General features: G+C 64.9%; 227 protein-coding genes, 3 tRNA genes and 3 pseudogenes (2 of these 233 running past the window's edge). 103 read left to right on the forward strand and 130 right to left on the reverse strand.

All coding sequences use genetic code 11. From position 1 onward, the window contains the following. The 3 genes from NY08_RS11030 to NY08_RS11040 all read right to left on the reverse strand — a co-directional run. On the reverse strand, positions 1 to 35 hold the start of the coding sequence (locus NY08_RS11030) for a MazG family protein (RefSeq protein ID WP_045200205.1). The gene continues 880 nt to the left of window position 1, outside the view; the window shows 35 of its 915 coding nt (coding positions 1-35); its start codon is at positions 33 to 35; the stop codon falls past the left edge of the window. Positions 36 to 37: 2 nt separating this feature from the next. Beyond that, positions 38 to 3,616, reverse strand: a complete 3,579-nt coding sequence (mfd, locus tag NY08_RS11035; RefSeq protein WP_235387239.1) for a transcription-repair coupling factor — start codon at positions 3,614 to 3,616, stop codon at positions 38 to 40. Positions 3,617 to 3,830: 214 nt separating this feature from the next. After that, a complete protein-coding gene (locus NY08_RS11040) occupies positions 3,831 to 4,400 on the reverse strand; it encodes a TetR/AcrR family transcriptional regulator (protein ID WP_045196378.1) in 570 nt (189 codons plus the stop codon). A gap of 55 nt (positions 4,401 to 4,455) precedes the next feature. On the opposite strand from NY08_RS11040, the gene NY08_RS11045 reads away from it, so the two are divergent. Then, positions 4,456 to 5,436: an alpha/beta fold hydrolase gene (locus NY08_RS11045; protein WP_045196380.1), complete on the forward strand. Its 981-nt coding sequence runs from the start codon at positions 4,456 to 4,458 to the stop codon at positions 5,434 to 5,436. On the opposite strand, the gene NY08_RS11050 is transcribed toward NY08_RS11045, so the two are convergent. Together NY08_RS11050 and NY08_RS11055 are read right to left on the reverse strand one after the other, a co-directional pair. Then, complete coding sequence (locus NY08_RS11050; protein WP_032395696.1) at positions 5,437 to 6,081, reverse strand: ScbR family autoregulator-binding transcription factor; 645 nt, start codon at positions 6,079 to 6,081, stop codon at positions 5,437 to 5,439. Between the two features lie 189 nt (positions 6,082 to 6,270). Next, a complete protein-coding gene (locus tag NY08_RS11055) occupies positions 6,271 to 6,909 on the reverse strand; it encodes a TetR/AcrR family transcriptional regulator (RefSeq protein WP_082073772.1) in 639 nt (212 codons plus the stop codon). 257 nt (positions 6,910 to 7,166) lie between these two features. On the opposite strand from NY08_RS11055, the gene NY08_RS11060 reads away from it, so the two are divergent. The 8 genes from NY08_RS11060 to NY08_RS11095 all read left to right on the forward strand — a co-directional run bounded on the left by NY08_RS11060 (position 7,167) and on the right by NY08_RS11095 (position 14,594). Continuing rightward, positions 7,167 to 7,237, forward strand: a tRNA-Gln gene (locus NY08_RS11060). A gap of 53 nt (positions 7,238 to 7,290) precedes the next feature. After that, positions 7,291 to 8,763 (forward strand): bifunctional UDP-N-acetylglucosamine diphosphorylase/glucosamine-1-phosphate N-acetyltransferase GlmU, encoded by a 1,473-nt coding sequence (gene glmU, locus NY08_RS11065; RefSeq protein WP_032395698.1) that lies wholly within the window; start codon positions 7,291 to 7,293, stop codon positions 8,761 to 8,763. Next, positions 8,760 to 9,743, forward strand: a complete 984-nt coding sequence (locus NY08_RS11070) for a ribose-phosphate diphosphokinase (RefSeq protein WP_032395699.1) — start codon at positions 8,760 to 8,762, stop codon at positions 9,741 to 9,743. The genes glmU and NY08_RS11070 overlap by 4 nt, the downstream gene beginning before the upstream one ends. Positions 9,744 to 9,880: 137 nt before the next feature. Continuing rightward, positions 9,881 to 10,510 (forward strand): hypothetical protein, encoded by a 630-nt coding sequence (locus NY08_RS11075; protein WP_235387173.1) that lies wholly within the window; start codon positions 9,881 to 9,883, stop codon positions 10,508 to 10,510. An 18-nt stretch (positions 10,511 to 10,528) separates the two neighbouring features. Beyond that, positions 10,529 to 11,725 (forward strand): sensor histidine kinase, encoded by a 1,197-nt coding sequence (locus NY08_RS11080; protein ID WP_045196383.1) that lies wholly within the window; start codon positions 10,529 to 10,531, stop codon positions 11,723 to 11,725. Continuing rightward, on the forward strand, positions 11,725 to 12,384 hold the full coding sequence (locus tag NY08_RS11085) for a response regulator (RefSeq protein ID WP_045196385.1): 660 nt from the start codon (positions 11,725 to 11,727) through the stop codon (positions 12,382 to 12,384). Before NY08_RS11080 ends, NY08_RS11085 begins: the two co-directional genes overlap by 1 nt. Before the next feature lie 81 nt (positions 12,385 to 12,465). Beyond that, positions 12,466 to 13,218 carry an ABC transporter ATP-binding protein gene (locus NY08_RS11090; RefSeq protein WP_082073773.1) on the forward strand — a complete coding sequence of 251 codons (753 nt, stop codon included), beginning with the start codon at positions 12,466 to 12,468 and terminating at the stop codon, positions 13,216 to 13,218. Next, positions 13,215 to 14,594: an ABC transporter permease gene (locus NY08_RS11095; RefSeq protein ID WP_045196388.1), complete on the forward strand. Its 1,380-nt coding sequence runs from the start codon at positions 13,215 to 13,217 to the stop codon at positions 14,592 to 14,594. Before NY08_RS11090 ends, NY08_RS11095 begins: the two co-directional genes overlap by 4 nt. 73 nt (positions 14,595 to 14,667) lie before the next feature. Here NY08_RS11095 and NY08_RS11100 read toward each other — a convergent pair whose 3' ends face one another. Further along, positions 14,668 to 15,663 (reverse strand): aldo/keto reductase, encoded by a 996-nt coding sequence (locus NY08_RS11100; protein WP_045200213.1) that lies wholly within the window; start codon positions 15,661 to 15,663, stop codon positions 14,668 to 14,670. 102 nt (positions 15,664 to 15,765) lie between these two features. On the opposite strand from NY08_RS11100, the gene NY08_RS11105 reads away from it, so the two are divergent. Further along, positions 15,766 to 16,617, forward strand: coding sequence for a helix-turn-helix transcriptional regulator (locus NY08_RS11105; protein ID WP_045196389.1), 852 nt, complete (start codon positions 15,766 to 15,768; stop codon positions 16,615 to 16,617). A gap of 12 nt (positions 16,618 to 16,629) precedes the next feature. On the opposite strand, the gene egtD is transcribed toward NY08_RS11105, so the two are convergent. From egtD to egtA, 4 genes and pseudogenes are all read right to left on the reverse strand, one after another. Next, a complete protein-coding gene (gene egtD / locus NY08_RS11110) occupies positions 16,630 to 17,595 on the reverse strand; it encodes an L-histidine N(alpha)-methyltransferase (RefSeq protein ID WP_045196391.1) in 966 nt (321 codons plus the stop codon). Beyond that, positions 17,592 to 18,340 (reverse strand): annotated as a pseudogene (gene egtC / locus NY08_RS11115) (ergothioneine biosynthesis protein EgtC). Before egtC ends, egtD begins: the two are co-directional and overlap by 4 nt. After that, on the reverse strand, positions 18,341 to 19,645 hold the full coding sequence (gene egtB, locus NY08_RS11120) for an ergothioneine biosynthesis protein EgtB (protein WP_200893188.1): 1,305 nt from the start codon (positions 19,643 to 19,645) through the stop codon (positions 18,341 to 18,343). Next, positions 19,642 to 20,898, reverse strand: a complete 1,257-nt coding sequence (gene egtA / locus NY08_RS11125) for an ergothioneine biosynthesis glutamate--cysteine ligase EgtA (protein ID WP_045196395.1) — start codon at positions 20,896 to 20,898, stop codon at positions 19,642 to 19,644. The genes egtB and egtA overlap by 4 nt, the downstream gene beginning before the upstream one ends. A 147-nt stretch (positions 20,899 to 21,045) precedes the next feature. Here egtA and NY08_RS11130 point away from each other — a divergent pair, with 147 nt between their 5' ends. After that, complete coding sequence (locus NY08_RS11130) at positions 21,046 to 22,215, forward strand: aminotransferase class V-fold PLP-dependent enzyme (RefSeq protein ID WP_045196396.1); 1,170 nt, start codon at positions 21,046 to 21,048, stop codon at positions 22,213 to 22,215. On the opposite strand, the gene NY08_RS11135 is transcribed toward NY08_RS11130, so the two are convergent. Continuing rightward, on the reverse strand, positions 22,158 to 23,093 hold the full coding sequence (locus tag NY08_RS11135; protein ID WP_045196398.1) for a DMT family transporter: 936 nt from the start codon (positions 23,091 to 23,093) through the stop codon (positions 22,158 to 22,160). The two genes, NY08_RS11130 and NY08_RS11135, sit on opposite strands and share 58 nt — an antisense overlap. A gap of 73 nt (positions 23,094 to 23,166) precedes the next feature. Here NY08_RS11135 and NY08_RS11140 point away from each other — a divergent pair, with 73 nt between their 5' ends. The 3 genes from NY08_RS11140 to pth all read left to right on the forward strand — a co-directional run bounded on the left by NY08_RS11140 (position 23,167) and on the right by pth (position 25,291). After that, positions 23,167 to 23,763: a TetR/AcrR family transcriptional regulator gene (locus tag NY08_RS11140; protein WP_045196400.1), complete on the forward strand. Its 597-nt coding sequence runs from the start codon at positions 23,167 to 23,169 to the stop codon at positions 23,761 to 23,763. Between the two features lie 190 nt (positions 23,764 to 23,953). Continuing rightward, positions 23,954 to 24,616, forward strand: a complete 663-nt coding sequence (locus tag NY08_RS11145) for a 50S ribosomal protein L25/general stress protein Ctc (RefSeq protein WP_045196402.1) — start codon at positions 23,954 to 23,956, stop codon at positions 24,614 to 24,616. A gap of 87 nt (positions 24,617 to 24,703) precedes the next feature. Then, entirely contained in the window at positions 24,704 to 25,291 is a 588-nt protein-coding gene (gene pth / locus NY08_RS11150; protein WP_045200214.1) for an aminoacyl-tRNA hydrolase, read from the forward strand. A 101-nt stretch (positions 25,292 to 25,392) separates the two neighbouring features. Here pth and NY08_RS11155 read toward each other — a convergent pair whose 3' ends face one another. Beyond that, positions 25,393 to 27,027 (reverse strand): fatty acyl-AMP ligase, encoded by a 1,635-nt coding sequence (locus NY08_RS11155; RefSeq protein ID WP_045196404.1) that lies wholly within the window; start codon positions 27,025 to 27,027, stop codon positions 25,393 to 25,395. 145 nt (positions 27,028 to 27,172) lie between these two features. On the opposite strand from NY08_RS11155, the gene NY08_RS11160 reads away from it, so the two are divergent. Together NY08_RS11160 and pnuC are read left to right on the forward strand one after the other, a co-directional pair. After that, positions 27,173 to 28,867 carry a peptide chain release factor 3 gene (locus NY08_RS11160; protein WP_094645623.1) on the forward strand — a complete coding sequence of 565 codons (1,695 nt, stop codon included), beginning with the start codon at positions 27,173 to 27,175 and terminating at the stop codon, positions 28,865 to 28,867. A 7-nt stretch (positions 28,868 to 28,874) separates the two neighbouring features. After that, positions 28,875 to 29,528 (forward strand): nicotinamide riboside transporter PnuC, encoded by a 654-nt coding sequence (gene pnuC / locus NY08_RS11165; protein WP_032396227.1) that lies wholly within the window; start codon positions 28,875 to 28,877, stop codon positions 29,526 to 29,528. A 163-nt stretch (positions 29,529 to 29,691) separates the two neighbouring features. On the opposite strand, the gene NY08_RS26420 is transcribed toward pnuC, so the two are convergent. Beyond that, positions 29,692 to 29,916: a hypothetical protein gene (locus NY08_RS26420; RefSeq protein ID WP_230596806.1), complete on the reverse strand. Its 225-nt coding sequence runs from the start codon at positions 29,914 to 29,916 to the stop codon at positions 29,692 to 29,694. A 70-nt stretch (positions 29,917 to 29,986) separates the two neighbouring features. On the opposite strand from NY08_RS26420, the gene NY08_RS26425 reads away from it, so the two are divergent. Continuing rightward, positions 29,987 to 30,334, forward strand: coding sequence for a hypothetical protein (locus NY08_RS26425; protein WP_230596808.1), 348 nt, complete (start codon positions 29,987 to 29,989; stop codon positions 30,332 to 30,334). A 10-nt stretch (positions 30,335 to 30,344) separates the two neighbouring features. Here NY08_RS26425 and NY08_RS11175 read toward each other — a convergent pair whose 3' ends face one another. The 4 genes from NY08_RS11175 to NY08_RS11190 all read right to left on the reverse strand — a co-directional run bounded on the left by NY08_RS11175 (position 30,345) and on the right by NY08_RS11190 (position 34,880). Then, the gene (locus NY08_RS11175; RefSeq protein WP_032395714.1) at positions 30,345 to 31,343 is read right to left on the reverse strand and encodes an enoyl-CoA hydratase/isomerase family protein; all 999 of its coding nucleotides are present in this window, start codon (positions 31,341 to 31,343) and stop codon (positions 30,345 to 30,347) included. A gap of 45 nt (positions 31,344 to 31,388) precedes the next feature. Beyond that, a complete protein-coding gene (locus NY08_RS11180; RefSeq protein WP_045196406.1) occupies positions 31,389 to 32,072 on the reverse strand; it encodes a DUF4166 domain-containing protein in 684 nt (227 codons plus the stop codon). A gap of 76 nt (positions 32,073 to 32,148) precedes the next feature. Then, positions 32,149 to 33,945, reverse strand: coding sequence for an ABC-F family ATP-binding cassette domain-containing protein (locus NY08_RS11185; RefSeq protein WP_045196408.1), 1,797 nt, complete (start codon positions 33,943 to 33,945; stop codon positions 32,149 to 32,151). After that, complete coding sequence (locus NY08_RS11190) at positions 33,945 to 34,880, reverse strand: 4-(cytidine 5'-diphospho)-2-C-methyl-D-erythritol kinase (RefSeq protein WP_032396229.1); 936 nt, start codon at positions 34,878 to 34,880, stop codon at positions 33,945 to 33,947. The genes NY08_RS11185 and NY08_RS11190 overlap by 1 nt, the downstream gene beginning before the upstream one ends. Positions 34,881 to 35,062: 182 nt before the next feature. Here NY08_RS11190 and NY08_RS11195 point away from each other — a divergent pair, with 182 nt between their 5' ends. Beyond that, positions 35,063 to 36,052, forward strand: coding sequence for a helix-turn-helix transcriptional regulator (locus NY08_RS11195; protein ID WP_032395717.1), 990 nt, complete (start codon positions 35,063 to 35,065; stop codon positions 36,050 to 36,052). Between the two features lie 12 nt (positions 36,053 to 36,064). Then, positions 36,065 to 36,880, forward strand: coding sequence for a DNA/RNA non-specific endonuclease (locus NY08_RS11200; protein WP_045196410.1), 816 nt, complete (start codon positions 36,065 to 36,067; stop codon positions 36,878 to 36,880). 7 nt (positions 36,881 to 36,887) lie between these two features. On the opposite strand, the gene rsmA is transcribed toward NY08_RS11200, so the two are convergent. The 3 genes from rsmA to NY08_RS11215 form a co-directional block, all read right to left on the reverse strand. Beyond that, entirely contained in the window at positions 36,888 to 37,763 is an 876-nt protein-coding gene (gene rsmA, locus NY08_RS11205; protein ID WP_032395719.1) for a 16S rRNA (adenine(1518)-N(6)/adenine(1519)-N(6))-dimethyltransferase RsmA, read from the reverse strand. Positions 37,764 to 37,947: 184 nt separating this feature from the next. Next, entirely contained in the window at positions 37,948 to 39,075 is a 1,128-nt protein-coding gene (locus NY08_RS11210) for a resuscitation-promoting factor (protein ID WP_032395720.1), read from the reverse strand. Positions 39,076 to 39,177: 102 nt separating this feature from the next. Next, the gene (locus NY08_RS11215; RefSeq protein ID WP_045196412.1) at positions 39,178 to 40,005 is read right to left on the reverse strand and encodes a TatD family hydrolase; all 828 of its coding nucleotides are present in this window, start codon (positions 40,003 to 40,005) and stop codon (positions 39,178 to 39,180) included. Between the two features lie 21 nt (positions 40,006 to 40,026). Here NY08_RS11215 and metG point away from each other — a divergent pair, with 21 nt between their 5' ends. Continuing rightward, positions 40,027 to 41,571 (forward strand): methionine--tRNA ligase, encoded by a 1,545-nt coding sequence (gene metG, locus NY08_RS11220; protein WP_045196414.1) that lies wholly within the window; start codon positions 40,027 to 40,029, stop codon positions 41,569 to 41,571. Between the two features lie 71 nt (positions 41,572 to 41,642). Here the strand turns inward: metG and NY08_RS11225 are convergent, their stop codons facing one another. Continuing rightward, the gene (locus NY08_RS11225) at positions 41,643 to 43,022 is read right to left on the reverse strand and encodes a WS/DGAT/MGAT family O-acyltransferase (protein ID WP_045200218.1); all 1,380 of its coding nucleotides are present in this window, start codon (positions 43,020 to 43,022) and stop codon (positions 41,643 to 41,645) included. 171 nt (positions 43,023 to 43,193) lie between these two features. Here NY08_RS11225 and NY08_RS11230 point away from each other — a divergent pair, with 171 nt between their 5' ends. Both NY08_RS11230 and NY08_RS11235 read left to right on the forward strand, forming a co-directional pair. Continuing rightward, positions 43,194 to 44,213, forward strand: a complete 1,020-nt coding sequence (locus NY08_RS11230; RefSeq protein ID WP_032395724.1) for an alpha/beta hydrolase — start codon at positions 43,194 to 43,196, stop codon at positions 44,211 to 44,213. A 14-nt stretch (positions 44,214 to 44,227) separates the two neighbouring features. Further along, on the forward strand, positions 44,228 to 44,656 hold the full coding sequence (locus tag NY08_RS11235) for an SRPBCC family protein (protein WP_045196416.1): 429 nt from the start codon (positions 44,228 to 44,230) through the stop codon (positions 44,654 to 44,656). 4 nt (positions 44,657 to 44,660) lie between these two features. On the opposite strand, the gene rsmI is transcribed toward NY08_RS11235, so the two are convergent. Next, a complete protein-coding gene (gene rsmI, locus NY08_RS11240) occupies positions 44,661 to 45,485 on the reverse strand; it encodes a 16S rRNA (cytidine(1402)-2'-O)-methyltransferase (RefSeq protein ID WP_045200220.1) in 825 nt (274 codons plus the stop codon). A gap of 107 nt (positions 45,486 to 45,592) precedes the next feature. Here rsmI and NY08_RS11245 point away from each other — a divergent pair, with 107 nt between their 5' ends. Then, positions 45,593 to 47,104: a dolichyl-phosphate-mannose--protein mannosyltransferase gene (locus NY08_RS11245; RefSeq protein ID WP_045200222.1), complete on the forward strand. Its 1,512-nt coding sequence runs from the start codon at positions 45,593 to 45,595 to the stop codon at positions 47,102 to 47,104. Between the two features lie 39 nt (positions 47,105 to 47,143). On the opposite strand, the gene NY08_RS11250 is transcribed toward NY08_RS11245, so the two are convergent. The 3 genes from NY08_RS11250 to NY08_RS11260 all read right to left on the reverse strand — a co-directional run bounded on the left by NY08_RS11250 (position 47,144) and on the right by NY08_RS11260 (position 48,680). Next, on the reverse strand, positions 47,144 to 47,566 hold the full coding sequence (locus tag NY08_RS11250) for a DoxX family protein (protein WP_032395726.1): 423 nt from the start codon (positions 47,564 to 47,566) through the stop codon (positions 47,144 to 47,146). Positions 47,567 to 47,632: 66 nt separating this feature from the next. Beyond that, positions 47,633 to 48,001 carry a GntR family transcriptional regulator gene (locus NY08_RS11255; protein ID WP_045196418.1) on the reverse strand — a complete coding sequence of 123 codons (369 nt, stop codon included), beginning with the start codon at positions 47,999 to 48,001 and terminating at the stop codon, positions 47,633 to 47,635. Between the two features lie 10 nt (positions 48,002 to 48,011). After that, complete coding sequence (locus NY08_RS11260) at positions 48,012 to 48,680, reverse strand: SDR family oxidoreductase (RefSeq protein WP_045196420.1); 669 nt, start codon at positions 48,678 to 48,680, stop codon at positions 48,012 to 48,014. A 64-nt stretch (positions 48,681 to 48,744) separates the two neighbouring features. Between NY08_RS11260 and arsC the strand changes: the two genes are divergently transcribed. Further along, positions 48,745 to 49,128, forward strand: coding sequence for an arsenate reductase (glutaredoxin) (gene arsC / locus NY08_RS11265; RefSeq protein WP_045196422.1), 384 nt, complete (start codon positions 48,745 to 48,747; stop codon positions 49,126 to 49,128). A 4-nt stretch (positions 49,129 to 49,132) separates the two neighbouring features. Here arsC and NY08_RS11270 read toward each other — a convergent pair whose 3' ends face one another. After that, positions 49,133 to 50,371: an arginine deiminase gene (locus NY08_RS11270; RefSeq protein ID WP_045200224.1), complete on the reverse strand. Its 1,239-nt coding sequence runs from the start codon at positions 50,369 to 50,371 to the stop codon at positions 49,133 to 49,135. 64 nt (positions 50,372 to 50,435) lie between these two features. On the opposite strand from NY08_RS11270, the gene soxR reads away from it, so the two are divergent. After that, positions 50,436 to 50,936 (forward strand): redox-sensitive transcriptional activator SoxR, encoded by a 501-nt coding sequence (gene soxR / locus NY08_RS11275; RefSeq protein WP_082073774.1) that lies wholly within the window; start codon positions 50,436 to 50,438, stop codon positions 50,934 to 50,936. Here soxR and NY08_RS11280 read toward each other — a convergent pair. The 13 genes from NY08_RS11280 to NY08_RS11345 form a co-directional block, all read right to left on the reverse strand. Next, positions 50,852 to 51,754, reverse strand: a complete 903-nt coding sequence (locus tag NY08_RS11280; protein ID WP_045196424.1) for an SDR family oxidoreductase — start codon at positions 51,752 to 51,754, stop codon at positions 50,852 to 50,854. The genes soxR and NY08_RS11280 overlap by 85 nt on opposite strands. 75 nt (positions 51,755 to 51,829) lie before the next feature. Next, positions 51,830 to 52,000, reverse strand: a complete 171-nt coding sequence (locus tag NY08_RS26055) for a hypothetical protein (protein ID WP_155290802.1) — start codon at positions 51,998 to 52,000, stop codon at positions 51,830 to 51,832. A 59-nt stretch (positions 52,001 to 52,059) separates the two neighbouring features. Further along, entirely contained in the window at positions 52,060 to 52,767 is a 708-nt protein-coding gene (locus NY08_RS11290) for a ScbR family autoregulator-binding transcription factor (RefSeq protein WP_235387175.1), read from the reverse strand. A 156-nt stretch (positions 52,768 to 52,923) separates the two neighbouring features. Beyond that, the gene (locus NY08_RS11295; RefSeq protein ID WP_045200225.1) at positions 52,924 to 53,358 is read right to left on the reverse strand and encodes an effector binding domain-containing protein; all 435 of its coding nucleotides are present in this window, start codon (positions 53,356 to 53,358) and stop codon (positions 52,924 to 52,926) included. Next, entirely contained in the window at positions 53,358 to 53,810 is a 453-nt protein-coding gene (locus NY08_RS11300) for a GyrI-like domain-containing protein (protein ID WP_032395733.1), read from the reverse strand. Before NY08_RS11300 ends, NY08_RS11295 begins: the two co-directional genes overlap by 1 nt. Before the next feature lie 367 nt (positions 53,811 to 54,177). After that, positions 54,178 to 55,041, reverse strand: coding sequence for a glycosyltransferase family 2 protein (locus NY08_RS11310; RefSeq protein ID WP_158462532.1), 864 nt, complete (start codon positions 55,039 to 55,041; stop codon positions 54,178 to 54,180). Between the two features lie 166 nt (positions 55,042 to 55,207). Continuing rightward, positions 55,208 to 55,852 carry an acyltransferase gene (locus NY08_RS11315; RefSeq protein ID WP_235387177.1) on the reverse strand — a complete coding sequence of 215 codons (645 nt, stop codon included), beginning with the start codon at positions 55,850 to 55,852 and terminating at the stop codon, positions 55,208 to 55,210. Next, entirely contained in the window at positions 55,849 to 56,691 is an 843-nt protein-coding gene (locus tag NY08_RS11320; protein ID WP_052683774.1) for a glycosyltransferase family 2 protein, read from the reverse strand. Before NY08_RS11320 ends, NY08_RS11315 begins: the two co-directional genes overlap by 4 nt. 353 nt (positions 56,692 to 57,044) lie before the next feature. Then, positions 57,045 to 57,117, reverse strand: a tRNA-Ala gene (locus NY08_RS11325). A gap of 55 nt (positions 57,118 to 57,172) precedes the next feature. Continuing rightward, positions 57,173 to 58,042, reverse strand: a complete 870-nt coding sequence (gene sepX, locus NY08_RS11330; RefSeq protein WP_045196430.1) for a divisome protein SepX/GlpR — start codon at positions 58,040 to 58,042, stop codon at positions 57,173 to 57,175. A 150-nt stretch (positions 58,043 to 58,192) separates the two neighbouring features. After that, a complete protein-coding gene (locus NY08_RS11335) occupies positions 58,193 to 58,840 on the reverse strand; it encodes a GNAT family N-acetyltransferase (protein ID WP_032395736.1) in 648 nt (215 codons plus the stop codon). 72 nt (positions 58,841 to 58,912) lie between these two features. Beyond that, a complete protein-coding gene (gene glp, locus NY08_RS11340) occupies positions 58,913 to 60,172 on the reverse strand; it encodes a molybdotransferase-like divisome protein Glp (RefSeq protein ID WP_032395737.1) in 1,260 nt (419 codons plus the stop codon). 33 nt (positions 60,173 to 60,205) lie between these two features. Beyond that, entirely contained in the window at positions 60,206 to 61,159 is a 954-nt protein-coding gene (locus NY08_RS11345; protein ID WP_032395738.1) for a UTP--glucose-1-phosphate uridylyltransferase, read from the reverse strand. Positions 61,160 to 61,266: 107 nt separating this feature from the next. Between NY08_RS11345 and NY08_RS11350 the strand changes: the two genes are divergently transcribed. The 4 genes from NY08_RS11350 to mscL all read left to right on the forward strand — a co-directional run bounded on the left by NY08_RS11350 (position 61,267) and on the right by mscL (position 63,630). Continuing rightward, positions 61,267 to 61,863, forward strand: coding sequence for a 5-formyltetrahydrofolate cyclo-ligase (locus NY08_RS11350; protein WP_045196432.1), 597 nt, complete (start codon positions 61,267 to 61,269; stop codon positions 61,861 to 61,863). 153 nt (positions 61,864 to 62,016) lie between these two features. Next, on the forward strand, positions 62,017 to 62,361 hold the full coding sequence (locus NY08_RS11355; protein WP_045200229.1) for an FmdB family zinc ribbon protein: 345 nt from the start codon (positions 62,017 to 62,019) through the stop codon (positions 62,359 to 62,361). Between the two features lie 89 nt (positions 62,362 to 62,450). Further along, positions 62,451 to 63,113 (forward strand): SAF domain-containing protein, encoded by a 663-nt coding sequence (locus tag NY08_RS11360; RefSeq protein WP_045196434.1) that lies wholly within the window; start codon positions 62,451 to 62,453, stop codon positions 63,111 to 63,113. A 43-nt stretch (positions 63,114 to 63,156) separates the two neighbouring features. Further along, complete coding sequence (gene mscL / locus NY08_RS11365) at positions 63,157 to 63,630, forward strand: large conductance mechanosensitive channel protein MscL (protein WP_045196436.1); 474 nt, start codon at positions 63,157 to 63,159, stop codon at positions 63,628 to 63,630. Positions 63,631 to 63,748: 118 nt separating this feature from the next. Here mscL and NY08_RS11370 read toward each other — a convergent pair whose 3' ends face one another. The 8 genes from NY08_RS11370 to NY08_RS11405 form a co-directional block, all read right to left on the reverse strand. Further along, the gene (locus NY08_RS11370; protein ID WP_045196438.1) at positions 63,749 to 64,192 is read right to left on the reverse strand and encodes a hypothetical protein; all 444 of its coding nucleotides are present in this window, start codon (positions 64,190 to 64,192) and stop codon (positions 63,749 to 63,751) included. Between the two features lie 146 nt (positions 64,193 to 64,338). Next, complete coding sequence (locus NY08_RS11375) at positions 64,339 to 65,112, reverse strand: MspA family porin (RefSeq protein WP_045196440.1); 774 nt, start codon at positions 65,110 to 65,112, stop codon at positions 64,339 to 64,341. A gap of 564 nt (positions 65,113 to 65,676) precedes the next feature. After that, the gene (locus tag NY08_RS11380; RefSeq protein WP_032395744.1) at positions 65,677 to 65,880 is read right to left on the reverse strand and encodes a hypothetical protein; all 204 of its coding nucleotides are present in this window, start codon (positions 65,878 to 65,880) and stop codon (positions 65,677 to 65,679) included. An 8-nt stretch (positions 65,881 to 65,888) separates the two neighbouring features. Beyond that, on the reverse strand, positions 65,889 to 66,386 hold the full coding sequence (locus NY08_RS11385) for a MogA/MoaB family molybdenum cofactor biosynthesis protein (protein ID WP_037191958.1): 498 nt from the start codon (positions 66,384 to 66,386) through the stop codon (positions 65,889 to 65,891). 89 nt (positions 66,387 to 66,475) lie between these two features. Further along, positions 66,476 to 67,942 carry a trypsin-like peptidase domain-containing protein gene (locus NY08_RS11390; RefSeq protein ID WP_082073776.1) on the reverse strand — a complete coding sequence of 489 codons (1,467 nt, stop codon included), beginning with the start codon at positions 67,940 to 67,942 and terminating at the stop codon, positions 66,476 to 66,478. Positions 67,943 to 68,044: 102 nt separating this feature from the next. After that, positions 68,045 to 69,496, reverse strand: coding sequence for a HAMP domain-containing sensor histidine kinase (locus tag NY08_RS11395; protein WP_045196442.1), 1,452 nt, complete (start codon positions 69,494 to 69,496; stop codon positions 68,045 to 68,047). Then, on the reverse strand, positions 69,496 to 70,182 hold the full coding sequence (locus NY08_RS11400) for a response regulator transcription factor (protein WP_045196444.1): 687 nt from the start codon (positions 70,180 to 70,182) through the stop codon (positions 69,496 to 69,498). The genes NY08_RS11395 and NY08_RS11400 overlap by 1 nt, the downstream gene beginning before the upstream one ends. A gap of 56 nt (positions 70,183 to 70,238) precedes the next feature. Next, positions 70,239 to 70,853: a trimeric intracellular cation channel family protein gene (locus tag NY08_RS11405; RefSeq protein WP_032395748.1), complete on the reverse strand. Its 615-nt coding sequence runs from the start codon at positions 70,851 to 70,853 to the stop codon at positions 70,239 to 70,241. A 77-nt stretch (positions 70,854 to 70,930) separates the two neighbouring features. Here NY08_RS11405 and NY08_RS11410 point away from each other — a divergent pair, with 77 nt between their 5' ends. After that, positions 70,931 to 71,248, forward strand: a complete 318-nt coding sequence (locus NY08_RS11410) for a PASTA domain-containing protein (RefSeq protein WP_045196446.1) — start codon at positions 70,931 to 70,933, stop codon at positions 71,246 to 71,248. Positions 71,249 to 71,428: 180 nt separating this feature from the next. Next, a complete protein-coding gene (locus tag NY08_RS11415) occupies positions 71,429 to 72,490 on the forward strand; it encodes a magnesium and cobalt transport protein CorA (protein WP_200893189.1) in 1,062 nt (353 codons plus the stop codon). 66 nt (positions 72,491 to 72,556) lie between these two features. On the opposite strand, the gene NY08_RS11420 is transcribed toward NY08_RS11415, so the two are convergent. The 7 genes and pseudogenes from NY08_RS11420 to mrf all read right to left on the reverse strand — a co-directional run bounded on the left by NY08_RS11420 (position 72,557) and on the right by mrf (position 78,243). Then, complete coding sequence (locus tag NY08_RS11420; RefSeq protein ID WP_045196448.1) at positions 72,557 to 74,275, reverse strand: metallophosphoesterase; 1,719 nt, start codon at positions 74,273 to 74,275, stop codon at positions 72,557 to 72,559. 163 nt (positions 74,276 to 74,438) lie between these two features. Next, a pseudogene (locus NY08_RS25515) lies at positions 74,439 to 74,540 on the reverse strand (RtcB family protein); the annotation flags it as partial. An 84-nt stretch (positions 74,541 to 74,624) separates the two neighbouring features. Beyond that, positions 74,625 to 75,431, reverse strand: a complete 807-nt coding sequence (locus NY08_RS25845; RefSeq protein ID WP_144407353.1) for a hypothetical protein — start codon at positions 75,429 to 75,431, stop codon at positions 74,625 to 74,627. Positions 75,432 to 75,497: 66 nt separating this feature from the next. Further along, positions 75,498 to 76,556 (reverse strand): VIT1/CCC1 transporter family protein, encoded by a 1,059-nt coding sequence (locus NY08_RS11425; RefSeq protein WP_045196450.1) that lies wholly within the window; start codon positions 76,554 to 76,556, stop codon positions 75,498 to 75,500. A 26-nt stretch (positions 76,557 to 76,582) separates the two neighbouring features. Beyond that, positions 76,583 to 76,750 carry a 50S ribosomal protein L32 gene (gene rpmF / locus NY08_RS25520; protein ID WP_032388658.1) on the reverse strand — a complete coding sequence of 56 codons (168 nt, stop codon included), beginning with the start codon at positions 76,748 to 76,750 and terminating at the stop codon, positions 76,583 to 76,585. A gap of 3 nt (positions 76,751 to 76,753) precedes the next feature. After that, positions 76,754 to 77,014, reverse strand: a complete 261-nt coding sequence (locus NY08_RS11430; RefSeq protein WP_045196452.1) for a type B 50S ribosomal protein L31 — start codon at positions 77,012 to 77,014, stop codon at positions 76,754 to 76,756. Further along, positions 77,011 to 78,243, reverse strand: coding sequence for a ribosome hibernation factor-recruiting GTPase MRF (gene mrf, locus NY08_RS11435; protein ID WP_045200231.1), 1,233 nt, complete (start codon positions 78,241 to 78,243; stop codon positions 77,011 to 77,013). Before mrf ends, NY08_RS11430 begins: the two co-directional genes overlap by 4 nt. Positions 78,244 to 78,380: 137 nt before the next feature. Here mrf and rpmB point away from each other — a divergent pair, with 137 nt between their 5' ends. The 7 genes from rpmB (at position 78,381) to NY08_RS11470 (ending at position 81,485) form a co-directional block, all read left to right on the forward strand. Beyond that, a complete protein-coding gene (gene rpmB / locus NY08_RS11440) occupies positions 78,381 to 78,617 on the forward strand; it encodes a 50S ribosomal protein L28 (protein WP_045196454.1) in 237 nt (78 codons plus the stop codon). Next, positions 78,614 to 78,784: a 50S ribosomal protein L33 gene (rpmG, locus tag NY08_RS11445; protein ID WP_170944568.1), complete on the forward strand. Its 171-nt coding sequence runs from the start codon at positions 78,614 to 78,616 to the stop codon at positions 78,782 to 78,784. Before rpmB ends, rpmG begins: the two co-directional genes overlap by 4 nt. Positions 78,785 to 78,787: 3 nt before the next feature. Beyond that, positions 78,788 to 79,093: a 30S ribosomal protein S14 gene (rpsN, locus tag NY08_RS11450; RefSeq protein WP_045196459.1), complete on the forward strand. Its 306-nt coding sequence runs from the start codon at positions 78,788 to 78,790 to the stop codon at positions 79,091 to 79,093. A 16-nt stretch (positions 79,094 to 79,109) separates the two neighbouring features. Next, complete coding sequence (gene rpsR / locus NY08_RS11455; RefSeq protein WP_008719028.1) at positions 79,110 to 79,364, forward strand: 30S ribosomal protein S18; 255 nt, start codon at positions 79,110 to 79,112, stop codon at positions 79,362 to 79,364. 85 nt (positions 79,365 to 79,449) lie between these two features. After that, complete coding sequence (locus NY08_RS11460; protein ID WP_032395755.1) at positions 79,450 to 80,376, forward strand: AEC family transporter; 927 nt, start codon at positions 79,450 to 79,452, stop codon at positions 80,374 to 80,376. A 46-nt stretch (positions 80,377 to 80,422) separates the two neighbouring features. Continuing rightward, positions 80,423 to 80,887 carry a hypothetical protein gene (locus tag NY08_RS11465; protein WP_032395756.1) on the forward strand — a complete coding sequence of 155 codons (465 nt, stop codon included), beginning with the start codon at positions 80,423 to 80,425 and terminating at the stop codon, positions 80,885 to 80,887. Between the two features lie 25 nt (positions 80,888 to 80,912). After that, a complete protein-coding gene (locus NY08_RS11470) occupies positions 80,913 to 81,485 on the forward strand; it encodes a DUF1707 SHOCT-like domain-containing protein (protein ID WP_045196462.1) in 573 nt (190 codons plus the stop codon). Here NY08_RS11470 and NY08_RS11475 read toward each other — a convergent pair whose 3' ends face one another. Together NY08_RS11475 and NY08_RS11480 are read right to left on the reverse strand one after the other, a co-directional pair. Further along, a complete protein-coding gene (locus NY08_RS11475) occupies positions 81,486 to 83,432 on the reverse strand; it encodes a vWA domain-containing protein (protein WP_045196465.1) in 1,947 nt (648 codons plus the stop codon). Further along, positions 83,432 to 84,817, reverse strand: a complete 1,386-nt coding sequence (locus NY08_RS11480) for an ATP-binding protein (protein ID WP_045196467.1) — start codon at positions 84,815 to 84,817, stop codon at positions 83,432 to 83,434. Before NY08_RS11480 ends, NY08_RS11475 begins: the two co-directional genes overlap by 1 nt. Before the next feature lie 237 nt (positions 84,818 to 85,054). Between NY08_RS11480 and NY08_RS11485 the strand changes: the two genes are divergently transcribed. Beyond that, entirely contained in the window at positions 85,055 to 85,918 is an 864-nt protein-coding gene (locus NY08_RS11485) for a DUF559 domain-containing protein (protein ID WP_045196469.1), read from the forward strand. A gap of 67 nt (positions 85,919 to 85,985) precedes the next feature. Here the strand turns inward: NY08_RS11485 and purH are convergent, their stop codons facing one another. The 6 genes from purH to NY08_RS11515 form a co-directional block, all read right to left on the reverse strand. Continuing rightward, entirely contained in the window at positions 85,986 to 87,542 is a 1,557-nt protein-coding gene (gene purH, locus NY08_RS11490) for a bifunctional phosphoribosylaminoimidazolecarboxamide formyltransferase/IMP cyclohydrolase (protein ID WP_045196471.1), read from the reverse strand. Further along, positions 87,539 to 88,153, reverse strand: a complete 615-nt coding sequence (gene purN, locus NY08_RS11495) for a phosphoribosylglycinamide formyltransferase (protein WP_045196473.1) — start codon at positions 88,151 to 88,153, stop codon at positions 87,539 to 87,541. The genes purH and purN overlap by 4 nt, the downstream gene beginning before the upstream one ends. 80 nt (positions 88,154 to 88,233) lie before the next feature. After that, positions 88,234 to 89,676: a cell division protein PerM gene (locus NY08_RS11500; RefSeq protein ID WP_144407354.1), complete on the reverse strand. Its 1,443-nt coding sequence runs from the start codon at positions 89,674 to 89,676 to the stop codon at positions 88,234 to 88,236. A gap of 71 nt (positions 89,677 to 89,747) precedes the next feature. Beyond that, positions 89,748 to 90,932, reverse strand: coding sequence for a DUF5336 domain-containing protein (locus NY08_RS11505; protein ID WP_045196474.1), 1,185 nt, complete (start codon positions 90,930 to 90,932; stop codon positions 89,748 to 89,750). A 94-nt stretch (positions 90,933 to 91,026) separates the two neighbouring features. Continuing rightward, positions 91,027 to 92,151: a dimethylsulfone monooxygenase SfnG gene (gene sfnG, locus NY08_RS11510; protein ID WP_045196476.1), complete on the reverse strand. Its 1,125-nt coding sequence runs from the start codon at positions 92,149 to 92,151 to the stop codon at positions 91,027 to 91,029. A gap of 109 nt (positions 92,152 to 92,260) precedes the next feature. Continuing rightward, positions 92,261 to 93,484: an acyl-CoA dehydrogenase family protein gene (locus NY08_RS11515; RefSeq protein WP_032395765.1), complete on the reverse strand. Its 1,224-nt coding sequence runs from the start codon at positions 93,482 to 93,484 to the stop codon at positions 92,261 to 92,263. Between the two features lie 209 nt (positions 93,485 to 93,693). Here NY08_RS11515 and NY08_RS11520 point away from each other — a divergent pair, with 209 nt between their 5' ends. Then, positions 93,694 to 94,209: a hypothetical protein gene (locus tag NY08_RS11520; protein ID WP_032395766.1), complete on the forward strand. Its 516-nt coding sequence runs from the start codon at positions 93,694 to 93,696 to the stop codon at positions 94,207 to 94,209. Between the two features lie 7 nt (positions 94,210 to 94,216). Further along, positions 94,217 to 95,227: a hypothetical protein gene (locus tag NY08_RS11525; RefSeq protein ID WP_045196478.1), complete on the forward strand. Its 1,011-nt coding sequence runs from the start codon at positions 94,217 to 94,219 to the stop codon at positions 95,225 to 95,227. A 72-nt stretch (positions 95,228 to 95,299) separates the two neighbouring features. On the opposite strand, the gene NY08_RS11530 is transcribed toward NY08_RS11525, so the two are convergent. Continuing rightward, positions 95,300 to 95,791 (reverse strand): hypothetical protein, encoded by a 492-nt coding sequence (locus NY08_RS11530; protein WP_144407355.1) that lies wholly within the window; start codon positions 95,789 to 95,791, stop codon positions 95,300 to 95,302. Here NY08_RS11530 and NY08_RS11535 point away from each other — a divergent pair. Beyond that, entirely contained in the window at positions 95,784 to 96,101 is a 318-nt protein-coding gene (locus NY08_RS11535) for a hypothetical protein (RefSeq protein WP_143546216.1), read from the forward strand. The two genes, NY08_RS11530 and NY08_RS11535, sit on opposite strands and share 8 nt — an antisense overlap. Before the next feature lie 7 nt (positions 96,102 to 96,108). Here the strand turns inward: NY08_RS11535 and NY08_RS11540 are convergent, their stop codons facing one another. From NY08_RS11540 to NY08_RS11555, 4 genes are all read right to left on the reverse strand, one after another. Further along, positions 96,109 to 96,450 (reverse strand): DUF2200 domain-containing protein, encoded by a 342-nt coding sequence (locus NY08_RS11540; RefSeq protein WP_032395770.1) that lies wholly within the window; start codon positions 96,448 to 96,450, stop codon positions 96,109 to 96,111. Positions 96,451 to 96,588: 138 nt separating this feature from the next. After that, positions 96,589 to 97,500 carry a succinate--CoA ligase subunit alpha gene (gene sucD, locus NY08_RS11545; protein ID WP_032381720.1) on the reverse strand — a complete coding sequence of 304 codons (912 nt, stop codon included), beginning with the start codon at positions 97,498 to 97,500 and terminating at the stop codon, positions 96,589 to 96,591. Between the two features lie 8 nt (positions 97,501 to 97,508). Next, positions 97,509 to 98,672: an ADP-forming succinate--CoA ligase subunit beta gene (sucC, locus tag NY08_RS11550; protein WP_032395771.1), complete on the reverse strand. Its 1,164-nt coding sequence runs from the start codon at positions 98,670 to 98,672 to the stop codon at positions 97,509 to 97,511. Between the two features lie 147 nt (positions 98,673 to 98,819). Beyond that, positions 98,820 to 100,685 (reverse strand): hypothetical protein, encoded by a 1,866-nt coding sequence (locus NY08_RS11555; protein ID WP_144407356.1) that lies wholly within the window; start codon positions 100,683 to 100,685, stop codon positions 98,820 to 98,822. 240 nt (positions 100,686 to 100,925) lie between these two features. Between NY08_RS11555 and NY08_RS11560 the strand changes: the two genes are divergently transcribed. After that, on the forward strand, positions 100,926 to 101,948 hold the full coding sequence (locus NY08_RS11560) for a M23 family metallopeptidase (RefSeq protein ID WP_045196484.1): 1,023 nt from the start codon (positions 100,926 to 100,928) through the stop codon (positions 101,946 to 101,948). 71 nt (positions 101,949 to 102,019) lie between these two features. On the opposite strand, the gene NY08_RS11565 is transcribed toward NY08_RS11560, so the two are convergent. Continuing rightward, on the reverse strand, positions 102,020 to 104,497 hold the full coding sequence (locus NY08_RS11565) for a UvrD-helicase domain-containing protein (protein ID WP_032395773.1): 2,478 nt from the start codon (positions 104,495 to 104,497) through the stop codon (positions 102,020 to 102,022). A 296-nt stretch (positions 104,498 to 104,793) separates the two neighbouring features. On the opposite strand from NY08_RS11565, the gene NY08_RS11570 reads away from it, so the two are divergent. After that, positions 104,794 to 105,084 (forward strand): chorismate mutase, encoded by a 291-nt coding sequence (locus NY08_RS11570; RefSeq protein ID WP_032396247.1) that lies wholly within the window; start codon positions 104,794 to 104,796, stop codon positions 105,082 to 105,084. Between the two features lie 46 nt (positions 105,085 to 105,130). On the opposite strand, the gene NY08_RS11575 is transcribed toward NY08_RS11570, so the two are convergent. Beyond that, entirely contained in the window at positions 105,131 to 106,582 is a 1,452-nt protein-coding gene (locus tag NY08_RS11575; RefSeq protein ID WP_045200238.1) for an NAD-dependent succinate-semialdehyde dehydrogenase, read from the reverse strand. A gap of 82 nt (positions 106,583 to 106,664) precedes the next feature. Here NY08_RS11575 and pgi point away from each other — a divergent pair, with 82 nt between their 5' ends. The 3 genes from pgi to NY08_RS25150 all read left to right on the forward strand — a co-directional run bounded on the left by pgi (position 106,665) and on the right by NY08_RS25150 (position 109,401). Further along, a complete protein-coding gene (gene pgi, locus NY08_RS11580; RefSeq protein ID WP_045200239.1) occupies positions 106,665 to 108,314 on the forward strand; it encodes a glucose-6-phosphate isomerase in 1,650 nt (549 codons plus the stop codon). A gap of 124 nt (positions 108,315 to 108,438) precedes the next feature. Beyond that, a complete protein-coding gene (locus NY08_RS25140) occupies positions 108,439 to 108,804 on the forward strand; it encodes a type IV toxin-antitoxin system AbiEi family antitoxin domain-containing protein (RefSeq protein WP_052683776.1) in 366 nt (121 codons plus the stop codon). Between the two features lie 15 nt (positions 108,805 to 108,819). Then, positions 108,820 to 109,401, forward strand: a complete 582-nt coding sequence (locus tag NY08_RS25150; protein WP_158462534.1) for a hypothetical protein — start codon at positions 108,820 to 108,822, stop codon at positions 109,399 to 109,401. Between the two features lie 57 nt (positions 109,402 to 109,458). Here the strand turns inward: NY08_RS25150 and NY08_RS11590 are convergent, their stop codons facing one another. Together NY08_RS11590 and NY08_RS11595 are read right to left on the reverse strand one after the other, a co-directional pair. Continuing rightward, positions 109,459 to 111,075 (reverse strand): acyl-CoA dehydrogenase family protein, encoded by a 1,617-nt coding sequence (locus NY08_RS11590; protein ID WP_045196486.1) that lies wholly within the window; start codon positions 111,073 to 111,075, stop codon positions 109,459 to 109,461. Then, entirely contained in the window at positions 111,062 to 111,664 is a 603-nt protein-coding gene (locus NY08_RS11595) for a TetR/AcrR family transcriptional regulator (protein WP_045200240.1), read from the reverse strand. The genes NY08_RS11590 and NY08_RS11595 overlap by 14 nt, the downstream gene beginning before the upstream one ends. A gap of 61 nt (positions 111,665 to 111,725) precedes the next feature. On the opposite strand from NY08_RS11595, the gene NY08_RS11600 reads away from it, so the two are divergent. From NY08_RS11600 to NY08_RS11610, 3 genes are read left to right on the forward strand one after another with little or no spacing between them, the layout of a single operon-like run. Further along, a complete protein-coding gene (locus tag NY08_RS11600; protein ID WP_032395775.1) occupies positions 111,726 to 112,490 on the forward strand; it encodes a crotonase/enoyl-CoA hydratase family protein in 765 nt (254 codons plus the stop codon). Beyond that, the gene (locus NY08_RS11605; RefSeq protein ID WP_045196489.1) at positions 112,487 to 113,734 is read left to right on the forward strand and encodes a hypothetical protein; all 1,248 of its coding nucleotides are present in this window, start codon (positions 112,487 to 112,489) and stop codon (positions 113,732 to 113,734) included. The genes NY08_RS11600 and NY08_RS11605 overlap by 4 nt, the downstream gene beginning before the upstream one ends. Positions 113,735 to 113,750: 16 nt before the next feature. Next, the gene (locus NY08_RS11610) at positions 113,751 to 113,996 is read left to right on the forward strand and encodes a DUF2630 family protein (protein ID WP_032395777.1); all 246 of its coding nucleotides are present in this window, start codon (positions 113,751 to 113,753) and stop codon (positions 113,994 to 113,996) included. Between the two features lie 14 nt (positions 113,997 to 114,010). Here NY08_RS11610 and NY08_RS11615 read toward each other — a convergent pair whose 3' ends face one another. Then, positions 114,011 to 114,769: an SDR family oxidoreductase gene (locus NY08_RS11615; protein WP_032395778.1), complete on the reverse strand. Its 759-nt coding sequence runs from the start codon at positions 114,767 to 114,769 to the stop codon at positions 114,011 to 114,013. Between the two features lie 29 nt (positions 114,770 to 114,798). On the opposite strand from NY08_RS11615, the gene NY08_RS11620 reads away from it, so the two are divergent. Beyond that, positions 114,799 to 116,241: a dihydrolipoyl dehydrogenase family protein gene (locus tag NY08_RS11620; RefSeq protein ID WP_045196491.1), complete on the forward strand. Its 1,443-nt coding sequence runs from the start codon at positions 114,799 to 114,801 to the stop codon at positions 116,239 to 116,241. Here NY08_RS11620 and NY08_RS11625 read toward each other — a convergent pair. Beyond that, positions 116,235 to 117,641, reverse strand: a complete 1,407-nt coding sequence (locus NY08_RS11625) for an APC family permease (protein ID WP_045196493.1) — start codon at positions 117,639 to 117,641, stop codon at positions 116,235 to 116,237. The two genes, NY08_RS11620 and NY08_RS11625, sit on opposite strands and share 7 nt — an antisense overlap. Positions 117,642 to 117,679: 38 nt before the next feature. On the opposite strand from NY08_RS11625, the gene NY08_RS11630 reads away from it, so the two are divergent. Together NY08_RS11630 and NY08_RS11635 are read left to right on the forward strand one after the other, a co-directional pair. After that, complete coding sequence (locus NY08_RS11630) at positions 117,680 to 118,267, forward strand: TMEM175 family protein (protein WP_045196495.1); 588 nt, start codon at positions 117,680 to 117,682, stop codon at positions 118,265 to 118,267. A 16-nt stretch (positions 118,268 to 118,283) separates the two neighbouring features. After that, entirely contained in the window at positions 118,284 to 119,060 is a 777-nt protein-coding gene (locus NY08_RS11635) for an IclR family transcriptional regulator (RefSeq protein ID WP_045196497.1), read from the forward strand. On the opposite strand, the gene NY08_RS11640 is transcribed toward NY08_RS11635, so the two are convergent. The 5 genes from NY08_RS11640 to NY08_RS11660 all read right to left on the reverse strand — a co-directional run bounded on the left by NY08_RS11640 (position 119,048) and on the right by NY08_RS11660 (position 124,330). After that, complete coding sequence (locus tag NY08_RS11640; protein WP_045196500.1) at positions 119,048 to 120,037, reverse strand: 2-hydroxyacid dehydrogenase; 990 nt, start codon at positions 120,035 to 120,037, stop codon at positions 119,048 to 119,050. The two genes, NY08_RS11635 and NY08_RS11640, sit on opposite strands and share 13 nt — an antisense overlap. After that, positions 120,034 to 120,957: a hydroxymethylglutaryl-CoA lyase gene (locus NY08_RS11645; RefSeq protein ID WP_045196502.1), complete on the reverse strand. Its 924-nt coding sequence runs from the start codon at positions 120,955 to 120,957 to the stop codon at positions 120,034 to 120,036. Before NY08_RS11645 ends, NY08_RS11640 begins: the two co-directional genes overlap by 4 nt. Beyond that, positions 120,958 to 122,178: a CaiB/BaiF CoA transferase family protein gene (locus NY08_RS11650; RefSeq protein ID WP_235387180.1), complete on the reverse strand. Its 1,221-nt coding sequence runs from the start codon at positions 122,176 to 122,178 to the stop codon at positions 120,958 to 120,960. Between the two features lie 47 nt (positions 122,179 to 122,225). After that, positions 122,226 to 123,617 carry a GntP family permease gene (locus NY08_RS11655; RefSeq protein WP_045200241.1) on the reverse strand — a complete coding sequence of 464 codons (1,392 nt, stop codon included), beginning with the start codon at positions 123,615 to 123,617 and terminating at the stop codon, positions 122,226 to 122,228. A gap of 152 nt (positions 123,618 to 123,769) precedes the next feature. Next, positions 123,770 to 124,330: a molybdenum cofactor biosysynthesis protein gene (locus tag NY08_RS11660; protein ID WP_045196505.1), complete on the reverse strand. Its 561-nt coding sequence runs from the start codon at positions 124,328 to 124,330 to the stop codon at positions 123,770 to 123,772. Positions 124,331 to 124,404: 74 nt separating this feature from the next. Between NY08_RS11660 and NY08_RS11665 the strand changes: the two genes are divergently transcribed. Beyond that, a complete protein-coding gene (locus NY08_RS11665; RefSeq protein ID WP_045196507.1) occupies positions 124,405 to 125,949 on the forward strand; it encodes a carboxylesterase/lipase family protein in 1,545 nt (514 codons plus the stop codon). Here the strand turns inward: NY08_RS11665 and NY08_RS11670 are convergent. Continuing rightward, positions 125,942 to 126,808, reverse strand: coding sequence for a DNA-formamidopyrimidine glycosylase family protein (locus NY08_RS11670; RefSeq protein WP_045196509.1), 867 nt, complete (start codon positions 126,806 to 126,808; stop codon positions 125,942 to 125,944). The two genes, NY08_RS11665 and NY08_RS11670, sit on opposite strands and share 8 nt — an antisense overlap. A 29-nt stretch (positions 126,809 to 126,837) precedes the next feature. Between NY08_RS11670 and NY08_RS11675 the strand changes: the two genes are divergently transcribed. Genes NY08_RS11675 through NY08_RS11685 form a run of 3 tightly spaced genes read left to right on the forward strand, consistent with a single transcriptional unit; the run spans position 126,838 to position 128,522 of the window. Then, positions 126,838 to 127,638: a thymidylate synthase gene (locus NY08_RS11675; RefSeq protein WP_045200242.1), complete on the forward strand. Its 801-nt coding sequence runs from the start codon at positions 126,838 to 126,840 to the stop codon at positions 127,636 to 127,638. Then, positions 127,635 to 128,141, forward strand: a complete 507-nt coding sequence (locus tag NY08_RS11680) for a dihydrofolate reductase (RefSeq protein WP_045196511.1) — start codon at positions 127,635 to 127,637, stop codon at positions 128,139 to 128,141. Before NY08_RS11675 ends, NY08_RS11680 begins: the two co-directional genes overlap by 4 nt. A 54-nt stretch (positions 128,142 to 128,195) precedes the next feature. Further along, entirely contained in the window at positions 128,196 to 128,522 is a 327-nt protein-coding gene (locus NY08_RS11685) for a cupin domain-containing protein (protein ID WP_032395790.1), read from the forward strand. On the opposite strand, the gene NY08_RS11690 is transcribed toward NY08_RS11685, so the two are convergent. After that, positions 128,515 to 129,375, reverse strand: coding sequence for a universal stress protein (locus tag NY08_RS11690; protein WP_045196513.1), 861 nt, complete (start codon positions 129,373 to 129,375; stop codon positions 128,515 to 128,517). The genes NY08_RS11685 and NY08_RS11690 overlap by 8 nt on opposite strands. A gap of 153 nt (positions 129,376 to 129,528) precedes the next feature. Next, positions 129,529 to 130,434, reverse strand: coding sequence for an acyl-ACP desaturase (locus NY08_RS11695; RefSeq protein ID WP_045196515.1), 906 nt, complete (start codon positions 130,432 to 130,434; stop codon positions 129,529 to 129,531). A 334-nt stretch (positions 130,435 to 130,768) separates the two neighbouring features. Here NY08_RS11695 and NY08_RS11700 point away from each other — a divergent pair, with 334 nt between their 5' ends. From NY08_RS11700 to NY08_RS11720, 6 genes are all read left to right on the forward strand, one after another. Further along, entirely contained in the window at positions 130,769 to 132,001 is a 1,233-nt protein-coding gene (locus NY08_RS11700; protein ID WP_032395793.1) for a PucR family transcriptional regulator, read from the forward strand. Between the two features lie 84 nt (positions 132,002 to 132,085). Then, positions 132,086 to 132,787: an ABC transporter ATP-binding protein gene (locus tag NY08_RS11705; protein WP_032396254.1), complete on the forward strand. Its 702-nt coding sequence runs from the start codon at positions 132,086 to 132,088 to the stop codon at positions 132,785 to 132,787. Between the two features lie 50 nt (positions 132,788 to 132,837). Further along, positions 132,838 to 135,255, forward strand: a complete 2,418-nt coding sequence (locus NY08_RS11710; RefSeq protein ID WP_144407357.1) for an ABC transporter permease — start codon at positions 132,838 to 132,840, stop codon at positions 135,253 to 135,255. Between the two features lie 418 nt (positions 135,256 to 135,673). Further along, positions 135,674 to 135,749 (forward strand) — tRNA-Arg (locus tag NY08_RS11715). Between the two features lie 141 nt (positions 135,750 to 135,890). Beyond that, positions 135,891 to 136,040, forward strand: a complete 150-nt coding sequence (locus NY08_RS26060) for a hypothetical protein (protein ID WP_158462536.1) — start codon at positions 135,891 to 135,893, stop codon at positions 136,038 to 136,040. 480 nt (positions 136,041 to 136,520) lie between these two features. Continuing rightward, on the forward strand, positions 136,521 to 136,874 hold the full coding sequence (locus NY08_RS11720) for a hypothetical protein (protein WP_045196519.1): 354 nt from the start codon (positions 136,521 to 136,523) through the stop codon (positions 136,872 to 136,874). Positions 136,875 to 137,220: 346 nt separating this feature from the next. Here the strand turns inward: NY08_RS11720 and NY08_RS25155 are convergent, their stop codons facing one another. Both NY08_RS25155 and NY08_RS26065 read right to left on the reverse strand, forming a co-directional pair. Then, on the reverse strand, positions 137,221 to 138,081 hold the full coding sequence (locus NY08_RS25155) for a hypothetical protein (protein ID WP_052683779.1): 861 nt from the start codon (positions 138,079 to 138,081) through the stop codon (positions 137,221 to 137,223). Positions 138,082 to 138,513: 432 nt separating this feature from the next. Further along, positions 138,514 to 138,678, reverse strand: a complete 165-nt coding sequence (locus tag NY08_RS26065) for a hypothetical protein (RefSeq protein ID WP_158462538.1) — start codon at positions 138,676 to 138,678, stop codon at positions 138,514 to 138,516. 385 nt (positions 138,679 to 139,063) lie between these two features. Here NY08_RS26065 and NY08_RS11740 point away from each other — a divergent pair, with 385 nt between their 5' ends. The 3 genes from NY08_RS11740 (at position 139,064) to NY08_RS11750 (ending at position 139,903) form a co-directional block, all read left to right on the forward strand. Beyond that, a complete protein-coding gene (locus NY08_RS11740; protein ID WP_045196521.1) occupies positions 139,064 to 139,279 on the forward strand; it encodes a hypothetical protein in 216 nt (71 codons plus the stop codon). Between the two features lie 96 nt (positions 139,280 to 139,375). Continuing rightward, complete coding sequence (locus NY08_RS11745; RefSeq protein ID WP_045196523.1) at positions 139,376 to 139,645, forward strand: hypothetical protein; 270 nt, start codon at positions 139,376 to 139,378, stop codon at positions 139,643 to 139,645. Between the two features lie 3 nt (positions 139,646 to 139,648). Next, positions 139,649 to 139,903, forward strand: a complete 255-nt coding sequence (locus NY08_RS11750; protein WP_045196524.1) for a hypothetical protein — start codon at positions 139,649 to 139,651, stop codon at positions 139,901 to 139,903. A 160-nt stretch (positions 139,904 to 140,063) separates the two neighbouring features. Here the strand turns inward: NY08_RS11750 and NY08_RS11755 are convergent, their stop codons facing one another. The 6 genes from NY08_RS11755 to NY08_RS11785 all read right to left on the reverse strand — a co-directional run bounded on the left by NY08_RS11755 (position 140,064) and on the right by NY08_RS11785 (position 145,731). Then, complete coding sequence (locus NY08_RS11755; RefSeq protein WP_045196526.1) at positions 140,064 to 140,357, reverse strand: hypothetical protein; 294 nt, start codon at positions 140,355 to 140,357, stop codon at positions 140,064 to 140,066. Beyond that, positions 140,354 to 141,211, reverse strand: coding sequence for a phage major capsid protein (locus NY08_RS11760; protein ID WP_045196528.1), 858 nt, complete (start codon positions 141,209 to 141,211; stop codon positions 140,354 to 140,356). Before NY08_RS11760 ends, NY08_RS11755 begins: the two co-directional genes overlap by 4 nt. Positions 141,212 to 141,492: 281 nt before the next feature. After that, positions 141,493 to 141,999, reverse strand: a complete 507-nt coding sequence (locus tag NY08_RS25160) for a hypothetical protein (RefSeq protein ID WP_052683781.1) — start codon at positions 141,997 to 141,999, stop codon at positions 141,493 to 141,495. A 355-nt stretch (positions 142,000 to 142,354) separates the two neighbouring features. After that, on the reverse strand, positions 142,355 to 142,660 hold the full coding sequence (locus NY08_RS11770) for a hypothetical protein (RefSeq protein WP_045196530.1): 306 nt from the start codon (positions 142,658 to 142,660) through the stop codon (positions 142,355 to 142,357). A 244-nt stretch (positions 142,661 to 142,904) separates the two neighbouring features. Beyond that, a complete protein-coding gene (locus tag NY08_RS25525) occupies positions 142,905 to 143,759 on the reverse strand; it encodes a helix-turn-helix domain-containing protein (protein ID WP_158462540.1) in 855 nt (284 codons plus the stop codon). 862 nt (positions 143,760 to 144,621) lie between these two features. Next, positions 144,622 to 145,731, reverse strand: coding sequence for a tyrosine-type recombinase/integrase (locus NY08_RS11785; RefSeq protein ID WP_045196536.1), 1,110 nt, complete (start codon positions 145,729 to 145,731; stop codon positions 144,622 to 144,624). 298 nt (positions 145,732 to 146,029) lie between these two features. Between NY08_RS11785 and NY08_RS11790 the strand changes: the two genes are divergently transcribed. Together NY08_RS11790 and NY08_RS11795 are read left to right on the forward strand one after the other, a co-directional pair. After that, complete coding sequence (locus tag NY08_RS11790; protein ID WP_045200249.1) at positions 146,030 to 147,346, forward strand: HNH endonuclease; 1,317 nt, start codon at positions 146,030 to 146,032, stop codon at positions 147,344 to 147,346. Between the two features lie 223 nt (positions 147,347 to 147,569). After that, a complete protein-coding gene (locus NY08_RS11795) occupies positions 147,570 to 148,955 on the forward strand; it encodes a DEAD/DEAH box helicase (protein WP_045196538.1) in 1,386 nt (461 codons plus the stop codon). 27 nt (positions 148,956 to 148,982) lie between these two features. Here NY08_RS11795 and NY08_RS11800 read toward each other — a convergent pair whose 3' ends face one another. Then, complete coding sequence (locus NY08_RS11800; RefSeq protein WP_200893191.1) at positions 148,983 to 150,248, reverse strand: MFS transporter; 1,266 nt, start codon at positions 150,246 to 150,248, stop codon at positions 148,983 to 148,985. Positions 150,249 to 150,287: 39 nt separating this feature from the next. Here NY08_RS11800 and NY08_RS11805 point away from each other — a divergent pair, with 39 nt between their 5' ends. Both NY08_RS11805 and NY08_RS11810 read left to right on the forward strand, forming a co-directional pair. Next, a complete protein-coding gene (locus tag NY08_RS11805; protein WP_235387182.1) occupies positions 150,288 to 152,318 on the forward strand; it encodes an ATP-binding cassette domain-containing protein in 2,031 nt (676 codons plus the stop codon). Beyond that, entirely contained in the window at positions 152,315 to 153,052 is a 738-nt protein-coding gene (locus tag NY08_RS11810; protein WP_045196542.1) for an energy-coupling factor transporter transmembrane component T family protein, read from the forward strand. The genes NY08_RS11805 and NY08_RS11810 overlap by 4 nt, the downstream gene beginning before the upstream one ends. A gap of 1 nt (position 153,053) precedes the next feature. Here the strand turns inward: NY08_RS11810 and NY08_RS11815 are convergent, their stop codons facing one another. From NY08_RS11815 to NY08_RS11880, 14 genes are all read right to left on the reverse strand, one after another. After that, positions 153,054 to 154,709 (reverse strand): VWA domain-containing protein, encoded by a 1,656-nt coding sequence (locus tag NY08_RS11815; RefSeq protein ID WP_045200253.1) that lies wholly within the window; start codon positions 154,707 to 154,709, stop codon positions 153,054 to 153,056. A gap of 92 nt (positions 154,710 to 154,801) precedes the next feature. Continuing rightward, entirely contained in the window at positions 154,802 to 156,433 is a 1,632-nt protein-coding gene (locus tag NY08_RS11820; RefSeq protein WP_045196544.1) for a substrate-binding domain-containing protein, read from the reverse strand. 11 nt (positions 156,434 to 156,444) lie between these two features. Further along, positions 156,445 to 156,876 (reverse strand): type II toxin-antitoxin system Rv0910 family toxin, encoded by a 432-nt coding sequence (locus NY08_RS11825; RefSeq protein ID WP_032395799.1) that lies wholly within the window; start codon positions 156,874 to 156,876, stop codon positions 156,445 to 156,447. An 81-nt stretch (positions 156,877 to 156,957) separates the two neighbouring features. Further along, complete coding sequence (locus tag NY08_RS11830) at positions 156,958 to 158,625, reverse strand: solute symporter family protein (RefSeq protein WP_045196546.1); 1,668 nt, start codon at positions 158,623 to 158,625, stop codon at positions 156,958 to 156,960. After that, positions 158,625 to 158,924: a DUF485 domain-containing protein gene (locus tag NY08_RS11835; RefSeq protein WP_045200254.1), complete on the reverse strand. Its 300-nt coding sequence runs from the start codon at positions 158,922 to 158,924 to the stop codon at positions 158,625 to 158,627. The genes NY08_RS11830 and NY08_RS11835 overlap by 1 nt, the downstream gene beginning before the upstream one ends. 230 nt (positions 158,925 to 159,154) lie before the next feature. After that, complete coding sequence (locus NY08_RS11840; RefSeq protein WP_045196548.1) at positions 159,155 to 160,897, reverse strand: sodium/solute symporter; 1,743 nt, start codon at positions 160,895 to 160,897, stop codon at positions 159,155 to 159,157. Between the two features lie 6 nt (positions 160,898 to 160,903). Beyond that, complete coding sequence (locus NY08_RS11845) at positions 160,904 to 161,263, reverse strand: hypothetical protein (RefSeq protein WP_045196550.1); 360 nt, start codon at positions 161,261 to 161,263, stop codon at positions 160,904 to 160,906. A 13-nt stretch (positions 161,264 to 161,276) separates the two neighbouring features. Continuing rightward, a complete protein-coding gene (locus NY08_RS11850; RefSeq protein WP_032395802.1) occupies positions 161,277 to 162,080 on the reverse strand; it encodes a LytR/AlgR family response regulator transcription factor in 804 nt (267 codons plus the stop codon). Then, entirely contained in the window at positions 162,077 to 163,249 is a 1,173-nt protein-coding gene (locus NY08_RS11855) for a sensor histidine kinase (RefSeq protein WP_032396262.1), read from the reverse strand. The genes NY08_RS11850 and NY08_RS11855 overlap by 4 nt, the downstream gene beginning before the upstream one ends. Next, a complete protein-coding gene (locus NY08_RS11860; RefSeq protein WP_052683782.1) occupies positions 163,246 to 164,427 on the reverse strand; it encodes an alpha/beta hydrolase in 1,182 nt (393 codons plus the stop codon). Before NY08_RS11860 ends, NY08_RS11855 begins: the two co-directional genes overlap by 4 nt. A 13-nt stretch (positions 164,428 to 164,440) precedes the next feature. After that, positions 164,441 to 166,069 (reverse strand): Na+/H+ antiporter, encoded by a 1,629-nt coding sequence (locus NY08_RS11865; protein WP_032396264.1) that lies wholly within the window; start codon positions 166,067 to 166,069, stop codon positions 164,441 to 164,443. Between the two features lie 78 nt (positions 166,070 to 166,147). Further along, a complete protein-coding gene (locus tag NY08_RS11870) occupies positions 166,148 to 166,336 on the reverse strand; it encodes an antitoxin (RefSeq protein WP_032395803.1) in 189 nt (62 codons plus the stop codon). A 40-nt stretch (positions 166,337 to 166,376) separates the two neighbouring features. Continuing rightward, positions 166,377 to 168,791: an HAD-IC family P-type ATPase gene (locus NY08_RS11875; RefSeq protein WP_045196551.1), complete on the reverse strand. Its 2,415-nt coding sequence runs from the start codon at positions 168,789 to 168,791 to the stop codon at positions 166,377 to 166,379. Between the two features lie 23 nt (positions 168,792 to 168,814). After that, positions 168,815 to 169,939, reverse strand: coding sequence for an MBL fold metallo-hydrolase (locus tag NY08_RS11880; protein ID WP_442970839.1), 1,125 nt, complete (start codon positions 169,937 to 169,939; stop codon positions 168,815 to 168,817). Positions 169,940 to 170,024: 85 nt separating this feature from the next. On the opposite strand from NY08_RS11880, the gene htpG reads away from it, so the two are divergent. Continuing rightward, positions 170,025 to 171,950: a molecular chaperone HtpG gene (gene htpG, locus NY08_RS11885; protein WP_045196555.1), complete on the forward strand. Its 1,926-nt coding sequence runs from the start codon at positions 170,025 to 170,027 to the stop codon at positions 171,948 to 171,950. Between the two features lie 70 nt (positions 171,951 to 172,020). Here htpG and NY08_RS11890 read toward each other — a convergent pair whose 3' ends face one another. Further along, positions 172,021 to 173,667: a purine-cytosine permease family protein gene (locus NY08_RS11890; RefSeq protein ID WP_045196556.1), complete on the reverse strand. Its 1,647-nt coding sequence runs from the start codon at positions 173,665 to 173,667 to the stop codon at positions 172,021 to 172,023. A 114-nt stretch (positions 173,668 to 173,781) separates the two neighbouring features. Beyond that, positions 173,782 to 174,366: an RNA polymerase sigma factor ShbA gene (gene shbA, locus NY08_RS11895; protein ID WP_045196558.1), complete on the reverse strand. Its 585-nt coding sequence runs from the start codon at positions 174,364 to 174,366 to the stop codon at positions 173,782 to 173,784. A gap of 196 nt (positions 174,367 to 174,562) precedes the next feature. Here shbA and NY08_RS11900 point away from each other — a divergent pair, with 196 nt between their 5' ends. After that, the gene (locus NY08_RS11900; RefSeq protein WP_045196560.1) at positions 174,563 to 175,510 is read left to right on the forward strand and encodes an alpha/beta fold hydrolase; all 948 of its coding nucleotides are present in this window, start codon (positions 174,563 to 174,565) and stop codon (positions 175,508 to 175,510) included. Between the two features lie 69 nt (positions 175,511 to 175,579). Here the strand turns inward: NY08_RS11900 and NY08_RS11905 are convergent, their stop codons facing one another. The 3 genes from NY08_RS11905 to NY08_RS11915 form a co-directional block, all read right to left on the reverse strand. Then, complete coding sequence (locus tag NY08_RS11905; RefSeq protein ID WP_032395809.1) at positions 175,580 to 176,254, reverse strand: hypothetical protein; 675 nt, start codon at positions 176,252 to 176,254, stop codon at positions 175,580 to 175,582. Positions 176,255 to 176,445: 191 nt separating this feature from the next. Then, complete coding sequence (locus tag NY08_RS11910; RefSeq protein ID WP_094631177.1) at positions 176,446 to 177,780, reverse strand: ammonium transporter; 1,335 nt, start codon at positions 177,778 to 177,780, stop codon at positions 176,446 to 176,448. Beyond that, positions 177,777 to 178,508, reverse strand: coding sequence for an enoyl-CoA hydratase (locus NY08_RS11915; protein WP_045196563.1), 732 nt, complete (start codon positions 178,506 to 178,508; stop codon positions 177,777 to 177,779). The genes NY08_RS11910 and NY08_RS11915 overlap by 4 nt, the downstream gene beginning before the upstream one ends. A gap of 62 nt (positions 178,509 to 178,570) precedes the next feature. On the opposite strand from NY08_RS11915, the gene NY08_RS11920 reads away from it, so the two are divergent. Next, positions 178,571 to 179,638, forward strand: a complete 1,068-nt coding sequence (locus NY08_RS11920; protein ID WP_045196565.1) for an NAD(P)-binding domain-containing protein — start codon at positions 178,571 to 178,573, stop codon at positions 179,636 to 179,638. 4 nt (positions 179,639 to 179,642) lie between these two features. Here the strand turns inward: NY08_RS11920 and NY08_RS11925 are convergent, their stop codons facing one another. After that, a complete protein-coding gene (locus NY08_RS11925; RefSeq protein WP_045196567.1) occupies positions 179,643 to 180,470 on the reverse strand; it encodes a uroporphyrinogen-III synthase in 828 nt (275 codons plus the stop codon). Between the two features lie 96 nt (positions 180,471 to 180,566). Beyond that, on the reverse strand, positions 180,567 to 181,415 hold the full coding sequence (locus NY08_RS11930) for an aldo/keto reductase (RefSeq protein ID WP_045200257.1): 849 nt from the start codon (positions 181,413 to 181,415) through the stop codon (positions 180,567 to 180,569). 59 nt (positions 181,416 to 181,474) lie between these two features. Between NY08_RS11930 and NY08_RS11935 the strand changes: the two genes are divergently transcribed. Then, positions 181,475 to 183,106, forward strand: coding sequence for an ABC-F family ATP-binding cassette domain-containing protein (locus NY08_RS11935; protein ID WP_045196569.1), 1,632 nt, complete (start codon positions 181,475 to 181,477; stop codon positions 183,104 to 183,106). 61 nt (positions 183,107 to 183,167) lie between these two features. Here the strand turns inward: NY08_RS11935 and NY08_RS11940 are convergent, their stop codons facing one another. Next, the gene (locus NY08_RS11940; protein ID WP_032395814.1) at positions 183,168 to 183,998 is read right to left on the reverse strand and encodes an alpha/beta fold hydrolase; all 831 of its coding nucleotides are present in this window, start codon (positions 183,996 to 183,998) and stop codon (positions 183,168 to 183,170) included. Positions 183,999 to 184,079: 81 nt separating this feature from the next. Between NY08_RS11940 and NY08_RS11945 the strand changes: the two genes are divergently transcribed. The 7 genes from NY08_RS11945 to NY08_RS11975 all read left to right on the forward strand — a co-directional run bounded on the left by NY08_RS11945 (position 184,080) and on the right by NY08_RS11975 (position 189,571). Further along, positions 184,080 to 184,535, forward strand: a complete 456-nt coding sequence (locus NY08_RS11945; protein ID WP_032395815.1) for a MarR family winged helix-turn-helix transcriptional regulator — start codon at positions 184,080 to 184,082, stop codon at positions 184,533 to 184,535. A gap of 64 nt (positions 184,536 to 184,599) precedes the next feature. Beyond that, positions 184,600 to 184,872 (forward strand): helix-turn-helix transcriptional regulator, encoded by a 273-nt coding sequence (locus tag NY08_RS11950; RefSeq protein WP_045196571.1) that lies wholly within the window; start codon positions 184,600 to 184,602, stop codon positions 184,870 to 184,872. After that, positions 184,869 to 185,402, forward strand: a complete 534-nt coding sequence (locus NY08_RS11955) for a membrane protein (RefSeq protein ID WP_032395816.1) — start codon at positions 184,869 to 184,871, stop codon at positions 185,400 to 185,402. The genes NY08_RS11950 and NY08_RS11955 overlap by 4 nt, the downstream gene beginning before the upstream one ends. Positions 185,403 to 185,404: 2 nt before the next feature. Beyond that, positions 185,405 to 185,956: a hypothetical protein gene (locus NY08_RS11960; RefSeq protein WP_032395817.1), complete on the forward strand. Its 552-nt coding sequence runs from the start codon at positions 185,405 to 185,407 to the stop codon at positions 185,954 to 185,956. A 16-nt stretch (positions 185,957 to 185,972) separates the two neighbouring features. Next, positions 185,973 to 186,866, forward strand: a complete 894-nt coding sequence (locus NY08_RS11965) for an ABC transporter ATP-binding protein (protein WP_032395818.1) — start codon at positions 185,973 to 185,975, stop codon at positions 186,864 to 186,866. Further along, positions 186,863 to 188,062, forward strand: coding sequence for an ABC transporter permease (locus tag NY08_RS11970; RefSeq protein WP_032395819.1), 1,200 nt, complete (start codon positions 186,863 to 186,865; stop codon positions 188,060 to 188,062). Before NY08_RS11965 ends, NY08_RS11970 begins: the two co-directional genes overlap by 4 nt. 24 nt (positions 188,063 to 188,086) lie before the next feature. Beyond that, positions 188,087 to 189,571 (forward strand): carboxyl transferase domain-containing protein, encoded by a 1,485-nt coding sequence (locus NY08_RS11975; RefSeq protein ID WP_045196573.1) that lies wholly within the window; start codon positions 188,087 to 188,089, stop codon positions 189,569 to 189,571. Positions 189,572 to 189,608: 37 nt separating this feature from the next. Here NY08_RS11975 and NY08_RS26645 read toward each other — a convergent pair whose 3' ends face one another. Further along, complete coding sequence (locus NY08_RS26645) at positions 189,609 to 190,007, reverse strand: hypothetical protein (protein WP_045196575.1); 399 nt, start codon at positions 190,005 to 190,007, stop codon at positions 189,609 to 189,611. A gap of 130 nt (positions 190,008 to 190,137) precedes the next feature. Here NY08_RS26645 and NY08_RS11985 point away from each other — a divergent pair, with 130 nt between their 5' ends. From NY08_RS11985 to NY08_RS12000, 4 genes and pseudogenes are all read left to right on the forward strand, one after another. Next, positions 190,138 to 190,809, forward strand: coding sequence for a methyltransferase domain-containing protein (locus NY08_RS11985; protein ID WP_032395822.1), 672 nt, complete (start codon positions 190,138 to 190,140; stop codon positions 190,807 to 190,809). Then, complete coding sequence (locus NY08_RS11990) at positions 190,806 to 191,408, forward strand: TetR/AcrR family transcriptional regulator (protein WP_032395823.1); 603 nt, start codon at positions 190,806 to 190,808, stop codon at positions 191,406 to 191,408. The genes NY08_RS11985 and NY08_RS11990 overlap by 4 nt, the downstream gene beginning before the upstream one ends. 101 nt (positions 191,409 to 191,509) lie before the next feature. Further along, positions 191,510 to 192,756: pseudogene (locus NY08_RS11995) on the forward strand (molybdopterin-dependent oxidoreductase). Continuing rightward, positions 192,753 to 193,259, forward strand: coding sequence for a hypothetical protein (locus NY08_RS12000; protein WP_045196579.1), 507 nt, complete (start codon positions 192,753 to 192,755; stop codon positions 193,257 to 193,259). Before NY08_RS11995 ends, NY08_RS12000 begins: the two are co-directional and overlap by 4 nt. A 15-nt stretch (positions 193,260 to 193,274) precedes the next feature. Here NY08_RS12000 and NY08_RS12005 read toward each other — a convergent pair whose 3' ends face one another. From NY08_RS12005 to NY08_RS12025, 5 genes are read right to left on the reverse strand one after another with little or no spacing between them, the layout of a single operon-like run. Continuing rightward, positions 193,275 to 194,039 (reverse strand): IclR family transcriptional regulator, encoded by a 765-nt coding sequence (locus NY08_RS12005; RefSeq protein ID WP_032395824.1) that lies wholly within the window; start codon positions 194,037 to 194,039, stop codon positions 193,275 to 193,277. Between the two features lie 56 nt (positions 194,040 to 194,095). Further along, entirely contained in the window at positions 194,096 to 195,097 is a 1,002-nt protein-coding gene (locus NY08_RS12010) for a cyclase family protein (protein ID WP_082073780.1), read from the reverse strand. Further along, positions 195,094 to 195,390 carry a hypothetical protein gene (locus NY08_RS12015; protein ID WP_230596818.1) on the reverse strand — a complete coding sequence of 99 codons (297 nt, stop codon included), beginning with the start codon at positions 195,388 to 195,390 and terminating at the stop codon, positions 195,094 to 195,096. Before NY08_RS12015 ends, NY08_RS12010 begins: the two co-directional genes overlap by 4 nt. Further along, on the reverse strand, positions 195,390 to 196,730 hold the full coding sequence (locus tag NY08_RS12020) for a TRAP transporter large permease subunit (protein ID WP_032395825.1): 1,341 nt from the start codon (positions 196,728 to 196,730) through the stop codon (positions 195,390 to 195,392). Before NY08_RS12020 ends, NY08_RS12015 begins: the two co-directional genes overlap by 1 nt. Beyond that, on the reverse strand, positions 196,727 to 198,091 hold the full coding sequence (locus NY08_RS12025) for a DUF1932 domain-containing protein (protein ID WP_045196581.1): 1,365 nt from the start codon (positions 198,089 to 198,091) through the stop codon (positions 196,727 to 196,729). The genes NY08_RS12020 and NY08_RS12025 overlap by 4 nt, the downstream gene beginning before the upstream one ends. Positions 198,092 to 198,500: 409 nt before the next feature. Here NY08_RS12025 and NY08_RS12030 point away from each other — a divergent pair, with 409 nt between their 5' ends. After that, positions 198,501 to 200,357 (forward strand): propionyl-CoA synthetase, encoded by a 1,857-nt coding sequence (locus tag NY08_RS12030; RefSeq protein ID WP_045196583.1) that lies wholly within the window; start codon positions 198,501 to 198,503, stop codon positions 200,355 to 200,357. A gap of 73 nt (positions 200,358 to 200,430) precedes the next feature. Then, entirely contained in the window at positions 200,431 to 201,333 is a 903-nt protein-coding gene (locus NY08_RS12035; protein ID WP_045200263.1) for a DMT family transporter, read from the forward strand. 64 nt (positions 201,334 to 201,397) lie between these two features. Here NY08_RS12035 and NY08_RS12040 read toward each other — a convergent pair whose 3' ends face one another. Next, a complete protein-coding gene (locus NY08_RS12040) occupies positions 201,398 to 202,726 on the reverse strand; it encodes a cryptochrome/photolyase family protein (RefSeq protein WP_045200265.1) in 1,329 nt (442 codons plus the stop codon). Positions 202,727 to 202,865: 139 nt separating this feature from the next. Between NY08_RS12040 and NY08_RS12045 the strand changes: the two genes are divergently transcribed. From NY08_RS12045 to NY08_RS12060, 4 genes are all read left to right on the forward strand, one after another. Continuing rightward, the gene (locus NY08_RS12045; protein ID WP_032395828.1) at positions 202,866 to 203,072 is read left to right on the forward strand and encodes a hypothetical protein; all 207 of its coding nucleotides are present in this window, start codon (positions 202,866 to 202,868) and stop codon (positions 203,070 to 203,072) included. Positions 203,073 to 203,082: 10 nt separating this feature from the next. Next, a complete protein-coding gene (locus NY08_RS12050; protein ID WP_045196584.1) occupies positions 203,083 to 203,811 on the forward strand; it encodes a response regulator transcription factor in 729 nt (242 codons plus the stop codon). Next, the gene (locus tag NY08_RS12055) at positions 203,808 to 205,109 is read left to right on the forward strand and encodes a sensor histidine kinase (protein ID WP_179272723.1); all 1,302 of its coding nucleotides are present in this window, start codon (positions 203,808 to 203,810) and stop codon (positions 205,107 to 205,109) included. The genes NY08_RS12050 and NY08_RS12055 overlap by 4 nt, the downstream gene beginning before the upstream one ends. Before the next feature lie 62 nt (positions 205,110 to 205,171). Beyond that, the gene (locus NY08_RS12060) at positions 205,172 to 206,194 is read left to right on the forward strand and encodes an isopenicillin N synthase family dioxygenase (RefSeq protein ID WP_045196587.1); all 1,023 of its coding nucleotides are present in this window, start codon (positions 205,172 to 205,174) and stop codon (positions 206,192 to 206,194) included. A 22-nt stretch (positions 206,195 to 206,216) separates the two neighbouring features. Here the strand turns inward: NY08_RS12060 and NY08_RS12065 are convergent, their stop codons facing one another. Together NY08_RS12065 and NY08_RS12070 are read right to left on the reverse strand one after the other, a co-directional pair. Continuing rightward, positions 206,217 to 206,576, reverse strand: a complete 360-nt coding sequence (locus tag NY08_RS12065; RefSeq protein WP_032377394.1) for an FKBP-type peptidyl-prolyl cis-trans isomerase — start codon at positions 206,574 to 206,576, stop codon at positions 206,217 to 206,219. An 85-nt stretch (positions 206,577 to 206,661) separates the two neighbouring features. Then, the gene (locus NY08_RS12070; protein WP_045196591.1) at positions 206,662 to 207,336 is read right to left on the reverse strand and encodes a DUF2848 domain-containing protein; all 675 of its coding nucleotides are present in this window, start codon (positions 207,334 to 207,336) and stop codon (positions 206,662 to 206,664) included. A gap of 130 nt (positions 207,337 to 207,466) precedes the next feature. On the opposite strand from NY08_RS12070, the gene NY08_RS12075 reads away from it, so the two are divergent. Then, positions 207,467 to 208,816, forward strand: a complete 1,350-nt coding sequence (locus NY08_RS12075) for an MFS transporter (protein WP_032395832.1) — start codon at positions 207,467 to 207,469, stop codon at positions 208,814 to 208,816. Here the strand turns inward: NY08_RS12075 and NY08_RS12080 are convergent. Next, positions 208,788 to 209,429: a GntR family transcriptional regulator gene (locus tag NY08_RS12080; RefSeq protein WP_045196593.1), complete on the reverse strand. Its 642-nt coding sequence runs from the start codon at positions 209,427 to 209,429 to the stop codon at positions 208,788 to 208,790. The genes NY08_RS12075 and NY08_RS12080 overlap by 29 nt on opposite strands. Before the next feature lie 46 nt (positions 209,430 to 209,475). Between NY08_RS12080 and NY08_RS12085 the strand changes: the two genes are divergently transcribed. Further along, on the forward strand, positions 209,476 to 210,276 hold the full coding sequence (locus tag NY08_RS12085; protein WP_235387185.1) for a carbon-nitrogen hydrolase family protein: 801 nt from the start codon (positions 209,476 to 209,478) through the stop codon (positions 210,274 to 210,276). Between the two features lie 207 nt (positions 210,277 to 210,483). Here the strand turns inward: NY08_RS12085 and NY08_RS12090 are convergent, their stop codons facing one another. The 5 genes from NY08_RS12090 to pdxH all read right to left on the reverse strand — a co-directional run bounded on the left by NY08_RS12090 (position 210,484) and on the right by pdxH (position 215,640). Beyond that, the gene (locus NY08_RS12090) at positions 210,484 to 211,782 is read right to left on the reverse strand and encodes a citrate synthase (RefSeq protein ID WP_032395834.1); all 1,299 of its coding nucleotides are present in this window, start codon (positions 211,780 to 211,782) and stop codon (positions 210,484 to 210,486) included. Positions 211,783 to 211,852: 70 nt separating this feature from the next. Beyond that, positions 211,853 to 212,824, reverse strand: coding sequence for a carbohydrate kinase family protein (locus NY08_RS12095; protein WP_045196595.1), 972 nt, complete (start codon positions 212,822 to 212,824; stop codon positions 211,853 to 211,855). After that, positions 212,821 to 213,750, reverse strand: a complete 930-nt coding sequence (locus tag NY08_RS12100) for an aldose 1-epimerase family protein (RefSeq protein ID WP_045196596.1) — start codon at positions 213,748 to 213,750, stop codon at positions 212,821 to 212,823. Before NY08_RS12100 ends, NY08_RS12095 begins: the two co-directional genes overlap by 4 nt. Further along, positions 213,734 to 215,026 carry an MFS transporter gene (locus NY08_RS12105; protein ID WP_045196599.1) on the reverse strand — a complete coding sequence of 431 codons (1,293 nt, stop codon included), beginning with the start codon at positions 215,024 to 215,026 and terminating at the stop codon, positions 213,734 to 213,736. The genes NY08_RS12100 and NY08_RS12105 overlap by 17 nt, the downstream gene beginning before the upstream one ends. After that, on the reverse strand, positions 215,023 to 215,640 hold the full coding sequence (pdxH, locus tag NY08_RS12110; protein WP_045200270.1) for a pyridoxamine 5'-phosphate oxidase: 618 nt from the start codon (positions 215,638 to 215,640) through the stop codon (positions 215,023 to 215,025). Before pdxH ends, NY08_RS12105 begins: the two co-directional genes overlap by 4 nt. Before the next feature lie 135 nt (positions 215,641 to 215,775). Here pdxH and NY08_RS12115 point away from each other — a divergent pair, with 135 nt between their 5' ends. The 5 genes from NY08_RS12115 to NY08_RS12135 all read left to right on the forward strand — a co-directional run bounded on the left by NY08_RS12115 (position 215,776) and on the right by NY08_RS12135 (position 220,807). Continuing rightward, positions 215,776 to 216,894 (forward strand): citrate synthase 2, encoded by a 1,119-nt coding sequence (locus tag NY08_RS12115; protein ID WP_032395838.1) that lies wholly within the window; start codon positions 215,776 to 215,778, stop codon positions 216,892 to 216,894. 69 nt (positions 216,895 to 216,963) lie between these two features. Continuing rightward, a complete protein-coding gene (serC, locus tag NY08_RS12120; protein WP_032395839.1) occupies positions 216,964 to 218,085 on the forward strand; it encodes a phosphoserine transaminase in 1,122 nt (373 codons plus the stop codon). 196 nt (positions 218,086 to 218,281) lie between these two features. Then, a complete protein-coding gene (locus tag NY08_RS12125; protein WP_045196601.1) occupies positions 218,282 to 218,953 on the forward strand; it encodes a rhomboid-like protein in 672 nt (223 codons plus the stop codon). A 111-nt stretch (positions 218,954 to 219,064) separates the two neighbouring features. Next, positions 219,065 to 219,961, forward strand: a complete 897-nt coding sequence (gene sepH, locus NY08_RS12130) for a septation protein SepH (RefSeq protein ID WP_032395841.1) — start codon at positions 219,065 to 219,067, stop codon at positions 219,959 to 219,961. Positions 219,962 to 220,054: 93 nt separating this feature from the next. Continuing rightward, positions 220,055 to 220,807, forward strand: a complete 753-nt coding sequence (locus NY08_RS12135) for a DUF6928 family protein (protein ID WP_045196604.1) — start codon at positions 220,055 to 220,057, stop codon at positions 220,805 to 220,807. Between the two features lie 33 nt (positions 220,808 to 220,840). Here the strand turns inward: NY08_RS12135 and NY08_RS12140 are convergent, their stop codons facing one another. Continuing rightward, a complete protein-coding gene (locus tag NY08_RS12140; protein WP_045196606.1) occupies positions 220,841 to 221,110 on the reverse strand; it encodes a DUF2537 domain-containing protein in 270 nt (89 codons plus the stop codon). Then, complete coding sequence (locus tag NY08_RS12145) at positions 221,107 to 221,910, reverse strand: TrmH family RNA methyltransferase (protein ID WP_032395843.1); 804 nt, start codon at positions 221,908 to 221,910, stop codon at positions 221,107 to 221,109. The genes NY08_RS12140 and NY08_RS12145 overlap by 4 nt, the downstream gene beginning before the upstream one ends. A 117-nt stretch (positions 221,911 to 222,027) precedes the next feature. Between NY08_RS12145 and NY08_RS12150 the strand changes: the two genes are divergently transcribed. Continuing rightward, positions 222,028 to 223,227 (forward strand): GNAT family N-acetyltransferase, encoded by a 1,200-nt coding sequence (locus NY08_RS12150; protein WP_045196608.1) that lies wholly within the window; start codon positions 222,028 to 222,030, stop codon positions 223,225 to 223,227. Here the strand turns inward: NY08_RS12150 and NY08_RS12155 are convergent. Then, positions 223,208 to 224,533: an MFS transporter gene (locus NY08_RS12155; RefSeq protein ID WP_045196611.1), complete on the reverse strand. Its 1,326-nt coding sequence runs from the start codon at positions 224,531 to 224,533 to the stop codon at positions 223,208 to 223,210. The two genes, NY08_RS12150 and NY08_RS12155, sit on opposite strands and share 20 nt — an antisense overlap. Before the next feature lie 171 nt (positions 224,534 to 224,704). Between NY08_RS12155 and NY08_RS12160 the strand changes: the two genes are divergently transcribed. The 4 genes in view from NY08_RS12160 to NY08_RS12175 are tightly spaced (at most 39 nt apart) and all read left to right on the forward strand, a layout consistent with a single transcriptional unit that may run on beyond the window. Beyond that, complete coding sequence (locus NY08_RS12160; RefSeq protein WP_082073783.1) at positions 224,705 to 224,932, forward strand: hypothetical protein; 228 nt, start codon at positions 224,705 to 224,707, stop codon at positions 224,930 to 224,932. Beyond that, positions 224,929 to 225,864, forward strand: a complete 936-nt coding sequence (locus tag NY08_RS12165; RefSeq protein ID WP_045196612.1) for an ABC transporter ATP-binding protein — start codon at positions 224,929 to 224,931, stop codon at positions 225,862 to 225,864. The genes NY08_RS12160 and NY08_RS12165 overlap by 4 nt, the downstream gene beginning before the upstream one ends. Continuing rightward, positions 225,861 to 226,634, forward strand: a complete 774-nt coding sequence (locus NY08_RS12170; RefSeq protein WP_045196613.1) for an ABC transporter permease — start codon at positions 225,861 to 225,863, stop codon at positions 226,632 to 226,634. Before NY08_RS12165 ends, NY08_RS12170 begins: the two co-directional genes overlap by 4 nt. Positions 226,635 to 226,673: 39 nt before the next feature. Then, a protein-coding gene (locus tag NY08_RS12175) for a sensor histidine kinase (RefSeq protein ID WP_045196614.1) crosses the window boundary here: on the forward strand, positions 226,674 to 226,876 show its 5' end (the start). The gene runs 934 nt beyond the window's last position; the window shows 203 of its 1,137 coding nt (coding positions 1-203); the start codon lies at positions 226,674 to 226,676; its stop codon lies off the right edge, out of view.

Here is a 226,876-nt window from a genome sequence, read left to right on the forward strand (position 1 = left end):
GTGGGACGGACCGGGTCGAGCAGAACTACCGTCACCACTACACCCCCACTGTTTGCTCCAGCAACACCGACCGAGATGGTTTCCCGTCCAAGGATAGGATGAGATCGGCGATGAACTGGACCAATTCGACGTCGCGTACGCGCGCCGCCCCCACGCCGCCGCCCTCGACGCGCGGCAGCGGCAACTGCACCACACCGGTGGTGGCCCGGTACGCAGCACTCGGGTAGAGCCTCTTGAGGCGGATCTGCTTGGAATCGGGCAGATCCATGGGGGCCAGCTTCACCTGCGTTCCGGCGACGTTGACATCGGTCAGACCGTATTCCTTGGCGATCAGGCGCAGCTTGGCGATGGAGACCAGGCGGCCGACCTCCTCGGGCAGCGGACCGTACCGGTCGACGAGTTCGTCGATGACGGCGTCGATGCCCTCGGAATCGGCTGCCGCAGCGAGCTTTCGATAGCCCTCGAGCCGCAATCGATCGCTGGTGACGTAGTCGGGTGGGATGTTGGCGTCGACGGGCAGGTCGATGCGCACTTCCTTGGGTGCCTCGTCGGTGGTGATGGGCTTGCCGTCGGCGGCCGCGCGGTACGCCTCGACCGCTTCACCGACGAGCCGCACGTACAGGTCGAATCCGACGCCTGCGACGTGACCGGACTGCTCCGCGCCCAGAACGTTTCCGGCACCACGGATTTCGAGGTCCTTCATCGCCACGGCCATACCCGCACCGAGATCGGAGTTCTGCGAGATGGTCGCCAGCCGGTCGTATGCGGTCTCGGTGAGCGGCTTCTCCGGCGGATACAGGAAATATGCGTAACCGCGCTCGCGACTACGGCCCACTCGGCCTCGCAGCTGGTGCAACTGAGAGAGGCCCAGCGAATCGGATCGCTCGACGATCAGCGTGTTGGCATTGGAGATGTCAAGGCCGGTCTCGATGATGGTGGTACACACCAGCACGTCGGTCTCGCGCTGCCAGAAGCCCTGCACGGTGCGTTCGAGTGTTTCCTCGTTCATCTGACCGTGCGCCGTCGCCACCCGCGCCTCGGGCACCAGATCACGAATCTTCTTGGCGGCCTTGTCGATCGAGCTGACTCGGTTGTGCACGAAGAACACCTGGCCGTCGCGCAGCAGCTCACGCCTGATGGCCGCGGCCACCTGCTTGTCGTTGTACGCACCCACGTACGTGAGCACCGGGTGCCGCTCCTCCGGCGGTGTGAGGATGGTCGACATCTCCCGGATTCCGGCCAGGCTCATCTCGAGCGTTCGCGGAATCGGCGTTGCAGACATCGTCAGCACGTCGACGTGGGTCCGGAGCGACTTGATGTGCTCCTTGTGCTCGACGCCGAAGCGCTGCTCCTCGTCGACGATGACCAGACCGAGGTCCTTCCAGGCCACACCGGTCTGCAGCAAGCGGTGCGTACCGACGACGATGTCGACCGTTCCGTCGGCCAGCCCGGCCATGACCTCTTTGGATTCGGAGCCGTGAGTGAAGCGGGAGAGCCCCTTCACCGTCACCGGGAACGACGCCATCCGAGCGGTGAAGGTCTGCAGATGTTGTTGTGCCAGAAGCGTTGTCGGAACCAGCACGGCCACCTGCTTGCCGTCCTGCACCGCCTTGAACGCGGCGCGAACCGCTATCTCGGTCTTGCCGTAGCCGACGTCACCGAGGATGACGCGGTCCATCGGAACCGCCTTCTCCATGTCGGCCTTGACGTCGGTGATGGCGGTCATCTGGTCGACGGTCTCGGTGAACCCGAACGCATCTTCCATTTCGAGCTGCCACGGGGTGTCGGGCCCGAAAGCGTGCCCGGGCGCGGCCTGACGAGCGGCGTACAGCTGCACGAGTTCGCCGGCGATCTCGCGAACTGCCTTGCGCGCCTTGCGTTTGGTGTTGGCCCAATCGGACCCGCCGAGCTTGCTCAGAGCCGGCAGCTCGCCGCCGACGTAACGCGAGAGCTGATCGAGCGAGTCCATCGGGACGAAGAGTCGGTCGCCTGGATGGCCCCGCTTGCTCGGTGCGTATTCGACCACGAGGTATTCGCGTCGGGCGCCGCCGATGGTGCGTTCGACCATCTCGACGAATCGACCGATGCCGTGCTGATCGTGCACGACGCTGTCGCCGGCGACGAGGGCGAGCGGATCGACCTGGTTGCGACGCTTCGCCGGGAGCTTGCGCCCCTCGCCCGCTGCGGCCACGCGGTTGCCGGTCAGATCGCTCTCGGTGACGACCACGAGTTTCGCATCGGGAAAGACCAGGCCGTCGTGCAACGATCCGCACAGGACGTTCACGACGTCGGCGACGGGGACCGCACCGGAATCGAGATGTGCCGCAGGCACTTCGGCCTCGGCGAGGCGTTCGATGATGCGGGAGGCGGTACCTGCACCCGCGACGGAGATGACCGCACGACCACCGGTGGCGATGTGCGCCCGCAACGTTGCGAACAGGGCCGTCAGCGCCTCCTCGGATCCCCGCACCTCCGGGACCGAATCGACGGCGAGTTCGACTTCTTCACCGTTGCCGGATGCCAACGGACTGATGGTCCACCACGGACGACCGTGCACCTGCGCCGATTCGCGAACCTGTCGAAGTGAACGGTAGGCCGAGGCACCGAGATCGAGAGACGCACCTTCGAGGCTGGACGTATCGAGAGTGGAGGTATCGAGCGGCGCAGCTCCTCCGATCGACGCCGCCGTCCAGGATGCTTCGAGGAACTCCTGCCCGGTGCGGACCAGATCTGTTGCGCGCGTTCGGATTCGCTCGGGATCGCAGAGCAATACGTGTGTTCCCGCCGGGAGGGTGTCCGCGAGCAACTGCAACTCACCCGGTTGCAGCAGCGGCAGCAGCGCCTCCATGCCCTCCACCGGGACGCCTGCGGACAGCTTGTCGAGCATCTCGACCAACGCGGTGTCGCCGGCGTTGTCGGCTGCGAGGACCGCGGCGCGGTCGCGGACCTCCTGGGTGAGCAGCAGTTCGCGGCACGGCGGAGCGATGACGAGATCGACCTCGTGATCGGGCAACGAACGCTGATCGGAGACGGCGAACGCGCGGAGCTCGGTGATCTCGTCGCCCCAGAATTCCACGCGGACCGGGTGATCTGCCGTCGGCGAGAAGAGGTCGAGGATGCCGCCGCGGACGGCGAACTCGCCGCGCTTGCCGACCATGTCCACGCGCAGGTAGCCGAACTCGACGAGTCGGTGGATCAGGCCGTCGAAGTCGATGTCGAGGCCGACCTTGAGGGTCACGGGTTCGATTTCGCCGAGACCGGGTGCCATCGGTTGCACCAGTGAGCGGACGGTGGTGACGATGACGCGCAGAGGATCGCCGTAATCGGTGTCGCCGGGGCGAGCGAGCCGTCGGAGCACGTCGAGCCGCTTGCCGACGGTATCGGCGCTCGGCGAGAGTCGCTCGTGCGGAAGCGTCTCCCACGACGGGAACATGACCACGCCGCCGCCGAGGATCTGGCGGAGTTCGTCGGTGAGATCGTCCGCTTCACGCCCGGTGGCGGTGACGATCAACAGTTGCGTGTGCTGCGCGATCGCGGCGGCGACGAACGGGCGAACCGAGTGCGGTCCGATGAGTGTGTGTTCGGCGGTTCCGATCGCGTCGGCGACGGCCACCATGGCCGAATCGGTCAGCGCGACGCTGGCCAGACCCGAGAGTTGCAGCGCCGCGTCGGGAACGATCGGGGCCGGCCCGGATGAAGAAATGGCAGGCAGAGAATCGGAAGACAACAGCAATGCTCCTACAAGCGAGTCGAGGCGATGGCTGCTCACACACAGTCACGAGCGAGTCTATGGGAGCACGCCGACAGCCCGGCGAGCGGGAGACGACGGGCTACGTCAGAGCAGCGTCGAGCATCGTCGAGAGAGACTCGGCAGCAGCAACCGAGTCGTACTCCGGGTCGTGCAGGCGCTCGGTGACGATCGCGTCGATCCCACCCCCGGTGATGACGGCCAGGGTGCGTGAATCGACGCCTGTCGTCCCGCGAGCCCGAACGGATGCGTCGATGATGTCCGCCAACGGACGCCATCGATCCTCCGGGCTGTGGCCCAGAGCCGAGTTGCCGAGCGCCTCGACCAACATGCGGGTGTGCGTCGGGTGGTCGCGAAGATGGCCGACCATCGCACGCACGTACGCCTGTGGACCCTCCCGGGCGTCGACGGCCTCGACCGCGGCCGCCACGTCCGCCACCAGTGCCGCGAGAACGAATCGATACGCGGCGTCGATCACTGCGTCCTTGGTTCGGAAGTGATACAGCACAGCAGCTTTGGTGATCCCGGCACTGTCCGCTATGCGGGCGAGCGAGACCTTCGCGTACCCGTGTCGGGCGACCGAGTCGATCGTGACGTCGATCAGCTGAGCGCGTCGCGCGCGCTCGACGAAGCTCGGTTCTCTCGTTGCCACGATCGCCAGCCTACCGTACGGTTGAATTACTTACCGATCGGTTAGGAAATTCGCGATGGACGACCGGGCACCGAACAAGTGGCGTCGATACCTGAAGATCGCCGCTGGGGCGTCGACCGTCGGCGTGCTCGCCCTCGCGTTCGCGCTCCGGTCTCCGTCACCGGTGGGCCACTGGAACAGCGCGGCGAGCGAGGACCGGTTTCTCGCCGCCTACGACCGCGCATTCGAGGATCTGCCCGATCCGGCGGAGACGCTCGACATCAGAACCGACTACGGCGTCGTGTGCGTATATCGATTCGCGGGCACCGGAACCTCGACCCACCCTCTGCTCCTGCTCCCCGGCCGTTCCTCGGCCACACCGGTGTGGGCGGCCAACCTGCCCGGACTGCTGACGATCGGCGACGTCTACACCGTCGACCTGCTCGGCGAGCCGGGTCGCAGCATTCAGGAACGGCCGATCACCAGCGACAAGGACCAGGCCACGTGGCTCGATCAGACACTCGCCGCTCTGCCGACCGACAAGGTCCATCTCGTCGGACTGTCGATCGGTGGGTGGACCGCAGCGAACCTGGCGCTGCACGACAGCACGCACCTCGCCACTCTCACGCTGATAGACCCGGCCCAGACTTTCGCCGATATTCCCTGGGGCACCGCGATTCGGGCCCTCCCCGCCGCCGTGCCGTGGCTTCCGAAATCCTGGCGGGACAGCTTCGATTCCTATACCGCGGGAGGCGCAGTGGTGCAGGACGTCCCCGTCGCCGACATGATCGAAGCCGGGATGCAGGGCTATTCGCTGAAGCTGCCACAGCCCACACGTTTTACCGACGAGCAACTCGCGACGCTCGACGTGCCCGTTCTGGCGATCATCGCGGGCAGGTCGGTGATGCACGACGCCCAGGAAGCCGTCGCGACGGCAGAGCGGACACTGCCCGACGGGACCGTCCGGCTCTATCCGGACGCCTCACATGCCGTCAACGGCGAATATCCGGAACGGCTTCGCGACGACATCGCCGACTTCGTGGGCCGGCATCGCTAGTTACGGGCCGAAGCGGATGACGCGACGCGCTGCGAATTCGCGGAAGTAGTCGAGCTTGTTGGCGGGAACCAGCGCCGGGAGAAGGTAGTACCAGAGGCGCTCCATGCGCGACGGCAATTCCTCGGTGGTGGAGGTGGCAACTGCCACCATGTGTACTCCGGTGAGGATTTCCAGGACCAGAGATCCGATGGTGCGCGAATCCGAGTTGGGGTCGATGTCCCCCTGCGCGATGGCCTTGGCGGCGAGCCTGTCGAACGACTCGCTCCACCCGGCCATGACGTTGCCCTCGGTGCCGCGGTAATCGCCGATCTGATGGCTCAGCCGAAGCATGGCCGAGACCATGGGGTCGCTGACCGAGAGGTCGACGACGATGTAGGAAATACCGATCGCCGCTTCGAGTGCGGGGATTCGACCGTCGTTGAACTGCGAGCAGGCCGTCGTCAGACGCGCGTTGCCCTCGTCGATGACCGCACGTGCCAGTTCTTCCTTGGAGCCGAAATGGAAGTACAGAGCGCCCTTGGTGACCTGGGACTGAGAAATGATCTCGCTGAGGCTCGCGTTCGCGTACCCGAGGCGCAGAAATACGTTCGCTGCGCCAGCCAGCACGGTGTCGCGAGTGATTTCAGCGCGGGCCTGCCTGACCATGGGATCCGCCTTCGCAATAAGAACTGCCACTGCGCAAATTACGCCCGAACGGTACCACTGAGTGGCTTTACGTCTCGTGCCAACATGCATCGGTCCGATTGAAGCACTGTGCCGTAGGTGACACAGCTCTCATGGCCGACAAAGGGGACGATACCCCCTCATACGCCGCGGAGAGACCGAACCGTGTACTCATTCCTCGGTCAATCGAGGGTCCGCTTCCAGATTCGTCAGCCCGTTCCAGCACAGGTTGACCACGTGCGCCGCCACCACTTCCTTCGACGGGGTACGCACATCGAGCCACCATTGCGCGGTCATCGACACCATTCCGACGAGGGCCTGGGCGTACATCGGCGCGAACTCGGGATCGAGGCCTCGGCGCGAGAAATCTCCGGCCAGCATGTGCCCGACGCGACCGACGGCCTCGTTGAGCAGCGACGAGTACTTGCCGTCCTCGGCGGAGACCGGAGAGTCACGAACGAGGATGCGGAAGCCGTCGGTGCGGTCCTCGATATAGGTGAGCAGCGCCAGTGCAACCCGCTCGACACGGATACGCGACCTGTTGAGATCGAGGGAACTGGTGATCATTCCGAGCAGAGTCGACATCTCGCGGTCGACGATGACGGCGTAGAGACCTTCCTTACCGCCGAAGTGCTCGTAGACGACCGGCTTGGACACGTTCGCGCGTCCCGCGATCTCCTCGACGGACGCGGCCTCGTACCCACGTTCGGCGAACAGCGTCCGACCCACCTCGATCAACTGCTCGCGCCGTTGCGTCCCCGTCATCCGGACCCGAGGTGAGCGTTCCTGCTCGGAGGCTGCGCCTGTCATGGAAAACCGCTTCCGTCACCGACCGTGTGCATTGTCAGACGCCACCCTCGACGTCTCCCTCACCCTAACCATGTCCGAACCATCCGGTTTCGAACGTCGCGAGTGCAGGGACAAGAACAACTCGAACGGTCTCATGTGCGCCGCGGTTCGACTCACCACTACCTCGCGTGCGAGGATCGTTGCGCTCAGTGGGAGCGCAGCGGCAGACGAAGGCGTCGTTCGATTCGTCGGCCACTGATGAAACCGCTGGCCGTTTATCCGCCGTGGTGTAATGGCAGCACCTCTGATTTTGGTTCAGATAGTTCAGGTTCGAGTCCTGGCGGCGGAGCGAGCAACATCATTCACGCATGCCGTCATTCGCGTTACCGCCTGAGGAGCTCAATGCCTGTGCAGACCGCCGTGGTCGTTCTCGCTGCGGGTGCAGGTACCCGAATGCGATCGAAGACTCCGAAAGTTCTGCACCCCCTGGCCGGTCGCACCATGCTTGCGCACGCCCTCCACGCAGCCGCCGACCTGGGCCCCGACCATCTGGTGACGGTCGTCGGACACGATCGCGAACGAGTCACGGACGCCGTCCAGGACCTCGCAGCCACCTTCGGTCGCACGATCCACACCGCCGTCCAGGATCGCCAGCTCGGCACCGGGCACGCCGTCCAGTGCGGCCTCGCTGCACTCCCGGACGACTTCGAGGGCACGATCCTCGTCACCGCAGCCGACGTCCCGTTGCTCGACGGCCACACTCTCAAAGCTCTGCTCGACGAGCATCTGAGCGCCCCCCGGCCCGCCGCGGCCACGGTTCTGACATTCCTGCCCGACGACGCCAACGGATACGGCCGCATCGTCCGCACCGACGACGGCGAGGTGGCCGAGATCGTCGAGCATGCCGACGCCACGCCCGCTCAGGTCCTCATCGGTGAGGTCAACTCCGGCGTCTACGCGTTCGACGCCGTTGCGCTTCGTACCGCCCTGGGCAAGCTCAGCACCGCCAACGCTCAGCACGAGCTGTACCTGACCGACGTCGTCAAGATCAGCAAGGCGGACGGTAAAGCCGTGTACGGCACTCAGCTCGCCGATCCCGATCTGGTGGTGGGGGTCAACGACCGCGTCCAGCTGGCGCACGTCACGTCCGTGCTCAACCGCCACATCATCGAACGGCACATGCGGGCCGGCGTCACCGTCGTGGACCCGTCGACCACCTGGATCGACATCGACGTCACCCTCGGCGCGGACGTCCGCATCGAACCCGGCGTCCAACTCCACGGCAAGACCCACATCGCCGACGACGCCATCGTCGGGCCCGACTCGACGCTGCGTGACGTCGAGATCGGCGAGCGCGCGTCGGTCGTGCGGACCCACGCCGAGCAGGCCGTGATCGGACCGGATGCCACCGTCGGACCGTTCACCTATCTGCGTCCGGGCACGGTGCTGGGCGCAGGCGGCAAACTCGGTGCCTACGTCGAGACCAAGAACGCGACGATCGGCCGCAACACCAAGGTCCCGCACCTCACCTACGTCGGCGATGCCACGATCGGTGACCACAGCAACATCGGTTGCTCCAACGTCTTCGCCAACTACGACGGCGTCAACAAGAGCCGCACGGAAATCGGATCCCACGTACGGACCGGTTCCGACTCGACGTTCGTCGCTCCCGTACATGTGGGCGACGGCGCTTACACCGGTGCCGGAACAGTGGTTCGGGACGATGTTCCTCCCGGCGCACTGGCCGTCTCCGGTGGCAAGCAACGCAATATCGAAGGCTGGGTCATGGACAACAGGCCCGGAACCGAAGCTGCGAAAGCAGCGGCGCTCGCAGATCGTGATCGGCAAGAACAAAAGGACGGCGAAGAGCAGTGACCACCCCTAATTGGATCGACAACCAGAAGAACCTGATGTTGTTTTCTGGTCGAGCACATCCGGAGTTGGCCGAGCAGGTCGCCAAGGAACTCGGAATCGACGTCACCCCGCAGACCGCGCGTGACTTCGCCAATGGCGAGATCTTCGTGCGCTTCGAGGAGTCGGTCCGCGGGTCGGACGCCTTCGTGCTGCAGTCGCATCCGTTCCCGCTCAACACGTGGCTGATGGAACAGCTCATCATGATCGACGCTCTCAAGCGCGGATCGGCCAAGCGCATCACCGCGATCCTGCCGTTCTACCCGTACGCCCGCCAGGACAAGAAGCACCGGGGACGCGAGCCCATCTCCGCTCGTCTGGTCGCGGATCTGCTCAAGACCGCCGGTGCCGACCGCATCATCACCGTCGACCTGCACACCGATCAGATCCAGGGCTTCTTCGACGGCCCCGTCGATCACATGCACGCACACAGCCAGCTCGCCGATCACATTCGGGCGACCTACAGCCTCGAGCACATCACCGTGGTCTCCCCCGACTCCGGCCGTGTGCGCGTCGCCGAGAAGTGGGCCGACTCGTTCGACGGCGCGCCGCTGGCGTTCATCCACAAGACGCGTGACCCGTTGGTGCCCAACCAGGTCAAGTCCAATCGCGTCGTCGGTGACGTCGAAGGCCGCACCTGCATCCTCATCGACGACATGATCGACACCGGCGGCACCATCGCCGGCGCCGTGAAGGTGCTCAAGGAGGCCGGAGCCGGTGACGTCGTCATCGCCGCCACCCACGGCGTTCTGTCCAACCCCGCCGCCGAGCGCCTCGCGAACTGCGGTGCCAAGGAAGTGGTCGTCACCAACACGCTGCCGATCAGCGACGAGAAGCGCTTCGCAACGCTGACCGAGCTCTCGATCGCGCCGCTGCTGGCCCGCACCATTCGCGAGGTCTTCGAAAACGGTTCCGTCACCAGCCTTTTCAACGGCAGCGCATAACAGTCAGTCTGTTTCACCCCGCCCCGCCCACTCTCCGTCCGCGTCGCATGAACTACGTCACGTCCGTGACCGGAACATGCAGCTCGCGAGGCGGTGGTGTGCGGGGCGGGTTTCGTTGTCACCTAAGATGACTCGTCGTGATCGACGCAGACTCTTCCCACGGCCCGGCTGGAACTACTACGGTCAGAATTGCCCGATGGACGCCGGGCGGGTGCGTCTGGTGCGGTAGTACCGACAGCGTCGAGGACTTCCGAAACGAGCCGCGCTGCGGTCTGTGCCGCGAGAAGGAAGCGGTCATCGACGAGGCCAAGCACTTCATCGGGATGTACGGTCTGCGGCCCCTGGGCGGCACGCTGGCGTCCGAGGACGAGGAGGAGCGCGAGTACCGCGTCACGGCTCGGGATGCCCGTGAGGTGCTCAACCGTATTCGGCTCGAGAAGCTGCCCGATCCGGCTGCCGTCCGCAAAGCGTTGCGTCCCAGGGCCGCTGCTGCGGGAAACACACCGGCCTCGACGACGTCCGGAGCCCCTACGAAGGCACCGACGAAGAAGTCGCAGGCCGGTGTCACCGGAATCGACGCGATCGAACTGCAGTCACGTGTGCAGAAGCTGCTCGGCCAGCTCACCTCCGTCGACGAGCAGATCAGCGCACTCGACGGCGTGCAGGGCCTGCCGGCACGTGCACGCATGAAGGATCTCGAACGGCAACGCACCACAGTCCTGTCGACGCTGGCCGCGCTCGAGAAGGCTCGTCGCCGCACCAACTGATCCACGTAGTCTGATCGAGTGCTGCGCAAGCGTTCGATCTCACGGCAGGTGCTCGATGCCACCTACGCCGTCGTCTTCGTTCTGCTCCTGCTGCCGTCGACGCTGAGCGGACCGTACGGTTCTTCCGGCGCGGGTGTGCTGGTCGGTTTCGGCGTAGCGCTGGCCATCAGGCGCCGCTCACCGCGACTGTCGTTGGCACTGGCCTGGGTGCTGGCCGTCGTGCAGATGGTCGGCGGGGTGCTCCCCCTCTCCGCGGACACCGCAATCTTCGCGATTCTGTACTGCTCGGCCGCGTACGGCGACAGCGTCGTTCGACGCTTCGGGCTCGCGTCGGCCGTCGGCGGCGGAGTGATCGCCGCGCTGTACCTGGCGTACGTGGACGGCAATCCCTTCGGCCCGCCCACGGAGGAGGGCTACCAGGAACCCCGAATCGCGCAGTTCGCCCTGCTCCTCGCCGGCCTGTGGGCCATGCTCGGATTGTCCTGGGCACTGGGCCGTCTCGCCTACGCCCGGCGCACCGCCATCGAATCCGCACACGTACGCGAGCTCGCCGAGGTACATCAGGCCCGCGCCGAACACGAAGTGGCAATCGAGCAGGAGCGCAACAGAATTGCTCGCGACATGCACGACATCGTGGCGCATTCGCTCGCCGTGGTGATCGCGCAGGCCGACGGTGCACGCTACGTACGCGCCATCGATCCCGCAGCCGTCGACACCGCGCTGACGACCATCTCCGACACTGCGCGCGATGCACTGACCGACGTTCGGGTGTTGCTCGGACAGCTTCGGCACAGTCAGGGCGATCTACCGAACCCGACACCCGACGATCTCGAGCGTCTCTTCGACCAGGTGCGCGCGACCGGACTGACCATCGACTCCTCGATCGACACCACGTCGGTGTCGTTGGGTGCCGGTGCGCACCTCGCGCTCTATCGCATCGCGCAGGAATCGCTGACCAATGCCCTACGTCACGGTGATCCCGACAAGCCCGTCAGCGTCACGATCGAATCCGACTCGGCGGGCATCGAATTGACGGTGCGCAACACCGTGCGTTCGGTGCGTTCGGCATCGGAATCGGGCGGGCACGGAATCGCCGGTATGAAGGAGCGCGCCAGCCTCGCCGGCGGCATGTGCACCGCGTCCGGCGACGGCTCGTCGTGGACCGTGACTGCCTGGCTTCCTGCTGCCGGCTCGTCCACGAAGGGAATCGACTGATGGCAGATCGAATCGAGGTGGCTCTGGTCGACGACCAGCAGCTGTTCCGAGCAGGTATTCGTATGCTCATCTCCTCGCAGCCGGACCTGGAGTTCGTCGGGGAAGCGGGCAACGGGCGAGAGGCCGTGGAGCTCGCCGCGTCGGCGAAGCCCGATGTGATGCTCATGGACGTCCGGATGCCGGTGCTCGACGGTATCGCCGCCACCGAGCAGATCGTGGCCGCGTCCGATACTCCACCGCGGATTCTGGTGCTCACCACTTTCGATCTCGACGAGAGCGCCGCGCGAGCGATCCGCTCCGGAGCAAGCGGTTTCGTGCTCAAGGACGCGGACCCGGAATTTCTGCTCGCCGCGATCCGGACGGTCCATGCGGGTAACTCTGTGATCGCCGCGTCGGCCACGACGGGGCTGCTGGCGCACTTCACACCTACGCCCGAGGTACCGAAGGTTCCCGCCGAGTTCGCCACCCTCACCGCACGGGAGAAGGAACTGTTTCGACTCACCGCCCGTGGGCTGAGCAATTCCGAGATCGCCGCGACGGAATTCTTGAGCGAGGCGACGGTGAAGACACACATCAGTCGAATCTTCGCCAAACTCGCGTTGCGCGACCGAGTGCAGTTGGTGGTCTACGCATTCGAGCACGGACTCACCGGAGACTGACACCGAAGTCATCCTCTCGATGTACGGGGCGAAGACTCGCGCCTGATTACTCCTGTCCGCCCACTTCATAGCGTTGTGGGCATGACAACAACACTCCCCCCGGTCGCCCGGGCATTCCAGGTCAGCAAGTATTTCGGTGACTCGTCCAACCCGGTCAGCGCCCTCGACAACGTCTCTCTCGACATTCACGGCGGCCAGTTCACCGCCATCATGGGACCGTCCGGTTCCGGCAAGTCGACTCTGATGCATGTGATGGCGGGCTTGGACAACGCCAGCACCGGGCATCTGATGTTGGCCGGTGCCGACATCACCGACGCGAACGACGACGCACTGACGACGTTGCGCCGCACGCAGGTCGGGTTCATCTTCCAGTCGTTCAATCTCGTTCCCACCCTCGGTGTTCGGGGCAACATCCTGCTGCCGTTCGAGCTCGACGGCCGCGCCCCCACCGCCGAAGAGGCGGCATGGACAGAGCAGCTCATCGACACTCTGGGATTGCGAGGGCGAGTGAACCACCGCCCGCATCAGCTCTCGGGTGGACAGCAGCAGCGCGTCGCGATCGCCCGCGCACTCGGTACGCGGCCGCACCTCATCTTCGCCGACGAACCCACCGGCAACCTCGATTCCCGAACCGGCCGTGAGGTTCTCGGCCTACTCGCCGCAGCGGTGCGCGAGTACGGTCAGTCGATCGTCATGGTCACCCACGACCCCATCGCGGCCAGCTACGCCGATCGCATCGTCTTCCTCGCCGACGGCCGCATCGCAGACGAACTGCCACGTTCGACGCCGGAGCAGATCTCGAGCTACATGCTGGGAATGGAGCACGCATCATGAACGGTGTGACTTCTGCTCGGGCGTCGAAGGAGCACGGCGCCAGTCTTCTGGTGACGTCGCTGGCGTCGTTCTTCGGTGTGGTGTTGATTCAGGCGACGGCGTTCCTGGTCGACATCTTCGGGGACATGGAAGGTGCCGCCGTCACGGCGCTCTACAGCGTGGCGCTGGTGTTCATCGGTCTCGCGCTGTATGTCGCGGCAGTGGTCACCTCGAACACGTTCGCAACGATCGTCGCGGGACGCACGCGCACGATTGCTCTTCTGCGACTCCTGGGTGCCCGGGCCCGTGACCTACGTCGATCGGTGGCCAGGGAAGGCTTCCTCGTCGGATTGTTCGGTGGTGCGGTCGGTTCGGTTCTCGGAGTCGGTGCCAGCCATCTGGCCCGTGCGGTCGCCGTCTCGGCCGGTCAGCTGCCCGATGTGGAGTACACGTCCGTTCAACCGCTGGTGATCCTGCCGGTGGTCATCGTGGTACTGACGACGACCCTCGCGTCGTATGTCGGGTCACGAAAGGTGCTGGAGGTGACACCCGTTCAGGCGACCGGCGGTGCCGTCGACACGGGGGTGGAGGCTCCGCGGTCGCGGCGTATCAGGACGGCACTGTCGATCGTGCTGATCGCAGGCGGAGTGGCGCTGCTGGGGCTCGGGATCCTGGTCGGGATGGTGAACCCGGCCGGTGTTCTGGTGGCGTTCCTCGGCGGTGTTGCGTCGTTCACCGGAATCATGGTCGGTGCCTATCGAATACTGCCCGCGACGCTGAGGCTTGTCGGGAGACTGTTCGGCCGGGGGCCTGCGGCAAGATTGGCTGCGGCCAACGCAATTCGCTACCCGGATCGCAGTACCCGTACCGCTGTGGGACTGCTGATCGGCGTGACGCTGGTGACCACGTTCGCCGTCGCGATGTACAGCTACCGGTCGATGCTCGTCGACGAATACGACGAGGCCTCCGTCGACCAGGTACTCACCGTGACGGTGGGAATCATGACCGGATTGATCGGGTTCTCGGCTGTGATCGCGGCAGTCGGGATGGTGAACAATCTGCTGCTGAGCATTCTGCAGCGCACCCGAGAGATCGGTCTGCTGCGGGCACTCGGATTCACCCGCAAGCAGATTCGGACGATGATCGTCTCGGAGAGCAGTCAGATGGTGGTCGCGTCGATGGGTTTCGGTCTGATTCTCGGCATCGGTTACGGCTGGGCCGCAGCACAATCGCTGCTGGGCTCGCTGGATTCGCGTGGACTCACCGCCCCCACTCTGCCGTGGGTCGTCATCGCCGGAACCGTGCTGTGCGGTGGACTCCTCGCCCTCGGTGCGTCACTGACTCCGGCGCGACGTGCCAATCAGATCTCACCGGTGCTTGCATTGGCGGACGTCTGACCTCGAGGTCTGTACCGCTCGGCGATTGCCAGGGCCCGGCGGTACAGACCATCGCGCCGGCCGACGCCTCTGCTCAGGCTTCGCTGTCGAGTTGCGCCATCTGCGCCTCGGCGTAGCGCTCGCCCGCTACCGCATCTTTCGGCACGCTACTCTCGATCCGCGACACCTCCTCGGAGGTCAACGAGATCTCCGATGCAGCAATGGTTTCCGCCAAACGCTCGACGGTTCGTGCGCCGACGACGGGCACGATGTCGTCACCCCGGGAGAGGACCCAGGCAATGGCCAGTTGTGCGACCGAGACGTTGCGCTCGTCCGCGATCTCGGCCAGCAACTCCACGAGTTCGCGATTCCTCGTCAGGTTCTCCCCTTGGAATCGGGGGCTGTGTGCACGGAAGTCGTTGTCGGCCAACACAGTGGACGTGCGGAACGTGTCGCTCAGCAGCCCACGTGAAAGCACGCCGTACGCGGTGGTACCGACACCGAGCTCGCGGGCCGTGTCGAGGATGTCGTCCTCGATTCCACGCGAGACGATGGAGTATTCGATCTGCAGGTCGCAGATCGGGTGTACCGCCGCGGCACGACGCAGCGTCGCACTCCCGATCTCGGACAAGCCGATGTGTCGCACGTATCCCGCGTCCACCATCTCGGCTATGGCACCGACGGTGTCTTCGATCGGCACCTGCGGATCCAGTCGGGCGGGTCGGTAGATGTCGATGTGATCGACGCCGAGCCGTGCGAGTGTGTAGCCCAGCGCGCTCTTGACGGCGTTCGGCCTGCCGTCGAATCCGAGCCAGCTTCCGTCGGGTCCACGTAGTGCCCCGAACTTCACCGACAGCACGACCTCGTCGCGGTTGCGCTCGCGCAGTGCCCGACCGATGAGCATCTCGTTGTGGCCGGCACCGTAGAAGTCGCCTGTGTCGACCAGGTCGACGCCGGCGTCGAGCGCAGCGTGGATGGTGCGGATCGATTCGCCGTCGCTGGAATCGCCGTATGCGCCGGACATACCCATGGCACCGAGACCGATGCGCGACACCGTGGGTCCGGTATTTCCCAATCGTGTTCTGTTCATGAAGTCCACTGTGTGCTCTGTGGCGATTGTCGCGCCAGAGAGCGGTTGTCAGGGGACTGCCCGTCCCTGGTTCGGCTCGACGATTCGGTGGACACTGAGCGAGTGGAACGTGACGAACTGGCCGACTTTCTCCGACGACGACGGGCGCTGCTGACGCCCGAGGACGTCGGTGTGTCACCCGGACCGCGCCGCCGCACGCCGGGGCTGCGCCGCGACGAAGTGGCACTGCTGGCCGGGATGTCCACCGATTACTACACCCGCCTCGAACAGCGTCGCGGGCCGCATCCGTCCACGCAGATTCTCGGTTCGCTCGCCCGCGCGCTGAGATTGGACGACGACGAGCGCGACCATCTCTACATCCTCGCCGGCCAGGCACCGCCCACCCGTGTCGGCGCGGACAAGCACGTCGGGCCCGGCCTGATGCACCTGCTGACCAAGCTCGACGACACGCCGGCCTGCGTCGTGACAGACCTCGGCGAGATCCTGGCGCACAACGCGATGTACCTCGCGCTGGCCGAGGACCCGCGCACGTACACCGGGCTCGACAGGTACGTGGTGTGGCGGTGGTTCACCGATCCCGGCACGCGCCGCAACTTCGTCCGCGAGGACTGGGATCGGATGGGCCACAAACACGTAGCCGATCTCCGAGCAGTGTCGGCCAGGCGAGCGGGCGATCCCGAGGTCGCTGTACTGGTCGAGCGTCTACGCGCCGCCAGCTCCGAGTTCGAGACGATATGGAGCGAGCACCGAGTCGCGTACAAGACGTCGGCGTCCAAACGCTTCGTGAATCCCGAACTCGGCGTGATCGCCGTTCACTGCGAGACCCTCGTGACCCAGAGAGAGGGCCAGCATCTCCTGGTCTATTCGCCGCAGCCGGGAACCGACGCCCGCGAGAAATTGAATCTGCTCGGGGTCATCGGTACTCAGCACCTGGGCATCACTGCCTCCGAGTAGTCGAGGGCTCGTTCACACTCGACCCGCAAGAATCAGCGCGAACCGCGAATCGGAGTCGGACCACAGATGCTCGACGCCGAATCCCGCTGCAGCCAGTTCTTCGGTGATGCCGTCCGGTCGGAACTTCGCCGAGATCTCGGTGCGCAGTTCCTCGCCCGCCTCGAAATGCACGTGCAGATCGAGATCGGCGATATACACCTCCTGCGTCGATGTCGCCCGCAGTCGCATCTCGATCCACTCCTGCTCGGCGTTCCACAGCGCGACGTGCTCGAACGCATCGGAATCGAAAGTGCCACCCAGGCGAGAGTTGATCACCGACAGCACGTTTCGATTGAACTGCGCCGTCACCCCCGCCGCGTCGTCGTACGCCGGAACCAGCACGTCCGGGTCGATGACCAGTCCGACGCCGAGGAGTAGGTGCTCCCCTGGATCGAGCGCGCCTGCGATCGCCTTCAGAAAGTCCTCGCGCTCCTCGGGAATGAGGTTGCCCAGGGTGCCACCGAGAAACGCGATGGTGCGTGCGCCCCCGCCGGGCAGATTGTGCAGAGTGTCGGTGAAGTCGCTGACGATGCCGCGCACCTCGAGGGCGGGAAACTCCTGGGCGATCTGCTCGATGGCTCCCTCGAGCGCAGTGACCGACACATCCTGCGGCACATAGGTGTTCAACCAACCGTGCTTGGCCCCTGCAGCGAGCAGGATCTTCGACTTCTCCGACGAGCCCGACCCGAGCTCGATCAACATGGTGGATTCGGTCGCCTCGGCGATGTCGAGGGCATGCTCTTCGAGCAGGGCACGTTCGGTGCGGGTCGGATAGTACTCGGGCAGCTCGGTGATCCGCTCGAACAGCTCGCTGCCCACGGCGTCGTAGAAGTACTTGGGCGAGAGCCACTTCGGCGTGGACGTCAACCCGTCTCGCACGTCCTTACGCAGTTCGTCCACCAGTGCCGTGTCAGCGAGGTGTACCTCGACAGTGCTCATGTGTGCTCCTCTTCGTCGAGACGGGAAACGGTGAACTCGGACGCCGTGGCAACGACGAGACTGCGGTCGTCGACGGGCGTCCAGTCGGAATTGTCGTCGGTGGGTTCGGACGCGATCGTGACGGCGTCACCGGAACTGCGGACGGACAGTGCGTGACGCACTGCGGTGGCGTACAAATTCTCCCCGTCGCCGAGGAGAAAGTTGAGCCTGGACCCCGGTGCGCGCGCCTCGATACGCCGAACCACAGCGGCAAGCGCTGCCGGCGGTTCGAGGGTTGCGAGCAACTGCCGCAGCACGATCCAGACTGCGGCCGCGTCGGTCGGAGCCGGCAACGTGAGTGCATCTTCGGGCGGCACCTCGGACCACAGGTCGGTCAGTGAGTGGGGCCAGCCGCGGACCACACCGTTGTGACTGAATGCCCACCGGCCGTCGGTGAACGGTGCGCAGGCCGATCGCTCCACCGGCATTCCCACCGTTGCCGATCGCACGGCGGCGATCACCGACGTCGAATCGAGCTGCGGCAGAACATCGTCGACCGCAGGGTCGCTCCAGATCGGCATGGCGTTGCGGTAGCTGCGAACCGAACCGGCCTGCCACCATGCGACCCCGAAGCCATCGGCATTGATGGTGCCCCGCCGCGCATGTCGTCGGGGGCATACGACTGCACCCGCAAACTGTGATCGCCGCCGGTGAGCACTCCCCCGACGGACGTGAGAGGGCCGAGATACCCGAGATGTCGGCACATTCAGCTGGGCTCGACGTCGCGGGCCAACCGGAATCCGCTGAAGATCTGGCGTCGGATCGGATGGTCCCAGTTGCGGAACGTGCCTCGGCACGCGACCTCGTCGGTGCCGAACGAGCCGCCGCGCAACACCTTGTAGTCGCCGCGGAGAAACACCTCGGAGTACTCGGCGTACGGAAACGCCTCGAATCCGGGGTACGGCTCGAAATCCGAGGAAGTCCATTCCCATACGTCACCGATGAGTTGGTGCACGCCGGCAGGGGAGGCACCCTCGGGATATGCGCCGACGTCTGCCGGTTCCAGATGCCGCTGATTCAGATTGGCATGTGCTGCAGTGGGTTCGGCGTCGCCCCACGGGTACGCGTTGCTGGTGCGAGTGTCGGCGTCGAAACGCGCGGCCTTCTCCCACTCGGCCTCCGTCGGCAGTCGCTTGCCTGCCCAGCGGGCGTAGGCGTCGGCCTCGAACCAGCACACGTGCACTACGGGCTGCTGCGGGCGAACCTTCTTGGACACCCCGAAACTGCGACGCCACCACGTTCCGTCGGAGTCGGACTCCCAGAACTGTGGCGCGGTCAGGTTCGCGTCGACGCGATGCTGCCAACCCTTCTCGGTCCACAGTTCGCGGCGTCGGTAACCGCCGTCGGCGATGAAGTCCATGAACTGCGCGTTGGTGATCGGTGCCCGGTCGATGGCGAAGGTGGGTACGTGCACCGAATGAGCCGGTCGCTCGTTGTCCAGTGCCCACGGGTCGAGCGAGGTCCCCATCGAGAACGGACCACCCGCGATGACGGCCTCACCCGACACCGGCACCACCGAGGCCGGTGGCGCAGGAGCCGTGAGAACCGCGGGCCCCGAACGCAATTGATGGGTCGCGAGCATGGTCTCGTCGTGCTGCTGTTCGTGCTGGGCGATCATGCCGAACGCGAAACCGTGCTTCTCGACCGGTCGACCCTCGAAAGTGCTGTGATCGAGCACATCCCAGGCCTTGTCGCGCACGGTCCGGACGTAGACGCGCGCCTCGTCCGGAGTGAGCAAGGGAAGCGACGTACGCGAAGACCGCGAGTGCTTGAACGCGTCGTACAGCTCGTCGATGTCCGGACGGACGGGATCGCGGCCACCGACGTCGCGTACGAGCCAGAGCTCCTCTTGACTGCCGATGTGCGCGAGATCCCACACCAGCGGGCTCATCAACGGCGAATGCTGTGCCATCAGTTCGGTCTCGTCCACACAGTCGGTGAGTGCGCCGCTGCGGGCACGACTGCGAGTGAGGACCGTTTCGATTCTGTTCCTGAGTTGTTCGGCGCTCACACCGATTCCTTTCGAGTCCGAAATTCCTGTGTCGCCGTGTCGAATTCACTGGGGGGCTCGCCCGCACCGCATCGGCGAGATGCCGCCGACAGCAACTCGGAGTACTCGCCGCCGACCTCCGCGGCGAGTTGGAGCAATTCGGTTGCCGCCGCAAGGAGGTCGTCGTCGGCCAACCCGAAGCGGGCCGCGTCGAGCCACCGTCCCGCCGTTCCGCCGCCGATCTCGGTGGCGCGAGCCACCAGTTCGGGTGTGGACAACAGCGCCTCGAACGCCGCGGCCGGAACCACCCACTGACCGTCCGGCTGCGCATCGAGATAGCGAATCTCGAAGTGCCCACAGGCGCGCACCTTGGGGAACAGGGTGGTCAGGTGATAATCGAGGTCACTGTAGGTCGGCGCGCGTCCGACGATGCCGGGATCGTCCATCCACTGAGCGAACGTGGTGCCCGCAGGTGCTTCCCAGTTCTGCGTGATGCCCTGGATGCAGAGCAATGGAACGTCGAGTGCCCAGCGTGCGTAGTCGGCAATCGGGTCACCGGTGTTCGGAACCGCAGTTCTGCTGGAATCGGTTCTGCTGGAGTCGAGTTCGAGCCAGGTTCGCATCCGCTGCGATGCCCAGTCGCCGGCAGGTGCTCCGGCGAGTTCAGGAGATCGGGCGAACGCGCACACGAAGGCAGGACCGATGACGTGGAGCATGTGCCAGCGCGCGGCGACCTCGGCGCGATCACGTCCGGCGTCGACGCTCACCTGAGCCGCAGCGGTGTTGCACATCATCAACTTCCCGAAGGGGCCGATGGTGGTGAACCGATTCTCCATCGCACAGTACCGCGGGAGGACGAGGAGGCGTTCCGGTGCCCGAGCGGTATCGGCCGGAACGGACGCCATGTCGATGCCGGCATCACCGAGGATGTTCCGCAGCCGCTGGGCATCGGCGTCGAGCATCGGCGCGAGTCGAGAAACGGATACATAAGGCGAACTGGACAATTCGACCTGACCGCCGGGTTCGACGGTAACGATGCTTCCGCCCGGCAACGACAGGGCGGGTGATTCGGGATCGATACTGCGCGGGGAGTGAACACCGAGCGCATCGGCCAGAGCCGAGAGGGTCGGACGGGTTCCGTCGTCGAGGGCGGTGAGCCACTCGAGTTCGGCACCGACGAGTGCCGGTGGCCCCAGCTTGAAACACACCTTCGACACGTATGCCTCTGCTGCCGGGCGCGAGCTCAGCCCGAGAGACTTCTCGTTGGACGACACTCATTCCTTCTTTCCGCACTCAACACGTTCTCCGCTCGGAGAACGTACCCAGCTGCGAGGATCGAAAACGCCGCGATCCCTCGTCCGGTCGAGGCTACCGATTGTGGAACTCTGGTGCCCGAGAGTTCGCAACCGAAAGGACGACCGATGCTCGATCACGACCGCATTCGACGCGACACCCCAGGTGCGTCGAGCCGCGTGTTTCTCGACAGCGCCGGATCCTCGTTGCCCCCGACCGTCGTCCTCGACACCGCGATCGCGCATCTACGCCGCGAAGCGGAGATCGGCGGCTACCGGGCCGCGAACGAACGACTCGACGACCTCGCCGCGGTCAAGACCTCGATTGCAACATTGATCGGCGCGCAGGCGTCGAGCATTGCACTGAGCGATTCCGCGACGCGGGCCTGGACGGACTTCTTCTACTCGGTGCCGCTCTCGGCCGGCGACCGAATCCTGCTGTGCCAGGCCGAGTACGCCAGCAATGCCATCTCCGCCCTCCACCGCGCCGAAGTCACCGGAGCGACCGTCGAGGTCATGCCGAGCGACGCATCGGGACGCATCGACCTGGACGCACTGGAATCGATGCTCGACGACCGCGTGAAACTGATCTCGGTGGTGCACGCCCCCACGAACGGCGGCCTGATCAATCCCGCCCGTGCCGTGGCCGATCTCGCCCACCAGCACGGTGCACTGGTCCTGCTCGACGCCTGCCAGTCCATCGGGCAGCTGCGCGTCGACGTCGAGGAGTTGGGAGTCGACGCCCTCTCGGCCACCGGCCGCAAATGGTTACGCGGCCCACGCGGAACGGGCTTCCTCTACCTGCGTCCGGGATTGGCGTCGACGCTGCATCCGCCGGCCCTGGACCTGCACAGCGCAGAGTGGACCGATGGACGGACCTACCGGATGGCAGACGACGCCACGCGATTCGAATTCTGGGAATGCGACGTCGCGGCCAGGCTCGCGCTCGGTGCGGCCGTCGACTACCTGCTCGAACTCGGTATCGACCGAGTCGAAGACGCCGTCGTCGAACGTGCCGACTACCTCCGCTCGGGCCTTCGGAAGGTTCCCGGGGTGACCGTGCGCGACCTCGGCGACCGCAAGAGCGGCATCGTATCCTTCACCGTCGACGGCGAGGATCCCGTGGCAGTGCGTGACCGACTGGCCGAACGAAACGTGACGGTCACCGTCAGCCATCGCGGTTCCACGCGTCTGGACATGACGGGCCGGGGACTCGACGCCGTCGTGCGTGCATCTCCGCACTATTTCGTCGCGTTCGCCGAACTGGACACGATGCTCGCTGCGCTCGCAGGTGAGTGACACTTCGTAGCAGGGGTCGAAGTTCCGCTCACATAGGCGGCGACCCCGATCGCCGAGACCACGAGTCCACCGAGCCCGAGCCAGGTGACCGCGTCGCCGAACATGAGCCAGGCCCACAGCATCGTCGTCGGCGGTGTCAGGTAGAGCAACACGCTGGCACGCGTCGGACCGTTGCGACGCACCACGAACAGGTACGCGCCGTACGCGCCGAACGTCGACAGCACGACCGTCCAGGCGACAGCCGCGAGAAAACCCGACGTCATCGGCGGTTCGACATCCCCGGCCAGCGCACTCCACGTCATGAATCCAACTGCGCTGACCGAACATTGTATTGCCATCGCCAGGGCGATCGGCTCCTTCGGTGCCAGCATTCGTTGACCGATCGTGCCCACCGACAGAGCCAGCATTCCCGCGGCCGGGAGCAGGTAGACCGGCCAGGAGAGGTCGGCACCGGACATGTCTCCGACCACCACCAGCGAGACACCCGCGATCCCGACGACGAGTCCGACGGCCTGCTGTCGTCCGACGCGTTCGCCGAAGATCGTGCTCGACGCCATCGCGACCACCAGTGGCTGCAACGCGGCGATCAACGCGGCGACGCCCGGCGGCACGCCCATCCCGATGCCGGTAATGGTCGCACCGAGGTAAAGGAACTGGCAGAACAGGCCCAGGACGGCATGGATTCGGATGGCATGCCAGGTGGGGGTCAGTTTCCGGAACCGGCACCACGCGATCAGCAACGCCGCCGCGGCGAGGTAGCGCCAGGCCAACAGCGTGTGGGCCGGGGCCTCGGCGGTTCCGAGCTCTGCTCCGATGAAGCCCGAACTCCACAGCACCACCAGTGCTGTACCTGCAATGACGTCGACTCTCGATCTCATGAAGCGATGTAAACATACAGGTCTGTATACTCGCAGTGCACCTGCCGCTCACCAGCGCTTTCGAAAGGCAACCATGCTCGACAAGCCGCTCACCCCCGCCGGAGAACGCATCCTGACCGTCGCCAGCGACCTGTTCTACGCCCGCGGGATTCGCGCCGTCGGAGTCGACCTCATCGCGGAGGAGGCCGGCACCACGAAGAAGACGCTGTACGACCGTTTCGGCTCCAAGGACGGCCTGGTGCAGCGGTACCTCACCCGCCGATACGGCCTGTGGTGCGATCACGTGACCCGGTACGTCGAATCCCTCGAATCAGGCGACGCGCGCATCCTCGGGGTGTACGACGCCCTCGATCTGTGGATGCGCGACAACCATCGCGGCTGCGGATTCGTCAACGCCTTCGCGGAGTTCGGCGGAACCGGCAGCCCGGTGCTCGCGATCATCGAGTCCGAGAAGGAATGGACGAGATCGTTGTTCGCGCGATTGGCCACCGAAGCCGGTTACCCCGATGCCGAGCAGCTCGGAACCCGACTGTCGGTACTGCACGAGGGCGCGGTGGTGATGGGCACAGCGGGGGCTCGCGATGACGCGATCGTGGTCGCGCGGGGCATCGCGTTCGATCTGCTCGCTGCGCTCGCAGTGGTGCGGACAGGTGCCCCAGGGGGCGCATAACCAAGCCACTGCGCGGCATCGTGTATTGTTTCCCAGGTTGTCTCGGCGAGGGTAGATCCAGATTTCAGGATCCACCGTTATCGACGCGGCTCGGCCCCGTTGGCCGCGCTCGTTCGTGTCCGCCCCGACGAGCTTGACCGCCCGACGAAGTACGCCGCACGAACCACAGTTATCAGGAGCATCCAGCACCATGGCATCGAAGGTAAACAACCTCACCGCACAGGTCCGCACCGAATTCGGCAAGGGAGCCGCCCGCCGCACCCGTCGCGACGGCCTCGTTCCCGCCGTTCTGTACGGACACGCCACCGACCCCCAGCACCTCGCACTGGACGCTCGCGCGTTCGCAGCCGTACTGCGTAACGACGGCACCAACGCCGTGCTGACCCTCGACATCGATGGCAAGACGCAGCTGGCGCTGACCAAGTCGATCGTCGTGCACCCGATCCGTCGTAGCATCGAGCATGCCGACCTCCTCGTCCTGAAGAAGGGCGAGCGCGTCACCGTCGAGGTCAACATCATCGTCGAGGGCGACGCCGCACCGGGCACCCTGGTCACCACCGACTCGACCGCGGTCGAGATCGAGGCCGACGCACTGGAGATCCCGGAGAACTTCGTCGTCTCCGTCGAAGAGGCTCAGATCGGTACTCAGATCACCGCAGCCGACCTCGACCTTCCGTCCGGCGTCACGCTGGTGTCCGACGGCGAGATGCTGCTCGTGAACGTTGTCGAGGCTCCGTCCGAGGAAGACCTCGAGGCCGACGGCGAAGGCACCGAGCCCATCTCCGAAGAGGGCGAAGCCGAGACTCAGGAAGAAGCCGAGTCCTCGGACGAGGACAGCTCCGACGAGAGCTGATTCTTCACCTGCACGCTCGACGGCGCGCTGCTTCCCTCGGGAGCAGCGCGTCGTTCGTTTCGAAGGCCTGATGAGACAATGACGACCGTGAGTGTTGATCCCGCAGCGCCGACCCTGATCGTCGGCCTCGGCAATCCCGGCCCGCAGTACGAAAAGACCCGTCACAACGTGGGATTCATGGTGGCCGACGCCCTGGCCGGACGCATCGGTTCCGCGTTCTCCTCGCACAAGAAGTCCAACTCCGACATCGTGCAGGCCCGTCTCGGCAGTCGCTCGGTGGTCATCGCCAAGCCGCGCACCTTCATGAATCTCTCGGGCCAACCAGTGGCTGCGTTGGCGCGCTTCTTCTCGATCGAGCCTGCGAACATCGTCGTGGTGCACGACGAGTTGGACATCGACTTCGGTGCTCTACGACTCAAACTCGGCGGCGGCGAAGGCGGCCACAACGGCCTCCGCTCGATCTCGCAGCACCTGAGCACCAAGGACTATCTGCGGGTGCGCGTCGGCGTCGGGCGACCACCGGGACGGATGGATCCGGCGTCGTTCGTGCTCAAGCCGTTCTCCGCTGCCGAGCGCAAGGACCTCGGCGTCGTGGTCGAGGAAGCAGCCGACGCCGCCGAGCTCCTGCTCTCGGCCGGACTGGAGGCCGCACAGAACACGGTGCACCCGCGCTGATCCCGGCGAACCGCGCGACCCTGTTGTGAGGCGCGCGCCCGCTCTCGTCTCCGAACGCACGCGCGCACCCCGCACGAAGGGTGTGAGGTCTGCAGCCCGTTTCAGGTCAGCAGCGACGCCGAATTTGCCCGCCGCAGTTTGCCGCTCGACGTCTTCGGAATGCTGCCCGGCCCCAACACCGCGACGGTTCGCGGCCGCACACCGACCTCCGAATGCACGGCATGGATCACTTCACGTTCGATGCGCCTGACCTCGTCCGGCTTGTCGATGTCGTTGGTTTCCACAGCCACCGCGAAACTTTCGCGTTTGTCACCGGCATCGAGCCGAATAGCCACGGCATTGCCCGGCCGCACACCGGCGACGGTGCCCGCGGCCCGTTCGATGTCGGTGGGATAGATGTTGCGGCCACCCATGATGATGACGTCCTTGATTCGCCCGCAGACGACCACCAGTTCGTCCTCGGTGATGTAGCCGACGTCGCCGGTGTCGAGCCAGCCGTCCGCGTCGAGCGTCGACACCGGGCCGTCGACGGTGATGTATCCGGGCGTGACGGCCTTGCCTCGCACCTCGATGATGCCGACGCCCCGTGCGGTGAGCACCTGCCCCTCCTTGTCCACGACACGGCCCTCCAACCCGGGAACGAACTTGCCGAGCGTTGCCAGCGATCGGGTGTTACCGCGAGTGGAGGGCACGGCACGACCGAGGGTCTCGAGCAGGTCCGCGTCGACCACGTCGATCACCTGCCCCTGATCGGGGTTCGGAATCGACACTGCCAGAGTCGTTTCCGCCATTCCGTAGACCGGAGCCAGCGCGAGTGGGTTCAGCTTGTACCGGGCTCCGGCCTCGGCGAGCGCGATCATGGTGTCCGGATCGACCGGCTCGGCTCCGTTCCAGGCGTAGCGCAGAGTCGACAGGTCGAGGTCCAGGTCGTCCTCCGCCTGACCGAGCCGCCGCGCCAGCAGCGAGTAGGCGAAATTGGGTGCTGCCGTGACGGTTCCGCGGTACTTGTGAATCAGTTTGGCCCACAACAGCGGCGAGCGCAGGAAGTCCAGCGGAGTGATACTGACGACCTCGGCACCGACCTGCATGGGCACCGACAGGAAGCCCACCATGCCCATGTCGTGGAACAGCGGCAGCCAACTGACCATCACATCGGTTTCGACATCGAATTCGATGCGGTCGATCATCGCGTAGGCATTGACGTAGAAGTTCTCGTGCGTGATCCGTACGGCCTTCGGCGAACCGGTCGATCCGGAGGTGAGCTGCTGCAACGCGATATCGGACTCGGACGTGGGCACCGGATCGATGTCGCGACCGGTCTTCATGTCCTCGATCTTCAGCACGGTGATGCCGCGCTCCTCGAGCACCGGTGCGGCGATGTCGAACGGAGCCCCGAGGATCACGGCCTTGGCCTCGATCATCCGCACGACGGTCTCGGTGTCCTCACCCCAGACGGCGAGGTCGGTCCGCGGTGTCGGCTGATGCAGCATCGTCACCGATCCCCCGCGCATCCAGGTCGCCTGGCACGCCGGAGCGATGTCGACCGGCTGACCGGCCAGGATGCCGATCGCATCCCCGTGTTCGACGCCTTCGTCGGCCAACGCACCTGCCATCCGACGCGCCTGCTCGTGGATTTCACCCCAGGACTGTCGCAATGCCTCGTCGGGCTCGCCGGTGATCAGACCGTGCTTGCTGGTGCTCGCGGTCTCGAACATCTCTTCGGTGAACTTGCTCAACGCGCGTCTCCTCGTGAGGGAATCCCGGCCCACCGTCCACAGTAGGCAGTCCCGCCCCGACCGAAGGGTGCAACAGGCCGCGTATCCTTGATTTCTGCCCCGGCACCCGATTCGGTGCCGCCCTTGCTAGGAGAATGAGGTTTTCGTGAGCACCCCGTCCAGTACCCCCGACGTCGACGCCACGATCGACGGGTCCGGACCGGCAGCGCTCGACGAGTCCGGAACCACCCGCAGCCGGGCCACAGAGCTCGAGACCGAGGTCGCGAGGCGTCGAACATTCGCGGTGATCTCGCACCCCGACGCCGGCAAGTCGACGCTCACCGAGGCCCTCGCCCTGCATGCGCGCGTCATCTCCGAGGCCGGAGCCATCCACGGCAAAGCCGGCCGCCGCTCCACCGTCTCCGACTGGATGGAGATGGAGAAGGCCCGTGGCATCTCGGTGAGTTCGACTGCGCTGCAGTTCAATTACCAGACCTCCCCCGACGCGGAGATCACCAACGTCATCAACCTCGTCGACACCCCCGGCCACGCCGACTTCTCCGAGGACACCTACCGCGTGCTCACCGCCGTCGACGCGGCCGTGATGCTGATCGACGCCGCCAAGGGTCTGGAGCCGCAGACCCTCAAGCTGTTCCAGGTGTGCCGCCAGTTCGGCATCCCGGTCATCACCGTCATCAACAAGTGGGACCGCCCGGGCCAGTCGCCGCTCGAGCTGCTCGACGAGATCGAGTCGCGGATCGGCCTGACTCCGACGCCTCTCTACTGGCCCGTCGGGATCGCCGGCGACTTCCGCGGCCTGCTCGACGTACAGGACGGGAGCTACATCCGGTTCACCCGTACCGCCGGTGGTGCGACCATCGCGCCCGAGGAATTCATGACGGCCGAGGCCGCCGCCGAACGTGAGGGCGTCGACTGGGACACCGCCGTCGAGGAAAGTGATTTGCTGATCTCGAGCGGTCAGCAACACGATCAGGAGATGTTCCTGGCCGGTCAGACGTCGCCGGTGATCTTCGGCTCCGCGATGCTCAACTTCGGCGTCCGGCAGATTCTCGACACCCTCGTCGCTCTGGCACCCGCCCCCGGCGCGCGCGACGACGTCTCGGGCGGGGTACGCGAGGTCACCGATCCGTTCAGCGCCGTCGTGTTCAAGGTGCAGGCAGGCATGGACACCGCGCACCGCGACCGCCTGGCGTTCATGCGCGTGGTCTCCGGAGTGTTCGAGCGCGGCATGGTCGTCACCCACTCGCAAACCAAGAAGCCGTTCACCACCAAGTACGCGTTGACTGTGTTCGGTCGCGATCGTACGACCGTCGAGAACGCCTATCCGGGAGACATCGTCGGCCTCGTCAACGCGACCGCACTCGCCCCGGGGCACACGCTCTACACCGACAAGAAGGTCGAGTTCCCGCCCATTCCGTCGTTTGCGCCCGAGCACTTCTCGGCACTGCGGGTCGACAGCGCCGACAAGTACAAGAAGTTCCGCCGGGCCGTCGAGCAACTCGACTCCGAAGGCGTGGTTCAGGTGCTGCGCAACGACATTCGCGGCGACGCCTCCCCCGTGCTCGCCGCCGTCGGACCCATGCAGTTCGAGGTGGTCACCGCACGAATGAAGACCGAGTTCGGCGTCGACGCCCGAATGGAACCGCTCGGATACTCCCTTGCCCGACGCACCGACGCGGCCTCGGCCGTCGAGTTGGGTCGCCAGCGCGGTGTCGAGGTCTTCACCCGCACCGACGGTGCGCTGCTGGCACTGGTGAGCGACAAGTGGCGTCTGCAGTACATCCAGAAGGAGATGCCCGAGCTGACTCTCGAACCACTCGTCGCCGCGGGTGATCAGTAGCACCGGCGTGCTGATCGATCTGCTCGACGCAGAGTTCTCCGTACTGGGGCACCCGATTCTGTGGCGTGAGGTGGTCGGCAACGGTTTCGGCTTGCTCTCGGCGATCGGCGGGATGCGGCGCGTCGTGTGGGCGTGGCCGGTGGGGATCATCGGCAATGCGCTGCTGTTCACGGTCTTCCTCGGCGGCGTGTTCCACACTCCGCAGGCTCTCGATCTGTACGGCCAGGCCGGGCGACAACTGATGTTCATCGCGGTGAGCGTCTACGGGTTGATGCGTTGGCTGCGGGACTCCAAACGGTCGGGGGCAGCGGTTCTACCGCGGTGGGGCACGGCGCGGGAGCGGACCGCGATGATCGTCGTCGCGATCGTCGGCACGGTGCTGTTCGCGCAACTGTTCGGCTACCTCGGCTCGTTCGGCAAGTGGGCCGACGCGTGGATCTTCACCGGATCCATGCTGGCGACCTTCGGAATGGCGCGTGGACTCACCGAGTTCTGGCTGATCTGGATCGCGGTGGACATCGTGGGCGTTCCGCTGCTGATCGTCGCCGGGTTTTATCCCTCCGCGGTTCTCTACCTGGTGTATGCCGCGTTCGTGGCCTGGGGTTTTGCCGTGTGGTTCAGAGTTCAGAACAAGAACTTCGGTCAAAAAATGGCGTCGTAAACAATCGTGATGATACTCTCAGCGTGTCCGAACAAACTTCGAGTACGTTTCTGCGTGCTCGACGCCGAGTAGCCCGTCCTGATCGATGCCCGATCGTGACATCTCGGCGCGGAACCACCTGGGATCACAATGAAGTGGAAAACGACATGACTAAGGGATCGAACTACCCATTGGCCGGGATCAAGGTCGGTGGCGTTCCTGCGCATCGTTTGGCGACGCCGCCGAAGTCCGACTCCACTTCACCCGCCGGTGGCCGCACCGATTCTTCGGCGGCAGCGCCCGCCGAGAAGGCGGCCGAGACCTCTACCACCGAGAATTCGGAGGCAGTGGCCACGTCCACCGATAAGGCGTCCGCAACAACGCCTGCACCAGCAACGTCGTCCGTCACGGATTCAACGACCCCCCGCGCGGATCGACGTCGTCCAGAGAAGCCCGCCACGGAATCGAACGAGGTTGAAGTGACTACAAGCGATCAGATCTCAGAACACGGCCTGCCCACCAACGGCCGCTCCACGTCTCACGGCTCCAGCTCCTCGCCGTCGCTCGGTCGCGGCCAGGGACCGGACCGTCGTACCGCCATGGGCGTCGCCTCGGTACGCATTGCAGGCCGCCTGACCCAGAACGAGCTCGGCAGCCGCACCGGCGACATCCGTACCCCCGACACCTCCGTCGGTCCCGACGAGCTGCTCCAGCTCCTCGGCGAATACCTCGTCTCGGGTGGCCTGCAGAACCCCGAGATCCACGTTCGCTCCAACGGCCAGACCATCGTGCTGGACCTGCAGAACCCCGCCAAGGGCTACCGCTGACCCCTACCGGTCACAACAGCTGCTGGAATGCCTCTGGTCGCACCATCTCGAGTACCAGAGGCTTCCATTGCGGCGCGCGGTCCTTGTCGACCAGCACTGCACGAACACCCTCGGCGAAGTCCGGTTCGGTGATGATCCACGTCGCCATCCGCAACTCCCGATCGAGGCATTCACGCAACGTGCTGTCGGCCCCGCGTGTGATCAGCGCGTCGGTTGCCATCAGGGACGTGGGCGACAGCGTCGCCAACTGAGTCTTCGTCGTCCGCGACCAGGGCGTGTCGCACACCAGCGCATCGATGATGTCGACGAGTGAGCTCCTCTCGAACACTGCAGCCACCGCCTCCGCGTCGAACGACAGTTCGGTGGTCGACGGCGCAGTGGTGTATCGATCCAACACCTCGTCCAGATCCATGCCTGCGAGGATGTCCGCCTTCAGATCGGACACGACCTCGCTCGGGCAGAAATGCGTCGCCAATCCCAGTGCGAGCGCATCGGTTCCGGTGATACGAGTTCCCGTCAGCGCCAGGTACCGTCCGGCATGGCCCGGCAGGCGCGAGAGAAAGTAGCTCGACCCCACATCCGGCACGAAACCGATCGCCGTCTCCGGCATCGCCAACACGGCGTTCTCGGTGACGATGCGGACGCTACCGTGAATCGAAATTCCCAGGCCACCACCGAAAGCCGCCGCTTCGATGACGGCGACGTACGGCTTGGGGTAGCCGGCAATCACCTCGTCGAGGTCGTACTCCGCCGCGAAGTACGCCGGGCCCGCCTCGTGGTCACCGTCGACGACGGCCTGCCGAATCGCCTTGATGTCACCGCCGGCGCAGAACGCCCGAGGTGAACTGCTCGTCACCAGAACAGAAGTGACCTCATCGTCGTCTCGCCACGCATCGAGTGCGGCGCGGATCCCGTCGATCATCGCACCGTTCAACGAGTTCAGAGCCTCCGGCCGGTTCAGGACGATATGCCCCACTCCGCCCACGGTCTCGGCTTCGACAACGGCCACTGTTGACTCCTTCACACGCACCTCGTTCGACGCGTAACAGTAGCGCTATTCGCGAGACTCGACCGACCGTGGACGCGCGTCAGCGGGAATGTCGGCGGGAGGACACGGCCGCTCCTCGGCAGTGAACCATCCACGATAGAGGAACAGCTGCCCGAGCACCGGGCTCTTCACCTCGATCTCGATGCGATGCCGTTCCTCGGCCGCATCCCACCACTCGCGACCGATCGTCACCGCCGACGCCGGCTTCGGCAACTTCGGCGCAAGAGGGCCGAGCAGGAATCGCGGAACCTCGCTCTCGAGCACCAGTCCACCATCGGCATCGACCTCACACCTGGTGTGCACCACCATGTCCGACGAGAAGCCCAGGTAGTCCAAGGCATACGCGTCGGACTCGGCGGAGGACACCATCACCGAGTTCATTCCCTGCGGGCGACCGGCGAAAGCAAAACGCCGCACGAAAGACATTGTCTCGCGGCCCAGTTCGTCGACATACGCATAGTTGGCGATGGTGAACGGCACGTCCTTGCCCACACCCGCGGGAAAGAGTCCACGCTTGCGGCCGGCCCACAGCAACGGCGGCGGCACGAGCCGAGAGTGCGTCATCTCCTCCATCACGCCCACCCCGAACTGGGCGAGATCGTCCGAGGACTGCAATCCGAAGCGCCACTGAACCTTGGGATGCAGACGGGCGAAGTCCGAACCGAGTACTTCCGCGACGACCGATGTCATGACTCCAGTATGCGCTGCGCGCAGGTGAGCGAAACTTCGTAGCAGATTACGAATTACCGCTCACGTGCCGCAGGCTCTACTCCAGCTCGGCGGCCAGTTCCATCCAGCGTTCCTCGGCGACATCCTTGTCCGCGAGGACCTGCTTGAGCTCGGTGTCGAGGGCGACGAGCTTGCCCTGCTCGGTGGACGCGTCGACGAGTTCGGCATGCAACTCGACCTCACGCTTGGAGAGCCGAAGGACGAGCTTTTCGAGCTTGCTCAGTTCCTTACGGGCCGCGCGCTCGGACGCCGCATCCCGGGTCGCCTTCTTCGGCAACGCGCCGGTGGTCAACGAATCCGGAGTGGCCTCGGCCGCGAGAACCGACCGGCGACGCAGGTACTCGTCGATCCCGCCGGGCAGATTGGTGAGCTTGCCGTCGCCGAACAGTGCCCAGGTGGAATCACAGATCCGCTCGATCAGGTACCGATCGTGACTGATGACGACGAGGGTGCCCGCCCAGCCGTCGAGGATGTCCTCGAGCTGCTGCAGGGTGTCGATGTCGAGATCGTTGGTGGGCTCGTCGAGCAACAGCACGTTCGGCTCGGCCATCAACACGCGCGTCAGCTGGAGGCGACGACGCTCACCGCCGGAGAGATCTCCGACGGGGGTGCGCTGACGCGCCGGGGTGAAGCCGAGCCGCTCCGCGAGCTGCCCGGCCGAGATCTCGCGGTCACCCAACGTAATCCGCTCGGCCACTTCCTTGACCGCATCGAGAACACGCAGCTTCTTGGGTAGGTCGTCCAATTCCTGCTTGAGCCAACCGATCTTGACCGTCTGGCCCTGGATGCGCTTACCCGCAGCAGGCTGCAGTTCACCGGCGAGCGTGCGGAGCATCGTGGTCTTGCCCGAACCGTTGACTCCGACCAGGCCGACGCGCTCACCGGGGGCCAGACGCCAGGTGAAGTCCTTCACCAGTTCTCGGCCGTCGGGAGTCTCCAGGCGCGCGTCCTCGAGTTCGATGACGACCTTGCCGAGACGACGCTGAGCGAACGAGGACAACGCGACGGAGTCACGCGGAGCCGGAACGTCGGCGATCAGAGCCTCGGCCGCCTCGATGCGGTACTTCGGCTTGGAGGTACGAGCCGGGGCACCGCGGCGCAGCCACGCCAACTCCTTGCGCGCGAGGTTGCGTCGACGCTCCTCGGACGCGTCGGCCTGACGGGACCGCTCGGCGCGCGCGAACACCCAGTCGTTGTAGCCGCCCTCGTAGGCCTCGACGCCGCCGCCGACCACTTCCCACGTGCGATTGGCGACCGTGTCGAGGAACCAGCGATCGTGGGTGACGACCACCAGCGCACTGCGACGGCTGACCAGGTGCGCGGCCAACCACTGCACGCCCTCGACATCGAGGTGGTTGGTCGGCTCGTCGAGCACCAGCAGATCGAGATCCTGAACCAGGGCCGCTGCCAACGCAACTCGTCGACGCTCGCCGCCCGAGAGGTTGTCGATCGACGCGTCGAGTCCCGAACTCCCTGCAGGCCCGAGGTCGGCGATACCGATGCCGGTCAAGATGTTTCGCACCCGAGAGTCACCCGCCCACTCGTGCTCGGCCATTCCGAGTGGGTCGAGGACCACCTGGCCGACGGTCGACCCCGGAGGCAACACGCCGCGCTGGGTGACGACGGCCATGCGCAGGCCGTTGACCCGGCTGACACGTCCCGAATCGGGCGGTTCGATGCCGGCGAGAACCTCGAGGGTAGTGGTCTTACCGCCGCCGTTGAGACCGACCATGCCGATGCGTTCGCCCTCCTGCACGCCGAGCGAGACGCCGTCGAGCAGTGGCTTGACGCCGAAGGACTTGCTGACGTTTTCGAGATTGACGAGATTGACCATCAGGAAAAACCAATCGATTCACTAGTGACAACACGAGCACCGGGAACCGGTCCACTCGCAACACGGACGGTGCGGCACACACCGGCACCGGACAATTCAGCGCTCACCGACACCGCCGCGTCGGCGTCGGCGCACAGAAACGCGCAGGTGGGGCCCGAGCCGGACACGATGCCCGCCAATGCCCCGGCGGTGACTCCCGCGCGCAGCGTGCGACGCAACTGCGGCATCAGCGAGACCGCAGCGGCCTGCAGGTCGTTGCCGAGCAACGGCGCGAGTGCACGCGCATCGCCGGACGCCAGCGCATGCATCAGATCCTCGGTGCCGCCGAGGCGAGGCGGATCGCCCTTGGCCCGCAACTCGTCGAGTTCGTTGTACACGGCAGGCGTTTGCAGACCACCCTTCGCCAACGCCAGCACCCAGTGAAAACTGTTGCGCGAGAGCACCGGAAGCAGCTTCTCCCCGCGACCGGTTCCGACCGCGGTTCCGCCGTGCAACGAGAAGGGCACGTCGCTCCCGAGTTGAGCCGCCACCTCGTCGAGCTCGTCACGCGAGAGATCGAGATGCCACATCGCGTTCAGTGCCACCAGGGTCGCGGCAGCGTCGGCACTTCCGCCTGCCATCCCACCGGCCACCGGAATTCCCTTGTCGATGGTGATCTCCACCGACGGCTCTCGCCCGACCCGACGGCCCAGCAACTCGGCGGCCTTCCACACCAGATTCCGCGAATCGGTGGGAACCACCCTCGCGTCGTCACCGCGCACCCGAACCGAGAGCGTCTTGGCCGGAATCACCGACAGTTCGTCCGAGAGCGAGAGCGCCTGAAACACCGTCGTCAGCTCGTGAAAACCATCGGGACGCAGGTCACCGACCGACAGATGCAGATTCACCTTCGACGGGGCCCGAACAACGACGGGTGTGGGAACGACAGACAGCACGAGTAACCACAGTAGTGGAGAAACAACGCCCGAGTTCACCACCAGGGCGGCCTCCGGTGGGTACTCGATGTGACGTTCAGTGGACTTTTGGGCGGTCGATGTCACATTCAGTGGACTTCGGGGGCGGGGATGATCGGGCGATGTGGACCGAATATGTCCGCATTCGGTGGCATCGTGGGCCCGTGAAGGAAACATCGGCTCGGTTGTTGCGGCTGTTGTCTCTGCTGCAGACGCGTCGTGATTGGGCGGGCGCGGAATTGGCAGAGCGACTCGACGTCACTCCTCGCACGTTGCGGCGCGACGTGGACAAGCTGCGCGACATCGGTTATCCGGTCAATGCGACGCCGGGTGTCGGCGGTGGGTACCAGCTCGGTCCCGGCGCGGAGATGCCTCCGCTGCTGCTCGACGACGACGAGGCGCTGGCGGTGGCCTTCGGGTTGCAGTCCGCCGCCGGGGGCTCGGTCGCGGGTATCGGGGAGGCGTCGTTGCGGGCGTTGACGAAGTTGCGGCAGGTGATGCCCTCGCGCATCCAGCATCGGCTCGACGCGTTGCGCATCGACGTGGTGGAGAAGACACCCCGTTCGGCGGTGGATGCGTCGGTGCTGTCCACGGTGGCAGCGGTGTGCCACGGACACGAGCGGTTGCGGTTCGACTACCGCAAGCACGACGGTTCCGAGTCCAGGCGCGAGGTGGAGCCGTACAGCCTGGTGCGGGCGGGAGCGCGCTGGTACCTGCTGGGTTGGGATGTACTGCGGGAGGATTGGCGGTCGTATCGGGTTGATCGTCTGACTCCGAAGATTCCGACGGGTCCGCGGTTCACGCCCCGGGCGCTGCCGCCGGGAGGCGCGGCGTCGTTCGTCTCGAAGGGAATCGATCGTGCGTTCGCCAGAGTTCAGGCGCGGATCGCGTTGCACGCTCCGATCGAGACGATCGCGCCGATGATCGACGAGCAGTGGGGCACACTCGAATCCATCGACGACCGCACCTGCGCGGTGGTGTTGGCCGGGGATTCGCTGCCCTCGATCGCACGGTGGCTGGCGGCGTTCGACACCGATTTCACGGTGCTCGATCCACCGGAACTGCGCGAGGAATGCCGCATCGTGGCCGAGCGGCACGCGAGGCTGAACGAGCGATACCTCGCGGCGGTTCACCCTCCGGTAACCGGTCCGTGAGTCAATGGGCAGATGACGACACCACTCGGTTTCGACCCGAAATTCCTGGCGGACATCGACGTTCCGTTGCCCGATCGCGCCGACGTGGTGGTGCTTGCGTACACGCACTTCTCGGTGTCCATCGACCCTGCCCGACGCCTCGCCGCGGTCACCGGCGTGAACATCGACGGCGCGAGCCTGCAGGATGTCGGGCGGGGAGACAACTGGCGACTCGACGATCGGCTACCGGCTGCCCAGCAGGCCGGCAACGAGCTGTACAAGAACAACGACCTCGATCGCGGACATCTGGTTCGCAGGCGAGATCCGGTGTGGGGTGAGCGTGCGGTGGCCGAGCGCGCCAACGAGGACACGTTCCACTACACCGTGTGCGCGCCACAGACGGCCACCCTGAATCAGTCGAAGACGCTGTGGCTGGGGCTGGAGGACTACGTGCTGGGAAACGCCGAGCAGTACGACCGAAAGCTCTCGGTGTTCAGCGGTTGCATCTTCGCCGACGACGATCCGATCTACCGCGGTGTCGCCATTCCGCGGCAGTTCTTCAAGATCGCGGCATGGTCGCAGGATTCGACTCCCGCATGCACCGGATACGTTCTCGACCAGTCGCCGTCCCTCGATCCGATCCTCGACAAGCCGTTACGACTCGAGACCGATCCCCCGCCCCTCGGCCCGTACCGGACGTACCAGGTTCCGGTGGCCGACATCGCGTCGATGACCGGCCTGGAGCTGGGTGTGTTGATCGAGGCCGATCGCTATGCACCGGTGGCTGCCGCTCGTGCGGAGGCGTCGAAGTGGACCGAGCTGACGCGACTGTCGGACATCCACCTGTAAAGGGGCCTCAGGCTTCGGTGGCGGCCAAGCGGACGAAGGCTGCGGCGTCGATGGTTTCGCCTCGCGCCGTCGGGTCGATTCCGGCCTCACGCAACCGGCGTTCGGCCGCCACCGGGGAGCCGGCCCAGCCGGCGAGGGCCGCTCGCAGGGTCTTTCGTCGCTGCGCGAATGCGGCATCGATCACCGCGAAGACGGCCTTGCGATGCGCGGTGTCGGTGGGCCACGGCGGCTCGTCGTACCGATCGATACGCACCAGGCCCGACTCGACCTTGGGCACCGGCCAGAACACCGAACGGCCCACCGCGCCGGCCCTTTTGACGTCACCGAAGAACCTGGCCTTGACGCTGGGGATGCCGTAGATCTTGCTGCCCGGTACCGCGGCGAGTCGATCGGCCACCTCGGCTTGGACCATCACCACCGCGACACGGAGGCTCGGCAATTCCGAGAACAGATGAATCAGCACGGGAACGGCGACGTTGTAGGGGAGGTTGGCCACCAGTGCAGTCGGCTCCCCCGCGATGTCCGCCGCTCGGACGCGAAGCGCGTCGGCCTCGATCACCGTCAGCCGATCGGCCAGGGTCGGGGCTCGGTCTGCCACCGTGGTGGGCAAGCGGTTCGCGAGCTTGGGATCGATCTCGACGGCGATGACGGATTCGGCCACGTCGAGCAACGCCAGAGTCAGCGAACCGAGGCCGGGGCCGACCTCGAGGACCGTGTCCTGAGGGCCTACTCCCGCGGAGGCGACGATGCGTCGAACAGTATTTGCGTCGTGCACGAAGTTCTGCCCGAGCTGCTTGGTGGGCCGCACGTCGAGCTCGGCTGCGAGGGAGCGGACCTCGGCGGGACCGAGCAGAGCCGCGGATCCCCTCACATGTTCGGACACGGCGGAAACTCTACGTGGGCAGGAGTGGAGCCTGCGGAATGACCCAGGAAGGCAGGAGTGGAGCCTGCGGAATGACCCAGGAAGGCAGGAGTGGAGCCTGCGGAATGACCCAGGAAGGCAGGAGTGGAGCCTGCGGAATGACCCAGGAAGGCAGGAGTGGAGCCTGCGGAATGACCCAAGGCAGTCAGCGATAACCCAGGCGCGAGGTGCAGGCGGGCCATGCGCCCCAGCCCTGCGATTTCTGCGTCACCGATGCGATTGCGATCTGCTCTTCGCGGGTGGCGAGGTCGGCGCGCGGTGCGTACTTGAGGCCGCCCTGACGTTCCCAGGTGTTCTGGTCGAACTGCACGCCACCGTAGAAGCCGTTACCCGTGTTGATGGCCCAGTTGCCGGTTGCCTCGCACTGTGCGAGCGCGTCCCAGATCGCACCGTTCTCCACCGGCGGCACCTCGGTGCCGGGCTTGGCTCCGACACGGACGGTCTTCGGCTGCGCGGGTACCTGCACCTTCTCGTCGACCTTCTCGCGACCGACCTCGACGCCGTTGACCATGTTGATCTTCCAGGTGATGTCGGAGACGCCCGGGGCACCGGGGTTCTCGACGACGGTGCGGCTCATGTTCATCGTCGGATCTTCGATCCGCTGCTCCGGCGCGTCGGTATCGGTGGTCTCGGTCTTGGTGACGGTGCGGTCACGCGTTACGACGATCTCGGCGCCGTCGGTCACGGTCGCGTCGGGATCGGGGCTGACGGTGTCGGCTTCTTCGAGCGGCGCGCCTGCTGCTTCGAGGAATTCGCGCACGGTCGGTGCGGCCAGGGTGATCGGGGTGGCGGGGGCTCCGCCGTCGACGAGCGAGACCTGCTTGGGCAGTGCGACGTCCAACTCGGTGCCGTCGAGCGGCAGTCGCTCCGAGCGCGAGGCGGAGACGTGCACGTCCTCGGCGAGGCCGGTCTGCTGCAGTGCTTCCTCGACGGTCAGTGCGGTGGTCCAGATCTCCTCGGGCTTGCCGTCGACGTTCAGTGTGATCTCGCGGGCGCGGCGAAGGACAACGGTGTCGCCGTCGCTCAGGCCGGAGTCGGGAGCGGGAACGACCAGATCCTTGTCCGACGGGGCATAACCGGCGTCGGCCAACGCACTGCTGACGTCGGTTTTCATGGTGCTCAGCGAGATCATGTCGCCGTCGACGTCGATGGTCACGGTCTTGTGACGGCTCACGGCCATCACACCACCGGCGACGAGCGTCATCAACAGGGCCGCGATGACCAGGTAGAGAGTGGTCGAGCGGGCGGAGTTGAGGCGTCTGATAGTCGACAAGTTTCGTATTCCTGGCGGTTGCGAGCGTGACTTCGGCGTCGAAACGCCCGAGTTCGGTCACGGTACGGTAACGAATTAGCACCCACGTCGCAACTTCGGCAGCTAGAGGCCGTACACCCGCTCCGCATTGGCTGTGGCGTGAGCAGCGAGCGCTGCGGGATCCTGACCGCGAACCTCGGCCAACGCCCGCGCGGTGTACGGCAGGCAGTACGGCTCGTTGGGTGCACCTCGATACGGATGCGGCGTCAGGAACGGCGCGTCGGTCTCCATCAGCACGAGCTCGTCCGGTACCAGAACCGCGGCCTCCCGCAGCGCGTGCGCATTCTTGAAACTGACGGTCCCCGAAAAGCTGAGAACGTAACCGGCGTCGACGCAGGCCTTCGCGGTCTCGGGACCACCGGAAAAGCAGTGAAAGATCACCGTCTCGGGCGCACCTTCCGCCGTCAGAACGGCCAGCAGATCCTCGTCGGCCTCGCGATTGTGAATCATCAACGGCTTGTCCAGGCGCTTCGCGAGGTCGATGTGCCAGCGAAATCCCTCGTGTTGCTCGGCCACCGTGGCGCACCCGTCGAGCTTGCCCGGCCAGTAGTAGTCCAGTCCGGTCTCCCCGACCGCCACCACGCGAGGATCGGACGCCAACCGCTCGATCTCGGCCTTGGCGTCGTCGTCGAGCACGTTCGCGCGGGTGGGATGAATCGCCACCGCGGCCCACACCCGCGGATCCCAGGACGCCGCGTCGACGGCGAAGCGCGCGGCATCGAGGTCGTCGGCAATCGTGACCACCCGCGTGACACCGACGGACTCGGCCTTGTCCACGATCGCGGCCACACTCGCCGCGTCGGTCGCCCCACACGCGTCGAGGTGGGTGTGCGCGTCGACGAGAGTGCCGACGGACTCGGGCAACGGTGGTGCGGGACGGTCTCTGCTCACGCTGGTTAGAGTAGGCGCACCATGACTGCGCCAGCTGATGCCCCACGGCCACCGTTCTACGTCACCACGGCGATTGCGTACCCCAACGGCGCTCCGCACATCGGACACGCCTACGAGTACATCGCCACCGACACCATCGCGCGCTTCAAACGCCTCGACGGCTACGACGTGCGATTCCTGACGGGTACCGACGAGCACGGCCTGAAGATGCAGCAGACCGCCCAGACCGAGGGCGTGGACGTGCGTGAGCTCGCCGCGCGCAACTCCGACGCATTCCAGACCGCTCAGGACCTGCTGAAGATCTCCTACGGACGCTTCATCCGCACCACCGACGCCGATCACCATGCCGCCAGCCAAGAACTGTGGAAGCGGATGGAAGCGAACGGCGACATCTATCTCGACTCCTACTCCGGCTGGTACTCGGTACGAGACGAGGCGTTCTACACCGAGGCCGAGACCACCCTCGCCGAGGACGGCTCACGCGTCGCGACGGAGACGAACACTCCGGTCGAGTGGACCGAGGAGTCGTCGTACTTCTTCAAGCTGTCGCAGTACCAGGACAAACTGCTCGAGCTGTACGACGCGTCGCCGGACTTCATCGCGCCCGGCACCCGTCGCAACGAGATCGTGAACTTCGTCGCGGGCGGCCTGCGCGACCTGTCGATCTCCCGAACGACGTTCGACTGGGGCGTGCCGGTGCCCGGCGATCCGGCGCACGTGATGTACGTGTGGGTCGACGCGCTCACCAACTACCTCACCGGTGCCGGCTATCCCGACGTCGAGTCGGAGTCGTTCCGGAAATTCTGGCCTGCCGATCTGCACATCATCGGCAAGGACATCACCCGCTTCCACACCGTCTACTGGCCGGCGTTCCTGATGTCCGCGGGCATCGAACTGCCCAAGCGAGTGTTCGTGCACGGATTCCTGAACGTCAAGGGCGAGAAGATGTCCAAGTCTCTCGGCAACGTTCTGGACCCGAAATCGTTGGTGGAGAACTACGGCCTCGACCCGGTGCGCTTCTTCTTCCTCCGCGAGGTCTCGTTCGGTCAGGACGGCAGCTACAGCCACGAGGCCATCGTCGCCCGCGTCAACGCCGACCTGTCCAACGAACTCGGCAACCTCGCGCAGCGTTCGCTGACGATGGTCGCCAAGAACCTCGACGGAGCTCTCCCGACACCGGGAGAATTCACCGCCGAGGACGACGCGATGCTGGCCCGCGCCGATGCACTCCTCGAGCTCTGCCGACGCGAATTCGACGTGCAGGCAATCCATTCCGCGCTCGAAGCGATCTGGTCGGTGCTCGGTGAGACCAACCGCTACTTCTCGCTGCAGCAGCCGTGGGTACTGCGCAAGACCGATCCCGATCGCATGGCCACCGTGCTGTACGTGACGATCGAGGTGCTGCGCATCGTGAGCATCCTGACGCAGCCCGTCATGCCCGATTCCGCGTCGCGCATCCTCGACCTGCTCGGCGCACAGAACCGCGAATTCACCGACATCGCAACACGTTCGGTGCCCGGCACTGCACTACCGACCCCGACGCCGGTGTTCCCCAAGTACGAGTAGAGCGCTCCGCGCATGTGAGCGAAACTTCGTAGTGGGCTGCGAAGTTTCGCTCACGTGCGGCGAAGCCGCACTCACAAGGTCTTCTCGAGTTCCTCCAACGTGTTCTCCAGATGCGTCAGCATTCGCTGCAGGTGCGGCACACTGCGTCGGCATCCGATGAGTCCGAAGTTCAGCGAGTCGCCGTTGCTGGCGACGGTGATGTTGAGAGCCTGCCCGTCGGCCACGATGGACGCCGGGTAGATGCCGTCCAGTTTCGCGCCGTTCCAGTACAGATCCTCCTTGGATCCGGGAACGTTGGAGATGATGACGTTGAAGGGCGGCGGGGTGTAGTCGACGAATCCCGGCACCGGCCCGAACAGCAACGGAGCCATGGTGACTGCTCCCACGGCGAGCGCTTCGAGGGTGTTGAGCTCGCTCATCATCTGCTTGCCCTTGACGGTCGAATCCTTGATTCGCTCCAGCCGCGCGAGCGGATCGGATTCGTCCGTGGCGAGATTGCACAGGATGGTCGTCACCGAATTCCCGGCGTCCTTGCCGTCCCCCTCCTTGCGTAACGACACCGGAACCATTGCGATCAGCGGTTCCTCGGGCAGCGCGTTGCGATCGATGAGGTACGCGCGCAGAGCACCGGCGCACATCGCGAGCACCATGTCGTTGAGCGTGGCGTCCAGAGCCGTTCCGACCGTGCGGATCCGCTCGATCGACCAGCTCTCGGCAGCGAAGCGGCGCGCGCCACCGATGGGCACGTTGAACATGGTGCGCGGTGCCTGCAACGGCAGCTGAGCTCCTTCTTTCTTCAACGCGCGCAATCCGATTCGCGCCGAGGCCGGAGCGAAATCGACGAGGTCGCCCGCGATCTTGCGCCCCAGTGACAGCCCACTGCCCAGCTGAGCAAGCCGTCCCGGCTGCTCCTCGACGCCCTGCTTCTTGCGCTTACCGAACAGTGACGGGTCCCAGGTGGCGACTCCGCTTCGGTCGTCGGGATCGGTGGAGAGCGTGCGCTGCATGAGTTTCAATGCACTGACGCCGTCGACCAGCGAGTGATGCACCTTGGTGTACAACGCGATTCGGCCGTCCGCCAGACCCTCGATGATGTGCAGCTCCCACATCGGTCGATACCGATCGAGCGGTGCACTGTGATTGAGCGAGAGGAATTGGAACAGCTCGCGAATCCGACCGGGAGCAGGCAGCACCGTGCGGCGAACGTGGTACTCGAAATCCACGTCCGGATCGAAGGCCCAGGCCAGATTTCCCATGATCTGCACCGGACGCGCAGGGCGCTTACGGAAGAGCTCGTGTACCTCGCCGGTGGTGAACTTGCGGTGTACCTCCTCGGCGAAGTCGTGTGGATCACCGGGCGGGACGAACAACTCCAGACCGCCCACGTGCATCGGGTGCTCCCGTGACTCGGCGATCAGAAACATCGATTCCGTGATGGGCATGAGTGCCATGAGCTGTCCCTTTTCCATTTGTTTTCGGTCACGGTACGGCACCGAATGTGACTCAGAACACGACCTTACGTCCGGTCACGAAAAGCTACCCGCTATTGTCCGTTACCAGGGGTTCCAACAAGAGCGGGGTTCCGACGCACGGCGCAGATGCGCCGTGCACCGACGACGGGGATGGAGGCGACGGCTATGAATCCGGCGCTCACCGTAGTGAAATCGACCGACCCAGCAGTCACCGCACGCAGGCATTACGTCCGCGGCGCAAGCCTGCAGTCGCAGATTCTGTCCAAGGGCCTACAGCTCACTGTCCGACCGTTCCTGACGATCTGGGCGCAGACACCGTCACTTCCGTGGCCCATGGGGTTGGTCGATTACGCCGGACTGCTCGTCCCCCAGATCAGCGGCACCACCCGCAGCCGCGTCATGCTCGCCGAGTGCGACGCCGAATGGATCAGAGCCGAGGGCACCGGGTCCGATCGCGTGGTGCTCTACCTGCACGGGGGTGCCTTCGTCTGCTGCGGGCTGCGCACCCATCGCCGAATGACCTCGCGAGTGTCGAAACACGTCGACGGAGCGGTGCTGTCGGTGAACTACCGCATGATGCCGCGCAATCCGATCAGCCATGCGGTCGAGGACGGTGTCGACGCGTACCGCTTCCTCCTCGATTCCGGATACCGGCCGGAGCAGATCATCCTGGGCGGCGACTCGGCAGGCGGATACCTCGCGTTCATGGTCACCCTGGCGCTGCGTACCGTCGACTTGCCCGCGCCCGGAGGAATCTTCACCATGTCCCCCCTGACCGACATGGACCCCACCCGCAAACTCGACCACGAGAACGCGTCGAAGTGTTCGGTCTTCCCGTCCAATGCGGTTCCCGCACTCACCGCACTGGCCGATCGTGTCGATGCGCGCATCGTCGTCGACGGCGACGTGGGTCCGCGGGTGTCACCGGTCGACGGAGATCTGACCGGCCTTCCGCCGGTGCTGATCCAGGTCGGTTCGACCGAAATGGTCTATGCCGACGCCGAACTCATGGCTCAGCGACTCGCCGTCGCCGGAGTGGACTGCGAGTTGCAGGTGTACGAGGACCAGGTCCACGTGTTCCAGGCAGCCGATTTCGTCCCCGAGGCCCGCCGCGCGCTCAGAGCCATCGGCGAGTTCGCGCGGAACGTCAGCCCCCGCAGAGAAAGCTGAGATACGTTCTCCCCATGGCAGTCACAGTGAACAAGTCCGTCGACATCGACGCGGATGCAGCGGCAGTACTCGAGGTTCTCGCCGACGTCGAGGGCATTCCCTCGTGGTCCCCGGTACACAAGAAGTGCGAGGTCGTCGATCGGTTCGACGACGGCAAGCCGCACCACGTGAAGATGCAGGTCTCGATCATCGGAGTCAACGACGAACAGCTCGTCGAGTACACGTGGTCGGACAACGAGGTGTCCTGGACTCTCGTGGAGAGCAACCAACAGAAGGCCCAGGACGGCCGGTACACCCTGACTCCGAAGGGCGACGCCACCCACGTCGAATTCGAGCTGACCGTCGACCCGAAGGTCCCGCTTCCCGGCTTCCTGGTGAAGAAGGGAACCAAGACGATCCTCGAGGCCGCCACGGAGGGCCTGCGTCAGCAGGTCGTCGGCTGACGCGCTACTGCTCCTTGCGCGCAGCGAGCACTGCCTCGTAGACCTCACGCTTGGAGACGCCGTCGACCGCCACCTGGGCACAGGCGTCCTTCAACCGCATGCCCGACGCCACCAGCGCTTCCACGTCGGCAACGAGATCCTCGGGCTCCTCGGCAACGGCGACGGCTCCTTCGAGCACGACGGTGATCTCGCCGCGCACGCCTGCCCTCGACCATTCGAGCAACTCGCCGAGGCCACCGCGTCGGACTTCCTCGTAGGTCTTGGTCAGCTCCCGGCACACCGCGGCGCGGCGGTCGGAACCGAGCACGTGGACGGCGTCCTCGAGGCATGCGACGAGGCGGTGCGGTGCCTCGAAGAAGACGATGGCGCGTGGTTCGGCGCGCACCGACTGGAAGTAGCTGCGACGCTGCCCCTGCTTGCGTGGCGCGAACCCGTCGAAGCAGAACCGTTCGACGGGAAGACCGGACAGTGCAAGTGCGGTCGTCACGGCGGACGGACCGGGCAGACAGGTCACCGGCAGATCGGCGTCGACGCACGCCGCGACGAGGCGGTAGCCGGGATCGCTGACCGACGGCATCCCGGCGTCGGTGACCAACAGCACCGTCTTGCCCTCTGCCACGGCCTCGACCAGCGCCGGCAGGCGAGCCGTCTCGACCTGATCGTAGAAACTGACGACCCTGCCCGAGATCACCACGCCGAGCGAGGAAGCGAGTTGCTTGGTGCGCCGGGTGTCCTCGGCGGCGACGACATCGGCACTGCCGAGGGCGTCGCGCAGGCGCTGCGAGGCGTCACCGACGTCGCCCATCGGGGTGGCGGCAAGGATGAGCATGGCTCCAGTGTCCCGTACGCGGTGCAGCGGTTTGTCGGGCACTACCGATCAACGCCTACGATCGGTACGTGACCTTGCTGACCTCTGAGCGCTCCGGCGACCGGTCGATGGTCAGTCCCGGGCCGACCGTTGCCGCGCGCGACTGGTTCCACGACACCGATGTCCGCCGCGGTTGGATCGTCACCGTCGTCATCACCGTCATCTGCGCCATCACGCGCTTCACGATGTTGCGGTACCCCACCGATGCAGGAACCCCGGTCTTCGACGAGAAGCACTACGCGCCTCAGGGGTATCAGGTTCTCACCGGCGGCGGGCTCGAGGACAATCCGGCGTACGGGCTGGTGGTGCATCCACCGGTCGGCAAGCAGCTGATCGCCGTCGGAGAGGCGTTGTTCGGCTACAACGGGTGGGGTTGGCGTTTCTCCTCGGCCGTGGCCGGAACCCTGTTGGTACTGCTGGTCATTCGGATCGTGCGCCGGCTCGCTCGCTCGACAGTCGTCGGTGCGATCGCGGGAATTCTGCTGACCGTCGACGGCGTGACGTTCGTCAGCAGCCGGATCGGCATGCTGGACATCTTTCTCGCACTGTTCGTCACCGCGGCACTGGGCTGCTTGGTAGTCGACCGCGACGACATGCGGCGGCGACTGTCGAGAGTACGCGCCGACGGCCGAATGGACGCCAGTGTTCTGGGGCCGCGAATGGGGGTGCGCTGGTGGCGATTCGGGGCGGGCGTGATGCTGGGTCTCGCCTGCGGCACCAAGTGGTCGGGTCTGTACTTCATCGCGTTCTTCGGATTGCTGAGCGTGGCATTCGATGTGGCGGCGCGGCGCTCGTACGGCGTCGGACGCCCGTGGCGGGGAACGGCGTTGCGCGACATCGGCCCTGCGCTGTACGCGCTGGTGGTCGTCCCGATCGCGGTGTATCTGATGACCTACTGGGCGTGGTTCACCTCCGAGACCGGCGTGGACCGGCACGAGGTCGGCAACGGAATCGGTGCAGGCGGGCCGTTCTCGTTCCTTCCGGAAGCACTGCGTTCGCTCTGGTACTACAGCGGCAACGTGCTTAAATTCCATGAGGGCCTGACCAATTCGGCAGGCAACCGGCACCCGTGGGAATCGAAGCCGTGGACCTGGCCGATGGGCCTTCGGCCGATGCTGTACTACTTCGCCGACGGCGAGAGCGTATCCGGGTGCTCGGCGTCCTCGTGCGTGAAGGCGATCATGCTGATCGGCACTCCCGCGATGTGGTGGTTGGCACTGCCGATGCTGGCCTGGGTGATCTGGTCGGTGTTCGTCCGACGCGATTGGCGTTACGCCACCGTGCTCGTCGGCTATTCCGCAGCCTTGTTGCCCTGGTTCACCACGCTCGACCGGCAGATGTACTACTTCTACGCGGTGGCACTGGCCCCGTTCATGGTGATGGGCTTCGCGTTGGTGTTGGGCGACATCATCGGCAAGGCCACCGCATCGGCCGAACGGCGAGGTACCGGACTACTGCTGGTGTCCCTGTACCTCGCCGTGGTGATAGCGAACTTCGTCTGGCTCTGGCCGATTCTCACCGCAATGCCGATCACGCCACAGATGTGGCAGGAACAGTTGTGGTTACCGAGTTGGCGGTAGGGCGGTCGGGCCAGGCCGAAGCAGAGCCGGCGGAACGACCTATGCCAGCAGTGCCGTCTTGCCCTTGGTGACGCCGTCGATGCTGATGCGTCCGGCACCGAATGCAGCGAGCAGGAGCGAACCGACGCCGAGCGCGACGACCAGTTCGTAACCGTTGTCCGCAGCGAAGACGCCGTTCTCGAAGTGGACGAAGACGGCAGCACCGAGCATGTCCAGGAACAGCAGCAGCCCAGCGATCGGGGTGAAGATCCCGAGCACGAGCGCTCCGCCACCGATGAGTTCGACGAACGTCGCGAAGTACGCGGACGCGGTGGGCAGCGGAATGTTCATCGCCTCGAAGCTCGCGGCGGCACCATCGAGACCGTAGGTGTTGAGCTTCTGCCACCCGTGGGCGATGAAGACGACTCCCAGTCCGATTCGAGCAACGAGGGCGACGGCGTCGCGGACGACGGTGGAATTCATGACACATCCTTCTGGCAGGGCGGTACGGGCAGCACCACCCTGACAGAAGTAGGTTGAAGCGTCAACTCAGTTGCCGCTGGCACCCTTGAGCGCGGATTCGAGAAACGAACGGGCCTGGTCGTCGTCCAGGCCGATGGATCGCACGGTTCTGACGAACTCCGTCGCCGCCCGGGCCGCGATGTCACGCGACGGGTCACCGCCCGACGCGACGAACGACCCGGACCGACCTCGCGTCTCGATGATGCCCTGCTGCTCGAGCTCGCGGTAGGTCTTCGCGACCGTGTTCGGCGCGATCTTCAGCTCCTCGGCCAAGCCGCGAACCGTCGGAATCTTGGTCCCGGCAATGAGATCGCCCGATCGCACCAGCCCGAGAATCTGCATCCGCAGTTGCTCGAACACGGGGGTCGTGTTCGACGAATCGATATGCACGCGCACAGTAGGTGCCTTATCCGAGAGCGTCGACTGCGTCGACGATCGACGTCGAACCGGACGTGAGCATCAATGTCTTGCGTACAGCCGCGCCGGTGTCGAGCAGCTGCGCGATCACTGCGGCCACGTCGGCCCGGGTGACCTCACCCGAGTCCATCGGCGGTTCGGTCAGTGCCACCGAGTCCGTCGGGTCCTCGTCGGTCAACTTGCCCGGACGCAGAATCGTCCAGTCCAGTCCATCTCGGGCCGAAACATCTTCTTCTGCAGCAGTTTTGGCCTTGATGTAGGCCTTCCAACCGTCGTCGAGATCCTCGGCGACCGGCTCGCCCGCACCGAACGAGCTGATCAGCACGTAGCGGCGGACACCGGCCTTCTCGGCGGCATCGGCCAGCAGCACCGCGCCCGCGCGGTCCACCGTGTCCTTGCGCTCGGGACCGCTGTTGGGGCCCGCACCCGCCGCGAACACGACGGCGTCGGCACCGACCAACACTGCGGCCACATCGTCGACCGAAGCCGATTCGAGATCGATCACCTGCGGCAACGCGCCGAGCGCAGTGACGGCATCGACGTGGTCGCTGTTGCGAATCAGCGACACCGCGCGGTCTCCTTGGGCGGTGAGCACCTGAGTCAGATGTTGGGCGATCTGGCCGTGGCCACCTGCAATGACAATGCGCTTGTCGGTCATATCGACTACTCCGTTCCTGACGTGAATCTGTCGGGTTGGCTACCCGCGTGGCAGGATTGCAAACATGACCGTCCCTGAGGAGAGGAGCCTGCGGAACGACCCATCGGGCTCGGCGACCATCTACCACAATCCGCGGTGCAACACCTCTCGCACAGCGCTGAAACTGATCGAGGAAGCCGGTGTGGTTCCACGCGTGATCCGGTACCTCGAGTCGCCTCCGACCGAGGACGAACTCCGCACACTTCTCGCCGATGCCGGTCTCGAACCCCGTCAGGCCATCCGAACTCGCGAGAGCATCTACAAGGAACTGGGGCTCGCGGGCGCGGACGCCGACACCTTGATCGCCGCGATGACCGAGCATCCGATTCTCATCGAACGCCCGATCGTGGTGACCGACAAGGGCACTGTGCTCGCCCGACCGGCCGACAAGGTGAACACCGTCCTGTAGAGCGCTACAACCTCTCGCGGGACACCGGGCACGACATACACCGCGGACCGCCGCGTCCCGAGCCGAGTTCCGATCCGGAAATCCGCAACACCTCGATGCCCGACGCCTCGAGTCGTGCGTTCGTTTCGACGTTGCGCTCGTACGCGACGACGACTCCCGGCGCGATGGCCAGCGTGTTGTTACCGTCGTCCCATTGTTCGCGCTCGGCGGTGACGTGGTCGAGTCCGGTATCGATCAACCGCAGCTTGCCGATTCCCATCGCAGCGGCGGCCGCCTCGAGAAACGGGTCGGCACCGCGAATACTGACTCCCGTGTCCTCGCGGCGAATGGTGAAGGCGGACAACGTGTCCTGAATAGCCGGATACATCACCACCGCATCGGTATCGACCATGGTGCACACCGTGTCCAGATGCATCGACGCGCGCTCCTGCGCGATCGGCACCACCAACACACTGTGCGCCAGACCGTCCTCGAACAGGCTGCGCGCCAGCGCTTCTGCACCGGCGGGCGTGGTGCGCTCCCCCACTCCGACAGCCACCACACCGGGAGCGAGCAGCAACACGTCACCGCCCTCGACCGGTGCGGTCCGCGACTCGTACGCGCGCCGCACACCCCGAAACATCGGATGGAACGCGTAGATCAGATCGGTCAGCGATGTCTCCCGCACCCGGGCAGGCAGAGCCAACGAGGTGATCGCCACTCGATCGTCTATCCAGAACGACGAGTCGCGAGTGAACAGCAGGTTCGGCAGCGGATCGATGACGAAGTCCCCACCGTGATGCATCCGCCGAACCAGCGACGCCCCGATCGGAAGCGGCTCCCCCGTCTCCGCCTCGAGCAGTTCGTCGAATGTCATGCCCGCCATCAGGATCTGCGCCAATTCGGCCGCGGGGACACCCCGCAGGTGTTGGGCGAGGTCCTCGGCGAGCGACCGGCCGAGCCGTCGGGCATCGACAGCGGCGGAGATACCTTGCATTCGCGCTGCGCCGCTGACCGTCATGGCCTCGGTGAGAAGCTCGCCGAGGAGCAGCACCGTCACCCCGCGACCTCGCAACAGATCGGCGAACGCGTCGTGCTCGTCCTGTGCGCGATCGACCCACGGCAGACCGTCGAACAGCAGCTGGTCGTTGTTTCGCGGCGTGAGGCGTCGAAGCTCGTCGCCCGGCCGGTGCAGCATGACGGTGCGCAGCACCCCCACCTCCGAGTCGGCACCCAACGGGCCCGCAGCCGCATCGACACTCATGAACGAACGGTAAACCCATTCGCCGGTCGCCGCCGGCATCAGGACCTGAAGTATTGTCGAGGTCGTGCCGATGCCCGAGTGGAACGTCCGCGAATTGACCCCCGGCCAGCTGTCCGAGCGCAGTGGAGTTGCGGTCTCGGCGTTGCACTTCTACGAGAAGCAGGGGCTGATCAGCAGTCGCCGCACCTCGGGTAACCAACGCAGATTCCATCGCGAAACTCTGCGACGGGTCGCCTTCATCCGGATCTCGCAGAAGGTGGGGATCCCGCTGGCGACCATACGTCAGGCATTGAGCGAACTACCGGACGAGCGGACGCCGACGCGCGAGGACTGGGCCAGGCTCTCGACGCGGTGGCATCGCGAACTCGACTCTCGGATAGAACAATTGATCCGACTTCGGGACAACTTGACCGGGTGCATCGGGTGCGGTTGTCTCTCGTTGGCCGGCTGTGCGCTGGCCAATCCGCACGACGAGCTGTCCTATTCGGGGCCGGGTGCGCGCACGCTGGATGTCGATTTCGACGAACCCTCGACTCGACGCGGCTCGAGCAGTTTGGAGAACTGATCGTTCGCCTTCTGCAGCACGAACTCGTAGGGCGGGGCGAACTTTCGCGCGACCCAGTACCCGAAGCGAATGTCGTTGGAGGAGTAGACGAGGTATTTGCGTTTGGCGATGCCGGCGAGAATGGCATCGGCGACGACCGACGGTTCCACGGCGCGCTTTTCGAATCGGTGTTGCAACTTCTGTACGCGCGGGTCGTCACGATCGATGCCGGCGATCTGAAGCGTCTGCACCAATCCGGTCTTCACGCCACCGGGCACCACGAGACTGACACCGATTCCGTGGCGCTTGAGGTCGTACTTGAGTACCTCGGACACTCCGCGCAGCCCGTACTTGCTGGCGCTGTAGGCAGCGTGCCACGGCAGTGGGATCAGACCGGCAGCAGACGAGACATTGACCAGATGACCACCGCGACCGGCCTCGATCATCGGCGGTAGAAACTTCTCGATGACGTGGATCGGGCCCATCAGATTGACGTCGACCATCGACTTCCAGTGCCGATGCTCGAGGTTCTCGACGGTTCCCCAGGCGGAGATTCCCGCGACGTTCATCACGACGTCGAGACTGCCGAACTCGGCATGGATGTCGTCCGCGAAGGCGGTGACCGCCTCGAAGTCGGACACATCGAACGGCAACGAGTGGCTGACGGTGCCGCCCGCGCGACCCACCATGTCCACCGTCTCCGCCAAACCGGTGGCGTTGATGTCGGTGAGGAAGAGCTCGGCTCCCACCTCGGCGGCAGCGACGGCCGTTGCCCGTCCGATTCCGCTGCCCGCTCCGGTGATCAACGTCTTCTTGCCGCGCAGATCGTATGTAGCCATCGAAACCTGTATCCCCCACCGGTCGACACGTGTCAGTTCGATTTCGACCCTACGCGGTGACGACCGAGAGGGGCGTCACAATCTTTGCGACATCTCGTCTCGGTAGTCCGCGATGGTGCGCTCTATGCGGGCAGCGTCATCGGCGGCACCCCGCTTGCGGGCATCGTCCGCGCGTTGCTGCAGGGTGCCGATCGCTTTCCGGAGCTCGTTGTCCGACATCTTTCGATCGTGCGTGATGTGTTCCATGTCACACAGTGTGCCCGGCGGCCCGAAGCGCGGCAAGCACATCGAGATCACGAACACGATCAGACGGTGACGGACCCCGACGTGATGTTCTCGCGTACGAAACTGGACAGACTTCGCGCCGCGAACTCACGGAAGTAGGCGAGCTTGTCGACCGGCACCAGCGAGGGAAGGACCGTGTTCCAGACCTTCTCCATGCGCGACGGCGCGTCTTCGAGACGGGATTGCGCCTCGGACACCATCAGAACACCGGCCAGCATCTCGCAGATCAACAGCGCCGCGTTGCCCGCATCCAGATGGTCGGCGACATCACCGTGCTCGATGGCTCGCTCGAAGAGATGCTCGAAGATGTTTCCCCAGGTACCGAACACGCTGCCGCGGGCGGTGTCGGATCCGTCGATCTCCATCTGCAACCGGTACATGACGCGCACCAGAGGGTCCGAGGCGGCCAGCTCGAGTACCGAGTACGAGATTCCGATGACCGACTCGAGAGCCGGACTGCGGCTGTCGACCATGCCCGCGCACGCGGTGGACACGCGCTCATGACCCTCGTCGACGATCGCGCGGGCCAGTTCCTCCTTCGATGCGAAGTGGAAGTACAGCGCGCCCTTGGTCACGCCCGACTGCGCCGACACCTGACTCAGCGTGGCATTCGCGTGCCCCACCTCGAGAAAGAGGTCTGCTGCAGCGCGCAGTGCGGCCGCTCGTGTGGCTTCTGCTCTGAGTTGTCTCACCATGTTGGAACACCCCTGCTCTGTCGACCTTGCCATGACATCGACGCTCTGTGCGCGCTGCCTGCCCGTCGGCCGATCGAGGTGAACGTTGAATTCACTTCGCCATATCGAGCTGCCAGCGCTGGACAATAGTAACCGGTCCGGTGGCGACTTTGTGATTCGAAAGTGACAATTACATGAAGAACGGCTCGTTTACAAAACGATTGAAATGAAAAGTTCCACCTCTCCGGCATTTGTAACGACTTCGACTTCCTCTTTGTAGGCGCGAAATATCGATCCGGACAAAACGCACTCGTCGACCTGAGCCCATACGTCCTCGATCGGATCCGCCAGTGCGCCACTGGGCGTGAATACTGCGAACACACCGGTCGGTATCGAAACGAACACATCGCCCACAGCCACATCACTCGGCGAGTCCACCGAGACCGCGACCACCGCATTGACCGTGCCGTGCGGATCCGGAACGTACACCGTGCTCACCTGGGTTGCGTCGATGTGCTTCTCGCGCACACGATCTCGCAGGAATCGCATCCACTCGCTACCGCTCGATTCCGCGCCGGGCTCCACCCGCGGTGCCACCAACCCACTGAACAGCTCCGCGCTGCGTGCCGTGACACGGAAGGTCATCACGAACCGCCGGGCGCAGTGATCGCCAGATAGAGATCGATCTTGTACGCGTGCGGATAGCACTCGTAGTCGCCGGTGAACGATCGCACGATCTCGCCCTGCTCTTCGGCATGATCGATCTGAGTCCACAATCGAGTGAGAACCTCGGGGAAATACCCCACCGCGGAAAAACGCGCGTATTTGGCCGCGGGCACTTTCGCAACCAGATGTCCACGCTCGACCTGACCGAGTGAAGAACACAGATAACCGACTACCTGTGTATTGTACGAACCGATACCGGGGGCGTAGTCCGTATAAATGGAAGCGAGCGGACCGGAGGTCTCCTGATTGAGAACAGCGGACCATGCTTGATCGAGCGCCGGGTCGTTGAGGCGACCGAGCGCCCGTTTGGGGCTGCGAACTGGAAGACCAGCGACCCACGTTTCGTCAAGGTCGACGATCTCGAACGACATTCACACTCCGTAGAGAAGTTGCAGGGGCAGATCCTGTGTTCGGAACCGGCCCGATCACAATATCGCCCGTCAATCTACCGGCGCGACTGGTAGGTGGATCGTCGAACGATCAACCGAACTTCGCACCCGTCTCGATCGCCGCAACAGCTGCCGACGGTTTCTGCCTCGAAACTCAGGACCCCCTGCATCGCATCGGTCACTGCGGCCCACCCGTGCGTGCTCGATCCCCCGGTTCTGCGGGCCGCGCCGGCTCCGGTCGATCGCCGACACGAATCCGGCACGGACCGTCCGTCCTCGAAGGACCTGCTTCGGCGACCCTGCCCGCATTCCTCACGCAAGAAGGAGGACGAACACAGCGCCGAAGTATCTACTTTCCGTGCGCTGCGGCAACGTAACTCTCGCCGTGAATATCCGACAGATCACGCACAGGCGTGTTGCTCGCTCCGGAATGCGAGACCGGGAGAATCCGAGATTCGCACGACGACAGAATTCGCGTCAGGGGCCAGTGCACCGTGTGCAGAACCAGGTCCGAAATCAGTAATCTGCGCAACCAGCCGCTGGCCAGACCGTGATGGGCCCACGTGCGATACGAGCTCCGGACGTAATGCCGATACTCGAGCGGCGGCGTCAGTAACCGACGGCCGGACACCTCGACGCGCATCGGCTCGATCTGCGCGATCCGCAGACCGACCTTGTTCAGACACAGCGACAGATCGATGTCCTCGTGCAGGTCGGTTCGCAGGCTCGTACTGTCGCGAACGGCTTCCCACGCGGATCTGCGGATAGCGAAGTTGTTGCCCGATGCGGCAGAAACCCACTGCTCAGCAGGCCTGTTCCGCACGGAACGGTTGACGAATGCCCGGTACGGGCGCGCCCACGGAGAGTCGTAGAGGTAGATCGGGCCGGTGACTGCAACATAGTCGAGTCGGCGATCGAAGAAATCCAGTACCGAGTCGACCCAGCCGGCCTGGACACGGGTATCGGCGTCGATGCGGCCGATGACCGATCCGTGGGCGTGATCGAAACCGGTGTTGCGTGCGTGCACGACGCCGCGCTCGGACTCCCGCAGCAGCACCACCTGCGGAAATCGCCGCGCGTATTCCGCGACGATGGCCGCGGTGTCGTCGGTCGAATTGTTGTCGACGACAATGATTTCGTGAATGCGTTCGCGTTGAACGAGCAATGCATCCAGGCATTCGCGCATGTGAGCCGACTCGTCGAACGCAGGCACAACAATGGAAAGAGTATTCACAACGCCAACCCCTGACATATTTTTGGCAATCGTGTAGCTCGATACCCATTGGCGCTGAACGCATTTGAATTCGAGCCGCTGACGTTGACGATGCTACATCATTACTTCAAGAAAAGAACCCGTCGAATTATTCGGACTTTATGAATCAGAATTCGGAATTCGGAGGAAGTACCAATCTGTGCATTGCTTCCCGATCACGAAAATCGGCCTTCCCCCCGATCCACCGATCCGATGCGGGAAGGTCGTTCAACTCTCGGCGACGGCGCGCCGGAGACCCGACGTACACCCCGTCCGGTTCACAGTCTCCGGTCACCAACGAGTTCGCTCCGATGATGCAGCCGGCCCCGATGTGCACGCCCGGCATCACGACCACGCCGGACCCGATCCACGTTCCCGGACCGATCACCACCGACTCTCCCCGCAGTGCGCCTGCGCGATGCCGCGAGGGCCCGGTCTCGTGGGTACTGGTGAGTATCCGAACGTGATCGGCGATGAAGACGTGGTCACCGATCACGATGTCGGCAACGGTGTCGAAATAGCAACCGAAGTTCACGAACACACCGGTGCCCATCCGAACCGACGCCAGTCCTTGAATCATGGAACCGCCGTACATCAGGCACGGACCGGTTGTCCGCAGACCCGCAGGACGCAGGGCGGATGCGCGCAGCACAGCAGGCAGGAAGGGCGCATTCGCCAGCGAGACGACAGTCGCCTGACGCATCTGAGCGAGGGCCCAGCGGACGTCCGACGGATTGCGCATCCAGTCGCGAACACGCGAACCGGCCGTCACGCGGCGGCTCGCATCCGTTCGTCGGACTCGGCACGATCGTCGACGGGCAATGCCCGGCACGGTACTGCGGCGAACAGTCGCGAGATCGGCCACCGCAGTGTGTGCATCAGCCAATCCATCGCCACGATGCGTCCGAGCTTGCGCGACGCCAGACCGTGCTCCTGGTAGGAGCGGTAGCCCGCCAACGCATAGTGGACGTATTTCACCGGCGATGTCGTTGCGCGCCTACCGGACACTGCGGCCTTCATCGACCCGTTCTGGGCAACAGGCAAGCGCTCGGCAGCCAGGCACAGGCACAGATCGATGTCTTCGTGGACACAGGTTCGCTCACTGACCGCGTCGCGAACCGTGCGCCAAGCTGATGCGCGAATCGCGAAGTTGTTGCCCGATACTGCCAGGGCGGCGCGCACCGCCGGCTCACGTCGTTCGGCGCGCGAATGCATCCACGCCAGGGGCCGAGCCCAGGGTGATTCGTAGAGGAACGTCCGGCCACCTGTGGCGGCGACGGAGGCATGCTCGTCGAAGAAGTCGACGATCGAGCGCGCCCACCCGGGCCGAACACGGGTATCGGCGTCGATTCGACCGATGATCGACGAGTCCACCAGGTCGAATCCGGTGTTGCGAGCGTGGACCACGCCGCGGTTGGGCTCGTGGACCAACATGACCTTGTTCGTGACCGCGCGGATGTCGTTCACCAATCGAAGCGTGCCGTCGGTCGACCCGTTGTCCACCACGACGATGCGGTCGATGTCGTCGCCCTGATCGAGCAGCAGCGTCAGACATTCACCCAGATGATCGACCTCGTCGAGCACCGGAATTACCACACTGAGAGTGTTCATCGCGATCCCCTGACAAATTCGGACATTGAATACAGCTCAGCCACGAATTCGAACTTACGACATGTTTCAGGAATTGCCTAAAAGCTGCCCGAATTGCATATCCGCAGCTCAGTGGCTCGAAAGGTTCTTTCGGTCGGGTCGCATCGCTACAAACAATCGAATCGAAGGTTTTGCGCGGCAATTATGCAACTGCAGTTTGCGAAACACGCCTTCTGAAATCGAATCCCGAACCGATCACCCAATTCGTTCGATATGAATCCATCTCGAATTCACTTCGCGGTAACACGTGCCTCCGCAGTTGCCGGGACCACGAAAAAACCGCCACTCGCGTGAGTGACGGTTCTTCGTGTCGGTGGAGCTGAGGGGAATCGAACCCCTGACCTTCTCGATGCGAACGAGACGCGCTACCAACTGCGCCACAGCCCCTTTGCCGTCATGTCGACCGGCTGGGTAACTCTAGCAAAGTCGCTTCGGGTGTCGGTTACGCGCCCTGGGCTCTACGCAGGTCCCGGTCGTCGTCACGACGGGCCTGGAACGGCTCCTCGTAGTGGTCGAGGTGCTCGAATTCGGGATCCTCGTCGTCGATCTCGAGCACCACCGCGCCGGGGCGACGCAGTCGCTGCGGGACGAGCTCCAACTCTTCGTCGGTTTCCGATTCCACGCCGAGACGTGATCGGCCCATCCGAGTGAGCCGACGCCTGCGCACCTCTTCCTCGATCTGCACCTGACGACGCAGGTAGTACAGGTAACCGACGAGGACAGCGACGGACAGTCCACACAGCCACCAGACCGCCGGGGAGATGATGAAGGCCAGGGCTGCGGTGGTGATCGCCGCGAAAACCAGGCCCAGGACGGCGCGCTGTCGGAATGCGTACCGCGCGGCGCGGGCGATCGCATCGGCCTCGGGATCGAAACCACCGCGTCCACGTCGGCGAGGAACGAAATCGTCGTCGACGACACCGGGTTCGTGCGCGGGCGAACCTCCGCGCGGTGCTTCCGTGTCCGGTGCCTCGCTGTCGAGGTCGCTGTCTGCAGCGTGAGTGTCCATCGGGTCCTCCGCGGTACCGGGTAGATCGGGTGAGTCTGGACGAACGGTCGCGATCGCGGCACCGAAGATCTCTCGGGCCGGCGCGGAGACTCGCAGGTCGTCTTCCGGTCGCCAGTCGGGATCGCTGCGATGCCCGGTCGCGGGGCCGCGTTGCTTTCGCTTGGTGCCACCCCGATGCAGCACGCGGGTGGCGAGCGCAGCGTCCGTGGTCTGCATGATCTGCGGACGCTTGGTCATGAGCATGGGCAGAAGAACGAAGAGCCAGACGGCTACGAGACCGATCCAGATGATCGAGTTCGGCATCGGCGTTGTTCTCCTCCCCTTGGACGACGGCGACAGTGAAAGACGTCCTCAGGCTATGCGGAGGAGGAACGAGAACGACGCAGACGCGCCGACCCGAATTACACTCCTGTCACTTTGACAACACGAGTACTCGCGCCGCGGCCGCGAAGATCACGCCCACGCAGCCCGGCCCGCGCGAACCAACCGCTCGACGACGGTTCCCTGCACCTCACCCGAGGTGATTGCGACGAGCTTGTGATCGCGCCATTCGCCGTCGACGTCGAGGTACTTGTAGAGCAGCCCCTCTTCACGAAAGCCGACGTTGCGCAGCACTGCCTGACTGGCCAGGTTCTCCGGTCGCACCGTCGCTTCGACGCGATGCAGTCCGACCGGACCGAAGCAGTGGTCGAGCCCGAGCGCCAAGGCCGCTGTGGCCACACCCTTGCCGTTGACCTCCTTGGACACCCAGTACCCGATCCAGGCCGATCGAAGTGCTCCCCGCACGATGTTTCCGGTGGTGATCTGGCCACAGAATTCACCGTCGACTTCGATCACCATCGGCAGCATGTGCCCTTTGCGCGCCTCGGACTTCAGGCCCGAGCACAGCGTCGGCCACGAGGAGATGTGATGCCGCGAATTCCAGCTGCCCTCTCCGCTGGGCTCCCAGGGTTCGAGGTGGGCGCGATCCTCCGTGCGAATCCGGCTCCACGCGGCCGCGTCGCGCATCCGTACCGGCCGCACGGTGACGGTTCCGGCGGCCACTCTCACTGGACCCAATTTCGCCGGCCAACCTGGGTGGCTCGACCACGTTCGCGGCATCCGTCGATGTTATGCGCTACGCGCAGGTGAGCGGAAACTCGTAGCCCACTACGAACTACCGCTCACATGGCGTCAGCCTCTCTGAGCGAGGAACGAGACCTTCACTTCTTCGCCGGTGCGGATTTCGGTGACCTCGGGATCGATGACGACCAGGCAATTCGCCTCGGCGAGTGTCGCGAGTAGGTGCGAGGACGATCCTGGTGCGCCGCCGAGCGCCTGCACCAGGTATTCACCGGTTCCCTCGTCGCGCATGAGCTGGCCGCGCAGAAATCCTTTACGGTCCTCGATCGAGGTGATCGGCGCGACGGTTCGAGCGGTCACGGTCCGTCGCATCGGCTGCCGTCGGCCCAGAGCGATCCGAATCAGCGGACGCACCATGACCTCGAACACCACCAACGCACTGACGGGGTTGGCAGGCAACAGGAAGGTGGGTACTTCGTCGCGTCCGAGTTGACCGAAGCCCTGGACGGACCCGGGGTGCATGGCAACTCGTTCCACTTCCATGTCGCCGAGTTCGCCGAGCGCCTCGCGCACACCGTCCGATGCGCCGCCGCCCACCGCTCCGGCGATGACGACGATCTCGGATCGAATGAGCTGGCCCTCGACCACCTCGCGTAGTCGCTTGGGATCGGTGCTGACGATCCCGACCCGGTTGACGTCGGCTCCGGCGTCGCGCGCTGCGGCGGCGAGCGCGTAGGAGTTGACGTCGTACACCTGACCGGGCCCCGGGGTCCGATCGGTGTCGACCAGTTCCCCACCGACGGAGATCACCGACAGTCGCGGCCGAGGATGCACCAGCACCTTGTCGCGCCCGACGGCGGCGAGCAGCCCCACCTGAGCCGCGCCGATGATCGTGCCTGCGCGAACCGCGACGTCACCGGGCTGCACGTCGTCGCCGATCTTGCGGACGTAGTCACCCGACCGCACCGGACGGAACACCTTGACGCGGGCACGACCGCTGTCGGTTCGATCCAGGGGCAACACGGCGTCGGCCAGTGTGGGCAGCGGCGCGCCGGTGTCGACTCGTACCGCCTGACGCGGTTGCAACCGGATGGGTTGACGCGATCCGGCGGACACCTCGCCGACGACGGGAAGCGTCAGATCGATGCGTTCGTCGTCCTCGTTGCGCAGGTCGGTGCCCGCGGCCGCCACATCGACGCTCCGTACCGCGTAGCCGTCGATCGCTGCCTGGTCGAAACCGGGAAGGGGACGCTCGGTGACCACTTCTTCTGCACACAGCAGGCCCTGTGCTTCCGAGATGGCGACCCGGACAGGCCGTGGAGCCACCGCCGCGGCGGTCACCCTGGTCTGCTGATCTTCGACCGAGCGCATCTGGCCCTTCCTCTATGGCATCGACCCGCGATGCTATTCGTACGTGGTCAGTTCCGGTGCCCAGCTGTCGCTCAAGCGTTCGTTCAGCCATTCGCGCAGCGCCGGACCGTAGTCGTCACGTTGTAGAGCAAAGTCAACCGCAGCGCGCAGGTATCCCCCGGGATTTCCGAGGTCGTGTCTCGATCCGCGGTGCACCACCACGTGCACGGGATGGCCTTCTTCGATGAGCAGTGCAATGGCGTCGGTCAGCTGCAGCTCGCCGCCTGCACCGGGCTTTATCCGGCGCAGGGCGTCGAAGATCGCGCGGTCGAGCAGGTAGCGGCCCGCGGCAGCGAGGTTGGACGGGGCGTCCTCCCGCTTGGGCTTCTCGACCATACCGGTGACCTTGAGGACGTTCGGGTTGACCGCGTCGGGCACGATCTCGACGGAGAAGACGCCGTAGGAGGAGACCTTGTCGTCGGGGACCTCGATGGCGCACAGCACCGAGCCTCCGCGCTTGGCGCGCACGCGGGCCATGACGTCGAGCACACCGCGGGGCATCACGAGATCGTCGGGAAGCAGAACGGCAACGGAATCCTCGTCGTCGTCGAGGACTTCTTCGGCACAGGCGACGGCATGTCCGAGTCCGAGCGGCTCGTGCTGAATGACCGACTGGACGTCGAGCAGACCGGGGGCAACTCGAACCTTCTCGAGCATCTCGAGCTTGCCGCTGGCCTCGAGCTTGTTCTCGAGGACGAGGTCCTCGACGAAGTGGGCGACGACGCCGTCCTTGCCGGGGGACGTGACGATCACGAGTCGCTGCGCGCCGGAATCTGCTGCTTCGCCTGCGACCAGCTCGATGCCGGGAGTGTCGACCACCGGAAGCAGTTCTTTCGGAACGGTTTTCGTGGCCGGCAGGAACCGGGTACCCATGCCCGCTGCGGGAACGATGGCCGTGCGGAAATGCACGGGCGTGGCGGCGGTCGTCGCTGTAACGGCTTCTGTCATGGTGCTCACCCTATCCATGGTTTCTGGTGATCTGCTTGCCGTGTGCTGCGTTTTACCCCCGAGTGCATATCGTTGAACGACAGCACAGGAAGGGAGGACGAACCGTTGTGACCGTTCCCGAATTCACGGAGAACACGTCCAAGGATCGATGGCGAAAGCATGTTCTCGCCGAACGCCGACTGCTCGACGGTGCGCAACGCGCAATGGAGTCCTCCGCACTCTGTCACGTCCTGGGCGAATTGGCGGCCGAACACTCGGTGGTCGCCGCATACGTTCCCGTCGGCCGCGAGCCCGGTTCGATCGAGATGCTCGACGCCATGGCCGCGGCCGGGTCGACCGTTCTGCTTCCGAGTGCACACGAGCCGGGTCCGTTGCGCTGGGCTCGGTACGCCGGACGAGAGTCGTTGGTGACGGCCCCGTTCGGGCTGTTGGAACCGGGCGGACCGACGCTCGATCCCGATGCGGTGTCGGGTTGCTCACTGGTGCTGATTCCGGCGCTGGCCGTGGACCGGCGCGGAACCCGGTTGGGCCGAGGCGCGGGCTTCTACGACCGCACCCTCGACCTGTGCAGGCGCGACGCCATGCTGGTCGCGGTGGTGCGCGAGAGCGAACTGGTCGATCGCCTACCCGCCGAACCGCACGACAGACCGGTGACGCACGTGTTGACCCCAGGCAGCGGACTCCTACGCTTGGGTACGGAATAACGCTACGATTCGATTCGTTGGCACTCCTGACTGTAGAGTGCTAATGCTCTCCCCAGTTTCGACAGTTTCGACGAACAGACAAGACACCGGCGGTGTTCGGCCTCGGCCAGCAGAGTGGCGAATTTCCTCGGTGACCAGCGCGGAGGAAACACGATGCCCACTTACTCATACGCATGCACCGAGTGCGACAACCGCTTCGACATCGTTCAGTCCTTCACCGACGACACACTGACGGTGTGCCCCGCGTGCTCGGGCAAGCTCCGCAAGCTGTTCAACTCCGTCGGCATAGTCTTCAAGGGCAGCGGCTTCTACCGCACCGACAGCCGCGGCGGCGGGGGCACCTCCAGCGAGGGCGCGGGCGAGAAGAAGTCCGATGCGGCCGCTGCGAAGTCGGACTCGAAGTCCGAGTCCAAGCCCGCGGAGAAGAAATCTTCCGATTCGTCGTCGTCGAGCTCTTCGCCTTCCTCGTCCACTACGAAAGCTGCTGCCAGCCAGTAGCTTTCCGCTTCATCCACAGGCCGGGCCGTTATCCACAGCCCGGCCTTTTCGGTGCCTGTACCGGAACGGCCACCGATAGCGTTTCGGCCATGGCTGCCGGCAAGAATCGACTCGACTCGACGCTGCTCGATCGCATCACCGTGCGTCCGGCGTGGGTCGGATCCACGAAATTCAGACGGATCGCAGCGGGAGTCCTGGTCGCCGTTGCCGCCGTTCTGTTCGTCGACGACACCGCCGGTGACGACCGAGTACGAGTGATCACGGCCGGACGCGACCTGACACCCGGCACCGTACTCACCTCCGCCGATGTGGCGGCGGCCGAGTGGGACCGGGCGAACGTCCCCGAGGGCGCACTCGTCGAGTCCGAGGCCGTGAACGGTCGAACACTCACCGGACCGGTCCGATCGGGTGAATTGCTCACCGAGGTACGCCTACTCGGATCTCGGACCGCCACGACGGCCCTGGGGACCGAGGCACGCGTCGTACCGGTGCATCTGGCCGATGCTGCGGTGACCGACCTGCTGCGGGAAGGTGACCGCGTCGACGTGTTGACGGTCGAGTCTCAGGAGGACCCCGATGCCATCCCTGCGGCCCGGGTTCTCGCGTCGGGAGCGATGGTCGTGCTCGTCTCCGCCGACGCCGGTGGCAGCAGGCAGCAAGACCGCGTCGTACTACTGGCTCTACCGACGAACGATGCGACAACGGTTGCGGCCGCCTCGTTGGTCAGCGCAATCACCGTCACCCTGCACTAACGTCTGTCGAGACAGAACAAACCGAACGTTGGGAGAAGGGCTCATGCTGAAGGGCTTCAAGGACTTTCTACTCCGCGGCAATGTCGTGGATCTCGCAGTCGCGGTCGTCGTCGGCGCGGCATTCACCGCCATCGTCACCGCATTCACGACGAACGTCATCAACCCCCTTGTCGCAGCGCTCGGTGGCAGCAACGAATACGGCTTCGGGTTTCAGATCACGTCGTCGCCGGAATCGTTCGTCAACGTCGGCGCAGTCATCACCGCGGTCATCAATTTCGTCATCATCGCGGCAGTGGTCTACTTCGTACTGATTCTCCCGGTGAACACGGCCAAGAAGCGCTTCGTCAGTCAGCCGGAGAAGGAACTGAGCGACGTCGACGTGCTGGTTCAGATTCGCGACATCCTCGCGGGGGGAACCGAAGCGGGACAGAAGCTTTCGACTTCAGCCGACACCACCGGCGGTAGCGGCGAGGCAATCGACGCGGCACCGGATCTCGGCAAGCACTCCAAGGACTGATTCGCTCACCCGAGCCAGTCGGGTCCCCTATCGAATGAATGCGCCATTCACGCTGTCTGACAGCGTGAATGGCGCATTCATTCGTTCAGGGGGAGGGCCGAGACGCGGCCGGTCCCACTCAGTTGGTGAACGTCGAGAGCGGAAGCGCGTCGAGCGTGATCGTCGTGCCGTCTGCCTCGCACGCCGAGGCAACTGCCGCCCCGTTGTCGACGAAGGCCTTGCCGGACTCACTGTCGGTGGTCGAGAGCTCCAGCGTGTCCGCGGGCAACGCATCGACGAATGTCGTCAACGAACTGGCGACATCACCGGAGGCGGTGCCGGGCAGCGCCTTCAGCTTGTCGACAGCTGCCTGCTTGTCGGCGGTCCACTTGTCGATGTTCTCGGCCGATCCGGGTCCTGCTGCCGCCAGTCCGACGAACGCGTTGTGGTCGGCGGCAAAGGTAGTGCAGACATCCGTGTTCTCGCCGGAGGCTGCGGACTCGTCGCTGCTACAACCGGCGGCGAGGCCGAAAGCAACGAGCGCTCCCGCGGCGACGACCGTGAAACGGGCTTTCGAGTGCATCTTCGGTTCAGTGCCTCTCTGTGTACGTCGAACTACTTCTGTGCAGAACATAGTTCAGGCCCGTACGGAGTTATCCGTACGGGCCTGAACTTGTCTCGAATTTCAGCAGGTGACGTTACGTCACCGAGCTACAACCGATTCGGAAATCAGTTGAGGCGAACCGGGACGCCGTAGGTGATGGCCGTGTCGCCCGTTGCGCTGGTCAGCGAAACGTACGGACGGATCGTGACGTTGCCCAGGATGCCGGTGGCGGTGCCGTGCAGGTTCGCGACCTGGATGGATCCGCTGGTGCCCGCTGCGTCACCCTCGGAAGAGGTGATGTCGGCCTCTTCGTTGAGCACTGCGTATGCGCTCTCGGACTGCACGACGCCGGGGCCGTTGGTCAGTTCGATCGTGCCGGTGGCCTGCGGGATCAGCTGAACGCCGACGTCGAGGCCGCTGGTGGAGGTACCGGTGCCGGTGAGCGGTCCGATGGAGGGGGCACTGCCGTCCAGCGGGAACTCGCCGGTGACGGAGGACTCGTTGCCCGAACCGAGGTTGAACTCGGCCGAAGGCGAAGACCACTCGACGGTGACTCCACCGTTGAGGCTCAGCGGGTAGCCGATCTGGTAACCGATCTTGAGGGTGCCTTCGAAGTCGTCGGCCGAGGGGCCCTGGACGTCGTAGGAAGCCCGGCCGTTGGCGAACCACTCACGGGTGAGCGGGCTGCCGTCGAGCGGAGCAACACCGTTGATGAAGGTGTCGGACAGCGTCACCGTCACGGTGTTGCCGTCGGCGTCGACGATCGAGTTGGAGCTGTCGACTGCGGCGGAAGCCGTTCCGGTACCGAGCACCAGGCCGACTACCGAAGCGCTGGCAGCAACTGCAACGCTCATGGACTTGAGTCCCCGGCTGCGCCGCGACTTCTGGATCTCCGTCATTTATTCCTCATCATGTTCAGTCCCAGCGCGGTGTCGCACGGGGAAGCTTGTGGCTTTCACCCTCGAACTAGATCGCACTCAACGATGTGTGCGAGCCCGAGCCGGATGTAGCCGCGAAGGCCACATCCTTGATCACACTGTTCCGAGGTCAAGAGCGCGGAACCGGTTGGTCCCACGCTCTGGTCTCTGGAAGCTGAGGGGAACATTAGAGGAGTTGCCCGATCGTGACAATCCCTACGATCGGGACCACATCGTTGCCTCGGCGTGATGTGTTTCAACGGCGTGAACAACTTTCACACCCCATTAGGTGGTAACGCGCGTTACACTATCCGGTTACGTGACCAAACCGTTACACATTGCGCAAATCCGCAAAACCGCTCTGATGTGGGAAGACGCTCGGACCGGCCCGCCCGTTACGGGCGAATCGTCACTTCTCACGCCACACGGAGCGGAGGCAGTGCGGCCCCCCAACCACCCGCACCCCGGTCGAACGTCGCTAACGGCAGGTAAACGAGTAACTAACAGACCTGTCATTCAGGCCAAATAAATGTGTCGTGGATCACATCAGAAGTAATGGGGTGGTCGCTGTTGCTTCAACCATTCGTCCGACGCCGACCCGCCGTTCTCGACACCCGAACCCTCACCCCGTTCGTCTCCGGTCGTCTCCGGCAGCACCTCACCGAAGATGCGAGCGAGCCGGGCCCGTTCTGCTCGGGCCCGGCTCGCGTCGTCTTCGGCCGATCGATCGTCGTTCGGCTCGTCGCTCATGGGTATCGCTATGCGTCCAATCCCGACAGCTCGGCGATGACCTGACTCGCCAGTGGCGTCAGCGTCGCCATCCCGTCTCGAATCGCAGCCCGGGACGAGGCCAGATTCACCACCAGGGTGCTTCCGGACACACCGACCAGCCCGCGGGACAGACCTGCGTCCAACGAACCTGCTGCCAGCCCCGACGATCGCAGTGCCTCACTGATACCCGGAATCTCACGGTCGAGCACCTCCGCGGTGACGTCCGGAGTGACATCGCGCGGTGAGACGCCCGTGCCACCGATGGAGACCACCAGATCGACGCCGCCGATCACCGCGGTGTTGAGTGCGTTGCGCACGTCCACTTCGTCCGCCGTCACTGCGACGACACCGTCGACCAGAAAGCCTGCCTCGGTCAGCAGCTCCGTGACGAGTGGGCCCTTCGAATCCTTCTCGGTGCTGTGCGCTGTTCGGTCGTCAACGATGACGACCAACGCGCGCCCTGCCAGTGGTGCGTCGAGTTCCATACCGCTCACCGTAGTAGTAAGGCCTCCACCCGGCTCACGCTGTGCGTAAATCGTTGCAACCGTGCTCTGCCTGCCCGCTTCTCCGAACATCAGCGACCACCGGGGAACGACGGGACCTGGAACGGCAATTGCTGTTCCTGCTGCTGAGTCTGTGGCTGCGCCGCTGCGGGCTCGGCGGTGCCGAGCGTCACGGTCGCGGTCTTCTCGCTGCCGCCGTCGGTGTAGGTGATGGTGACCGAATCGCCCGGTGCGTGTGACCGCACTGCTGCGATCAACGCGTCACCGCTGGCGACGATGCGATCGTCGACCTTGGTGATCACCGCGCCCTTGGGTATGCCCGCAGCTGCTGCCGGTCCTCCCTCGGTGACCTCGACGACGGTTGCTCCGTTGGCGTCGTCCTGCGACGGCACCTGAACGCCGATCATTGCCTGGGTCGCCTTGCCCGTCGTGGTCAGTTCGTCGGCGATGCGCTTGGCCTGATCCACCGGGATGGCGAAACCGAGCCCGATGGAGCCGCTCTGCGCGGACCCCTGACTGCCGCCGAGTGTGGCTATCGCAGTGTTGATGCCGATCAGCTGTCCGTCGGTGTTGACGAGTGCGCCTCCCGAGTTGCCCGGGTTGATCGCAGCGTCGGTCTGGATGGCGTCGATCACCGAGTTCTGATTGCCGGACTCGCCGGACGTCGACACGGGCCGGTTCAGCGAGGAGACGATGCCCGTGGTGACCGTGCCGGCCAGGCCGAGCGGGGAGCCGATCGCGATGACCTGCTGGCCCACTTCGAGGTTCGAGGACGATCCGAGTTCGATCGGCGTCAGGTTCGACTTGCCCTCGGCCTTGATGACGGCCATGTCCGAGACCGAGTCGGCACCGACGATCGTCGCGTCGGCCACCGATCCGTCCGAGAACGCGACGGTGAGCTTGCCGTTGGCACCCGCACCCGTCGCGACGTGATTGTTGGTCAGGATCAGGCCGTCGCTGCTGAGAATGACGCCAGAGCCCTCACCCTCTTCCTGGGAGCCCTTCACCTGAATCTGCACAACGCTCGGCAGAACCTTGTTCGCTACTGCCTGAATCGAGCCGTCGGGGAAATTGGCGGCAGGCTGAGCTGCAGTGACCGTGGAGTTCAGTGAGTTGGTCACTCCCCCGCCGTTGCCGTTGGCATTGTTTGTGGCGATCGCACCGACCGCGCCGCCGATTCCGCCACCGACCAGAACGAGCGCGATGGCTCCGGCCACCAGTACCGACCTGCCCGGGCGGGACTTCACCGCAGTCGGTGCCGAATCGGACTGCGGCGCAACGTGCTGTGGCTGTGCGTGGTGAGCCTGGGTGTGCTGCGGATCGCCCTGCTGACCGTACGGGCCGTAGCCGGGCTGGTAGGCCCCCTGTCCGTAGCCGGCGTACTGCTGGGGGTAACCCTGCTGCGGCGGGAACTGCTGAGTCGGATGCTGCTGGGCCGAGTAGTTCTGCTCGTCGCCGCGCGAAGCCCGGTCCGCCGGATGCTGCTCGCCACCGGCACCCTGTCCGCTCTGTTCGGATTCGTTACGGTCGTCGCTCATCGTTGCTGCTTCCTTCAGTAGAGACCTCGGTATCCGAGGTCCGCCCGCCTTCTTGCTACTCACTGTGCAGGGCGGGACTGAGAGCGCGCTGAGATCCGGCTATCAGTTTGCCGAGAGTGTGGTGGGATCAGGAGCACCCTCGCCGGGCAACACGATTCGTATCGACGCGCCGCCCCGCTCGGACACCTCCACTCCGATGGTGCCGCCGTGCTTGACGACCACTTGCCGCACGATGGCAAGTCCCAGACCGGATCCGGGCATCGAACGCGACGCCGTCGAGCGATAGAAGCGCTCGAACACCAGCTCGCGATCTTCCTCGGGGATACCGGGGCCCGCGTCGTCGACCGTCAATTCCAGCAGGCCATCGCCGATCTGCCGCATCGCGATTCGCACCTCACCACCGCTGGGACTCCATTTGGCCGCGTTGTCGAGCACATTCAGCACGGCTCTCGAGAGTCCTGCTTGATCGCCGTAGACGAACCACGGCATCAACGTCGCTTCGAAGTCGATCTCGTTGCGACGGCGGCGTGCTCGTTCGAGACTGCGTTCGACGGCATCGGCGAGATCGACTCGCTCGAACACCGTCTCCGGCGCGTCCTCTCGCGCCAGATCGACCAAATCACCCACCAAGGTGGACAATTCCTGAATCTGCGCCACCACGTCGGTCCGCAACTCGGCCATGTCCTCGTCCGGGATGGACGGCGCTCCTGGGCGTCCCGCCGCGATGAGCAACTCCATGTTGGTCCGCAGCGAAGTCAACGGGGTGCGAAGTTCGTGGCCCGCGTCGGCGACCAATCTGCTCTGCCTGCCGCGAGATTCGGCAAGTGCCCGGAGCATCGTGTTGAAACTCTCGGTCAGACGCGCCAACTCGTCGTCGCCGGTCACCGGGATCGGCGTCAGGTCGTCGGTGCGTGCCACCCGTTCGGCAGCCGCGGTCAGTCGGGCGATCGGGCGTAAACCGGTGCGCCCCACGGCCATACCTGCTCCAGCCGCCAGCACCACGCCGCAGGCCCCGACGATCAGCAGCACCCACGCCAGGCGGTCGAGCACTTTTCCGGTCGGCAGTAGTCTCTGTGCGACGACGAGAGTGCTGCCGTCCTTGGTGCGTAGTGCCAGTACCCGCTGATCGTCGAGTGTGCGTAGCGACGATTCCTGCTCTCCGCTCACCACAGCGAGTTCGGCATCGCCGATCGGCACCTTGGGCCCGGGCGGGTTGTAGCTGGACATGTCCGGATAGATCAGCGCGACACTGACATCGGTGCTGTACAACGTTGCCCCAGCGACGAACCGCGGGTCGTAGGACACCAGACTGGACTCCGCCAGAGCCGAAGCACGCGAACGCAATTGAGTGTCCACATCGCCGTACAGTGCTCGGGATACCACCGTGTACGCGGCAATGGCCATGACCGCCACCGCAATTGCGACGACGGAGGCCGCGAGCAAGGTCACCCGCCACCGCAGCGACACCGACCGTGTCAGTGGCATCGGTGGCCGCATCGCCGTCGGCGAGGAGCCGACATTGTCGGCCGACTTTCGCCCGAACGAAGCGACCATCACGGGGGCGTCTCGCGCAGGACGTACCCGACACCGCGAACGGTGTGGATCAGCCGCGACTCCCCCTCCGCCTCGGTCTTGCGCCGCAAGTACCCGACGTACACCTCGAGCGCGTTGCCCGACGTCGGGAAGTCGTAACCCCAGACTTCCTCGAGGATGCGACTTCTGGTGAGGACTCGACGCGGATTGGTCATCAGCATTTCGAGCAACGAGAATTCGGTCCGGGTGAGGCTGATCGAGCGGTCGGCGCGCGAGACCTCACGAGTGACCGGGTCCAACGACAGGTCCGCGAACGTCATGGTCTCCGAGTCGATGCCCGCTTCCATCGCGGTACGCCGAAGCAGAGCGCGCAGGCGAGCCAGCAGCTCCTCGAGCGCGAACGGCTTGGGCAGGTAGTCGTCGGCACCGGCGTCGAGGCCTGCGACACGCTCGGACACCGAGTCCCGTGCCGTCAACACCAGAATCGGCAGGTCGTCACCGACACTGCGCAATCGACGGCACACCTCCAGGCCGTCGAGGCGAGGCATCATCACGTCGAGCACCAGGGCGTCGGGACGCGCCGCCGCGACCTGCTCGAGCGCGTCGAGCCCGTCGACCGCCAGGTCCACGGTGTACCCGTTGAACGTCAGCGACCTGCGCAGCGACTCACGCACTGCCCGATCGTCGTCGACCACCAATATCCTCATTCGTACAGTTTGTCCTGGTCGACTGAGATATGTCTGAGAGGGGTGCGGATTTCGACCTAGAGCGTCGGTAGGTGCTTCGCCAGCGGGAGGTTCCACTTTCGCCACAGCGCGAGCAGGCGCAACCCCGTCGCGAGCAGGGTTCCCGCGACCAGACCTACGTTCTCCGGCAGGGTCGCGGCATCGGCCAACACGACGGCCGTCGCACCGAGCATGGCCGGCAGGGCATACAGGTCCCGATGCAGCAGCAGGGGAACTTCGTTGACCAGCACGTCTCGGATCACGCCGCCTGCCACCGCCGTCGTGGTGCCGATGAGAGCTCCCGCCAACGCGCTACCGCCGGCAGCCAACGCGATCGTCGCACCGGTCGATGCGAACAGTCCCATCCCGAAGGCGTCGAGCACCAGAACACCGCGCCGGACCTTGCCCATCTGTCGGTGCGCAACGAACACGACCAGCGAGGCGAACAAGCCGACCGTGAGGTTCGGCCACGTGTCCAGTGACGTCGGTGGGTGGATGCCGAGCAGCAGATCGCGAATGATTCCGCCGCCGATGCCCGTCGTGATTCCGACGACGCAGACCCCGAACAGATCCAACCGGCGATGCACTCCGATCAACGCCCCCGACGCCGCAAAGGCCGCGATACCGATCAATCCGAGTACGTCGAGAAGCATCGGATCAGCATGTCATGGTGCTGGCAGAAACCTCACAGCAAAACCCGAGGTCGGACCTAGAATTGAGGGGCACCGTCGTGTTCGAAGATTCCGGCTCACCCGAGGAGAACATCATGCGTATCGAATTCAAGAAAGCCGTCGCCACTGTTGCATTGACGGGAGCCATCGCGCTCGGTGGCGGCGCAGTCGCTCAAGCTGCTCCGGATCGCGAAAGAATTCCAGACGTGATCGGAATGTCCCAATCTGCGGCCATCGCGGCCCTGGAGGACGCAGGCTTCGACAACGTCACCGTCAATTACGACCGCCCCGACGCCCGCGTGATCGGCCTCAACTTCCCGGTCGGGGTGAAGGTCAGCGAGAACGCGGAGATCAAAGTGATCGTCATAGGCGACTAGACCAGCCGCACGGCCACCTCGAGGTGTGGCAGATTCCCGGATCACCCCGTTGGGGTCTGCCACCTGAGCGTGACAACCTGCGGCCGATGAGGGATGCGGCGTTGTGATCGGCGTCGCACCCGCGGTGATGGCTGCGCCGAACATCACCGCCCATTTTCGCAGGAGATAGTCTCGGTCGTGATGCCGTCCGGCACATTTCCTTCTCGAGCCGAGGTGAACGAACAGGTGCCGATCATCGACAATGCCGTCTACGTCGACGGCAAACGCACTGCCAATCCCGAGAGCCTCGACATCACGTTCGAGTTGATGCGCGAGCGGCACGGCATGGCCTGGATCGGCCTGTACCGCCCCGAGATCAGCGAAATCAATGCTGTAGCAGGCGAGTTCGGTCTGCACCGCCTAGCCGTGGAAGATGCCATTGCAGCCCATCAGCGACCGAAACTGGAACGGTACGCCGAGCAACTGTTCGTCGTTCTCCGACCCGCTCGATACATCGACGAGACCGAAAAGGTCGAATTCGGCGAATTGCACATATTCCTCGGACCCGATTTCGTCGTCACCATTCGCCATGCCGAATCCCCCGATCTGGCAATGGTGCGCAAGCGGCTCGAAGGATCTCCCGAACTGCTCCAACTCGGCCCCGAGGCAATTCTCTACGGCATCCTCGATCAAGTGGTCGACGAGTACGTCCCGGTGGTGACCGGACTGCAGAACGACATCGACGAGATCGAGGATCAGCTGTTCACCGGCGACCCGTCGGTATCGCGTCGCATCTACTCACTGCTCCGTGAGGTGTCCGAATTCGACCGTGCCGCAAAGCCCCTCGTCGAGATGATCGAATCACTCAAGCGCGGTTCGGACAAGTACAACGTCGACGTGGAACTGCAGCGATACCTGCGCGACGTGCACGATCACGCGATCCGCGTGTCCGACCGCATCGAGTCCTTCCGCTCCAACCTGCAGAATGCGTTGACCGTGCACTCGACCATCGTTGCGCAGCAGCAGAACGAGGAGATGCGCAACATGACCGTGGCCAGCCTGGAGCAGAACGAACAGGTCAAACGCATTTCGTCCTGGGGCGCAATACTTTTCGCGCCCTCGCTGATCGCCGCCATCTACGGCATGAACTTCGAGGACATGCCGGAACTGACGTGGCAACTCGGCTATCCGATGGCTCTGATCGCCATGGTGATCTGCTCCACTGCACTGTTCGTGGTGTTCAAGCGTCAGAAGTGGTTGTAGTGCGCTCAGCGCAGTGGTGCGGTTAGGTGCCCTCCACGGCACTCAGCCACACCACTGCCGCAGGCACTAGGACGAACCGAACACCGGACCCACCGGGATGTCTCGCTCGAACGTCAGACGGTCGAACTCGTTTCCGTATTCGTCGATCGCGCCGATCGTCATCCTGCTGGCGGTGATGCCCGGAATACCCGGCACCACATCGACTCTGACGAACGAGTAGTTGAGGAATCGCACCCGAGACCAGGTGATGGACTCGGCCGACTTGGTGCCGTCCGGTGCCCATACGTAACTGTTCGGAACTGCCGTGTCGGGCAACTCCTTGCCGCGGTAGCTCACGCCCTCACCGTCCTGGAACGTATAGCGTGGACGACCACCACCGCCGACTGTGTAATACACGGTGCCGTCGGTCTTTCCGTTGACCGTGGCGTTGTCACCGGCGACCCGCGTCGCACGGTTGCCACGAATGGGATCGGTGCGCTCGAAGACGTGATTGTGGGCTTGAAGCACTACATCCACCTGGTACTTGTCGAACAGCGCAACCCACGCGTCGCGGACGCCGCCGTCGCTCGCGTGCGTCGACGTGGTCGAATACGCGCAGTGGTGGAAGAAGCAGACGATGAAGTCGATGTTCGGATCGGCACGGTACTTCGCCAATGTCTGTTCCACCCAGGTGTTCTGGGCTCCACCGCTGTAACCGGTGTTGGCCTTGATCTCGTAGCTGACGTCGTTCGCGTCGAGCGAGAGAACGGCAGTGTTGCCGTAGACGAACGAGTACGCCGACGGGCATCCCTTGGGTCCGTTGGTCGGCTGATCGAGCCGCGCGGCATGTCCGCCGTAGCCGTTGGGGCTGTACAGCGCTTCCATGTCGTGGTTACCGGTGGCGAACAACCACGGCGCGGTCGATGCACTGGCCTCGATCGCCTGGAAATAGCCGTCCCAGACGAACGGGTTGAATTTGTCGAATCCCTTCGGTGGGGTCTGACCGTGCTTCGCGAACTGCGGCGGCAGACCGGCACCCGACGGGTCCGCGTACGCGATGTCGCCGGCGAGGATGTGGAAGTCCGGGTGCGAGGCCTCGATCTGCCGATTGATGTTGCGCGCGTGCTTGACCGACGGCTCGTTGTCCGCCTTGTAGTACTGGTCGTCATAGTCGCCGGCAACCAAACCTGGCGGCTGCGAGGGTGTTTCGTCTACGCCCTGATCGCCCATCATCGTGAACCGGAACGGTGCGATGCGACCGGTCGGCAGGGCCGGGGACGCGCTCCGAATGTCACTGACGAAGCCGTCGGCGGTGCGCCAGCGGTAGTAGTGCGGCAGCTTGGGCGTCAGATTGTCGATGGGCACATGTACGTAATACTGCTCCGCCGGCAGAATTCCGCCGTCGGTCTGTGGAACCTGACTGATCAGGTTGCGTACCTCGGCCGACGTCGTAGCGCCGAGTGCGGGCGTGGGGCCGTGATCGAGGAAGACACCGGTGAGCCCGGGATTACGAGAGAGCTGTGCCGAGAACCGCAGTTGCGTCGCCGGATCGTTTCCGAAGCCCATGTGCCGTCCGGCCACGGCCAGCGGGGCGTCCTGCGCGTACGCGGTTCGCGCGAACACCGAGTTCCCGACGCCTACCGCGGCGGCCGTCGCGGCGGCTCCCACCAGGAAGTTGCGTCGACTGACGGGGTGCCGCCGCAGGAACGACCGATGCCAATCGTGCTGCTCGGCCATGGTCATGTTCTCGGCGAGCGTGCCCGGGATTCCGGTCGCGACGGTTTCGCCTGCGGGATTGAGCGTCATGCCTCGATGGTGACGGTGACGCTCTCTCTATCCGTTAACCAAGCGAAGTTGTTGGGTGAACAACACGAGAACACCGATGCACAACGGGACGAACGCGGACAATCCCGTCGTGCACGGGACTTCGTAACCCACTACGAATTTCCATGCACGACGGGAGGTCGATCTAGGTCCCCTTGACGTTGAGGATCTGCCGCAGTTCGTGCTCGATGCTCACCAGGTCGCGGGCGTCCTCCATCACGACATCGATCGACTTGTAGGCGTCGGGATCTCGTCGACGAAGTCGTCATCTGGGTACCCTGGGCACCTGCCGTCCTACTGAAATGAGAAATACAACGCCGTCGCCGCCCGCTCAGGCATCGGTGCCGTCCGCGTGCCGAAGTCGCCAGCGACGGATGACTACGGCGCTCTCCGTTCGGCCGAGCACTCTGGCTGCCTCCTTCACGGTCGAGGACAACGCAATAGCGTCCTCCTCCGCCGACCACGACCTTTTTCCTAGGAGTGGGCGAGCACGCATTCCCGGTGGCCTCCTCCAAGCGGCGACTGACTCTGCCGCCAATCGCTTTCGATCCAGCGCGAAACAACCTGGAGGGTAGGCCCACTCAGCCAGACGCGCCGCTGGGTCGTTCGCGACAATCAACGAGAACACGTCGTCGCGAGTGTTGCGTTTTGGCGTGCGAAGAGCCCCGCTAACTGTGCGTACGGTCGAGCAGAAGAAGTCCGCCAAGCTAGACGAGGCCGTAACGAAACCTACGAAAGGCGCACCCGTCCGAGTGAATCCGACACTGCCATCGCCATCGAGCAATCCACGGAAGTATCCCCGCTGATGAAACGGGCCGACAGGCGGAGCCACCTGGTTGGACTTGCGACCGGGTGGAACTCCGCACGACTCCAGTTCACGTCGGAACGCGAGGTTGCAGATACGCCAAGTGGCACTTGTGTAATCAGAGGAGAAGTTCGTCGTACGCGTTCTCGTCGATACCGACGATCTGACGCCTTCGAACAGTTGCGGAAGCCGCATCAGCAAGTCGATATCGACACCCGCCAGTTCGATGGTTGCTTTTCCTTTTTGCCCTTTCCCGCTTTCGAGATGACCGTCAGTTTGAAACAGGCCGATGAAGTAGGAGTGATCCTCGCGAGTGAGATCGATGATGGGCATGCGGACATTGTCGGCCGACCCACCGACAAGAACAGGTCCTGTGCAATCTCGCCCATCAGTAGGGCCCTACACACCCCCACCGAATGCCAAGCCCAACAGATACGTCGCCCCGGCTGCGCCGTAGCCGATAGCCAGTTGTCGCAGAGCGCGTTTGACCGGCGGCCCACCGCTGAGCAGTCCCACCACCAGGCCTGTGCAGATCAACGCGATTCCGACGAGGACGGCGGCAACGGCAAGGGCCACAAAGCCTTCGAGGCCGAGCAGATACGGCAACACCGGGATGACGGCACCGGAGGCGAAGAAGCAGAAGCTGGCGCCGGCGGCACCGAGGCCGGTTCCGATGGACTCGTGCTGGTCGACGTCGGGGGCCATCTCGTCGGCAGGGAGTACGCGCAGTACTTCCGCCGCTTTGGCGTCGGCCTCCTCGTGGGTCATCCCTCGGGCTCGGTAGACCAGGGCCAGTTCGTTGGCGTCCACGTCGAGGTGTTGAACGGCATCGCGCGCCCCACTGTCCGGCGACGACGCCTCGAGCAACTCGCGTTGTGAACGGACAGAGACGTATTCGCCCGCCCCCATCGACAGCGCGCCGGCGAGCAGTCCCGCGAGGCCGGTGACCAGGACGATCTGGTTGGACACCCCGGAGCCGCTGATACCCAGAACGAGAGCGAGGTTGCTCACCAGTCCGTCGTTTGCACCGAACACGGCGGCCCGGAACGTTCCGGACAATCGATTGCGGCCGCGGGCCGCCAGTGCCCTGATGACCTCCGCATGGATCTGCTCGTCGGCCGTCATCGCCTCCGTCGCGTCGGCGTCGGTGGCGTACGGCGAACGGGTTTCCGCTCGTTGGGCCAGCGCGAGTACGAACACCGAACCGAAGCGACGTGCCAACACCCCGAGGATGCGGGTGCGGATGTCACCTTTGAGCGGCATTCCGACCCGATCGCCGAGCAGATGTCGCCAGTGCTGCTCGTGGCGGCCCTCCGCATCGGCGAGTGCGAGCAGGATCTCGCGTTCCTCGCCGGTGCGTCGGCCTGCCAGATCGCGATAGACGGCGGCCTCGGCTCGCTCGTCGGCGAGGTACTGGCGCCACCGCTTCACATCTCGCGCACTGGGTCCATCGTTCATGAAAGTGAAGATAGACCCGTCGCGAGTCAGCTCGGGTCGTACACCCCGGTCTGCACTGCTTTGACCAGTCTCCGCGGCACTCTGAACTCTCGGCCCTGAAAACGCACGGTCACCAGATCGGGAGCAACGGCTTTCCATTGCGCGCGACGGCTCCGTGTGTTCGAGCGCGACATCTTTCTCTTCGGAACAGCCATGATTCAGGAGTCCTTTCGGCTTCGTCGGCCGTATCGCTTCTCGAACTTCTCGACGCGTCCCTGGGTGTCCATCACGCGGGCGCCTCCGGTCCAGAACGGGTGTGATTCCGACGAGACGTCGACGACGATCAGCGGGTAGGTGTTGCCGTCTTCCCACTCGGTCTCGCGGGCGGACGTGACGGTGGATCTGGTGAGGAACTTGTTGCCGGTACTCGAGTCCTGGAACACGACCGGGTGGTAGTCGGGGTGGATGCCTGGTTTCATTCTGTTGCCTCTCGTGATTGTTCTGCGTAAGGGGATTCGCTGCTCTCGCAGGGGTCTTCGTGCCACTGACCGAATGGGTCGTTCCAGGCGGACCAGGCCGCAGGGTCTGCCATTTCGTCGTCGGACACCAACGCCCACTGCAGGGTTCGGTCGATCTCGGTGGGGTCGGCCTCGTGGACGAGGATGACAAGCGACGTGTCTCGATCACCGAACTTCTCGTCCCACCGCAGCGCCGACATTGCCCGACGGGTGGCGTCGACGCGGTCCTGCTGCTCCGGAGTCATTGCGGCAAGCCACTTTCCGGCGCTGGCGACGCGAAGGCCGCCGCCTGCCGATTCGATCCACAGAGCTTCGTCGGGCTGAGTGGCCACCCACGCCCGCCCCCGTGCGGTGACGACACCGTCGAGCAATACGTCGATCGCCTCGTGGAACCGCTCGGGATGGAACGGCCGCGTGGCGGTGAACTCGACCAGGGTGATGCCGCAATCGACGGTCAGTGGCGGCTGTCCGCGCAACAGCGGTGAGTGCGCGTCGCTGATCGCACCGCGTCGTGCATCGGCAGGGACACTCGCGAGAAGTGCCGGGGCATCGACCAGTGCGTCCTGGGACACCCAGACGACGGGAGCATTCGGGGCCAACCGCGCCAGGACCGCAGCGAGCCGGGCGCGTTCCCACGCGTCGACGTCGGAACCTGCGGTCACGACGAGTGCATCGGCGTAGTCGACCTGCCCGACCACCAACTGCGCGACGGTTCGATCGTCGTCGCCACTGGCGACGACGCCTCGATCGGCCAACGCGTCGTCGCCGGTGGCGTCGGCCAACCAGGTTGCGGCGTCGAGGCAGTCGATCACTGCCTCGATCCGGACGTCACGCGAGGCCGGGCCGTCGATCTGCCCGACGACACCCGCAACGACGACGTTGTCCACGGCCCAGCACAGTGCCTCGGGCTCGAGCGCGGGGTCCATGGCGAGCACGATGCGATCGACGTTGCTGCGCGTCGACAGTGCCCGCAACAGTGGCAGTAGATCCTCCCGAAGGGTGCACGAGACGCAGCCGTGCGCCAGCTCCAGAATGCTCTCGCGCGGTTCCTCCCCCAGTACGGACAGTGTGCGACGCACGACTCCTTCGGCGACGCGGCTCAGATCGTGGCTGACCGCGACGGTGCCCGGCGCGAGCAGTGATGTCACGACCGCGTCCATGGCTCCGGTCCAGCCGGAGACGAGGACCATCGGGGTTCGATCGTCCGGTGAGTTGTTCACGAGCACCCTTCTTCTCGACAACGATTGTCATTACCTGCGAATGCACGCTACATTCGAGAACACGCTTTGTCGAAAACGATTGTCATAACGGCAAGAAAGGAGTGCTCATGTCAGCGCACTGCCAAGTCACCGGCCGCACCCCCGGATTCGGAAAATCGGTCTCGCACTCTCACGTGCGAACCAGCCGCAGGTGGGACCCGAACATCCAGCGCAAGAACTACTACGCGCCGAGCCTGGGCCGACGCGTCACCCTCACGCTCTCGACCAAGGGCATCAAGACCATCGACCGCGACGGCATCGACGCCGTGGTGGCCAAGATCCGCGCACGCGGGGAGAAGATCTGATGGGCAAGAGCACGGACGTCCGTCCGATCGTCAAGCTGAAGTCGACCGCCGGTACCGGCTACACCTACGTCACCCGCAAGAACCGTCGCAACGATCCCGACCGACTGGTGATGAAGAAGTACGACCCGGTCGTGCGCAAGCACGTGGATTTCCGAGAGGAGCGGTAGACAGTGGCGAAGAAGTCGAAGATCGCGAAGAACGAGCAACGCAAGATCGTCGTCGCCCGGTGGGCAACGCGTCGAGCAGAGCTCAAAGAGACCATCCGCAAGCCCTCGAGCAGCGACTCCGAGCGTGCGCAGGCTCGAGCAGCACTGCAGCGTCTGCCGCGCGATTCGAGTCCGGTACGATTACGCAATCGTGACGCTGCGGATGGACGTCCGCGCGGTTACCTTCGGAAATTCGGGCTGTCCCGCGTGAAAATGCGCGAGATGGCTCACCGCGGGGAACTGCCAGGCGTCCACAAGTCGAGCTGGTAAAGGGAAAAGGTTTCAGATGGCAGTCAAGAGAGCACCGTCGAAGAAGGTCCGCGCAGAGGCAGGCCGTCGACCGAAGAAGAACCCGTTGAACGCCGCCAAGGTGACCACGGTGGACTACAAGGACATCAACCTCCTTCGTCAGTTCATCTCGGACCGCGGCAAGATCCGCAGCCGTCGGGTCACCGGGCTCACCCCGCAGCAGCAGCGCCAGGTCGCTGTCGCGGTGAAGAACGCTCGTGAAATGGCATTGCTGCCGTTCACCAGCCGCTGATCCACACTTTCTTTCGGAGAGGCCACGTAGCCATCGGCTACGTGGCCTCTCTGTCGTTCCCGATCCAGAGATGAGCAGTTCGTAGATGTCCGGCGTCCTCGAGGGCTTCACCGTCATCTTCGTCGTCATCGCCCTGGGCTACCTCCTCGCCCACTTGAAGGTGCTCGGCGAGCACGGCCAGTTCGTCCTCAGCCGTCTCGTCTTCTTCGTCGCGACCCCTGCGTTGCTGTTCGTCACGTTGGCGAACTCGGACCTGTCGGTCATCCTCTCGCCCGTGTTGGCCGTCGCCGGTTCCACGGCACTGCTCGTCGGAGCGATCTATTTCGTCATAGCCAAGCTCGCCCTGAAACGGACCGTGCCCGACGCGACCGTCGGCGCACTGGCAAGTTCGTATGTCAACGCCGCCAACCTGGGCATCCCGATCGCCGTGTTCGTGCTGGGCGACGCGAACTTCGTGGCTCCTCTGCTGCTGTTCCAGATCATGATTTACACCCCGATCGCGGTGACGATTCTCGACATCTCCACCAAGGTCGACAAGGTTTCCCTGTTCAAGACCGTCACGACGCCGTTCCGGAACCCGATCGTGTTGGCCGGCGCAGCGGGACTGGTGCTGTCGATCACCGGGCTCGAGCTGCCCGAGGCACTGATGCAGCCGTTCCAACTCGTCGGGAATGCGTCGGTCCCCGGCGCGTTGCTCGCCTTCGGCCTGTCCCTCTACGGTGCGCGGGTGCTGCAGAAGGGCATCAGCCCGCGGCGGGACGTCGCTCTGGCCACGGTCTTCAAGATGGCACTCCAGCCCCTGCTCGGCTACCTCATGGCCCGGTTCGTCTTCGGTCTGGACGGGCACGATCTGTTCGCCATCGTCGTGGTGTCGGCACTACCGACAGCCCAGAACGTGTTCGTCTTCGCCAGCCGCTACCAGCGCGGTGTTGTGCTCGCCCGAGACACCGCGTTCGTGACCACACTCGTCTCGATCCCCGTCATAGCGCTCGTGACGGTCTTCCTCGCATGAGCCGAACACAAAGGTTCTCCTCAGCTCCCGGCGCTACGTTGGATTCATGAGGTTTCTCGCTGCAGGTGTCATGTTGTGCCTGCTGCTGGTCGGCTGCAGCACCGCCTCCGGTGGCGACGAGGACACAACCCCGACAGTCGGTTCCACCTCCCCAGTGGGGTTCGCCCAGCAACCCAGCGCCCCTCCGGTTCCGCACGAGGTGCCCGTCGGCGACGTCGGCACGATGTTCGAGCCGACGGCCGATCTGATCCGCGCCACCACCACCCCGTTCGAGTCGTGGAGCCAGATCTCCCCCAACACCATCGCGGTCCACTTCGTCACCGGCACTCCCGAGTGCTACGGAGCCGACGCGTCGGTCACCGAGACCGACACCACCGTCACCATCGAACTGCGTACCGGCACCCGGCCCGATGCCGCGGACAAGTCCTGCATCATGGTTGCCGTCTACGCCACCATGCAGATAACTCTCGCGTCACCGCTCGGGAGCCGCACCATCCTGAATGCGGCCTGACCCAGGCTTCGGTAGTGTCCGGCCAGTGAGCGATCATCTCCCCGACCGAGATCGGAGCCGGATTCGCGCAGCCGATGCGGACAGGAACCTCGTCGCGCAGTTGCTGAGCGACGCTTTCGCGAACGGCCAACTGACCGTGAGCGAATACGACGAGCGCACCGCCGCGGTGTACCAGGCGAAGACCTACGGAGAACTCGACCTGCTGACCGGCGACCTGGTTCTCTCCCCTCCCCCAGCGGCCGCACCGCCCGGTGGCTCCTCGAACGACCGCGTGATCGCGATCATGAGCGGTGCTGTGAGGAAAGGACAGTGGACCCCCGCGGCGCGCATCGACGCGTTCGCCTTCTGGGGCGGTATCGAACTCGACCTACGCCGCGCGTCCTTCGCCGCCGAGGAAACCACCATCAACTGCGTCGCCATCATGGGCGGCATCGAGGTCACCGTGCCACCCGGAGTGAGCATCGAAGTGCGCGGCATGGGCATCATGGGCGGCTTCGAACACGTCAGCGCGACGCATCCCGGCGCGCCGCGCGTGATCATCACCGGTTTCGCCTTCTGGGGTGGCGTGTCGGTGGAGATCAAGGCAGCGGAGAAGTAGCTACGATCGCCGACGCTTGAGGTAGTCGGTCACCACCGCTGCTCCGAGTCCGTCGAGATCCGGCGCGATGACGCGTCCGCCCACCCGCTCGGCCATCTTGTCCACCACTCGCGCGAGGCCTGGATCGTCGCCGAGCCGGAAGATCGTCACCTGCGCACCCAGCTTGGCGACGGTATCGAGTTCACGCACGGTCAGCCCGAGCGTCTTCGACGAAGGTGGGTAATCGAAATACGCGTGGCCGTCGGGCTCGAGATGCGCCGTCGGCTCACCGTCGGTCACGATCAACACCACCGGTTGCGCATTGGGATGACGTCGCAGATGCCGAACCGCAAGCATCAGCGCGTGGTGCAGATTGGTGCCCTGGTCGTAGGCACCGTCCAACCCGGCCAGCTCGGAGGCCGTCAATGTCTGCGCGTGCCTGCCGAATCCGATCAGTTGCAGATCGTCTCCGCGAAATCGAGTGCTCACCAGGTGATTGAGTGCAAGTGCTGTGCGCTTCATGGGCACCCATCGACCGTCCATCACCATCGAGAACGACGTGTCGACCAGCAGTGCCACGGCAGCCTGTGTTCGCGTCTCGGTCTCGCTGATCTCGACATCGGTCACCTGCAACTGCACCGGGAAACCGGATCCTGTTGCCGCTGATCGCAGTACTGCATTGTTGACCGTGCGGGTGACGTCCCACGGCTCGGTGTCACCGAACTCCCACGCTCGCGACGCACCGGTGGGCTCACCCATCGCGCCTGCCTTGCGCGTGTCTCGCTCGCCGCCGCGTCGGGACAGCTTTCCCGCCACATCCTTCAGTGCCGACTGCCCCAACTGCCGCATCGCCTTCGGCGACAGACGCCATTGACCGTCGGCACCCTTGTCCATGAAACCTTGCTGCTGCAGCGCCTTTTCGAGCTCGGAGAGCATCCGCGCATCGGCCGCGGCTTCCGGCCCCAGTTGCTTCAGCAACGCATCGGCGTCGATGTCGTCCAGGGCAGCCCCGTTGTACTGCTGTGAGAGTTGATTGCCCAGGTTCTCGAGGTCCGCGATGTCCTGGAGTGCACCGGTGCCGTCGCCGAGTCCCATGCCGTTCTCGCCGCGGAAGTTCTGCGAGCCGTCCCAATCCTCACCGGGCCGGGCCTGCTGCAGATTCTGATCGAGTTGATCGAGCTGGCTCAACAGGTTCGAGTCACCGAAGGCCTGCTGCGCCAACGCATCGAGCTCGGCCCGCTGCTCGGGACTCAGCGAATTACGGAGCCGCTGGGCGGCCGCGGCTCGCTGGGCCAGGGAGTCCAACAGCTCCTCGACGCTCGACGGATTCTCCGGGAAGTGCTGCCCGTGCTTGTCCATGAACTGCTCGAACTGCTCATCGGTGTCCTCGCCCTTGTTGTGGGCGTCGAGTAACTCGTTGAGGTCTTTGAGCATCTCGCTGATGGCCTGACGGTCCTCGTCGGTTGCACCTTCGAGGGCCTGCTTCATGCCCGCGAAACGCTGGTCCAGCATCTCGCGTCCGAGCAGATCCTTGATCTTCTCGTAGTTCTCGCGTGCCTCCGACGAGCGCCAGTCGTAGTCCGAAAGCTCCTGCACTGCTTGCGCTGTGGACGGTGACAGGTCACCGATCTGCATCTCCTGGAACCGTGCGTCATCGTCGAGCGCGCGCGCCAATACTTTGCGTTCCTCGAGCACTGCCTTGTCCAGCAGCTCGCGCACTTCCTGCAACGTGCCGTCGAGGTTGTTCTTCTTCAACAGGTCTCGTCGACGCTTGGCGGCCTGGGCTGCCAGGTCGTCGAGCCCGCGCATGTTCTTGGTCCCGCGGCGCAGCATCTCCTGCAGCGCCCGACGCGGCGACGCACCCTCGAGCACGTCCTCACCGATGGCGTCGAGCGCCTCTCGCAGATCCACCGGCGGCGCAAGGGGATCCGGTCCGTCGTGATAGCGCCCGTATCTGGAGCGACGCATCAGCTGTACACCGTCTGACCGTCGTCGTCGGGATCCTTGGAGATCCGGCGCGCCAGGTACAGCCCTTCGAGTGCGAGTTCGACCGCGGCGGCCTTCTCGCCGTCCGAGGTGGCGTTCAGTCGCTCGTGGATGTCGCCGATCACCTCGACGTCGGGCAACTCGTCGAGCAACGCCTTGGCGGTGATGCGGTCGCCGGTGACGATGGGTTCGCCCGTCTCGACCGCCGCCACCAGCGCTGCGAGGTTGATTCCGCCGAGGTGAGCTCGAACGGTGTCGGCAGTCGCCCGGCGCAACATGTGCTCGAGGACCTCGATTTCACGGCCTTCCTCACCCGACTCGAACTCGACCTTGCCGCGCAGCACCTCGATGATGGTGCCGAGATCCACCGGCCGCGCCACGGGCTCGGCCTCGCCGAGTATCGCTGCTCGGTGAACGGCTGCGGCAGCGATGGTTTCGGCCGCTGCGATAGCGAAGCGAGCGGAGACGCCGGACCGCTGATCGACCGACGGCGACTCGCGCAGCAGCCGGGTGAATCGAGCCAGCACCTCGAGCAGATAGGTGGGAACAGTTGCCTGCAGCTCCGCCTCCTGGTCGATGACGGCCACTTCGGCATCGAGTTCGAGGGGGTAGTGCGTCCTGATCTCCGCGCCGAAGCGGTCCTTGAGCGGGGTGATGATGCGTCCGCGATTGGTGTAGTCCTCGGGGTTCGCGCTCGCCACCAGCATCACGTCGAGAGGCAGACGCAGCGTGTAACCGCGGACCTGGATGTCGCGCTCCTCCATGACGTTGAGCAGCGAGACCTGAATGCGCTCGGCGAGGTCGGGCAGCTCGTTGATCGCCACGATGCCACGGTGGCTGCGGGGCACGAGTCCGAAGTGGATCGTCTCGGGATCGCCGAGGCTGCGGCCCTCGGCCACCTTGACGGGATCGACGTCACCGACGAGGTCCGCCACCGAGGTATCCGGGGTCGCGAGCTTCTCGGCGTACCGTTCGCTGCGATGACGCCACTCGACGGGCAGGTCGTCGCCGAGTTCGGTGGCCTTGCGAATGCTGGCGGGGGTGATCGGCTCGTACGGATGCTCGCCCAGTTCCGCTCCGGCGATCACCGGCACCCACTCGTCGAGCAGAAGATTCAGGGTGCGCAGCAGACGCGTCTTGCCCTGACCGCGTTCGCCGAGCAGCACAACATCGTGACCGGCCAGAATCGCGCGCTCGAACTGCGGCAACACCGTCGATCCGAAACCGACGATCCCCGGCCACGGATCGGTGCCGTCACGCAATGCCTTCAGAAGATTTTCCCGCAACTCTTCCTTGATCGACCGCTGCCGATGTCCGGATGCCTTGAGTTCGCCGAGTGTTGAGATGCCAGGTTTGGTAGAGGTCACTTCTCCACGCTACGAGCGTTTGGCCGATGCTGCCACGCAGTGACGAACACCCGTTCTGCCGAGCTCGAAGTTGTGGACGATAATCGGGCGAATTTTGTCCACAACTTCGAGCTCGGCAGCCGATACACATCTCGGCCCGATATTGATCACAGCGGCATAACTGTGGACAACAATTTTGTTCATCCACAGCCGGCGCTCGGCCCACTATTCGCCTGAATCCGATGCCACTGTGCATGAATGGACAGCGCACCGTTCGTCGGATCCGAGGCACTGGCAAACGGGTTGGTCACCCGCCAGCAGCTTCGGCAGCACTTTCGTCGAATCTATCGTGACGTCTACATCGACCCGGGTTCCGAACTGGATGCGCCGACCAAGGCAAGGGCAGCGTGGTTGTACTCGCGAGGCAAGGCAGTGGTCTCCGGCCTGAGTGCCGCGGCGGTGCACGGATCGGGCTGGATCTCCGCGGACCACGATGCCGAGCTCGTCTGGGCCGAACATCGACAGAAGTTGGGCGGGCTTCGGATCGGCTTCGACGAGCTGTTGCCCGAAGAGTCCGAGACTGTCGACGGCTTGGTCGTCACCACAGCGGCGCGAACTGCATACGACCTCGGCCGACGCAGGCCGTTCGGAACCGCCGTCGCACGGCTGGATGCACTGTGCCGCGCCACCGGAGTCGGCGTTCACGACATCGCCCGGCTTGCCGAGAATCATCGAGGTGCCCGCGGCATCGTTCAGCTCAGGGCCGTGCTCGCCCTGGTCGACGCCGGTGCGGAATCACCACAGGAGACACGCACCAGACTGGCTCTCATGAACGCGGGACTACCTCGACCGCAAACTCAGATCGAGGTGATGGGTCCGGACGGGAGGGTGTTCGCCCGCATCGACATCGGCTGGGCACGGTGGAAGGTGGCGGTGGAGTACGACGGCGAGCAGCACTGGTCCGACGAAAGGCAGCGAGCCTGGGATATCGAGCGTCAACACCTTCTGGAATCAATGGGCTGGACGGTGATTCGGGTGAGCGCACTGCAACTGCGCGCCGATCCGTGGGAAGTCGCAGCGCGGGTTCGCGACAAGTTGCGCGCCGCGGGGGCCAAGGTCTAGCCGAGCTCGAAGTTATGGACGGATTTCGCTGGAGATCCATCCATAACTTCGAGTTCGGCAGGAGAGCTCAGTGAGCGAAGTGTCGCGATCCCGTCAGATACAGCGTCACTCCCGCGTCCTGTGCCGCGGCGATCACTTCGTTGTCGCGTACCGAACCACCGGGCTGCACAACGGCTTTGACGCCTGCGCTCATCAGCACCTGCAGACCGTCGGGGAACGGGAAGAACGCATCGGAGGACGCGACCGAACCGGCGACGCGATCCCCGGCTCGCTGCACGGCGAGATGGGCGGCGTCGACGCGGTTGACCTGGCCCATTCCGACGCCGACGGACGCACCGTCGTGGGCGAGCAGGATCGCGTTGGACTTCACGGCCCTTCCTGCGCGCCAGGCAAATTCGAGATCCTTCAGCGTCGCCTCGTCGGCGGGTTCGCCGGCTGCGAGGGTCCAGTTGGCCGGATTGTCGCCGTCCGCGTCGAGCACGTCCCGCTGCTGCAACAGTGCGCCGCCGGAGATGGGCTTGAGTTCGACGCCCGAGGTGGGCGGTGCTACCGCGAGCAGCACGCGAATGTTCTTCTTGCGCTGCAGCACTCCGAGGGCACCGTCGGCGTAGGACGGGGCGATGATGACCTCGGTGAAGATCTCTGCCACCTGCTCTGCCATCTCGACGGTGACTTCGCGGTTGGCTGCGATGACGCCGCCGTACGCGCTCACCGGATCACACGCATGGGCCTTGCGGTGCGCCTCGGCGATGTCCGTGCCAACGGCGATGCCACACGGATTGGCGTGCTTGATGATGGCAACGGTGGGCTCGGCGTGATCGAACGCCGCCCGCCAGGCCGCATCGGAATCGGTGAAGTTGTTGTACGACATCTCTTTACCGTGCAACTGCTCGGCCTGCGCGATGCCTGCAGCAGCAGAGGAGTCGACGTACAGAGCTGCCTTCTGGTGCGGGTTCTCGCCGTAACGGAGCACCGCCGAGCGGTCCCAGGTGCCGCCGATCCATTCCGGGAACACCGTCTCGGTGTCGGGGGTCAGAACGCTGCTCATCCACGATGCCACCGCGACGTCGTAGGCGGCCGTGTGCTGAAAAGCCTGTGCCGCAAGCGACGTGCGCTCGGCGAGGGTGAATCCGCCACCGGAGACGGCCGTGAGCACGTCCTCGTAGCGGGCCGGGTCGACGACGACGGCCACCGACGGATGATTCTTGGCCGCGGCGCGCACCATCGAGGGACCGCCGATGTCGATCTGCTCGACGCATTCGTCCGGCGTCGCGCCACTGGCGACGGTCTCGGTGAACGGGTAGAGGTTCACCACGACGAGCTCGAAAGCCTCGATGCCCAACTCCTCGAGCTGCGAAAGATGCTCGGGCTTACGGGTATCGGCGAGCACGCCCGCGTGCACCCGCGGGTGCAGCGTCTTGACGCGCCCCTCCAGGGTCTCGGGGAATCCGGTGAGGTCCTCGACCTTGGTGACCGGGATTCCGGCGTCGGCGATCTTGCTCGCCGTCGATCCGGTGGACACCAGAGCGACGCCTGCGCTGTGCAAGCCGGTCGCCAGTTCGATCAGTCCGGTCTTGTCGTAGACGCTGACCAGCGCGCGGCGCACTGCTTTACGTTCACTCATCGGATTATCTGAGCCTTTCGTCCATCGGAGGTGACACCTTTGGCGGCCACGGCTGCGATCACGTCGACCAGCAACCGTCGCTCCACAATCTTGATGCGTTCGTGCAACGCGGATTCGTCGTCGCCGTCGAGAACCGGTACGGCTTCCTGCGCCAGGATCGGCCCGGTGTCGACTCCGGAATCGACCAGATGAACCGTCGAACCGGTCAGTTTGACGCCGTGGTCGAGCGCATCGCGGACGGCGTGTGCACCGGGGAACGACGGCAGGAGTGCAGGGTGGGTGTTGACGATGCGTCCGGTGTAGGTCCCGAGGAACTGCGGGCCGAGGATCTTCATGAACCCGGCGGTGACGACCAGATCGGGTTCGAAGCTCGAGGCGGCATCGGTGAGTGCGTGATCCCAGGCCGCTCGATCGGCGAAGTCTCGCAGGGCGACCCGGAAGTTCGGGATCGCGGCATCGTCGGCACGGCGGACTGCGTCGCAGTCGCGATCGACTCCGACGGCGACGATGCGAGCGGGATAGTTCTCGGTGGCAGTCGCGGCTATGAGCGACTGCAGGAGCGAGCCGGTCCCCGACGCGAGGACGACGACCCGCGCGGGTGTCTCACGCAAGGCAGTCAGCGCACTACTCCTGAAGTATCGAGGCGGATCGTTCGAGCCAGCGGAAAGCCTAGTCGCTGCGCCTCCGAGCCCTACCGGGCAGGTCCGTCCTGGTCTCCGGGCGGAGCGACGACCTCGGCATCCAACGGTTCGTCGGTAGCGGCCTCGACGGGTGCGTCCGGTTCTTCGGCCGGGGGCATCTCGGCCGGGACGTCGTCCCCGACCTGGTCCACGACCTCCGCTTCGACGACCTCCTCGGCCTGTTCGTCGTCTTCGGTCTCGGGTGGGGCGGCCTCGATCGCCAGCTCGGCCGCCGGGGGTACTGGAGTCGGATCGGGCTCGTCCCGGACCGGCTCGGGTTCTGCTCGACGCCACACGACGAGGGCCGCGGATGCGGACCCGACGACGGCCAACCACGCGAATGTCAGCAGCCCGAAGCTCCACACGGTGACTTCGACGGTGCCGAAGGTGCCGAGGTTTCCGCCTGCGGCGTAGCCGAACAACGCTGCCAGCACGCCGGTTGCCGCCGCGACGACCCACACGGACGACACGGCGACCTGGATGTCGGCGCTGCGGATGGCACAGTCGCGGCCGAGCAGCAGGCCGGCACCGATCGGGACGACGAGCATCACGACCCAGATCGTCTGCGCCGGTCCTTCGGGGAGAACGGCGAGGATCGGCAGCGGCGGGAGCGGTCCTCCCGTCGTGGAGAACAGGCTGACCGACGCATCGCCGAAACCGGCAGTGGAGCCGGTGGCCACCGCGAGGGCACCGATGACGACATTGGGGAGGTAGAGCACCGACACTACGGTCAGCCCGAGCATGCCGACGACATCGCGACCGCTCTCGACCAGCGCTCCCGCGCTTTCCCAGGAGGCGAGCAAGGCCAGCAGTACGACGGCGGCGCCGCCTGCGACAAGAAGCGATATCGCCCGCACGAACGGAGCAACCAGCGCGCGCACCCAGTCCGGGAGTCCGCGGCGGACCACCAGTGAGTCCCAGCGCGCGAGAAGCAGACCGGTGCCGGATGCGGCCGCGTGCACGCCTGCGACCCAGGAGAACGCGACGAGTGCGTTGGGGCTGGACAGTCCGATGACGGTGGACGCGTCCTTGGCGACGGCCAGGGCGATGGCGGTGACGGCGAGCGGGCCTGCCATCGACGCCGCGAACACCCATCGAAGCATGCGACTGTCGGTGTCGTAGTCGACGGCGTGGTGGACGGTTCGGGCGACGGACCAGCCGATGATCAGTGTCGGCAGAAGCGGTGCGACGCCGAGGGACGTCCCGCCGATACTCAGGGGTACCAGGTGTACGGCGAACCACGACCCGGCGATCGCCCCGAGGGTTCCGGTCAGGTCGCTGTTGACGGAGACGAGGGTGATCAGAGCCAGGGTCGTCGCAATCACCACGACCAGCCCGGAGGTCTTGAAGGCCACTGCGGCGAGCATGCGCGACTGATCGGGCGTCGGGCCGGTGCCTGCACGGGGAGCCCGGGCGGCCGCGCGTCGCGTCTCTCGGTTCAATAGATCGCTCATCGCAACGAGAGTCGCATCATCTTCGCGGCGCGCCGGTCAGGCGCGCCGCGAAGTCGATTGTGATGCCTGAATCAGTCGCGCTTGTTGTCGTCTTCCACGGCGGGAGTGGCACCGAACGATTGCGTGGGTGCACCGTACGGCGTCGACTGTTCGCCCGATTCGGGCCCGTCCGACTTGGCCGCGGGCTGGCCGTATCCGGACGGCCGGCCGTACTGGTTCGGCGGGTAGGCCTGCCCCGCGGCCGGGCCGCTCGGACCGGTGTACGGCGGTGGTGTGTAGCCACCCTGGGGTGACGGGGTGTTGGGGGCGGACTGTCCGTACGGCGGCTGGGCACCCGGGTTGTAGGAATGCTGTCCCGACGCCTGCCCGCTCGGTGCTTGACCGCTGAGGCCTTGACCGAAGTTGGACGAGGTTCCCTGGGGCTGACCGTACGACGGCGGATTGCCGTAGTTCTGGGGCTGCGACGGTCCACCGAACGAGGTCGTCGGTGCGTTGTACGGGTTCTGCTGGCCGTATCCGGGCTGCTGGTTCTGATTGCCGTAGCCCGCGGGCTTGGGAGCCGGAGCCTTGACGATGCCCGCATCGAGCAGCAGTGCCCCCACCGCGGCGGCGGCTTGGACGAAGCCCAGGACGAGCACCAGGATTGCACCGATACCGAGCGAGCTGGTGGTGCTGGCGAACTCGTTGCCCTCTGCGCTGGGCAGGCTGAACGACTGGAAGACCAGCACCAGCCAACCGGCGATCGCCAGGGCAGCCACCACGGCCTGATTCCTCGCGTCCTTCTGCAGCAGCGAAGCACCCGCGACCAAGCCCGCAGCCAGCAGTAGCGCAATCGACACCGCGCTACCACCGGACGCGAAGAACGTGGTGCTGAACGACGTCTGGATGCTGCTCGGCAGTTCCTGAGACGAGGTGACCTCGGCGGTGACGAGGTCGAGCAGTCCGAGCAGGAAGGTGACGATGCCGAGTCCGAGGATCACGAACGTGAGAACCTTCGGCAGGTTCGACAGCGCTGATCCGGATAACTTCGATTGCGGTGCGGCGGAAGCCGGGCCCGGTGCCGAGGTGCCGGGGACCGGAGGGCCGAAGGGATTGGACACCGACGGCTGATGGAAGGGCTGATTCTGGCCTGGATGACCTTGCGGATTGGACGACGGCTGATTCGGCGAGGACGACGGGCCGTAGGACGGTCCGCCTCCGCCGTAGCCACCAGAGTTGGAGCCCCCTGCTTCAGGGCTGCCGGGCGAGTAGGTCATCGCGTCTCCTCATCTGAGATTGTCCGTACCCCAGGTCGGTCGGGTCCGAGAACTCACGCTACTGCACGGACCCGACCGATCACGGAACTCCAGGTCAGCACGAAGCAACCAGCTCGGTGTCGTTCGATTCGGCGGCCTCGAGCTCCCGAACCAGCGGCAGCACCTTCGCCCCGAAGTACTCGATCTCCTCCTGGAAGTGCAGGAAGCCCCCGAGAATCAGGTCGACGCCGCGGCGACGGTAGGCGACGATTCGCTCGGCCACCTGCTCCGGCGTGCCGATCAACTGCGTCTTGAAGCCGTCGTTGTACTGAACGAGGTCCTCGAACGTCGAGTCCGCCCACATTCCCTTCTTGTCGCCCGTCGCATTGCCCGCCTGCTGCACCGCGCTCTTGAAACCTTCGACAGCGGGCTTGTTCGCCTTCTCGATGATCTCGCGCAACGTGTCTCGGGCTTCCTTCTCGCTGTCTCGCGCGATGATGAAGCCGTTGAGCCCGAACTTCACCTCACGCCGGTGGTCACGTGCCACGCGTCGGAGGTTGTCGAGTTGCTCGGTGACGCCGTCGAAATCCTTGCCGTTGCTGAAGTACCAGTCCGAGTACCGTCCGGCATTCTCCTGCGCTGCAGACGAATTGCCGCCCTGAAACAGTTCGGGGTTCGGCCGATCGGGAGTGTTCAGCGGTTTGGGCTTGAGGGTGAAGTCGTGGATCCGGTAGAAGTCACCGCGGAAGTCGACGTCGTCCTCGGTCCAGATCTTGCGCAGCACCTGCAGGAATTCGGCGCTGCGACGGTATCTTTCGTCGTGCTCGAGCCATGGCTCACCGAGGTGGGTGAACTCGTCCTTGAACCAGCCACTGACGACATTGACGGCGAATCGGCCGTTCGACAGGTGATCGGCAGTGGCACCGAGCTTGGCGAGGACCGCCGGCTGCCAGAGTCCGGGGTGCACTGCGGCAATGACTTTGAGTCGTTCGGTTGCCAACAGCAGTGCAAGCGAGAAACTGGTCGACTCGTGCTGGAACTCGGCCCCGTAGCTGGCTTCGTAGCGAACCTGACTCAGGGCGTACTCGAAGCCGTTGTTCTCGGCAGTCTGCGCCAGCTTCTTGTTGTATTCGTAATCCCAACTGGTGCGCTGCTCGATGGTGCTGGTGACCAGACCACCCGAGACATTGGGTACCCAGTACGCGAACTTGATTGCGTCGGTGATTTTTTCGGTGCTCATGTGTGCGTCATCCTTCGGCGGATCAATGTGCCATCCACGCGCTCGAACGGCGTGAATGGCACATTCATCCGGAAATCGGGGGTCGGATCGGGGCCAGAAAGGTGAGGATTTACGAGTACCAGGTCGGTTCGGGCAGCTCACCGGTGAGAACCCAGCGGCCCACCTCGCGACGCTTGTAGGCCACCGGGTCGTGCAGGGTGTGGGTTCGCACGTTGCGCCAGAAGCGGTCGAATCCGTACTTGCTGGCGGTCGCACGCGCGCCGAGCGCCTCGAACACCGTCGAGGTGATCTCGAGCGAGACCTCGGTGGCGCGAGCCTTGACTGCGGCCACCCGAACCTCGTGCTCACCGCGCTCCTCGGCGGTGACGTTCCAGGCGTTGTCGTGAATCTTCTGTCCTTCCAACGCAACTGCGTCGGCGAGGGCTTCGACGGCCCAGAGCTTGGAGGTCAGATCGCCGTAGATGTCGATGATGTACGGCTCGTCCACGGCCTTGTCCACTGTGCTGTGCAGCCACGCACGGGTCTTGTCCTTGGTGTACGACGCCGCCTCTTCGAGGGCACCTCTCGCGATCCCGAGGTAGAAGTTGACGAACACCAGTTGAATTGTCGGGACGTTGAGGGTGTTGTAGACCCGCGGCTGAAAGGCCTTGTCCACGAAACCTGCTGCGCTGGCCCAATCGACACGAACCTTGTCGATGGTGACGCTGCCGCTCTCGGTCTGACGCTGGCCGATGTTGTCCCAGTCGTCGTGGAAGGACAAGCCCTCGATGTTCGACGGAACGATCGCGAACACGTGATCGGTGCTGCCCTCGAGCGCACCCTCGAGCACGGTGACGTCGGAGACGCGGCTGCCGGTGGAGAAGGTCTTGGAACCGTCGAAGACGATGGTGTCACCCTCGTCGGTGACAGCGACGTCGTTGTCGCGGGGGTTGACTGCTCCGCCGAAGAACCACCTGTTCTTCGTGGCGTCGGCCTCCACGGCCTCGATCTGCTCGGGAGTACCGACCAGGCGCGCGGCCCAGAACCACAACAGGTGATAGCCCAGCAACTGGCCGATGGAACCGTCGGCCTTCGCAACTGTGCGAATCACCTGATATGCCGTCGGCCAGTCCTGGCCTGCGCCGCCGTGTTCGACGGGGCCGAGCAGCGTGACGAGGCCTGCATCCTTGAGCAGCTGTACCTCGGCCGTCGGGACCTCACGCCCCTTGTCGCGAGCGACGGCATCGACGGCGAGGAGTTGAGCTACCTCTCCCGCGCGGGAAATCCATCCGGCAGCGGTGGTGGGTGCGTCGGGCCAGTTCTTGGTGAGAGCACGATTTTCTGTGGTTGTCATGACGCACAGTGAAGTCCTGCGCCGAAGCAATGAACACACTTCGATTCAGCGGGATTTTAAAGCTGCACAAACGGTCCGATTCGCACCTCGAAAACATGCTCGCGGACAGATAGTTCTGATTTGTAACGACTCACGACATCCAGCGATTAATGTTGTGCACATCACAAACCGGCGGGTCCGAGCGCTCGCCCTCCCCAAGGACGTCCCCTATGCGCAAGTCACTCTTCGCCACCGCCGCCGCCGGTGCCCTCGTTGCTGCCGTCATCTCCCCCGCTGTCTCGAATGCCGTACCCACCAATGTGACGTTCACCGTCACGGGAGGTGCACTCACGATCACAGCCCCGACATCCCAGGCGCTGACCGTCACCGGTAACACAGCGAGCGGAGGCATCACCCCTGTCGTCGTGTCCGACCAGCGACTCGGAATCAATGGCTGGACGGCGTCGGCGATCAGCACCGCGTTCGACAAGCCCGCGCCGGACCCCGCGTCCATCCCTGCGACCGCAGTCACCTATTCCGCACCGCTCCTGCCTGCGCGTACAGGCGTCTCGACGGTGGCCGGAATACTGGTTCCTCAGACCATCGACTCCAACAAGCCTGTGGTCACCGCGACGGCAGTCGTCGGAGCGAACACCGCTACCTGGACCGGCACCGTCTCCGTCGCTTTGCCCAGCGATGTCGTGGCCGGTACGTACACGGGTGTTGTCACGCATTCGGTCGCCTGATCTGTACATGTCACTTCATCGGGGATTGGCTGCCGGAGTCCTCACCGTGCTGATGTTCGCCTCGGCGTTCGTCACGCAGGCTCCGGCGGCCGCTCAGCAACCGGCCGAACCGACACCGGTGGGCAGCGTGGGTATTCGCTTGCTCGAAGCGCCGGTGTCCTTGCAGGACGATCCGCGTGCGCTGGCGTACATCATCGACAACCTGCCTCCTGGAACCACGATCACCAGACGAATCGAGGTCAGCAACAGCAGCGATCAAGAGCAGCCGATCACCCTGTACCCCGCTGCCGCATCGATAGGAGCTGACGACTCCGGCTTCGAGGTGGGTGACGACCGCGCTGTCAACGAGCTCACGACGTGGATGTCGGTGACGCCGACAGACCTCGCGCTGGCTCCGAACTCCGCGGCCGAAGCGGTCGTCACCATCGCGGTTCCACCCGACGCCGCCGAAGGTGAGCAGTACGCCGTCGTGTGGGCGCAAACTGCCGGTGCCCCAACCGGAACGGGCATCCAGAACGTCAGCCGCGTGGGTATTCGTACGTATCTGTCGGTGGGACCCGGCAACGGCCCGGCTGCCGACCTGGAGATCGGCGATGTCACCGCGTCACGCAACGACTCGGGCGCGCCGGAGATCGTTGCCGCCATCTCGAACACCGGCGGGCGAGCCCTCGACCCAAGTGGAACCGTGGAGCTGTCGGGAGGTCCCGGCGGGATTTCGACTGCCCCGGTGAAGGGTTCGGGCGGATCAATTGCGCCAGGGCAAACGGGAAGCGTCACCTTCACGCTGGCCCCTGCGCTCCCTGCCGGTCCATGGCAGGCAGCGGTCACCATCACGAGTGGTTTGGTGAGCAAGACATCCGGCGTCGAGTTGACGTTCCCGGATCAGGGCTCGGTGGCGGCGGAGGAAACATCGTCGGATTCCGGCACACCGGTATGGATCTGGGGACTCGCGGCGCTGGTCGTCGTCGCGATCGCAGCCGCAGTCGTCGCGGTGATGCGGCGACGTAAGGTCGGTTGAGATGCGACGCCTGGCGGTAGCCGTCGGGTTGGCGGTGGCTCTTGCGGCCACCACCAACCCGACTGTCTCCGCTCAGCCGATTCCCGATTCGTCTGTAACCGAACAGGTCTGCGCGGTTGAAGCAACCGTAGTACCTACGCCAACGATCACCGTTCCGCCGACCACCTCGGCCGCGCCGCCCCCGACGTGTGCAACTCTCGTTCCTGGGGCAACTGCCAGTAGCGACACCCCGTCGACACAGGTGAGCAGGACGGAAGAGTCGACCGAGTCCTCGATAACCGCATCGACACCGCCGACAACCGAAGAGGTCGGTCCGGCGGTCTCGACCCCGGCCCCACCTGCCGACACCACCTCGTCGGTGCCCACTGTCAGCCTCCCGACAACCACGGTGCCTGCACCGACAACCTCATTGCCTACGACGATCACTGACCCTCGAAAACCGGCTATCAGGGCTGCGGCACCTGCCGTGGCCGCAGACAATCTGCTCAATATCGCGGCACCGGTTTCGATCGCGGCACCATCGAGCGTCACGCCGGGATCGACCTGGACAGCGACGATGAACATGGTCGTGCTCGGGGTCGGCACCGCTGGATGGAAGTCCGACGTCAGCCTGTCCAATTTTCGGGGAGCGAAAACGGGCCGAACGCTGGTCCCTACCTCGGCGACCTACAGCGCGCCGTCATCGCGGTGCACCGCGGGACTCGCAGGCAACTCCGGTGCTGTCAACGTCAGCCTGACTCCCACGCCCACCCTAGCCAAGACCGGCGGTGCACTCTGTGTGACGGATTGGATGTCGACGATATCGGTGGCCATCCCCAGTACGGGAGTCGTTGCCGACGAATACAGCGCAACCCTCACCCATTCGATCTACTGAGCAACGGTCATTCGCGCAGGATCTTGTCCATTTTCTTACCCTTGGCCAGCTCGTCGATCAGCTTGTCCAGGTAGCGGATCTTCTGCATCAGGGGGTCCTCGACATTCTCGACGCGGATGCCGCAGACGACTCCGGTGATCAGCGTCGAGTTCGAGTTGAGGTCCGCGGCCGCGAAGAAGTCGTCGAACGTCGTCTCGGCCTCGAGATGTCTATCGAGGGTCGGCTGATCGAACCCGGTGAGCCACCGGATGATCTCGTCGACCTCGGCTTTCGTCCGACCTTTGCGTTCGGCTTTGTTCACGTAGTGCGGATAGACCGAGCTGAACGCTGTGGTGAAGATCCTGTGCACGCGGATCAATCTAGACCCATCCGCATCAATGTGACATTGCACCGCCCAGACGCATGCAGTGGTCCATTGACGCGGAGCAGGGGGCACACGAAAAAGCCCGCCACCGAAATCGGTGGCGGGCTTTTCCAGAAGCGAGTCCTACTTGACGGACAGCGATTCCAGGATTTCGCGTGCGAGTGCAGCGGTCTCGGACGGCGTCTTGCCGACCTTGACGCCCGCGGCCTCGAGTGCGTCCTTCTTCGCCTGCGCCGTTCCCAGCGAGCCGGAGACGATGGCACCTGCGTGGCCCATGGTCTTGCCCTCGGGAGCGGTGAAGCCTGCGACGTAGCCGACGACCGGCTTGGTCACGTTGGCCTTGATGTAGTCGGCTGCACGCTCTTCGGCGTCGCCGCCGATCTCGCCGATCATGACGATGACCTTGGTGTCGGGGTCCGCCTCGAACGCCTCGATGGCGTCGATGTGGGTGGTTCCGATGACCGGGTCGCCGCCGATGCCGATGGCCGTCGAGAATCCGAAGTCGCGGAGCTCGAACATCATCTGGTAGGTCAGCGTGCCGCTCTTGGAGACCAGGCCGATGGGGCCGGTTCCCGAGATGTTCGCGGGCGTGATGCCGACGAGAGCCTCACCGGGAGTGATGATTCCGGGGCAGTTCGGGCCGATGATGCGGGTCTTCTTGCCCTTCTCCACGTTGTAGGCCCACGCGTACGCGGAGTCCTGCACGGGGATGCCCTCGGTGATGACGACGAGCAGCGGGATCTCCGCGTCGATCGCCTCGACGATGGCGTCCTTGGAGAATGCCGGCGGCACGAACGCGATGGACACGTCGGCTCCGGTCTTCTCCATGGCCTCGGAAACCGAAGCGAAGACGGGCAATTCGATGTCGTTGCCCTGTGCGTCGACGTGCTTGACCGTGGTTCCGGCCTTGCGTGCGTTGACGCCGCCGACGACCTGGGTGCCTGCCTTGAGCATCAGGGCGGTGTGCTTGGTGCCTTCGCCGCCGGTGATGCCCTGGACGATGACCTTGTTGTCCTTGTTCAGAAAGATAGACATTGTTTCCTCTACTTCGCTGCCAGCTCGGCGGCCTTGTCGGCGCCCTCGTCCATGGTTCCGGCGAGCGTCACCAGAGGGTGCGCGGCGTCGGCGAGAATCTTGCGGCCCTCTTCGACCTTGTTGCCGTCGAGACGGACGACCAGCGGCTTGTTGGCGTCGTCGCCCAGCTTCTTCAGCGCGCCGACGATGCCGTTGGCCACTGCGTCGCACGCGGTGATGCCGCCGAAGACGTTGACGAACACGCTCTTGACCTGCTCGTCACCAAGGATGACGTCGAGGCCTGCGGCCATGACCTCGGCCGATGCGCCGCCGCCGATGTCGAGGAAGTTGGCGGGCTTGACGCCGCCGTGTGCCTCGCCCGCGTATGCGACGACGTCGAGGGTCGACATGACCAGTCCGGCACCGTTTCCGATGATGCCGACCTGTCCGTCGAGCTTGACGTAGTTGAGGTCGTTCTCCTTGGCCTTGGCCTCGAGGGGATCGGCTGCGTCCTTGTCCTCGAACTCGGCGTGGCCGGCCTGACGGAAGTCTGCGTTGGCGTCGAGCGTCACCTTGCCGTCGAGGGCGAGGATCTGATCGTCCGGGGTGCGAACCAGCGGGTTGACCTCGACCAGGAGAGCATCTTCGTTGATGAAGACCTCCCACAGCTTCTGGATGGTCACCGCAGCGGCGTCGAGCACCTCGGCGGGAAGCTTGCCCTTTTCGGCGATTTCACGAGCAAAAGCAAGGTCGACGCCCTTGACGGCATCGACCGGGATACGTGCGAGTGCGTCGGGGTTCTCCTCCGCCGTCACCTCGATTTCGACGCCACCCTCGACCGAACACATTGCGAGGTAGGTGCGGTTGGTGCGATCGAGCAGGAAGGAGATGTAGTACTCCTCGGCGATGTCGGAAGCTTCTGCAACGAGAAGCTTCTTGACGACATGGCCCTTGATGTCGAGTCCGAGAATCGCTTCTGCGTTCTCGGTGGCTGCTGCGACGTCCTTGGAGTACTTGACGCCGCCGGCCTTGCCGCGGCCGCCGACCTTGACCTGTGCCTTGACCATTACTGGCTTGCCGATTTCTTCGGCAATCTCTGTTGCTCCGGCGACCGTGTCGGTAACACGGCCTGCGGAGGTGGGTACGCCATGCTTGGCGAACAATTCCTTCGCCTGGTATTCGAAGAGATCCATCAGCTCACCGTCTCGTCTACGTTGACGCCCGCTCCGTCGGGTGTGAGCGGGTCTGAGCATGGACTTTATCCAGGTGCCTCGACGGCGTATCGGGCGCATGCATGCTATGTGGCCTATCTCACCGCTGCCGGCTCGTTGAAACGGGCGTCACCGATCTGCGCGGCGGGCCGAAAGTGCCGCCGCGACAGCGAGAACGAGGATTCCCGCCACCGACGGCAGCACGCCGGGTCCCATCTCGGGATCGGTGGCGCGCGCGGATGTCAGCGGCCACGACGACAGATGCACGATGCCCGCGACGGCTGCGGCAGCGAGCAGGACGGCACCGCGAGCGGACCTGGCACGCGCAGCAACGACGGCAGCGACGATCACTCCGACGGCGAGCAGCATCTGCCCCCAGGTATCCCAGCCCCACGGAAATTCGGTGACGGTCGCGGCCGTCAGGTCGCTGCCGCGATACAGGGGCAGCGCCAGTCCCACCGCCAGAAGTACGGCTCCGATCGATCCGGTACCGAGCACCACACCATCGGTCGCGGAGTCCTGGGACGTGTCGACATCGTCGCGCTCGGCAGATCCGGCGAACAGAGCCAGCACTCCGGCGGCAGCCGCGGCGACGACGCCTGCGATGATCCCCAGCGCGCCGACGCCGGTGTTCACACCCTCCACGTCCTCGGCGAGCACCACCGACTGGAGTACCGCCGCCGCAGCGGCAACCGCGCCGAGCCAGAACATCGACACGAACGGTCGCGCGGTCGAGGCGAACTCGGAGAACAGCAGCGGCACCGAACCCAGAATCATCACGAACCCGGCGACCAACACCACGCGAGTGGCCAATATCTGCGGCGCGGCGATCCCCGAGTCGGTCTCCAGAATCGGCAGCAACGATCCGAGAACGAACAGCACACCGGACAGCACGCCTGCAGTTCCGGCTGCCGCATGCCACCGCGTCGTTCCGGGACCGGAGACACCGCGGACACCGCGCGAACCCGTCTCGCGCTGCTGCGCTCTCTCCAGTGCTCGACGGTCACGCGCCGCGGCGACGGGCGCGACCAGTGCGCCACAGATCAGCAGTCCGAGCCCTGCGACCGTCCCCAGATATGCACCGAGTCCGGCATCCACCCGGTCACCGGTACCGAGGCCCGCGAGCAGGCCGACCCCGGCGAATCCGAGCACCCCGAGCCCGGCTCCGACGGATGCGCCCGACGCCACCTGCGGCGACAGTGCGGCCAACGCCGATGCGGCCACCACGAGCGCCGCGATACCGACAACTGCGGAGCCCACCGCGACGAACACCGGCGACTCCACCACTGCCGTCACGATCACGACCGGATCGGACGAGCGGTACAGCGAGGCGAACGCTGCAACGGCCGCAAGCACACCGAACGCGCCGAGCAGCCCGGCGAGCATCGGCCCGACGCGCCCCGCCGCCGCCCGTCCCACGTGTTCGGAATACACCGAGTGGCCGTACCCGTCACCGAGCCCGGCGCGATGCACTGCGGACCACCCCGCAACACCCGCCAGAACCGACACAGCGTGACCGACGAGCAGAACATAGGCGCCCGGGGTGGCGTCGAGCATCGCGGCGCTCAGCGGGCGGAAGAGCTCGAGCCGATTCGCGTCGATGGGATCGGCCAACAGAGCAACGTCGAGCAGTGTGAATCCGAGCGCCACCGCGCCGTATCCGGCCAGCAGGGCCGCCGCAAGCTCGACGCGTTTGCCCGCAAGGCCCACCGCGGCTCCGATCACCACGAGAACGGGGACGGCACCGGCCAGGATCGCGGCCACTACTGCCCCGTCACCCACCGGCGACCCGTCGGCGCTGCGGACGACGCCGATCAGTTGGGCCGCGACCGTGGCAATCGCAGCGATCAGAGCGAGTACGACGGCAAGCGCGCCACGCGGGGTGGGCGACGGATCGTCCGCTCGGCCGAACTCTCCGTCCTGAGGTCGGATCCGTTGCGGTTCCGCTCGCTCGGAGCCGCGGGCGGACGAGTCGTCGAAGGTGGGAGTCGGCACTCGGATCACGGTATCGGCTCGATCGGTGCGAGAACCGTTACTGTCGCCGTGTGCCGTCCACGGGTTCTCGTGTCCGATTACGAATGTGGCCCGTCACGACATAACCGCTGGTCGACTTGTGAGCCATCTCACATATGCCGCCGGTTTCGGCTGTTAACTTGCGCGCCCCGCAATCATTTCGTTACCGTCTGCCGAGTCTTTCAGTAACGGCCAGGTCACGGATAACGGAGGTTGTAGGTCTTGCAGCAACACCGTGCGTCCTTCACTTCCAGCCGGTTCTCTCGACCCACGGCCGACGACGCGACCACGGTCTACAGCTACGAGCCCATCTCCGAACCCGCCGAGGACGACAGCGCGTACGACGCGTACTCCTACCCCGCGTACCGGTACGCCGAGGCCGAGTTCGTCGAGACCCCGTACATCGCAGCCGACGAGTCTCCGACCGTCGTCACCTCGTACGCCACCACCGCAGACGCCACCCCCGTGGCCCGTCGCGGAGGCGCACACCGTATCCCCCTTCCTCCCACCGCACTCAAGGGCCGAGCTGCCGTTCTCGCAGTCGCCGCAGGTGCGGTAGTCGCAGCAGGCCAAGCCGTCGTCAACGACGACTCACCCGCCGCAGTCGCCACCTCCGAGTACGCCCTTGCCGCAGGTGAAGCACCCGCCGCCGCAGCAGTCGCGGCCACCACCACGCCGCAGACCACCGAGATCGAAGCCGACTCGTCCAGCGCGACGCCGTCGGAAGCACCGCAGATCCTCAGCATCGCTGCACCGGTGGATCTGAGCCAGTTCAACGACCTGCTCGCCAAGGGCCAGCGCTTCAGCGAAGAGCGTGCCGCACGCGAAGCCGCTGCCCGCAGGCCCCTGTTCGCACTTCCCGCGCAGGGCACCTACACCTCCAACTTCGGCACCCGCTGGGGCGTACTCCACGCCGGCGTCGACGTCGCCAATGCCATCGGAACTCCGATCTACGCCGTCGCCGACGGCAAGGTGATCGACTCCGGTCCGGCCGCAGGCTTCGGCATGTGGGTTCGCATTCAGCACGCCGACGGCACGATCACCGTCTACGGCCACATCGACACCTCGACCGTCACTGTCGGCCAGGACGTCATGGCAGGCGATCAGATCGCGACCATGGGCAACCGCGGCTTCTCCACCGGACCGCACCTGCACTTCGAGGTACACCTTCCGGGCGAGGTCAAGATCGACCCGCTTCCGTGGCTCGCTTCCCGAGGCATCTCCCTCGGCCCCGAGATGGACTGAATTCTCCTTCGTCGCACAACAAGCCGGACCCCGCTTTCGCAGGGCCCGGCTTTTTCGTGTGCTGAAAAGACTCAGAGCTTGGTCATCGGGACGCCGCCGATGAGCATCATCTTCACGCGGCCGGCGGAACCGAAGTCGATCAACACCATCGCCTTGACTCCGGCACCGGTCGATTCCAGCACCGTGCCCAGGCCGTACTTGTCGTGGCTGACTCGATCGCCCACAGCGAGAACGAGATTGGAGTTGCGGCCCTTGGCGGCACCGAAACTGGGAGTCGAACTCTGCCCGCGATTCGACGATCCGCCGTACCCGCCCGAGCCGTAACTGTTCGATCCGTATCCGCCACCCGAGCCGTAACCTCCGGATCTGCCGCCGCCGATGGCTCGGCCTCCCCCGGTGCCCGGATCCTCTCGTCGCCAGTCGATCAGGTGCTGCGGAACTTCTTGCAGGAAGCGCGATTCCGGGTTGGCGATGGGCTGGCCCCATGCCGAGCGCATGATCGCGCGCGTGAGGTAGAGCCGCTGTCGCGCACGGGTGATGCCCACGTACGCCAGGCGTCGTTCCTCGGACAGTTCGTTGGGGTCGCCGAGCGCCCGCATGTGCGGGAACTGGCCGTCCTCCCAACCGGTCACGAAGACGACCGGAAACTCCAGACCCTTCGCGGTGTGCAGCGTCATCAGCGTCACGACGCCGGTGCCCGAATCGGGGATCTGATCGGTGTCGGCCACCAGTGAGACCCGTTCGAGGAACGCCGCGAGCGACCCCGGCTCGGCCAACCCGTCGACGCCACCGTCCTCGTCGCCGCTCTCGTCGTCCCCGGTTTCGAGCGCCTCCGCCGCCACCGCGGCCTGATTGCGCGCCTCGGAAGTGAATTCTCTTGCAACGCTGACAAGTTCGTTGAGGTTGTCGAGGCGCGCACCGTCCTGCGGGTCACTGCTGGCTTCGAGCTCGGCACGGTAGCCGGTGCGGTCGAGAACGGCTTCGACGACATCGCCGATGTCTGCGATGTCGTTGCCGTCCCCGTCGGTCGCGGTGAGCACTGCACGGAGTTCGTCGAGCAACTCCATGAACTGCGCGATCAACTTCTGCTGACGCGAGTTGAGCAGAGCCACCTTGCCTGCGGCCGCGTCGTGCAGAGCGCGCGAGAAGCTGATGTCGCGCTGCTCGGCGTGCACGGCGACACAGGCCTCGGCGCGATCGCCGATCCCCCGGCGCGGAGTGTTGAGGATGCGCCGCATGCTGACGGTGTCGTCCTCGTTGGAGAGCACGCGCAGGTACGCGACGAGGTCACGGACTTCCTTGCGCTCGTAGAACCGAACACCACCGACGACCTTGTACGGCAGACCGAGTCGGATGAAGATCTCTTCGAGCGCACGCGAGGAGTTGTTGGTTCGGTAGAAGACCGCCACCTCGTCGAAGCGCACGTCTCCGCCGTCGACGAGTCGGTCGATCTCCGAGGCAACGAACGACGCCTCGTCGTGCTCGTTGTCCGCGACGTAACCGACGATCAACTCGCCTTCGCCGGTGTCGGTCCACAGCTTCTTCTCGCGTCGGCCGATGTTGCGCGAGATCACCGCGTTGGCGGCCGAGAGGATGTTCTGCGTCGACCGGTAGTTCTGCTCGAGCAGGATGGTGCGAGCGTCGGGATAGTCGCGCTCGAATTCCTCGATGTTGCGGATCGTGGCACCACGGAATGCATAGATGGACTGATCCGCGTCACCCACAACACACAGCTCGCCCGGTGCAACGGTGCCCTCGAGTGCGCCGTCGGCGTCGGGGGTGCCGACCAGTTCACGAACCAACATGTACTGGGCGTGATTGGTGTCCTGGTACTCGTCGACCAGAACGTGTCGGAACCTGCGTCGGTAGTACTGCGCCACCTGGGGGAAGGCCTGCAGAATGCCCACCGTTTCGCCGATGAGGTCGTCGAAGTCCATGGCGTTGGCCGCCCGCAGCCGCTGTTGGTAGATGCCGTAGACCTTGGCCACCAGCCGCGGCAGCTCGGCGGGATCGCCGTCGGCGTCCTCCGCCGCCTTGTCGGGACCGATCAGCTCGTTCTTCAGGTTCGAGATCGCCGTCGAGAGCAGCCGCGCCGAGAACTTCTTGGTGTCGATCTGCAGATCCTTGGAGATCATCGTCAGCAGCCGCCGAGAGTCGTCCGCGTCGTAGATGGAGAAGTTCGAGTTCAGACCCGGCAGCAACGCAGCCTGCGCGCGCAGAATCCGCACACAACTCGAGTGGAACGTCGATACCCACATGGCGTTCGCTCGCGGCCCCACGAGTCCGGCGACTCGCTCACGCATCTCGGCAGCGGCCTTGTTGGTGAACGTGATGGCCAGAACCTGGCCGGGTGACACTCCACGCTCGGCGAGCAGGTACGCGATACGACGCGTCAGTACCGCCGTCTTGCCCGACCCGGCTCCGGCCACGATGAGCAGCGGAGATCCGGTGTGCACAACGGCCTCACGCTGCTGCGGATTGAGCCCTTCCAGCAGTGTGTCGGACGAGGTGTTCTGTCGGGATTGGAGGCCCTGGAGGAATGTGTTCATCGTCTGGTCAGGTTACCGGCGCGTACCGACAAACCCACATCCCGTGGTCGTCGGCCGAACCGACGACTTTTCAGGAGGGTTGACCCGTGGCACACTGGATCGGTGATCGAAAAAACCGTACGTCATCGCTTGCATCGGGTCGGCCGCTGTTCGGCCACGCGTGCAGGAGCCTGTCGATAGACGCAACGCCCCCGGTTCCGGACGGGAACCGAACGATCGGCGATGCAGTTCCGAATACGAAAGGCGTAACGGTGACGGACGACGCAACGATCCAAGATGTGACCCGAGGAGAGACGATGGCCATGACGACGAAGATCGACTCAGAGACCGCATTGCCCACCAGCGAAGCCGAGATCAACGACCTGCGCCAGGAAATCGACCGCCTCGATGCCGAGATTCTCGCCGCGGTTCGACGTCGATCCGAGGTCTCGCAGATCATCGGACGCACCCGCATGGCCTCCGGTGGACCGCGCCTGGTGCACAGCCGTGAGATGAAGGTTCTCGAGCGTTTCAGCAGCCTGGGCCAGGAAGGCCACACGCTGGCCATGCTCCTGCTCCGCCTCGGCCGCGGTCGTCTCGGCCACTGATTCCCCCAGGTCGGGCGCGCCGCGTGCGCACCCGACCTGCGTTCGTTCACTTCAGAGCGATGTACTTGGTCTCGAGGTACTCCTCGATTCCCTCCGATCCGCCTTCACGGCCGAATCCCGATTCCTTCACCCCACCGAACGGCGCAGCCGCGTCCGAGATCACTCCGCGGTTGACGCCGACCATGCCACTGTCGATGGCGTCGGCCACCCGTAGCGCACGATCGAGATTCTCGGTGTAGATGTACGACGCCAGGCCGTACTCGGTGTTGTTCGCAGCGTCGATGCCTTCCTGTTCGGTGTCGAAGCCGACGATCGGAGCCACCGGCCCGAACACCTCTTCCTTCAGGATTCTCGCGTCGGCAGGCACGTCGGTAAGAACGGTCGCCGGGTAGAAGTAGCCGTCGCCGCCCGGCGCAGTGCCCCCGAGTTCCACCGTCGCGCCCTTGGCCACCGCGTCGTCGACGAGTTCCTGCACGGTTTCGAGTTGGTCGGCATTGATGAGCGGTCCGAGTTTCGTATCGGGGTCGACGCCGGGGCCGAGCTTCATCTCGTCCATCTTCGCCACGAGCTTGGTGGTGAACTCCTCGCGCACGCTGTTGTGCACGTGCAGACGGTTCGCCGCAGTGCAGGCCTCGCCGCCGTTGCGCATCTTGGCGAGCATTGCGCCGTCCACCGCGTCGTCGATGTTCGCGTCGTCGAACACCACGAACGGTGCGTTGCCACCGAGCTCCATCGAGGTGCGCAGCAGCCGAGTCGCGGACTTCTGGACGAGAGACTTGCCGACGCCCGTCGAACCGGTGAAGGTGAGTTTGCGCATCCGCGGATCCTCGATGAGGGGTCCGGTGACGTCGCCGGACTTCGAGGTCGTCAGCACCGAGAGCACACCTTCGGGCAGGCCGACCTCGTCGAAGATCTGAGCGAGCAGCAGCATCGTCAGCGGGGTCTCACGAGCGGGCTTGACGACGATGGTGCAGCCGGCGGCCAGAGCGGGCCCGATCTTTCTGGTGCCCATCGCCAACGGGAAGTTCCACGGAGTGATCGCCAGTACCGGCCCCACCGGAGCCTTGGTGACGAGGATGCGTCCATTGCCCGCCGGGGCCGGGGTGTAGCGACCGCCGATGCGGACTGCTTCCTCGGCGAACCAGCGGAAGAACTCGGCACCGTACTTCACCTCGGCCTTGGATTCGGCGAGGGCCTTACCCATCTCCAGGGTCATCAGCAGCGCGATGTCGTCGGCACGTTCGGTGACCTTCTCGAACGCCGCTCGCAGAATTTCACTGCGCTCGCGGGCAGGTGTTGCCGCCCAGCTCTTCTGCGCCGCCGCAGCTGCGTCGAGCGCTTTCATCGCGTCGGCGGGCGAGGCGTCGGCCACCTCCGTCAGGGGCCGCCCGGTGGCCGGATCGTTCACCGGGAACGTCTTACCTCCTTCGGCGTCGACGGCCTTGCCGCCGATCCACAGTTTTGCCGGAATCGATTCGATCAATGCACGTTGGTCCATACCGTCCATGATGCCTCCGCAGCGCCCGGCGCAAACGAGAACGACGCGCGCGCGACTGGGCACGGGATTACTGTTGGTTCGTATGAGCGTCGATATCACCGGCACGGATGCCTGGCAGAAGCTGACCGAACACCATTCCGCGATCGCCGAAACTCATCTTCGGCAACTGTTCGCCGATGACGCCGACCGAGGCCGTACGTTCACCCTCGAGGCCGCGGATCTGCACATCGACTACAGCAAGCACCGCATCACTCGCGAGACCGTCGAGTTGCTCGTCGAACTGGCCCGCACCGCCGGTGTCGAAGGCAAGCGCGACGCCATGTTCGCGGGCGAGCACATCAATACTTCCGAGGACCGCGCCGTGCTGCACACTGCGTTGCGTCTGCCAGCCGACGCGTCGTTGACCGTCGACGGCCAGGATGTCGTCGCCGATGTACACGAAGTCCTCACGGCCATGGGCGAATTCACCGATCGAGTACGTTCGGGCGAATGGGTCGGTGCCACCGGCGAGAAGATCTCCACCGTCGTCAACATCGGCATCGGCGGATCCGACCTCGGACCGGTCATGGTCTACAACGCGCTCCGGCACTACGCCGACGCGGGCATTTCCGCGAAGTTCGTCTCCAACGTCGACCCCGCGGATCTCGTCGGTGCGCTCGACGGACTCGACCCCGCGTCGACGCTGTTCATCATCGCGTCCAAGACGTTCTCCACCCTCGAGACGCTGACCAACGCCACCGCGGCCCGGCGCTGGCTCGTCGACGCTCTCGGCGAGGACGCCGTCGCCAAGCATTTCGTCGCCGTGTCCACCAACGCCGAGCGGGTTGCGGACTTCGGCATCGACACCGCCAACATGTTCGGTTTCTGGGATTGGGTCGGCGGACGCTACTCCGTCGATTCGGCAATCGGGTTGTCGGTCATGGCCGTTGTGGGCAAGGAGGCGTTCGGCGAGTTCCTCGACGGCTTCCACCGCATCGACGAACACTTCCGGTTGACGCCGCTGGCCGAGAACGCGCCGGTTCTGCTCGGCCTCGTCGGCCTGTGGTACAGCTCCTTCTTCGGCGCGGAAACCCGTGCGGTGCTGCCGTATTCGAATGATCTCTCCCGTTTCGCGGCATACCTGCAGCAGCTGACCATGGAGTCCAACGGCAAGTCCGTCAAGGCCGACGGCTCCCCCGTCACCACGCCGACCGGCGAGATCTTCTGGGGCGAGCCGGGCACCAACGGCCAGCATGCCTTCTACCAATTGCTGCATCAGGGAACACGTTTGGTGCCCGCGGACTTCATCGGATTCGCCGAACCCACCGACGATCTGCCCACCCGCGACGGCACCGGATCGATGCACGATCTGCTGATGAGCAACTTCTTCGCGCAAACCAAGGTGCTCGCGTTCGGCAAGACCGCCGAGGAGATCGCCGCCGAGGACACCCCGGCAGATGTGGTGCCGCACAAGGTCATGCCCGGCAACCGCCCGTCCACCTCGATCCTGGCCCCCAAGCTCACGCCATCGGTGGTCGGTCAGTTGATCGCCCTGTACGAACACCAGGTCTTCGTCGAAGGCGTCATCTGGGGAGTCGATTCCTACGACCAGTGGGGCGTCGAACTGGGCAAGACCCAGGCCCTCGAACTGACGCCGGTCCTCACCGACGCCGAAGCCCCTGCCGCACAATCGGATTCATCTACCGATGCACTGGTGCGCTGGTACCGATCACTGCGGGGTCGTTCGGCCTGAGGGCCGTAGGCGGATCTACGGCCCCAGTAGGAATCCACGCACCCTGCAGGCGGTGCGGATTCCTGGACGGGCCGTAGATCGCGCTCAGCGGATCCAAACAGGTCAGCCGTGCGTCCAATCGAGCATGGACTTCGACCAACGTGGGCTCTTCACCCGTGCCGATGCACTCGCGTCGGGCTTCACCGATGACGACCTTCGACGGGCACGCGCACACAAGTCCATCGTTGCAATCCGCAGAGGCTGGTTCGTTCGAGAGGATGTTCTCGCGACACTGGACTCTGCGCAGCAGCATGCGCTCCTGGCTCAGGCGACCTATGTCGATTGCGGCGACGACGTCGTACTCAGTCATGCATCCGCGGCGGTGGTTCTCGGACTCGACGTGTGGAACTTACCGCTGGACACGGTGACGATGACCACGCGTCGCGGCCACTCGGGCAAGCGAAGTCGACGCCGGTTCCTTCACGGCACCGATCTACTCGACGACGAGTAGCTTCATCTCGACGGTATGCGGGTCACCCGCCCAGCGCGCACAGTCGTCGACGTCGCCAGGACTCATCCACTCGACGTTGCGGTGTGTCTCGGTGATCGGGCATTGCGGCACGGCCTCACCACGATCGACGAACTCGAGGAATCGTGCGATGCGGCGCAACACCGAAGCGGTGCTGGACGCGCTCGACGAGCTATCGGCGCGATGAGTGCACGCAGCGACAGTGTCGGCGAGAGTAGATCGCGACTGATCCTGCAGACAGTGTCGACTCCGCTGTCCAATCAGACGATCTTCGACGACGGCGGTCGACGCATCGCCCGTACCGACTTCCTGTTTCCCGACCTGGCCGAGGTGATCGCCGAGTTCGACGGGGAAAACAAGTACGGTCCGCAGCCACGGCAAGCAATCATCGCAGAGAAGAATCGCCACAACCGGCTCGCCGAGCAAGGCAGGACCGTCTTCAGATTCGACTGGCGGGACTTGTCGACTCCGCATGTCATCATCGACAGGCTCCATGCTGCCTATCGGCGTGCGTTGCTCCTCGGCCCGCCGAGTGGACGGTACGCCGAACTCCCCTTCCCGCGGCTACGGCGCTCGTAGGAATATGCGCACCCTACAGGCGGTGCGAATTCCCACGAGGGGCGTAAATCCCCAGCATCACACCCGAGCCAACACCGCCGTCGTATCGACTCCTGTCGGGAGGGTGCCGAAGGCGATGCCCCAGTCTCGGTCGAGTCGACTGGCGCAGAAGGCGTCGGCGACAGCGGAATCCCCGTGCATCACCAGTTGCGCGCCCTGAAAGGTCAGCGCCATCAGTTCGACGACTCGGCGGGCCCGGTATTCCATGTCGGAGGTGTCGGAGAGTTCTTTGCCGACGCGGGCGATGGCGTCGTCCAAGCGAGAATCCGCGCCCGCCGCCTGGCCGATCTCACCGAAGAACGCCTCGACACTGTCGGGTTGACGGGCTAGTGCCCGCAGGGAATCGAGTGCGGCGACGTTGCCCGATCCTTCCCAGATCGACATCAGCGGCGATTCACGGAACAGCCGAGGCATACCCGATTCCTCGACATAGCCGTTGCCACCGAGACATTCGAGGGCCTCGGCGGCGTGGGCCGGCGCTCGTTTGCACACCCAGTACTTGGTGACGGCCAACGCGATTCGGCGCAGTGCGCTCTCCTGCTCGTCGCCGCGGGCCGAACCGTCGGTGGCCTGAGCCAGGCGGATCATGGCGGCGGTGGCGGCCTCGGATTCGATGGTCAAGTCCGCCAGCACGTTTCGCATCAGCGGCTGATCGACCAGTGCAGCCCCGAACGCAGCCCGATGACGCGCGTGATGAACTGCGCGCACGGTGGCATTGCGAATTCCCGCCGCCGACCCGATGACGCAGTCCAACCTGGTCATGTTGACCATCTCGATGATGGTGCGGACGCCGCGCCCCTCTTCGCCGACGAGCCAGCCGGTGGCCCCGTGGTATTCGAGCTCCCCGGATGCGTTCGACTTGTTGCCCAGCTTGTCCTTCAAGCGCTGCAGCATCATTCGGTTGCGGGTGCCGTCGGGCAGTACGCGCGGCAGCATGAAGCACGAGAGCCCGCCGGGTGCCTGCGCGAGGGTGAGGAACATGTCCGACATCGGCGCGGAGGTGAACCACTTGTGGCCGACGATCGAGTACGTTCCGTCCGACGACGGGGTGGCCGTGGTGGTGTTCGCGCGAACGTCGGATCCGCCCTGCTTCTCGGTCATGGACATACCGGCGATCAGTCCACGTTTCTCCGACGGCACACGCAGACCGAAGTCGTATTCGCGCGAGGCCAACAACGGCTCGTACTGTGCAGCCAGAGAGGGGTTGTGCCGCAACGCCGGAACGACGGCGTAGGTCATCGAAATGGGGCACATGTGCCCGGCCTCGGCCTGGCCCCAGACGTAGAACTTGGCGGCACGGGCGACGTGTGCACCGACGCGGTCGTCGGTCCATGGGGTGGCGTGCAGTCCGTGCTCGACGGCAACGGTCATCAGATCGTGCCAGTGCGGGTGGAATTCGACCTCGTCGATACGTTGCCCGTAGCGATCGTGGGTTCTCAGCACCGGCGGGTTCTCGTTGGCGAGCCTGCCCCACTCCTGGGCTTGCACGCCACCGGCGAGCGCCCCGAGCCGGCCGACCTCGTCGAGTGCCCAGCCTGCGCCTGCCCTCGTCACGCCGTCGAGCAACGACGGGTCCGCGGAGGTGTCGTAGGGCGTCAGGTCGATGGCCTGGTTGAATACCTCATGCGTGTCCATCTCGAACTCCTAACGCGCGCAACGACAATGCGACGAGACTGGGTACTGGATCCACCGATTCGTGCGAGGACAACGGGCCGACCATCACTTCGCCGGCGGCACCGACCAGCGCTGCTGCCGAGATGGCCGCGTCCTGCTCGGGGATCTCTCCGGCGTCGATGCCCGCCACGATCGCGTCGGCGAAGGCGTCGGTGAACTTCTGCCGGAACACCAGACGCTCGGCGTCCACGGCCGGGTCGACCGGTTCGGCCAGCAGGGCGTACGCCATCGTCCGGTTCTTCAGGGCGCGTCCGGCGAATGTCTGCACCACTGCGGTCACTCGCTCGACGGCGCTGCCGTGTTCGCACGCGGTGACCACCGCGGCGACCTCCCGACTGCAGACCTCGCGAAAGATCGCGACCACCAGATCTGCTTTTCCCTCGAAATGGGTGTAGACGCTGCCCGAGGACACTCCTGCTGCCGCGGCGACCGAGGCCACCGACAGACCTGCATATCCCTGCGTCGAGAGGATCTCGATGGCGGCGGCGAACAGCTTGTCGCGACCGGCGTCGAGCCTGGCCTGCACTGCTGGGGTTCGTCGATACGGCACGCAAGGATTGAAGCACTGATTCATTGCTTCACGCAAGAGAACTCGAGTAACGTTCACTGACATGTCGGTACGGATCGAGCGATCAGGCCCCGTCACCACCATCGTCCTGTCACGCCCCGAGGCACGCAACGCCGTCGACGGCCCCACCGCCCAGGAGTTGATCCAGGCGTTCGAGGAGTTCGACGCCGACGAATCAGCCTCGGTGGCAGTGCTGTGGGGCGAGGGCGGCACGTTCTGCTCGGGAGCCGACCTGAAAGCACTGGGCACTCCACGCTCGAATCACGCCACCGAACACGGGGACGGCCCGATGGGCCCGACGCGAATGCGGTTGTCCAAGCCCGTCATCGCCGCCGTGTCGGGATACGCCGTCGCGGGCGGACTGGAACTCGCGCTGTGGTGCGACCTCCGCATCGCCGAGGACGACGCCACGTTCGGCGTCTTCTGCCGACGCTGGGGAGTTCCGTTGATCGACGGCGGCACAGTGCGATTGCCGCGCATCGTGGGCACGGGCCGAGCGATGGACATGATCCTCACCGGTCGCGCTGTCGACTCCGAGGAAGCGTTGAACATCGGTCTGATCACCAGAAGGGTTCCGGTGGGTCGAGCCCGGTCGGAAGCGGAGGCGTTGGCTGCTCAACTCGCCCTGCTGCCGCAGACGTGCATGCGAGAGGATCGACTGTCCCTGCTCGAACAGGACGGTCTCGACGAGGAGACCGCCTTGAGGAACGAATTCCGACACGGTGCCATCTCGATCAACGCCGACGCGCTCAGCGGCGCGAGCAGGTTCGCTTCGGGGGCGGGACGACACGGCACCGCGAGCCCGTGAAATCGACCCGCCTGTCGGTGATCGACGAGATCTTTCTCCGGACCCACCGCGGCTACGGAATTCCCATTGCACTCCAAGGTATCTGGCGCACCACCGAGACGGTGACCGCAGCAGAACTCGAGCGGATCCACGACGAGCTGGCCGTCGGGCAGCTCGGCCGTCGGGTCGGCAAGCCCCGCATACCCGGAGCACGGCTTCGATGGGACATCTCGTCCGCGACGCTTCCGCTCGTCTACGCCACCGACCCGGTCGACGACATCATCGGATGGGCCGATACGCAGGCAGACGTTCGACTCGACCCGCAGTACGGGCCCGGCTGGCGGTTGACGGCCGCGCCCGTTGCACACGGCGGCACCGTGCTGTCCCTGGTGTGTTCGCACGCGCTGGCCGATGCCAGGGAACTGATCGACTCTGCCGCTCGCGCCTTTTCCGGATCGGCACCCGCGCCTGCGCTGCATCCGGGCTCGGATGTGAAGGACGCGATCTCGATGATCGTCACCGTTGCCCTGCGATCCATCGCGGCGACGGCCAGATTGTGGGTCAGCAGGAAGGCCCGCGCCGAACTGCGGGCGTTCACCACCGGCGACCCCGGCGGTATCGCGCCACACCACGCGCACGGGATGCAGTCGGTGATCGTGGATATCGATGCTGCGGAATGGGATTCGACGGCGCGACGCGTCGGTGGATCGGCAAATTCGCTGTTCGTCTCCATCGTCGCCGCCACGATGAGCGAACTCGGGTCACCCGCGGTGACCGTCGACATTCCTTTTCGTACCGGGTCCGGTGATGCCAACGCCATCGGCATGGCCACCGTCGCCGTCCGTGGAGACGACTCGCCCGCGGCCATCCGAGCAGCGTGCAAGGCGGCGTTCGGCAAACCTGTCGGGGCCCCGGCAGGGTATCCACCCGAGATCGTCCAGCTGCTCCCCCACCGTCTCGCCGCGAAGCTGACGTCGACCCCGGGCCGCGGAGAAGTGTTGTGCTCGAACATCGGCGATATTCCCGACGGCCTCACCGCACTCGGCTCCCACCGATCGTGCGGACTCGCGACCCGCGCGATCCATCCGAACCCGTCGGGCGCGCTGTCGACGATCAGGATGTCGACCTACCTCTCCCGACTGGACGGCAACTACACACTCTCGCTCGTGTGCACCGACAACGCCCTGGCGGGATCGACCGCCGAGCTCACCGCGGCCGTACATCGAGCCCTGGCGACACGGAACCTGGCCGCCGAACCCTGGTAGGTCTAGCGTTGTCGCCATGAACGAGCACGATATCCACACCAAGATCCAGCAGCTCATTGCCACCGAGCACAAACTTCGCACCGAGACCCAGTCGGGCGATATCGACCCGGACACCGAGAAGGCTCAACTGGCATCCCTCGAGCACGCCCTCGACCAGTGCTGGGACCTGCTCCGCCAGCGCCGGGCGCGCATCGACGCAGGCCAGAACCCCGACACCGCAACCGCCAACAGCATCGACCAGGTCGAGGGGTACCTGCAGTAACCCCGGCCCTGGAGCTACACCAATCGATCCGTCAGCACATTCGGCAGGAACCTCAGCGCCGCGTCGATGCCCCGCCACTTGAGTCCGGGTAGCGCGGCGCGGCGGGTCTCGCTCTCGATGGCGTCGACCATCGCCGATACCCCCTCGTCCAGAGTGGCTGTGAGAGCGGCACTGTCGCCCGCATTGGCGGACATGTCGGTGGCGATGAACCCGGGTAGCAGGGTGGTGACGGTGATGTCGGTTCGCGACAGTTCCGTGGCCAACGATTCACCCAACGACGCCACTGCCGCTTTGCTGGCCGAGTAGGTCGCCTTGGCCCCCGGCAGTCCCCGGTCGGCGCTGATGGACGAGACGAACACCAGGTGCCCGCGTTTCTGCTCACGAAAGATCGACAGTGCGGCCTCGGCCTGCGACAGCGCTCCGATGAAGTTCGTGTGCGCGGTCTGCAGGTTGGCGTCGGCGCGGCCGGTTCCGATCTTCGCGCCCTTGCCGAGACCGGCATTGACGATCACTCGATCGAGGCCGCCCAATTCGTCACGCAGTTTTCCGAACACCTCACCCACCGCGTCGTGATCGGTGACGTCGAGTGCTCGGACCACCACGGTGATGTTCGGGTTGTGGTGCATCAGCTCCGCACGAAGGTCGTCCAGCCGCTCGACCCGCCGGGCGCAGAGCGCCAGATCCCGGCCCATGCCTGCGAACCGTCGCGCCATTTCCTCGCCGAGCCCCGAGCTCGCTCCGGTGATCAGAATCTTGTTCCGAGTGGTCGCCATAAGCGGCGAGCCTATGTCACTGTGGAGCAATGGCCTCAGAAAGCTCGGAATTCGATGTCATCGTCATCGGCGGTGGCCCGGTCGGCGAGAACGCCGCTCAGTACGCGATACAGGGCAGCGACCGCACGGTCGTGATCGTCGAGCACGAACTGCTCGGCGGCGAATGCTCGTACTGGGCGTGCATGCCGAGCAAGGCGCTGCTGCGCCCCAGCGAGGTTCTCGACACCGCACGAAACATGCCGGGGGTCAAGGAACTGGTCGGCGATCAGCCCCTCGATGCCGACGCCGTCCTGGCCCGACGCGAATCCTTCACCCACGGCCTCGACGATTCGTCGCAGATGACGTGGGCGGAGAAAGCAGGGATCTCCGTCGTGCGCGGTCACGGACGCCTGACCGGGGACAGAACGGTCGAGGTCGACGGGCGCACGCTCACCGCCCGGCACGCCGTCGTCCTCGCCACCGGAACCACTGCCTCGGTACCGAACACACCGGGCCTGCGCGATGCCCGGCCGTGGATCTCCCGCGATGCCACCAACATTCACGAGACCCCCGGCCACGTCGCCGTCATCGGCGGTGGCGTCGTCGCGACGGAAGCGGCCACCTGGTTGCTCTCGCTCGGAGCGAAGGTCACGATGATCGTGCGCGGCTCGTCGCTGCTCGCCGCTTCCGAACCGTTCGCAGGCGAACTCGTCGCGAACGCGCTGACAGCGCGAGGTGCCACCATCATGCTCGACGCCACCCTCGAGTCCGTGTCACGAGAGAACCCTGCCGACACCGGCATCGGTCGGATTCACGGTGGCCCGGTCGGTCTCGTCGTCGACGGCAGCGAGATCACGGTCGACGAAGTTCTCGTCGCCGCGGGACGTACTCCGGCGAGTGCGGACCTCGGGTTGTCGAGCCTCGGACTCGAGGAGGGGCGCTACATCGATGTCGACGATCACCTGAACGTTCCCGGCCACGAGTGGCTCTACGCGGTGGGCGACGTCAACGGACGAGCTCCGCTGACGCACATGGGCAAGTACCAGGGCCGGGTGGCCGGCGACGTCATCGCCGCCAGGGCCGAGGGAAAGCCCCTGGACAGCAAGAGATTCCGTGCGACCGCAGATCACGGTCGAATTCCCCAGGTGGTGTTCACGCCACTCGAGGTGGCCTCCGTCGGCCTGACCGAGGCCAAGGCCAGGGAGACGGGCATCGACGTCGAGATCATCGCGCTGGACATCGCCGTCGCGGGTTCGTCTCTGCAGCAGGACGATTACTCGGGACGGGCGCAGCTGGTGATCGACCGCGCCGCCGACACGATAGTGGGCGCAACCTTCGTCGGTCCGGGAGTCGCAGAGCTGGTCCACGCAGCCACTGTGGCTGTGGTCGGCAAGGTTTCGATCGACGACCTGTGGCATGCGGTGCCGTCGTATCCGACGGTCAGCGAAATCTGGCTCAGACTCCTCGAGGCTCGCAGAACAGCCGATCACTGACGCATGTAGGCCGCGGCGATTCCCTCGTAGGTCTTCGGGTCCGCTTTCCTGATGCGCAGAGCCACCAGGACACCGAGGATCGCGGCGAGTATCAACACCACGGGTATCGCGTTGACGACCGCAGAATCGGAACCGGTGAGAACGCTGTAATGCGTTCCGGCGAGGATCAATCCGGTCATGAAACCGACGAAGCCGATGCCGGGGGCGACAGCGGTGCGCCACACGGAACGGTCGGGGTGGCCGATGAAGAACACCACCACCGACAGCGCTGCGGCGGCCTGCAGGGCGATCACCCCCAGAGTTCCGAGGCCGATGGCCCCGGCGGCGTAGATCAGGTACGGGTCGGCACCGGTCACCGCGAACACCGCCAGCGCCACGGCAGCCACCAGTGAGGCGGTGATGCTGCCGATGTGCGGGCTCGAGTGATGCGGGTGAATTCGGCCCAACCGCGCCGGAAGTACGTGCTCACGCCCGAGGGCGAACAGATATCGGCTCGCTGCGTTGTGTACGGCGAGATACGACGCGAGCACGCTGGTGCACAACAATACTGCCGTACCGTCGTACAGCACCGTTCCTCCGTACTGCTGCGCCAGCGTGAACAGAAGATTGCCCAGTTCGCTCTGCGCCAGCACCGGCGCATCGAGCCCGCCCGCGGCCCCGACGATGATCCAACTCGTCAGCACGTAGAACACCGCGATGAGCGACACCGCGATGAACGTCGCGCGTGGGATGCTGCGTCTGGGGTCCTTGGTTTCCTCTCCGTAGAGGGCGGCCGACTCGAAACCGATGAAACTCGAGAAGGCGAACATCATCGCTATCCCCAGCGATCCGGAAAACACCTGCGTGGGACTGAACGATTCCAGTGGTATCGCCGCGGTTCCCTTCTCACCCACCACCAGGACGTTGAACACCGTCAGAAAAGCGAATTCGAGAACCATCAGCGTTCCCAACACCTTCGCGGAAAGATCGGCATTCCTGAAACCCAGGAAAGCGACAATCACGACAGCGACCGCCGTGAAGACGTACCACGGAATGTCGATACCGGAATCGGCGAACACCAGGTGAGTGAAATAGCCGAACGCACCCGAAAGTCCACATGCGAGCGAGGTATACGCGACAACTGCGACATACGCGGCAGCAACTCCCGGCGGCTTCCCCAGTGCGAGACCGATGTAGGTATAGAAGGCTCCGGTGCTGTACACCTGCTGACTGATCGCCGCGAAACCCACCGAGAAGCACAGCAGCACAACGGCACTGATCGCGTAGGCCGCAGGCAGACCGGCACCGTTGCCGCGTATGAGGGCCAGCGGCACGTTGCCGATCATGGCCGCCATCGGGGCCGCCGCAGCAACCACGAGAAATACCACTCGGCCGGTGGTGAGAGTACGTCGATCGGACATCGTTCGGACGCTACTCGTCCGAAGTGCACAATGCTGACATGGAATACGAACGTGGATTCGACAGACTCGTCAACTTCAGCGACGCCGTGGTCGCGATTGCCGCGACACTGCTCATTCTGCCGTTGGTGGAACTGGCCGAACCGGACGAAAGCGCACAATTCGTCGATATTCTGCGTGACCACGGTGTCGAGCTGTTCGCATTCGTACTCAGCTTTCTGGTCATCTTCTCGCAGTGGCTGAGCCATCATCGCGTGTTCCGTGCCCTGGTCGGCTACACCAAGGGTTTGATATGGGTGAACTTCGTCTGGTTGCTCTCGATCGTGTTCCTGCCGTTCCCCACCAAGTTGATCGCCGAGAAGAGCGGGTACGACGCCAGTGCGGCACCGTTGTACGTCGCGACCATCGCGGTGTCGGTCGTCTCGATGTTCACGGCCGACGTGATCGTCTCCCGGCATCCGAACATCGTCGCCGACGACGCACCGCGTCACGGCGGCGTACGCAACGGCGCGATCACCTCGGTTCTCATCCTGGCCGCTCTGGGACTGACGTTCACACCGCTGGGCCTGTGGTCGCTACTCCTCCTGTTCCTGACAGCGCCGATCAACCGCCTCCTCGGCCGTGTCTGACGAGTAGATTGGTCGGGTGAGTACCGAGAGCGCGTCGAAGCAGCAACCGCTTCTCGTGCTGGGCAAGATCACCGAGATTCTCGACGCCTTCTCGTTCGACCGCCCCTCGATGACGCTCGGTGAGATCCAACAGACCACCGGCCTGCCCACCTCGACGGTGCAGCGTCTCGTCACCAACCTTGTGCAGCAAGGATTTCTGGACCGGGGCGGCGATCGGATCCGTATCGGAGTGCGGATGGCCTACTGGGCAGCGACGGCGACCAAGGACCTCGACGTGCTCTCGGTCGTCAACCCCGTGCTCAAGGACCTGCGCGATCTGACGACCGAGACCGCGTGTTTCTTTCGGCCGGAACAGAACTACCGCGTGTGCGTCGCCATCGCCGAGACCCGCCACGCCTTGCGCCGGGACATGTACGTCGGCAAGGTGATCCCGCTCAGCGCGGGATCGGCCAGCCGCGTCCTGCTGGCCTGGGACGACGACCTGGCCGAGCGTGTCCTGTCCCGTGAACTCGAATCGATGACCGAGCAGACGGTGACCGAAGCCGAGACGATGCGAACCCTGTTGGCGCAGACCAGAGCCGACGGTTATGCGATCACCACCGGCGAGCGCGAGACCGGCGCGTCGGGACTGTCCGCACCGGTGTTCGATTCGGCCGCGGACATCGTCGGTGCCGTCACCATCAGCGGACCGACACTGCGCATGCCGCAGTCGCAGTGCGAGGACTGGGTGGATCTGCTGATCTCTCACGCCGAGCAGATCACGAGGACCCTCGGCGGCCGCTACCCTGCGTGAGACCAGGCGTCGGGATTCACCGGATGCGCAGGCATCGAACCGCCGACCATCGCAGCTGCGTTGGTGGCGCACAGCCGGGCCATCTCCGAACGCACCGACACCGTCGCGCTCCCCACATGTGGGAGCAATACCGTGTTGGGCAGATCGGCCAGGCCGGGTTCGAGGGCCGGCTCGCGCTCGTAGACGTCCAATCCTGCTGCGGCAACGGTCCCCTCGCGGAGCGCGGTCACCAGAGCGGCCTCGTCGATCACCGGTCCTCGCGCGGTGTTGATCACGATCGCCGACGGCTTCATCGCCCCGAGCACTGCGGCGTCCACCAGATGGTGGGTGGAGTCCGACAGCGGAACGTGCAGGGACAGAAAATCGCTGGTCGTGACGATCTCGTCCCACGACGCATGCTCGACGCGACCCGCGAACTCACCGAGCTCGTCGTCGGAGACCTCTCGATCACCGGGCGGGCGCGGACAGAACTTCACCGTCATGCCGAACCCCAGTGCCCGGCGAGCGGTGGCGCGGGCAATGCGGCCGAAGCCGGCCAGTCCCAGTACTCGATCCGAGACATCGCTGCCGAGAAGCAGTTCCGGCTCCCACCCGGTGAACGAGCCGGAACGGACGAATGCATCGGCCTCCACGGCGCGGCGAGCAGTGGACAGTATCAACAGCATCGCGATGTCGGCGGTCGAGTTCGTCAGAACCCCTGGGGTGTTGGCGACGGTGATCCCGCGCTGCGTCGCGGCGGCGATGTCGATGTTGTCGAATCCGACGGCGTAGTTGGAGATCCCGACGATCGACGCCGTCTCCAGCAACTCCGCATCGAACCGATCACGTAACTGGGACACGACGACCGAGTATTCACCGGAGGAGCAGGCGGCGACGAGTTTCTCGTGATCGACCGCCCTCAGGTCCACGTCCCCCGCCGCCCGCAGAATGTCCATCCCCGGTGCCGGGATCTCGGTGGTGACGAGGATGCGGCTCATGCGACCCACTCGAAGGCGCGCGCCTCGGACCGGACACCCTGAACGGCCTTCGATCGCATGGGCTCGTCCAGCTCGGCGAGCAGCCCCTCCGAGAGAGACGCCATGGACGCCAGCGTCGCCGGCTCGAACCAGTCCGGCCGCGTTGCGAAGAGAATGTCCTCCGACGAGGTGTTGCCGCTGGCCCCAGGAGCGAAGGGGCATCCGCCCAGTCCGCCCAGTGAACCGTCGACCATCGTCGCACCGGCCGAGATCGCCGCGAGGGTGTTCGCGACGCCCAGGCCCCAGGTGTCGTGTCCGTGGAACACCACTCTGCGGTCGGGGGTTTCCTCGCGGACCCGCGAGATCAGCGACTGCACCTGTACCGGTACCGCCTGCCCGAGGGTGTCACAGATGACGATATCCGTTGCACCGGTTGCTCGTTCGTCGTTGGCGATCTCGATGACCCGGTCCGCCGGCACCTGCCCCTCGAAGGGGCAGGTGAAGGAGGTCGCGATGCAGAGCTCTATCTTACCGCCGACCGATCGAGTGATGTCGACGGCGTCGGGCATCGCAGCCAGGGACACCTCGGTGGTACGGCCGATGTTGGCCTGATTGTGCGAGTCCGAGGCGGAGAAGCAGTACTGGAAGTTGCGGGCTCCGGCGGCAGCGGCCTTTTCGATGTGACGTGGAGTGGCGACCCACACCCAGCATCGAGCGAGTTCGGCGGCGGTGAGCTCACCGATCACCTCGAGCGTGTTGGCCATCGGCGGCACCTTGTCACCCCGAGCCATCGAGCCGATCTCGAGCGAGGGCACGCCGAGTTCGATGAGCGCTCTGATGATCTCGAGCTTTCGTTCGGTGGCGAGCATCTTGCCGGTGAGCTGCAGACCGTCGCGCATCGTGACGTCGCGAAGCTCTGCGGCGGGAGCGAATCGGTACATCTAGAGGCTCATCTCTTCGTCGGTGCGGCCGAGCAGAGTCGACAGTACTTCCCTGGTGTGTTCGCCCAGATCCGGTCCGACCGAACGAATCGGCAGGGACGCGTCACCGATCACCGGGACGACGCCGACGAATCCGACGTCGGTGGGCTCGTCGCCTCCGGTGTCGACCGAGAAGTGCTGAATCATGTTGCGGGCGGCGTACTGTTTGTCGGCGACGATGTCCGCCGCGGTGTAGATCGGACCCGACGGCACCCCGGCGGCGTCGAGAATCTTCAACGCCTGCTCGCGCGAGTGCAACCCGGTCCACGCCGAGATCGCGGCGTCCAACTCGTCGCGTCGACGCCACCGACCGGCGTTGGACGCCAGGTCCGGGTCGGCTCCCAGATCGGGACGATCGATGGTCTCCATGTAGCGCTGGAAGATCGCATCGCCGTTGCCGGCGATGATGATCGAGTGTCCGTCGTTGCACGGGTACGCGTTCGAGGGTGCGATGCCTTCCATTCGGCCGCCCGTGCGCTCGCGTTCGACACCGTAGGCGAGGTAGTCCGGAATCAGCGATTCCATCATCGACAGAATCGATTCGTTCAGCGCCACATCGATGGAACGCTGTGCCAGCGACAGCGGAGACTGCCCGTCGGAGGCCTGCGCCGCGCGCTGGGTCTGCCGTTGGAACAGGGCCATGACGCATCCGAACGCCGCGTACAGCCCGGCGATGGAGTCCCCGATCGAGACCCCGACCCGGACGGGTGGCCGATCCGGGTCACCCACGAGATTGCGAAAGCCGCCGTACGCCTCTGCGACAGCGGCGAATCCGGGTCGCTGCGACATGGGGCCCGTCTGGCCGAAGGCCGAGATGCGCGTAATGATCAATTCGGGGTTGGCCGCGCTGAGCACTTCCGGCGAGATACCCCATTTCTCCAGCGTGCCGGGCCGGAAGTTCTCGAGCACGATGTCGCATTTCGCTGCGAGGTCGACGACGTCCTTGCGGCCCTGTTCGGTACGCAGGTCCAGCACGATCGATTTCTTGTTGCGGTTGATCGTGCGATAGAGCATCGACGTTGTGCCGGAGTAGAGCCGCCAGTTGCGTAGTTCGTCGCCGGTTCCCGGCCGTTCGACCTTGATGACCTCGGCACCGAAATCGGCGAGCATGCGCGCCGCAGTAGGGGCGGCTATGTAGTTGCCGAGTTCGAGAACTCGAACTCCGCTGAGCGGCAGTGCCATCGTGTTCCTTTCGATACTCCCGGAATCAGGGTTCATGGAATCTGGGCTCACAGGATCCAGCTCATCGGCACGATCAACGCGATGGCGATGACCGATGCCACCGAGACGCCCACCGAGCACGTCTTGAGTGTGCCTCGGGTCGACTGGCCCATCAAGGACTGCAGGAGCCAGAAGGTGTTGCTGGTGACGTGGACGGCGAACAACGATCCGGCACCGGCGGCGAGTGCGATGAACACCGGGTCGAGACCGATCAGCGGAGCGACCGGGGCGAGAATGCCGGCCGAGGTGATGGCGGAGATCGTCACCGATCCCACGGCGATGTGCAATGCGGCCGCGATGACCCACACCATCAACAATGGAGCGGCCGTGCTCGCCGTGAAGTACTGGCCGAGGATGTCGCCGAGACCCGCCTCGTTGATGACGGCCGCGAGCGATCCGCCGACGCCGGTGAGGATCAGTATCTGACCGCTCTCGGCGAAGCCACGGGCGAGAGCCTTCTCCACCCGAGCCTGTCCGACGTGGTAGCGACCGATGAGGCACGTTTCCACCAAGCCGATGAGCAGCGCGATGACCGGGCTGGCAATGAACTCGACGACGGGAATCGAGATCTCGGCGACTTCGAGTACGGCTCCGATGGCAATGAGGACGAGAGCGAGCAGCAGCGGCGAGAGCAACACCAGCAGCGACGTCTGCTTCTCGGTGCGCACCTTCTGGGCTACGCCACCTCCGGTTTCGAGAGGCTCGTCGTCGGAATCGGCAGGCTCCGGGACCACAGGCTCTGGGACCACGACGATCTGCTGCTCGTCCTTCTCCTCGTTCCACCATCCGTGCCGAAAGACGAACGACATGACGGCCACCGACAGCACGACGACCGGAACGATCAGGATCAGTCCGTAGATCATCATCTTGCCCAGCGGCACGCCGAGCAGTCCGGCCAGTGCGAGCGTCGCGACACCGGGGACCATGAACACGATGCCGCATTCGAGCGCGATCGCCAGCGCCGTGGCCATCCGCGCTGTGCCGTACTTGCCGATCTTCGGGGCGAGGTTGCGGGCGAGCGGAGCGGAGATCACGAGCAGCACGTCGAGGAAGATGGACTGCAGCAGAGTCGCGATGGTCAGCGAGAGTGCGTACGGCAGCCGCTTGGGTCCGAAGGTTCGCAGCAACGTGCCGACGAGTCGCTGGATCGCGTTCATCTCCTGCAGTACCGAACCCATCAGCACGCCGAAGGCGATGAGCAGGCCCACCTCGGCCATGATCTCGCCGAAGCCGCCAGTGATGGTGTCGACGGTGGTGCCGACTCCGAGCTTCGTCGCCAGTCCCAGGTACGCGGCACCGAGCACCAGCGAGATCACCGGGTTGAAGTGAAAACGAACGATGAAGACCACCACCGCCAGGACGGCGACGACGGTGTTGATCACGATCCACATATCGGACATCGGCAATTCTTCCCGCTGAATGAGAGTGACCGCTGCCATCGCATGCGGCTCGGTGTGATCCATCACACCAATACCCACATTATGGGCACAGATTTACTTCGTGAGCAAGAGCCTGGGCAGCACGGAAACACGAAGGTCCGCCGAGAGCCAGGTCAGATCGGCTGAGCGCGCCTGATCGAGAGCGCGGCCCGAGAGGGATCGAGTTCGACGGGCGAGCGGACCAGCAGTTCCCCGACCCGCAGGATGCCGTCGGACAGCGGCTCTACCCGCAGTCCGCCGCGACCGATCAGCGCCTTACGTGCACCGTCCACCACCATCCGGTCCATCCACGCGCACGGATGGGCCGGCCGGCCACCACGGAACCGAATCCAGCCGTCACCGGAATCGAGCTCGAATTCCAGCCCTCGCAACGGGTCGAGCTCCAGCCCGCGTACGACGACGTTTCGCCTGGCCACGGACGGATCGGGCACATCGACCCCGAGTACGTCGCCGACGGCCTCCCAGGCCTCGACGGCCAGAAAGCTCACCGCCGCCTCGGTGTGTGCCTTCACGCCGAAGAACCGATCTCCACGAATGCCTTTGTGCGCCACGATCTCGACGCTGGTCGGCAGGTCCGTCGCCGACTCGGCCGGGCCGTCCTTGGATCTACCGAAGTAGGCGTGCGTGGGCGAGCGCAGCAACTGCACGATCTCGGCGCGATACTCGAAAAGCATGCCCTCGAGTCTGCCCGGTACCGATCTCCATCCGTTCTTACCCGCGGGTAAGAACTGATCAGTACACTCGCGACATGGCTGTGACGACACGCGTGACCACCTCCGACGGCATCATCGAGGGCAAGCCGGTGGGCGACCTGACCACCTGGCGCGGCATCCCGTACGCCGCCCCGCCCGTCGGACCGCTTCGTTTCCGAGCGCCGCAACCGACCCAACCGTGGTCGGGCGTGCGCGACGCCACCGAATGGGGCAACGCCTCCATTCAGCACAAGCGCGGCACGATGCTCGCCGTCGGCAAGTACCAGCCGTCGAGCGAGGACTGCCTGACGCTCAACGTGTTGGCCCCGAGCGCACCGAGCAAGAACCCGCGCCCGGTCATGGTGTTCATCCACGGTGGTGCCTACACGCTCGGCACCTCGGCGACCCCGCTGTACGGCGGCGGCTCGCTGGTGCGCCGCTCACTGAAGGACGGCGACGGCATCATCTACGTCTCGGTCAACTACCGACTCGGCGCACTGGGCTACCTGGACATGTCCCAGTTCTCCACTCCCGAGCGGCCGTTCGACTCCAACCTGGGCCTGCGGGATCAGGTCGCAGCGCTGGAATGGGTGCAGCGCAACATCGCGAACTTCGGCGGCGATCCGAACAACGTCACCATCTTCGGCGAATCCGCGGGCGGCAATGCGGTCACCACACTCATGACGGTTCCCGCTGCGAAAGGCCTTTTCGCACAGGCCATTTCCGAGAGCTCTGCTCCCGGCATGACGGCCACCAAGGAGCGTGCCGATCAATGGGCACGCGAGTACGTGGGCTACCTGGGCGGCACCGCGGAGAACGCGGCCGAGACCCTGGAGAACGCCGAGGTACTACGGCTCGGGCGGGCCGGCACCAAGCTTGGCCTGACCACCCTGCACCGCACTCCCGGACTGCTTCCGTTCGGACCCGTGATCGACGGCGACTTCCTGCCGGTCAGCCCGGTGGAGGCCTACGCGAAGGGCACCGCGCACCGCGTCCCGCTGATCATCGGCACCAATGCCCGTGAGGGAACACTGTTTCCGAAGTTCCTCGACGCACTGCCCACCAACCCCGAACGCATCGGCAAGCTGTTCTCGCTCACCGATCCCGACGCCGAGGCCGTGGTCACCGCAGGCTATCGCGGCTACCCCAGTGAGCGGTCCGCCATCGACTTCGGCGGCGACTTCACCTTCTGGAAGCCGTCTCTCGAAGTGGCCGAAGGACATTCGCGTCACGCACCCACGTACTTCTACCGCTTCGATTTCGCTCCGCGATCGATGAAGGTGCTCGGCCTCGACGCCACCCACGGATTCGAGTTGTTCGCCGTGTTCGGCATCAACGAGACCCTCTTCGGCAAGGCGCTCACACTCACGGGTGGACGAAAGGCCTTCGCCGAGGTCACCGAGCAGGTGCAGTCGAACTGGATTGCGTTCGCCACCAACGGAAAACCATTGGACACGTGGCCGGCGTACGACGAGGACTCGCGTCGGACATTGATCTTCGACACCCGCACCCGGGTACAGAAGGACCCACGGAGCGACCGGCGCAAGGCATGGGAAGGCTACCGGGGCTACGACAGCCAGAAGCTCGAACCCGTCACTTGAGCAGTCGCGACATGCGACGGTCGGCGAGAATCTTGCCGGCCGTCTGGCACGTCGCGCAGTACTGAAAAGAACGATCGACGTAGGCGACTTCACGTACCGGGTCGCCGCACACCGGGCACGGAAGTCCGGTTCTGGCGTGTACACGCATCCCCGATCGCTTCTCCCCCTTCAGACGCGCCGCATCCTGCCCGGCCGAGCGGGTCACCGCGTCGGACAGAACCGATCGCATCGCCGCGTAGAGCGTCGCGACGGATTCGGGATCGAGCTTGCTCGACGACGCGAAGGGCGAGAGCTTCGCCACGTGCAGTATCTCGTCCGAGTAGGCATTGCCGATGCCTGCCAACAGCGACTGATCCACCAACGAGGTCTTCAGTCGTGCGGTAGTGCCTGCGAGGATCTCGGCGAATTCGAGCTCGGTGGCCGTCAGCGCGTCCGGACCGAGCCGGGCAATGCTCGCAACCTGTTGCGGGTCGCGCACCACCCACACCGCCAGCCGCTTCTTGGTACCCGCCTCGGTGAGATCGATGGCGGGCGTCGCTCCCTCGGGGGTGAAGAAATGGATCCGCAGCGCCAAGGGTCCTTTGCCCGGCTTCGGCGGTGCGACGCTGGGATTGTCCACCCACCGCAACCATCCCCCGCGAGAGAGATGGGTGATCAGCCAGAGGTCACCGGCGCGGAGCGCCAAATGCTTCCCGAAACGGGCGGCATCGGTGACGTCCTTGCCCTGCAGCTCGGTGAACGGCGGATCGAACGTCTTGAGAACGCTCAGTGCAGCGATGTCGATGCGACCGATCACCGCACCGACGGCATGCTCGCGCAGAAAGCCGGCAAGGGCTTCCACCTCGGGTAATTCCGGCATGTACTCAGTATGCAGCTACGATGACCGTCGTGATGGTTCCGACTCCGTACGAAGATCTGCTGCGCCACATCCTCGATACCGGGACGGCGAAATCCGACCGAACCGGAACCGGCACCACCAGCGTGTTCGGGCATCAGATGCGCTTCGACCTGGCCGCGGGCTTCCCGCTGATCACCACCAAGAAGGTCCATCTCAAATCCATCGTCTACGAGTTGCTGTGGTTCCTGCGTGGGGATTCGAACGCCACGTGGTTGCAGGAACACGGTGTGAGCATCTGGGACGAGTGGGCTGCTCCCGACGGCGAGCTCGGCCCCGTCTACGGAGTGCAGTGGCGATCGTGGCCCACCCCGTCGGGCGAGCACATCGACCAGATCAGCCAGGTCATCGAGACCTTGAAGACCGACCCGGATTCGCGGCGGATGATCGTCTCGGCCTGGAACGTCGGCGAGATCCCGCGAATGGCGCTGCCGCCGTGCCACGCGTTCTTCCAGTTCTACGTGGCCGACGGCAAGCTCTCGTGCCAGCTGTATCAGCGCAGTGCGGACATGTTCCTCGGAGTGCCGTTCAACATCGCGAGCTATGCGCTGCTCACGCACATGGTGGCGGCGCAGACCGGTCTCGAGGTCGGCGAGTTCGTCTGGACCGGCGGCGATTGCCACATCTACGACAACCACCGCGATCAGGTCACCGAGCAGCTCTCGCGCGAGGCATACCCCTACCCCACTCTGAAACTGGCGCAACGGGATTCGATCTTCGACTACACCTACGAGGACATCGAGATCGTGGGCTACCGGCACCACCCGGCGATCAAGGCCCCGGTAGCGGTGTGAGTGCTCCGTTCGTCGGCTCGATCTGGGCGCAGAGCACCACGGGAACCATCGGGGACGGGGGCGGTATCCCCTGGCACATTCCCGAGGACCTGGCACACTTTCGCGCCGTGACGGGCGGTCATGCCGTCGTCATGGGCCGCAAGACGTGGGATTCACTTCCCGCGAAGTTCCGGCCGCTGCCCGGGCGTCGGAACATCGTCGTCACGCGCAATGCATCGTGGTCGGCAGAGGGCGCGGAGGTGGCACACAGCGTCGCCGACGCGATCGCGCTCGCCGACGCCGACCCGGTGTGGGTCATCGGGGGCGGCGAAATCTATCGCAGTGCAATGGATATCGCGACCCACCTGGAGGTGACCGAGGTCGATCTCGACGTCGTGGGCGATACGAGTGCTCCGGAGATTCCCGACGGCTGGGTCGCCAGGGTGGGCGACTGGCAGAGCAGCCGGGTCGACGGCACCCGATTCCGCTGGGTCGAGTACGGAAAGCCTACCCAACCTTCCTGAGCGCGTTCAGGATTCCCCCGTCGCGACTGCGAGTGGTGCGTCATACTGACGATCATGGACAAGAAGTCACTCACCGCCCTTGCCCGCCAACAGCTCAAGCTTGCAGTCGGCGCGTCGAGTGGCCGCAGTTCGCAGACGGTCTACGGCGGTCACCGACGCCACCTACGGCAGACGGTCGTGGCGCTGGCCGCCGGTAACAAACTGGCCGAACACGACCTGTCCGGCGAGTCGACCGTCCTGGTGCTCAGCGGCAAGCTGGAACTGATCTCCGGTGAACGCTCCTGGAAGGGTTCGACCGGCGACCTTCTCGTCATCCCCGACGCCCGCCACAGCGTTGAGGCCCTCGAAGACGTGAGCTTTCTGCTGACCGTCGCTATGTAGGGGACTTCCGCACGACCAGCACCGGGCAGTCCGCGGTGTTGACGAGCGCGAAACTCGTGGAGCCCAACAGCATTCCACCGAATCCACCGCGCCCCCGATTGCCCACCACGATCAACGCTCCGGTTTCGGACAGTCCGCTCAGAATCCTCACCGGACGGTCCTGAGCGACGATGCGCTGCACCTCGACGTCCGGGAACCTCTCCTGCCAGCCGGCGAGGCTCTCCGCCAGCAGAGCCTCCTCACCGTCGGCGATGGCCTGCCAGTCCTTGGGTGCACGGCCGAACGACTGGGTCAGATCGACATCCGACCACACGTGCACCGCGATCAGCACGGCTCCGCGGGCCGATGCTTCGACGAACGCCCACTCGACCGCAGCCTGGTTGACCTCCGAGCCGTCGATACCGACGACGACCGGCCCCTCGGCGACCGGCCGACCGTCGATGTCACGGCCTCGCACCACCGCGACAGGAGAGACGCTGTGAGCAGCCAACGAGAGTGTGACAGCACCGGTTTCGCTCGCCCCGATCACCAGGAGCTCGGCCTGAGCAGAGACCCCGATGAGAACGTCCATCACACCGCCCTCGACGGCACTCGAGGTCACCTCGAACGCCGGATCGTCGACCACCAGTGCCGCCAGAGTTTCCGCCGCCACCAATCTGGATTTGGCCGTGGCCACGAATTCGGTTGCTTCTCCGGCGAATTCGCTCAGGTCGACCACACCCGGCATGTCCACGGCCGTCACGATGTGCAATCGCCGATCGCGTCGGTGAGCACAGAGCGCCGCCCAGATCACGGCCTTGTCCGCTGCAGCGGATCCATCGATGCCGACGATGATCGGTCGAGAGCCTGTCACGTTTCGGGCCTCCGGTCGTTGCGCGAGAACCGGGGCCTCGGGCGTATGACGAATAGGAGTTCAGGCTAGTCGATGGACCCCGCCGAAGCGCCTCTTCGATTCGAATCGAATCGAAGAGGCGCCGGTCCCACGGACCCCCCGGGGTATGTGGTGTCAGCTGGCGCGCAATGCGTTTGCGTACTCTCGGCTTCGCGTGCGGCTGAGCTCGACAGCGGTGTCCTGCGCGTCGAGATGATCGAGATAGTCGGCCAGTTGGTCGCGACTGCGGGCTCCTGCACCGAGGTCGGTGCGCTCGAAGATGCGCCACTGTGCCAGCAAGGGACGCAGGACCTCGTCGAGGTGGCGGCGTAGATCGTAGATTCCGTCACGCGAGATGAGCATCGCACTGCGCGCGAACCCCGGCAGGTTGCTGCCCGGCAGTTGGAAGTTCATGACGACCTCGGTGATCGCGGTGACGGTGAGCGACGGCGCAACCTCGAGCGCTGCGGAGACCAGGTCGGAAAAGAAGCGGACGTGTAGGTCCTGGTCGGCGACGATGCGTCCGAGCAGGCGATCGGCCACCGGATCGTGGCACTGCGCGACGGTGTTGCGGTGGCACATGCTCGCGACCGACTCGTCCAGGGCGACCTGAGCGAGCGACCGAAGCAGGTGTGCTCCGTTCATCGGGGCGTCGAAACCCACCGTCATGCACTGCGCTCGGGCGCGACCGAGGGCGATCGGATCGACGCTGCGGGTGGCGACCAGGTAGTCGGTGACCGCCACTGCATGCCTGGTTCGTTCTTCGCTCCATACGGTGAGCCACGACGGCCAGGCCCCGATCTCGGAGGCGGCGGTGTCGCGCCGGTACAGCGGAATGTTCTGCTCGACAAGCAGAGTGGTCACCAATGCCGCTTTGGCGGCCTCGGTCAGGCTGGAGGGACGCGAACCCCAGTACATCTCGGCCCGAACGAAGTCGGCCGGTTCCCACTGCACGGCTTCGGCGCGATGACGAACGAGATTCGCCTCGATGCTCGGCAGCAGTTCTCGCAGAACCGCGAACTGCCCGATGTCACTGCGCATACCCACCCCTTCGCCGCCCGCACACCCACTCCGACGGAGATCAACGTAGATGCGCGGCCCGTCCGTCGGGACGGCTTGGCGATTGTTTAGGGCAAGTCGCAAGCGCCCACGGCACGCGCTCGAGATAGGTCACAACGAGTTTTGCCGAAATGGTGGATCACGCGTTGATAACAACCTATGATCGATCCTGTTAGAGGCCCGGAAACAAACTTGAAGTACGAAAACGCCGCGGTTTCGTCGGGGATTGCATACATTGAGCCGTGGAAGCGCATCGATACGCGTGAGTGAGTTTGCTTTCTCGAGACCTGAAGAATCCAACACGAAGGGTTGATCTGTGACCGTTCACAACTCGACTAGCCTCGGAATCATGGTCGCGGGTCAGCCTGCGTCGGCTCCTCTTCGCGACTTCCGCGCGGTGGCTCGGCTCCTCGTGGGGCACTTCGCCGCCAACACCCCCTGCGGGTCGTTGCCGGGCGAACAGCTTCACGGCGACGTCACCGAATTCACCGTCAAGTGCATCAGTATCGCCGTGCAGATGCTCGACGAAAGACGTGCTCCGGCGGAGTCCGACCTGGCCGAACTCCGCGCCAAGGCCAGTCAGTGGGCGCGGGAGGGTGTGCCCCTCGAGTCCGTCCTCAGCGTCTACCATGAGGGCATCCAGATCGGCTGGAATCTCGTGTCCAAGCGGGCAGGTGAAGGCGACGCCGCCCAACTGATCGAGGCCGCGCGGATGTTCGTGCTGCTGTCGGAGAAGGTATCTATCGCGGCCAGCAAGAGCTACGTCGAGGAGCTCCAATCGGTGGCCAGTGAGCATCACACGGCAGCGCACACCCTGGTGACCTCGCTGCTCAGCGGCCACAATGCGGTGTCGATGGCCCGTCAGTCCGGCATCGAGCTCGCCGACAGTTACCTCGTGCTCGCCATCTCGGTGCCGCCGCACCCCGACGAGAACGACCCCAATATCCAGAAGACCGTCGCCGCCCGTCGAAAGCTGCGCCGCGTTCAGGCCGAACTGGCCACGATCTGCGGTCGCACCCCCCTGTCTCTGCTGAGCACCGAAGGCGGCACCGTGCTGATCCCGGGTGTTCACGACGAAGAGTGGGTCGAGGCCCTGGTGCACCGCATCGGTACCGCCGCCGAGGTTCCCGTCACCGTCACCGCCGAGCAGGCCGCTACCGCCGACATCCCCACCGCAGCCGATCAGGTCCACGAACTGCTGTCGTTGGCGCACCAGCTGCACCGTCCGTCCGGGCTGTACCGCATGGACGACCTGGTGCTCGAATACCAGCTCACGCGACCGGGACCCGGCCGTCGCCACCTGACCCAGATCCTCGAGCCACTCGACTCGTCGCCGGAGCTGCTCGAGACCCTCGAGATCCACATCTCCCACGATCTGAACCGTCAGCGGTCCGCACGCCAGCTCCACCTGCACACCAACACCGTCGATTACCGCCTCAAGCGGATCGCCCAGCTCACCGGGTTCGACCCGACCCGTCCCTCGGGTATCCGACACCTGCAGGCCGCTCTGGTGGCCCGACGCCTCGAATCCTCGCGCGGCGCAGCGTGATCTGAGAACTCCGACCGGTTTCTCGACCCGACGGCAGGTAGCGTCGGAAGTATTCGAGGAGCAGGGGATTGTTGGATGACGAAGTTGAAGCTCGAGCTGTCCGGTGTGGTCAAGGAGTACCCCACCGGCGAGCAACCGGTACGCGCGTTGGACGGTATCGATCTCACGATCGAGGGTGGCCAGTTCGTCTCGCTCGTCGCGCCGTCCGGTGCCGGCAAGTCGACGCTGCTGCACATGCTCGGCGCACTCGACACGCCCACGTCGGGTTCCATCCGGTTCGACGACGTCGAGGTCACCACCCTCGACGACAATGCTCAATCCGATTTCCGACGCCACCAGGTGGGGTTCGTCTTCCAATTCTTCAACCTGCTGCCGACCATGTCCGCATGGGAGAACGTCGCCGTTCCCAAGCTGCTCGACGGCACCCCCATCAAGAAGGCCAAGTCCGACGCGATGCGTCTGCTCGACATGGTCGGACTCTCCAACCGATCCGAGCACCGTCCGGCGCAGTTGTCGGGCGGTCAGATCCAGCGCATCGCGATCGCACGGGCATTGATGATGGATCCGGCACTGCTGATCGCCGACGAACCGACCGGCAATCTCGACTCGAAGACCTCCCACAACGTCCTGGAGATTCTTGCCGAGGTGGCGCACGCCAGTGACGGGCGTCGAGCGGTGGTGATGGCGACCCACGACCTCGAGGCGGCACGGTCCACCGATCGCATCGTCAGCATGATCGACGGTCGCGTCGAGACCGACACTCCCACGGCCGGCCTCGATCGGTGATAGGCACCGCGCTCAGCAGATTTCGAGTCATCAGCCTGCGCGACCTCCGCATGCACTGGGTGCGTTCGTTGGTCTCGGCCGGCGTCGTCGCCGTCGCGGCCGGGTTGCTCATCGCCGTCCTCGGCACGTACGGGTCCTTGACCGGATCCGTCGAGCGTCTCGCGGTGTCGATCGCAGGTAACGCCGACTACGAGGTCGTCGGTGTCACCGACTCGGGCTTCGATCAGAGCGAGCTCGACGCAGTTCGCGCGGTCCCCGGTGTCGAGACCGCAGTCCCACTGCTGCGCAGCACCGTTCGGTCCGACGTCGGAGACCTGACGATTCTCGGTGTCGACTCGTCCATCACGGCACTGCAATCCGACCTCGAAGGCGCAGTCGGAAACGCGGCCGGGTTGCTCACCGACCCGGCCGGGGTATTGGTCGGAGCCGCAACAGGTCTGACTCAGGGCGACACCGTCACGATCGACGATGTTCCGACGACGGTGGTCGGTGTGGTCGACGGCCCGGGGACGCAGCGGATCGGCGGGGGCATGTTCGCCGTTGCGCTCATCCCGACGGCTCAGACGCTCACCGACCGCCCCGATCAACTCGATTCGATCTTCGTTCTCGGCAGCGGCGACGCTCTGCGCACCGACCTCGACGCCGCACTGGCGGGCCGGGTGTCGGTGATGAATCCCGACTTCAGGGCCAACCGCGCGAACCAGGCGATGAGCCTGACTCGCAATGCCACACTGATGGTCTCGCTCATCGCGTTCGTCGTCGCGGCGTTCCTCGTCTTCAACGTCATGAACATGGCCATCGCGAAGCGTCGACCCACCATCTCTCTGCTCCGGGCAGTCGGTGGCCGCCGCGGCGATATCGTCCGCGACCTGTTGTTCGAGTCCGTTCTGGTCGGGCTCGTCGGCGGTGCCGTCGGCGTTCCGCTGGGAATCGTGATGGGCCGCATCGCGATCGAGAGTCTGCCGCCGTTCCTCTCGCAGGCCTTCGATGCGCGGATCGAATACGTGTTGCCCGGCTTCGCGATTCCGGTGGCGATCGTGGCCTGTGTGCTGGCCTGCGCGGGCGCCTCGGCCGTCGCGGCGGTTCAGGTCTATCGCATCTCGCCGATCGAGGCGCTCGCGGTCGGCGGCGGAGAGACCTCGGGAGGCCCCGGTCTGCGATTCACCGTGGCCGCAACCGTCTTCGGCCTGCTCGCCGTCGCCGGATCCTTCCTGTTCGCCGTCAACGTCGACGGACAGTTGACCCTCGGGGCCGGTGCGCTGTTCATGTTCGGCGTCGTCGCGCTGTGCGTCGGCGCGACGGGGCCGATCGTGTCGATCACCGCAGCGGTCCCCCGCCGCTGGGGTGGTGCCGGTCGCCTCGCGACCGCCACCATCGAACGCGCCCCGCGGCGTATCTGGGCAACCGTGATGACGATCGTGATCGCGGTGGGAGTCAGTGTGGGAGTGTCGGGTTCACTGACCAACATGACCGACTCGGCGGCCGAGTCGTTGTCGTCGTTGGCCGATACCGACCTGTACGTGTCGATGACCTCGCCCGACGCCATACCGTCGGGCCCGATCGTTCCCGCCGAGGTGGAGGACGCCGTAGCGTCGACGCCCGGTGTGTCTCGCATCGTCGAGGGACAGTGGGCGTACGCCACGATCGACGGCGAGACGGTATCCATCCAGGGCGTCGCCGACGGTAGCAACGCGGTGACTCTCACCTCGCTCACCGAGGACGTGCGTTCCCAGGTGCTCGCCGGTGACGGGGTGGTGCTGTCCCGGGGCTTCGGCAGAACGTTGGGGGTCTCGGTGGGCGACTCCATCGACTTGCCGACGCCGACCGGCGTCCAGACCGTGCAGGTGTTGGATCTGGTCGACTACATCAACGCCGCCGGCGGCACGATGGCGATCTCGCTGGATTCGATGCAACGGTGGTACGACCGACCCGGGGCGACGTATTTGGAGATCGGCGTCGACGGAGACGTTGCCGCCGTACAGGATTCGTTGCGTTCGACACTGCCGCCCGAAGCCTTCGTCTACACCGGCGCTGCGGCTCTGGAGGGCACCAGTGCGGCCATCCGACAGTCCGGCGCATTGGCGATCGCGCTGCAGTGGATCGTCGCGCTCGTCGCTGCCGTCGCCTTGCTCAACACCTTGACATTGTCGGTGCTCGAACGTCGCCGCGAACTGGGAGTGCTGCGCGCAATGGGCGGTGGCCGAGGAACCCTGGCGCGAATGGTGCTCGCCGAGGCGCTGTCGGTCGGCATCGTCGGTGGTGTCCTCGGCCTGATCATCGGCGCAGGGCTGCAATACCTGAGCACCCTGATCCTCGGAGCCAGCATCGGGATTCCGGTCGCCTACACCGCGAGCTGGTCGGTGCTGCTGTACGGACTCGTCGCCCTCGGCCTCTCGCTGCTGGGTTCGGCTCCACCTGCTGTGCACGCATCGCGACTGAACATCGTGGACGCCATCGCGGCGGATTAGGTGCTCTGCGGGGCCTCGGGATCCGCAAACGCGCGCGCGTTCGTCAGGTGCGAGCGGAATAGGCAGCCCGTGGCCGGCGATTGTGCGCGCGTCTGGCAAATGCGCGCGCGTTTGTACGAGGATGACCGACGACGTTCGACGCTTTCGCCCGTGACATCGAGTGCTTCGTCGGCATTGAATTTATCGCCGATTACACCGCTCACCAGCATCGCACTGCCCTAAACCTGATCGCCTCGCTGACCGGGACGGTGACGAGCAGCGGCAACCTGCTTCACGATCGACACGGTGGGCCGCTAGACTAGCGAGCGCGATGTGGGCCAGCTGAGCACCGGAGGCAGCGAACCCATCCGCAACCGATTGTTCGATGGATCGAAAGCCGTTGTTGGACAAGGGCTTTTGGTGAGCAGAACGATCACCAGCCTTCGTAGCTCAGGGGATAGAGCAACCCTCTCCTAAAGGGTAGGTCGCAGGTTCGAATCCTGCCGAGGGCACCATCTGACCAGCGGAATTACTGCTGAGCGACGATTCGTGCAATCTCCGTGCGATTAGATCCGGTTACGGGCCTCCGGCTCCAGTCGGCTCCGGCAAGTGTTCCAGCACTTGCACGGAGCCTCGGAACAAACGGAGTAAGCCGTATGAACCGTGCTCGCAGAATACTGCACGCCCAGATTCAGCCTGAGACCATCGCGGGAGTCTTCGCGTGCCTCGGCGTGATCGCCGCCTATGCCCTCGTCATCTTCGCTATGCGCATGGTCCTGGCCCTCGGTTGGTACGTCGGTGCTTGACGCCGCCGTCGTCCGTGAATCGCAGCGGCTGAGCCTCGCTGACTGCACCCCGCGCCTTCGGGCTGTGTACGTCGGCATCTCTGGTCGTCACCGCACGCCGTGCACCGTCTTGGAGCGGCGCGGCGTCCTCATCGCCGTGCGCTGGCCTGACGGCGGTATCGAAGCCGTCCAACCCACCAACCTGACTCGCTCGTAGTTCGACGCTCAAACGTCGCTATCTGGCGGGTCAGACGATAAACGACCGCTCTAGTCACTGTGATCCCTTACGAAGCTCGGCAGAACTAGCTGCCGGGACCTACCTGGCGACTGATCCCCGCTCGGTAGGTAATACCTCTAAGCCTTGCGGCCCGAAGTGGCCGCAGGGCCAGAGGCGTCGGCGCGGACAAACGGGGGTCGGAAATTTGGGAGGTCCCAAGCTTTGGCCTTTAGTCCGCGCTCTTCATCTCTAGAACCGATACCATTCCCAACAGGAGGAACTTGATGAACGCCGTTATGAATCGAATGGGTGACCTGGTCGAGGTCCGTAGCGCTCGTGCAGGTGACATGCGCTTTGTAGCTGTCGCCTGGGAAGGTGACTACGGAACGCAGACCATGCAGGAATGCCCCGACGCACTCATTCTGGCCGATGCACTCCGCTTCGCTTCTGCCGCATTAGGTTTCGATCAGCTCATCCCCGCCATGCAGGCCACACTCCGAGTGAGCAGCGCTGCCCTGGAGGGCGTCCACGACGTGACTATCGAGTGGTCGGATTCGCACTGCGATCTTGTCGACCTGTCCCCTGAGAGGGCAATGGTGCTCGCTGACTACATCGCGGCGGCGGCGCGGGTCCGATAGACCGACCAATTTGTCGGTTTCGCCGGATAGGGTATGTCCCAGCGTCCACACCGCTAGGAGGGCACACCCCATGACCCAACCATTCAGAGTTGTCAGAGTCCCGATGTCCCAGATCGAGACCGGTGACCACGTACAAAGCCCGCTCGGCGCGATCTTCAAAGTCCACGGAAAGCGCATGTCCTGGGGCAATGGAGAGCCGCCGTGGACCCTCACATCCGAGCACGGGAATCTGAAAGTTCAAGGCGACGGCGACACTTTGGTGAATAAGGTTGTGCCCGCGTAGCAACTGGGGCCAGAACGGTCGACGGTACGCGAAGACTGAGCAGACCTATCGGGTCAAGCCGACTCAGATGCCCTTATTCACCTTGCCTGAGGTAAACCACTCAACGAGCGGCACCGCCAACATCACTGCCGCTTCGGCCTCCGACTGCGACACCGGGGGAATTCCAACAGATGCGGGACCACCGTGACGATCTGTCTGCCCCACCCATAACATCTGCATCATTCCCAGCACGACAGTATGAGTCGACGCATCTTCATGCTCGCGGTTGTGCGGCAGTCGGAATGTCGGAGCGTTCTTAAAATCCCGAATGACAGTTCCCAAGGTCGCCTTGGCGTTCGCCGGGCTAACTACGGGAATAGTGGCGTCCTCTACTGCTTTGATCGCTAGGCTATAAGCCTTTGACGGGTCAGGATCGACTCCGTACGCTGCCTCGAACGCATTTGACAGGCGTTTACCTGCATTCCTCGCAGTGACACCGACTGTTGCTATAGCCTGCGCTGCACCGTCGGTCAACCGGCGCACAAGCGCTGCCCTGCCCGAACGGATACCGATTGTCCACACAGAGGACGCATCTTCAAGTAAGTAACGAAGCTTGTCCGCATCGGCTCCGACACTCACAAGATAGTCGACAAGTTGCCACTCCTTGCCGAGTCCCTCGAACTCTCTGACCAGCAGCCGAGCGGCGGCAGCAGCATCGTCGTATTCACCGATTTTTCCAGTTACCTTGACACGCAGGACGCGCTCGATGCCTTTGACAACCTCCAGGTTGACGATTGGCGGGTAGATTGGCCGACCATGGTCATTCAGGGTCTCTGCTAACCAATCTACGAGCGATTTACGCAGCCATTCGCTGATGCCCTCGTGTAACTCGAAATAAGTCTCATCGTCAGGCTCTACACCGAGCGGACGCCATTCCTCCGTCATGGATTGAAGTATGCAGCAAAACGACGGTGGAACCTGTGATCGCTGCGGGTTCGCGCGTCCGCATTCTTTAAGTCCAGAAGGGTCGACGGTGCGTGATCGCGGATCGGGCGGTCAAGTGGTCGAGGCCAACATCGGATGCCCACCGAGCTACAGCCCGCGTCCACGCGCCACGCGCAGACAGCATCGCCCGTGCCCGCTGCGCGGACCACTCGGGATGCGTGTCGGCAATCATCGCGAGCCGTTCCAGCGTCTCGGCGCTGGCCCATACCGGGACGCAGGGGCCAGCTGCGATCTCGGGAGGGACAGTCACCCTGCTCGGAGATTTCGCGGCGATACGGCCAGCCATCAAGCGCCGCCGATACTGCGCAGGTGCGGGGCATCGCTCGGCGCATAGGACGTACCCGAGTAAGCACCGCGAGCAGCGCCGCGCTTCTATGGCCGCGACGGTGCATCGCTGGACGGAGCTACTGCCGACTCGTCGGGAATGCGCAGTGACGCCACGAGGCGGGCCGCAACCTGACCCTGTAGGCGAGCTTCCACGAGCAACGGGTTCGTTACCGGCCCTGTCTTGCCCGTCACCACGAGCGGTTCGTCCACCATTGCATCCTGGAGCCTGTCAAGTCGCGTCACCACCCTGCAAAGTTCATTCAAAATGAGCATTTCGGACACGTTGAAGGTGTACTTCAGGGTGGTTTCGCGCCAGAAACTGACCGCATTCTCGGACCAGCTTTCACCGGGTAGGGGCTTTGACCTGGGCATATACGAGGTCCTTTCGTAGATCTTGTCAAGTCCTAGGGAATGTTCAGGTATGGCGCACAGCGATCCACAGAGCGCTGCGTAGTGAAATCCGTTGGGGGGCAGGGGGTTCCGGCCCCCTGACTGCTATATTGGATGCAGCAGTCAAACGATTTGCACTGCAACATCTTCGGGCTCTCGCCCACCACTTCCCGCCACTCGGCACCCGTTACGAAGGAGCTTCGCCATGCCCGCATTCACCGACTTCATCGACTACCCCGCCGCCGACATTGCCGAGATGGAGAGCGAATTATGGGATGCGCGCCAGTGGGTGCTTGACGTTGGCGAGCAGTTCGGTGAGGACAGCCCCGAGTACGCCCGCGCTGTCGAGATGCGCGACGACACACGAACGGTGCTCAACTGCATGCGCCTCGGCCAGCCCATGCCTGCCGAGTTGACCTAGCTCCGTGGTCCCGAATGGTTGCAGCTGGGTTCGATTCCCTGCCGGGACGCGCACTGTCACTTATCATTCCATTCACCTCACGAACGGAGTTCGCACATGTCCGATAGTCTGCTCGATTTCTACAAGGAACGTCGCAACGAGAAGCGCCGCACCGAAACCAACGAACGCCGCCTCGGATACGCGGTGGCTGGCGTCGCGATCTCCGACCAGCGCGCCGAGAACTTCCGCAGGGAAGGCGACATGGCGATGCGGGCGAAGGACTACGAGTACGCCGAGCAGTGCTACGCATCGTTCCGCGCAGCTCGTAAGGCGGCGGCGCTGGGGACATTCGAGACGCTCGACCGCCTCTCGGCGCTGGGGCGCTGAATCGTGGGTTACTACACAGATCGACTCAATAAGAAGCGCGCCAAGGCGTCACAGGAACGCCAAATCGGCCACGCGCAGAGTGCTCGCAAACATGTGAAGGAAGAGGCCGACCACTGGCGCAAGGAAGCCGAACACGCAGCGGCGACCGGGCAATACGACTACGCAATCGAATGCTGGAACATGGTGGCAGCCATGAACGATGCCTACGCTGGAGCGACTCACGAGATCCTCCAGCGACGTAAAGCGATGGGGTACTGAGGCGGGTCATGCAAGATTCTGTGCCGTCCAACCGCGAGCGGCACGCACCTGGGACAGGAGGGAACCGGGTGCGTGCCGTTCTGGGTCCAGGGAGCGATGACTGAGGTCGTTTCCTGAGGTTCCTGGTCGTCCGCAGGAGCGACGGTGACCAGGAGGCTTATTAGTTGCCGCTGGCAGGTTTCTTGTTCGCTGCACGGCGGCGTGGTGCGGTGGGTGCCTTGGCGACGGACTCTGCCGGGGCAGGTTCGTCGTCGTCCTCGGCCTCGGTCGGGTCGTCGTCCGCAATCTCGCACCAGCCGTTACGTACCCATCCCGCTACTGCTCCGGGGTGGACCAGCACCAGGGCACCTGCACCGACCTGACGACCTTGAACCTGGTCATAGATCAGATGCCCTGGGCTTACCCGGCAGAGGACTGCCTCGGACGGTGCGACTGCTCGTGCCCGCGAGGTCATGGTGCGGTAGTGGTGATCTTGACGATGCTTGCAGGGTCAGGCCAGCCGTAGGTTGCTCGCAGGATCGCCCTGACTGCACTGCGATCCGAAGTGAAGAACGCGCTTCGATCGGATTCGATGGTGGCGTCTTGGCGCATCACCAGCAGCGAGCGGGCGGCGGGGATTGCCCAGATCGTGTTCGGAGCGACGTGCGGGCTGACGAGCAGCGGCACACCCTGCACCAGTCGACGGGTCGGCAGTGTCGGATCGGGCTGGAGCAGTGGCGACTTCGCGAGGTGCGATTCACCCTGCTTCACTACGGCCAAGCGTAGCGCCGTCTCGGGGCTGGTCACGAACGAGTTGACCTGCGTCCCGCGCTGTTCGGCCAGGGACAGCGCCTCGGCAGCCCAGTCGAGGTTCTCGATGAAGCCGTTCGCGTCGTTCGGTGCAGCTAGGGTCTTGATTCCCGACAATGCCGAGAGGCCAGCCGGGGCGGGTGCGGCCAGGTTGCCGAACGCGCCAGCGTCGAGCTTCGCGGCCAGGTCGTTTGCGAGGTAGCCGCCGATCATCTCGGCAGCGGCGGGACTGGAATCGTTGGCCAGCTCGTTCGAGATCACCGTCAGACCAGCGAGTTTCGCGGGAGTGAGTACCAGTTCGTCGATGTCGGCATCGGTGATGGCAATTTCTGCGCCTTCGGCGGTCCACGCCGCTGTAGGGCCGCTGGCCATGATCGGGACCCGGACTGCACTGTTTCGGGTCGGGATGACCGTCGATGCCTGGGCGAATACGGACAGCTTCTGGACTGGCTCGATCAACAGGTCGTAGATCTGCTTCTCAGTCAGTATCGCTGAGCTATTGAGTGTGGTGTTCGTCATGTGTTCCTCTATGAAATTGTGTTGTGGGAGAGCGTTTTTGAACTTCTCTCCGACTTCCCACAGGGAACGACGGGTGCACCACAGGTGCTATGAAGTTGTACCGAGTTCGACCCAGCCGACAGGCTCTAGGTCGAACTCGGGGGTACAGGTCGCGAGCAATTCACGGTGGACTCTGCTCAAGGATTGGCCGGTTGCTCTGCACGCTCAGGTGCGGGCGCTGTGACCTGCTAGGACCAGTTTAGTCGGCTCGCACGCACGTGCAAGAGGTTCTTACAGGGGGGTCAGCGTCCTCGGATCACCCCCGCCCAGCCGGACTTCCCGCCACCGTAACCGCTGGCGGGACCAGTGGCGACTTGACCGAAGTTCATGTGCGAGTTGCCAATTCCGTGTTTCGACAGACCAGGACGGGACAGTTGGAGTTCCTTGGCCAGCACAGCGACGCGCTCGGGATCGACTATGCCGTCCTCGGCCAGTACGTCCGCAAGCTCGTGCCCGCCCAGCTCCAGCAGATCACCGCCCTGCGCAAGGATCACGCCCGCCAGGCGCGCCACCTCGGCGCGTTGCATCGTCTCCACCGTCGCAGCCAACGCATCTCGCTCACCCTCGGCTGCCCGTAGCTTGGTCCGGTACTTGGCTGCCTCGGCGTTCGGACTCTTGCCGGCTGTTTCGTCGGCGCTCTCCTGGGATTCTGAGCTGTCGGGGGTTACCTGAGTGTCGTTGGTGCCGGTTTCGTCGGCGCTAGGCGCTTCTGCGGGTGCGGCGCTCGGGGTCGTGGTGGGTGCGGTCATGCGTGGTCTCCTGAGATTGGTGTCTGATCGGCCAGTAGCGGCCATGTTCGTATCCGAGTCGTGTTGCCTGCGTAAGTGACAAACGTCCGCAGCGGGACGCCTCTGTAGTTGGGATTGTCGTCGGGCAGCGTGAAGCCAATCGCCCGAAGTAGGACCCGCTCCGTCTCCGTGGGGTGCCGTCTGCGATTGCGAGGGCGGCTGTATAGGTCCAAATGCGCCGTGGCGTCTTCTAGTCGTTGCAGTTCGTCGGGTAGCGGCTCGATGAAGGTGAGCCAACCCCGCACGTCTGGCGACCCATCGGGCTTGGTCAGTCGTGGTGGCAGGTCCTCGGCTGTGTAGCTCATCGGCGCGGCGGTCATCGGCCCGACGCCTGGAGCTTGTACGAATCGTGAGACTCGGCAAGGAATGGTTTCGCGGTTGCAACCTTCACGATGTGGCCAGTCAGTTGGAGGTCATGCAATGCGCGGATGACTTTCCACTCGAGAAGGTCGGTCGATGCTCGCAGCTTCGCGATACCCGGCGCGGACATCATCTCGTCGTCGGCGTGTTCTGCCAGGGCCACTGCGACGGCGCGAACGTCGGCGGGCAAGCGGTGCGAGTCGAGCACCTGTCCCAGCCAGACAAGCGGTGAGCGGGGCGGCACTGTCATGGAAATGGTCACGGAATATCTCCTAGTAGGAATCTGAGGGGTTGGAATCGAAATCTGAGACTCGGGTGCCCAATCGAGATCCTGGGCGGCGCTACCCCCTCTCAGGACCCCCGCAATCGGTATCAGCGGGGGAACCTTTAGCGGAACTTTGGAGGGGGGGTTCGGTGGCTGAGCGAAGCGAAGTGCCTGTGTCTTCCACTGATTGAAAAGACAGCTTGGGAAGTGGGGACAGTAAGGCTCTGCGAGTTGGTAGCTGTTATCGAGGGGGTAGGGAGTCGATCGCGAATGGATCGGCGTAGCCGGGAAGTGAGCGGGTTGGTGACGAATATCCCTGCGACGAGTGATTCAGGTATTCCAATCCACGTTCGGTTGGAGTCATCTTGTTCACTGGGATTCTCCTGGCCGGTAGGTCTGGGTCATTCCAGCTTTCGTTCTCCAGCCAAGTCCTTGCGTGTTTGGTGAACGCTTCTTCTCGGTTGGAGTCATCCCTGTATCGCTTTGCTGATTCGATGATTATCTCGGGATCGTTCGCCCTGATCGCAATCTCGAACTCTGCCCTGGCTGGCTTCTTCCCGTAGTTGTTCGGGTAGTAGCTCCAGAATCGTCCAAACAGGTTGTCTACCTCGTGAGTCTCTCGCTTCGCAGAGCCCTCCGATCGGGCTGCGTTCGTTGATAATTGAGTCTCGTTAGATGGGTGTAGTTGTGGTGGGTCTAGTTCGTGTCCGCTGGAGGGGACTACCGTGGTCCGCTCACCGGGACCAGGGTGGTCCGCTGTAGGGGACCAGGGTGGTCCGCTGACGGGGACTACCCCCTCTCCGTTAGGAGAGATTGCGGTGACCTCGGCAAGGTGCCGCTTCACTGTGTAGAGATTCGATGTTGGGTCACCCTTGTCAGTGACGCGGTGTTCGACCGATATAAGCCGCGCGTCGACCAGCTCGGCCAAATACGGGTCGACACTGGCGGCTTTCGAGTAACCCATCAGCCGTGCCAACTCTGAGCGGCTCGGGAAGCATTGGCCCGTCTCGTTGTGCGCGAAACTCGAAAGAACGACGTACAGGAATCGGGCGTTACGGCTCAGCCGGGTCTCTCGAATAATGTCGTTGTCGATCATCGTGAATCCATTGGCGTACACAGTTTCACGCGTGTTTTGTGTTATCATGGACTCATATCTTTGAAGTTGTTTTCGATGCCCGCCATGCTGGTTACATGGCGGGCATCGCTCGTTGAAGTGCGATTGCCGAACGCAGACCTCGAAGAGGTGCGGGCCGCGAGAATGCGGCGAAGAATGTGTGTTACTGGGGTCCGAGCGCTTCGATGTGCGCGCTCAAGGACTCGGGCTGGACGTACCAGTCGCAACCGCCTTGGAAGGCAATGATCTTTCTGCCAATCGCCAAGCGGACGATTCTACTGCGAGGGATGCCGAACTGCTCAGCAAGGATTCGAGCAGGGGTGTAACCGTCGTCATAAGCAGTCATGCTGTGTCCGTTCGATATTCAGTTGTGTGGTCGAGCTTGAATCGGGGAGCCCGGACTGTCAGGCGGCGTGGCCCATCGGCTGAGTCAGTGCCTCAATCTCGTTCATATCGACTCGGATAGCCCTTGTCCCAGGGATTTTGTACCCCTTGATGGTTCCGTCTGCGATGCGGCGTCGGATTGTCCGGGGAGACAGCACCCATGCCTCTGCTGCCACCTCAATGCTTGCAAGTCTTGCCCTCTGGCGTGCCATGTGTGCGTCCGTTCTGTTGTGTCATTGTTCTGCGAGTTCTAGCATTTCACAGGACATTTGACACCGCCAGATGTTCCAGGCCATTCCAGAACAAGCCTGTCACAGTGAGTCAAGAGGTACCTTTTCATTCTGAGCGATCACTGACTCACGTGACGCTGCGGAAAGCTCCGAAGAGGTCATTACAAGGTGGGTACCTTAAAACCGGATGTAGATATGACGCAAATCACACACTTACCGAGCAACGGGCCTCACTCGGGTGGCCACATGCCCTCCACAAGATCCTTGTTTCTCGCAGCGGTCGAATGCGTGTACCGCGCACTCATGGTGGAGGAAGTGTGTCCCATGAGCGTCATATGGTCCGCAAGGGTCGCCCCTGCTTGCGCAAACAAAGTGGCCGCGCTGTGTCGCAGGTCGTGAAACCGGAAGCTGTTGTAGCCGATCACCAGCGCTGCGCGCTTGAGGTGAGGCCTGACAGTGTTCTCGTGCGGGAAGTCGCCCGTGAGGGACGGAAACGCCAGGCCCGAGCTGCCAGCCAGAGCCAACTCCTCCAGGTGCCCCGCGATTGCGAAAGCCAGCCCTGACGGCAGCGGGACTGTGCGCAACGCGGCGGCTGACTTGGGCCTACCCACAACGAATCTGCCAGCCTGCCGAGTCACCGACCGTCGAACGGTTACCGAGTTCTCTCCTCCTGAGAGTACGAAGTCAGAGCGACGTAAGGCCGCAAGCTCGCCCCACCTGAGCCCTGAGAACCCAGCTACGAGCAGCAACGCTTTCCAGCGGTCAACCGTCATAGAGTCCGCGAGGGACTGAATCTCTCTGGCCGACAGTGCAACCGGCTCGGCCACCCTGTGTTTCACAGACGCACGTTTGATCCTGCACGGGTTTACAGCTATCAGCTCGTCGTCGAGCGCCTGGTTCATAATCGTCTTGAGTAGTGAATAAGCGTTCGCATTCCGCGTCGGGTACGACTCCAGGCCTGCGAACCAGCCTCGGACATCGTTCACAGTCAACTGATTCAGCGCCACGTCACCCAAGCCGGGAAGGATCACCCGATTCAGATAGCTTCGATAGAGGTCGAGAGTCCTGGGCTTGAGGCGCGAACTCGACTCCGACTGCCATCGTTCGGCGTAATCCCTCACTGTGAGCACCGTTTTCGGCGCTTCGCGCGGGTCTCGCCAGACGCCTAACTCAATTTTGCGCTGCTCGGCGCTCAACCAGCCCTGCGCATCAATTTTTGCCGCGAACGTTGCAGGTGCCTTGTGGAGCCGACCATCGGGGCCGATGTAGCTGGCCTGGTATCGCTTCGACGGAAGTGGCCGGAGTCGACCCCAGCCACGCATACCCTTTTTCGCTGCCATTTTCGTGCAATCCTCGTGCAATAAGGGAGTGCAGACGTGTCACATTGCGTGCAATCCGGTCATCCGTGTATATTGCCATTCTACCAGGTAAACAAGCTATTTTGCCTGGTGGGACCACAAAGCTACGAGGCATCCTAATCAGGTTCGAATCCTGCCGAGGGCACCACCAGACGAGTCCGATCCATGCCCTCCATCAGTTGCGTGCCGCTGTTGCGCTGCCTGGAAATCCCCGTTACCATCGAACATGCATTCGAGTACTGGGGAGGAACTCGTGGTCACAGCTGTACAAGATTTGCCGTTGACGTCCGATGAAGTGCTGCGGTTCGTTGCGCGCCTTCAAGCGTCCGATGTCGTTGTCGACGCAGCAGCCGGGATCGATTTGATCTCCGCTCTCGAGACGGTCAAGTGCGCCAGCGTGGCCGTTCAAGTCATCGTGACCGACGCCGTGGCGACGACCATCAGTAATGAACGCCGCGAGCGCGGCAAGCCGAAAGCTCAGTGGCGCATAGGTATTGCTTCACAGATCGGCCTGGCCCGACGCGAGTCCCCGAACCGCGGCGGCACTCATCTGGGCCTCGCTCGCGCTCTGGTGCACGAAATGCCGCACACCCTGGCACGCCTACGAGCCGGAGAACTCAACGAGTGGCGCGCCATGATCCTCGCCCGCGAAACCGCATGCCTCACCGTCGACGACCGCCGCACCGTCGACGAACGACTGTGCGCGGACCCCGCCACACTGGCCGGTGCCGGTGACCGCACCATCGAGGGCCGCGCCCGCGCCCTGGCCAACGAACTCGACGCCGCCTCCCAGGTGAAACGACGCGCCAAGGCCTACGCCGCCCGCCGCACGAGCACCCGGCCAGCACCCGAATCGATGGGCTTCTTCACGGTCCTCACCTCGATGGAGAAGATGGTCTGCATGTGGGCGACCTTGCGACGAGACGCCGACACCATCGTCAACTCAGGCGGTGAGACACGGACCCGCGACCAGATCATGGCCGACCTCGTGTTCGAGCGTGTCACCGGCGCAGCCGCCGCACAGGGCCCGCCGGTGACCGTCGACATCGTCATCGCCGACGCCGCCCTCCTGGCCGGCGGTCCCACGTCCGCGTACGTGCACGGCTATGGCGACATTCCGTCCGACGTCGCCCGGCAACTCATCCGACACACACTCGACAGTGAGACGCACGTCGCATTGCGTCGCCTCTACGCGCATCCGACGTCCGGCGCATTGACGGCTGTCGAGTCCACATCACGCGCATTTCCGACCGCGCTGGGACGCCTCATCGATCTGCGAGATCGCACCTGCCGCACTCCGTGGTGCGACGCGCCGATCCGTCACCACGACCACATCAGACCCCACTCCACCGGCGGCAGAACGAGCGCCGAGAACGGCGCAGGCCTTTGTGCCGCATGCAATTACGCGAAAGAGGGCGAGGGCTGGACGGCCGAGGCCCTACGAGACAAACGGGGCGCTCGACATCGCTACCGGCTCATCTCACCCACCAGGCACACCTATGACTCGAGCGCGCCGCCGATGCCTGTGGTCGAGGTCTACAACTCGAGAATCGAGAACGTGATCATCACCGGTCTGTTCGACGACGACGCCGCATGACAGGTCGCGGCGGGAAGATACCGAGCACCGACTCGGTTACACTCGTCAACGGCGCGCCCAGCTGCACGCCAGACGTCGTGGAATGCTCCCGAACCTCCATGTGCACCCAGCACAGGCTTCTCTTACGGCGATCGAAACTGCCCACCGGCAGTCTCGCCACCTTGCATCTCGGCCCGAAGGCCCGCAGGTGCAACACCCTGCCCGAAAGGCACTTTTCATCACTATGACGACCCCACAGACTTTCGCTGCACTCGGCGTACCCCAGGCCATCGCGGATGTACTCGCGAGCCAGGGCAAGACCGAGGCATTCCCCATCCAGGCCGACACCCTTCCCGACACACTGCAGGGACGCGACGTGCTCGGACGCGGAAAGACCGGCAGCGGCAAGACACTCGCCTTCTCCATCCCGATGGTCGCTCGACTCGCCGGCCAGCTCCCCGGTAACCGCAAGCCCGGCCGCCCCCGTGGTCTGATCCTCGCGCCGACGCGTGAGCTCGCCACCCAGATCGCCGTCGCGATCGAACCCCTCGCCTCCGCGTACTCGCTGAAGGTCACCACGATCTTCGGTGGTGTCTCGCAGGTCCGTCAGGTCTCCGCGCTCAAGGGTGGAGTCGACATCGTCGTGGCCTGCCCCGGTCGGCTCGAAGATTTGATGAAGCAGCGTCACCTCACCCTCGACGGCGTTCAGATCACCGTCCTCGACGAGGCAGATCACATGGCCGACCTCGGGTTCCTGCCCGTCGTCACCCGCATCCTCGCTGCCACCCCGGACAAGGGCCAGCGCATGCTGTTCTCCGCGACCCTGGACAACGGCGTCGACAAGCTGGTCAAGCGCTTCCTGCACAACCAGATCACGCACTCCGTCGACGAGGCCACCTCGCACGTCGAGGCCATGACGCACAGCGTGTTCGAGGTCGACGGCGTCGAAGCCAAGAAGAAGCTGGTCCACCAGCTCGCCTCCGGCACCGGACGCCGCATCCTGTTCATGCGCACCAAGCACCAGGCCCGCAAGCTCGCCAAGCAGCTCACCGACGCCGGAATCCCGTCCGTCGACCTGCACGGCAACCTCTCTCAGGCCGCACGCGACCGCAACCTCGCCGCGTTCTCGTCCGGCGAGGCTCGCGTCCTCGTCGCCACCGACGTCGCAGCTCGTGGCGTTCACGTCGACGACGTCCAGCTCGTCGTCCACGTCGATCCCCCGGCCGAGCACAAGGCGTACCTGCACCGTTCCGGCCGGACCGCACGCGCGGGAAGCGCCGGAGACGTCGTGACCGTCGTCCTGCCCGAGCAGCGCAAGGACACCGCAGTACTGCTGCGCAAGGCCGACATCAAGGTCACGCCCATTCGCGTCACCGCCGACTCGCCCGCCGTGGCGAACCTCGTCGGCGAGCAGGCTCGTTACGTCCAGCCCGCGCCGAAGGCCGAGCAGGCACCGGCTCGCACCGCGAATCCTCGCAACAGCAACAACGCGCGACGCGGCGGCCCGGCCCGCAGTGGTGGTCAGCCCCGCAGTGGTGGACAGCCGCGCAGCGGTGGACAGCCCCGCAGCGGTGGTGGCGGCCACAGCCGTCGCGCAGCAGGACCGGCCACGAGCCAGCGCAGCCGCTGATCTCGGCCTGAGCGCGGAAAGTCCTCCTTACGAGGGCTTTCCGCGCTTTGCTGTTCTCACACTCACCACGGCCGCAACCGCGCAGAGACCCGCTGCGCCGAACCACGCCATCGTGTATTCACCGGTCGCGTCCCGCACGACGCCTGCGACGACCGACGCGATACCCGCACCGATCTGATGTGAGGCGAACACCCAGCCGAACACCAGCGAGCCTCGGTCGCCGAACACCTCGAAACACAGCGCAATAGTGGGCGGAACCGTTGCCACCCAATCCAATCCGTAGATCACCACGAAGATGACGATCGACGGCTGGATGGTCGCGGACAGCAACCACGGCAGGAACAGCAACGACACTCCGCGAAACCCGTAGTACGCCGCCAACAGGTAGCGAGGGTCGACGCGATCGGTCAACCAACCCGATGCGATCGTTCCGACGATGTCGAAGATCCCGACCACCGCCAGCAGACCTGCAGCGGTGGTCTCGTGCATTCCGTGGTCGTGCGCCGACGGGATGAAGTGAGTTCCGATGAGGCCGTTGGTCGTTGCGCCACAGATCGCGAAGCCCACCACCAGAGCCCAGAAGGTTCGGACCCGGCTCGCGTCGCGCAACGCCTGTATCGCGGCCCTGGCGGGGTTCACCGTCGACTCCACGACGACCGCTGTGTAATCCTCCGGCGCTCCGTAGGGGGTCACGCCGATGTCCGCCGGCATGTTGCGCAGCCACCGCAGGACGAAGGGCACCACGATCAGCGACCCGCCTGCGATGAGGAACGAGGCGGCGCGCCAGCCGGACCTGTCGACGAGCTGAGCGATCAGGGGCAGAAAGATCAGCTGCCCCGTCGCACTGCCTGCCGTCAGGATTCCCGACACGAGCCCACGCCGCTGCACGAACCACCGATTGGTCACCACCGCCGCGAAGACGAGGGCCATCGATCCGGTACCCAGGCCGATCATGACGCCCCAGGTCAGTACCAACTGCCATGCCTGGGTCACGAACACACTCAGAGCGCTGCCTGCCGCCACGACGATCAACGCCGTCGATGTCACCGCCCGGATTCCGAAGCGTTCCATCAGGGCCGCAGCGAACGGCGCAGTCAATCCGAACAGCACGAGGTTGACGCCCACCGCCAGCGACAGCATCGACCGCGGCCAGCCGAACTCGTCCTGCAGCGGCACCATCAGCACGCTCGGTGCCGCCCGGAAGCCCGCTGCGCCGACCAGAGCGAGGAATGCCACGGCGGCAACGATCCAGGCCGGGTGAATCCGCCTGCGCGTCCTGATCTCGGAAGTCACGGTGACATTGTGCGCCTTGTCGGCTGGCACACTGGAGCGGTGACCGTCAGCTCTTCCCACACGACCAAGTCAGGGCCCCTCGGTCCGCAGGAGATGGCGACCGCTGCCGTCATGAGCAGCTTCACCGTCGCCCTGACGGTGATCGGTGTGCTGGTGCCGATGGCGGCGATCCTTCAGGTCGTCGCGGCGATTCCCATGTCGGTGGTCGCGCTCCGGTATCGAACGCGCGCACTGGTCACCTCCGCGGTCGCCGGCACCCTCGTCGGATTCGTCGCGGCCGGCACCCAGACGGCCATCACCGTCGCCAGCGCCGCTCTACTGGGCGGCCTGGTCGGGCGGGCCAAGCGCAAGAAGCAAGGACTGTTCGGCGTTCTCGTCACCTCGATGGTCGTCGGGCCGGCACTCGGAGCGTTGACCGTGCTGATGCTCCTCATCCTCGTTCCGCTGCGAGAGCTGTTCCTCGAGACTCTCCGCAACACGTTCGAGGGCATTTCACGACTGCTCGAGCGCACATCGGCACTGCAAGGCGTTGCCGACGTGATCCGCACCGGCTCCACGACCGTGCTCGACAATTGGTGGTGGTGGGCAGGCGGATCGATCGCCTTCGGCATCGTCACCGGAACGCTGTTCGCATGGCTCATTCTCACCGCGATCCTCGACCGGCTCTCCACCATTCCCACCCCCGAGCCGCTGGCCCCCAGCACCGACGACGAGATCGGGCCGCTGCCGGTCACGCTCACCGCGGTGGGATTCCGCTACCCGGGAAGCACGACGTTCGCGCTGACCGGCGTCGACCTCCGCATCGAGACCGGCGAATTCGTGGCAATCGTCGGCCACAACGGTTCCGGCAAATCGACGCTGACCCGAATCCTCGCCGGCCTCGAACCGTCGGAGGGAACCGTGGACAGGCCCGGCTCGACCGGTCTCGGACGGTACGGCGGCACCGCGGTGGTGCTGCAACGCCCCGAAAGCCAGATCCTCGGCACCCGCGTCGCCGACGACGTGGTGTGGGGACTGCCTCCCGGCGACTCACGCCCCGACGTGGGGGCCCTGCTCGACGAGGTCGGCCTCGGCGGCATGGGGGCGCGCGACACTGCCTCCCTGTCCGGCGGCGAAATGCAGCGACTGGCCGTCGCCGCCGCACTCGCTCGCCGTCCGGCACTTCTCATCGCGGACGAGGCAACCGCGATGATCGACGCCTCCGGGCGCGAACATCTGGTCTCGCTCCTCGCCGAACTACCACGCAGGCACGAGATGTCGGTCGTGCTCGTCACCCATCACGTCTCGGAGACCGTTGCTGCGGACCGAGTCGTACATCTGCACGAGGGCTACCAGGTGCAGTACGACACCGCCTGGATGCACGCTCGAACGGACAATCCGACTGCGCTGCACGATAATTCGAGTGAACGACTCCTCGAACTGAGCGGGGTCGAGCACACGTACAACCGCCGCACCCCCTGGGCGCAGGTAGCCCTGAACGGCGTCGACATCACCGTCAAACGTGGTGAGGGTGTGCTGGTTCTCGGTGGCAACGGTTCGGGCAAATCCACACTCGCCTGGATCATGGCCGGCCTCACCGGCCCGACCGGCGGCACCGCCCAGCTCGGCGGCAAGGCGATGACCTCACGCGTCGGCGATGTCGGGCTCGCGTTTCAGCACTCCCGCCTGCAGTTGCAGCGGCGCACCGTCTCCGAGGACATCGCGGCCGCCGCCGGCCCCGAAACAGGCTCTGCCACAGTGTCGGCCGCGATGGATGCCGTCGGCCTCGACAGATCGTTGGCCGCTCGCGACATCGATTCGCTCAGTGGTGGTCAGATGCGACGCGTCGTGTTGGCGGGGCTCATTGCGCGTCGACCTCGAATGCTGGTTCTCGACGAGCCACTGGCCGGGCTCGACCCTCCCGGACGCGACGACATCATCGGTGTTCTCGCCGGACTGCGCGATCGCGGAGTCGCCATCGTCGTGATCTCGCACGACGTGGACGGAATGGACACCGTCTGCAGCCGCACCATCACGATGGCCGACGGCCACATCGTCTCCGATTCGATCCTGGGGAGCGTGCACTCGTGACCACCGTCGTACTGCGTCAGGTCCCACGATTCTCACCAATCCACCGCCTGTGGGCCGGCACCAAACTCGTCGCCGTACTGCTGCTGAGCATCACTCTCGTCGTGGCACCGACGTGGCCCGCCCTCGGGATCGTGTTCGCACTGTTGGTCTTCGCCGCGATCGTCGCGCACGTCCCGATCACCGCAGTGCCGCGTCCACCGTGGTGGATCTGGGCACTGTTCGGAGTGGGCGCACTGATCAACCTGCCGATCGGAGGCACAGCAGTACTGGTGTACCTGCGCGCGACGCTCTTCATCTTCGTCCTGCTCGGCGCATCGATGATGATCGGCTGGACCACCTCGATGAGCGACATCGCACCTGCGGTCTCCAAACTGGGCACGCCGCTGAAGAAGCTGAAGTTGCCGGTCGACGAGTGGGCCGTCGCCGTGGCTCTGAGCCTGCGGTCGCTTCCGCTGCTGATCGAGGAGATGCGCACCCTGAACGCGGCTCGACGCCTGCGCCCCAAGCCGGTCGTCAACAGCGCCTCGGACAATTCCCTGGTCGACATCGTCACGACGGTGATGTCGGTTGCCATCAGACGGGCCGACGAAATGGGTGGGGCCATCACCGCCCGCGGAGGCACCGGAATGATCACCGCAACCGAGGCACGGTTCAAGGCCTCCGACGCGGTGACGCTGACCGTGGTGACTCTCGCGTGCGCCGCAGCCATCGCGATCAGTGTCCTGTGGAGCTGAGCTACCCGCCCGCGAGACGTTCGGTGCGCGAGTTCAAGGCCTTGACGAACACGTCCGGGATGTCTCGCGGATCCTCCGCCACATAACTCGTTCCGCCGGTTGCAGCCGAGATCTGTTGCAGTGCAACGGGATCGGCGTCGCCGGTGACGCCGACGGTGATGATCACGATGGGCCGCACCGGATCCTGTTCCTTCTGCAGCGTTGCCAGCAGCTGATCGAGGGAGATACTGCCCTCGTCTTCGTTGGCTCCGTCGGTCAGGATGATGACGCTGTTGACGTAATCGGGGTCGTATCCCTCCTTGACCCGCCGGAACGCAGCCAAGGTGGTGTCGTAGAGCCCTGTTCCGCCTCCGACGAGAGCTGGAAGACCTCGGATCGAATCGAGAATGGCGTCGCGCTGCGACTTTCCGTTGAAGGTACCGTCGGCCTTGCCCATCGGCACCAGCTCGCGGTAGTCCTGTTTTCCGCCACCGAGGCCGATCGAGAATGCCCAGAGGCCCATTTCCGTCTGGTCGCTGAACAGCGAGTTGGCACCGACGGATGCGTCGACGGTGAGTGCGATACGTGTCGAGTCGCCCGACTTCGCGGCCATCGAACCCGAGACGTCCTCGACCACGAGCGTGCGCAGCGGCAGCGCCAGGACGGCCCAGTCTCGCAATGTCGTTTCGATGGACAGCGGGTTCTTGATCTCGAGCGACGCCACCGATCCGACGCCTCGGCCGTCGGGTAGTGGTGTGCCACTCGACGTTCGGAACCCGGCTGCGACCAAGGTGTCGGTGGCCGACGTAGTGGCGAGCACCGAGGCCAACGCCGCTCCTGCCTTCTTCACGCGGTCGTACTCGGGTCCGGCCGGTGCCGTGACGGCCAGTGGGTAGTTGAGGAAGTAGCTCCCGGTCGGCGGAACCGACTCGGTCAACTCCGATCCCGGATTGTCGGCCTCGTACGCCAGCAGCGCCTGCTCGGTGGCCACGCTGGTGCCGCCGTCCGTGGCCACCTGGGCCACCAGATCCGGGGTGTCGTGTGGGGCGTCCGCGATCCGTCCGAAGTCCTGCGCCATGGGCACCAGTGCCGCCGACACGGCCTTGGCGTCGGAAATGGCCACCTCGGATTCGGCCAGTGCACCGAGGATCGCGGCATTCGAGGCGCTGCTGGTCAGGGGGTCACCGATGCGTTGACCGGGAAGTTGGAGCACGCTGAGCCAGGTATCGGTCACCGGCACGGCATCGGATTTCGAGACCAGGACCGGCAGCGTGTTCGCGACCGAGGCCTTGGCCAGCTCGGGAAGTGCCCCGGTCGAGCGCAGGGTCTTGAGCAGCCACAGCGTCGAATCCGGGATCCACAGATCCGGACGCTCGTCATCGGTTCCGGCGATTTCGGTGGCCGTATCGGTGGGGCGTTCGGGACGGACCTCGAAGTTCACGCAACCGCGCTCGACCTCGCCTGCCTGCGAGACGATCTGCTGCACCGGTTCGGCGATCGACATGTCCACCGCCAGCGAGACCGTGTCGAGGGAATCGCAGGTGTCCGCACCGGATGCGCGTACGGCCTGCACTCCGAACCAACTGCCGACCACGACGACGACTGCCACCAGCGCGAGCACCGACCAGGTCGCGGCCGAACCGAACCGGCGCGGACTACCGCTGTGACGTCCCGACATCGATGCAACCCCCTGCTCGGCCCCCAGCTGCACTCACGAATGCAACCGCACGCACACTCAGAAGTGACGCGACGCACAGCATAGTAGCCTCCTCAGCGACCGGAGCGACTTCTGAGCGCATTGACGAACACGTTGGGGATCTCCGCAGGATTTCGTGCGACGAAGCTCGTACCGCCCGTGGCTGCCGAAATTTGTTGCAGTACACCGGCATCCGCATCGTCGGTGATTCCGATGGTGACGATGACGACCGGCTTGGACGGGTCCTGTTCGGCTCGCAGAGTCGACAGCAGCTCGTCGAGCGAGATGCTGTCGGGGTCCTCGTTGGTGCCGTCGGTGAGGATGATGACGCTGTTCACCGCATCGGGGTCGTAGCCCTGCTGCACGGTGCGGAACGCGGCCAACGTGGTGTCGTACAACCCGGTACCACCCCCGACCAGGGACGGCAGCGTTCGGGTCTGCTGCAACAGCACCTCACGCTGAGTGGTGTTGCCGACCTGCTCGTCCATTCGCCGGATCGGTGCCAGCTCACGGTAGTCCTGATCGCCACCGCCGAGTCCGATCGAGAACGCCCACAACCCCATCGACGCGTTGTCGGGGAACAGCCGATTTCCGGTCTCACTGGCCTGCACCGTCATGGCGATACGTGAATTCGCCCCGGCGCTGTAGTTCATCGATCCGGAGACATCCTCCATCACCAACGCCCGCGACGGGAGCGCCAGGATCTGGTACTGACGCAACGTCGATTCGGCGGCCTGTTGATCGGCAATCGTCAGGGGCGTGACGTCCCCGATCCCGCGATCGGAATCGAGCGGGGCCATGTCTGCGGAGCGGAACCCGGCGTCGGACAGAGCCTGCTGCCCCTGTTCGGATTGAATGGCCGTGGCCAGTGCCGTCCCGACGGACTTCGCGGTCTCGTGTCGATCGCCCGCGGGTTCGGTCACCGCCAGCGGAAAGTTCAGGAAGAAGGCACCGGTCGGCGGAGCCGTCGCGCCGAGTTCGACGTTCTTGTCCTGCTGGTAGTCCAGGTAGGCCTGCTCGGACACCACCGCGACTCCCCCGTCGGCGACCAGATCGTCGAGGCGCACCGTCGGATCGGCCTCGCCGCGAGTGGCGGCCTGAGCCTGAGCGATGGGGACGAGCGCCGCCGAGACCGAGTCGAGCGCGGTCTCGTCCGATCCGGCCTCGGCCACCGCGCCCAGGATGGCCGCGTCGGACGTGGTGTTGGCCAACGGATTACCGATGCGCAGACCTTCGAGCTTCAAGGCAGTGAGCCAGGTGTCGAAGAACGGCACCTCGTCCTTGCGTGCCGCGAGCACGGCGGGGGTAGCCGCCACCGATTGACTCGCCAAGTCGATCAACGACGCAGTGGACCGCACCGTCTTGCCGATCCACAGTGACGAATCGGGAACCCAGAGCGAGGGCACGTCGTCGCCCTTGGCCACCGCGGCCGAGACCTGACCCGACTCGGTGGCGGTGACCTCGACGGCGGCGCAACCCAACTCCTCCGACGAGGTGTTGTCGACGATCTGCTGCAACACGGGTGCGATCGCCGGATCCGCGGCCAGCGAGTAGGCCTCGGGATCACCGCACTCGGAACCGAAGGCCTTCAGACCGACGAACACTCCGCCGCCGAGAACCAGCAACAGAACAACGGCCACGATGCCGTACTTGGCCATGCCCCTACTGCGCGAGGTGGACGACGGGGCACTGTGTCTACCGGGCATGGCGCGACCTGTCAGGCGTAGATCTTGACGAACGTCTTCAACGAGTTCTCGATGTCGCCCTTGAGAGCGCGTGCGACGCCGGAGCCGATCGGACCGAACAGCGGCGCGCCGCCGAGGTTGATGTCGATGGTGATCTCGGAACCGTCACCCTTGGATTTCACGGACATGTTCAGACCGATCTTGACCCCGCCCTTGCCGTTGCCCTTGAGCTCGAGCTTCTTGGGCGGGTCGTAGGACTCGATCTTCCAGGACACGCGGTTGCGCATGCCCTTCACGCTGGCGACGGAGTCCAGGGTGGTGCCGACGGCCAGCTGCTCGGGCAGCTCACCGCGCCACGCTTCGTGGATGGAGAGCCACTGCTCGTAGCCGGACAGATCGGACGCGTGCGCCCACGTCTGCTCGGGGGTCAGCGGGACGTCGAGGGAAACCTTCAGCTTGGCCACAGCAGGGATGGTAACCGTTGAACGAAAAATGCCCGTGTGAGGCCTTGCTCACACGGGCACTTTCGATGGAGCCTGGATCGGTCAGTGAGCGCTGGCCTTCTCCGCACCGATACCGGTGAGGGAGCGAACCTCCATCTCGGCCTGCTTGTCGGTGCTCTCGGTGTCCTTCGAGATCAGGGTTCCGACGATGCCGAGGATGAATGCCAACGGGATCGAGACGATGCCGGGGTTGGACAACGGGAACCAGGCGAAGTCCGAGCCGGGAATCATCGACGTCGGCGATCCGGAGACGGCCGGGGAGAAGACGATCAGCACGATCGTCGAGATCAGACCGCCGTACATGCTGAACAGTGCGCCGGTGGTGGTGAAGCGACGCCAGAACAGCGAGTACAGGATGGTCGGCAGGTTCGCGGCCGCAGCGACTGCGAACGCGAGTGCGACCAGGAACGCGATGTTCTGCCCGTTGGCGAGGATGCCGAGGCCGATGGCCAGGATGCCGATGACGACGGCGGTGATGCGGGAGACCTTGACCTGCTTCTTGTCGTCGACTTTGCCCTTCTTGATGACGCTCGCGTAGATGTCGTGAGCGAACGACGCCGACGCGGTGATCGTCAAGCCGGCGACCACGGCGAGGATGGTCGCGAAGGCGACCGCCGAGATGACGCCGAGCAGGATCACGCCGCCGAGCTCGAAGGCCAACAGCGGAGCCGCGGAGTTCTGACCGCCGGCCGAGGCCAGGATGCGGTCGGGTCCGACGATCGCTGCGGCACCGTAGCCGAGCACCAGGGTGAACAGGTAGAACGCACCGATGAGCGCGATGGCCCACACGACGCTGCGACGAGCTTCCTTGGCGGTGGGCACCGTGTAGAAGCGCATCAGCACGTGCGGCAGACCCGCGGTGCCGAGGACCAGCGCGATGCCGAGCGAGAGGAAGTTGATCTTGGAGGTGGCGCTGCCGCCGTACTGGGCGCCGGGCTCGATGACGTCGCGCGCTGCGACGGCGTCGCTTGCCGATCCGGCCACCATGGTCTGCGCGCTGCCGAGCAGCTCGGAGAAGTTGAGGCCGAACTTCGCGAGAACCAGAACGGTCATGAACGCCGCACCGGCGATGAGCAGAACGGCCTTGATGATCTGCACCCAGGTGGTGCCCTTCATGCCGCCGATGAGCACGTACGCGATCATCAGCACACCGACGATGGCGATGACGATGGACTGCCCGGTGCGGTCGGAGATGTCGAGGAGCAGTGCAACGAGTCCGCCTGCGCCTGCCATCTGCGCGAGCAGGTAGAACAGCGAGACGGTCAGCGTCGACAGCGCAGCTGCGGTACGAACCGGGCCCTGCTTGAGCCGGAAGCTCAGCACGTCGGCCATGGTGAATTTGCCGGTGTTCCTGAGCAGTTCGGCGACCAGGAGCAGGGCGACGAGCCAGGCGACGAGGAAGCCGATGGAGTACAGGAAGCCGTCGTAGCCGTAGACGGCGATGGCACCGGCGATACCGAGAAAGCTTGCCGCCGAGAGGTAGTCACCGGCGATGGCGACACCGTTCTGCGGTCCGGAGAATCCGCCACCTGCGGTGAAGAACTCCGCGGAGGTCGCGTTCTTCTTCGAGGCGCGAATGACGACGGCCATGGTGATGATGACGAACGCGCCGAAGATCGCGATGTTGACGAGGGGTTCACCGACGGTGGTGTCGGCAGCCTGGGCCAATACGTTCACGGCGGGAGTGGAGCCTGCGGAATGACCGATCATCAGTTTTTCGCTCCCTGGGAGGCTTCCATCTCGGCGCGCAGGGCTGCGGCGCGAGGATCGAGTTCACGGTTGGCGAACTTCACGTAGATGCCGGTGATGGCGAACGTCGTGACGAACTGGCCGAGGCCGAGCAGCAGGCCGATGTTGATGTTGCCCCACACCTTGGTCGACATGAAGTCGACCGCGTAGGTGCTCAGCAGCACGTAGAGGATGTACCAGACCAGGAAGAACCCGGCCATCGGGAACACGAAGCTACGCAGGCGTCGCCGGAGTTCCTGGAACTCGGGACTGGCCTGCATGTCGACGAACGCTTGCGCGTCCGGTGGCGAATTGGTTTCCGGTGCGGTCACCTTGGACTCCTGAAGTTGATGTGAGCTCTGGCTGACTCGGAACAGTAATGAGAGTCAGGTCACAAAATCAGGAGGTGGTGTCGATCACACGATGGGCTGCGGGAGTGTGCGACGAGCGGTCGAGAATGGCAGTCGAGCGGTGGCCGCGGGAGTGGAGCCTGCGGAATGACCCAGGTGTCTCAGAGTTCACGCTCTCGGTCTTTGCCCATGTCGAGGCCTTCCGGCAGGTGCAGTCGCGCGAAGATGCGGGAGATGTCCGACGGGACGGTGTGTCGGGTGGCGAGGCTGACGGCGATCATCGAGGCGAAGGCGACGGGGACGCTGACGGCGGCTGGGTAGCCGAGGATCGCTGCCGCCCAGCCGCCGAGGACGCCGTCGGAGATGGGGGTGACGACGGAGATCGACGCGGCGACGAGTGAGATGCCGCCGCCGAGGAGCAGTCCGGTCGCGGCTCCGGCTGCGGTGAGGCCGCGCCACCAGATGCCCAGTACCAGCAGTGGGCACAGGGTGGATGCGGCGACCGCGAACACGAGCCCGACGGTACGCGAAAGATCGAGTGAGACAACGCCGATCGACAGTGCCAGCGGCACGGCTCCGGCGAGGATCGCGGCGACGCGGAAGTCTCGGACCTTGCCCGAGAGGACGTCGGTACTGAGCACTCCCGCGATGCTGACCAGTAGTCCGGATGAGGTCGACAGAAAGGCAGCGATGGCGCCCGCGGCCACGAGTGCGGCCAGTAGTTGTCCCGGTATTCCGGACAGCACCGAGCCGGGCAGCAGCAGCACCGCTGCGTCGGATGCTCCGGTGATGAGCAGTTGTGGCACGTACAGCCGGGCGAAGACGCCGAGCACCGTCGGGAACAGGTAGAACATGCCGAGCAGCGCGAGGACGGTGAGCGAGGTCAGTCGCGCCGCTCGGCCGTCCGGGTTGGTGTAGAAGCGCACGAGCACGTGCGGCAGGCCGAGGGTTCCGAGGAAAGTGGCCAGGATCAGCGAGTACACCTGATACAGCGGGTGGGCCCCGCCCAGTCCCCCGCCCGGCATCGCCCACGCCCGGTCGGTGGTCGGCGCTCCCGCGACGACGGGAACGGGTGATCCGGCGTCGAGCGTCAACGACGTGCCCGAGGCGAGCCGATGTTCGCCCGCGTCCAGCAGGACTCGCCCGTCGACGCTTTCGTCGTCGAGGGTTCCCGTCACGGCGACGACGATCGGCGAATCCACTTGCACGAGAACATCGGTGGTGATGTCGACGACGGTCTGCTCGGTCACCGTCGGTGGGGCAGGACTGCCGACGCTGCGGTCGTCGGCGAAGAAGTGCACGGCCAGCACCAGTGCCGGGATCGCGATCGCGGTGAGCTTGAGCCAGTACTGGAACGCTTGGACGAAGGTGATCGAGCGCATGCCACCGCCGACGACGTTCGCGATCACGATCAGCCCCACCGCCAGGGCTCCGACCCAGCCGGGCACTCCGAGCAGAATGTTCAGTGTCAGTCCCGCGCCCTGGAACTGCGGCACCAGATACAGCGCACAGATGACCACCACCACCAGCATCGCCACGGTACGCAACCATGGCGCGCCGAGCCGGAATTCGACGAAATCGGGCACCGTGTACGCGCCACTTCTGCGCAGTGGAGCCGCGACGAACAGCAGCAGTCCCAGGTATCCCGCGGTGAAGCCGACCGGGTACCACAGCGCATCGGCTCCGTACTTCGCGATGAGCCCTGCAACACCGAGAAACGATGCAGCCGATAGGTATTCGCCGCTGATGGCAGCAGCATTCCACCGCGGCCCGACGGTGCGCGAGGCCACCAGGAAGTCGGAGGTGGTGCGGGCCAGCCGAACTCCGTAGATGCCGATGCCCACCGTGGCCACGGCCGCCAGGATCAGCGCGATCACGGTGGCGACCGGAATGGATCCGTTCACGTGCGCCTAGTCCTCGACCAGGCCGACGAATTCGGTCTCGTTGCGCTCGGCTCGGCGCACGTACGCCCAGCCGACACCGAACAGCAACGGATAGATCGCCACCCCCAGCACCAACCACAGCAGACCGATGCCGGACGGCGCGACGTCGGTGAAGCGTGCGAGGAGCATGCCCAGCAACGGAATTGCGAACAGAATCGACAGCGTCATCACCGCCAGGCGCACCGACAGCAACAGTTGCGCGCGAACCAGGCTGCGGACCAGGGCGTCGCCCACTTCGGTTTGCTCCTGCACTTCGACGCGGGTGCGCACCATCCGCGCGCCGCGACGTTGCGAGAGCACCACCCGCTGTCGGTGTGGCTGGGTCATCGCTCGATCCTCGTCACCGGGTGGACCACGATTGCAGCGGACCGCGGACCAGTCTGTCCTTGAGTTCTCTCGCGTGCCGTCGGCTCACCGGCAGTTCGCAGGCCGCGAGGTTTCCGCTGGCCCGCAGGCACACCACCAGTCCCGAACCGACACTGCGGATCCCTGTGACCAGACGCAGCGAGACCAGGTAGGAGCGGTGCACGCGCAGGAATCCGGCATCGGCCCAGCGACTTTCGAGGGCCGAGATCGGGATCCGCACCAGATGCGAGCCGTTGGAGGTGTGCAATCTCGCGTAGTCGCCGTCGGCCTCGACCCACGCCACCGACGACCGGTGCACCAGGGTGGTGGTTCCGCCGAGTTCGACGGGAATGACCTCGTCGGCCGAGGTGTCCGCGGACTCCGCGGGTCGACGCCGCGCGAGCAGCACCCGGCGCAGCGCCTCGGTGAGCCGATCCTCGCGCAAGGGCTTGAGCAGGTAGTCGACGGCACCGAGATCGAAGGCAGCCAGTGCCCGGTCGTCGTGGGCGGTGACGAACACGACGGCGGGTGGTCGCGCGAATGCCGACAGGATGCCGGCGAGTTCGAGCCCGTCGAGTCCGGGCATGTTGATGTCGAGGAACACCGCGTCCACCACGTTCTGCCCCGAGGTCTGTTTGAGTTGGCGGAGCGCGGTGGTCGCGTCCTGCGCGGTGAACACCTCGGCGACGGTGTCCTGCTGACGCAGCAGAAAGGCGAGTTCGTCCAGTGCCGGGCGCTCGTCGTCGACGGCGAGAACGATCAACCCGCGGCCGGGGGCGGAGTTGGCAGCCTGCGTCATGCTCGTACACCCGGCCTGAATTTCGGCACCCGGAGGCTCACTTTGGTGCCTGCGCCCGGTGCGGTGTCCACTACGAGACCGTAGTCGTTTCCGAAGGCTGCCCGCAGCCGATCGTCCACGTTCGCCAATCCGACATGGGCCGCGTCCTCGGTGTGCAGGCTTCCCGAGCGCAGCACGTCCGGATCCATCCCCACCCCGTCGTCCTCGATGCTGATCACTGCGTCGGTGCCCTCGTCGGCGGCGATGATCGTCACGCGGCCGCCGTCGGCCTTGCCGGACAGGCCGTGTCGGACGGCGTTCTCGACGAGCGGCTGTAGCGCGAGAAACGGCAGCGCGACGCCCAACACCTCGGGTGCGACCTGCAAGGTGACCTGGAGGGAATCACCGAAGCGGGCCCGTTCGAGCGTCAGGTAGCGATCGATGTTGCGTAGCTCGTCCGCGAGCACCGTGAACTCGCCTGCGTTGCGGAACGAGTATCGGGTGAAGTCGGCGAACTCGAGCACCAGCTCACGCGCTCGATCCGGGTCGGTGCGCACGAACGAGGCGATCGTGCCGAGTGCGTTGTAGATGAAGTGTGGGCTGATCTGTGCGCGCAGCGCCCGTACCTCGGCGCGGTCCAACCGCGCCCGGGACGCGTCGAGTTCGGCGAGCTCGATCTGACCGCAGGCGTAACGCGCAACCTCGGCGATGGCCCCGAGCATGCCCGGTCCCGGCTCGGCGACCACGGCTGCCCCCAACACCCCGACCACCGGAGACTCGTCGACGACCAACGGCTGCACCACCAACGCTCTGACCTCGTGGATCGAACCGAGCGGCAGACGCACCAGGACGCGCCGCTGCCCGTCCACCGCCCGCTTCGCCGCCTCGACGAAGGCCGGTGTCAGCTCGTCCCACGGGCCGTCCCAGGCCAGCAGGGAACCGTCGGGGTCGCAGATTCCCAATGCGTCCGCACCGGTCAGTACCCGCAGGTGCGGCGCGGCCGCGGCGGCCGAACGAGTGTCGAGACCGTCACGCAACGGCTTGGCCGCCAGCGACGCGGTGTGCAGGGTGGCGTGGACGGCTCGCTCGGCCGGTGTGGTGAGGTCCCGTCGACCGCGCAGACTGATCACCGCGATGACCGAAACGATCACGGCCACGATCACCGCCATCGACGCCAGTGCCGCGGTCATCGCGCGCACGTGGTCGAGGTGGGCACGTTCAGGAAGCGTTCGACGAGCCAGTCGACTCCGATGCCGTTTGCGGCCAGTTCGGCATGGCCCTGCTCCGGTTCGGAGCGAAGCTCGACGTCGTCGCCCAGCGCGCAGGCCTCGGCTACCGCGTCCCGGGTCCATCGGGGATCGATGAGGTCGTCGCGTTCACCGACCAGGACCAGCAGCGGTACCTCGGTGCGAGAAGTCGGTACCGCAACCGATTCGAGCCACTGCGTCATCCGATCCGATGCATCCGCGGAGTCCGGGAGGGCGTCGGCCGGATCGAGAACGGCTCCGGCGTCGGCCTTGGAGAAGCCGAGCAAATCACTGCAGGCGGTCAGCGCGGTCACGTTGTCGGCGAACGTGCCGCGGATGTAGTCCGCGCGTTCGGCACTCGGATCTGCGGCGTGCAGACCCTCGTAGAGGTACGGCACCAGCAGCTGACGCGGCACGGTCTGCTCGGTCTCGGGCGCGAAGAACCGCGTCAGATCGGCCGCGGGCGACAGCGCCGCGGCACCGACCAGTTGCAGACCGTCGCCGTAATCGCCACTGCGCTCGGCTGCCGCCCAGACCGCTTGTCCGCCTTGGGAGATGCCCACTGCGCCCCACCTGGTGCCGACGTCGGGAACCACGTTGCGGGCCGCGCGCACCGCGTCGATCACGTCGTACGCTGCGGCGTCCCGGTCGAGATACGCGGGATCTCCCGGAGTTCCGAGACCCTGATAATCCGTCACCACGACCACGGTGCCGCGTTCGAGGAACGGCGTCACCAATCCGATGGTGCCCAACAGGTTCGGATAGAGCGAGGGTGCGCACTCGTCGGTGACACCGGTGGTGCCGTGCCCGACGGAGACGATCGGCCAGCCGCCGGGCGGAGCAGAACCTTTGGGCACGAACACCGTTCCCGATGCCTCGGTCCCGCCCCCGGTGACCCCGTCGGTGGTGCGGTACACGACCTTGGTGGCAGTCCCGCCGAGATAGGCGACACCGATGTCGACCTGCCCCAGCAGCATCGACGACACGATCGCGCCTCGCTCCGAGCCCACGGGTGCCGCGATCGACACCGGGGCGGGTGTGGCCGGATCCTCGGCAGGAGTGCTGCACGCAGCAACGGCGAACACCAGTGCCGCGGCGGCGACCAGCCGGGTCGACCTCACTGTCTCTGCGCTCCTACGGTGTGCGTCGTGCGATGCGAGCCTCGGCCGCAATTTCTTCCACGTCCAAGCCATTCAACACTGCCCGCAGAGCTTCGTCCTCCAGCTCCCCCGAGTCGCGGGCCGCGATGAGCGCCGCCCGCTGCGCGACCAGGACGTTGTGTCGCAGCGAGTCGAACAACGCCCCGGCCGCCGCGATCCGCTTCTCGCGATCCTCGGTCTCGTCGGCATCCAACCGAGCGCGCACGGAGCGTCGGACGCGCTGGATGACCTCGTCGACGCGCTCGCTGTCCACTCCGTCGATTCCGTCCTTCGCCGCGCGCTGGAGGTAGTCCTCCGCCGCCGTCCGGGCAATGGCCTGCGACAGCAGCCGCTGATTGTCGTTGCGCTGCTGCTCGAGTGGATCTGCGACGTCGAGGCGGCGGATCAACAACGGAAGCGTCAGGCCCTGCAGCAGCAACGTACCGACCGCGACGACGAAGGCCACCGCCTGAATCACGGCCCGCCCGGGAAATTCGTCGCCGAGCACCGTGGTCAGCGGTACACCGGCCGCCGCCGCAAGCGTCACCACCCCACGCATGCCCGCCCAGGAGAGCACCAGGTTCTGCTGCCACGTCAGACCTGCTTCGCCTGACGGTGATCGCCGGAACAATTTGCGAAGCAGCATGTTTCGGCCGGAATTGGCGAAGATCCAAGCTGGTCGGACGGCCATGACCACCACCAGCACCAGCAGCGCATAGGCGAACACATGGTGGACGGGCAACCCTTCGCGCTGCACCTCCGAGATGACGAACTTCAGCTGTAAACCCATGTAGGCGAACACGAATGCCTCGAGCAGGAGATCCAGCGTCGGCCACACCTGCCGTTCCTGAACGCGGGTGGACACCGAGACGTCGGCGGTGACGCGCCCCAGCACGAAACCGGCGGTGACGACGGCGAGAACTCCCGACGCATGGATTTCCTCGGCCGCCAGATACGCGGTGAACGGCAGGACCAGACCGAGCACGGTTTCCAGCGCCGAATCCGCGATCCGATTGCGGACGAACCGCACGATGCGCGCCAGCACCAACCCCACCAACACGCCGCCCACGATCTCGTACAGGAAGAACAACACCGGTGAGCCCAGTTCGATCCGACTGCCCGTCACCGAGGCCACGGCCAGGGTGAACAGAGTCAACGCGGCCGCGTCGTTCACCAGAGACTCGCCGGTGAGGATGGCCATCATCCGCGCGGGCAGACCGAGCTTGCGCCCGACGGCGATCGCGGAGACCGCGTCGGGCGGGGCCACGACGGCACCGAGCACCAGGGCCGCGCCGAGGGTGAGCTCCGGGATCAACAGATTGGCGAACCAGCCGACGACCAATGTCGTCACGATCACCATGACGAGACCGAGTCGGAGAATCTGGCCGAGATTGCGTCGGAAGCTGACGAACGAGAAATCCAGCGCGGCGGAGTACAGCAGCGGCGGAAGCACGACGCCGAGGATGAGCTGCGGCGACAGGCTGACGTGCGGGACCCCGGGAACGAACGAGGCGATGGATCCGACGGTGACCAGGACGAGCGGAACCTGCAGATCGATGCGCCTGGCGAAACCGGCGACTGCGATCGCGAAGATGACTACGAGAAGAAGAATCGGTCCGTCCACCCCGACGATTGTGCCGTCAGCCGCACCCTGGGGCACGACCGACGGCCACGATCACCTGCACGAGGAGACCGAAAGGTCCTACTTGTCCGGAATGGCCTTCTTGGCTGCTTCCTGGACCTTGTCGATCTGATCGGAGTACTTGCCACCGGTCTTGTTGTCGATGAAGTCCCCCGCCTTCTCCACGACGTCGTCGATCTTGTCCGAGTTCTCGGCCGCGAGGTCCTTGCCCTTGTCGACGATGCCCTTCAGATTGTCTGCGAAGCCCATGACTGTCTCCTGTCGCTGAAATGATCGAACATCCGGAAGCTTACGTTTTGTACTGCGTGTTGCGTAGTGATGTTCGATTGCGCAGCGCCGATCCGAATCGATGGGCAACCTCGACGAGCGCGATTCCGATACCGCCGATGATCAGAGCACTGGTGGTGGCTCCCACATTGGACGGATCGAGTTTGAAGAAGGTGCGGCAGAACGGGATCGCGAACAGCAGCAGGTAGCCACCGACCGACCCGCCGAGCAGCACGATCTTCCACCAGTTGTAGGGCCGCGCGACGACGGCCAACACCCACAGCGCGATCATGATCAGGGTGATCAGCGCGGTGGTACTGGCCTGCGTCACCTGGGTCTCGGTGGCGTTCGGGCCGGCATAGACCAGTAGGTAGGAGACGAACGTGCACGAGCCGACGATCAATCCGGAGGGGACGGCCAGCCGCATCACCCGCGAGACGAATCCACTGCGCGCCCGCTCGTTGTTGGGCGCGAGCGAGAGCACGAAGGCCGGGATGCCGATGGTGAACCACGCTGCGATCGTCACGTGCCGCGGTAGGAAGGGATACGGGATCGGCTCGAAGTGGAAGATCTGCGAGAGCACGCCCGAGAGCCCGATGAGGAACGCCAGCAGTACCGAGTACACCGTCTTGGTGAGGAACAGATTGGAGACGCGTTCGATGTTGCCGATGACGCGTCGCCCCTCCCCTACCACGTAGGGCAGGGTGGCGAACTTGTTGTCCAACAACACGATCTGTGCGACGGCTCGGGTGGCGGCGCTTCCCGAACCCATCGAGACACCGATATCGGCGTCCTTGAGCGCGAGCACGTCGTTGACACCGTCGCCGGTCATCGCGACCGTGTGGCCGCGAGATTGCAACGCGCCCACCATCGCCCGCTTCTGATCCGGTCGGACTCGGCCGAAGGTGGTGGAATTCGCCAGAGTGTCGGCCAGTTTCTCGGAGTCCTCGGGCAGATCGCGCGCGTCGATCGGGGCGTCGCCGCCGGGCAGGCCGAGCGATCCCGCGACCGCGCCGACCGAGACGGCATTGTCGCCGGAGATGACCTTGACCTGGACGTGCTGGCTGGCGAAGTACTCCAACGTGTCTCGGGCATCCTCGCGCACCTTCTGCTCGAGAATCACCAGTGCACGCGGGGTCACGACTCCGGGCGCTTCGCCGTCGTCGACCGAGCGGTCGGAGCTGGCGAGCAGCAACACCCGTAGACCACGCGAGCCTGTCTCCTCGGCACGACGGGCGATGTCGGAGGAGGCGTCGAGCAGCACGTCCGGGGCACCGAGCAACCAATGCCCGTGCTCGCCGTACGACAGTCCACTCCACTTCTTGGCCGAGGAGAACGGTGCCACGGCCGTCTGCGTCCACCCCGGCGCGTCGGGATACGCCTCGCCCACGGCCTGCACGCTGGCGTTGGGCCGCGGGTCGTCGTGGGCGAGCGACGCCAATGCACTTGTCACCGAGCCGGAGTGGTCCTCGTCGATCAGCACCAACTCCGACAGCCGCATACCGTTCTCGGTGAGGGTTCCGGTCTTGTCGGCGCACACCACGTCGACGCGGGCGAGTCCCTCGATCGCGGGCAGCTCCTGCACCAGGCACTGCCGTTGACCGAGCCTGATGACGCCGACCGCGAAGGCGATCGACGTCATCAGCACCAGGCCCTCGGGGACCATCGGGACGAGCGCGGCGACCATGCCGTTGAGCGCAGGACCCAAAGCCTGCCCGCTGGAGAACAATTGGTTGTAGATGATCAGCGCACCGGCCGGAATCATCAGGTACGTGATGAATTTCAGGATCTTGTCGATGCCGCTGCGCAACTCGGACTTGACCAGCGTGAACTTGCTGGCCTCCTCGGCGAGCTTGGCTGCGTAGGCGTCGCGCCCGACCTTCGTCGCGCGGTACGCACCGCTGCCCGACACGACGAAGCTGCCCGAAAGCACCTGCGCCGCTTCGAGTTTGTGCACCGTGTCGGCCTCGCCGGTGAGCAACGACTCGTCGACCTCGAGGCTCGCGGTCTCGATCACCTCACCGTCGACGACGATCTGATCACCGGGACCCAGTTCGACGATGTCGCCGAGTACGACCTCGTCGGGCGGGATCTGCTTCGAGACGCCGTCGCGTCGAACCTGGGGCTTGTTCTGCCCCACGATGGCCAACCGATCCAGGGTGCGTTTGGCGCGGATCTCCTGCACGATGCCGATGCCACTGTTGGCGACGATCAACAGCCCGAACATGCCGTCGATCACCGAGCCGGTGGACAGCACGATGATCAACAGCACACCCAGAATCGCGTTGATGCGAGTGAAGACGTTGCCACGGACGATGTCGCGGACCGACCGAGAAGCTCGGGCCGGAACGTCGTTCGACTTTCCCTCGGCCCTGAGCCTGGCGACGTCCGCCTCGGTCAGCCCGGCGTCCCGCTGCGCATCGGCGTCGATAGACATGGGTGCAGCCTAGTAGGGTTCGGTCAGCCCAGCCGAGACCACCAACGATCGTCGTGCAGCGTTCGCGTGCCGTCTATTCGTTGCCCCGGCATCGGCACCGCCACCTGCACTCCGACGTCCTCGGCGGCGGCGTGCAGCCGCACTATCGGCTCCGACCACGGATGAAACGCCAGATTGAACGTGGCCCAGTGAATCGGGACGAAGATGCCCGACGCCGTCAGATCGATGTGCGCCGTGACCGCTTCCTCCGGGTTCATGTGGATGTCCGGCCACCGCACGTCGTAGGCCCCGACGGGCAGCAGCGTCAGATCGAAGGGGCCGTAGTTGCTGCCGATCTCGGCGAACTTCGGTGTGTAGCCGGTGTCGCCGCCGAAGAAGACGCGTCGAACGGGGCCGGCGAAGGCCCAGGACGCCCACTGCGTCGAGTCCCGGGTCAGACCGCGGCCGGAGAAATGCCGAGCCTCTGTGCACGTGACGGTGAGGCCGCCGATGTTCGTCTGCTCGTCCCAGTCCAGTTCGACGATGCGCGCCTCGGGCACCCGCCACTTGCGCAGATGCGCGCCGATTCCCAGTGGCACGACGAACGGTGCCGACTGAATGCTCGCCAGCTTCTGCACCGTCGCCTTGTCGAGGTGGTCGTAATGATCGTGGGAGATCACGATGGCGTCGACGCGCGGCAGATCGACCAACTCGACCGGCGTCGGATGCAGCCGTGCCGGCCCCACCACCGAAGACGGGGACACGCGGTTGCTCCACACCGGATCGGCGAGAACGCGGTAACCGTCGACCTCGACGAGCACACTCGAGTGGCCGTACCAGGTGACCGCCAGTTCGCCCGCGTCCACCGGCGCGATCGGCGGCGCCAGCGGAATCGGGCGCTGGGGCCTGCCCTTGCCACGTTCGGTGACGAGCGAGACGAACATGTTCTGCTGCCCCTTCTCGCTGCGCCCGGGAACGTAGCTCGAGCTCGGGTCGGAGTTGTGGAACCGGCGATCGCGGTAGCGCGGAGAGCCGGCGGCGTACGGGGTGATGTGCACGCGCCTGGCACCGATCGCCGACGGCAGCCCCCACGTCGCGCGTGCCAACCATGCACCGCTCAGTGCTGCGGCGGCTCCCAGTACGAACTTCGTCTTCGTCACGGTCCCCAGAGTAGGCGGCGCCGACGTCTTCGCAGCTCACCCGTAGCCTTGCCGTATATTATTCGCGTCGGTTTTGCTGCTAGAAGGGGAGACATTGAGTACCGAACAGCTCGAATTCCAGGCGGAGACGCGTCAGCTCCTGGATCTGATGGTGCACTCCATCTACTCCAACAAGGACAGCTTTCTCCGTGAACTGATCTCCAACTCCTCGGACGCGCTGGACAAGCTGCGCCTGGAGTCGTACCGCAACAAGGACCTGGACGTCGACGTCTCGGATCTGCACATCGAGATCGACATCGACTCCTCCGCTCGTACCCTCACCATCCGGGACAACGGCATCGGCATGTCCCGCTCCGAGGTCATCGACCTCATCGGCACACTGGCCAAGTCGGGCACCGCCGAGGTACGCAAGAAGCTCAAGGAAGCCAAGGACGCGGCCGCCTCCGAGGAGCTCATCGGCCAGTTCGGCATCGGCTTCTACTCGACGTTCATGGTGGCCGAGAAGGTCACGCTGCTCACCCGCAAGGCCGGCGAAGCCGCCGCCACCAAGTGGGAGTCCACCGGCGAGGGCACCTACGAGATCACCGACGTCGACGACGCCCCGCAGGGTTCCTCGGTGACGCTGGCCCTCAAGCCGGCCGACGAGGAGGACCACCTCCACGATTACGCGTCCGAGCGCAAGATCAAGGAACTGGTCAAGAAGTACTCCGACTTCATCGCCTGGCCCATTCGCATCGACGTCGAGAAGCGCGTCAAGAGCGAAGAGGAAGGCGGCGAGGACACCGTCACGATCGAGACCGAAACGATCAACTCGCAGAAGGCGCTGTGGACCCGCTCCAAGGACGAGGTGTCCGAGGAGGAGTACAAGGAGTTCTACAAGCACGTCAGCCACGCCTGGGACGAGCCGCTCGAGGTCATCCCGTTCAAGGCCGAGGGCACGTTCGAATACCAAGCGCTGCTGTTCATTCCGTCGCAGGCGCCGTTCGACCTGTTCATGCGCGAGAGCAAGGCCGGCGTGCACCTGTACGTCAAGCGCGTGTTCATCATGGACGACTCGCAGGAACTGCTGCCCGAGTACCTGCGCTTCGTCAAGGGTGTCGTGGACGCAGCGGACCTCTCGCTCAACGTCTCTCGCGAAATCCTGCAGCAGGACCGGCAGATCCGCGCGATCCGTCGACGCCTCACCAAGAAGGTGCTCTCCACGGTCAAGGAGCTGCAGAGCGAGCAGCCCGACAAGTACAAGACGCTGTGGTCGCAGTTCGGAACGGTCCTCAAGGAGGGCCTGATCTCCGACAGCGACAACCGCGAAACCCTGTTGGGCATCGCGTCGTTCGCGTCCACCAACTCCGAGGAGGGCGTGACCACCCTCGCCGAGTACGTGGACCGGATGAAGGACGGCCAGCAGCAGATCTACTACATGACCGGCGAATCGCGTCAGCAGATCGAGAGCTCGCCGCACATGGAGGCGTTCAAGGCTCGCGGGCTCGAGGTGCTGCTGCTCACCGATTCGGTCGACGAGGTGTGGGTCGGCAACGTCACCGACTTCGACGGAAAGTCGTTCCAGTCCATCGCGAAGGGCGAGGTGGACCTCGACACCGAAGAGGAGAAGAAGGAGTCCGAGGCCAAGCGCGAGGAGCAGGACAAGGAATTCGCGGACTTGCTGACCTGGCTCACCGAGACCCTCGGCGAGGACGTGAAGGAGGTACGTCTGTCGACACGACTGACGACGTCACCGGCCTGCGTCGTCGGTGACGAGTTCAGCTTCTCCCCGCAGCTCGAGAAGATGTACAAGGCCTCGGGCCAGTTCGTACCGACCTCCAAGCGCATCCTCGAACTCAACCCCACCCACGATCTGGTGACGGGACTGAAGAAGGCTCGCGAGGATCGCAGCGACGATCCGCATCTCGCCGAGACCGCCGAATTGCTCTACGCGACGGCCTTGTTGGCCGAAGGCACCGAGCTCAAGGACCCGGCGAAATTCTCCAAGCTGCTCGCCGATCGGTTGACCCGCACGATCTGAGTGCCTGCGGCAGTGGTGTGGTCATGTGCCCTGGGCGGCGCACAACCACACCACTGCGGCGCAGCCGCACTCACTGCGGGGGCAGGATGTGCTCCCCCGTCTTGTCGGTGCTCAGCGACAGAGAACTGATGTACTGCTTCTCCCCGTTCGGCCCCGGCACGTTGGACGCGATCATGTCGGGTCGTTCGAATTCCATGCCGCTGACGTGGCACATCACGAGCGCGTCGGACGGGTTGCCGTGCTCGTCGAACATCGGCAGATCGATGCCGTCGTCGGTGCGACGCAGGTAGTACTTGCCCTTGGTCGCCACCGCCAGGATGGGCGGAAGAACCAGTGCGAGAACGAGAGCCACGATGGGCGAGTACGGCTTGATCGCAGATCCGAATGCGCCGAAGAACACCAGAATCGACAGGATCGCCGATACCGCCATCGATCCGAAGCCGACCGGATTGATGTTGTAGAGCATGCCGCGTCGGAACTCGGGCACCTTGGGCGAGAGCCCCAGAATGTATTTGTTGAACACGATGTCCGACGCCACCACGGCGATCCACGCGATACCGCAGTTGGCGTAGAAGCCGAGAATGCTGTTGAGGAAGTCGAACATGTTGGCTTCCATCAGGATCAGTGCAATGGCGAGGTTGAACAACACGAACACCATGCGGCCCGGGTACGTCTTGGTGAGGCGGGTGTAGGAGTTGGTCCACGCCAGTGACCCGGAGTAGGCGTTGGTGACGTTGATCTTGATCTGGCTGATGACGACCAGGATCACCGCGAGGGTCATCGCCAGCCAGCCCGGCATGAAGTTCTCGTAGATCTCGAGGAACTGGTGCACCGGCTCGTTGGCGATGCTCGAACCGTCGACGACGTTGGCGATGAGGTACACGGCGAGGAACAGGCCGACGACCTGCTTGAGTGCGCCGAAGATGACCCAACCCGGTCCCGCGAGAAGCACTGCCGTCCACCAGCGTCGGGAGTTCTCGGGAGTCTTGGGCGGCATGAACCGCAGGTAGTCGATCTGCTCGGCGATCTGAGCGATCAACGACAGACACACGCCCGCCGCGAGCATCACCGATCCGATGTTGACGCCCTTGCCGTCGGCACCGTCCTGACCGCCGTAGGCGAAGAACTCCCCGACCGAATCGGGATTGCTGATCACCAGGTAGACGAACGGCAGCACCATCAGCACCAACCAGAGCGGAGTGGTCCAGACCTGAAGCTTGGCAAGGGCTTTCATGCCGTAGATCACCAACGGAATAACCATGATCGTCGACACCGCGTACCCGATGGGCAACGGGACACCCAAGCCGAGTTCGAGTCCCTGCGCCATGATCGAACCCTCGAGCGCGAAGAAGATGAAGGTGAACGTCGCGAAGATGACGTTGGTGACCACCGATCCGTAGTAGCCGAATCCGCTTCCACGGGTGATCAGATCGAGGTCGATGTTGTATCGAGCAGCGTAGTAGGCGAGCGGGAGCCCGGTCAGGAAGATGACGACCGCGAACACCAGGATGCCCCAGAGTGCGTTGCCGGTTCCGTAGGAGATTCCGATGTTGGCACCGATGGCGAAGTCCGCGAGATACGCGATTCCGCCGAGCGCGGACGTCGCGACAACACCGGTTCCCCATTTACGGTAGCTACGCGGCGCGAAGCGCAGCGTGTAGTCCTCTAGCGTCTCTTTGAGCGCGGTGTCTGTCGGCGCTGGCTGTACGGCGGTCATGGATCAACAACGTAGAACCGCCACGTTGCGAGGGTGTCTTGCGTTGATGTAGCTACTGTTACTCAATCCGGCGATTCGGACATCCGACCCGAATGCGTGCGCTGCGCCGGGAAATCAGGCGGCGGCGGCGCGCGCTGCCAGCAGCGAGAAGTTCGACAGCTCGGCGCGCAGCATGTTCATCGCCCGATGCTGGGCCACCCGCACAGCTCCGGCCGTCATCCCCAGTGCTTCACCGGCTTGCGGTGCCGTCAAGCCCCACACCACTCGCATCAGAATGATCTTGCGGTACTTGGTCGGCAGGGTGTCCATCAATGCCTGGGTATGGCTACGCAGTTCGTCGCCGAGCGCGAGTTGCTCCGGCCCGGCTTCGGTGGATTGCTCTTCGGGCATCTCGTCGATCGAGAACGATTGTCGCAGAGCCGATTTGCGGCCGGCGTCGGCGAGCTTGTGAGCGGCGATCCCGTACACGAAGGCCATGAACGGCTTGCCCATGTCTCGGTACTTGGGAATGGCGGTGACCAGTGCGAGGCAGACCTCCTGCACCACATCGTCGGCGGCCACGTCGAGATTCCCGATCCGGGCGGCGCAGTAGCGCCGAACCGGTGGCTGGATCAGCACCAGCACCTGTTCGAGAGCGAGTCGATCTCCCGCAACGGCGCGAGGCACAACATCCTCGAGCCTGTCCATGCCGAAACTCATGGCCGATCTCCTCACTGGCAACGCGCGTCCTCTCCTGAACGCTCACCAGTACTTCGGTGCAGATTCCCACCCGGCTTGGTCCGATCGGCTACCACATCGAAAGAAAATGTGATTCAGGTAACACGGCGTGTCGTGGAAGCGAAGTACCGGACAACACCGTCCTCGCAGCACGTGCCACCCGACCCACGGAGCGCCCATGATCACCAGCGAGCAGACCCATCAGGTCGGTCGCCGCAGTACCGTCGCCGCCGGCGACGGGACGGCCCTGGCAGTGCGCGAGTTCGGCCATCCCGATGCGCCCCTGACCGTGGTGTTCGTGCACGGGCACTGTCTACGCATGCAGTCGTGGACCGACCTGCGCCAACAGGTGGAGCGCAGCTGGGGAGACGACGTCCGGATCGTGATGTACGACCACCGGGGTCACGGCGAGTCGACCGCGGCCGCACCGGACAGCTGCACCATGGACCGACTCGGAGAGGATCTGGCGGACGTCATCCGCGCGGTGATTCCGTCCGGCCCGTTCGTCGTCGTCGGGCATTCGATGGGCGGAATGACAGTACTGTCCTATGCGCGTCAGAACCCCGAGGCGATCGGCTCGCGTCTGGTCGGGGTCGGTCTGATCGCGACGTCGGCCGGTGGGATCACCGACGACGGACTCGGCAGTTGCCTCGCCCATCCCGCGGTGTCGGCATTTCGAGCCGCTGTTCGACGCGCCCCTCGACTGATGTCGGGTGCCAAGAGGCTCAGTCGCGGGGTGTGCGCGCCGATAGTGCGGACAGCCGGATGCGGATCCCGCAAGGTGAGTCCCCGGGTGGTGACGCTGGCGACGGCGATGCTCGGTGAGACGTCCATCGTGACGATGGCGGGGTTTCTCGGGGCCTTCTGCGCACTCGACGAGGTGGCCGGCCTGGCCGCACTCGCCTCGATTCCCACGCTGGTGCTGTGCGGCTCGGACGATCTGATGACTCCGATGCGACACTCGGAAACCCTTGCCGCCCACCTGCCCGACGCCCGCCTCGTGCGGGTCGCGCAGGCCGGGCACATGGTGATTCTCGAACGAGCACACGAGGTGGCCGAGGCCGTCGTCGAACTCGTGACGGCGGCTCGACGCGCGCATGTGGCAGACCTGGCGCTGGCCCGCTAGCACCGACAAACGTCCCGACGATTGTGGCCCGCAACGAAAGTCCGTTGCGGGCCACAGCACTACCGAGAACTACTTCTTGGCAGCGGGGGGAGCGTTGAGGAGCTGGATGAACTGACCTGCGTTGCCTGCAATGGCACCGAGGCCACCGATGGCGGTACCGGCGAGGGACGCACCCGAGCCGAGAAGCAGTGCGCCGCCGACGCATCCGGCAACCGGTGCGGCACCGAAGAGCAGCAGTGCAGGAGCCGAGACGGTGCCCGCAGCGATGGCTCCGAGGAAGCAACCGGTGACCAGACCGGTTGCGGCTCCGAGGAATCCGCCGACCGATGCGGAGAGGCTGATGTTGTCCTTGACGCCGGAGACTGCGGCGGGCAGGTCGACCTGCTGCAGGCCGGGGAGGCCTGCGGAGACCGGGGTTGCCGCGGCGGGCGAGACATCGGCGGTCAGGGTGGCGTGGTTTCCGTCGATGACGGCGGCGACGGGGTGCGAGAACCCGTCTGCGGCAATGGCCAGGGGCACGGAGTCCACCAGGACGCCATTGGCGTCGCGGACGACGAGGTGGTTGTCCTCGTTGCTCAGGGTGCCGGCCGTCGTGTCGACGATTACCTGGCTACCGGCCTGGGTGACGTTCCAACCGACCGGAGCGGCAACGGCCGGTGCCGGATCGGCGTAGGCGGTGCCCATAGCGGTCGTCATCGCTGCAATGACCAATGCGGACGTTGCCGCGAATCGAGTCAGCTTCATGTTCCTCAGTCTTTCGTCGTGTCCATCACTCGATGCGAGCAGCGAAAAACTATGGGTGGAACACGCGGGCCAGGCGAACCGAAGATGAACGAACGGGGTCGAACCGAACAACGATCCGACGCATCGACTCAAAAGGGACAGAACGACTTTCGAAGTACAATCCGTTGGTAAACGACTCGCGCGGGTTGTCCCTACTTACCGAAAAGACCCGGTTTGTTGCTGCCGCCGTGGCTCACTCCGAAGTCGTAGGCGGACTCGGCGTGCTCGTGCTCGTCGAGTCCGTCGGCTTCGTGTTGCGCGTCGGCGCGCACTCCCATGACCGCCTTGATCGCGAACGCGATTGCGGTGGTGACGACGGCGCAGTACGCGAACACCGCCACCACCGCGATCGCCTGCACCCACAGCTGATGCAGCCCGCCGCCGTAGAACAGACCGTCCACGCCCGCCGGCATCTGCGCACTGGCCACGAGTCCGATCATCAGCGTTCCGACGATGCCGCCGACGAGGTGCACACCCACGACGTCGAGCGAATCGTCGTAGCCGAAGCGGTATTTGAGGCCGATGGCCAGAGCACACAGCGCACCCGACACGATCCCGATCGCCGCGGCACCGACAGGAGTGACCGCCGCGCACGAGGGTGTGATGGCGACCAGTCCGGCCACGACGCCCGAGGCAGCGCCGAAGGAGGTCGCATGCCCGTCCCGCAGTTTCTCGACCACGAGCCACGCCGCCATGGACATCGCTCCGGCACCCATGGTGTTCACCAGAGCCACTGCGGCGACACCGTCCGCGGCGAGCGACGATCCCGCGTTGAACCCGAACCAACCGAACCACAACAACCCGGCACCGAGCATGACGGCCGGAAGGTTGTGCGGGCGCATGGGATCTCGCGGCCAACCCCGACGTTTACCGACCACGAGGGCAAGCACGAGCCCGGCCACACCGGCGTTGATCTCCACCGCTGTGCCGCCGGCGAAGTCGATGGCACCGAGCCTGTTGGTGATCCACCCACCGAACTCACTCGTGAGCCCGTCGAGCGAGAACACCCAGTGCGCCACCGGGAAATAGACCAGGGTCGACCACAGTGCCGCGAACAGGACCCAGGGGACGAAGCGCATACGGTCTGCCACGGCCCCCGAGATCAACGCAACCGTCACCATCGCGAAGCCGGCCTGGAACGCCGCGAACACCAGCGCGGGAACCGTTCCCACCAACGGGATCGACACTGCTCCCCCGGCCGAGGTGTACACCCCGCCCAGCAGACCCTCGAAACCGGCGTACTGCAGCGGGTTTCCGATCCACCCGCCGATCACGTTGTCGCCGAACACCATCGAGAATCCAAACGCCAGCCACAGCAACCACACGACCGCAATCGCCGACAGACTCATCATCATCATGTTCAGTACGCTCTTCGAGCGCACCATGCCGCCGTAGAAGAACGCCAGACCGGGCGTCATCAAAAGCACCAGCGCAGTACTGGCCAGCAACCACGCAGTATCGCCCGCGTCGGGCGCGCCGAAGATCACCTGCCCACGAACTTCGGTGCGCGCTTCTCGGTACGTGCCCGTCGCGCTTCCCTCATGTCCTCGCTGCTCCACGCAGCCTCGAACGCCGCGGCCTGTTCCGGCGTCGGAACGTCGTGTGCTCCATCGTCGTTGAACACCAGCTTGAGATGCTCGAGCGCCAACGGAGCGAGCTCGGTGATGGACTGCGCCCACTGCGTCGCCACATCGACGTCGCCGAGTTTGTTCGCCAACCCGCACGAGTACGCCTGATCTGCGTGCACCCGCTCCCCGCCCAGCAGAATCGTGCGTGCCACTCCCCCGCCCGCGAGCGCCGCCAGCCGTCGGATGGTCCAGTTGCTCACCGCGATACCGAGCCGCGTCGACGGAATCTCGAAGAAGCTGCCCGGCGCGACGACCCGCAGATCGCAGGCGATGGCCAACTGGGTGCCTGCCCCCACGGCCGGGCCGTTGATGGCCGCGACCACCGGAATGGACGCAGACTCGACGGCGACCAGCATCTCCTCGAGGATCTGCCCGAAATGCTCGGGAAACGCATCACCGGTCAGATCCGCGCCCGCGCAGAAGCTGGTGCCCTGCCCGGTGATGACCACGACCCGCGCGCCGTCGTGCTCGGCTTGCTCGACTCCGCGATGCACCGCCAGGCACAGCTCGGAGTTCAACGCGTTCCGTCGATCCGGCCGCTGCAGTTCGATGGTGACGACGTCGCCGTCACGAGAAAGTCCGATCACGACAGCAGAGGTTACCCACCAGTACAGGAATCGACAGTGCGGGGCCTGATCTACTGGTCTGCATGATCGACACTCGGGTCGCCGTCATCGGTGCCGGCCAAGCCGGACTCTCGGCCGGCTATCACCTCCACCGCGCGGGACTGACCGCCGGTGAGGGGTTCGTGATGCTCGACCGTTCCCCCGGCCCGGGTGGCGCGTGGCAGTTCCGCTGGCCCTCGCTGACGCTGAGCACCGTCAACGGGGTGCACGACCTGCCCGGTATGGCCTTCACCGACACCCTCGGCGACGAGCCTGCCGAGACGATCCGCGCCGCCGACGCCGTCCCCCGCTACTACCGCGCGTACGAGGAACGCTTCGAACTGCATGTTCGACGCCCCGTCACGGTGACCGTCGTGTGCGACCGAGAACCCCGATTCCGGGTCGAAGCCGGCGACACCGTCGTCATGGCCGAGGGACTGATCAACGCGACCGGGACGTGGGAGAAGCCGTTCGTTCCGCACTACGACGGTGCCGAGACGTTCACGGGCAGGCAACTGCACACCAAGGACTACCGGACCGCCGACGAGTTCACGGGCAAGCACGTCGTCGTGGTGGGCGGCGGCATCTCGGCCGTCCAACTGCTCGACGAAATCTCCCAGGTCACCACGACGACCTGGGTGACACGTCGACCACCGGTGTTCCGGGACGGCGAATTCGATCACGATGCCGGACGCAAGGCCGTCGCCATGGTCGAGGAGCGGGTGCGGGCCGGCCTGCCACCCGGCTCGGTCGTCTCGGTGACCGGGCTCCTGCTGACGCCGTCGTTGGCCGCCGCTCGCAACCGCGGCGCGCTCGATCGAAAGCCCATGTTCTCATCCATCACGGAAGATTCGGTGGTGTGGGAGGACGGGTCGAGTCAGCACGCCGATGTGATCCTGTGGGCCACCGGCTTTCGCAGCGCCCTCGACCACCTCGCTCCGCTGCGCCTGCGCGGGCACGGCGGCGGAATCGTCATGGACGGCAGGCTCACCACCCGGGTCGCCGCGAACCATCGCGTCCATCTGCTCGGCTACGGGCCGTCCGCAAGCACGATCGGGGCCAATCGCGCGGGACGAGCCGCGGTGACGGAGCTGCTGGACACCTTGGGCTGAATTTTCACGGCGAGCCGAGCTGCTCGGTCACGAACTTCGCCAGCGCGCCCAACCGCGCCCGGCTCGGCATCGACGTCGGAACACCCAACGCATCCAACGGCGCCGACGTCACCGGCCCCACGCAGATCGCGGCGACAGGGCCGCGAAGTGCGTCGAGGAAGGCGTCGAGCAGGCCGTTGTCCTTCGCTGTCGAGAGAAGCGAGGCCACCGCCGGGGCGCTGGTGAACGTGACCGCATCCACGCGGCGGTCGATGATCTGCCCCAACAGATCGAGGAGCGGAGCCTGATCGAGAGGGCGGATCCACCGGTACACCGGAACCGGCCGCACATGTGCCCCGAGTTCGCTCAGTGCGGCATCGAGATGGATCGTCGGTTCCCACTCGGTGATCACCCCGTGCAGCTGAACCGCGATGTCCACGCCGGCAACACCTTCGGCGGCGAGATGAGCGGACACTTCCTGCGAGGCCTCGGTGGCCGGGGACCATTCCTCCCGCAGCCCGGCACCGCGAATGGCACCGCGCGCCTTGGGGCCTCGGGCAATGATGCGCGAATGTGCAAGAGCAGCAACGAGATCATCGCGGACACCCCAATCCGCGGCCGCGTCGAGCCAGCCCCGGAAACCGATGCCGGTACTGATCACCACGATCTGCGGCGGTCGTTCGACGATGCCCACGGTGGCGGACTTCAGCTCCGAGTCGTCGATCAGTGGCAGAACGTGAATCGCCGCGGCGTGAACGATGTTCGCGCCGCGGCGTTCGAGCATGGCGGCCAATTCGTCTGCACGCCGCTCGGCGGTGAGGGCAACGGTCCTGCCGTCGAGCGAATCGGACATGGGTACAGACTAGGCCCCCTATGTGCACGCTGTGCCCGTGGTCGTTCCGCGGGCTCCACTCCGGACTTCGTAGCCCACTACGAAGTTCCGCTCACATCAGCTGCTGAACTTGTCCGGGTCCGGGCCGGTGCGGCCATCTGCGGAGTCCAAGGCGTTGATCTGCTGAATCTCGTCGTTGCTGAGCTCGAAGCCGAACACGTCGAAGTTGCTGGCGATGCGCTTCGGAGTGACCGACTTGGGGATCACCACGTTGCCGAGCTGGATGTGCCAGCGCAGGATGACCTGGGCCGGGGTGACGCCGTGTGCCTCACCGATGGTCGCGAACACCGGCTCGTCGAGGATGGTGCCCGATCCCAGTGGGCTCCAGGCCTCGGTGGCGATGCCCTTCGAGGTGTGGAACGCGCGCAGCTCTTCCTGGATCAGCCGCGGATGCAGCTCGATCTGGTTGACCGACGGGGTCTCGCCGACGGCGTCGATCAGCTTCTCCAGGGTGGGGATGGTGAAGTTGGAGACACCGATGGATCCGATGCGGCCGTCTGCCTTCAGCTTCTGGAAAGCCTTGAAGGTGTCGATGTACTTGTCGCGGTCGAGCTGCTGCCAGTGAATGAGGTACAGGTCGAGGTACTCCAGCCCGAGGCGATCCATGCTGGCGTCGAACGCCTTCAACGTCGAGTCGTAGCCCTGATCGTCGTTCCACAGCTTGGTGGTGACGAACAGCTCGTCACGGGCGATGCCGGATTCTGCGATGGCCCGGCCGGTCCCGGTTTCGTTCTCGTACACCTTGGCGGTGTCGATACTGCGGTAGCCGACCTTCAGTGCCTCGGTCACTGCGGCCTGGGCACCATCGTCGGGCACCTGCCACACACCGAACCCCAGCTGGGGAATGGACGTGCCGTCGTTGAGCACGATGGTCGGGACAGTACTGGTCTCGGCTGAATACGTCATACGAATGGCAACGGGCGGCACGGTGAATCTGTTCCCATCCCGCCGGAGATACTTGTTCGGTGACCGCAACGCTTCGTATCGATGATCTCGCCGCATTTCACGGCGATCGAACCCTGTTCTCCGGCCTCGATCTGACGGTGGCCGAGGGTGACGTGATCGGGCTCGTCGGGGCCAACGGTGCGGGCAAATCGACCTTGTTGACGCTGCTCGCCGGGGTGGGAACCGCCGATCACGAGGGCGAGATCCACACCAGCCCGCCCGACGCCACGGTCGGCTACCTGGCTCAGGAGCCCGAGCGCATCGCCGGGGAGACGGTGCTGGACTTCCTCGGTCGACGGACCGGGGTGACCGAGGCCGAATCGTCGATGAACGCGGCAGCCGAGGCGTTGAGGTCCAGTGATGAGGACCTGTACACCCCGGCGCTGGAGAAGTGGCTGGCGCTCGGCGGCGCAGATCTGGCGGAGCGAACAGCAAAGGTGCTGGCGGACCTCGGCCTCGAGGTCGACGGCAGCGCATTCATGACGGACCTGTCGGGTGGGCAGGCCGCCCGCGCCGGGCTCGCCGCGATTCTGCTCGCGCGCTACGACATCCTGCTGCTCGACGAGCCCACGAACGACCTCGATCTGGCCGGCCTCGAGCAACTCGAGCAGTTCGTCGTCGCAACGCGGGCGGCCATCGTTGTCGTCAGTCACGATCGCGAATTTTTGGCACGCACAGTGACGGGCGTCGTGGAGCTCGATCGAGCTCAGCGTCGCATCGATGTGTACGACGGCAGCTACCAGTCGTATCTGGCTGAGCGCGAGATTGCCCGCCAGCATGCCAGGGAGAAGTACGACGAGTTCGCAGACACCAAGTCCGCGTTGGAGTCTCGGGCGCAGATGCAGCGAAACTGGATGGAGTCCGGGGTGCGCAATGCGCGCCGCAAGGCCACCGACAACGACAAGATCGCCCGCAAGACACGCGCCGAATCGACCGAGAAGCAGGCCGCGAAAGCCCGTCAGACACAGCGCCGAATCGAGCGCCTCGAGGTCGTGGAAGAACCGCGCAAGGAGTGGGAACTGCGGATGGAGATCGCCGCAGCTCCCCGGAGCGGAACCGTCGTGTCGGTGTTGGGCGGTGCACTCGTGCGGCGATCCGGGTTCACGTTCGGACCGGTCACGACGCAGATCGACTGGGGCGATCGCATTCTGATCACCGGGCCCAACGGATCCGGCAAGACGACGTTGCTGTCGGTTCTACTGGGCAGGCTCAGCCCGGACGAGGGCACTGCCTCGCTGGGATCCGGGGTCGCCGTCGGTGAAATCGACCAAGCGCGGGCATATTTCGTCGGCGAGGGCACGGTGTCCGACGCCTTGAGCGCTGCAGTTCCCGAGTGGCCGGACGCCGATGTCCGCACCCTGCTGGCGAAGTTCGGTTTACGCGGCGACGATGCACTGCGGCCGGCGTCGTCGCTCTCGCCCGGTGAGCGAACCCGCGCAGCGCTCGCGTTGCTACAGGCCCGCGGAGTCAATCTGCTGGTCTTGGACGAGCCGACCAACCACCTCGACCTGCCTGCCATCGAACAACTGGAACGCGCGATGGAGAACTTCGAGGGCACGCTGCTGTTGGTGACGCACGACCGCAGAATGCTCGACACGGTCCGCAGCACGAGGCACTGGACGATGGCCAACGGGCAGCTGTCGGAACTGTAGGTCGCAGTGAAATCGGGTGCAGCCGACCGCGGTGAGCGCGGTCGGCTGCACCCGATTCACGTCAGTCCATCAGAATCTCGTTCACCTCGGCGGCGGGATGCATCGGCAAACCGTGGTGCGTGGCGTTCCCGAGTACCACCGTCCTCGCACTCGGCAGAACGGCATGCACAGCCGATTCGATCCGAGCGGCGTTGTGCACCCTCCCCTTCCCGGCCAGGACCACGGTGGTGCGGACAGCGAATCCCTCGAACGCAGCGGGCTTCGGCCGCTTCGGAACGATGGTCTTCGCCGTCGGGAAATGTGCGGCCCCGAGCGCGAGGACGTCGAGCCAGTCGGAATCCAAAGCCAGGCCATCGGTCTCCCACGCCACGAAGCGCCGCTGTCGCTTTTCGTTGGGAGAAAGCAGAATCGGAATCGCGTGCAGCAGGTACCGCGGACTCATGGAGCCGAAGCAAGCATTGGGATCCAGGAGTGTCAGCGCATCGACGCGGCTCGGGTTTCGCAGGGCGTACGCCAGGGCGATCATCGCGCCGTAGGAATGGCCGCAGAGTGCCACGGTTGGCAAGTTCAGCTCATCCAGGACGGCCGTCAGCCAACCCAGTAGCTCCTCGACAGAGTCGATGGCGCGTTCCCCGGGCACGCTGCGCCCGACGTCGCCCATGAGGTCCACCGCGTACACCCGATAGTGCCGAGAGAGCGGCGCGACGTTGGCGAACCACACGGTCGACGTCGCACCGGCCCCCGGGAGCAGCACCAGGGGCGGGCCGTCGACGGGTCCGCAGGCGTTGATCCGTGTGGTGCCGTGCACCGTGTTCGCGTCGATGGCCTGGGTATCAGCCGGCCACTTCTGCAGCACTCGGTCGTAGGCGGTGAAGAATCCGTCCAGCGTCATTGCGACCCTCTATTCTCTCGATGATCGAGATAGTAGACAATAGAGAGACTACTCGTACAGCAACTCCCGAGGGATCGACACATGACCGAACCTGTCGCCGCCGTACATCGGTTGCGAGCGCTCACCGTCGAACTCGATCTCCTCGGCGCAGACTTCGCTCAGAAGCACTCACTTCACCCGACAGACATCCGCGCGCTGATCTGCCTCCTCGATGCCGACCGGGCCGGAACGCGTGCCACACCCGGCTGGCTCGGCGGACAGCTGGGCCTCGAATCGGCATCCGTCACCGCCCTGGTCGATCGAATGAGCAAGCGCAACTTGGTATCACGCGAAGCAGACCCAGCCGATCGCCGTCGAGTACTGCTGCGCGTGACCGCTCACGCGTCGGAACTCGGCACCACGTTCTTCGGCCCCGTCATCGGCCGAGCAGTCGACGAGCTGGCACGTTTCACACCCGAGCAGCGGGCAACGATCGACGACTTTCTGACGACCATGCACGCGGTGGTCGTGGCCGCTCGCGAACAGCAGAACCAGTAGGCGCATCGATAAAACTGTTATTACTGGTTGACACATCGTTGGGTTTATACAACACTTCATTGTCATGAGCCCCGTCAAGCGCAGTACCGCGCTCCCGATCTTCAACAGGGTGGGTGTTCTGCGGGCAGAACGAAAGATGAGCCGCGCGCAACTGGCCGAACTCGTCGAAGTGAACCCCCAGACAGTGGGTGCCCTCGAACGAGGCGACCACTACCCGAGCCTCGACCTTGCGATGCGCATCTGCGACGTCTTCGATCTGCCGATCGAAGCAGTGTTCTCGCGCACCGAACTCGGACCGCTCTCCGCCGAACTCTTCCGAAGGGAGAAGGATCGATGACCACACCCGGCTCCGACATCCTCACCCGCTATCAGGCCTATCGCACCCGCCGATTCCTGGAGCACGACGCGAAAACCCATCACTGGCTTCAGAACTGGCGCACCCAGAAACGTCGACGCATACTCGCCGTAATGTTGATGGCGTCCTTGCTCACCCTGTTGGTGATAGCCGTGTGGTCACTCTTCTCCCGGTGGGCACCGATCGCATGGATCCCGGCCACCGTGATGTTTCTCGTCGCCTGGACGACGCTGCAAACCGTGTCCCGTCGCCACAGCGATGCACCGGTGGGAGCACTCGACGAATGGGAAGTGCAGCAGCGCAACGAAGCACGTTCGATCGGCCTCACCGTAACCCAGGCCCTGGTATTGGTGGCACTTCTGGTCTTGATCGTGCTGTCGGGAGCGTACGACAACGAAAATCTGGCTTACGCCGGAGGATTGTGGACGCTCGCTGCTCTGCTTGCAGGTGGATGCGCCCCGGCAGTGATCCTCGCGTGGATCACCCCCGACCCCGATCCCGAGGACGGCTGACCATGAGCGAACGACCCGACATCCTCACCCGCTATCAGGCCTATCGCACCCGCCGATTCCTGGAGAACGACGCCAAGACTCGCCATTGGCTTCCGAAGTGGCGCACACAGCGTCGACGCCAGATCCTCGTGGTAGCTGTGGCCGTACTCCTCTTCGCCTTCTTCGTCGTCAGCATCGGCAGCCTGTTCTCCGAGTGGTTCGCACTCGGATGGATACCGGCCGCACTGCTGTTCATTCCGATCTGGACGGCATTACAGATTGTCTCCGGCCGGCACGGGGACGCACCCGTCGGAGCACTGGACGAATGGGAAGTGCAGCAGCGCAACGAAGCTCGCTCCATCGGCCTCACCGTCACGCAGACGCTGGTGATGGCAGCCGCATTCGCCTCCATCTTCCTCTCTGTGTCGTTCGAGGACATGCCCCGCCTCGCCTATGCGGGCGGCGGCTGGACTCTGGCCGCACTCATGACCGGAATCTGCTCCCCCGCCATGATTCTCGCGTGGATCACCCCCGACCCCGAACTCGACGACATCCCGAATTTCGACCAGCAGTAACGACCGAAAGGGCACCATGAGCACCCTCACGATCGACTCCGTCTCCAAGAGATACGGCGACAAGATCGCCCTCGACAACCTCAGCTTCGACGTCCGGCCGGGCGAACTGTTCGGCTTCGTCGGCAGCAACGGCGCAGGCAAGACCACCACGATGCGCATCGCATTGGGCGTGTTGTCGGCAGATTCCGGCCAGGTTCTATTGGGCGGCAAGCCCGTCGACCTCGACGTCCGCCGCACCATCGGCTACATGCCCGAGGAGCGCGGCCTCTATCCCAAGATGAAGGTGGGCCCGCAGTTGGCCTACATGGCCGAGCTGCACGGCCTGTCGTCCAAGGACGCCAAGGCCGCGGTGATCCGCTGGACCGAACGACTCGGCATCGACCAGCGCGTCAACGACACCGTCGACGCGCTGAGCCTGGGCAACCAGCAGCGCGTGCAGTTGGCGGCCGCGCTGGTGCACGACCCCGCGGTGCTGGTCCTGGACGAGCCGTTCTCCGGCCTCGACCCGATCGCTGTCGACGTGATGAGTGAGGTACTGCGCGAAAAGGCCGCTGCCGGAGTGCCGGTGGTGTTCTCGAGCCACCAGCTCGATCTGGTGCAACGCCTGTGCGATCGCGTCGGCATCATCGCCGCCGGCTCGATGAAGGCAATCGGGACCGTCGACGAGCTACGCGGGTCGGGAGATTCGCAGCTACGCGTCCACGCACCGAACGCCGCACCCGGATGGGCGTCGGGCATCACCGGAGTGAGCACCCTCGGCCACAGCGACGGCGTCACCGTCCTGGGCTTGGCACCCGGGGCCGACGACCAGCAGATCCTGCGGGCGGCACTGGCGACCGGTCCGGTACACGACTTCTCCATCCAGAAACCTTCCCTGAGCGACCTGTTCCGAGAGGCGGTAGTGGCATGAGCTCCCAACTGAACTCCTTCAGCGCTGTGTCCTTGATAGCCAAGCGCGAGTTCACCGTTCAGGTGATGAAGAAGAGCTTCGTCATCAGCAATGCGATCATCCTGGCCGTCATCGTCGGCGGTATCGTCGCGTTCTCGATCTTCTCCGGGAGCGGTGACGAGGAGCGCGACGTCGTCGGCATCGCCGGAGACCAGTCCATCGCGGCCGTAGTCGAAGCAACCGGCGACGCCGTCGGTTCGCCGGTCGAGGTCCGTGAGATCGCCGACGCGGCGGCCGCACGCAGCGGCGTCGAATCCGGGGATCTCGACGTGGCGTTGGTTCCGGACGGAACCGACGGTGCGTACACCGCCGTCACCGAGTCCGACCTGACCGGAACGTTACGCGCCGTCGTCGAAGGCAGTGTTGCAACACAAGCCACCAATACTGCACTGGCGCAACAGGGTGTCGACCAGAACGAACTCGGAGCAGCGACAAGCGCCGCAACGGTCACCGTCGACGCCATCGATCCCCCGGATCCCGAGGCAGGTCAGCGGACCGCACTTGCCCTGTCGGCAGTGTTTCTGCTCTATGCCCAGATCATCGGCTTCGGCATGTACGTCGCGATGGGCGTCGTCGAGGAGAAGTCCTCTCGGGTGGTCGAACTGCTGCTCTCCACCGTCCGCCCCCTGCAGTTGCTGTGGGGAAAGATCCTCGGTATCGGCGCGGTCGGCATCGTGCAGCTTGCTCTCTACGGAATAGCCGGTGTCGGTGCAGGATTGGGTACGGGCGTCCTCACGGTCACGGGTGCTGCGGTGAGCGTCTTCGCTGCAACCCTCGCGTGGTTCGTTCTCGGGTTCGCATTCTTCGCGGTGCTCTACGCTGCGGGCGGCTCGATGGTCTCGCGGCAGGAGGACGTCAACTCGACGACCATGCCGCTGTTGATCCTGATCATGGCGATGTTCTTCGCGGCCTTCTACTCCGTCAGCGATCCGGAGAGCACCCTGGCCAACACGCTGAGCTGGATCCCGCCGTTCTCCGCGATCATGATGCCTCTGCGAATTGCAGCGGGCGTGACCTCGCCGATGCAGATCGTCGGCTCGGCGGTTCTGATGGTGGTCACCACCGCGATCCTGGCCATGGGCGCGGCGAAGATCTACCAGCGTTCCATTCTTCGGATCGGCAAGACCGTCTCGTGGAAGGAAGCGTTTGCTCGCTAGGGTTCGCTGCGTAGGCTCCCCGATATGAGCCAACGGACATCCGCCGCCGAGATTCTCGACTCCGTTCTCGACGGCGGATCGTTCGTGTCCTGGGACTCCACGCCAGTGGACGTCCATCCTGGGGAGTCCTATCTTCGGGACCTGGCGAGAGCTCGGGAGAAGAGCGGCGTCGACGAATCGGTTGTGACCGGCGAGGGCACCCTCGACGGCCGCCGCGTGGCGATCATCGCGTGCGAGTTCGCATTTCTCGCCGGATCGATCGGCGTTGCCGCGGCCGAGCGCATCACCTCCGCTATCGAACGCGCAACGGCCGAGGGGCTGCCGCTCATCGCCTCCCCCACCTCCGGCGGCACGCGTATGCAGGAGGGCACACTCGCCTTCGTGCAGATGGTCAAGATCGCCTCGGCCGTCACCGCACACAAGGCGGCGCACCTGCCGTACCTGGTGTACCTCCGGAATCCGACGACCGGAGGCGTGTTCGCATCCTGGGGGTCGCTTGCTCACGTCACCGTGGCCGAGCCGGGCGCCCTCATCGGGTTCCTCGGGCCCCGCGTCTATCAGGCGTTGTACGACAAGCCATTTCCCGACGGCGTCCAAACCGCCGAGAACCTCTACCAGCACGGCGTCATCGACGGTGTGGTGCCGGTGGATCACCTGCGCCACTTGTTGATCCGCGCACTTCGAGTGATCGTCGACGCCGCCGTGTGGCACCAGGATGCCGGCGAGGAATCGGTGGACATCCCCGCGACTTCGGCGTGGCATTCGGTGCAGTCGTCCCGCCGCACCGACCGGCCTGGCATTCGGCAACTCATCGAACACACTGCCAGCGAACACGTTCCACTCAGCGGCACCGGACAGGGCGAGGCCGACACCTCGATTCTGTTGTCGCTGTGCCGCATCCGTGGAGTCTCGTGCGTGCTGTTCGGCAACGACCGGAGCAGCAGCACCGCCACCGCCACGATGGGTCCTGCGGCACTACGTGAGGCACGACGCGGAATGCGCCTGGCCGAGGAACTACGCATCCCGCTGGTACTGGTGATCGACACGTTCGGCGCTGCCCTCTCCAAGGAAGCCGAGGAAGGCGGCCTGGCACCCGAGATAGCCCGCTCGATCTCCGACCTGGTGACCGTCGATACCCCGACGGTGTCGGTGCTGCTCGGCCAGGGCACCGGCGGCGGAGCGCTCGCACTTCTGCCCGCCGATCGCGTGCTGTGTGCCCAGAATGCCTGGCTCGCACCGCTTCCGCCCGAGGGTGCCAGCGCCATCGTGCACCGGGACACCGCTCACGCCCCGGACATGGCCGAGGCGCAGGGCATCCGATCCGTCGATCTGCTGCGCGACGGCATCGTCGACGCCATCGTCCCCGAACTCCCCGACGCCGCCGACGAACCGGCCGCCTTTTCCGCCCGAGTCGCCGATGCCATCGTTCGAGAACTGCGCACGTTGTCCACCGTCGACTCCGCCACCCGCACGCGATCCAGACTCGCCCGCTACCGCACGCTGGGATGAGCGGCTCCGCCGCATGTGAGCAGAAGTTCGACCCCTGCTACGAAGTTTCGTGCACCTGCGAGGTCACGAGTGCCAATACGTCACCCGCACGCAGGTCGGCGGGAAGCTCCACCGGACCGACACAGCGTCGACCCGGACCGTGCACATCGACCTTGACCACCGGACCCACCGAATGCCGGTTGACCACCACGGCCTGGCGCAGATCCGCGAACTCGGCGTCGACGCCCACCTCGCCGGCAATCACCGAACGCACCCGAGTCACCAGAATCGAACCCCACTGCACCGGAGTGCCCTGCGCGTCCGCAAGATCCTCCAGCGCAACGCCGTCGACGGTGATGCGGCCGCAGACGCAATGCGTATCTGCAGGCCAGAGCGCTGGATCGCACCGCGAAACATATGCGGCACCGAGGGACGGAAGCATGTCGAGAAGTGTCATGAGAGGAAGTCTCACGCCGCGCGGTGGCGTCGAACAGAGGTGTTGACGCAATCTTGACGGCACCCACGGGAAATTTGACGCGCTTCGCCCCGCGATGCCGCTGACTGTACTCACTGGTACATTCGATCGGGTGATTGCAGACGACGTCTATCGCCGCGGCCGCGCAGGCCTACCCTCGTGGATCTCCGACTACGACGGTCGACGCACCGAACTGCCGATCGCACGCTGGATGGGTGGAGCCCATTCGACGGTCGACGACATCCGGGCCGACGAGGCCTCCATTGCGTTCTGCACCGGCCCCACCCTCGATCTCGGCTGTGGGCCAGGGCGGTTGACCGAGGCACTGACCCGTGCCGGCGTTCCCGCACTGGGGGTAGACACGTCCTCGGTCGCCGTGGAGATGACGAATCACCGCGGTGGGTTCGCCGTGGAACAGGACATCTTCTCAGCACTCCCCAGGGCCGGGCAGTGGTCCCACGTACTGCTCGCGGACGGCAACATCGGTATCGGCGGCGATCCTGCCGCGCTGTTGACGACCGTACGAAGACTGCTGCACGAGAGCGGAACAGCCATCGTCGAAGTCGAGCCGACCCCCGATCTGGACGATCGGAACCGAATGGTTCGATGGGAGACCGGCGACTCGGTGGGCGAGTGGTTCACGTGGGCCAGTGTCGGCGCGGGTGCGCTGTACTCGCTGGCGGTGGCTGCAGGGCTTCGGGTCCGCCGAACCATCGAATCGAACGGCCGAGTGTTCATCGAACTCGCTGTTCACCGCATCGACCGAGGAGCCGAGGGCCCGTGAGCAAGGAGCTGCCGAGAACGGCCAAAGGCAGACGCACCAGAGCTGCGATCGTCGACGCCGCAGCATCGATGATGTACGACCACGGCGTCGCGGGAACCACTCTCGACGACGTTCTCGCCGCATCGGAGACCGGGAAGTCGCAGCTCTACCACTACTTTTCCGACAAGTCGGACCTGGTCGAGGCCGTCATCGCACGTCAACTCGAGCGCGTGCTCGCCGCTCAGCCACGCCTGGCCCACATCGACAGCCTCGACGACATCGACGCCTGGACCGCCGAGATCGTGCGAAATCACGAACAACCAGGTGGTCCGTTCTCGTGCCCCCTCGGTTCACTCGCTGCAGAACTGAAGAACGACGCGGCGTTCGTTCCCGCCCTGCACGCCGCGTTCCGGCGCTGGGAGCAACCTCTCGAGCAGGGACTTCGTCGCATGATCGACCGGGGCGAACTCGACGTCGCGACCGATCCGGCCGCCGCTGCCGCCACCTTGATCGCCTCACTGCAGGGGGGCATGCTGATCGCCCGCATCGCGGGCGATGTGCAACCACTGCGCGACACGCTGAACGCATCGGTCTCCGCATTGCGTCGACGCGCGACCTGAGAAGCGACGCCTGGACGCACCCTGGCGAAAGGACTCCCGGTGCGCTAACCTCGACTCATTGATTTGTACTACTGGGTACAATCTTGGAGACGGGAACCAGCATGCAACGAATTCCCACGTTCCGAAGCCCGATCCGCGGCGTCTGGTTCACGTCGGTCCTCGCATCCGTCCTGCTCGTCGTCCTGCCGATCGTGACGATCACCGGATTCTTTTCCTGGGCCGCGTACGGTCCTCAGTTCGGCCAGGCCATGCCCGGCGACGTCGGATGGTTACGGATACCGTCGTTCGACTGGCCGACCGAACCCGCCTGGCTCTACCGGCTCACCCAGGGCCTGCACGTGGGACTAGGTCTGGTCATGGTGCCGATCGTGCTGGCCAAGCTGTGGTCGGTGATTCCGAAGCTGATCGAGATGCCCCCGATTCGCAGCGTGGCGCATCTGCTGGAACGAGTGTCGTTGCTGGCGTTGGTCGGTGGCATACTCTTCGAGATCATCACCGGTGTGCTGAACATTCAGTACGACTACATCTTCGGATTCAGCTTCTACACCGCGCACTACTGGGGAGCCTGGGTGTTCGTCGCCGGCTTCGTCGCCCATGTGGTGTTGAAGTTTCCGACCATGGTGACCGCGCTGCGAACGCGCCCGTTCCTCGAGCTGATGCGCATCAGGGTGGCGGACACGGTGCCCGACTCCGACGACGAATCAGGCCTTGCTGCAACCGATCCCGCTCCGGCGACGATCAGCCGCCGCGGAGCACTCACCCTCGTGGGCGGCAGCGCATTGTTCGTCGCCGTGCTGAGTGTCGGGCAGACGACCGGCGGGCCACTGCGCGGGGCAGCGCTCCTGCTCCCCGAGGGCGTTCGTACGGCAACGGCCCCAACGACTTCCAGATCAATCGCACTGCGCAATCCGCGGGCGTCACCGATGCGCAGACAGGAGATTCGTGGCGGCTGACCGTATCGGCCGGCGGTACCGCCGTAGTACTCACTCGAGCTCAACTCGAGCAGATGGACCTGCATACCGTCGAACTCCCGATCTCCTGTGTCGAAGGCTGGTCGACGGTACAGACGTGGACCGGTGTTCCACTGCGCGATCTGGCTGCGCTCGTGGGCATCGATTCTGCCGATACCGGTGAGGTGCGGTCGCTCGAACCCGTCGGTTCGTTCAACCGCGTCACCTTCGGGGGACATCAGATGATGCATCCCGATTCGCTTCTCGCACTGAAGGTCAACGGGGCCGACCTGTCCCTCGATCACGGCTATCCCGCTCGGATCATGATGCCGGCGATACCCGGAGTGCATGCCACCAAATGGATCGAATCAGTCGAATTCTTCGGGGAGGGAGCATGAGTACGTTTCGGGCGAGGTACGGCGCAGGCCCCGTGCATCTCGCGGTCACGGCCTTCTGTCTCGCCCTGTCCGGAGCGGTGGTCCTGACGATCGGCTTTCCGGCCCTGTGGAACACCGACAAGTGGTGGCAGTCCATCGGACTGTGGTTCGTCGGCGCGGCCGTGGTGCATGATGCGATCCTGTTCCCGTTGTACGCGGTACTCGACAGAACTCTGGTTGCTCGGCTGGGCAGGTTCGTCAACGCGGTACGCATTCCTGCGCTCGGAGCGGGACTGAGCCTGTTGCTGTTCGCACCGGGGATCTTCGCGCACGGAAGCGAGACATACGAGGCCGCCACCGGTCAGACCCAGGAGCCGTACGCGATGCGATGGCTGTTGCTGGTCGCGGGGATGTTCGCGGCCAGCGCGGCGTTCTACGGCGGCCGCGAAGTACTTCGGAGGCTACGCACCCGCCCCGTTGTCGATAACCCGAAGTGGCAGCACGCGCCCAACCAGGCTCGGTGATACCCCGATTCCGAGTCAACGGCCCGCTGGAACGCGGACCCCCAATGATGCCGCCGCTCTGCGTACTTCGGCGACGAGCTGACCTCGCACATTCTCGTCGAACGATTCTGCAGGACCCGTCACGCCGAGAACGGCAGTCAGAGTGCCATCCTGGGCGCGGACCGGTGCCGTGACCGAGGCGATCCCGAACAGTCGTTCGCTGATCGAGAACGCGTATCCGTCACGTCGTATCTGCTCGAGTTGGGAACTCAAGTCGGCTTTGCTGAGAACGCTGCCATCTGCGTGCGCGATCTCGGCGACGCCGGCCACCGCATCGTCTATCTCGGCATCGTTCATCTCCGCGAGGATCGTCTTTCCTGCCCCACCGAGATGCAGAGGGAGCCGCTCTCCTACGGGCAGGACGTAGCTGAGCGGATGATCGCTCTCCACGCGTGCGATGAGCACTCGACTGTTCTCGACACGCACGTAGATCGATGCAGTGAATCCGGTGTTGGCAGCAAGCTGTTGCAGGACCGGCTGAGCGAGCACGCTGAGCGGGTTGGTCACCATGAACGCATGCGCGACAGCGAGGGCGGCGGGACCCGCGGTGTATCCGTCTGCCGATCGCGCCGCGAAACCTCGCTCCGACAACACCCCGAGGATGCGTTGCACAGTGGCGACGTGCAGATCGGCAAGACGGGCGAGTTCGCTGAGCCGGAGAGGTTGCTTCGCTGATTGCAGCACTGTGAGGACATCGAAAGCGCGGTCGAGAGACCGCATGTTGCCTGCCGGCGCTGCCATTGTTGTCCTCTCCGAGATTTACTCAAGAGAACTTATCACTGTGCGAGAACGACTTGTCAGCGCAGTGCGGTCGCGTTGCACGGCGATCCGACGCCGCCGACGATCGGTAATGGTTTGACGGTGAGCATGGCCTCCCATACGTCGTTGGCGCGGCTGTCTGCGACCAGTTCGGTGAGGTTCCACAGCTCGCCGAGCGGAACACCGAGTTTCGCGATCAACTCCTGGTGCATCATTCCTCGGTCCTCGGGTGCCGAGTGCAGGAACGGGCTGTCCTCGACAACCGGCAATACTTCCACGGCGAACGTGTCGGTAGCGAACAACGCGATCTTGTTGTCCCACAACCACTCGAGCAACGCCGGGTGTTGCGCGAATCCGGTCGCGCGTCTTCCATCTCGGACGGAATTCTGCTCCTCACCGGTCGCATTGAGATACCAGCGTGCCCAGCCGGTATGGACGAGTATCAGATCTCCCGGTCGGACTTCGACCTGCTGTGCACGAACGGCATCGTCGAGCAGGTTCGCGTCCAGTGCGGGACCGTCGAGGTGGTCGAGAGGGGTGCCGTTCTCGATCATCATTCCTTCGATATCGAGGACCAGCCCGCGCCCGACGATCGGTGCATCCGCCCACGCTTGCACTCCCAGGCGTGGTGCGCCGACCACGATGGCGGCGTCGTCGACCCCGTCGTAGAAGCCGTGACCGGAGACCCTGCGGTGACGGAGACCGTCGAGGTGGCTGCTCGTCTGCAGAAAGAAGTGGTCCAGGACGTCGTCTCGCGATTGTTCGTGGGCGCTGACGATGGTGTGCGTCGGTGCGGACCGTGAACGCGCCATCGGCGGATCGAACGCACCCACCGCATAGTCGAGACTGAAACACTCTCCGCGAGTGACGATCCGGGCCGCCTCCACGATGTGTCGAGGACCGGCGAAATTGGCGGTACCTCGGTCGGGATCGTCGAACAAACCCCAGCTGGATCCAGTCGGTACACCGTCGGTGCGCGTCACCAGGTCTGCGTACGGGGACCCCGTATGCAAACCCGGTGCCACGTGTCGATCGGTCATGCGTGTCCCGAGGTCACCGTGCGCGCGGAGTCCTCCACCGCCGAAGATTCGTCGTCGGTTCGATGAAAGTACGACAACGCGAATGCGAGCAGCCCGGCAATACCGGCGGACCCATAAGCCCACGGGGCAAGCAGCTCCTCGATGTGCGTGACGAACTCGCCGTCACCGGCGACGAGTCCACCACCCTGAAGGACGACAATCGCCAGTCCCCCGAGCAGGAAGGCCACCACGCTGACCCTGAAGATCGTCGAGATGCATTTTTCGAGCATGGACTTTCCTTTCGTGGTGGTCATCAGCTGACCGGAAGGAGGCCGAGTGCGATGAGAACTCCAACGCCGAGAATCGGGATGCAGTAGTACTTCAACAACGGGACGAACATCTTCGCTGGGTCGACGCGTGCAATACCTGCGGCGACGTAGATCGGGGCTCCAGACGGGGGCGACGCGCCCTCGGTGGATGCGAAGACCAGCACGGCTGCGGCCGCAACCGGTGCGGGAATACCGACACCGACCAGTGCAGCAACGGCGACACCGCCGACGGCGGCCATCGTGGCCGACGCGGTGAGCGGGATAGCGATGACGACGATGATGACGCCGACCAGAATGGCCATCAGCCACGCGGGTGCGCTGAGGTTTGCCAGCATGGTGGTGAGCTGCTCGGGAAGCCCGAGATCGCCGAGGACGTTCGAGGCGGAGAAGGCTGCCACGATGGTGACGCCGATGACGCCGAACTGAGGTGCTGTGTCGCCGAGAATCTTCCACCATCCTTTACCGGTCTTCGGCAGATGACGGCGGCCGAGGAAGAACACAAGAAGAATCATCAGAACCGGGATCCAGGTGATCAGGCTGAGCGCGCTGGACATCACGAGGTCGGTGTACTCGGCGATCGGGGCCGCAATCGGACCGCGGGTGAGCAACAACGGAATGATGATCGGAACGAAGAGCAGCAGTGACGTCCATCCGGCGCGCAGGCTCTTGCGAGCGGGAATGCGGTCTTCCTCGGCTATGGGCTGCAGGCCGTTCTTGCGGACCAGATAGTAGTTGAGCACCAATCGGTAACCCAGGCACCACAATCCGGCCAGAGCAAGGGGAAGGATGATCTCATCGGGTTCCATCAAACCGGTGACGGTGGTGGAGCCGACGAGGATGAACATGGTCGCACTGAAGGGGAAAGTCACACCCATTCCCGCGCAGCCTGCGACGACGGTGGCGGACAGTTCGCCGCTGACGCCGGATCGCTTCATCCACGGCACCGTGACGGATCCGACGGCAGCAGTGACGGACGCACCGACGTGCGCGATGGCACCGAACATGCCACCCGCCACCGTCGAGGTGTAGATCGGTCCGCCGCGGAGGCGGCCGAAGAAGGTGTTCAGAATATCGATGAGGCGGTCGAGTACCGGCGTCTTGGCCAGCACGAAGCTCATGAAGATGAAGGCCAGTCCGGCGAAGGTGACCTCTTCCTGCATCGAGTCGAGGAATCCGTGCCACATGTATTCGGGCGCGCTCCGGCCGGCGAACGCACCGACCACAAGGAACCCGACGATCATCGCCTCGCCGATGTTTCGTTTGAGCACCGCGTTCCAGAAGATGATGGCGACGATGAACGACACCAGCGCCCAGATGGCAATCATGACGCGGTCCTGGCTGCGATGATCGCGGCGCGGCGTTGCGCTTCGTCGGCCTCGACGGCACGGCCACCGGCCAGGCTGCCGAAGGCTTCGGCTGCGGGGACGATGATGACGCCGTCGTCATCGGCGACGACGAGATCACCCGGGTTACAGACGACACCGCCGATCGCGACGGGGATGTCGTTGTAGCCGGGGCCGTCCTTGTACGGCCCCGCCGGGCTGACCGCTCTGGCCCACACTCCGAAGCCGATCTCTTCGAGCACGTCGATGTCTCGGGCTGCGCCGTCGATGATCATGCCGACACAGCCACGGGAGCGGGCGCGCTCGGCGAGCAGTTCCCCCATCAAGGCACGGTTGGGGTCGCCATGTCCGTTGATGACGATCACCTCACCGGGGAGCACCTTCGCCACCGCCGCCTGCAGGGCTTTGTTGTCTCCTGCTCTGGTCCAGACCGTACGCGCCCGACCAACGGTGCGAGCACCTTTCCACATTGCCCGAATGCCCGAGTCGACCATTCCCATACGTGCGCGAGCGTCGCCGATGTTCGCGACCGGCAGTTTTGCGTAGGCCTCGGCGAGTTCACCGACGTCGCGCCCGTTTGCATCGGCCAGCGCGGCATGCAACTCGGCTGTCGCCGTGGCGAGGACTGGACGGACACCGAGCTCGTCGAGCAGTTCTACCGACGCCGCCGCTTCCACCGCGCGCCGGGCCGCGTGCTTCCGGGTGCCCTCGCGCAGTCGATCGAGGGCTTCGAAGCCATCCGACAGCTCGGCGGCGATCTGACCGCGTACCCACTGCTCGGCACCCGCCGCAGCACCGGCGTCGGTGGATTCCACGATGAGCGCGCCGAGACCTTTCATGAAGCTGCTACGCAGCAACTTTCGTCGTGAAGCATCGCCGGGCGCACCGCCGATATCTTCGACCGGAGCCCCCAGCGCCCGGAAATGGCTTGCCGCCGAGCTCGAACCGGAGCCGCTGACGACCAGGCCAGTGCGTGCACCGTGCGCCGGGACGGAACCGATCACGGCGACGTCGGCGAAAGCGACCCCGGTGGCGACCGATACCGCCGCTGCCACGTCGTTCTTCACAACAGCGGATGCGGAGTTCATGTCCGCGTACGTCGTTCCCGAGCTCAGGTGCGGAGCCGCGGCCGTCGCGGCCTGCACGGCCACCTTCGAGCTGGTCAGGCTCAAGACCAGATCGGCACCGTTTACTGCGTCCGCCACGTCGTCGAACCGGATGACCTCCGACGGCGTTGCCGTGTCCGCGGGATCGAATCCTGAAACGTCCCAACCGATTGCCGCAAATCCCGACGAGTAGAGGGTGCCCGCTTCGCCGAGCCCCAGGATAGCTACCTTCATCATTTCCTCTCATACAATGATAGTTCCTATCACTTGATGTTGTAATGGTGGTCACAGCCGAGTAGAGATGTCAAGTAGGTCGCATACGACGACTCAGCAAGTCGGCGGGCACCGAACCGGCTACGGATGCAGCGAGCGCGAACCGTGCGGGCCGTCCCTGCAGGCGAGATACGTTGATGGACAGATCAACTGCCGCCAGGGCCCGATGGCCGGGAGTCGCTGCCGAACCCGCCTGCCGCCGGATGCGTCGGACAGAAGCTTCCAACTGTAGTAACGACGCAACATCGACGGCCGGACCTCGAGTCAGGACGAGTGCTGGGAAGCGACCGCCGGTCGATGGCATTCCGCCGGTCGTCGCCGGTAGTGCGCAACCCGGCCCGGACCACCCCCACCTCGAACTACGCTCGCAGACATGAGTGGCGAGTATCGGCAGGCATTCGGAGACAGCGTCGACAACCGGGAGCAATTCTGGCTGTCTGCGGCGGCAGACGTCGACTGGGACACCCCACCGACCACCGCGTTCGACGGCTCGCACTGGTTTCCCGGTGCCCGCCTGAACACCTGTTTCAATGCCCTCGACCGGCATGTCGACGCCGGGCACGGCGACCGGACCGCATTGATCTACGACTCGGCGATGCTCGGACTGACCCGCAGCTACACCTACGCCGAACTGCTCGATCGGGTCGCTCGTTTCGCCGGGGTGTTGAGCAGCAACGGCGTCTCCCCCGGCGACCGCGTGGTGATCTACCTGCCGATGATTCCCGAGGCAGTGATCGCCATGCTCGCGTGCGCCAGGCTCGGCGCGGTGCACTCGGTGGTGTTCGGCGGCTTCGCGGCCAAAGAGCTGGCGGCGAGAATCGACGACGCCGAGCCGGTCCTGCTGATCACTGCCGCCGGCGGGTTCGAGCCTGGTCGAGTCGTCGAATACCTCCCCCTGGTGCAGCGCGCCCTGACTCTCACGACGGCGACCGTCCCCGCGGTGATCGTCAAGGCCCGCGACGGCATCGCAGGCAGCCACGACTGGCTGGACTGGGACACCCTCATCGCCGACGCCCCCGCCGCCCAACCGGTTTCGGTGCAGGCGACGGATCCGCTGTACATCCTCTACACCTCGGGCACGACCGGTAAGCCCAAGGGTGTGGTGCGCGACAACGGCGGTCATGCCGTCGCGCTGACCTGGTCGATGCGCAATATCTACGACGTCGGTGCCGGTCAGGTGATGTGGACGGCGTCCGATGTCGGCTGGGTCGTCGGACACTCCTACATCGTCTACGGACCGCTGTTCGCCGGTGCCACAACGGTTCTCTACGAGGGCAAACCCGTAGGAACTCCCGATGCAGGCGCGTTCTGGCGGGTGATCCAGGATCACCGCGTCCGCGCGTTGTTCACCGCGCCGACGGCCTTGCGTGCCATCCGCAAGGTCGACCCACACGCCGCCGAGCTCGAGAAGTACGACACCTCGTCGCTCGAGACACTGTTCGTCGCCGGTGAACGCCTCGATCCCGACACCTACGAGTGGATTTCGCGAACCCTGGACCGCCCCGTCGTCGACCACTGGTGGCAGACCGAAACCGGCTGGGCGATCTGCGCCAATCTTCGTGGCCTCGAACCACTTCCGATCAAACCCGGATCACCGACGGTACCGGTGCCGGGATTCCAGGTCGGTATCCTCGACGCGGCCGGTGCGCCGGTGGAGGCAGGCACCGAGGGCAACATCGTCGTGCAGCTGCCACTGCCACCGGGCGCGCTGGTGGGACTCTGGAACGACGAATCACGGTTCCAGCGTTCGTATCTCGACACGTTCCCGGGCTACTACCTCACCGGCGATTCCGGGTACATCGACGCCGACGGGTACGTCTACGTGCTGGGCCGCAGTGACGACGTCATCAACGTGGCCGGCCACCGCCTGTCCACCGGGTCGATGGAGGCCGTGCTGGCCGGTCACCCCGCCGTCGCCGAATGCGCCGTCATCGGAATCCACGACGACCTCAAAGGCCAGCGCCCCAGCGGCTACGTGGTGCTCAAGGCCGGGGAGACCATCACCGAGGATCAGCTGCGTACCGAACTGGTGGCCATGGTCCGCGATCAGATCGGTGCACTCGCGACGTTCCGGGACGTGACGATCGTCGGTGCCCTACCGAAGACCCGCTCGGGCAAGATCCTGCGGAAGACGATGCGGCAGATCGTCGCCGGCGAGGAGTACGGCGTGCCGTCGACCATCGAGGATCCCGCCGTACTCGATGCGCTGGAGAAGTTGCTCGGCAGATAGGCGGCATCAATTCGCGCAACGATGGCCGAAACCCGCGCGCCAGGGGTCGTTCGCGCGAGATAGCGTCGTGCTCATGACAGATCTCGACACCCGTCCCGCCGTCGATTGGCTCGCCCTCGGCGCAGTCACCGTCACGGTGATCTCGTGGGCCTCGGCCTTCGTCGCGATTCGCGGCGTCGGCGAATCCTTCGGGGCGGGCCCGCTCGCGCTGGGTCGGCTGCTGATCGGATCTGTGGCACTCGGCGCGATAGTTGTGGCCAGAAGGCAGTGGGTCAAGCCCAACCGCACACAGTGGCTGCAGATCGTCAGTATCGGCGTGTTCTGGTTCGGCATCTACAACGTCGCCCTCAATGCCGCCGAGCAACGCGTCGATGCCGGTACGACGTCGATGATCATTCAGATCGGTCCGATTCTGGTCGCCCTGTTCGCGGGTCTGCTTCTGGGCGAGGGCTTTCCGAAGTGGTTGGTGATCGGTGCGGGCATAGCATTCGCCGGCGCGGTCATGGTCGGTGTCGTCACGGCGGTGACCACGACGTCGACCACCAAGACCGACGCCGATTTCCTCGGTATCGCTCTGTGCCTGGTGTCCGCGGTGACCTACGCCATCGGAGTGCTCAGCCAGAAGCCGGTGCTGCGCACCATCCCCGGACTTCAGGTGACGTGGATGGCATGCACCATCGGCGCGGTGTGCACGCTGCCCTTCGCACCGGCGCTGCTCGACGACCTCGGGGCTGCCTCGGCCGGTGCCACCGGCGGATTGATCTACCTCGGCCTGGTCCCGACGGCACTGGCCTTCAGCACCTGGGCCTATGCGCTGACGCGGATGAACGCCGGCAAGCTCGGGATCACCACGTACGCCGTGCCACCGATCACGATCACGCTGGCCTGGCTCCTGTTGGGTGAGGTGCCGCATTACCTCGCCGTGGTCGGCGGAGTGATCTGCCTGGTGGGCGTCGGATTGTCCCGCAAAAGATAGGGGTCACTTCGCAGGCTCCGCTCCCGCAGGAGTTAGGGGTCACTCCGCAGGCTCCGCTCCCGCGCTAGATCGCCTTGAAGCGGGCGATCGCCACCTCACGCTCGTGCTTGTGGTCGACGATCGGATCCACGTAGTCCTTGGGTCGACCGAACTTCAACGTGTGCACGGCTTTTCCTTCTTCGCCGCGCAGCTCCGGCACCCAGCGTCGGACGTAGTCCCCGGTGGGGTCGAACTTCTCGCCCTGAGTGATCGGGTTGAACACACGAAAGTACGGCGAGGCGTCGGTACCGGTCCCGGCGGTCCATTGCCACCCGTGCTGATTGTTGGCCAGATCGCCGTCGACGAGGTGCTGCATGAAGTAGCGCGCTCCCCGCCACCACGGCAGATGCAGATCCTTGACGAGGAACGACGCCACGATCATCCGCACTCGATTGTGCATCCACTTCTCGGAGTTCAGCTGCCGCATACCGGCATCGACGATCGGAAAGCCCGTTTCGCCCTTGCACCAAGCGTCGAACAACTCGTCGGCGTGCTTGCCCGAGTCCAATTCGATGGCGTCGAACTTCTTGACGTAGTTCTCCCTGGCACTGTCGGGTCGCTGAAAGAGGATGTCGGCGTAGAAGTCTCGCCAGCAGATCTGTCTGCGGTACGACGCCGCACCCTCGCTGCGGAGCTTTCCCAGGTCGGCCAACATCGTCCGTGGATGAATGGTTCCGTACTTCAGATGCACCGACATCCGGCTCGTCGAATCGAGATCGGGACGGTTGCGCTCGTCGTCGTACGCCGAGACCTCGTCGAGGAATTCCTTCCACTGCTTCGACGCAGCTGCCTCACCCGCCGCCGCGTCGGATGCATCCTTCTCGGAGGGAATCTTCACTCGCCGAACGCCTTTCACCTCGTCCGGGTCGATCCAGTCGGCGGAGTCGGCCGATGTGTCCGCCGGACCGCGCCACCCGTGTTCCAGCCACTGGCGCGAGTACGGCGTGAACACCTTGTACGGCTCCCCGTCGTTCTTGACGATCCGCCCGGGGGCGACCGCGTACGGAGACCCGGTCTCGACCAGAGTCACCTTCTCGCCCACACGCTTGTCTCGCTCACGCCCGTACGGACCGTAGTCGGCGCTGATGTGCACGTCCTCGGTGCCGATCGCCTTCGCCACCTTCGGGACCACCGTCTCGGGGTCACCGTGGACGACCATCAGCCGGCCGTCGAGTTGCTCGTCGAGTGCTTCGAGCGACCGGAACAGAAAATCCTTGCGCGGTCCGCCGGACGGCTTCAGCAGCCGATCGTCGAGCACGAAGAGCCCGAGCACCGGGTCTCCCGACTCGGCAGCGGCGGTGAGGGTGGGCAGATCCCCCAGACGGAGATCACGGCGAAACCAGACGATCGACATGCTTTCAGTCTTACCCACCGCGGTCCCGAGCAATCCCCGGCTCGACCCTTCGATTCTCAGAGAACCGCCAACCACGACTCACCAAGGCCGCAACAACGACCTCTAGCTTGGGATATACCGAACAGACAAGGAGAACATCATGACGAACACACGCCCCTTCCCCGGTGCACTCTCCCTGATCGACAGCACCTGCACCTTCGAGAAGTACTACGAGCAGCTCTACGCAAAGGCACCCGCACTGGCCTGGTCGCTCGATGCCGACACCGGACGCCGCAGTGCCCTCGAGGACTTCTTCGCCAAGACGCCCGAGGAACGCCGCACCACCGTCGACAGCTGGGTTGCATAGCATTGGTCCGGTGACCGAATCGCCGAGCACCCCCGCCACCGTTCTCGTCGTCGACGACGACGCAGACGTGTTGTCGTCACTGCAACGCGGCCTGCGCCTGTCCGGGTTCACCGTCATCACCGCGTCGGACGGTGCGGAGGCGCTCGGCGTCGTGTCGCGATCGATGCCCCACGCCATCGTGCTCGACATCAACATGCCGGTGCTCGACGGTGCCAGCGTGGTGACCGCGTTGCGCGCCATGGGAAACGACATCCCGATCTGCGTACTCAGTGCCCGCAGCTCGGTCGACGATCGCATCGCCGGACTCGAATCCGGTGCCGACGACTACCTCACCAAACCGTTCGTGTTGGCCGAGCTCGTCGCTCGGATCCGAGCCATGCTGCGCCGTCGCGGCACCGGTCCGGTTGTGCCGGTGGCAGATTCGGGCGCACCGAACTCGGCCGTCGCGATCGGCACCCTGGTGGTCGACATCCCCGGCTATCGCGTCCACCGCGGCGGAGCCGACATCGACCTGACCAAGCGCGAATTCGAGTTGCTCGCGATCCTGGCTCGCAACAAGGGCGTCGTTCTCACACGTGAACGACTGCTCGAACTGGTCTGGGGCTACGACTTCGTTGCCGACACCAACGTCGTCGACGTGTTCGTCGGATACCTCCGACGCAAACTCGAGGCCGACGGGTCGCCGCGCATCCTGCACACGGTCCGCGGGGTCGGCTTCGTCGTCCGGGACGCCCCATGAGCTTCTCGCTGCGCGCCCGGGTGGCCGCGGCCACCGCTCTCGGAGCCACCCTGGTGGTGGCCGCCCTCGCGGTGGTCACCTCGGTCGCCATCTCCCGCAACAACGTCAATCAGCTCGACGAACGTCTGACGACGGCCTCGCAGGTGCTGGTCCCGAACTCGTCGACGTTGGAGGCCTTCATCGATCAGCTGTCCGGAGCGTTCGCCGTCACGATTCGCAGCGGCGACATCGTGGTCGCATCGACCCCGACGCGGCTGCCTGCGCTGGCGGCCGGATCCCAGACCGTCGACGTGGACGGTCAACGGTTCCGGGTCTACACGGCAGTATCGACCGTTGTCTCGTCCATCTCCATCTCGATCGGTGTGCCCGCCATCGAAGCTCAACAAGTGACCGACGAGCAACAGAAGCAGGTACTCCTGTTGGGACTGGCCGCGATCGCCGTGTCCACGGGCCTGGGTTGGCTCTTCGGTGGACGGGCCGTGAGACCGCTGGTGACGTTGACCCGTCAGGTCAGTGCCCAGCCACCGACCGCTCCCGAAACCCGCACGGGCGTCACCGAAGCCGACGAACTCGCCGTCGCCATCGGGGGCATGCTGACCAGGCTGAACGAGGCTCAGGAACGCACCAACGCCGCGCTCGACACTGCCCGCGATTTCGCGGCCGTCTCCGCGCACGAGCTCCGCACCCCGCTGACCGCGATGCGCACGGACATCGAGGTGCTCAGAACCCTCGATCTCGAGCGCGCGCAGCAGCAGGAGATTCTGGGCGACCTCGAACGGACACAGGGACGAGTGGAGACGACACTGACAGCCTTGGAGCGACTGGCGTCGGGTGAATTGTCCAGCGAGGCCGACAGAGTCGAGACCGACATCATCGACATCTGCGACGTCGCAGCCCAGGATGCGCAGCGACTGCATCCGGGCCTCGACATACGGGTCGAGTCCGCCCCCGACTGCGAGATCACGATGCGTGCCCTGCCGACCGGCCTTCGGCTGGCCGTCGACAACGTGATCGGAAACGCCGTTCGGCACGGCGACGCGACGTCGATCGTCATCACCGCCGAGCGCGAGGGCACGACGGTACGCGTCCTGGTCGACGACAACGGATCCGGCGTTCCCCTCGATGAACGCGAGACGGTGTTCGGCCGATTCGAGCGCGGCACCCGAGCGGCCAAGGGCGGCTCGGGGCTCGGCCTGGCACTGGTGGCTCAGCAAGCCCAATTGCACGGCGGGCGGGCCTGGTTCACCGACAGTCCATTGGGCGGAGCGAGATTGGTGCTGGAGCTGCAGGACAGCTGAAGTACGGCAGTCTTTACGCGGGGGAAACCTGCGGGTCCATCCGATCCGAGGATCATGTACCCATGCACACGTCGTCGGACTTCTTCGTCCCCACCATCGACATCTCACCGTACGTTCTGGACGGTGCCACCGCGGCGGCCGACGGGACCGCCCGGCGCAGCGTCGCGTCGGACATCGATTACGCTTGCAGCACAGTCGGTTTCATGCAGATTCTCGGACACGGGATCCCCGAGGACACCGTGAACGGCCTGGCGTCGGCGATGGATTCGTTCTTCGGACTCGAACCGGCGGCGAAGCGGGCCTACATCTGCCCACCCGAACGCAACCGCGGGTACACCGCTCCGAAGAGCGAATCGCTGAGCCTGAGCCTGGGAGTCGAATCGGCGTCGGGCACGAACGACTGGTTCGAGGCCTTCAACGTCGGGACGGGCGAGGCGAACACCTGGCCCGAGTGCGCGGGGTTCCAGCGCGCCGTCGAACGGTACTTCGCCGAGGCAGCGCGCGTGGCCCGGACGCTGACCACCGTGTTCGCCGACGCACTCGGTGTGGCCCCGACCGTGTTCTCCGACATCACCGATCGCTCGCTCGACACCCTGCGGATGAACAACTACGCGCTGGACCCCGGCCTACGTGTGCCGGACACCGAGCTCACCGGGATGAGCGAGCACACCGACTACGGATTGGTGACGGTGCTGTGGGCCGATCGAGTGCCCGGTCTGCAGGTTCTCGGCATCGACCGACGGTGGCACGACGTGCAACCCGTCGAGGGAGCGATGCTGGTGAACCTGGGTGATCTGACGGCCCGACTGACCAACGACCGCTGGGTGTCGACGCTGCATCGCGTGCGTCCGCCGATTGCCGACGGAACGATTCAGCGCAGGCGCTCTGCCGCCTTCTTCCACGACGGCAACCTCGACGCGGTGATCGCGCCGTTGCCGTCGTGCATCGAGCCCGGTGACGTGGCCCGGTACGAACCGGTGACGGTAGCCCAGCACATTGCCGCCAAGCTCGCGGGTTCCCGAGGGGGAAAGGCCAACACCTCGGCAGCCCGCGAGGCCGAGCGGGTACGCAGCGCTGTCACCTGACCTGCGGGTGCTTCGAGTGCAGTTATTTGACGTCGAGCAGGTCGATGACGAACACGAGCGTCTTGCCGGACAGGCGGTGACCTGCGCCGGCGGGGCCGTAGGCGAGCTCCGGCGGAATGGTGAGCTGACGGCGTCCGCCGACCTTCATTCCGGGGATGCCGTCCTGCCAACCCTGAATGAGTCCGCGCAACGGGAACTGGATGGATTCGCCGCGGTTCCAGGACGAGTCGAACTCTTCGCCCGAATCGAACTCGACTCCGACGTAATGCACCTCCACGGTGCCGCCTGCGACTGCCTCTGCGCCGTCACCCTCGACGAGGTCGACCGTCACCAGGTCCAATGGTGCTGGTCCGGCCTGAAATTCGATCACTGGCTTCGTCACTGAAGTCTCCTGCGGTTGATGCCGGCCCGCCGACGCCGGCTGTGAAGCTCTGGGCATATTCCACATCGACTTTACGTCGTGATGGTCAACCGATCGGAGCTGGCATCAAATTCGTCTGGTATTCGCAGGTCAGCGTGTTGCCGGTTGCGGGGTCGGCCATCTCGACCTTCCACGCGTCGGAGAACTGATTCACCCCGTGATGCATCGAGATGGTGCCCGAGATCAAGACCGTTCCACGCGCGAACAGACCGCGCTCGGTGAGTACGTCGAGCCAGTACTGCGGAGCGAGAAGATCACCGAGAGTTCCGGACTGGATGAGAACTCCGTCGGCCCAACCGGTCAAGGTGATCTCGTCCAGTCGGTCGGCCACCTCGCTCAACCGCCACGCACCGGTACCGAGCACGTCGGGGGCGGCGTTCTTGCTCCATGCAACGCTGTGCACTTCCAGGTCACGGTCGGTGTGGTCGCATGCGACCGTGAGCAGCACGTCGTCGATGGTCTCGCCCAGGATCACCAGAGCCCACTCGGCCTCGCCCGAGGTGCGTCCGTGTTGAACGGCGACGGCATCGGTCTGCTGCGCCAGATACGGCGAGATGGGGTACAGCGCCGGGGTAACCGTGGGAGCCGGCACGCCCAGTTCGGCCAACTCTGCGATGTGCGACGCCACCTCTTCCTGGTTGCGACCGGCATAGCCCGCATTGAGCAGCGCGGTCACTTCTACCGACTCGGTCGTGCCGTCGGGCAACGTGAATGTGAGCATCAGTAAGGACCCTCTCCTCGTAAATTAATTGTTTCCGATGCGCCCAAAGCCTTGCGCATACGTTTTGTATACAGCAAGTATGGAGCACGTACAACGGATAGAGTGATCCCAGGCACACAAAGGAGTCGTCATGACCGAACCAGTTTCGGTGGATAGAAAAGGCCTGGCCAAGGCCTTTGCCGCCAGCCTGACCGGAACGGCGTTGGAGTGGTACGACTTCGCCGTCTACTCGGCCGCAGCAGCGCTGGTGTTCCCGCTGGTCTTCTTCCCCGACAGCGATCCGCTGACCGGCACATTGCTTGCCTTCTCGACCTACGCGGTCGGATACATCGCCCGTCCAGTAGGTGGATTCGTCTTCGGGCGACTCGGCGACGTCATCGGCCGAAAACAACTTCTCGTCATCACCCTGCTGCTGATCGGCGTCACGACGTTCGCCATCGGTTTGATCCCCGGATACGACACCATCGGCATCGCGGCCCCGATCATCCTCGTCACCATGCGCTTCTGCCAGGGCGTTGCCGTCGGCGGCGAGTGGGGCGGAGCCGTTCTGCTCTCCAGCGAATACGGCGATCCCCGCAAGCGCGGCTTCTGGTCCTCCGCAGCGCAGATCGGACCACCGGCGGGCAACCTGCTCGCCAACGGCGCACTGGCAATCCTGACTCTGTCGCTCACCGACCAGCAGTTCGAGTCCTGGGGCTGGCGTGTTGCATTCCTCTTCTCGGCCGTTCTCGTCGGTTTCGGTCTGTGGATCCGCTTGAAGCTCGAGGACACCCCGGTGTTCAAAGCACTTCAGGAGAGCGGCGATCGCTCGGAAGCCCCGATCAGCGAAGTGTTCAAGACGGAACTGCGACCACTGGTGGCAGGCATCATGTCCCGCGTCGCACCCGACGTCATCTACGCACTGTTCACGGTCTTCTCGATCACCTACGGAACTCAGAAACTGGGCTTCGAGCGCAGCGAGGTGTTGACGGCAATTCTGGTCGGATCGGCCTGCCAACTCGGCTTGATCCCGCTGGCCGGAGCGGTCTCCGACCGCATCAACCGACGCCTGGTCTACGGCGTCGCGGCCGTGGGCGGCGTTGCCTGGAGCGCGATCTTCTTCCTCGTCATCGGCGGTGGATCCCTACCGCTGCTGATCCTCGGCGTCGTCGTCGGCCTGGCGTTCCACTCGTTCATGTACGGACCGCAGGCCGCCTTCGTCACCGAGCAGTTCAGCGTTCGACTCCGCTCGACCGGCAGCTCGTTGGCGTACACGATCGCCGGAGTGTTCGGTGGAGCGATGGCACCGCTGATCTTCGTGTACCTGCTCGACAAGACCGACAGTTGGGTACCGATCGCCGGATACATCGTCATCGTCGGCGCGGTGACGCTGGTCGGCCTGGCACTGGGACGCAACCCCGACCCCACCGAGGACGAGCACTACGTGCTACTGAATCAGGAACACGAAAAGGCTACGCGCGCAGCAGAGTCTGAAGTGTGACCTCGAGGTGAGCGTCGATCTTCTCGTGCACCAGGCCCTCGTCGCCGACACTCAGTGCGTCGATGATGGCCTGGTGCTCGGCGCACACGCGGTGCTGCCGGTTGGCCGCGGTGAACAGAGCGCTCAGACCGACCCGCAGCTGCCGAGCACGCAGACCCGCGTAGGTGCGGGAGAGGAGATCGCTGCCCGCCGAATCGATCAAACTCTGATGGAAGGTGCCGTCCCAGTCGATGAACTCCTTCGGCGCTTCGGCACTGTCGGAGTTCATCAGCAATTCCTGCTGTTCGAGCGCATGCTGCATCGCCGCGATCGGAGCGTCCCCGGCGCGCAGCGCACGAGTGGCCGCATGCCGTTCGAGGACGCCGCGCAGATCCATCAGTTCGGCGATCTGCCGTCCGGACATGGCCGGCACATGCGCGCCGCGCTTGGGCACCATCTCGACCAGTCCCTCGGACTGCAACATCAGCAGCGCCTCACGCACCGGCGTCCGCGACACTCCGATACGCGTCGCGAGCTCCTGTTCGTTGAGAAACGTGCCGGTGGCGGCCGGTGACGACAACACCTGATCGCGTACGAACAGATATGCCTTGTCCCTCCCCGACAGTGGTTGCATACGATATGTATACCTGTCTTCCCCCGACGAAACCAGGAGTCAGACCGTGAGCTCGACTATCCGCATCAGCCTGGCCCAGATCACCAGTGGCGAACACCCCACCGAAAACCTCGAACTCGTCGACACCCACGCCCGTGCCGCCGCACACGCCGGTTCGGACATCGTCGTGTTCCCCGAGGCGACCATGCGATGCTTCGGCGGACCCATCAGGAAAATCGCGGAGCCTCTCGACGGCGAGTGGGCGAACGCCGTGCGCTCCATCGCCTCCGACGCCGGCATCACCGTCGTTGCCGGAATGTTCACTCCAGCCCCGGACGACAGGGTGACGAACACCCTGCTCGTCACCGGGCCCGGCATCGACGCGAGCTACGACAAGATCCACCTGTTCGACGCATTCGGATTCGCCGAATCCGATACCGTCGCACCGGGTTCGGACCCGCTCGTGGTGGACATCGCCGGAGTTCGAGTGGGCTTCGCGACCTGCTACGACATCCGATTCCCCTCGCTGTTCCAGAAACTCGGCGACCTCGGAGCAGAGGTCGTCGTGGTTCCCGCGTCGTGGGGATCGGGTGACGGCAAGGTCGAGCAATGGACCCTGCTCGCTCGCGCACGCGCGTTGGACTCGACCACCTTCATCGCAGCCTGCGACCAAGCCGAACCCGCTGCCGCCGAGGGTAATGCGCCGCTGGGCGTGGGACACAGCATCGTCTGCTCCCCCACCGGCGAGATCCTCGGTCAGCTCGACGCGACACCGGGCATGCTGACCATCGACATCGACACAGGACTGGTCGACGCCGTGCGCAGAACTCTGCCGGTGTTGAAGAACCGCAAGCACTTCGACGCCTGACGGGCCCGCGAACTCGAAGTTATGGATGGATTTCGCCCTAAATCCGTCCATAACCTCGAACTCGGCGCGCGAACGCTCCCGTCACGCACCGAGATCGCAGTTGTGTAGACGAAACAGGCCATATCGCCTGCGTAACTGCGAACTCGGCGTAAACAACAATGCCGCCGGCTCCCGAGGGGAGCCGGCGGCGTCGTTGTACAGCGGGAGCTAGCGGGAGCCGACGTCCTGGTAGTCGCGCTCGGTGTAGCCGGTGTAGATCTGGCGCGGACGGCCGATCTTGCCGGTCGTGTCCTCGTTCTGCTCGCGCCAGTGCGCGATCCAGCCCGGGAGACGGCCCATCGCGAACAACACCGTGAACATGCGCGGCGGGAAGCCCATCGCGCGGTAGATCAGGCCGGTGTAGAAATCGACGTTGGGGTACAGCTTGCGCTCGACGAAGTAGTCGTCGGTCAGCGCGGTCTCCTCGAGCTTGAGAGCGATCTCGAGCAGTTCGTCGCCGTTGCCGAGCTTGCCGAGGATCGTGTGCGCAGTTTCCTTGACCAGCGTCGCGCGCGGATCGAAGTTCTTGTACACGCGGTGCCCGAAGCCCATGAGCTTGACGCCGTCTTCCTTGTTCTTGACTCGACGCAGGAAGTCGGTGGCGTCGCCGCCCTCGGCCTTGATCTTGTCCAGCATCTCGAGCACGGCCTGGTTGGCTCCGCCGTGCAGCGGGCCCCAGAGCGCGTTGATGCCGCCGGAGATCGAGGTGAACAGGTTGGCCTGCGAGGATCCGACGAGACGCACCGTCGAGGTGGAGCAGTTCTGCTCGTGGTCGGCATGCAGGATGAGCAGCATGTCGAGTGCCTTGACGATCTCGGGATCCACCTCGTACGGCTCGGCCGGGAAGCCGAACGTCAGACGCAGGAAGTTCTCGACCAGGCTCTTCGAGTTGTCCGGGTACAGGAACGGCTGACCGACGGACTTCTTGTAGGCGTACGCCGCGATGGTCGGCAACTTGGCCAGCAGACGGATGGTCGACAGCTCGACCTGCTCCGGGTCGTTGGGGTCGAGCGAGTCCTGGTAGTACGCCGACAGCGCGTTGACGGCACTCGACAGCACCGGCATCGGGTGAGCGTTGCGCGGGAACCCGTCGAAGAACCGCTTGAGGTCCTCGTGCAGCAGAGTGTGCCGACGGATCTTGTCGGTGAACTTCTCGAGCTGAGCCTCGGACGGCAGCTCCCCGTAGATCAGCAGGTAGCTGACCTCGATGAACGAAGACTTGCCCGCAAGCTGTTCGATCGGGTATCCGCGGTAGCGCAGGATGCCTGCGTCACCGTCGATGTAGGTGATGGCCGACTTGGTCGACGCGGTGTTGACGAACCCGCCGTCCAACGTCGTGTAGCCGGTGGTGGCCAGCAACTTTCCCAGCTCGATGCCGTTGTTGCCTTCGGAGGCCTCGGCAATCGACATGGAGTATTCGCCACCGGGATAGGTGAGGGTGGCTTTGGCATCATTCTCAGCGGGCACGAATGGTCCCTCTCGAACTCGTGTAACGGACACGTACTTGAAGCGGACAGTTCTAACGTCGATAGTGAAACTAGTCTCTCGACGCCTCGGACGCCCACGGAGGGTCGGCACCGGGTCGAGAAACCGTGATTGCCGCCGCTTTCGCGGCGAAATCGAGCGCTTCCCGCCAATCTTGCTTGCTCATCTCTTTCACCGCGTTCGATGTGATAATGCTCTCCTTCTGCAGAAAGCTGAGCAGAGCCCCTTGCACGGTGTCACCTGCGCCGATGGTGTCGACGACGTCGACCGCAACTCCCGGTACCGAGATCTCCTCGGCTGTGACAATTTTTGTACCCGACGTCTCCTCGGCTGCGGTGAAGACCGAGATTCCGTTGCCGCCGCGAGTCATGACCACTGCGGTGACACCCGACGCGAGCCAGTCGTCCACCGTTGTGCCCTGGGTTCCGAGCCCCAACCAATGCGAGTCGTCCTCGGAGACCTTGAGGATGTCGATGCTGGGCAACCACGAACGGAAACGGTCGCGGAACCCGTCGGCGGTGATGTCTCCGCTGGTGCTGTCGATCGCGGCAGGCCGGATGTTGGGGTCGAGCATCGTGAGCTTGCCCGCCGCCCGGGCGCGGTGCAGCAGGCCCGCGTACATCGACGCCCCGGGTTCGTAGAGCAGTGACAACGTGCCGAACGAGAGCACGCTGATCTCGTCGGGTAGATCGCCGGGATCGGCAACGAGACGATCGGCGGTGCCGTCGGCGTAGAACGAATACTCGGCACTGCCGTCGTCGGCGAGGGTGGTCATCGCCAAGGTCGTCGGCTCGTCGCCGCGCTGCACCCACGTGGTGTCCACACCCGCGTCGCGCAGACTCGCCAGGATCTGCTCGCCGAACGGGTCGCGCGAGATACGCGAGAGGTACGCGACGGGCGAACCCAGTCGACCGATCGCGACGGCGACGTTGAACGGCCCGCCGCCGAGTTTCGGCGAGAGCAGCGGCCCCTCGTGCACCGGGACCAGATCGACCAACGCCTCACCGCACACCAGAATGGTCACTTCTCGTACCTCATTCCCCAGGTGCCGGACCAGGTTCGTCCCGGATCGAGCACGATCAGATCGATTTCGGAGTTCAGCGCATCGGGCGGGCACGTCATCGGCTCGATCGCCAACGCCCGGCCGCGCTCGGGATATGCCTGATCGTTGGCGGGATCGGCAGTGAACACCTGCACCCATCCGAAGCTGCTGTCGGTCCACAACACCGTCGCAGTGCCGTCCGGGCCGCGCAGTACGTGGTTCGCTCGGCCGTCGGCCTCGGGCAACGAGGCGCTGAACGGAGTGTCCAGCTGCACGCCCTCCAGGGCTCTCGGCTGCCGGAAGTCGTACTCGGTATCGGCCGTCGGCACCGAGTTGCCCACGGGCAGATTGCGTACCGGATCGAGCGGCAGCCGGGTTCCCGCGGACAGCTCGAGGGTGCACTCGTCGAGCGGCACGTCCCCCACCCGGACGAAGGTGTGAAAGCCCATCCCGTACGGCGCGGGCGAGTCACCGGTGTTCTTCGCCGACGCGGTGACGGTGAGACCGTCCGCCGACAGCTCGTGCACCACGGTCACCGTGATCGAGAACGGCCAACCCTTCTGCGTTCCGATGTCCACGCTCTGCTCGACGCGAGAGTCGGTGTGTTCCACGAGAGTCCACGCCACGCGTCGAACGAATCCGTGACTGGCGTTGTTGCGAGCCGGCTCGGAGATCTCCATCCGATGCTCGACGCCTTCGAAGGTGAACGTCCCATCGGCCGTCCGATTGGGCCACGGGGCCAACACCAGCCCCGCCGACAACGGCGGCTTCGAGCCCGCCTCCCACGTCTCGGTGAGCGCTGCGCCGTCGTATTCGAGCGCCCGAAGGCCCGCTCCGACGGCAGCGATGTCTGCCCGATACTTGCCGCTCGTCAACGAGTACGTCTGCGCGTCAGCCATGAGAGACATTCTTCACCACCGCACCCACGCGATACCGAATGAATGCAGGAAGAGCCAGCGCGGCGATCGAGACGCCGATGACGACCAGAACCCCACCGCCGGCAGCAGCCGCCGCCGTACCGACGGATGCGGCCGCTGCGCCGTGCAGTACGTCGCCGATGCGCGGACCTCCCGCGACGACGACGATGAACACACCCTGCAGTCGACCGCGCATCTCGTCGGTCGCGACCTGTTGGAGCATCGTGCTGCGGAACGCCGCCGAGATCATGTCGGCTCCACCGCCGAGGGCCAGGAACGCCAACGCGAACCACAGGGCGACAGTGGTGGCCCCGTCGGTGGCCGCGCCGACGGCCAGACCGAAGCCGATCATCGCCGCGCCCCACACGACGATGCAGATGAGCACCGCCAGCCCCTGCCTGCGTACTCGGGGCAACCAGCCGGAGAACACGCCTCCCACCACCGCGCCCGCGGACATCGCGGCGAACAGCATGCCGAGCACCGGACCGCCCGACGCGGGATCGCCGAAGCTCTCGTGCGCGATCTGCGGGAACAGCGCGCGGGGCATACCGAACACCATCGCAATGATGTCGACGACGAACGAGGCCAGCAGCACCTTCTGCGTCGCGAGGTAGGCGAAACCGTCGAACACCGAACGCAATCCGGCGCGCTGACCCGACTTCGCCGGCGGAATCCCCGGCAGCCGGATCACCGCCCACAGGGTGGCGAACAGTGCGACGGTGTCGATCAGATAGAGGGTCTCGAGTCCGATGTAGTAGATGAGGATGCCTGCGCTGAGCGGTCCGGCGATGGCACCGAAGTTCATCACAGTCATGTTCAGCGAATTCGCAGCGGGCAACTGCTCGGCAGGCAGGATCCGCGGGAGAATCGCGCTGCGCGTCGGCTGGTTCACCGCGAAGAATGCCTGCTGAACGGCCAACAGCACCAGGATGATCCACACATTGTTCAGGTCGAGAAACGCTTGCAACCAGAACAGTGCCGACGTACCGATCAGGCCGCAGGTGGTGATCATCAACAGGGTGCGGCGGTCCATCACGTCGGCCAACGCTCCACCCCACAGGCCGAAGACGATGAGCGGCACCAACGCGAACACACCGGTGAGGCCCACGTAGGCCGAGCTCAGTGTGATCTGGAAAACCTGTTGCGGCACAGCAACAATGGACAGTTGGGCACCGATGACGGTGACGATGTTCGCGAGCCACAACCGCTTGTAGGACGGAGTCCTCAGCGGAGTCGTATCGGCAAGAATGCCGCGCAATCGGCTCACGGCTGCAGACGCTCGATCACACCGCTTGCCACCGTCAGGCGAATTCGGTTGTGCATGCGGCTCGTTCGGCCCTGCCAGAACTCGACCGTCTCCGGCTCGACGCGAAAACCGCCCCAGTTCGGCGGAACCGGCACGTCGATTCCGTCGAACGTCGCGGTGACCTCGGACAGTCGCGCAACCAGATCCTCCCGCGAGCCGACCGGTCGCGACTGCTCGGACGCCCATGCCCCCAGCTGGGAGCCCCGGGGTCGCGTGCGCCAATACGCCTCGGTGGTCTCGGCATCGACCTTGACCACCGGGCCGCGGACGGTGAGTTGGCGGGCAATTCCGATCCACGGGAACGTGATCGACGCATACGGCGTCGCGGTGAGCGCACGGCCCTTGTCCGAGTCGTAGTTGGTGTAGAAGACCACACCGGACGCGTCGAAGTCCTTGCACAACACGGTGCGGGTGGCGGGTCTACCCGACTCGTCGACCGTCCCCAACACGATGGCGTTGGGCTCGGGCAGATTCGCGGCTATCGCGTCGGACAACCACTGCTGCGCCAGCGAACACCACCCGCCCGCCAGAGCATCGACGTCCAGGTCCTCGGGCTCTCCGTAGTCCACCCGCATGTTCGCCAGGCGCTGTTCATCTGCAGACACAAGCCCAGACGCTACTCCCGCGTCGATCCCGGCTATGGTTCTGACGAAGTACGCCCGGATGCGGCGCAGAGCCGGGTGCAGTTGCGACGAGGGAGTCCACAGGCCATGGCTGTTCAACGAGTTCCCGAGGATTTCGTCCCCGGTCTCGAAGGTGTCGTCGCGTTCACCTCCGACATCGCCGAGCCCGACAAGGACGGCGGCGCATTGCGCTACCGCGGCGTCGACATCGAGGAACTCGTCGCGCAGAACGTGACGTTCGGTGATGTCTGGGCCTTGCTCGTCGACGGCGAGTTCGGACGAGGACTCCCGCCGGCCGAACCCTTCCCGCTGCCGATCCACACCGGCGACGTCCGTGTCGACGTCCAAGCGGGTCTGGCGATGCTCGCTCCGATCTGGGGATACCAGCCGATACTCGACATCGACGACTCCACCGCTCGCGACAACCTCGCCCGCGCGTCGGTGATGGCCCTGTCCTACGTCGCCCAGTCCGCTCGCGGTATCTACCAGCCCGCAGTTCCGCAGACCCGCATCGATCAGGCCGCAACCGTCACCGAGCGATTCATGGTCCGGTGGAAGGGCGAACCGGATCCCGCTCACGTCGCCGCCATCGACGCATACTGGGTCTCGGCTGCAGAGCACGGCATGAACGCCTCGACGTTCACCGCACGCGTCATCGCCTCCACCGGGGCAGACGTCGCCGCCTGCTTGTCCGGTGCCATCGGTGCGATGTCCGGACCGCTGCACGGCGGTGCACCCGCCCGCGTCCTGCCGATGATCGAAGAGGTCGAGAAGACCGGCGACGCACGGGCTCTGATCACCGGAATCCTGGACCGCAAAGAGAAGCTCATGGGCTTCGGGCACCGCGTCTACCGCGCCGAGGACCCGCGCGCCCGTGTACTGCGCGCTACGGCGAAGAGACTGAACGCACCGCGCTACGAGGTCGCCGCAGCACTCGAGCAGGCGGCGCTGACCGAACTGCGCGAACGCCGCCCCGATCGAGCCATCGAAACCAACGTCGAATTCTGGGCCGCGGTGATCCTCGACTTCGCCGAGGTACCGGCGCACATGATGCCCGCCATGTTCACCTGTGGACGTACCGCGGGCTGGTGCGCGCACATCCTGGAGCAGAAGCGCCTGGGCAAGCTCGTCCGACCCGCTGCCCTCTACACCGGCCCCGAACCGCGGTCACCCGAGTCCGTCGAAGGCTGGGACCTGATCCGGTAGTCGAAGCTGGTATGGCACCCGACTACCCTGTAAGGGCCATATTCCATCGACGCTAGGACGCGCTACTCCATGGCCGAATTGCCGATCATTCCCGCCGATCTCCTGCCCGCCGACGGACGCTTCGGCTGTGGCCCGTCCAAGGTTCGCCCCGAGCAGCTGCAATCCCTGGTCGATGTCGGCGCTTCCGTGTTCGGCACCAGCCATCGCCAGAAGCCCGTCAAGGACGTCGTCGGACGTGTGCGCAGTGGTTTGAAGGATCTATTCTCCCTCCCCGAGGGCTACGAGGTCGTCCTCGGCAACGGCGGCACCACCGCATTCTGGGACGCAGCTGCATTCGGCCTGATTCGCGAGAAGTCGCTGCACCTGACCAACGGCGAGTTCAGCTCGAAGTTCGCCTCGGTGGCCAAGAACAACCCGTTCATCGGTGATCCGATCGTCGTCAAGGCAGAGCCGGGCAGCGCGCCCGAGCCCACCTCCGACCCGTCCGTCGACCTGATCGGCTGGGCGCACAACGAGACCTCGACGGGCGTGGCCATTCCGGTCAGCCGTCCGGCCGGCTCCGAGAACGCCCTCATCGCGATCGACGCCACCTCCGGCGCAGGCGGTCTCCCGGTCAACGTCGCCGACTCGGACGTCTACTACTTCGCTCCGCAGAAGTGCTTCGCCGCCGACGGTGGCCTGTGGGTCGCGCTGATGAGCCCCGCCGCGCTCGAGCGCGTCAGCGAGATCGCCGCCACGGATCGGTGGGTCCCGGACTTCCTGTCACTGCCGATCGCCGTCGACAACAGCAGCAAGAACCAGACGTACAACACCCCGGCCGTGGCGACACTGTTGCTCTTCGCCGATCAGATCGAATGGCTCAATTCGCAGGGCGGCCTCGACTGGGCCACCAAGCGCACCGCCGATTCGTCCTCACGCCTGTACGACTGGGCCGAGAACAGCGAATTCGCAACGCCGTTCGTCACGAACCCGGATCACCGCAGCCAGGTCGTCGGCACCATCGACTTCGACGAGAAGGTCGACGCAGCCCAGGTTGCGAAGATCCTGCGCGCCAACGGCGTCGTCGACACCGAGCCGTACCGCAAGCTCGGCCGCAACCAGTTGCGTGTCGGTATGTTCCCGGCCATCGAGCCGGACGACATCACCGCACTGACCAAGAGCATCGACTGGGTCGTGTCCACGCTGAGCTAGTTGGCAGGGCAGGAGTGGAGCCTGCGGAACGACCATTCCCAGGGCAGGAGTGGAGCCTGCGGAACGACCATTCCCAGGGCAGGAGTGGAGCCTGCGGAACGACCATTGCCAGCAAGCTCACAGCTCTGGCGCTCCCTTCGAGGCCTACACTTGCTATCAAGTAAGCAAGCGTAACGACCTCGGAGGGAGCGCTCGTATGTTCAGGCTCCTGACCGTCGCGCTGCGGATCCGCGTGACACTGGTCTACTGCACCCTCGCGGTGGCAGGCACGGTAGCGCTCGGCCAGATCGGGCCGCACGATCGCTGGCACGTGCTGCATGCGGCGAGTACCAACCTGCACAATCTGACCGACGGTCACCTAGCCACTGTCGTCACGAGCGTCTTCCTCACCGAGGGTCGGGTGAACTGGCTGTGGTTGGCCGCGGTCGCCGTGCTGTTCGCCGTCGCCGAATGGGTCGCCGGCTGGCGACGCTTCCTTCTCACCTTCGGCGCCGGACATGTCGGTGCCACTGCTCTGGTGGCAGTCGGCCTGCTCATCGGTATTCACAACGACTGGCTCGCGGACTCGCTGGCGATGGCCGTCGACGTCGGTGTCAGCTACGCGGCAGCAGCGGTCGCAGGGTCGATGATCCGGTACCTGCCGATGCCGTGGCGTGTCGGCTGGGCCGCACTGTGGATCGGCGTCGTCACGATCAGTGGAGTGTCCGATCCGTCCTTCACCGCCGTCGGGCACGCGATTGCCCTGACCATCGGTTTCGGCCTGGGTGCCCTCTACCTGCGCAGGGACGCATCGGCGTTGTCGCACAAAGCAATCGACGCAAGATCGACCGAATGGGTGCAGCCGAGCCCGCAGCTGTCTACCCTCTGACAGGGAAACATCGTCGGCAGAAGCGATGCGTGTCGAACACCCGCCGAATACGGCAGGTGAACTAGGCTCGAACTCGACGGTATCGCGAGCCGGCGCGATGAGGAGGTCAAGGTGCGAGACTTACGTGTGGTGGGTCTCGAGGCCGACGGAAAGTTCGTCGTGTGCGCAGATCCCAAGACCGGCGACAGATTCCGGCTTCCAGCCGACGACAAGCTCCGCGCGGCCTCACGCGGTGACATCGCTCGACTAGGACAGATTGAGATCGAAATGGACAGCTTGCTTCGGCCGAAAGAAATTCAGGCCCGCATCCGCAGCGGAGCGACCATCGAACAGGTTGCCGCCGACTCCGGAATGGCCATCAGTCGCGTCGAGGTGTTCGCTCACCCGGTGCTGCTCGAACGTTCGCAGGCCGCGTCGATGGCCCAGGCCGGTCATCCGCTGCGCCACGACGGCCCGGCCGTTCAGACCCTGCTCGAGATCGTCACCCTCGCCTTCCGCGCTCGCGGGCACAACCTCGACGACGCGGAGTGGGACGCCTGGCGCGACGAGGACAACAAGTGGGTCGCACAGCTGAAGTGGCAGGCGGGCCGCACCACCAACAAGGCGCACTGGCAGTTCCTGCCCGACGGCCACGGCGGCACCATCGCGCCGCTCGACGACACCGCCCACGAACTGATCGATCCCGACTTCGGACGCCAACTGCGTGGCCTCGCACCGGTGCGCGCACTGACGTCCGCCGAGGATGACGACCAGGCCTCGCAGCAGAGCTTCGACGAGTACTACGGCACCACCGCCGACAGCGAACTCGACGCCGAGACCATCGAGGTCGAGGTGGACGATGCGCCGACTCCCGAGCCCGAGCAGCCACGCGAACCGGTGGCCAGGGAGCCGAGGCCCGCACCCAAGCCTGCCGCCGGTCACACCGGCGGCAAGGACAAGCGCGGCAAGCCGGCCATGCCGTCGTGGGAGGACGTGCTGCTCGGCGTTCGCAGCAGCGGGCACAACTGATCTCTTCGATGGCCGATTTGCCGCTCGGTGACAGATTGCCGACGCCCACACCGTAGGCTTTCGACGGAGCTTACGGAGAGAGAGGTGCCGGTAGTGGGGGCCAAAGCATCAACGATCTGGTACGTGGACGCACCGGATCCCATTTCGGTACTCCGAGAAGCCACCACCTCGGACTGGAATGCTGCGAGCGCACTCGTCGGACGTCTGTACCCCCACCTGACGGCAGTGCCCCTCGGACAGGGTCCGATATCGACATCGGCCGGCGTGGACGACGATCACGTCTTCATCGGTTGCTACCCCGGCGTCACCGTGGTCTGCGGATCGAACCTGTCGGTGCCGACACCGTCGACGCTTCCCGAATCCTTCACCCGCCCTCTGGCGTCCGAACACACCTACCTCGTCGCCTCGGATCCCCAGCACGCCTGGGGTGCGTTCGCGTACTGGGAGCGCGGTGAATTCCGCCGATCGTTCAGCGCCACCCCGGTGTACATCTACGAGGACGCTGGCCTGCCACTGGTGTGGGAGCGATCGTTCTGGGCCGGTGAGCATCCGCTGATCTATCCGCCCGGAGTGATGCCGGATCCACAATCGCTGCCGTTCCACCCACAGGAATTCGCCGAGGCGGCCAACGCCGAGTGGCTCGGATTCCGCTACACCGGCGCACCACACGCGGACGAATTCGATCCCGACACCCTGCCGGTCTGCGGCTTCACGATGTACGTTCCCGGACAGGAGCCGCCGCCACCGAACCGGAGTGCGAACGGCCGTGGCGCACAGGAACCGATGCCCGACGCCCCCGACGAACAGGCACCGCGTCCGAAGAAGCGTTGGTTCTCGCGCAAGTAGATGCGGCAGGGCCGTCCTGGGTGCCGGCGAACGTCAGAACGCCAGCGCCGCCAGTGCCACGAAGCTGAGGATGGAACCGATACCGACTCCGTACACCGCCCAGCGCCACACCGGTATCGCGAGCCACCGCATGACCGTCGGAGCTGCACCCGCGACGACGATGAGGTTCAGACCGAGTGCGAGCAGTGGATGAATTCTGGCCAGCTCCAGACCGAACGTCGTCAGTGCCACACCCACCAGCGCCGCCGAGATGACGGCGATCGGGACTCCGGTCCAGCGGACGCTCGGGTCGTGGTCGTTCACGTCAGGCGCACGCGTTCGTAGAACCCCATTGCCGCGGCCGTCGCCACGTTCAGCGAATCGGTGCCAGGGGCCATCGGAATGCGCGCGCGAATGTCCGTTGCTCGCATGGCATGTTCGGTCAGACCCGGCCCCTCGGCACCCAGCAGCAGGGCAACCTTCTCCCCCGTCATCGCCGTCGCCAACGACACCGCCGCCGGGTTGGGCGTCAAGGAGATCAGCTGAAACCCGTGCGCGCGAACACGATCGAGGCCACGGGGCCACTCGGGCACCTTGGCGAACGGCACCCGCAGCACATGTCCCATCGACACTCGCACCGAACGACGATAGAGCGGATCAGCACACGCGGCCCCGAACAGAACGGCATCGACCCCGAGGCCCGCCGCGTTGCGGAACATCGACCCGAGATTCTCGTGATCGTTGACGCCCTCGAGAATCGCCACCGTCCTGGCACCGTCCAACACCTCGTCGAGATCGAGGGCCGGCGGCCTGTTCGCCGCGGCCAACACACCACGATTGAGGTGGAAGCCGACGACCTCGGCCATCACCTCCGCGGACGTCCGGTAGAACGGAACGTCCGAATCGACGAGATCGTCGCGCAAGGCGTCGAGCCGTCGATCCACGCCCAGCAGGCTGATCATCGGAAACCGCGAGGTCAGCAGCCGCTGCGCCACCAACACACCCTCGGCGATCACCAGACCCTTGCCCTCGGGCAGGTCGGGTCGCCGATCCGACGAGTTGAGATCGCGAAAATCGTCCAGTCGCGGGTCCGAGGGGTCGTCGATGTCGAGTACATGCACCACGTGCTCATCTTGTCACCCGGCCGATTTCGAGACTCCCTCGGCGAAGGCCTGCTTCCGTACGGCAGATTTTTCGGGTCGTTCCGCGGGCTCCACTCCTGTATGGAAAAGTAAAGTCCGATGACTACCGACGAATCGATCACCATCCGCACCGCCACCGACGACGACTGGGATGCCGTCGCGCTGCTCGACGCCCACGCGTTCGGCGAGCACCAGAACGCCGAGGACCTGGCCGAGACGCAGATCCTGACCCAGTCCGAGCACGTGTACCTGGCCTGGGACGGCGAGACCCCGGTGGGTGTGGCCATGCACTTCCCGATGTCGGTCACCGTTCCCGGTGGTGCGCAGGTCGAGGCGTCCGGAGTCTCCTGGGTCTCGGTCGCGCCGACGCATCGTCGACGCGGCATCCTGCGATCGATGTTCACCCAGCAGCACCGCGCCCTGAACGACGCGGGCGCACCGCTCTCGCTGCTCACGGCCAGCGAGGCGACGATCTACGGACGCTTCGGCTACGGGCCGGTGACCGAGGAGATCAGCGTCTCGATCGATCGTCGATTCGCGCAGTTCCGCAAGGACGCTCCCCCGGCCACCGGCGTCCGGCTGATCGAATCGGCCGAGGCCACCGAACTGCTCCCCGACATCTACCACCGCTGGCAGCAGCAGACCGCAGGCGCGCAGCCCAAGCCGCCGATCCGCTGGGAGCGGTTCTTCGCCGACCGCGAGAACCGGCGCGGCGGACTGACGGCACTGTTCTTCGTCGTTCACCCCGACGGATACGTCGCCTACCGACGCGGCCGCAACCCGAGCCGAGTGGTGGTGGAGGAATTCATCGCGGTGACCGACGACGCGTACGCCGCGCTGTGGCAGATCCTCGTCGGCGTGGACCTGGTCGACACCATCGAGGTACGGCAGGCACGGGACGAAGCGCTGCCGTTCCTGCTGACCAACAATCGGCTACCGAAGGTCACGGCTCACCACGACGCTCTGTGGGGCCGCATCATGCACGTCGAGGCAGCTTTGGAGGCCCGCACCTACGCGCTCGACACCTCGCTGATCATCGCTGTGCGAGATCCCTTCCTCGATGCGGGCGGCACCTACTCGCTGACCGTGACCGACGGCCGCGCCACCTGCACCCGGGTGGAATCCGAACCGGACATCGAACTCGACATCGACGTGCTCGCCAGCATCTACTTCGGCACCCATCGGGCCCGCTTGTTCGCCGCGGCCAACCGCCTCACCGCCCGCAACGACGCGTCGCTGCACGCACTCGACCTGACGTTCGGAACTGCGCGCCCGGCCGTCATGGGCTGGGGTTTCTAGGACCGGTCGACGCATCGAGCGCGGTGGCCGAGCCACCCCGCATCCACAGGGCTGCGCAGAGCGTCACCGAGAGCAGCACCGTCGTGTAGACGACGAAGTCGGTGCTGCCACGGCCGCTGGTGGCGTGGTAGATCAACGGTGCAGTACCTCCGAACAGGGAGTTCGCCACGGCGTAGCCGAAGCCGACGCCCAGGGCACGAATGTGAGCGGGGAACACTTCGGCCTTGGCGATGCCGTTCACCGACAGATAACAGGTGAGAACGGCGAATGCGCTCACCAGGATGACGAACACCGCAGGCGGAGACGTCAGCCGGGCGGTCGCCAGCACCAGTGCGCCGGTGGCCGGTATGCCCAGTGCCCCGAACGTGACGAGAAGAGGCTTTCTCCCGATGCGGTCGCTCAGTGCGCCGCCGACCGGCTGCAGCACCATCAACACCACGAAGGCCGCGAGCACGAGGCCGGTCGCGGTGAGCTCGCCCCTGGCACCGTCCGCGGCGAAGAACGTCTCGCGAACGATCGAGGGAACGGTGACCGTGTAGGTGTAGAACGCCGCACTCCCTCCCGCGGTCAGCAAGAACACCCAGACGAGCGGACGCCGGTGATCGCGAAAGAGCGCCCCCATCGTGGCGTCTCGGTCCGCCCGCGGCGCTCCCGGTGCACGGGGCACGCGATCGAGTCCACGCGCCCACCACAGCGACGCCAGGCCCGCCGCGCCGCCCGCAGCGAACGCGAGACGAAAGCCCCATTCGGAAATTGCCGCGCGATCCGTACCCGCGAGGAGCACGAGCAGACAGGCCTGCGCGAGCACGAGACCGCCTACGATGGTCGCGGCCTGGAACGAGGCGAAGAATCCCCGGTGTCCGCGCGTGCCCGATTCGGAGAGCAACACCGTCGCCGCCGCGTACTCGCCACCGGTTGCGATGCCCTGCACGATGCTCACGACCGCGAGGATCACCGCCGCCCAGACACCGATGTCGTGGACCGTCGGAGTGACCGCAAGGGCAACAGATCCGGCCGACATCAGCGTGACCGCCGCGACGAGCGCGAACTGCCGGCCCCGCACGTCCGCGAGCCTGCCGAACAGCCACGAGCCGAGTGGGCGTACGACGAAGGTCAAAGCGAAGAGTCCGTAGACGTAGACGAGCGAATTCGTCGAGGCCGGATCGAAGAACTCGGTCCGAAAGTACGGTGCGAACGTCGCGTAGAGGTACAGGTTGAACCACTGCACCAGGTTCGGCACCGAACCGGCCAGGATGACGCGGATCTGTGTACGACGGCCGGGGCTCGCCGACTCGGTGCGATTCACGAGCCGAAGGTACCCGGCCCGCGGCCCTACCGCTCGCCGTTCGAGCGACAGAACCGCCGTCGCCCACAAGCGCGCTCATGACTTTTGTCATGGCCGGACCGTGACGGTGTCACTTCAGGTCATGATGCGCCGCACTGTTTTCGGTGGTTCGGGCGCAGCAGACTCGTAGTCATGAAGCAACCAGACGAGGGAAACCTGTTCACCGATCTCATGGAGCTCGGGCCGGCTCCGACGATGGCGCGTGAGATCGTCGTCATCGTCATCAGTCTCGCGATCGTCGCCGTGTTGTTCGCGATCGTCGGCACGTCCCTTCCGGCATTCGTCGCACTCGGCGTCATCGTCGCCTTCATGGGCGTGCGGTTCGTCATCGGACTCCGCAACTGGGAGAAGCAATCATGACCATCATCGAAGTCAGCGGCATGACTCGCCGCTACGGTTCGGGCAAAACCTCTTTCGAGGCCGTGAAGGCGCTCGATCTGAAGATCGCGGAGGGTGAGCTGTTCGGCTTGCTGGGCACCAACGGTGCCGGCAAGACCTCCACTCTCGAAGTGATTCAGGGACTTTCACGGCCGAGCGAAGGCACGGTGCGGATCATGGGAATGGATCCGGTGTCCGATCGCCGCAAGGTTCGACCGTCTCTCGGCATCATGCTGCAGAAGGGCGGCCTGCCCCAGGATCTGACCACCGCGGAAAGCCTGCGGATGTGGGCGGGCACGTGCAGCAATCCACTGCCGACGGCGGAGGTGCTGGGGCGCGTCGACCTGGCCGACCGGGCCGACACGCGGGTGAAGTTTCTCTCGGGCGGCGAGCAGCGCAGGTTGGATCTGGCGTGCGCCATCATAAGCCGCCCGAGAGTGCTGTTCCTCGACGAACCGACCACCGGACTCGATCCCGAATCTCGCCGCAACACGTGGCGTCTGATCCAGGAGCTGAAGAATTCCGGCGTGACGATCATGTTGACGACGCACTACCTGGACGAGGCCGAGTCGCTGTGCGATCGACTCGCGATCATGCACCGCGGCAGGGTCGTTCGTAGCGGAACGGTGGACGAGGTGGTCGCCGACCACCCCGCGAAGATCGAACTGCAGGCCCCTGGCACGGCACTGCCGTCGCTGCCGGGCACGTCCATGGACGTCTCGGGTGACACGATCTCGATACAGACGTCCTCGGTACAGGACACGCTCACCGACCTGCTCGTGTGGGCCCGCAGCAACGGAGTGACCCTGCACGGTCTCGACGCCCGAGCGGCATCGCTCGAGACCGTGTTCCTTTCCATCGCAGACGAATTCGACAATTCCGCTATCCAGAACAACGAGGTGATGAGCGCATGAGCACGATGACCGCCCTGTCACGAGCAGAGTTCACGCTGCTCGGACGCAACCGAGTACTGCTGTTCAACGCGATCGTCATGCCGTTGATCTTCCCAGTCGCATTGCTGATCGTCGGCAGCCGCGGCGATGACGGATTGACCGATGCAGGCGTCGGAGCTGCACTCGAGATCTTCGCACTGTTCCTGCTCGTGTTCATGGTGTACTACAACATGCTCTCGGTCTACGCCACGCGTCGAGACGAGTTGGTACTCAAGCGCCTTCGCACCGGAGAGAGCTCGGACGTTCAGATTCTGCTCGGACCGGCGATACCCTCGCTGATCCTCACCGTCGTCCTCGGCCTGATCGTCGGTGCAGTGGTACTGGCCTTCGGCGGACCCGTCCCCGCCAACGCACTGCTGGTCGTGGCCGCACTGTTCGGCGGTGCTGCACTGTTCGCTGCCCTGGCACTGATCACCTCGGCGTTCACCCGCAATGCAGAGGCCGCGCAGATCACCAGCTTGCCGGTGATCCTGGTGGCCATGGCCGGCTCCTCACTGCTGCGCGACGCCCTCCCGGATTCGTTCGGCAGGGTCATCGAGCTGACCCCGATGGCTGCGGTCTCGGACCTGCTGAACCTCGGCTGGTTCGGCACCACCACGCCTGGCGACGCGCCCATCGGCTTCGCTGCCACCTTCACCGAAGCCGGAATGCCGCTGCTGGTGATGCTCGCCTGGATCGTCGGCAGCCTGCTGATCGCCCGCACGCACTTCCGTTGGGAACCGCGGTCCTAGATCGCCCCTTTCGCCGCACCGTCTGCAAGGCTGGAGATCATGAAGTTGCACCAGTACCTCAATCCACTGCACGGCTGGAACGACAGCAGTGCAGTGGACAAGGTGCGCGTCTACACCCGCCAGTCGTTTCTGCTGATCACCGTCGGTGTTGCCGCCGCTGCGATGCTGACGTCACTGCAGTTCGACGACTACCTGTCGATGGCGGCCGTGGCAGTCTGTGCCGCAGCGACCTTCGTGGTCGT

Source organism: Rhodococcus sp. B7740 (assembly GCF_000954115.1).
Classification (GTDB): Bacteria; Actinomycetota; Actinomycetes; order Mycobacteriales; family Mycobacteriaceae; genus Rhodococcoides.

What these genes read in the sequence shown, in the direction of transcription:
- mfd (WP_235387239.1), bottom strand. Translation starts at nt 3,616, where the DNA reads ATGGTGGCCGTCGCCGACGCGATCGGAACCGCCGAACACACACTCATC.
- NY08_RS11045 (WP_045196380.1), top strand. Translation starts at nt 4,456, where the DNA reads ATGGACGACCGGGCACCGAACAAGTGGCGTCGATACCTGAAGATCGCC.
- NY08_RS11050 (WP_032395696.1), bottom strand. Translation starts at nt 6,081, where the DNA reads ATGGTCAGGCAGGCCCGCGCTGAAATCACTCGCGACACCGTGCTGGCT.
- NY08_RS11055 (WP_082073772.1), bottom strand. Translation starts at nt 6,909, where the DNA reads ATGACAGGCGCAGCCTCCGAGCAGGAACGCTCACCTCGGGTCCGGATG.
- glmU (WP_032395698.1), top strand. Translation starts at nt 7,291, where the DNA reads ATGCCTGTGCAGACCGCCGTGGTCGTTCTCGCTGCGGGTGCAGGTACC.
- NY08_RS11085 (WP_045196385.1), top strand. Translation starts at nt 11,725, where the DNA reads ATGGCAGATCGAATCGAGGTGGCTCTGGTCGACGACCAGCAGCTGTTC.
- NY08_RS11090 (WP_082073773.1), top strand. Translation starts at nt 12,466, where the DNA reads ATGACAACAACACTCCCCCCGGTCGCCCGGGCATTCCAGGTCAGCAAG.
- NY08_RS11095 (WP_045196388.1), top strand. Translation starts at nt 13,215, where the DNA reads ATGAACGGTGTGACTTCTGCTCGGGCGTCGAAGGAGCACGGCGCCAGT.
- NY08_RS11100 (WP_045200213.1), bottom strand. Translation starts at nt 15,663, where the DNA reads ATGAACAGAACACGATTGGGAAATACCGGACCCACGGTGTCGCGCATC.
- egtD (WP_045196391.1), bottom strand. Translation starts at nt 17,595, where the DNA reads ATGAGCACTGTCGAGGTACACCTCGCTGACACGGCACTGGTGGACGAA.
- NY08_RS11130 (WP_045196396.1), top strand. Translation starts at nt 21,046, where the DNA reads ATGCTCGATCACGACCGCATTCGACGCGACACCCCAGGTGCGTCGAGC.
- NY08_RS11135 (WP_045196398.1), bottom strand. Translation starts at nt 23,093, where the DNA reads ATGAGATCGAGAGTCGACGTCATTGCAGGTACAGCACTGGTGGTGCTG.
- NY08_RS11140 (WP_045196400.1), top strand. Translation starts at nt 23,167, where the DNA reads ATGCTCGACAAGCCGCTCACCCCCGCCGGAGAACGCATCCTGACCGTC.
- NY08_RS11145 (WP_045196402.1), top strand. Translation starts at nt 23,954, where the DNA reads ATGGCATCGAAGGTAAACAACCTCACCGCACAGGTCCGCACCGAATTC.
- NY08_RS11180 (WP_045196406.1), bottom strand. Translation starts at nt 32,072, where the DNA reads ATGACATCGGTCGTCGCGGAAGTACTCGGTTCGGACTTCGCCCGTCTG.
- NY08_RS11185 (WP_045196408.1), bottom strand. Translation starts at nt 33,945, where the DNA reads ATGGTCAATCTCGTCAATCTCGAAAACGTCAGCAAGTCCTTCGGCGTC.
- NY08_RS11200 (WP_045196410.1), top strand. Translation starts at nt 36,065, where the DNA reads ATGACGACACCACTCGGTTTCGACCCGAAATTCCTGGCGGACATCGAC.
- metG (WP_045196414.1), top strand. Translation starts at nt 40,027, where the DNA reads ATGACTGCGCCAGCTGATGCCCCACGGCCACCGTTCTACGTCACCACG.
- NY08_RS11225 (WP_045200218.1), bottom strand. Translation starts at nt 43,022, where the DNA reads ATGGCACTCATGCCCATCACGGAATCGATGTTTCTGATCGCCGAGTCA.
- NY08_RS11230 (WP_032395724.1), top strand. Translation starts at nt 43,194, where the DNA reads ATGGAGGCGACGGCTATGAATCCGGCGCTCACCGTAGTGAAATCGACC.
- NY08_RS11235 (WP_045196416.1), top strand. Translation starts at nt 44,228, where the DNA reads ATGGCAGTCACAGTGAACAAGTCCGTCGACATCGACGCGGATGCAGCG.
- rsmI (WP_045200220.1), bottom strand. Translation starts at nt 45,485, where the DNA reads ATGCTCATCCTTGCCGCCACCCCGATGGGCGACGTCGGTGACGCCTCG.
- NY08_RS11245 (WP_045200222.1), top strand. Translation starts at nt 45,593, where the DNA reads ATGGTCAGTCCCGGGCCGACCGTTGCCGCGCGCGACTGGTTCCACGAC.
- NY08_RS11250 (WP_032395726.1), bottom strand. Translation starts at nt 47,566, where the DNA reads ATGAATTCCACCGTCGTCCGCGACGCCGTCGCCCTCGTTGCTCGAATC.
- NY08_RS11260 (WP_045196420.1), bottom strand. Translation starts at nt 48,680, where the DNA reads ATGACCGACAAGCGCATTGTCATTGCAGGTGGCCACGGCCAGATCGCC.
- arsC (WP_045196422.1), top strand. Translation starts at nt 48,745, where the DNA reads ATGACCGTCCCTGAGGAGAGGAGCCTGCGGAACGACCCATCGGGCTCG.
- NY08_RS11270 (WP_045200224.1), bottom strand. Translation starts at nt 50,371, where the DNA reads ATGAGTGTCGATGCGGCTGCGGGCCCGTTGGGTGCCGACTCGGAGGTG.
- NY08_RS11280 (WP_045196424.1), bottom strand. Translation starts at nt 51,754, where the DNA reads ATGGCTACATACGATCTGCGCGGCAAGAAGACGTTGATCACCGGAGCG.
- NY08_RS26055 (WP_155290802.1), bottom strand. Translation starts at nt 52,000, where the DNA reads ATGGAACACATCACGCACGATCGAAAGATGTCGGACAACGAGCTCCGG.
- NY08_RS11290 (WP_235387175.1), bottom strand. Translation starts at nt 52,767, where the DNA reads ATGGCAAGGTCGACAGAGCAGGGGTGTTCCAACATGGTGAGACAACTC.
- NY08_RS11295 (WP_045200225.1), bottom strand. Translation starts at nt 53,358, where the DNA reads ATGACCTTCCGTGTCACGGCACGCAGCGCGGAGCTGTTCAGTGGGTTG.
- NY08_RS11300 (WP_032395733.1), bottom strand. Translation starts at nt 53,810, where the DNA reads ATGTCGTTCGAGATCGTCGACCTTGACGAAACGTGGGTCGCTGGTCTT.
- NY08_RS11320 (WP_052683774.1), bottom strand. Translation starts at nt 56,691, where the DNA reads ATGAACACTCTCAGTGTGGTAATTCCGGTGCTCGACGAGGTCGATCAT.
- sepX (WP_045196430.1), bottom strand. Translation starts at nt 58,042, where the DNA reads ATGCCGAACTCGATCATCTGGATCGGTCTCGTAGCCGTCTGGCTCTTC.
- NY08_RS11335 (WP_032395736.1), bottom strand. Translation starts at nt 58,840, where the DNA reads ATGCCGCGAACGTGGTCGAGCCACCCAGGTTGGCCGGCGAAATTGGGT.
- glp (WP_032395737.1), bottom strand. Translation starts at nt 60,172, where the DNA reads ATGCGCTCGGTCGAAGATCAGCAGACCAGGGTGACCGCCGCGGCGGTG.
- NY08_RS11345 (WP_032395738.1), bottom strand. Translation starts at nt 61,159, where the DNA reads ATGACAGAAGCCGTTACAGCGACGACCGCCGCCACGCCCGTGCATTTC.
- NY08_RS11355 (WP_045200229.1), top strand. Translation starts at nt 62,017, where the DNA reads ATGCCCACTTACTCATACGCATGCACCGAGTGCGACAACCGCTTCGAC.
- NY08_RS11360 (WP_045196434.1), top strand. Translation starts at nt 62,451, where the DNA reads ATGGCTGCCGGCAAGAATCGACTCGACTCGACGCTGCTCGATCGCATC.
- mscL (WP_045196436.1), top strand. Translation starts at nt 63,157, where the DNA reads ATGCTGAAGGGCTTCAAGGACTTTCTACTCCGCGGCAATGTCGTGGAT.
- NY08_RS11370 (WP_045196438.1), bottom strand. Translation starts at nt 64,192, where the DNA reads ATGCACTCGAAAGCCCGTTTCACGGTCGTCGCCGCGGGAGCGCTCGTT.
- NY08_RS11375 (WP_045196440.1), bottom strand. Translation starts at nt 65,112, where the DNA reads ATGACGGAGATCCAGAAGTCGCGGCGCAGCCGGGGACTCAAGTCCATG.
- NY08_RS11380 (WP_032395744.1), bottom strand. Translation starts at nt 65,880, where the DNA reads ATGAGCGACGAGCCGAACGACGATCGATCGGCCGAAGACGACGCGAGC.
- NY08_RS11385 (WP_037191958.1), bottom strand. Translation starts at nt 66,386, where the DNA reads ATGGAACTCGACGCACCACTGGCAGGGCGCGCGTTGGTCGTCATCGTT.
- NY08_RS11390 (WP_082073776.1), bottom strand. Translation starts at nt 67,942, where the DNA reads ATGAGCGACGACCGTAACGAATCCGAACAGAGCGGACAGGGTGCCGGT.
- NY08_RS11395 (WP_045196442.1), bottom strand. Translation starts at nt 69,496, where the DNA reads ATGGTCGCTTCGTTCGGGCGAAAGTCGGCCGACAATGTCGGCTCCTCG.
- NY08_RS11400 (WP_045196444.1), bottom strand. Translation starts at nt 70,182, where the DNA reads ATGAGGATATTGGTGGTCGACGACGATCGGGCAGTGCGTGAGTCGCTG.
- NY08_RS11405 (WP_032395748.1), bottom strand. Translation starts at nt 70,853, where the DNA reads ATGCTTCTCGACGTACTCGGATTGATCGGTATCGCGGCCTTTGCGGCG.
- NY08_RS11415 (WP_200893189.1), top strand. Translation starts at nt 71,429, where the DNA reads ATGCCGTCCGGCACATTTCCTTCTCGAGCCGAGGTGAACGAACAGGTG.
- NY08_RS11420 (WP_045196448.1), bottom strand. Translation starts at nt 74,275, where the DNA reads ATGACGCTCAATCCCGCAGGCGAAACCGTCGCGACCGGAATCCCGGGC.
- NY08_RS25845 (WP_144407353.1), bottom strand. Translation starts at nt 75,431, where the DNA reads ATGCCCATCATCGATCTCACTCGCGAGGATCACTCCTACTTCATCGGC.
- NY08_RS11425 (WP_045196450.1), bottom strand. Translation starts at nt 76,556, where the DNA reads ATGAACGATGGACCCAGTGCGCGAGATGTGAAGCGGTGGCGCCAGTAC.
- rpmF (WP_032388658.1), bottom strand. Translation starts at nt 76,750, where the DNA reads ATGGCTGTTCCGAAGAGAAAGATGTCGCGCTCGAACACACGGAGCCGT.
- NY08_RS11430 (WP_045196452.1), bottom strand. Translation starts at nt 77,014, where the DNA reads ATGAAACCAGGCATCCACCCCGACTACCACCCGGTCGTGTTCCAGGAC.
- mrf (WP_045200231.1), bottom strand. Translation starts at nt 78,243, where the DNA reads ATGGTCCTCGTCTCCGGCTGGACCGGAGCCATGGACGCGGTCGTGACA.
- rpmB (WP_045196454.1), top strand. Translation starts at nt 78,381, where the DNA reads ATGTCAGCGCACTGCCAAGTCACCGGCCGCACCCCCGGATTCGGAAAA.
- rpsR (WP_008719028.1), top strand. Translation starts at nt 79,110, where the DNA reads ATGGCAGTCAAGAGAGCACCGTCGAAGAAGGTCCGCGCAGAGGCAGGC.
- NY08_RS11460 (WP_032395755.1), top strand. Translation starts at nt 79,450, where the DNA reads ATGTCCGGCGTCCTCGAGGGCTTCACCGTCATCTTCGTCGTCATCGCC.
- NY08_RS11465 (WP_032395756.1), top strand. Translation starts at nt 80,423, where the DNA reads ATGAGGTTTCTCGCTGCAGGTGTCATGTTGTGCCTGCTGCTGGTCGGC.
- NY08_RS11475 (WP_045196465.1), bottom strand. Translation starts at nt 83,432, where the DNA reads ATGCGTCGCTCCAGATACGGGCGCTATCACGACGGACCGGATCCCCTT.
- NY08_RS11485 (WP_045196469.1), top strand. Translation starts at nt 85,055, where the DNA reads ATGGACAGCGCACCGTTCGTCGGATCCGAGGCACTGGCAAACGGGTTG.
- purH (WP_045196471.1), bottom strand. Translation starts at nt 87,542, where the DNA reads ATGAGTGAACGTAAAGCAGTGCGCCGCGCGCTGGTCAGCGTCTACGAC.
- NY08_RS11500 (WP_144407354.1), bottom strand. Translation starts at nt 89,676, where the DNA reads ATGAGCGATCTATTGAACCGAGAGACGCGACGCGCGGCCGCCCGGGCT.
- NY08_RS11505 (WP_045196474.1), bottom strand. Translation starts at nt 90,932, where the DNA reads ATGACCTACTCGCCCGGCAGCCCTGAAGCAGGGGGCTCCAACTCTGGT.
- sfnG (WP_045196476.1), bottom strand. Translation starts at nt 92,151, where the DNA reads ATGAGCACCGAAAAAATCACCGACGCAATCAAGTTCGCGTACTGGGTA.
- NY08_RS11515 (WP_032395765.1), bottom strand. Translation starts at nt 93,484, where the DNA reads ATGACAACCACAGAAAATCGTGCTCTCACCAAGAACTGGCCCGACGCA.
- NY08_RS11520 (WP_032395766.1), top strand. Translation starts at nt 93,694, where the DNA reads ATGCGCAAGTCACTCTTCGCCACCGCCGCCGCCGGTGCCCTCGTTGCT.
- NY08_RS11525 (WP_045196478.1), top strand. Translation starts at nt 94,217, where the DNA reads ATGTCACTTCATCGGGGATTGGCTGCCGGAGTCCTCACCGTGCTGATG.
- NY08_RS11535 (WP_143546216.1), top strand. Translation starts at nt 95,784, where the DNA reads ATGAACATGGTCGTGCTCGGGGTCGGCACCGCTGGATGGAAGTCCGAC.
- NY08_RS11530 (WP_144407355.1), bottom strand. Translation starts at nt 95,791, where the DNA reads ATGTTCATCGTCGCTGTCCAGGTCGATCCCGGCGTGACGCTCGATGGT.
- sucD (WP_032381720.1), bottom strand. Translation starts at nt 97,500, where the DNA reads ATGTCTATCTTTCTGAACAAGGACAACAAGGTCATCGTCCAGGGCATC.
- sucC (WP_032395771.1), bottom strand. Translation starts at nt 98,672, where the DNA reads ATGGATCTCTTCGAATACCAGGCGAAGGAATTGTTCGCCAAGCATGGC.
- NY08_RS11565 (WP_032395773.1), bottom strand. Translation starts at nt 104,497, where the DNA reads ATGAACACATTCCTCCAGGGCCTCCAATCCCGACAGAACACCTCGTCC.
- NY08_RS11570 (WP_032396247.1), top strand. Translation starts at nt 104,794, where the DNA reads ATGGCCATGACGACGAAGATCGACTCAGAGACCGCATTGCCCACCAGC.
- NY08_RS11575 (WP_045200238.1), bottom strand. Translation starts at nt 106,582, where the DNA reads ATGGACCAACGTGCATTGATCGAATCGATTCCGGCAAAACTGTGGATC.
- pgi (WP_045200239.1), top strand. Translation starts at nt 106,665, where the DNA reads ATGAGCGTCGATATCACCGGCACGGATGCCTGGCAGAAGCTGACCGAA.
- NY08_RS25140 (WP_052683776.1), top strand. Translation starts at nt 108,439, where the DNA reads ATGGACTTCGACCAACGTGGGCTCTTCACCCGTGCCGATGCACTCGCG.
- NY08_RS25150 (WP_158462534.1), top strand. Translation starts at nt 108,820, where the DNA reads ATGCGGGTCACCCGCCCAGCGCGCACAGTCGTCGACGTCGCCAGGACT.
- NY08_RS11590 (WP_045196486.1), bottom strand. Translation starts at nt 111,075, where the DNA reads ATGGACACGCATGAGGTATTCAACCAGGCCATCGACCTGACGCCCTAC.
- NY08_RS11600 (WP_032395775.1), top strand. Translation starts at nt 111,726, where the DNA reads ATGTCGGTACGGATCGAGCGATCAGGCCCCGTCACCACCATCGTCCTG.
- NY08_RS11610 (WP_032395777.1), top strand. Translation starts at nt 113,751, where the DNA reads ATGAACGAGCACGATATCCACACCAAGATCCAGCAGCTCATTGCCACC.
- NY08_RS11615 (WP_032395778.1), bottom strand. Translation starts at nt 114,769, where the DNA reads ATGGCGACCACTCGGAACAAGATTCTGATCACCGGAGCGAGCTCGGGG.
- NY08_RS11620 (WP_045196491.1), top strand. Translation starts at nt 114,799, where the DNA reads ATGGCCTCAGAAAGCTCGGAATTCGATGTCATCGTCATCGGCGGTGGC.
- NY08_RS11625 (WP_045196493.1), bottom strand. Translation starts at nt 117,641, where the DNA reads ATGTCCGATCGACGTACTCTCACCACCGGCCGAGTGGTATTTCTCGTG.
- NY08_RS11630 (WP_045196495.1), top strand. Translation starts at nt 117,680, where the DNA reads ATGGAATACGAACGTGGATTCGACAGACTCGTCAACTTCAGCGACGCC.
- NY08_RS11640 (WP_045196500.1), bottom strand. Translation starts at nt 120,037, where the DNA reads ATGAGCCGCATCCTCGTCACCACCGAGATCCCGGCACCGGGGATGGAC.
- NY08_RS11645 (WP_045196502.1), bottom strand. Translation starts at nt 120,957, where the DNA reads ATGTACCGATTCGCTCCCGCCGCAGAGCTTCGCGACGTCACGATGCGC.
- NY08_RS11650 (WP_235387180.1), bottom strand. Translation starts at nt 122,178, where the DNA reads ATGGCACTGCCGCTCAGCGGAGTTCGAGTTCTCGAACTCGGCAACTAC.
- NY08_RS11655 (WP_045200241.1), bottom strand. Translation starts at nt 123,617, where the DNA reads ATGTCCGATATGTGGATCGTGATCAACACCGTCGTCGCCGTCCTGGCG.
- NY08_RS11660 (WP_045196505.1), bottom strand. Translation starts at nt 124,330, where the DNA reads ATGCTTTTCGAGTATCGCGCCGAGATCGTGCAGTTGCTGCGCTCGCCC.
- NY08_RS11665 (WP_045196507.1), top strand. Translation starts at nt 124,405, where the DNA reads ATGGCTGTGACGACACGCGTGACCACCTCCGACGGCATCATCGAGGGC.
- NY08_RS11670 (WP_045196509.1), bottom strand. Translation starts at nt 126,808, where the DNA reads ATGCCGGAATTACCCGAGGTGGAAGCCCTTGCCGGCTTTCTGCGCGAG.
- NY08_RS11685 (WP_032395790.1), top strand. Translation starts at nt 128,196, where the DNA reads ATGGACAAGAAGTCACTCACCGCCCTTGCCCGCCAACAGCTCAAGCTT.
- NY08_RS11695 (WP_045196515.1), bottom strand. Translation starts at nt 130,434, where the DNA reads ATGCGCAGTGACATCGGGCAGTTCGCGGTTCTGCGAGAACTGCTGCCG.
- NY08_RS11710 (WP_144407357.1), top strand. Translation starts at nt 132,838, where the DNA reads ATGCACTGGGTGCGTTCGTTGGTCTCGGCCGGCGTCGTCGCCGTCGCG.
- NY08_RS26060 (WP_158462536.1), top strand. Translation starts at nt 135,891, where the DNA reads ATGAACCGTGCTCGCAGAATACTGCACGCCCAGATTCAGCCTGAGACC.
- NY08_RS11720 (WP_045196519.1), top strand. Translation starts at nt 136,521, where the DNA reads ATGAACGCCGTTATGAATCGAATGGGTGACCTGGTCGAGGTCCGTAGC.
- NY08_RS25155 (WP_052683779.1), bottom strand. Translation starts at nt 138,081, where the DNA reads ATGACGGAGGAATGGCGTCCGCTCGGTGTAGAGCCTGACGATGAGACT.
- NY08_RS11740 (WP_045196521.1), top strand. Translation starts at nt 139,064, where the DNA reads ATGCCCGCATTCACCGACTTCATCGACTACCCCGCCGCCGACATTGCC.
- NY08_RS11745 (WP_045196523.1), top strand. Translation starts at nt 139,376, where the DNA reads ATGTCCGATAGTCTGCTCGATTTCTACAAGGAACGTCGCAACGAGAAG.
- NY08_RS11755 (WP_045196526.1), bottom strand. Translation starts at nt 140,357, where the DNA reads ATGACCTCGCGGGCACGAGCAGTCGCACCGTCCGAGGCAGTCCTCTGC.
- NY08_RS11760 (WP_045196528.1), bottom strand. Translation starts at nt 141,211, where the DNA reads ATGACGAACACCACACTCAATAGCTCAGCGATACTGACTGAGAAGCAG.
- NY08_RS25160 (WP_052683781.1), bottom strand. Translation starts at nt 141,999, where the DNA reads ATGACCGCACCCACCACGACCCCGAGCGCCGCACCCGCAGAAGCGCCT.
- NY08_RS25525 (WP_158462540.1), bottom strand. Translation starts at nt 143,759, where the DNA reads ATGATCGACAACGACATTATTCGAGAGACCCGGCTGAGCCGTAACGCC.
- NY08_RS11785 (WP_045196536.1), bottom strand. Translation starts at nt 145,731, where the DNA reads ATGGCAGCGAAAAAGGGTATGCGTGGCTGGGGTCGACTCCGGCCACTT.
- NY08_RS11795 (WP_045196538.1), top strand. Translation starts at nt 147,570, where the DNA reads ATGACGACCCCACAGACTTTCGCTGCACTCGGCGTACCCCAGGCCATC.
- NY08_RS11815 (WP_045200253.1), bottom strand. Translation starts at nt 154,709, where the DNA reads ATGTCGGGACGTCACAGCGGTAGTCCGCGCCGGTTCGGTTCGGCCGCG.
- NY08_RS11820 (WP_045196544.1), bottom strand. Translation starts at nt 156,433, where the DNA reads ATGCCCGGTAGACACAGTGCCCCGTCGTCCACCTCGCGCAGTAGGGGC.
- NY08_RS11830 (WP_045196546.1), bottom strand. Translation starts at nt 158,625, where the DNA reads ATGATCGGTCATTCCGCAGGCTCCACTCCCGCCGTGAACGTATTGGCC.
- NY08_RS11835 (WP_045200254.1), bottom strand. Translation starts at nt 158,924, where the DNA reads ATGCAGGCCAGTCCCGAGTTCCAGGAACTCCGGCGACGCCTGCGTAGC.
- NY08_RS11845 (WP_045196550.1), bottom strand. Translation starts at nt 161,263, where the DNA reads ATGACCCAGCCACACCGACAGCGGGTGGTGCTCTCGCAACGTCGCGGC.
- NY08_RS11850 (WP_032395802.1), bottom strand. Translation starts at nt 162,080, where the DNA reads ATGACGCAGGCTGCCAACTCCGCCCCCGGCCGCGGGTTGATCGTTCTC.
- NY08_RS11855 (WP_032396262.1), bottom strand. Translation starts at nt 163,249, where the DNA reads ATGACCGCGGCACTGGCGTCGATGGCGGTGATCGTGGCCGTGATCGTT.
- NY08_RS11870 (WP_032395803.1), bottom strand. Translation starts at nt 166,336, where the DNA reads ATGGGCTTCGCAGACAATCTGAAGGGCATCGTCGACAAGGGCAAGGAC.
- NY08_RS11875 (WP_045196551.1), bottom strand. Translation starts at nt 168,791, where the DNA reads ATGTCTATCGACGCCGATGCGCAGCGGGACGCCGGGCTGACCGAGGCG.
- NY08_RS11890 (WP_045196556.1), bottom strand. Translation starts at nt 173,667, where the DNA reads ATGACCGCCGTACAGCCAGCGCCGACAGACACCGCGCTCAAAGAGACG.
- shbA (WP_045196558.1), bottom strand. Translation starts at nt 174,366, where the DNA reads ATGAGTTTCGGCATGGACAGGCTCGAGGATGTTGTGCCTCGCGCCGTT.
- NY08_RS11900 (WP_045196560.1), top strand. Translation starts at nt 174,563, where the DNA reads ATGATCACCAGCGAGCAGACCCATCAGGTCGGTCGCCGCAGTACCGTC.
- NY08_RS11905 (WP_032395809.1), bottom strand. Translation starts at nt 176,254, where the DNA reads ATGAAGCTGACTCGATTCGCGGCAACGTCCGCATTGGTCATTGCAGCG.
- NY08_RS11920 (WP_045196565.1), top strand. Translation starts at nt 178,571, where the DNA reads ATGATCGACACTCGGGTCGCCGTCATCGGTGCCGGCCAAGCCGGACTC.
- NY08_RS11925 (WP_045196567.1), bottom strand. Translation starts at nt 180,470, where the DNA reads ATGTCCGATTCGCTCGACGGCAGGACCGTTGCCCTCACCGCCGAGCGG.
- NY08_RS11930 (WP_045200257.1), bottom strand. Translation starts at nt 181,415, where the DNA reads ATGACGTATTCAGCCGAGACCAGTACTGTCCCGACCATCGTGCTCAAC.
- NY08_RS11940 (WP_032395814.1), bottom strand. Translation starts at nt 183,998, where the DNA reads ATGACGCTGGACGGATTCTTCACCGCCTACGACCGAGTGCTGCAGAAG.
- NY08_RS11945 (WP_032395815.1), top strand. Translation starts at nt 184,080, where the DNA reads ATGACCGAACCTGTCGCCGCCGTACATCGGTTGCGAGCGCTCACCGTC.
- NY08_RS11950 (WP_045196571.1), top strand. Translation starts at nt 184,600, where the DNA reads ATGAGCCCCGTCAAGCGCAGTACCGCGCTCCCGATCTTCAACAGGGTG.
- NY08_RS11955 (WP_032395816.1), top strand. Translation starts at nt 184,869, where the DNA reads ATGACCACACCCGGCTCCGACATCCTCACCCGCTATCAGGCCTATCGC.
- NY08_RS11960 (WP_032395817.1), top strand. Translation starts at nt 185,405, where the DNA reads ATGAGCGAACGACCCGACATCCTCACCCGCTATCAGGCCTATCGCACC.
- NY08_RS11965 (WP_032395818.1), top strand. Translation starts at nt 185,973, where the DNA reads ATGAGCACCCTCACGATCGACTCCGTCTCCAAGAGATACGGCGACAAG.
- NY08_RS11970 (WP_032395819.1), top strand. Translation starts at nt 186,863, where the DNA reads ATGAGCTCCCAACTGAACTCCTTCAGCGCTGTGTCCTTGATAGCCAAG.
- NY08_RS11975 (WP_045196573.1), top strand. Translation starts at nt 188,087, where the DNA reads ATGAGCCAACGGACATCCGCCGCCGAGATTCTCGACTCCGTTCTCGAC.
- NY08_RS26645 (WP_045196575.1), bottom strand. Translation starts at nt 190,007, where the DNA reads ATGACACTTCTCGACATGCTTCCGTCCCTCGGTGCCGCATATGTTTCG.
- NY08_RS12000 (WP_045196579.1), top strand. Translation starts at nt 192,753, where the DNA reads ATGAGTACGTTTCGGGCGAGGTACGGCGCAGGCCCCGTGCATCTCGCG.
- NY08_RS12005 (WP_032395824.1), bottom strand. Translation starts at nt 194,039, where the DNA reads ATGGCAGCGCCGGCAGGCAACATGCGGTCTCTCGACCGCGCTTTCGAT.
- NY08_RS12010 (WP_082073780.1), bottom strand. Translation starts at nt 195,097, where the DNA reads ATGACCGATCGACACGTGGCACCGGGTTTGCATACGGGGTCCCCGTAC.
- NY08_RS12015 (WP_230596818.1), bottom strand. Translation starts at nt 195,390, where the DNA reads ATGACCACCACGAAAGGAAAGTCCATGCTCGAAAAATGCATCTCGACG.
- NY08_RS12020 (WP_032395825.1), bottom strand. Translation starts at nt 196,730, where the DNA reads ATGATTGCCATCTGGGCGCTGGTGTCGTTCATCGTCGCCATCATCTTC.
- NY08_RS12025 (WP_045196581.1), bottom strand. Translation starts at nt 198,091, where the DNA reads ATGATGAAGGTAGCTATCCTGGGGCTCGGCGAAGCGGGCACCCTCTAC.
- NY08_RS12030 (WP_045196583.1), top strand. Translation starts at nt 198,501, where the DNA reads ATGAGTGGCGAGTATCGGCAGGCATTCGGAGACAGCGTCGACAACCGG.
- NY08_RS12035 (WP_045200263.1), top strand. Translation starts at nt 200,431, where the DNA reads ATGACAGATCTCGACACCCGTCCCGCCGTCGATTGGCTCGCCCTCGGC.
- NY08_RS12040 (WP_045200265.1), bottom strand. Translation starts at nt 202,726, where the DNA reads ATGTCGATCGTCTGGTTTCGCCGTGATCTCCGTCTGGGGGATCTGCCC.
- NY08_RS12045 (WP_032395828.1), top strand. Translation starts at nt 202,866, where the DNA reads ATGACGAACACACGCCCCTTCCCCGGTGCACTCTCCCTGATCGACAGC.
- NY08_RS12055 (WP_179272723.1), top strand. Translation starts at nt 203,808, where the DNA reads ATGAGCTTCTCGCTGCGCGCCCGGGTGGCCGCGGCCACCGCTCTCGGA.
- NY08_RS12060 (WP_045196587.1), top strand. Translation starts at nt 205,172, where the DNA reads ATGCACACGTCGTCGGACTTCTTCGTCCCCACCATCGACATCTCACCG.
- NY08_RS12070 (WP_045196591.1), bottom strand. Translation starts at nt 207,336, where the DNA reads ATGCTCACATTCACGTTGCCCGACGGCACGACCGAGTCGGTAGAAGTG.
- NY08_RS12075 (WP_032395832.1), top strand. Translation starts at nt 207,467, where the DNA reads ATGACCGAACCAGTTTCGGTGGATAGAAAAGGCCTGGCCAAGGCCTTT.
- NY08_RS12080 (WP_045196593.1), bottom strand. Translation starts at nt 209,429, where the DNA reads ATGCAACCACTGTCGGGGAGGGACAAGGCATATCTGTTCGTACGCGAT.
- NY08_RS12100 (WP_045196596.1), bottom strand. Translation starts at nt 213,750, where the DNA reads ATGTCTCTCATGGCTGACGCGCAGACGTACTCGTTGACGAGCGGCAAG.
- pdxH (WP_045200270.1), bottom strand. Translation starts at nt 215,640, where the DNA reads ATGCGGGTGGACTACGGAGAGCCCGAGGACCTGGACGTCGATGCTCTG.
- NY08_RS12115 (WP_032395838.1), top strand. Translation starts at nt 215,776, where the DNA reads ATGGCTGTTCAACGAGTTCCCGAGGATTTCGTCCCCGGTCTCGAAGGT.
- serC (WP_032395839.1), top strand. Translation starts at nt 216,964, where the DNA reads ATGGCCGAATTGCCGATCATTCCCGCCGATCTCCTGCCCGCCGACGGA.
- NY08_RS12125 (WP_045196601.1), top strand. Translation starts at nt 218,282, where the DNA reads ATGTTCAGGCTCCTGACCGTCGCGCTGCGGATCCGCGTGACACTGGTC.
- NY08_RS12150 (WP_045196608.1), top strand. Translation starts at nt 222,028, where the DNA reads ATGACTACCGACGAATCGATCACCATCCGCACCGCCACCGACGACGAC.
- NY08_RS12160 (WP_082073783.1), top strand. Translation starts at nt 224,705, where the DNA reads ATGAAGCAACCAGACGAGGGAAACCTGTTCACCGATCTCATGGAGCTC.
- NY08_RS12165 (WP_045196612.1), top strand. Translation starts at nt 224,929, where the DNA reads ATGACCATCATCGAAGTCAGCGGCATGACTCGCCGCTACGGTTCGGGC.
- NY08_RS12170 (WP_045196613.1), top strand. Translation starts at nt 225,861, where the DNA reads ATGAGCACGATGACCGCCCTGTCACGAGCAGAGTTCACGCTGCTCGGA.